The 230686-nt window shown below is 46.8% G+C and carries 222 protein-coding genes and 9 pseudogenes (2 of these 231 running past the window's edge); 95 read left to right on the top strand and 136 right to left on the bottom strand.

From position 1 onward, the window contains the following. Both U5R06_22500 and U5R06_22505 read left to right on the top strand, forming a co-directional pair. Nucleotides 1-1207, top strand: partial view of a hypothetical protein gene (locus U5R06_22500; GenBank protein ID MDZ7725516.1) — the 3' portion only. 266 nt of this gene lie to the left of the window's left edge; 1207 of the gene's 1473 nt are visible here — the last part of the coding sequence; its start codon lies beyond the left edge, outside the window; its stop codon occupies nucleotides 1205-1207. Nucleotide 1208: 1 nt separating this feature from the next. Beyond that, nucleotides 1209-2963 (top strand): BamA/TamA family outer membrane protein, encoded by a 1755-nt coding sequence (locus U5R06_22505; protein ID MDZ7725517.1) that lies wholly within the window; start codon nucleotides 1209-1211, stop codon nucleotides 2961-2963. A gap of 1 nt (nucleotide 2964) precedes the next feature. Here U5R06_22505 and U5R06_22510 read toward each other — a convergent pair whose 3' ends face one another. Continuing rightward, a complete protein-coding gene (locus U5R06_22510; protein MDZ7725518.1) occupies nucleotides 2965-3552 on the bottom strand; it encodes a hypothetical protein in 588 nt (195 codons plus the stop codon). A 336-nt stretch (nucleotides 3553-3888) separates the two neighbouring features. After that, nucleotides 3889-4071, bottom strand: coding sequence for a DUF2892 domain-containing protein (locus tag U5R06_22515; protein MDZ7725519.1), 183 nt, complete (start codon nucleotides 4069-4071; stop codon nucleotides 3889-3891). Nucleotides 4072-4408: 337 nt separating this feature from the next. Between U5R06_22515 and U5R06_22520 the strand changes: the two genes are divergently transcribed. The 3 genes from U5R06_22520 to U5R06_22530 are packed head-to-tail and all read left to right on the top strand — an operon-like array spanning nucleotide 4409 to nucleotide 7746. After that, entirely contained in the window at nucleotides 4409-7162 is a 2754-nt protein-coding gene (locus tag U5R06_22520; protein ID MDZ7725520.1) for a TonB-dependent receptor, read from the top strand. A 40-nt stretch (nucleotides 7163-7202) separates the two neighbouring features. Next, complete coding sequence (locus tag U5R06_22525; GenBank protein MDZ7725521.1) at nucleotides 7203-7496, top strand: hypothetical protein; 294 nt, start codon at nucleotides 7203-7205, stop codon at nucleotides 7494-7496. A gap of 28 nt (nucleotides 7497-7524) precedes the next feature. Continuing rightward, the gene (locus U5R06_22530; GenBank protein ID MDZ7725522.1) at nucleotides 7525-7746 is read left to right on the top strand and encodes a 5'-nucleotidase; all 222 of its coding nucleotides are present in this window, start codon (nucleotides 7525-7527) and stop codon (nucleotides 7744-7746) included. Nucleotides 7747-7822: 76 nt separating this feature from the next. On the opposite strand, the gene U5R06_22535 is transcribed toward U5R06_22530, so the two are convergent. Genes U5R06_22535 through U5R06_22545 form a run of 3 tightly spaced genes read right to left on the bottom strand, consistent with a single transcriptional unit; the run spans nucleotide 7823 to nucleotide 9403 of the window. After that, the gene (locus U5R06_22535) at nucleotides 7823-8281 is read right to left on the bottom strand and encodes a GAF domain-containing protein (protein MDZ7725523.1); all 459 of its coding nucleotides are present in this window, start codon (nucleotides 8279-8281) and stop codon (nucleotides 7823-7825) included. Between the two features lie 11 nt (nucleotides 8282-8292). Further along, a complete protein-coding gene (locus U5R06_22540; GenBank protein ID MDZ7725524.1) occupies nucleotides 8293-8829 on the bottom strand; it encodes a hypothetical protein in 537 nt (178 codons plus the stop codon). Continuing rightward, entirely contained in the window at nucleotides 8822-9403 is a 582-nt protein-coding gene (locus U5R06_22545; GenBank protein MDZ7725525.1) for a hypothetical protein, read from the bottom strand. Before U5R06_22545 ends, U5R06_22540 begins: the two co-directional genes overlap by 8 nt. 381 nt (nucleotides 9404-9784) lie before the next feature. On the opposite strand from U5R06_22545, the gene U5R06_22550 reads away from it, so the two are divergent. From U5R06_22550 to deoC, 4 genes are all read left to right on the top strand, one after another. Further along, complete coding sequence (locus tag U5R06_22550) at nucleotides 9785-10156, top strand: OsmC family protein (GenBank protein MDZ7725526.1); 372 nt, start codon at nucleotides 9785-9787, stop codon at nucleotides 10154-10156. Between the two features lie 139 nt (nucleotides 10157-10295). After that, a complete protein-coding gene (locus U5R06_22555; GenBank protein ID MDZ7725527.1) occupies nucleotides 10296-11345 on the top strand; it encodes an aspartate kinase in 1050 nt (349 codons plus the stop codon). Nucleotides 11346-11482: 137 nt separating this feature from the next. After that, a complete protein-coding gene (glmM, locus tag U5R06_22560) occupies nucleotides 11483-12844 on the top strand; it encodes a phosphoglucosamine mutase (GenBank protein MDZ7725528.1) in 1362 nt (453 codons plus the stop codon). Nucleotides 12845-12987: 143 nt separating this feature from the next. After that, nucleotides 12988-13626 (top strand): deoxyribose-phosphate aldolase, encoded by a 639-nt coding sequence (gene deoC / locus U5R06_22565; protein MDZ7725529.1) that lies wholly within the window; start codon nucleotides 12988-12990, stop codon nucleotides 13624-13626. Here the strand turns inward: deoC and U5R06_22570 are convergent. Both U5R06_22570 and U5R06_22575 read right to left on the bottom strand, forming a co-directional pair. Next, nucleotides 13623-14156, bottom strand: a complete 534-nt coding sequence (locus tag U5R06_22570) for a DNA gyrase C-terminal beta-propeller domain-containing protein (GenBank protein MDZ7725530.1) — start codon at nucleotides 14154-14156, stop codon at nucleotides 13623-13625. The two genes, deoC and U5R06_22570, sit on opposite strands and share 4 nt — an antisense overlap. 12 nt (nucleotides 14157-14168) lie before the next feature. After that, nucleotides 14169-14285: pseudogene (locus U5R06_22575) on the bottom strand (hypothetical protein). A gap of 27 nt (nucleotides 14286-14312) precedes the next feature. Between U5R06_22575 and U5R06_22580 the strand changes: the two are divergent. Further along, complete coding sequence (locus tag U5R06_22580; protein ID MDZ7725531.1) at nucleotides 14313-14501, top strand: hypothetical protein; 189 nt, start codon at nucleotides 14313-14315, stop codon at nucleotides 14499-14501. 3 nt (nucleotides 14502-14504) lie between these two features. Here the strand turns inward: U5R06_22580 and U5R06_22585 are convergent, their stop codons facing one another. From U5R06_22585 to U5R06_22710, 26 genes and pseudogenes are all read right to left on the bottom strand, one after another. Beyond that, nucleotides 14505-14642: a hypothetical protein gene (locus U5R06_22585; protein ID MDZ7725532.1), complete on the bottom strand. Its 138-nt coding sequence runs from the start codon at nucleotides 14640-14642 to the stop codon at nucleotides 14505-14507. Between the two features lie 115 nt (nucleotides 14643-14757). After that, a pseudogene (locus U5R06_22590) lies at nucleotides 14758-16090 on the bottom strand (DNA topoisomerase (ATP-hydrolyzing)). 6 nt (nucleotides 16091-16096) lie between these two features. After that, nucleotides 16097-18015, bottom strand: a pseudogene (gyrB, locus tag U5R06_22595) (DNA topoisomerase (ATP-hydrolyzing) subunit B). 12 nt (nucleotides 18016-18027) lie between these two features. Further along, a complete protein-coding gene (locus tag U5R06_22600; GenBank protein MDZ7725533.1) occupies nucleotides 18028-18315 on the bottom strand; it encodes a DUF721 domain-containing protein in 288 nt (95 codons plus the stop codon). Next, nucleotides 18312-18950: a hypothetical protein gene (locus U5R06_22605; GenBank protein MDZ7725534.1), complete on the bottom strand. Its 639-nt coding sequence runs from the start codon at nucleotides 18948-18950 to the stop codon at nucleotides 18312-18314. Before U5R06_22605 ends, U5R06_22600 begins: the two co-directional genes overlap by 4 nt. A gap of 497 nt (nucleotides 18951-19447) precedes the next feature. Further along, entirely contained in the window at nucleotides 19448-20062 is a 615-nt protein-coding gene (locus U5R06_22610) for a hypothetical protein (GenBank protein MDZ7725535.1), read from the bottom strand. Beyond that, nucleotides 19978-20595 carry a hypothetical protein gene (locus tag U5R06_22615; GenBank protein MDZ7725536.1) on the bottom strand — a complete coding sequence of 206 codons (618 nt, stop codon included), beginning with the start codon at nucleotides 20593-20595 and terminating at the stop codon, nucleotides 19978-19980. Before U5R06_22615 ends, U5R06_22610 begins: the two co-directional genes overlap by 85 nt. A gap of 127 nt (nucleotides 20596-20722) precedes the next feature. Beyond that, complete coding sequence (gene dnaA / locus U5R06_22620; protein ID MDZ7725537.1) at nucleotides 20723-22063, bottom strand: chromosomal replication initiator protein DnaA; 1341 nt, start codon at nucleotides 22061-22063, stop codon at nucleotides 20723-20725. Nucleotides 22064-22439: 376 nt separating this feature from the next. After that, nucleotides 22440-23090 (bottom strand): carotenoid biosynthesis protein, encoded by a 651-nt coding sequence (locus U5R06_22625; GenBank protein MDZ7725538.1) that lies wholly within the window; start codon nucleotides 23088-23090, stop codon nucleotides 22440-22442. Continuing rightward, nucleotides 23087-24208, bottom strand: a complete 1122-nt coding sequence (locus U5R06_22630) for a glycosyltransferase (GenBank protein MDZ7725539.1) — start codon at nucleotides 24206-24208, stop codon at nucleotides 23087-23089. The genes U5R06_22625 and U5R06_22630 overlap by 4 nt, the downstream gene beginning before the upstream one ends. Nucleotides 24209-24210: 2 nt before the next feature. Further along, the gene (locus U5R06_22635) at nucleotides 24211-25833 is read right to left on the bottom strand and encodes a squalene/phytoene synthase family protein (protein MDZ7725540.1); all 1623 of its coding nucleotides are present in this window, start codon (nucleotides 25831-25833) and stop codon (nucleotides 24211-24213) included. After that, entirely contained in the window at nucleotides 25830-27311 is a 1482-nt protein-coding gene (gene crtI, locus U5R06_22640; protein ID MDZ7725541.1) for a phytoene desaturase family protein, read from the bottom strand. The genes U5R06_22635 and crtI (U5R06_22640) overlap by 4 nt, the downstream gene beginning before the upstream one ends. Before the next feature lie 7 nt (nucleotides 27312-27318). Further along, entirely contained in the window at nucleotides 27319-28785 is a 1467-nt protein-coding gene (gene crtI / locus U5R06_22645) for a phytoene desaturase family protein (protein MDZ7725542.1), read from the bottom strand. A gap of 45 nt (nucleotides 28786-28830) precedes the next feature. After that, nucleotides 28831-30150 (bottom strand): deoxyribodipyrimidine photo-lyase, encoded by a 1320-nt coding sequence (locus U5R06_22650; GenBank protein ID MDZ7725543.1) that lies wholly within the window; start codon nucleotides 30148-30150, stop codon nucleotides 28831-28833. Nucleotides 30151-30267: 117 nt separating this feature from the next. Then, the gene (locus U5R06_22655) at nucleotides 30268-30699 is read right to left on the bottom strand and encodes an SUF system NifU family Fe-S cluster assembly protein (GenBank protein MDZ7725544.1); all 432 of its coding nucleotides are present in this window, start codon (nucleotides 30697-30699) and stop codon (nucleotides 30268-30270) included. Further along, nucleotides 30696-31928: a cysteine desulfurase gene (locus tag U5R06_22660; GenBank protein MDZ7725545.1), complete on the bottom strand. Its 1233-nt coding sequence runs from the start codon at nucleotides 31926-31928 to the stop codon at nucleotides 30696-30698. Before U5R06_22660 ends, U5R06_22655 begins: the two co-directional genes overlap by 4 nt. A 33-nt stretch (nucleotides 31929-31961) precedes the next feature. Then, the gene (locus tag U5R06_22665; protein MDZ7725546.1) at nucleotides 31962-32279 is read right to left on the bottom strand and encodes an SUF system Fe-S cluster assembly protein; all 318 of its coding nucleotides are present in this window, start codon (nucleotides 32277-32279) and stop codon (nucleotides 31962-31964) included. Continuing rightward, nucleotides 32276-33601: a Fe-S cluster assembly protein SufD gene (sufD, locus tag U5R06_22670; GenBank protein ID MDZ7725547.1), complete on the bottom strand. Its 1326-nt coding sequence runs from the start codon at nucleotides 33599-33601 to the stop codon at nucleotides 32276-32278. The genes U5R06_22665 and sufD overlap by 4 nt, the downstream gene beginning before the upstream one ends. A gap of 1 nt (nucleotide 33602) precedes the next feature. Further along, nucleotides 33603-34364: a Fe-S cluster assembly ATPase SufC gene (sufC, locus tag U5R06_22675; protein MDZ7725548.1), complete on the bottom strand. Its 762-nt coding sequence runs from the start codon at nucleotides 34362-34364 to the stop codon at nucleotides 33603-33605. A 45-nt stretch (nucleotides 34365-34409) separates the two neighbouring features. After that, a pseudogene (gene sufB / locus U5R06_22680) lies at nucleotides 34410-35859 on the bottom strand (Fe-S cluster assembly protein SufB). Between the two features lie 14 nt (nucleotides 35860-35873). Beyond that, on the bottom strand, nucleotides 35874-36278 hold the full coding sequence (locus tag U5R06_22685) for an Rrf2 family transcriptional regulator (GenBank protein ID MDZ7725549.1): 405 nt from the start codon (nucleotides 36276-36278) through the stop codon (nucleotides 35874-35876). A gap of 412 nt (nucleotides 36279-36690) precedes the next feature. Further along, on the bottom strand, nucleotides 36691-37377 hold the full coding sequence (locus U5R06_22690; GenBank protein ID MDZ7725550.1) for an ATP-binding protein: 687 nt from the start codon (nucleotides 37375-37377) through the stop codon (nucleotides 36691-36693). Continuing rightward, on the bottom strand, nucleotides 37361-38290 hold the full coding sequence (locus tag U5R06_22695) for a hypothetical protein (GenBank protein ID MDZ7725551.1): 930 nt from the start codon (nucleotides 38288-38290) through the stop codon (nucleotides 37361-37363). Before U5R06_22695 ends, U5R06_22690 begins: the two co-directional genes overlap by 17 nt. A 133-nt stretch (nucleotides 38291-38423) precedes the next feature. Continuing rightward, on the bottom strand, nucleotides 38424-38852 hold the full coding sequence (locus U5R06_22700) for a helix-turn-helix domain-containing protein (GenBank protein ID MDZ7725552.1): 429 nt from the start codon (nucleotides 38850-38852) through the stop codon (nucleotides 38424-38426). Beyond that, nucleotides 38842-39273 (bottom strand): hypothetical protein, encoded by a 432-nt coding sequence (locus tag U5R06_22705; protein MDZ7725553.1) that lies wholly within the window; start codon nucleotides 39271-39273, stop codon nucleotides 38842-38844. The genes U5R06_22700 and U5R06_22705 overlap by 11 nt, the downstream gene beginning before the upstream one ends. Nucleotides 39274-39360: 87 nt before the next feature. After that, nucleotides 39361-39846, bottom strand: coding sequence for a hypothetical protein (locus tag U5R06_22710; GenBank protein ID MDZ7725554.1), 486 nt, complete (start codon nucleotides 39844-39846; stop codon nucleotides 39361-39363). Nucleotides 39847-40138: 292 nt separating this feature from the next. Here U5R06_22710 and U5R06_22715 point away from each other — a divergent pair, with 292 nt between their 5' ends. Next, nucleotides 40139-40894: a Mut7-C RNAse domain-containing protein gene (locus U5R06_22715; GenBank protein ID MDZ7725555.1), complete on the top strand. Its 756-nt coding sequence runs from the start codon at nucleotides 40139-40141 to the stop codon at nucleotides 40892-40894. Nucleotides 40895-41276: 382 nt separating this feature from the next. Here U5R06_22715 and U5R06_22720 read toward each other — a convergent pair whose 3' ends face one another. The 3 genes from U5R06_22720 to U5R06_22730 are packed head-to-tail and all read right to left on the bottom strand — an operon-like array spanning nucleotide 41277 to nucleotide 44414. After that, nucleotides 41277-41669 (bottom strand): hypothetical protein, encoded by a 393-nt coding sequence (locus U5R06_22720; protein ID MDZ7725556.1) that lies wholly within the window; start codon nucleotides 41667-41669, stop codon nucleotides 41277-41279. After that, entirely contained in the window at nucleotides 41666-43438 is a 1773-nt protein-coding gene (locus U5R06_22725) for a TonB-dependent receptor (GenBank protein ID MDZ7725557.1), read from the bottom strand. The genes U5R06_22720 and U5R06_22725 overlap by 4 nt, the downstream gene beginning before the upstream one ends. 22 nt (nucleotides 43439-43460) lie before the next feature. Then, nucleotides 43461-44414 carry a DUF523 and DUF1722 domain-containing protein gene (locus U5R06_22730; GenBank protein MDZ7725558.1) on the bottom strand — a complete coding sequence of 318 codons (954 nt, stop codon included), beginning with the start codon at nucleotides 44412-44414 and terminating at the stop codon, nucleotides 43461-43463. An 82-nt stretch (nucleotides 44415-44496) separates the two neighbouring features. On the opposite strand from U5R06_22730, the gene U5R06_22735 reads away from it, so the two are divergent. Then, entirely contained in the window at nucleotides 44497-45336 is an 840-nt protein-coding gene (locus U5R06_22735; GenBank protein ID MDZ7725559.1) for an LEA type 2 family protein, read from the top strand. A 351-nt stretch (nucleotides 45337-45687) separates the two neighbouring features. On the opposite strand, the gene U5R06_22740 is transcribed toward U5R06_22735, so the two are convergent. After that, on the bottom strand, nucleotides 45688-46542 hold the full coding sequence (locus U5R06_22740; GenBank protein MDZ7725560.1) for a GNAT family protein: 855 nt from the start codon (nucleotides 46540-46542) through the stop codon (nucleotides 45688-45690). Between the two features lie 414 nt (nucleotides 46543-46956). Here U5R06_22740 and U5R06_22745 point away from each other — a divergent pair, with 414 nt between their 5' ends. The 9 genes from U5R06_22745 to U5R06_22785 all read left to right on the top strand — a co-directional run bounded on the left by U5R06_22745 (nucleotide 46957) and on the right by U5R06_22785 (nucleotide 54914). Beyond that, nucleotides 46957-47937: a Gfo/Idh/MocA family oxidoreductase gene (locus U5R06_22745; protein MDZ7725561.1), complete on the top strand. Its 981-nt coding sequence runs from the start codon at nucleotides 46957-46959 to the stop codon at nucleotides 47935-47937. 1 nt (nucleotide 47938) lies between these two features. Continuing rightward, entirely contained in the window at nucleotides 47939-48136 is a 198-nt protein-coding gene (locus tag U5R06_22750) for a hypothetical protein (protein ID MDZ7725562.1), read from the top strand. Next, nucleotides 48087-49064, top strand: coding sequence for a lipid-A-disaccharide synthase (gene lpxB, locus U5R06_22755; GenBank protein ID MDZ7725563.1), 978 nt, complete (start codon nucleotides 48087-48089; stop codon nucleotides 49062-49064). Before U5R06_22750 ends, lpxB begins: the two co-directional genes overlap by 50 nt. Further along, nucleotides 49064-49702, top strand: coding sequence for a lysophospholipid acyltransferase family protein (locus U5R06_22760; protein ID MDZ7725564.1), 639 nt, complete (start codon nucleotides 49064-49066; stop codon nucleotides 49700-49702). The genes lpxB and U5R06_22760 overlap by 1 nt, the downstream gene beginning before the upstream one ends. After that, nucleotides 49689-50711, top strand: a complete 1023-nt coding sequence (lpxK, locus tag U5R06_22765; protein MDZ7725565.1) for a tetraacyldisaccharide 4'-kinase — start codon at nucleotides 49689-49691, stop codon at nucleotides 50709-50711. Before U5R06_22760 ends, lpxK begins: the two co-directional genes overlap by 14 nt. Before the next feature lie 149 nt (nucleotides 50712-50860). Next, nucleotides 50861-52246, top strand: a complete 1386-nt coding sequence (locus tag U5R06_22770; protein ID MDZ7725566.1) for a sigma-54 dependent transcriptional regulator — start codon at nucleotides 50861-50863, stop codon at nucleotides 52244-52246. A gap of 21 nt (nucleotides 52247-52267) precedes the next feature. Then, nucleotides 52268-53524: a serpin family protein gene (locus tag U5R06_22775; GenBank protein ID MDZ7725567.1), complete on the top strand. Its 1257-nt coding sequence runs from the start codon at nucleotides 52268-52270 to the stop codon at nucleotides 53522-53524. Nucleotides 53525-53553: 29 nt separating this feature from the next. Further along, nucleotides 53554-54471 carry a serpin family protein gene (locus U5R06_22780; GenBank protein ID MDZ7725568.1) on the top strand — a complete coding sequence of 306 codons (918 nt, stop codon included), beginning with the start codon at nucleotides 53554-53556 and terminating at the stop codon, nucleotides 54469-54471. Then, nucleotides 54468-54914, top strand: a complete 447-nt coding sequence (locus U5R06_22785; GenBank protein MDZ7725569.1) for an META domain-containing protein — start codon at nucleotides 54468-54470, stop codon at nucleotides 54912-54914. Before U5R06_22780 ends, U5R06_22785 begins: the two co-directional genes overlap by 4 nt. An 87-nt stretch (nucleotides 54915-55001) precedes the next feature. On the opposite strand, the gene rho is transcribed toward U5R06_22785, so the two are convergent. From rho to U5R06_22820, 7 genes are all read right to left on the bottom strand, one after another. After that, nucleotides 55002-56123 (bottom strand): transcription termination factor Rho, encoded by a 1122-nt coding sequence (gene rho, locus U5R06_22790; protein ID MDZ7725570.1) that lies wholly within the window; start codon nucleotides 56121-56123, stop codon nucleotides 55002-55004. Between the two features lie 318 nt (nucleotides 56124-56441). Next, nucleotides 56442-57968 carry a class I SAM-dependent DNA methyltransferase gene (locus U5R06_22795; GenBank protein MDZ7725571.1) on the bottom strand — a complete coding sequence of 509 codons (1527 nt, stop codon included), beginning with the start codon at nucleotides 57966-57968 and terminating at the stop codon, nucleotides 56442-56444. Nucleotides 57969-58031: 63 nt separating this feature from the next. After that, nucleotides 58032-58238 (bottom strand): Fic family protein, encoded by a 207-nt coding sequence (locus tag U5R06_22800; protein ID MDZ7725572.1) that lies wholly within the window; start codon nucleotides 58236-58238, stop codon nucleotides 58032-58034. Nucleotide 58239: 1 nt separating this feature from the next. Next, nucleotides 58240-58845 carry a RhuM family protein gene (gene rhuM / locus U5R06_22805; GenBank protein MDZ7725573.1) on the bottom strand — a complete coding sequence of 202 codons (606 nt, stop codon included), beginning with the start codon at nucleotides 58843-58845 and terminating at the stop codon, nucleotides 58240-58242. Next, complete coding sequence (locus U5R06_22810) at nucleotides 58835-60079, bottom strand: restriction endonuclease subunit S (protein ID MDZ7725574.1); 1245 nt, start codon at nucleotides 60077-60079, stop codon at nucleotides 58835-58837. Before U5R06_22810 ends, rhuM begins: the two co-directional genes overlap by 11 nt. Nucleotides 60080-60126: 47 nt before the next feature. Further along, entirely contained in the window at nucleotides 60127-60801 is a 675-nt protein-coding gene (locus U5R06_22815) for a transposase (GenBank protein ID MDZ7725575.1), read from the bottom strand. Between the two features lie 30 nt (nucleotides 60802-60831). Next, nucleotides 60832-63588: a type I restriction-modification enzyme R subunit C-terminal domain-containing protein gene (locus U5R06_22820; protein MDZ7725576.1), complete on the bottom strand. Its 2757-nt coding sequence runs from the start codon at nucleotides 63586-63588 to the stop codon at nucleotides 60832-60834. Between the two features lie 437 nt (nucleotides 63589-64025). Between U5R06_22820 and U5R06_22825 the strand changes: the two genes are divergently transcribed. Further along, entirely contained in the window at nucleotides 64026-64283 is a 258-nt protein-coding gene (locus tag U5R06_22825) for a hypothetical protein (protein MDZ7725577.1), read from the top strand. A gap of 118 nt (nucleotides 64284-64401) precedes the next feature. On the opposite strand, the gene U5R06_22830 is transcribed toward U5R06_22825, so the two are convergent. From U5R06_22830 to U5R06_22870, 9 genes are all read right to left on the bottom strand, one after another. After that, the gene (locus U5R06_22830; protein MDZ7725578.1) at nucleotides 64402-65034 is read right to left on the bottom strand and encodes a hypothetical protein; all 633 of its coding nucleotides are present in this window, start codon (nucleotides 65032-65034) and stop codon (nucleotides 64402-64404) included. Between the two features lie 162 nt (nucleotides 65035-65196). After that, the gene (locus U5R06_22835) at nucleotides 65197-67410 is read right to left on the bottom strand and encodes an AAA family ATPase (GenBank protein ID MDZ7725579.1); all 2214 of its coding nucleotides are present in this window, start codon (nucleotides 67408-67410) and stop codon (nucleotides 65197-65199) included. Between the two features lie 847 nt (nucleotides 67411-68257). After that, nucleotides 68258-69013: a DUF1186 domain-containing protein gene (locus tag U5R06_22840; GenBank protein MDZ7725580.1), complete on the bottom strand. Its 756-nt coding sequence runs from the start codon at nucleotides 69011-69013 to the stop codon at nucleotides 68258-68260. A gap of 15 nt (nucleotides 69014-69028) precedes the next feature. Then, nucleotides 69029-71590, bottom strand: coding sequence for a DUF3160 domain-containing protein (locus U5R06_22845; GenBank protein MDZ7725581.1), 2562 nt, complete (start codon nucleotides 71588-71590; stop codon nucleotides 69029-69031). 146 nt (nucleotides 71591-71736) lie between these two features. Next, on the bottom strand, nucleotides 71737-73593 hold the full coding sequence (locus U5R06_22850; GenBank protein ID MDZ7725582.1) for a heparinase II/III family protein: 1857 nt from the start codon (nucleotides 73591-73593) through the stop codon (nucleotides 71737-71739). Between the two features lie 66 nt (nucleotides 73594-73659). Then, nucleotides 73660-75636: a glycoside hydrolase family 9 protein gene (locus tag U5R06_22855; protein MDZ7725583.1), complete on the bottom strand. Its 1977-nt coding sequence runs from the start codon at nucleotides 75634-75636 to the stop codon at nucleotides 73660-73662. After that, the gene (locus U5R06_22860; GenBank protein MDZ7725584.1) at nucleotides 75599-76216 is read right to left on the bottom strand and encodes a hypothetical protein; all 618 of its coding nucleotides are present in this window, start codon (nucleotides 76214-76216) and stop codon (nucleotides 75599-75601) included. Before U5R06_22860 ends, U5R06_22855 begins: the two co-directional genes overlap by 38 nt. A 31-nt stretch (nucleotides 76217-76247) precedes the next feature. Further along, entirely contained in the window at nucleotides 76248-77687 is a 1440-nt protein-coding gene (locus tag U5R06_22865; protein ID MDZ7725585.1) for an AGE family epimerase/isomerase, read from the bottom strand. A gap of 51 nt (nucleotides 77688-77738) precedes the next feature. Next, nucleotides 77739-80354, bottom strand: coding sequence for a glycoside hydrolase family 9 protein (locus U5R06_22870; GenBank protein ID MDZ7725586.1), 2616 nt, complete (start codon nucleotides 80352-80354; stop codon nucleotides 77739-77741). Between the two features lie 251 nt (nucleotides 80355-80605). Here U5R06_22870 and U5R06_22875 point away from each other — a divergent pair, with 251 nt between their 5' ends. From U5R06_22875 to U5R06_22885, 3 genes are read left to right on the top strand one after another with little or no spacing between them, the layout of a single operon-like run. Continuing rightward, nucleotides 80606-81274, top strand: coding sequence for a bifunctional 4-hydroxy-2-oxoglutarate aldolase/2-dehydro-3-deoxy-phosphogluconate aldolase (locus tag U5R06_22875; protein ID MDZ7725587.1), 669 nt, complete (start codon nucleotides 80606-80608; stop codon nucleotides 81272-81274). A 20-nt stretch (nucleotides 81275-81294) separates the two neighbouring features. Then, on the top strand, nucleotides 81295-84390 hold the full coding sequence (locus U5R06_22880) for a glycoside hydrolase family 88 protein (protein MDZ7725588.1): 3096 nt from the start codon (nucleotides 81295-81297) through the stop codon (nucleotides 84388-84390). Between the two features lie 40 nt (nucleotides 84391-84430). Beyond that, nucleotides 84431-84688 (top strand): DUF4861 family protein, encoded by a 258-nt coding sequence (locus U5R06_22885; protein MDZ7725589.1) that lies wholly within the window; start codon nucleotides 84431-84433, stop codon nucleotides 84686-84688. A gap of 515 nt (nucleotides 84689-85203) precedes the next feature. Here U5R06_22885 and U5R06_22890 read toward each other — a convergent pair. The 5 genes and pseudogenes from U5R06_22890 to rfbB all read right to left on the bottom strand — a co-directional run bounded on the left by U5R06_22890 (nucleotide 85204) and on the right by rfbB (nucleotide 89488). Next, nucleotides 85204-85647 (bottom strand): hypothetical protein, encoded by a 444-nt coding sequence (locus tag U5R06_22890; protein MDZ7725590.1) that lies wholly within the window; start codon nucleotides 85645-85647, stop codon nucleotides 85204-85206. Further along, complete coding sequence (locus tag U5R06_22895; protein ID MDZ7725591.1) at nucleotides 85632-85877, bottom strand: hypothetical protein; 246 nt, start codon at nucleotides 85875-85877, stop codon at nucleotides 85632-85634. The genes U5R06_22890 and U5R06_22895 overlap by 16 nt, the downstream gene beginning before the upstream one ends. 169 nt (nucleotides 85878-86046) lie before the next feature. Beyond that, a pseudogene (wecB, locus tag U5R06_22900) lies at nucleotides 86047-87143 on the bottom strand (UDP-N-acetylglucosamine 2-epimerase (non-hydrolyzing)). Nucleotide 87144: 1 nt separating this feature from the next. Then, nucleotides 87145-88467 carry a nucleotide sugar dehydrogenase gene (locus U5R06_22905; protein ID MDZ7725592.1) on the bottom strand — a complete coding sequence of 441 codons (1323 nt, stop codon included), beginning with the start codon at nucleotides 88465-88467 and terminating at the stop codon, nucleotides 87145-87147. A gap of 10 nt (nucleotides 88468-88477) precedes the next feature. After that, nucleotides 88478-89488, bottom strand: a complete 1011-nt coding sequence (gene rfbB / locus U5R06_22910; protein ID MDZ7725593.1) for a dTDP-glucose 4,6-dehydratase — start codon at nucleotides 89486-89488, stop codon at nucleotides 88478-88480. Nucleotides 89489-89651: 163 nt separating this feature from the next. Here rfbB and U5R06_22915 point away from each other — a divergent pair, with 163 nt between their 5' ends. Continuing rightward, nucleotides 89652-91391: an NAD+ synthase gene (locus U5R06_22915; GenBank protein MDZ7725594.1), complete on the top strand. Its 1740-nt coding sequence runs from the start codon at nucleotides 89652-89654 to the stop codon at nucleotides 91389-91391. On the opposite strand, the gene U5R06_22920 is transcribed toward U5R06_22915, so the two are convergent. Beyond that, nucleotides 91388-91894, bottom strand: a complete 507-nt coding sequence (locus U5R06_22920; GenBank protein MDZ7725595.1) for a hypothetical protein — start codon at nucleotides 91892-91894, stop codon at nucleotides 91388-91390. The two genes, U5R06_22915 and U5R06_22920, sit on opposite strands and share 4 nt — an antisense overlap. Before the next feature lie 167 nt (nucleotides 91895-92061). Between U5R06_22920 and U5R06_22925 the strand changes: the two genes are divergently transcribed. From U5R06_22925 to glpK, 11 genes and pseudogenes are all read left to right on the top strand, one after another. Continuing rightward, on the top strand, nucleotides 92062-92745 hold the full coding sequence (locus U5R06_22925; protein ID MDZ7725596.1) for a PTS sugar transporter subunit IIC: 684 nt from the start codon (nucleotides 92062-92064) through the stop codon (nucleotides 92743-92745). Between the two features lie 11 nt (nucleotides 92746-92756). Then, complete coding sequence (locus U5R06_22930; GenBank protein MDZ7725597.1) at nucleotides 92757-93500, top strand: PTS system mannose/fructose/sorbose family transporter subunit IID; 744 nt, start codon at nucleotides 92757-92759, stop codon at nucleotides 93498-93500. Between the two features lie 17 nt (nucleotides 93501-93517). Continuing rightward, the gene (locus U5R06_22935; protein MDZ7725598.1) at nucleotides 93518-93799 is read left to right on the top strand and encodes an HPr family phosphocarrier protein; all 282 of its coding nucleotides are present in this window, start codon (nucleotides 93518-93520) and stop codon (nucleotides 93797-93799) included. Next, a complete protein-coding gene (locus U5R06_22940; GenBank protein MDZ7725599.1) occupies nucleotides 93799-94461 on the top strand; it encodes a phosphoenolpyruvate-utilizing N-terminal domain-containing protein in 663 nt (220 codons plus the stop codon). Before U5R06_22935 ends, U5R06_22940 begins: the two co-directional genes overlap by 1 nt. Next, a pseudogene (gene ptsP, locus U5R06_22945) lies at nucleotides 94421-95592 on the top strand (phosphoenolpyruvate--protein phosphotransferase). Before U5R06_22940 ends, ptsP begins: the two are co-directional and overlap by 41 nt. A gap of 94 nt (nucleotides 95593-95686) precedes the next feature. Continuing rightward, nucleotides 95687-96808: a methionine adenosyltransferase gene (gene metK / locus U5R06_22950; GenBank protein ID MDZ7725600.1), complete on the top strand. Its 1122-nt coding sequence runs from the start codon at nucleotides 95687-95689 to the stop codon at nucleotides 96806-96808. Nucleotides 96809-96835: 27 nt separating this feature from the next. Continuing rightward, nucleotides 96836-98095 (top strand): adenosylhomocysteinase, encoded by a 1260-nt coding sequence (gene ahcY / locus U5R06_22955; protein MDZ7725601.1) that lies wholly within the window; start codon nucleotides 96836-96838, stop codon nucleotides 98093-98095. A gap of 108 nt (nucleotides 98096-98203) precedes the next feature. Next, nucleotides 98204-99130, top strand: a complete 927-nt coding sequence (locus tag U5R06_22960; GenBank protein ID MDZ7725602.1) for an ABC transporter ATP-binding protein — start codon at nucleotides 98204-98206, stop codon at nucleotides 99128-99130. Then, nucleotides 99127-100374, top strand: a complete 1248-nt coding sequence (locus U5R06_22965) for an ABC transporter permease (GenBank protein ID MDZ7725603.1) — start codon at nucleotides 99127-99129, stop codon at nucleotides 100372-100374. Before U5R06_22960 ends, U5R06_22965 begins: the two co-directional genes overlap by 4 nt. Beyond that, nucleotides 100371-101513 (top strand): ABC transporter permease, encoded by a 1143-nt coding sequence (locus tag U5R06_22970; protein ID MDZ7725604.1) that lies wholly within the window; start codon nucleotides 100371-100373, stop codon nucleotides 101511-101513. The genes U5R06_22965 and U5R06_22970 overlap by 4 nt, the downstream gene beginning before the upstream one ends. 95 nt (nucleotides 101514-101608) lie before the next feature. After that, nucleotides 101609-103084: a glycerol kinase GlpK gene (gene glpK / locus U5R06_22975; GenBank protein MDZ7725605.1), complete on the top strand. Its 1476-nt coding sequence runs from the start codon at nucleotides 101609-101611 to the stop codon at nucleotides 103082-103084. Between the two features lie 27 nt (nucleotides 103085-103111). Here the strand turns inward: glpK and U5R06_22980 are convergent, their stop codons facing one another. Continuing rightward, nucleotides 103112-104101: a nucleoside hydrolase gene (locus U5R06_22980; protein MDZ7725606.1), complete on the bottom strand. Its 990-nt coding sequence runs from the start codon at nucleotides 104099-104101 to the stop codon at nucleotides 103112-103114. Nucleotides 104102-104439: 338 nt separating this feature from the next. Between U5R06_22980 and U5R06_22985 the strand changes: the two genes are divergently transcribed. Then, complete coding sequence (locus U5R06_22985) at nucleotides 104440-104640, top strand: cold-shock protein (protein MDZ7725607.1); 201 nt, start codon at nucleotides 104440-104442, stop codon at nucleotides 104638-104640. 195 nt (nucleotides 104641-104835) lie between these two features. Here the strand turns inward: U5R06_22985 and U5R06_22990 are convergent, their stop codons facing one another. Beyond that, the gene (locus tag U5R06_22990) at nucleotides 104836-106194 is read right to left on the bottom strand and encodes a T9SS type A sorting domain-containing protein (protein ID MDZ7725608.1); all 1359 of its coding nucleotides are present in this window, start codon (nucleotides 106192-106194) and stop codon (nucleotides 104836-104838) included. A 53-nt stretch (nucleotides 106195-106247) separates the two neighbouring features. Continuing rightward, nucleotides 106248-107231, bottom strand: coding sequence for a hypothetical protein (locus tag U5R06_22995; protein MDZ7725609.1), 984 nt, complete (start codon nucleotides 107229-107231; stop codon nucleotides 106248-106250). Between the two features lie 161 nt (nucleotides 107232-107392). On the opposite strand from U5R06_22995, the gene U5R06_23000 reads away from it, so the two are divergent. The 6 genes from U5R06_23000 (at nucleotide 107393) to U5R06_23025 (ending at nucleotide 112206) form a co-directional block, all read left to right on the top strand. Further along, nucleotides 107393-108343: a hypothetical protein gene (locus U5R06_23000; GenBank protein ID MDZ7725610.1), complete on the top strand. Its 951-nt coding sequence runs from the start codon at nucleotides 107393-107395 to the stop codon at nucleotides 108341-108343. A 46-nt stretch (nucleotides 108344-108389) separates the two neighbouring features. After that, a complete protein-coding gene (locus U5R06_23005; protein MDZ7725611.1) occupies nucleotides 108390-109178 on the top strand; it encodes a hypothetical protein in 789 nt (262 codons plus the stop codon). Nucleotides 109179-109193: 15 nt separating this feature from the next. Continuing rightward, a complete protein-coding gene (locus U5R06_23010) occupies nucleotides 109194-110363 on the top strand; it encodes a TonB-dependent receptor (GenBank protein ID MDZ7725612.1) in 1170 nt (389 codons plus the stop codon). Then, complete coding sequence (locus tag U5R06_23015) at nucleotides 110248-111324, top strand: TonB-dependent receptor (protein MDZ7725613.1); 1077 nt, start codon at nucleotides 110248-110250, stop codon at nucleotides 111322-111324. The genes U5R06_23010 and U5R06_23015 overlap by 116 nt, the downstream gene beginning before the upstream one ends. Nucleotides 111325-111400: 76 nt before the next feature. Then, nucleotides 111401-112048, top strand: coding sequence for a hypothetical protein (locus U5R06_23020; GenBank protein MDZ7725614.1), 648 nt, complete (start codon nucleotides 111401-111403; stop codon nucleotides 112046-112048). Next, complete coding sequence (locus U5R06_23025; GenBank protein ID MDZ7725615.1) at nucleotides 112048-112206, top strand: hypothetical protein; 159 nt, start codon at nucleotides 112048-112050, stop codon at nucleotides 112204-112206. Before U5R06_23020 ends, U5R06_23025 begins: the two co-directional genes overlap by 1 nt. A 209-nt stretch (nucleotides 112207-112415) precedes the next feature. On the opposite strand, the gene U5R06_23030 is transcribed toward U5R06_23025, so the two are convergent. After that, on the bottom strand, nucleotides 112416-112718 hold the full coding sequence (locus U5R06_23030) for an Hsp20/alpha crystallin family protein (protein MDZ7725616.1): 303 nt from the start codon (nucleotides 112716-112718) through the stop codon (nucleotides 112416-112418). A 304-nt stretch (nucleotides 112719-113022) separates the two neighbouring features. On the opposite strand from U5R06_23030, the gene U5R06_23035 reads away from it, so the two are divergent. Continuing rightward, nucleotides 113023-113388, top strand: coding sequence for an STAS/SEC14 domain-containing protein (locus U5R06_23035; GenBank protein ID MDZ7725617.1), 366 nt, complete (start codon nucleotides 113023-113025; stop codon nucleotides 113386-113388). 90 nt (nucleotides 113389-113478) lie between these two features. On the opposite strand, the gene U5R06_23040 is transcribed toward U5R06_23035, so the two are convergent. Together U5R06_23040 and U5R06_23045 are read right to left on the bottom strand one after the other, a co-directional pair. Continuing rightward, entirely contained in the window at nucleotides 113479-114180 is a 702-nt protein-coding gene (locus tag U5R06_23040; protein MDZ7725618.1) for a response regulator transcription factor, read from the bottom strand. Between the two features lies 1 nt (nucleotide 114181). Beyond that, nucleotides 114182-115171 carry a HAMP domain-containing sensor histidine kinase gene (locus tag U5R06_23045; GenBank protein MDZ7725619.1) on the bottom strand — a complete coding sequence of 330 codons (990 nt, stop codon included), beginning with the start codon at nucleotides 115169-115171 and terminating at the stop codon, nucleotides 114182-114184. A 111-nt stretch (nucleotides 115172-115282) separates the two neighbouring features. Here U5R06_23045 and U5R06_23050 point away from each other — a divergent pair, with 111 nt between their 5' ends. From U5R06_23050 to U5R06_23070, 5 genes are all read left to right on the top strand, one after another. Beyond that, nucleotides 115283-116761, top strand: coding sequence for a DUF4070 domain-containing protein (locus tag U5R06_23050; GenBank protein ID MDZ7725620.1), 1479 nt, complete (start codon nucleotides 115283-115285; stop codon nucleotides 116759-116761). A gap of 463 nt (nucleotides 116762-117224) precedes the next feature. Next, nucleotides 117225-118082, top strand: a complete 858-nt coding sequence (locus tag U5R06_23055) for a hypothetical protein (protein MDZ7725621.1) — start codon at nucleotides 117225-117227, stop codon at nucleotides 118080-118082. After that, nucleotides 118070-119881, top strand: a complete 1812-nt coding sequence (locus U5R06_23060; protein ID MDZ7725622.1) for a hypothetical protein — start codon at nucleotides 118070-118072, stop codon at nucleotides 119879-119881. Before U5R06_23055 ends, U5R06_23060 begins: the two co-directional genes overlap by 13 nt. Further along, a complete protein-coding gene (locus tag U5R06_23065) occupies nucleotides 119863-120411 on the top strand; it encodes a T9SS type A sorting domain-containing protein (GenBank protein ID MDZ7725623.1) in 549 nt (182 codons plus the stop codon). Before U5R06_23060 ends, U5R06_23065 begins: the two co-directional genes overlap by 19 nt. 463 nt (nucleotides 120412-120874) lie before the next feature. After that, nucleotides 120875-121360, top strand: a complete 486-nt coding sequence (locus U5R06_23070) for a hypothetical protein (protein MDZ7725624.1) — start codon at nucleotides 120875-120877, stop codon at nucleotides 121358-121360. A gap of 325 nt (nucleotides 121361-121685) precedes the next feature. Here U5R06_23070 and U5R06_23075 read toward each other — a convergent pair whose 3' ends face one another. The 3 genes from U5R06_23075 to U5R06_23085 all read right to left on the bottom strand — a co-directional run bounded on the left by U5R06_23075 (nucleotide 121686) and on the right by U5R06_23085 (nucleotide 124419). Continuing rightward, nucleotides 121686-122087: a T9SS type A sorting domain-containing protein gene (locus U5R06_23075; GenBank protein MDZ7725625.1), complete on the bottom strand. Its 402-nt coding sequence runs from the start codon at nucleotides 122085-122087 to the stop codon at nucleotides 121686-121688. Beyond that, on the bottom strand, nucleotides 122072-123187 hold the full coding sequence (locus U5R06_23080) for a C1 family peptidase (GenBank protein MDZ7725626.1): 1116 nt from the start codon (nucleotides 123185-123187) through the stop codon (nucleotides 122072-122074). The genes U5R06_23075 and U5R06_23080 overlap by 16 nt, the downstream gene beginning before the upstream one ends. Before the next feature lie 125 nt (nucleotides 123188-123312). Continuing rightward, a complete protein-coding gene (locus U5R06_23085) occupies nucleotides 123313-124419 on the bottom strand; it encodes a hypothetical protein (protein MDZ7725627.1) in 1107 nt (368 codons plus the stop codon). A 1192-nt stretch (nucleotides 124420-125611) separates the two neighbouring features. On the opposite strand from U5R06_23085, the gene U5R06_23090 reads away from it, so the two are divergent. From U5R06_23090 to U5R06_23100, 3 genes are all read left to right on the top strand, one after another. Further along, nucleotides 125612-125824 carry a hypothetical protein gene (locus U5R06_23090; GenBank protein MDZ7725628.1) on the top strand — a complete coding sequence of 71 codons (213 nt, stop codon included), beginning with the start codon at nucleotides 125612-125614 and terminating at the stop codon, nucleotides 125822-125824. 401 nt (nucleotides 125825-126225) lie between these two features. Next, the gene (locus tag U5R06_23095) at nucleotides 126226-126678 is read left to right on the top strand and encodes a hypothetical protein (protein ID MDZ7725629.1); all 453 of its coding nucleotides are present in this window, start codon (nucleotides 126226-126228) and stop codon (nucleotides 126676-126678) included. After that, on the top strand, nucleotides 126675-127598 hold the full coding sequence (locus U5R06_23100) for an esterase (GenBank protein ID MDZ7725630.1): 924 nt from the start codon (nucleotides 126675-126677) through the stop codon (nucleotides 127596-127598). The genes U5R06_23095 and U5R06_23100 overlap by 4 nt, the downstream gene beginning before the upstream one ends. A 161-nt stretch (nucleotides 127599-127759) precedes the next feature. Here U5R06_23100 and U5R06_23105 read toward each other — a convergent pair whose 3' ends face one another. Further along, a complete protein-coding gene (locus U5R06_23105; GenBank protein MDZ7725631.1) occupies nucleotides 127760-128170 on the bottom strand; it encodes a hypothetical protein in 411 nt (136 codons plus the stop codon). Between the two features lie 503 nt (nucleotides 128171-128673). Here U5R06_23105 and nuoF point away from each other — a divergent pair. From nuoF to nuoE, 3 genes and pseudogenes are all read left to right on the top strand, one after another. Next, entirely contained in the window at nucleotides 128674-130848 is a 2175-nt protein-coding gene (gene nuoF, locus U5R06_23110; protein ID MDZ7725632.1) for an NADH-quinone oxidoreductase subunit NuoF, read from the top strand. 33 nt (nucleotides 130849-130881) lie between these two features. Next, a pseudogene (locus U5R06_23115) lies at nucleotides 130882-132637 on the top strand (NADH-dependent [FeFe] hydrogenase, group A6). After that, nucleotides 132637-133125 carry an NADH-quinone oxidoreductase subunit NuoE gene (nuoE, locus tag U5R06_23120; protein MDZ7725633.1) on the top strand — a complete coding sequence of 163 codons (489 nt, stop codon included), beginning with the start codon at nucleotides 132637-132639 and terminating at the stop codon, nucleotides 133123-133125. The pseudogene U5R06_23115 and the gene nuoE overlap by 1 nt, the downstream one beginning before the upstream one ends. 24 nt (nucleotides 133126-133149) lie before the next feature. Here nuoE and U5R06_23125 read toward each other — a convergent pair whose 3' ends face one another. The 4 genes from U5R06_23125 to U5R06_23140 form a co-directional block, all read right to left on the bottom strand. Further along, nucleotides 133150-133560: an OsmC family protein gene (locus U5R06_23125; GenBank protein ID MDZ7725634.1), complete on the bottom strand. Its 411-nt coding sequence runs from the start codon at nucleotides 133558-133560 to the stop codon at nucleotides 133150-133152. A gap of 92 nt (nucleotides 133561-133652) precedes the next feature. After that, nucleotides 133653-134525: a hypothetical protein gene (locus U5R06_23130; protein ID MDZ7725635.1), complete on the bottom strand. Its 873-nt coding sequence runs from the start codon at nucleotides 134523-134525 to the stop codon at nucleotides 133653-133655. 26 nt (nucleotides 134526-134551) lie between these two features. Further along, nucleotides 134552-135388, bottom strand: coding sequence for a hypothetical protein (locus U5R06_23135; protein ID MDZ7725636.1), 837 nt, complete (start codon nucleotides 135386-135388; stop codon nucleotides 134552-134554). Further along, entirely contained in the window at nucleotides 135385-136941 is a 1557-nt protein-coding gene (locus U5R06_23140; protein MDZ7725637.1) for a hypothetical protein, read from the bottom strand. The genes U5R06_23135 and U5R06_23140 overlap by 4 nt, the downstream gene beginning before the upstream one ends. 154 nt (nucleotides 136942-137095) lie before the next feature. Between U5R06_23140 and U5R06_23145 the strand changes: the two genes are divergently transcribed. The 3 genes from U5R06_23145 (at nucleotide 137096) to U5R06_23155 (ending at nucleotide 140749) form a co-directional block, all read left to right on the top strand. Further along, nucleotides 137096-137935 carry an alpha/beta hydrolase gene (locus U5R06_23145; protein ID MDZ7725638.1) on the top strand — a complete coding sequence of 280 codons (840 nt, stop codon included), beginning with the start codon at nucleotides 137096-137098 and terminating at the stop codon, nucleotides 137933-137935. 15 nt (nucleotides 137936-137950) lie between these two features. After that, nucleotides 137951-139687: a carbamoyltransferase C-terminal domain-containing protein gene (locus U5R06_23150; protein MDZ7725639.1), complete on the top strand. Its 1737-nt coding sequence runs from the start codon at nucleotides 137951-137953 to the stop codon at nucleotides 139685-139687. Nucleotides 139688-139756: 69 nt separating this feature from the next. Next, a complete protein-coding gene (locus tag U5R06_23155; protein ID MDZ7725640.1) occupies nucleotides 139757-140749 on the top strand; it encodes a GHMP kinase in 993 nt (330 codons plus the stop codon). 61 nt (nucleotides 140750-140810) lie between these two features. On the opposite strand, the gene U5R06_23160 is transcribed toward U5R06_23155, so the two are convergent. After that, complete coding sequence (locus U5R06_23160; protein ID MDZ7725641.1) at nucleotides 140811-146117, bottom strand: Ig-like domain-containing protein; 5307 nt, start codon at nucleotides 146115-146117, stop codon at nucleotides 140811-140813. A gap of 662 nt (nucleotides 146118-146779) precedes the next feature. Here U5R06_23160 and nth point away from each other — a divergent pair. Next, a complete protein-coding gene (gene nth, locus U5R06_23165) occupies nucleotides 146780-147457 on the top strand; it encodes an endonuclease III (protein ID MDZ7725642.1) in 678 nt (225 codons plus the stop codon). Between the two features lie 456 nt (nucleotides 147458-147913). Here the strand turns inward: nth and sfsA are convergent, their stop codons facing one another. From sfsA to U5R06_23190, 5 genes are all read right to left on the bottom strand, one after another. Continuing rightward, on the bottom strand, nucleotides 147914-148618 hold the full coding sequence (sfsA, locus tag U5R06_23170; protein ID MDZ7725643.1) for a DNA/RNA nuclease SfsA: 705 nt from the start codon (nucleotides 148616-148618) through the stop codon (nucleotides 147914-147916). Continuing rightward, nucleotides 148618-149163 carry a nitroreductase family protein gene (locus U5R06_23175; GenBank protein ID MDZ7725644.1) on the bottom strand — a complete coding sequence of 182 codons (546 nt, stop codon included), beginning with the start codon at nucleotides 149161-149163 and terminating at the stop codon, nucleotides 148618-148620. Before U5R06_23175 ends, sfsA begins: the two co-directional genes overlap by 1 nt. A 179-nt stretch (nucleotides 149164-149342) precedes the next feature. Further along, complete coding sequence (locus U5R06_23180) at nucleotides 149343-149594, bottom strand: hypothetical protein (protein MDZ7725645.1); 252 nt, start codon at nucleotides 149592-149594, stop codon at nucleotides 149343-149345. A 9-nt stretch (nucleotides 149595-149603) separates the two neighbouring features. Continuing rightward, nucleotides 149604-150236: a hypothetical protein gene (locus U5R06_23185; GenBank protein MDZ7725646.1), complete on the bottom strand. Its 633-nt coding sequence runs from the start codon at nucleotides 150234-150236 to the stop codon at nucleotides 149604-149606. A gap of 160 nt (nucleotides 150237-150396) precedes the next feature. Then, a complete protein-coding gene (locus tag U5R06_23190; protein MDZ7725647.1) occupies nucleotides 150397-151449 on the bottom strand; it encodes a class I fructose-bisphosphate aldolase in 1053 nt (350 codons plus the stop codon). Between the two features lie 547 nt (nucleotides 151450-151996). Here U5R06_23190 and U5R06_23195 point away from each other — a divergent pair. Next, complete coding sequence (locus U5R06_23195) at nucleotides 151997-153388, top strand: IS1380 family transposase (protein ID MDZ7725648.1); 1392 nt, start codon at nucleotides 151997-151999, stop codon at nucleotides 153386-153388. Nucleotides 153389-153582: 194 nt separating this feature from the next. On the opposite strand, the gene U5R06_23200 is transcribed toward U5R06_23195, so the two are convergent. Next, nucleotides 153583-153774, bottom strand: a complete 192-nt coding sequence (locus U5R06_23200) for a hypothetical protein (GenBank protein ID MDZ7725649.1) — start codon at nucleotides 153772-153774, stop codon at nucleotides 153583-153585. A gap of 95 nt (nucleotides 153775-153869) precedes the next feature. On the opposite strand from U5R06_23200, the gene cls reads away from it, so the two are divergent. From cls to U5R06_23220, 4 genes are all read left to right on the top strand, one after another. Next, a complete protein-coding gene (cls, locus tag U5R06_23205) occupies nucleotides 153870-155405 on the top strand; it encodes a cardiolipin synthase (protein ID MDZ7725650.1) in 1536 nt (511 codons plus the stop codon). Between the two features lie 115 nt (nucleotides 155406-155520). Next, the gene (locus U5R06_23210) at nucleotides 155521-155928 is read left to right on the top strand and encodes a DUF6508 domain-containing protein (GenBank protein ID MDZ7725651.1); all 408 of its coding nucleotides are present in this window, start codon (nucleotides 155521-155523) and stop codon (nucleotides 155926-155928) included. A gap of 54 nt (nucleotides 155929-155982) precedes the next feature. Further along, nucleotides 155983-156303 (top strand): hypothetical protein, encoded by a 321-nt coding sequence (locus U5R06_23215; protein MDZ7725652.1) that lies wholly within the window; start codon nucleotides 155983-155985, stop codon nucleotides 156301-156303. A gap of 4 nt (nucleotides 156304-156307) precedes the next feature. Further along, entirely contained in the window at nucleotides 156308-156793 is a 486-nt protein-coding gene (locus U5R06_23220; protein ID MDZ7725653.1) for a DUF2231 domain-containing protein, read from the top strand. Nucleotides 156794-156799: 6 nt separating this feature from the next. Here U5R06_23220 and secA2 read toward each other — a convergent pair whose 3' ends face one another. Both secA2 and U5R06_23230 read right to left on the bottom strand, forming a co-directional pair. Further along, the gene (gene secA2 / locus U5R06_23225) at nucleotides 156800-159256 is read right to left on the bottom strand and encodes an accessory Sec system translocase SecA2 (GenBank protein MDZ7725654.1); all 2457 of its coding nucleotides are present in this window, start codon (nucleotides 159254-159256) and stop codon (nucleotides 156800-156802) included. An 897-nt stretch (nucleotides 159257-160153) separates the two neighbouring features. After that, nucleotides 160154-161064, bottom strand: a pseudogene (locus tag U5R06_23230) (oxidoreductase). Between the two features lie 183 nt (nucleotides 161065-161247). Between U5R06_23230 and U5R06_23235 the strand changes: the two are divergent. Continuing rightward, nucleotides 161248-161436, top strand: a complete 189-nt coding sequence (locus U5R06_23235; protein MDZ7725655.1) for a twin-arginine translocation signal domain-containing protein — start codon at nucleotides 161248-161250, stop codon at nucleotides 161434-161436. Nucleotides 161437-161460: 24 nt separating this feature from the next. Next, complete coding sequence (locus U5R06_23240; protein MDZ7725656.1) at nucleotides 161461-161682, top strand: hypothetical protein; 222 nt, start codon at nucleotides 161461-161463, stop codon at nucleotides 161680-161682. Nucleotides 161683-161992: 310 nt separating this feature from the next. Here the strand turns inward: U5R06_23240 and U5R06_23245 are convergent, their stop codons facing one another. Then, the gene (locus tag U5R06_23245; GenBank protein MDZ7725657.1) at nucleotides 161993-163051 is read right to left on the bottom strand and encodes a hypothetical protein; all 1059 of its coding nucleotides are present in this window, start codon (nucleotides 163049-163051) and stop codon (nucleotides 161993-161995) included. 136 nt (nucleotides 163052-163187) lie between these two features. Here U5R06_23245 and U5R06_23250 point away from each other — a divergent pair, with 136 nt between their 5' ends. After that, the gene (locus U5R06_23250) at nucleotides 163188-163919 is read left to right on the top strand and encodes a DUF554 domain-containing protein (protein MDZ7725658.1); all 732 of its coding nucleotides are present in this window, start codon (nucleotides 163188-163190) and stop codon (nucleotides 163917-163919) included. 243 nt (nucleotides 163920-164162) lie between these two features. Here U5R06_23250 and U5R06_23255 read toward each other — a convergent pair whose 3' ends face one another. From U5R06_23255 to U5R06_23265, 3 genes are read right to left on the bottom strand one after another with little or no spacing between them, the layout of a single operon-like run. Further along, on the bottom strand, nucleotides 164163-164483 hold the full coding sequence (locus U5R06_23255; protein MDZ7725659.1) for a heavy metal-binding domain-containing protein: 321 nt from the start codon (nucleotides 164481-164483) through the stop codon (nucleotides 164163-164165). After that, nucleotides 164480-164935 (bottom strand): hypothetical protein, encoded by a 456-nt coding sequence (locus U5R06_23260; GenBank protein ID MDZ7725660.1) that lies wholly within the window; start codon nucleotides 164933-164935, stop codon nucleotides 164480-164482. Before U5R06_23260 ends, U5R06_23255 begins: the two co-directional genes overlap by 4 nt. Next, entirely contained in the window at nucleotides 164932-165537 is a 606-nt protein-coding gene (locus U5R06_23265; protein ID MDZ7725661.1) for a sigma-70 family RNA polymerase sigma factor, read from the bottom strand. The genes U5R06_23260 and U5R06_23265 overlap by 4 nt, the downstream gene beginning before the upstream one ends. A gap of 278 nt (nucleotides 165538-165815) precedes the next feature. On the opposite strand from U5R06_23265, the gene folB reads away from it, so the two are divergent. The 13 genes from folB (at nucleotide 165816) to lspA (ending at nucleotide 177252) form a co-directional block, all read left to right on the top strand. Beyond that, the gene (gene folB / locus U5R06_23270; GenBank protein ID MDZ7725662.1) at nucleotides 165816-166187 is read left to right on the top strand and encodes a dihydroneopterin aldolase; all 372 of its coding nucleotides are present in this window, start codon (nucleotides 165816-165818) and stop codon (nucleotides 166185-166187) included. Next, the gene (gene folK, locus U5R06_23275) at nucleotides 166184-166639 is read left to right on the top strand and encodes a 2-amino-4-hydroxy-6-hydroxymethyldihydropteridine diphosphokinase (protein ID MDZ7725663.1); all 456 of its coding nucleotides are present in this window, start codon (nucleotides 166184-166186) and stop codon (nucleotides 166637-166639) included. The genes folB and folK overlap by 4 nt, the downstream gene beginning before the upstream one ends. 69 nt (nucleotides 166640-166708) lie before the next feature. Beyond that, nucleotides 166709-167347, top strand: a complete 639-nt coding sequence (locus U5R06_23280) for a deoxynucleoside kinase (GenBank protein ID MDZ7725664.1) — start codon at nucleotides 166709-166711, stop codon at nucleotides 167345-167347. 18 nt (nucleotides 167348-167365) lie between these two features. Beyond that, on the top strand, nucleotides 167366-168013 hold the full coding sequence (locus U5R06_23285) for an HAD family hydrolase (protein MDZ7725665.1): 648 nt from the start codon (nucleotides 167366-167368) through the stop codon (nucleotides 168011-168013). A 14-nt stretch (nucleotides 168014-168027) separates the two neighbouring features. Next, nucleotides 168028-168639 carry an L-threonylcarbamoyladenylate synthase gene (locus U5R06_23290; GenBank protein MDZ7725666.1) on the top strand — a complete coding sequence of 204 codons (612 nt, stop codon included), beginning with the start codon at nucleotides 168028-168030 and terminating at the stop codon, nucleotides 168637-168639. A gap of 181 nt (nucleotides 168640-168820) precedes the next feature. Continuing rightward, nucleotides 168821-170482 carry a phosphoglucomutase (alpha-D-glucose-1,6-bisphosphate-dependent) gene (gene pgm / locus U5R06_23295; GenBank protein ID MDZ7725667.1) on the top strand — a complete coding sequence of 554 codons (1662 nt, stop codon included), beginning with the start codon at nucleotides 168821-168823 and terminating at the stop codon, nucleotides 170480-170482. A gap of 85 nt (nucleotides 170483-170567) precedes the next feature. Beyond that, on the top strand, nucleotides 170568-170855 hold the full coding sequence (locus U5R06_23300; GenBank protein MDZ7725668.1) for a YggT family protein: 288 nt from the start codon (nucleotides 170568-170570) through the stop codon (nucleotides 170853-170855). A gap of 19 nt (nucleotides 170856-170874) precedes the next feature. Further along, complete coding sequence (locus U5R06_23305; protein ID MDZ7725669.1) at nucleotides 170875-171450, top strand: DivIVA domain-containing protein; 576 nt, start codon at nucleotides 170875-170877, stop codon at nucleotides 171448-171450. Beyond that, nucleotides 171362-172270, top strand: coding sequence for a purine-nucleoside phosphorylase (locus tag U5R06_23310; protein MDZ7725670.1), 909 nt, complete (start codon nucleotides 171362-171364; stop codon nucleotides 172268-172270). Before U5R06_23305 ends, U5R06_23310 begins: the two co-directional genes overlap by 89 nt. Beyond that, nucleotides 172267-173139 carry an S-methyl-5'-thioadenosine phosphorylase gene (gene mtnP, locus U5R06_23315; GenBank protein ID MDZ7725671.1) on the top strand — a complete coding sequence of 291 codons (873 nt, stop codon included), beginning with the start codon at nucleotides 172267-172269 and terminating at the stop codon, nucleotides 173137-173139. Before U5R06_23310 ends, mtnP begins: the two co-directional genes overlap by 4 nt. Nucleotides 173140-173154: 15 nt before the next feature. Continuing rightward, nucleotides 173155-176292: an isoleucine--tRNA ligase gene (gene ileS / locus U5R06_23320; GenBank protein MDZ7725672.1), complete on the top strand. Its 3138-nt coding sequence runs from the start codon at nucleotides 173155-173157 to the stop codon at nucleotides 176290-176292. A 41-nt stretch (nucleotides 176293-176333) separates the two neighbouring features. Then, complete coding sequence (locus U5R06_23325) at nucleotides 176334-176705, top strand: TraR/DksA C4-type zinc finger protein (GenBank protein MDZ7725673.1); 372 nt, start codon at nucleotides 176334-176336, stop codon at nucleotides 176703-176705. Nucleotides 176706-176718: 13 nt separating this feature from the next. Then, nucleotides 176719-177252, top strand: a complete 534-nt coding sequence (lspA, locus tag U5R06_23330; protein MDZ7725674.1) for a signal peptidase II — start codon at nucleotides 176719-176721, stop codon at nucleotides 177250-177252. Nucleotides 177253-177255: 3 nt separating this feature from the next. Here lspA and U5R06_23335 read toward each other — a convergent pair whose 3' ends face one another. The 4 genes from U5R06_23335 to U5R06_23350 all read right to left on the bottom strand — a co-directional run bounded on the left by U5R06_23335 (nucleotide 177256) and on the right by U5R06_23350 (nucleotide 181131). Then, a complete protein-coding gene (locus U5R06_23335) occupies nucleotides 177256-178845 on the bottom strand; it encodes a radical SAM protein (GenBank protein MDZ7725675.1) in 1590 nt (529 codons plus the stop codon). A gap of 5 nt (nucleotides 178846-178850) precedes the next feature. Next, entirely contained in the window at nucleotides 178851-179693 is an 843-nt protein-coding gene (locus U5R06_23340; protein ID MDZ7725676.1) for an SPASM domain-containing protein, read from the bottom strand. Continuing rightward, a complete protein-coding gene (locus U5R06_23345; GenBank protein ID MDZ7725677.1) occupies nucleotides 179581-180051 on the bottom strand; it encodes a hypothetical protein in 471 nt (156 codons plus the stop codon). The genes U5R06_23340 and U5R06_23345 overlap by 113 nt, the downstream gene beginning before the upstream one ends. A gap of 69 nt (nucleotides 180052-180120) precedes the next feature. Beyond that, nucleotides 180121-181131: a PfkB family carbohydrate kinase gene (locus tag U5R06_23350; protein MDZ7725678.1), complete on the bottom strand. Its 1011-nt coding sequence runs from the start codon at nucleotides 181129-181131 to the stop codon at nucleotides 180121-180123. Between the two features lie 176 nt (nucleotides 181132-181307). Between U5R06_23350 and U5R06_23355 the strand changes: the two genes are divergently transcribed. Beyond that, nucleotides 181308-182276 carry a hypothetical protein gene (locus U5R06_23355; protein MDZ7725679.1) on the top strand — a complete coding sequence of 323 codons (969 nt, stop codon included), beginning with the start codon at nucleotides 181308-181310 and terminating at the stop codon, nucleotides 182274-182276. 368 nt (nucleotides 182277-182644) lie between these two features. Here U5R06_23355 and U5R06_23360 read toward each other — a convergent pair whose 3' ends face one another. From U5R06_23360 to U5R06_23555, 40 genes and pseudogenes are all read right to left on the bottom strand, one after another. Then, nucleotides 182645-182932 (bottom strand): HigA family addiction module antitoxin, encoded by a 288-nt coding sequence (locus tag U5R06_23360; protein ID MDZ7725680.1) that lies wholly within the window; start codon nucleotides 182930-182932, stop codon nucleotides 182645-182647. Further along, on the bottom strand, nucleotides 182929-183210 hold the full coding sequence (locus tag U5R06_23365; protein MDZ7725681.1) for a type II toxin-antitoxin system RelE/ParE family toxin: 282 nt from the start codon (nucleotides 183208-183210) through the stop codon (nucleotides 182929-182931). Before U5R06_23365 ends, U5R06_23360 begins: the two co-directional genes overlap by 4 nt. Nucleotides 183211-183642: 432 nt before the next feature. Continuing rightward, complete coding sequence (locus U5R06_23370; protein MDZ7725682.1) at nucleotides 183643-184035, bottom strand: PIN domain nuclease; 393 nt, start codon at nucleotides 184033-184035, stop codon at nucleotides 183643-183645. Then, on the bottom strand, nucleotides 184032-184226 hold the full coding sequence (locus U5R06_23375; protein ID MDZ7725683.1) for a type II toxin-antitoxin system VapB family antitoxin: 195 nt from the start codon (nucleotides 184224-184226) through the stop codon (nucleotides 184032-184034). The genes U5R06_23370 and U5R06_23375 overlap by 4 nt, the downstream gene beginning before the upstream one ends. A 137-nt stretch (nucleotides 184227-184363) precedes the next feature. Further along, a complete protein-coding gene (locus tag U5R06_23380; protein MDZ7725684.1) occupies nucleotides 184364-184573 on the bottom strand; it encodes a DUF6364 family protein in 210 nt (69 codons plus the stop codon). Between the two features lie 223 nt (nucleotides 184574-184796). Continuing rightward, a complete protein-coding gene (locus U5R06_23385; GenBank protein ID MDZ7725685.1) occupies nucleotides 184797-185057 on the bottom strand; it encodes a Txe/YoeB family addiction module toxin in 261 nt (86 codons plus the stop codon). Continuing rightward, entirely contained in the window at nucleotides 185057-185311 is a 255-nt protein-coding gene (locus U5R06_23390; GenBank protein MDZ7725686.1) for a type II toxin-antitoxin system Phd/YefM family antitoxin, read from the bottom strand. Before U5R06_23390 ends, U5R06_23385 begins: the two co-directional genes overlap by 1 nt. 506 nt (nucleotides 185312-185817) lie before the next feature. Continuing rightward, complete coding sequence (locus U5R06_23395) at nucleotides 185818-186078, bottom strand: toxin-antitoxin system HicB family antitoxin (GenBank protein ID MDZ7725687.1); 261 nt, start codon at nucleotides 186076-186078, stop codon at nucleotides 185818-185820. Beyond that, nucleotides 186071-186505, bottom strand: a complete 435-nt coding sequence (locus U5R06_23400) for a putative toxin-antitoxin system toxin component, PIN family (protein ID MDZ7725688.1) — start codon at nucleotides 186503-186505, stop codon at nucleotides 186071-186073. Before U5R06_23400 ends, U5R06_23395 begins: the two co-directional genes overlap by 8 nt. A gap of 542 nt (nucleotides 186506-187047) precedes the next feature. After that, nucleotides 187048-187293 carry a DUF2442 domain-containing protein gene (locus U5R06_23405; GenBank protein ID MDZ7725689.1) on the bottom strand — a complete coding sequence of 82 codons (246 nt, stop codon included), beginning with the start codon at nucleotides 187291-187293 and terminating at the stop codon, nucleotides 187048-187050. A 4-nt stretch (nucleotides 187294-187297) separates the two neighbouring features. Next, nucleotides 187298-187555: a DUF4160 domain-containing protein gene (locus tag U5R06_23410; GenBank protein ID MDZ7725690.1), complete on the bottom strand. Its 258-nt coding sequence runs from the start codon at nucleotides 187553-187555 to the stop codon at nucleotides 187298-187300. Nucleotides 187556-187878: 323 nt separating this feature from the next. Next, complete coding sequence (locus U5R06_23415; GenBank protein MDZ7725691.1) at nucleotides 187879-188106, bottom strand: hypothetical protein; 228 nt, start codon at nucleotides 188104-188106, stop codon at nucleotides 187879-187881. Beyond that, nucleotides 188103-188315 carry a DUF6364 family protein gene (locus tag U5R06_23420; GenBank protein ID MDZ7725692.1) on the bottom strand — a complete coding sequence of 71 codons (213 nt, stop codon included), beginning with the start codon at nucleotides 188313-188315 and terminating at the stop codon, nucleotides 188103-188105. The genes U5R06_23415 and U5R06_23420 overlap by 4 nt, the downstream gene beginning before the upstream one ends. Nucleotides 188316-188485: 170 nt before the next feature. Continuing rightward, on the bottom strand, nucleotides 188486-188863 hold the full coding sequence (locus U5R06_23425) for a hypothetical protein (protein MDZ7725693.1): 378 nt from the start codon (nucleotides 188861-188863) through the stop codon (nucleotides 188486-188488). Nucleotides 188864-188868: 5 nt separating this feature from the next. Beyond that, nucleotides 188869-189120: a hypothetical protein gene (locus U5R06_23430; GenBank protein ID MDZ7725694.1), complete on the bottom strand. Its 252-nt coding sequence runs from the start codon at nucleotides 189118-189120 to the stop codon at nucleotides 188869-188871. A 474-nt stretch (nucleotides 189121-189594) separates the two neighbouring features. Beyond that, on the bottom strand, nucleotides 189595-189807 hold the full coding sequence (locus tag U5R06_23435) for a DUF6364 family protein (GenBank protein MDZ7725695.1): 213 nt from the start codon (nucleotides 189805-189807) through the stop codon (nucleotides 189595-189597). A 327-nt stretch (nucleotides 189808-190134) separates the two neighbouring features. Beyond that, nucleotides 190135-190344: a DUF6364 family protein gene (locus tag U5R06_23440; GenBank protein MDZ7725696.1), complete on the bottom strand. Its 210-nt coding sequence runs from the start codon at nucleotides 190342-190344 to the stop codon at nucleotides 190135-190137. A 183-nt stretch (nucleotides 190345-190527) separates the two neighbouring features. Then, the gene (locus U5R06_23445; protein ID MDZ7725697.1) at nucleotides 190528-193023 is read right to left on the bottom strand and encodes a putative Ig domain-containing protein; all 2496 of its coding nucleotides are present in this window, start codon (nucleotides 193021-193023) and stop codon (nucleotides 190528-190530) included. Nucleotides 193024-193105: 82 nt separating this feature from the next. After that, nucleotides 193106-193522, bottom strand: a complete 417-nt coding sequence (locus U5R06_23450; protein ID MDZ7725698.1) for a PIN domain-containing protein — start codon at nucleotides 193520-193522, stop codon at nucleotides 193106-193108. Between the two features lie 94 nt (nucleotides 193523-193616). Beyond that, nucleotides 193617-193727 carry a DUF6364 family protein gene (locus U5R06_23455; protein ID MDZ7725699.1) on the bottom strand — a complete coding sequence of 37 codons (111 nt, stop codon included), beginning with the start codon at nucleotides 193725-193727 and terminating at the stop codon, nucleotides 193617-193619. A gap of 535 nt (nucleotides 193728-194262) precedes the next feature. Continuing rightward, nucleotides 194263-194517 carry a DUF433 domain-containing protein gene (locus U5R06_23460; GenBank protein MDZ7725700.1) on the bottom strand — a complete coding sequence of 85 codons (255 nt, stop codon included), beginning with the start codon at nucleotides 194515-194517 and terminating at the stop codon, nucleotides 194263-194265. 208 nt (nucleotides 194518-194725) lie between these two features. Next, entirely contained in the window at nucleotides 194726-195157 is a 432-nt protein-coding gene (locus U5R06_23465; protein MDZ7725701.1) for a PIN domain-containing protein, read from the bottom strand. Continuing rightward, the gene (locus U5R06_23470) at nucleotides 195154-195363 is read right to left on the bottom strand and encodes a DUF6364 family protein (GenBank protein ID MDZ7725702.1); all 210 of its coding nucleotides are present in this window, start codon (nucleotides 195361-195363) and stop codon (nucleotides 195154-195156) included. The genes U5R06_23465 and U5R06_23470 overlap by 4 nt, the downstream gene beginning before the upstream one ends. Before the next feature lie 185 nt (nucleotides 195364-195548). Further along, nucleotides 195549-196142: an MjaI family restriction endonuclease gene (locus tag U5R06_23475; GenBank protein ID MDZ7725703.1), complete on the bottom strand. Its 594-nt coding sequence runs from the start codon at nucleotides 196140-196142 to the stop codon at nucleotides 195549-195551. Continuing rightward, entirely contained in the window at nucleotides 196139-197446 is a 1308-nt protein-coding gene (locus U5R06_23480; GenBank protein ID MDZ7725704.1) for a DNA methyltransferase, read from the bottom strand. The genes U5R06_23475 and U5R06_23480 overlap by 4 nt, the downstream gene beginning before the upstream one ends. Before the next feature lie 340 nt (nucleotides 197447-197786). After that, nucleotides 197787-197912 (bottom strand): hypothetical protein, encoded by a 126-nt coding sequence (locus U5R06_23485; GenBank protein ID MDZ7725705.1) that lies wholly within the window; start codon nucleotides 197910-197912, stop codon nucleotides 197787-197789. Beyond that, nucleotides 197909-198118 (bottom strand): DUF6364 family protein, encoded by a 210-nt coding sequence (locus tag U5R06_23490; protein MDZ7725706.1) that lies wholly within the window; start codon nucleotides 198116-198118, stop codon nucleotides 197909-197911. The genes U5R06_23485 and U5R06_23490 overlap by 4 nt, the downstream gene beginning before the upstream one ends. A 157-nt stretch (nucleotides 198119-198275) precedes the next feature. Beyond that, a complete protein-coding gene (locus U5R06_23495; GenBank protein MDZ7725707.1) occupies nucleotides 198276-199130 on the bottom strand; it encodes a hypothetical protein in 855 nt (284 codons plus the stop codon). 117 nt (nucleotides 199131-199247) lie between these two features. Then, nucleotides 199248-200288 (bottom strand): hypothetical protein, encoded by a 1041-nt coding sequence (locus U5R06_23500; protein MDZ7725708.1) that lies wholly within the window; start codon nucleotides 200286-200288, stop codon nucleotides 199248-199250. Nucleotides 200289-200416: 128 nt separating this feature from the next. Continuing rightward, on the bottom strand, nucleotides 200417-200893 hold the full coding sequence (locus U5R06_23505; GenBank protein ID MDZ7725709.1) for a hypothetical protein: 477 nt from the start codon (nucleotides 200891-200893) through the stop codon (nucleotides 200417-200419). Between the two features lie 37 nt (nucleotides 200894-200930). Continuing rightward, nucleotides 200931-201587 (bottom strand): hypothetical protein, encoded by a 657-nt coding sequence (locus U5R06_23510; protein ID MDZ7725710.1) that lies wholly within the window; start codon nucleotides 201585-201587, stop codon nucleotides 200931-200933. A 70-nt stretch (nucleotides 201588-201657) separates the two neighbouring features. Beyond that, nucleotides 201658-202269, bottom strand: coding sequence for a hypothetical protein (locus tag U5R06_23515; protein MDZ7725711.1), 612 nt, complete (start codon nucleotides 202267-202269; stop codon nucleotides 201658-201660). Nucleotides 202270-202407: 138 nt separating this feature from the next. Beyond that, complete coding sequence (locus U5R06_23520; protein ID MDZ7725712.1) at nucleotides 202408-203136, bottom strand: hypothetical protein; 729 nt, start codon at nucleotides 203134-203136, stop codon at nucleotides 202408-202410. A gap of 217 nt (nucleotides 203137-203353) precedes the next feature. Further along, on the bottom strand, nucleotides 203354-203776 hold the full coding sequence (locus U5R06_23525) for a PIN domain-containing protein (GenBank protein MDZ7725713.1): 423 nt from the start codon (nucleotides 203774-203776) through the stop codon (nucleotides 203354-203356). Beyond that, nucleotides 203773-203982 (bottom strand): DUF6364 family protein, encoded by a 210-nt coding sequence (locus tag U5R06_23530; protein MDZ7725714.1) that lies wholly within the window; start codon nucleotides 203980-203982, stop codon nucleotides 203773-203775. The genes U5R06_23525 and U5R06_23530 overlap by 4 nt, the downstream gene beginning before the upstream one ends. 544 nt (nucleotides 203983-204526) lie before the next feature. Then, nucleotides 204527-204763 carry a hypothetical protein gene (locus U5R06_23535; GenBank protein ID MDZ7725715.1) on the bottom strand — a complete coding sequence of 79 codons (237 nt, stop codon included), beginning with the start codon at nucleotides 204761-204763 and terminating at the stop codon, nucleotides 204527-204529. Nucleotides 204764-204933: 170 nt separating this feature from the next. After that, nucleotides 204934-208743 carry a hypothetical protein gene (locus U5R06_23540; protein MDZ7725716.1) on the bottom strand — a complete coding sequence of 1270 codons (3810 nt, stop codon included), beginning with the start codon at nucleotides 208741-208743 and terminating at the stop codon, nucleotides 204934-204936. Nucleotides 208744-208903: 160 nt separating this feature from the next. After that, complete coding sequence (locus tag U5R06_23545) at nucleotides 208904-209602, bottom strand: hypothetical protein (GenBank protein ID MDZ7725717.1); 699 nt, start codon at nucleotides 209600-209602, stop codon at nucleotides 208904-208906. Continuing rightward, nucleotides 209592-209969, bottom strand: a complete 378-nt coding sequence (locus tag U5R06_23550) for a hypothetical protein (GenBank protein MDZ7725718.1) — start codon at nucleotides 209967-209969, stop codon at nucleotides 209592-209594. Before U5R06_23550 ends, U5R06_23545 begins: the two co-directional genes overlap by 11 nt. Nucleotides 209970-210112: 143 nt before the next feature. Continuing rightward, nucleotides 210113-210304, bottom strand: a pseudogene (locus U5R06_23555) (tyrosine-type recombinase/integrase). A 286-nt stretch (nucleotides 210305-210590) separates the two neighbouring features. On the opposite strand from U5R06_23555, the gene U5R06_23560 reads away from it, so the two are divergent. From U5R06_23560 to U5R06_23615, 12 genes are all read left to right on the top strand, one after another. Then, nucleotides 210591-211421 (top strand): helix-turn-helix domain-containing protein, encoded by an 831-nt coding sequence (locus U5R06_23560; protein MDZ7725719.1) that lies wholly within the window; start codon nucleotides 210591-210593, stop codon nucleotides 211419-211421. Between the two features lie 382 nt (nucleotides 211422-211803). Next, a complete protein-coding gene (locus U5R06_23565; protein MDZ7725720.1) occupies nucleotides 211804-212175 on the top strand; it encodes a GxxExxY protein in 372 nt (123 codons plus the stop codon). 251 nt (nucleotides 212176-212426) lie between these two features. Beyond that, on the top strand, nucleotides 212427-213968 hold the full coding sequence (locus tag U5R06_23570; GenBank protein ID MDZ7725721.1) for an aldehyde dehydrogenase family protein: 1542 nt from the start codon (nucleotides 212427-212429) through the stop codon (nucleotides 213966-213968). Nucleotides 213969-213979: 11 nt separating this feature from the next. After that, nucleotides 213980-214303, top strand: coding sequence for an aminotransferase class III-fold pyridoxal phosphate-dependent enzyme (locus U5R06_23575; protein ID MDZ7725722.1), 324 nt, complete (start codon nucleotides 213980-213982; stop codon nucleotides 214301-214303). Further along, complete coding sequence (locus U5R06_23580; protein ID MDZ7725723.1) at nucleotides 214278-215351, top strand: aminotransferase class III-fold pyridoxal phosphate-dependent enzyme; 1074 nt, start codon at nucleotides 214278-214280, stop codon at nucleotides 215349-215351. The genes U5R06_23575 and U5R06_23580 overlap by 26 nt, the downstream gene beginning before the upstream one ends. Further along, on the top strand, nucleotides 215348-216532 hold the full coding sequence (locus U5R06_23585; protein ID MDZ7725724.1) for an isocitrate/isopropylmalate family dehydrogenase: 1185 nt from the start codon (nucleotides 215348-215350) through the stop codon (nucleotides 216530-216532). Before U5R06_23580 ends, U5R06_23585 begins: the two co-directional genes overlap by 4 nt. A gap of 21 nt (nucleotides 216533-216553) precedes the next feature. Next, nucleotides 216554-217102, top strand: coding sequence for an HDIG domain-containing protein (locus tag U5R06_23590; GenBank protein ID MDZ7725725.1), 549 nt, complete (start codon nucleotides 216554-216556; stop codon nucleotides 217100-217102). Nucleotides 217103-217118: 16 nt separating this feature from the next. After that, entirely contained in the window at nucleotides 217119-218912 is a 1794-nt protein-coding gene (locus U5R06_23595) for an aconitase/3-isopropylmalate dehydratase large subunit family protein (protein ID MDZ7725726.1), read from the top strand. Next, nucleotides 218913-220166, top strand: coding sequence for a 3-isopropylmalate dehydratase large subunit (locus tag U5R06_23600; GenBank protein MDZ7725727.1), 1254 nt, complete (start codon nucleotides 218913-218915; stop codon nucleotides 220164-220166). It begins immediately after the preceding gene. Nucleotides 220167-220710: 544 nt separating this feature from the next. Further along, entirely contained in the window at nucleotides 220711-221205 is a 495-nt protein-coding gene (locus U5R06_23605) for a 3-isopropylmalate dehydratase (GenBank protein ID MDZ7725728.1), read from the top strand. Continuing rightward, nucleotides 221198-222400 carry an aldolase/citrate lyase family protein gene (locus tag U5R06_23610; protein MDZ7725729.1) on the top strand — a complete coding sequence of 401 codons (1203 nt, stop codon included), beginning with the start codon at nucleotides 221198-221200 and terminating at the stop codon, nucleotides 222398-222400. The genes U5R06_23605 and U5R06_23610 overlap by 8 nt, the downstream gene beginning before the upstream one ends. 2 nt (nucleotides 222401-222402) lie before the next feature. Continuing rightward, nucleotides 222403-223977: a citrate lyase subunit alpha gene (locus U5R06_23615; GenBank protein ID MDZ7725730.1), complete on the top strand. Its 1575-nt coding sequence runs from the start codon at nucleotides 222403-222405 to the stop codon at nucleotides 223975-223977. 785 nt (nucleotides 223978-224762) lie between these two features. Here U5R06_23615 and U5R06_23620 read toward each other — a convergent pair. The 6 genes from U5R06_23620 to U5R06_23645 all read right to left on the bottom strand — a co-directional run bounded on the left by U5R06_23620 (nucleotide 224763) and on the right by U5R06_23645 (nucleotide 230074). Beyond that, on the bottom strand, nucleotides 224763-225668 hold the full coding sequence (locus tag U5R06_23620; protein MDZ7725731.1) for a P1 family peptidase: 906 nt from the start codon (nucleotides 225666-225668) through the stop codon (nucleotides 224763-224765). A 2-nt stretch (nucleotides 225669-225670) separates the two neighbouring features. After that, complete coding sequence (locus tag U5R06_23625) at nucleotides 225671-226810, bottom strand: AAA family ATPase (GenBank protein ID MDZ7725732.1); 1140 nt, start codon at nucleotides 226808-226810, stop codon at nucleotides 225671-225673. 122 nt (nucleotides 226811-226932) lie between these two features. Beyond that, complete coding sequence (locus U5R06_23630; GenBank protein ID MDZ7725733.1) at nucleotides 226933-227775, bottom strand: peptidylprolyl isomerase; 843 nt, start codon at nucleotides 227773-227775, stop codon at nucleotides 226933-226935. Nucleotides 227776-227788: 13 nt separating this feature from the next. Further along, nucleotides 227789-228046: a hypothetical protein gene (locus U5R06_23635; GenBank protein ID MDZ7725734.1), complete on the bottom strand. Its 258-nt coding sequence runs from the start codon at nucleotides 228044-228046 to the stop codon at nucleotides 227789-227791. A gap of 23 nt (nucleotides 228047-228069) precedes the next feature. After that, nucleotides 228070-229134, bottom strand: coding sequence for a response regulator (locus U5R06_23640; GenBank protein ID MDZ7725735.1), 1065 nt, complete (start codon nucleotides 229132-229134; stop codon nucleotides 228070-228072). A 295-nt stretch (nucleotides 229135-229429) separates the two neighbouring features. After that, entirely contained in the window at nucleotides 229430-230074 is a 645-nt protein-coding gene (locus U5R06_23645) for a redox-sensing transcriptional repressor Rex (GenBank protein ID MDZ7725736.1), read from the bottom strand. A 139-nt stretch (nucleotides 230075-230213) separates the two neighbouring features. On the opposite strand from U5R06_23645, the gene U5R06_23650 reads away from it, so the two are divergent. Then, nucleotides 230214-230686, top strand: partial view of a M64 family metallopeptidase gene (locus U5R06_23650; protein MDZ7725737.1) — the start only. The gene runs 922 nt beyond the window's last position; the window shows 473 of its 1395 coding nt (coding positions 1-473); the start codon lies at nucleotides 230214-230216; its stop codon lies off the right edge, out of view.

Genomic DNA, 230686 nt, shown 5'->3' on the forward strand with positions numbered 1-230686 from the left:
CAATACAATAAATACGAGTGCACAATTCAATTCAAAATCATTCTCAGGTACACTTGATTTTACTCATAGAATTATGAATTATTTTACAGAGGATAATACGGATAGAAAAACTGATCTGGCGGAATTGCAAATGCAATGGTCCCCTTTTAATCGGGCGTTGAATTTATCCTATAATTATCAAATATCAAACACAGCAACTGCAAAAATAGAAAGAGTTTATATCAAGGTGAATGAGGGTGAGGGAAATTACAGATTGGATAAAGACCTGAATGAATATGTAAATGATCCTCTTGGAAATTATATTTTGCGTATTTTGACAACTGATCAGTTTGAACCCGTCGCTGAACTTAAAACAGTGGCAAGGGCTCAATTTGAACCTTCCAGATTATATCAAACCGTATCTAATCATGAAAAATCATTGCTACATAAAAGCATTGAAGCGCTTTCTTCTGAAACCTATTTTACAATTGATGAACGATCTCAGTATCCAGATGTTTATAATATTTATTTTTTAGATTTAAAGAAATTTAAAAATCCCGAGTACACAATTTTGGGAACCACTTATTTTAGAGAGGATTTTTATATCCTGCGCAGAAATAGAAAATTTTCTTTGCGCTATCGTTATGAAAACCGCGATGAACTAAACAATCAATATCTTCAGGGAAGGGAAGAGCGCTATGAAAACCATAATTCACTAAGATTGACATTAAGATTTTTAAATAGGTTTAGTAACCAGACTGAATATATCAACAAGCATATTACAAGAAAATTTAATTATTCGGGCAGACAGGACCGTAATATTTACTTAAATCAAATTGAATCTGATTTTTCATTTCGTCCGTCTCCGATACTCGAGTTTTCTTTAAAAGGTCGCTTTTCAAAAGAAAAGGATATAGACTATACAAATCCAACACGTGTGACAGCTTTTGCCATTATTCCTCAATGCAATTATTCAATTCGAAACAAAGGCCGTTTTCGCACAGAATTAGAGTGGAGTTTCGTTCAAGCCAGACCATCAGATCGCCTTATTCCTTATGAAATGGCATTGGGAAGAAGCTTGGGACGTTCATTGCGTTGGGATATTCGCTTTGATTATCGAATTTCAGATGTTATCATGGCAACTTTTTCTTATAATGGCCGGAATGAACCGCGACGGGATCGTTTAATTCACGCAGGTCGGGCTCAAATAACAGCATCTTTTAGATAAAATGAAAAAATTTCTTTACACAATTATAGTTTTGTGGGCGGCGAATAGTGCATTATCAGATAATGCTCGGGAGTATTATATTCGCAATTCAGAATTTCACAATCTTGATATGATCACTCAAAAGCAGGCCGGCAAAATTTCGGGACTGGAAACCGGGAATCGAATTTCAATCGATGATATATATTTACAGGGCGCCTCTTTGCTCTCATTTTTAGAAAAAAAAGGATATGTGTATGCATCAATTGATTCAATTACTTATTCAATAAATTCCAATCAGGACAGCGTTTCAATTTCTGTATATCTGAATAATAATAATCCCGCTACAGTTAGTCAAATAATTGTAAATGGACCAGATACGCAGCAAATTCAAAAATATTATAATCCATTAAATAACATCGAGATACAGAAACTAAAAATTGAATTGTTAGCTGAACAAATCATCCATTATTATGAAGAAAAAGGAAGGCCGTTTGCTTCTTTAAATTTTGATTCTGTTCGAGTTGATAAAGCAGATGGAAAATATGCTCATATACTTTATTTTACCAACAATCCGGGACCCAAACTTGTAATTGAGGATATAAATATAACAGGTAATGAATTTACAAATGATAATGTTATACGCCGGGAAACTCGCATCAAAAAAGGAAAAATTTACAATCACCAAAAGATAGAATTAATTGAATCAAGATTAATGCGACTTGGATATTTTAAAAAGGTATATCCTCCGGATGTCTTTATCTCAAATAAAAATAAAGGGGGTATTTCAATCCATGTAAACGAGGGAAAAACCAGCAAATTTGATGGCGTGGTGGGTTATACACCCGCCACTGAATTTGAAAAAGGGTATTTCACAGGACTTGTGGACATTGAAATGGGTAATCTTTTTGGAACCGGAAGATCAGTTAAAATACACTGGCAGAAAAGAGATCAAAATTCTCAAGACCTGGAGATCTATTACCGTGAACCCTGGGTAGCTGGATATCCTTTGCATATTGGATCCGGTTTTAATCAGTTAATTCAGGACAGTACATATATTGAACGTGAATTCATGGCAGATTTTGAATGGCCGCTTATCGAATCATTTTCAATTGTATCCTCTTTGACCAGATCGCTGATCATTCCCGACTCTATAGGGAGTTATAGTCTTGGCATTCCGCAAAGCAATTCATTGAGTGCTTCTATAGGAATTAAATATGATTCGAGAAATAATTTAATCAATCCTACAAACGGAATTTATTATTTTACAAATATAGAAATTGGCAGTAAAAAAAATAAAGGCCCTGCTGAAATATTAACTCGTTATTCTTATAAAAAAGAAATTTCTAACAAAAAAATTCGTCTGGATTTTGATTCCTATTTCTCAATTTTTACCAGACAAATTTTAGCAATTTCCTTCAATGGTCGAAGAATAACAAGTAATGAGTCTGAAATACCATTACCCGACCAATATAGACTGGGTGGCACAAGATCATTACGCGGCTATCGTGAAGATCAGTTTAGAGGAACCACTATAGCCTGGACAAATTTTGAATATAGATATTTATTCGGACCTCTTTCACGCGCATTTGTCTTTTTTGATGCTGGTTATTATTCTCCGAACAATATTTCTGATAATTTTAAAATGGGATATGGATTCGGAGTAAGATTAGAAACGGGTTTGGGTATTATGGGTATCGATTATGGTCTTCCGATTGCTGAAAAGACAGAAGGGGTATTGGGAGGGATGATTCACGTGGGTCTGATCAATAATTTCTAAATTAATTTGCTCTATAATATAAAATCTGAGAGATCAAAAGAACAAAAACAGCAATCACAGCAAACAAAAATGAAAATTCTGCATAAAGGATGGCAAACCCAAGGGCAAAAGAATCCAGAACCATAACAACCAAAGCAGATAAAAAATAAATACTGTCATACTTTTCCTGAAAAGTATGTTTTATGGCATCCTGTGTCCATAAAAAAATATTTTCACTGGAATCCAGCTGCTGAGTATAAACATCCTTTATTTTATTCATGATATGATTACAATTCCACCAGACCCGTCTTAATCTTGAAAGTTTTAATATATTGATAACTCCAATAAAAAAAAGAAGAGTTAAAATAGTATATATGATACTTTTACTTGTAGTATTTGAAAAAGCCTGGGATGATAAAATAATCTGATAAATAAAGAAAATAGCGGCATACAGGGCCGCATTTAATATAATATAAATATTTACAAGCTTTTGTTGTTCAACCATAAGATGTTCTGCTGTTTTTTGAGCAAAATCATATTCAGAAGTAATATAGCCCTGCAAATCCAGGTGAAATGATTTATCTTTTTTTGTTTCTTTTTCGTTTGTCATTTTTAATCCAAATACGGATAACAAGAATAGATTTTTAAATACTAATCCACATGCATGATGGATAACCTGATGAAATTACTGTATAACTTGTCTATAAAGTGTGGATAATTTTGCTAAACTTAAATATGTTAACAACAGATACCAACACGTGATGTTAATAAAAATCTATTCACATTTTAGCAACAGTGTGTTGTTGAAAAAATAAATTTATTTACAGTGTTTTTAATGGCTTTGCGGATATGTTGTTGATATTATCAACATATCCACAGAGCCTATTATAATATATATTATATATAATATTATATATATATAATATATCAAAATAAATTACAATATTTATTCTTTTCTTGTTGAAATTTTGAATGGTACATACAAAGGACACCATTTTAATAATACAGTTAGTAAAGGAATAAAGCCAATTAATCCCCACCAGGTTTTTAAATAGACGCCAAGACCCAATAACGCAAGACCAAGAATAACTCTTATAATTGTGTCAATTTTGCCAATATTTTTTTTCATACTTTTCTCCTTTTTTGTTTTTAATAACATTAATTGTTTAAAATAATTCCTTGATTTTTCTTTCCTTTTGAATTTTTATTGATTTTTATAAATGCTTTCAATATCTTGATGCATTATATTTCTGCTACTGGCGCTGATTATTAAATTTTTTTAATATCTCGGAAACGGAATATTCGTCTTTTATATAGTGTTTTACTTGCGTTAAAATTAAACCTACATTCCATTTTTTATTTTTGCTTTGACTTTATATTATATTAACATTGATTTATTAAAATATAAAGAATTACAAGCCATGTTTTTATGTAAAATAAATCATTCATTAGCTATGGAGGAACAAATGAAGTTACTTAAGGTATGGTTACTTTTTTTTGTTATTGTTTTCCTGCCGTTTAGTGTTTTTGCGGCCGGAAGCATCGTAGGTACCGTTGTTGACGCAGAATCCGGAACACCGCTTCCGGGCGCCAATGTTATGGTAGAAGATACAAAGTATGGGGCAGCTTCCAATCTCAATGGAGCGTTCAAAATCTCAAATATGCCGGTCGGTGAATATACACTGGTTGTGGATTATATGGGATATGAACGCAGTCAAACATCTGTGCAGGTATCCGAAGGGGAACAGGCGCAGGTGACCATCGAACTTGAAGAAAAAATTCTTTCAACCCGGCAAATTGCTATTTTAGCCGATCGGGTCAAAGAACGCAAGACTCCGGTTGCCTATTCGAACGTAAGAAAAGAAGAGATGTCTGTGCGACTTGGATCCCGTGACATTCCTCTGGTTTTGAATACCACTCCCAGTGTGTATTCAACTCAACAGGGTGGTGGTGCCGGTGATGCACGGATTAATGTGCGCGGTTTTAATCAGCGCAATGTTGCCATCATGATCAATGGTGTGCCGGTCAATGATATGGAAAACGGCTGGGTGTACTGGTCGAATTGGGATGGTGTGGGCGATGCCACATCTTCGATACAGATGCAGCGCGGTTTGAGCGCTGTTAATCTGGCTACCCCTTCCATAGGCGGTACGATGAACATCATTACGGATCCAACTCAGCAGCAAGCCGGTGCCATGTACAAACAGGAATTTGGCAATGACAGATTTCTGAAATCGACCGTGTTTGCCAATTCCGGATTAATTAACGGCAAGTATGCAGTCAGCGCCGGTTTGGTGCGCAAAACCGGTGATGGTGTGATCGATAAAACCTGGACCGATGCCTGGGCTTATTATCTGGGCGCTGCCTATAATGTCAATAAAAAGAACCGTATTGAACTTTACGCATTGGGTGCGCCGCAGCGGCATGGTCAGAATCTCTACAAACAGAACATCGGCGCCTACAGCCATGATTATGCCAAAGATATGGACACCTATGACGAAGCGGCTCTGGATAAATTCAAAGAACAGGGACAGACGTTCAATCAAAACTGGTCGCCGATCGGCGATTATTTCGGCACACCTTTGCAAGCCTGGAACGGTAAAAAGACACAACGCTACAGCAGAAATTTCATAAACGAACGTGAAAATTTTTATCACAAACCCCAGGTTAATTTAAACTGGTACTCTGAACTGACGGACCAACTGAATCTTTACACCACGGTCTATTATTCCGGCGGACAGGGTGGTGGTACCGGAACGATCGGTGATGTCTACCGCAATGATGCAAATGGCGATCTGGGTAAAGATAACCCCTTTTATTATGGTCCCTCTCCCTGGACCTGGAACTGGGATTCAACCATGGCTGTTAATAAAGCCGGCGCAGGGACGTATATGATTGATGGTGATGAAGTCTCGAAAGCGGATGGTCAGGCAGTTGGTATTTTAAGGAACAGCCGCAACAATCAATGGACCATTGGCGCGATTTCCAAAGCCTACTATCAGGTGAATGAAAATCTGACCACGGTGGTGGGTGTTGACTGGCGGACTGCAGAAATTGAACACTATCGCGAAGTCCGGGATCTGCTGGGCGCTTCATACTGGTTGAAAACAAGAGATCAATTCAATCCCAATGAAAAAGTTGGTTTGGGCGAAAAGATTGATTATAATTTCACCAACACTGTCGATTGGCTCGGTGGTTTTGCCCAGGCCGAGTACTCTGTTGGACAATTGACAACTTATGGAATGGCCGGTTATTCCACCATCAAATACACCTATACCAATCACTTTACCATGGATGAAGCCGGTAATGAATTAACGGCTGAAACTGATATGATCGGCGGCTATCAGATCAAGGGAGGCGCCAATTATATTCTAACTCCTGATCTGAATGTGTTCGGTAATGTGGGTTACGTCTCCAAGGTACCCATCTTTGACGCCGTCATTGATGATCGTGACGCCACAAAAGCCGAAGATCCTGAAAATGAAAAATTCACCTCTTTTGAAATTGGTGGTCAGTATCTGGCGCTGAATGGTAAACTTCAGGTTAAAGCCAACTATTACTACACCATGTGGCAGGATCGTACTCAGAACAGAGGAATCACCCGCCAGGATGGAACCGAAGGTTATGTGTTTATCACAGGTATGGATCAGCTGCATCAGGGTGTGGAGTTTGAAGCCGCTTATCAACCGGTTCGTATGTTCCGTCTCGATCTGGCCGGTTCCTATGGCATGTGGGAATATACGGATGATGTAACCGGAACCTATAAGGATTATGAAGGTGATGAAGAGTCTACCGTGCCATATAACTATTACGTGGCAGGTATTATGGTGGGTGATGCTCCCCAAACTCAATTGGCTGTTGCCGGATCTGTTTTTCCGATTCCCGGACTTCAAATTCAGGGTGTGTACAGATACTATGACCGTTACTGGGCGGACTGGGATCCCTTTACCAGAGAAGATGCCGGTGAAGCGGAACCCTGGCAGGTTCCCGCTTATGGTGTTCTGGATGCCCACTTGATGTATGATCTCCCGGTGAATCTGGGCGGTGTGAAATTCCAGATATTTGCACATGTGTTCAATGCATTGGATGAACTGTACGTGCAGGATGCTGTTGATAACAGTGCATATAATGCGTTCGACGGTGATCATGATGCGGATGACGCAGAAGTGTTTATGGGACTTCCCAGAACCTTTACTGTCGGATTTCAGATTAACTACTAATTTTTTTCAAGGCGGCTCTTGACGAGCCGCCTTTTTATTTATGAAATCATTAATTTTAGTGTTTTTGCTGGCGTACTCATCTCATCTGTTTTCTTCTGTTACTCTACTTTATTTCAATGATGCTCACGACATTCAGCCGGTTGTCGATGCTTTTGGCGAACGCGGTGGATTGGCGCGCCTGAAAACATGTATCGATTCTGTAAAGTCTGAATACCCCAATGCATGGGTTCTGTTCGGCGGCGATTGCGCAGGGGGTACTTTATTCGGAGCCCTCTATCAGGGAAAGCCGATCGTTCGCGCGATGAATGAAAAACCGGTTTTCAATAAAATCTGATTCAATAATTGCTGTGCTTTCAACGGATTTGCCCCATGCTCATACGGTTGCCAATGAAACGGTGCTGGCAAATTTCATTACCGATTCGTTCGGGCATTATTTTAATTCGGATTTTGCCTTTATGCATTCGGGTGGAATTCGCGCCGCTTTATCCAAAGGTTCTGTTTCATTTAATGATATTCTTGCTGTGCTGCCGTTCGGGAATTCGGTTGTTCACGTTTCCATGAGAGGAAAAATATCACAGATATGATTAAACAGGGACTATCGGATATAGAAACATCGAATAGCCGGGTGTTACAGATATCCAGAGGACTATTACATCAAAATTAAAGGATTTCCTTCAATAAAGCGGCAATTTGTTCGAGGAATGTTTGATCTGTTTCATCGAATGCCGCCAATTTATCACTATCCACATCCAACACCGCTTTGATCTCACCTGATGCGGTGTAAAGCGGCACCACAATTTCGGATTTGGACCGTGAATCGCAGGCAATATGACCCGGAAATTGTTCAACATCCCGCACAAGGACTGTTCCTTTTTGTTTCACGCTTTCCGCGCATACTCCTTTGTCGATTGATAATATAACACAGGCGGGCGGTCCCTGAAACGGTCCCAACAGCAGATGATCACCCCTGTAATAATAAATACCTACCCAAAAATAATCTGATAAAAATTCTTTTAGAATCGCGCATGTGTTAGCCAGCGTTGCTGTTTCATCCTGATGCCGTAAAACCTGCGCCCGGATGCGTTTAATCGCCCACTTGTAAGCCTCGGTTTTATTCATAATGCTCCCGTTCAATTCAAATGTATCAGTTTTTCGATGGAATCCGCGGTTACCACCCGATAAGCTGGTTTGTTCATCTTTCGATATGCCTCGCTATGATGGCGAGGCGGATAATTGTCCTTACGTGCCTGTCTAAAGTATTGCCTGAGTGAACCGGAATGAAAGAGTCTGCGGTTTCGGCAGATTTGAAGCGTGCCGTCTAATACGGCTTCAAACTGTTCTGCAGAGCCTTTGATTGTGTGGGCAGACCTGTACAAAGCCGCCCAGAGTTTATCAATATCAATACCGGCCAGTTTTGCCGGAAACAAATTAACACGCACAATTGTTTTATCAATCGATACCGGTTCTATTAAAAATTCATTTTGGGTTTTAGGCAGAGCCGCCCATTCCTTTTTTAAAACACTCTCCGCATGGCCGGGTTCATCCAGTAGATGTGAAGGTCCAAATACACCCTGGTATAATAGTTTATAAAGGTCAGGCGGCATGACACAGGAATGCATGCGCATGTGGATATCTATTATATCGAACAAACGTCGCTGATCAACCATTCGTTGCGCTCCAACCGTTATTAATGATCATTTCCATCCAGTAGGCGAGATAACGCCAGGACCCGAATGGGGCATAATAGTCCTGAACTTCGGCAGCGGTCGGTTTGTATCCAAAATGCACTTTTTGCATATATGATAACACAAAACTGTCTACCGCAATGTCCTGAAACGATCCGTACAAGGCCAATAAATAATTTGCTGTGACAGGTCCGATTCCGCTGAAACTGGTAAAGTAAGAACGCAGTTCATCACTGCTTAATAATCCCTTTTCTGCCTGTTTTGCCTGAACTTGTCCATTGACAAAACGCTGACAGCAGTCCATTATATATCTGCTTCTGTATCCCACCCGACCGGTTTCTCTGAGAAAGGATTCTCCCTTTTCAAGCAGGGTTCGGGGTGATGGAAAAGCATGAAATGAATTCTCGACAACAGGACCGGCCGATGCGATGTTATTGATCATTTTGACCGCTTGCGTCCATTGTACATTCGTGCCGCATAGACTTTTAATAATGTCCTCATACAGCGATTCAGACCGCAGCAGATGCCCTAACCCCAGTTTTCTAACAGGTTTCAATACGTTATGTGACTCACATTGTGAATAAAATGCGGAAAAGTCCAGTTTGAGGTTGAATATGTATTCAAACTTTCCACGAATACAGTTTTTCTCATCTGTGGAGAGATTTCTATTAACTGAAAATTTCAGGACTGTCGTAGATACCTCCCTGCTGATTTGACGGATATCAATTTTAACAGGTGAATCCAGAAAAGTGACCCAGGAAAATAGTTTTAAAGAGTCATCCCAATAATGCAGATCAGCTGATACCAGCCATGCGATTTGAGAGTGTTTTCCAGGTCAAATGGTTTTAGAATACGGTGTTCAAAGGTCATCAGAGTGTTTGAATCTTTTTCGGTGGTCGTGCATCTAAATTATGACATTAAATATAAGGAGAACAGAATGAATCTCAAAGTAAAATTTCCGGGCGGTCTCAAAGTTGATGCAGACTATGGCCCGTTTACTATAGAAACCGACCAAAAAGGCAGTGCGCCGCCTCCGTTTGCTCTGTTTTTGGCATCAATTGGGACTTGTGCCGGTATTTATGTGTTAAATTTCTGTAAAAGCCGAAAATTATCCATTGAAGGACTTGAAATCGATCAAAGTATGCAAACAGACCCTGTTACTCGTCTGATTAAAACTGTAACACTGGATATTAAACTTCCCAAAGAATTTCCGGAAAAATATAAATCTGCAATCATACGTTCTGCTGAACAATGTGCGGTTAAAAAACATCTTGTAACTCCTCCGCAATTCAACATTGTAACCTCTTGATTAAAAAACAGATGATGCACGGCATCCATTGATCGGCAACATTGGCATCATCTGTTTTTCTTCTTTGACTTGTCTTTTCGGTTGACAATATCTTCTGTTTTGCTTATTTTTAGAAAAAATAATATGTTTCGAGATATTGATGACGGAAAAACATCCCCTTATTGTACAAAAATACGGCGGCAGTTCACTGGCAACCTCTGATCATGTCATGCGCGTGGCCCGGCATATTGTGGAACGCAAGAAAGCCGGATGTGATCTGGTTGTGGTTGCGTCTGCAATGGGAAAAACCACGGATAACCTGATCAAGCTGGCGCATGAGATGAACCCAAACCCGGATTTGCGCGAGATGGATATGTTGCTTTCCGTGGGTGAACAAATTTCAATATCCGCATTGTCTTTGGCGGTACAGTATTTGGGTTACAAGGCCAAAAGTTTTACAGGTTCCCAGATCGGTATTTATACAGATGCCCGTCACAGCCGGGGGAGAATTCAAAGTATCAATCCAGAAAAAATTAAAACGGCGCTGTCTGATGATTATATTGTAATTGTCGCCGGCTTTCAGGGGTGTACACAAGAAGGTGAAATCACCACACTGGGACGAGGCGGTTCGGATACCACAGCCGTTGCCCTCGCTGCAGTGCTTGATGCTGAATATTGCGAAATCATGTCCGATATTGATGGGATCTACAATGCAGACCCCAAAAAGGTAATGGCCGCCAGGCGGATGGACCGGATCGATTATGATCAGGCGCTGGAGATGGCCTCAGCTGGTGCCAAAATGCTGCATAAACATTCCGTTGAGTTTGCCAAAGAACATGGAATCAAGTTATCGCTGGGTTCTTCCCGATCCGGCAGGATCGGAACCATCGTCAGTGATACTGGACTGGCCCAGGGCAGTATTACAGGTGTGGTATCGGACGACGATATTGCCTTGATCCGTTTTGCCCTGAACCGCAATGATGCTCTCGAACTGCCCGCCTTTTTTTCAAAGGAACGGATTTTATTGAAACTGTGGCAGTCTGTTCAGGGACTCGGAATGATCGGCGTCAGTCGGGGAGACACCAATTTGGTGGTTCGCGCGATTCAGGAAAAAACCACGAATGTCGGTGTTGAAGAAAACTGGGCGCTCTTATCCCTTGTCGGAATCCGGAATTGGCGCCGGATCCCCAAACGCGGAACAGTTTTTTAATGTGCTACAGGAGCTGAATATTGATTATTGTGCTGTCGTTTCTTCTGAATTGTCACTCAAAGTGCTGTGTCCGCTGGACCGTATCAAAGTAGCTGTTCAAAAAATACATTATTCACTTTGTCAATCATGAGGTTGTCTTGAAAAATTTAATGATATCTGTGTCCGGTGTCCGTGGTATTGTGGGTGAAGGTTTGACACCGGAGGTGGCGTTGCGATTTTCCCAGGCCTATGCAAGTGAGTTTGGCCCGGGAAAAATAGTGGTGGCTCGCGATTCCCGGGTAACCGGCCCTATGCTCATGCATGCAGTCTGGTCAGGATTAATGGCTGTGGGATGTGATGTGGTAGATATTGGACTTGCCACAACCCCGACCGCCGAGCTGGTCGTGGAGCGGCCGGATATGGCCGGCGGTTTAATCCTGACGGCCAGTCATAATCCCCGCCAATGGAATGCGCTCAAAATGCTTGGATCAGACGGGATGTTTATATCCGCTGAAAAAGGCGAAAAAATTGTCCAGCGTATTCAGGATAACTCGTATGATTTTGCGGACTGGGATAAAATGGGTCATTTGATTCCGTTTAACACTGCCGCACAAGACCATATCAGTTCTATTCTCGACCTGTCGCTGGTTGACACGAAAAAAATAAAAGAAAAAAAATTTAAACTGGTGGTGGACTGCTGCAATGGAGCGGGCGGAGTCATATTGCCTGAATTTCTGCACACCCTGGGATGCGATGTTGTTTTTTTAAACCGGGAGCCAAACGGCTGGTTTCCGCGTGAGCCTGAACCGGTTCCTGCGAATCTTGGAGATCTTTGCCAGGCTGTGAAGAAACACCAGGCTGATCTGGGATGTGCTGTGGATCCCGATGTGGACCGGCTTGCTTTGGTCTCCGAAGAGGGGGTGCCGTTGGGTGAAGAGTATACCCTGGCTCTGGTCTCGGCATTTGTTATGAGCCGCCAAAAAGGCGATGTGGTCGTAAATGCATCCACCACCCGGGCTATTGATGATGTGGTCAAAGAATACGGCGGACGCGTGCACCGCACACCGGTAGGGGAATATCACGTGGCCACTAAAGCCAAACAAATCGGCGCTGTTCTTGCCGGTGAAGGTAACGGGGGTGTCATGCTGCCCGAACTGCATCTCGGACGCGATGCTCTGGTGGGTATTGCTCTCATACTGCAGTATCTGGCTGATCAAAACAAGCCGGTATCTGAATTAAGCCAGGCCATCCCTCAATATGCCATGGTTAAAGACAAGTTAACCCTGGACTTTGAAGTCGATGCTAAAGCTATTGTCAGCTTGTTTGATAAAGCGCATAGCAAAGACGAGAAAACAACCATAGACGGAGTCAAACTGTTATTCCGCGATTCCTGGGTTCATGTGCGGGCGTCCAATACCGAGCCGATTATTCGGGTGATTGCCGAAGCGCCATCCGAAGACCAGGCGCGCGATATTGTTAATGATATGAAAAAAGAGATGCAAATGTTATCCAAACAATGATGCCATAATACAATCGACAGAGTCAAGAGGCCAAAATGGAACCGTTTAAAAGAGCCATAGACACAGCGTGGCACGAATATAAAACATCGGAACAATTGTTTGTTGAATTTGATGATCAGGTGACCTCAGAACAGCTGGCACCTATGATTGATCATACCCTGTTAAAGCCGTACTCGGTCAGATCAGAGATTGAAAAACTGTGCCGGGAAGCGGCAGAGTATAAATTCGCGTCTGTATGTGTTAATCCTTACTGGGTTTCTTTTTGCGCCTCAAAACTGACAGGCTCGGGCCTTCCGGTCTGTTCGGTCGTTGGGTTCCCGCTGGGAGCAAATACAACCGAGACCAAAAGCCGCGAAGCCCAGCAGGCTGTTCTGGATGGCGCAGAAGAAATCGATACGGTTATGAATATTGGCGCTTTCAAGGAGGGGCTGTATAGTGTGGTTCATGATGATATAGCCCAGGTTGTTGACGCTTCAGAACCTGCGCATGTCAAGGTCATTATAGAAACATGTTTTCTTTCGGATTATGAAAAGGTAGCGGCGTGTGTGCTGGCCCAGACAGCCGGGGCGCATTTTGTCAAAACGTCCACCGGTTTCGGTGAAAAAGGCGCGGTCGCTCATGATGTGGCGTTGATGCGCCGGGTGGTGGGGCATCAACTGGGCGTTAAAGCTGCAGGCGGTATCCGCTCCTATCAGGATGCCGTGGACATGATACAGGCCGGCGCCAACCGACTCGGCGCCAGCGCCGGTATTGAGATTGTTTCCGGCGCTGTTTCGCGCTAAACCTGTTTATCCTGAAACTTGTCCTCCGGCTTTTGAATGGCGCGTACAATTTCGTCGGTTTTACTAATGTTCACCATTGCCTCTCCCTGGGTGGCCCGTCCCATTATTGAGATCCCTTTGGCGCGCTGACGCTTCACTTTTCCTTTTTGGGTGATAAACAGCACCGTATCCTGATTTTGTACTTCAACAACAGCCGCCAGTTTTCCAACTTTATCCGAAAGCTTGTAGGTAATAATCCCTTTGCCGCCGCGATGAATCGGCCGGTATTCCGAGAGTTCACTGCGTTTGCCGTACCCAAGATTGGTTACGGTCAATAGCTTGCCGTTCTTCTTTTCCAGAGCAATCAGGGATATCACCCGGTCACTGGAACCCAGGGTAATGCCGCGTACTCCGGAAGCCGTCAATCCCATATCCCGGACATTTTCTTCAGAGAAACGAATGGACATGCCCTCGCGTGTTGCCATAATCACGTCCTGCTTGCCACTGGTCAATCGCGCTCCGATCACATAATCCTTATCCTTGAGGGTCATAATGTTAATCCCGCCTTCCCTGGCGACCGACAGGGCTTCCAGTTTCAGCCGTTTGATCTGTCCGTTTGCCGAAGCCAGGGTTAAAAAGTGTTTTTCCTCGAAGGAACCGAGCTCAAAAATTGAAATAATCTTTCGCCCTTTGCGGGCTGCAGCAGTTTGACAATTGAGCTCCCGTCATTCCCGTTTGCCAGCGGCGACGTAGCTTGTACGCAGGGGATGAGCTATGCCGCGGCTGGTGGTGACAACAACAGGAATCATGACCTGTCGGCTGACAGGCAGGTAAACTGTGTTGAAGAATCTTTTGCCGGAGAAGCGGATGAAAAACTCTTGTCACTTTCCAGTTAATCATTACCAGAAACTGAAGCGTTTGATGGTTCCGCTGTGAGATATGGTCACGATTTGCTTGTTTTCCTGAATCAATTCTTTTAGATCGGTTTCTTGCGCGATTTCCCCGACGTTAATCGACAAAGTTGCGCCGACTGCCATTTATCCAGGTTTCTTTTAGTTTGTTCGGTTCATTCTCGCGATCGTCTGCCGAGTACGCGAAGATTTGCTGCCCGGCGACGCCTTCCGATCGCTGCAATGGTTTTCGATCGTTCCGGTATTCTTCCTCTATCTTTTTACGCTCCAGACCGGTCAGTCGCTGAAGACGCATTTCCAGGATCGCCTGCGCCTGGATTTCCGAAAGTTTGAACCGCGATATCAAGTTTTTGCGTGCACTGTTGACCGAACGCGATTTTTTGATAATTTCCACCACTTCATCAATATTGTCCAGGGCGATGATATAGCCCTCCAGAATATGCGCGCGCTGTTCCGCTTTGTCCAGTTCAAACTGGGTGCGGCGGAGCACGATGTCGTGACGGAAATCAATAAAATGGCTCAGCACTTCTTTCATATTCAGCAATTTCGGCTGTCCGTCCACCAGCGCCAGCATGATCACGCCGAATGTGGTTTGCATTTGCGAGCGTTTGTACAGCTTTTTGAGGATACCGCTTCAGCCAAGAGCCTCCTTAGCGCAGTTCAAAGACCACCCGCATTCCTTCCCGGTCAGATTCGTCGCGAATCTCGGTTATTCCTTCGATTTTTTTATCGCGCACAAACGCGGCGATTTTTTCCTGCAAGGCTGCTTTATTGACCTGGTAGGGCAATTCGGTTACCACGATGCGTTTACGCCCGGCGCGCATGTCTTCAATATGCGCCCGCGCTCTTACGGTCAGTTTACCCCGGCCAGTGGCAAAGTATTCTTTGATCTGTTTGTCATCTGTAACAATGCCTCCGGTTGGAAAATCCGGGCCCTTTACGTATTTCAAGAGCGATTCAGGCTTGATCGTGGGTCTTGAGATCAAGGCATTGATGGCATCCACCACTTCTCCCAGATTGTGCGGCGGAATATTGGTGGCCATACCCACGGCAATACCTGATCCGCCATTAATCAGAAGATTGGGGAGCAGAGCCGGCAGCACAGACGGTTCTTTCAAGGTTTCATCGAAATTGGGTGTAAAATCAACCGTATTCTTTTCAAGGTCCCGAAGCACCTCCATGGCAATGGGGGCCATACGGGCTTCGGTGTATCGCATGGCTGCAGCGGAATCGCCGTCGACTGATCCAAAGTTACCCTGTCCATCAACCAGCGGATAACGCATGGAAAAGTCCTGGGCCAGCCGCACCATCGTGTCGTATACCGCACTGTCACCGTGAGGATGATATTTTCCCAAAACCTCTCCCACAATACGGGCGCTTTTCTTATAAGCGGAATTTGGATTTAACCCCAGTTCCGACATGCCGTAAAGCACCCGACGGTGCACCGGCTTCATACCATCGCGTATATCCGGAAGGGCGCGTGATACAATAACGGACATTGAATAATCAATGTACGATTTTTTCATTTCCTCTTCGATCAGAACCGGAATAATTTTACTTTTGTCTTCTGCCATGATAGTTTAAACGTCCAGGTTTTGTACGTACTTTGCGTCTTTCTTCTATGAATTTTCGCCGCGGTTCTACCTTGTTCACGCCCATTAATTTTGAAAAGATATGATCCGCCTCAAACGCTTCTTCAATGGTCACCTGCAGCAGGATGCGGTAATCAGGGTTCATGGTGGTTTCCCAGAGCTGTGAGGGATTCATTTCTCCCAGACCTTTATAACGCTGCAGCTCGATTTTATCTTTATTATTTTTCAGTAATTCAATACGTTCATCTTCATCAAAAATGTAGCGGTATTCTTTACCCCTCTTCATGCGGTACAGCGGCGGCTGTGCGATATAAAGATGTCCCTGTTCAATGATCTCGCGCATGTGACGGAAAAAGAAAGTCAGCAATAGTGTTCGGATATGGCTTCCGTCCACATCGGCATCCGTCATAATGATGACTTTATCGTACCGGCGTTTTTCAATATCAAAATCTTTGCCGCTGATTCCGGTACCCAGTGTCTGGACCAGGGCGCGGATTTCTTCATTGGCCAGCATTTTGTCAATTCTGGCTTTTTCCACATTTAGAATTTTACCCCGCAGAGGTAAAATCGCCTGAAATCTGCGATCGCGACCCTGTTTGGCGCTGCCGCCCGCAGAGTCACCCTCAACGATAAACAGTTCGGTTCGCTCATTCTCTTTCAGAGAGCAATCCGCCAGTTTACCGGGCAACCCCTCGCTTTCCAGAGCGCTTTTACGCCGGGTCAGTTCTTTGGCCTTGCGCGCTGCTTCACGTGACCGGGCCGCAGACCTGCTTTTTTCAATAATCCGCTTGGCCTGCGCCATATTTTTTTCAAGCTCTTTGATCAATGCCTCATTGACGATGGACTGGCGAGCGATACCGCGAACTTTGCGGCCTGTTCCCCAGTTTGGTTTTGGTCTGACCTTCGATACTGGGTACTGGATGTTTGACACTCACCACAGCGGTTAATCCTTCGCGCACATCCTCTCCGGTCAAAGAGTTCTCATTGGCTTTTAACAGTTTGTTGCGGGTGGCAAAATTGTTCAGTGTTCGCGTGAGAGCGGTTTTGAATCCAATGAGGTGACTGCCGCCTTCAATCGTGTTGATATTGTTCACATAGGAATAAATATTTTCCGAATAAGAATCGGTGTAAGAGATGGCGATCTCGACCGGGATATTTTCTTTTTCATCGGAAAAATAGAGAGGTCTGCGCAAAAGGCTGGTGCGGTTTTGATCCAAATAATCAATAAAAGAGATCAGGCCGCCTTTATAGTGAAAGACTTCTTCTTTTTCCGTATTGTCATCCCTGATTGTGATCTTGATATTTTGATTGAGAAACGCCAGTTCACGGAGCCGTTCGGAAAGCAAACTAAAACTAAATTTGATCTTTTTAAAGATCTCTTTGTCCGGCAGAAAACAGATTTTGGTGCCGCTGGTTTTGCGTTTTCCGGTCACTTTGACATCGGTGATCGGTACACCGCGTTCGTACTCCTGACGGTAGACCTTCCCGTCCCTGGAAACTTCCGCCCACATCCATTCAGACGAGAGCGTTGACAACGGAAATTCCCGCACGGTGTGAACCGCCGGAGACTTTGTCGGATTTTTTGTACGAATTTTCCCGCCGGCAGTGCAGAACCCGTTCATGACGATTTCCAGCGCGGATTCGCTGTTCTGCGGATGGGTGTTGACCGGAATGCCGCGCCCATTATCTTTTACGGTAATACTGCCGTCTTTATTCAGATTGACTTGAATGGAATCACAATGGCCTGCCAAAGCCTCGTCAATGCTGTTATCTACGGCTTCGTAAACCAGATGATGTAAGCCGCGAGTGGAAACATCGCCGATATACATGGCGGGACGTTTGCGAACCGCTTCCAGGCCTTTCAGGACCTGTATATTACTGGCGTGGTGTTGCTCTTTCTCTGTCATGTTTTACTCAAGTTAGTGAAAGCGAATATCCTTGATTATTCCATTGCCGTATTTCTCATTGATGCGTTTTAAAATCGTGTGTTTCTGAAACAGCAATTCTGTTCTCCAGGTTGTACTCTTGACCCGTACGTATAAAATCGAGTTATCAATCCGTTCTGCCTGGGTCACATTGGACACGGACTGACCGACAATGTCCGGCCAGTCCTGTATGATGCGATGCTGTTTGATCTTGCTGTCCATGCCCATGTCTTTGAACATGCTTTCCAGCGTCTCGCCAATGTGTTTCGGCCCTTTTTTCATTGCTTTGACACCACACCGTTTTCAACAAAGTAAACGCCCGACTCTTCTGCTTCGGACGATGTAAACAGTTTTTTGTAATCCAGGGATGTGCCGGTTACAAACACCTGGCTTTTGTCCTTAAAAAGACTCATCACCTGTCCCGCCCGGTCGTTATCCAGCTCGGCGTACAGATCATCCAGGAGTATGATCGGAGGCGTGCCGGACGCTCTATGCAAAAAACGGCTTTCCGCCGCCTTTAAACTTACCAGGACACTCTTGTGTTCACCCCGGGATCCGTATCGCCGGATGTCCCGTGATCCGATGTAAAATACAAATTCATCCCGATGGGGACCGGCAAGCGATGTCCCGCGCCACTTTTCCTTGCCTGAAATATCGGCAAGTTTTTGTTCAAGACAAATTTTTGCTGTTTCCGGAGCATCGCAGGCGACATTGGGCATATATTCGATACGTAAAGGATCGGGTTGACTGCTGACTTGGGTATAATTCGCTTTCAATATTTCGTTCATATCGTTGACCATGGCCCATCTGGCCTGCATTAGTTTTGCTCCCCATTGTATCAGCTGTGTATTCCAGGCCTCAAGCTGAGTCTGGTTTTTCGTATTGCCTACGGCAATTTCACTGAGAATTAAAGTCACTGGACAGAACCCGTTCGTATTGTTTTAAATCATCGAGATACCGGGTTGAACTCTGGGAGAGCAATATATTGAAATAACGCCGCCGGAACGAGGGAGAACCGTCGGTAATGGTATAATCATCCACGTTCAAAATAACAATCGGAAATTGCCGAATCGTTTGAAACGGGTTAATCCGTTTTCGTCCAATTTTGCTTGTGTTTTCCTTCTTGTTTATGATAACGAATGCCAATATGGTGAGACAAATTGGTCTTTCGCACAAAGTCACCCTCTACAAAGTATTCAGTCCCCTCGAAAGGTACACACTCGTAATCTTCCTTGGTGCGAAAACTTTTTGTAAAACACAGCAAGTAGATCGTTTCGATCAGATTTGTCTTTCCTTGTGCATTGTCTCCAAAAATAAAGTTCCGGGTCGGATGAATGTCAAGCCGGGTTTCCCGTAAATTACGGAAATTGTGAATCTTTAGAGAGCGAAGAAGCATTTTACATTATACCGGAACCTATTCGGTTTCTTCGGGTTCCTGTTCATTGATGCGGATCGGCATCAGCAACATCGTGATATCCTCTTCATCTGAAACATCCGCAGGTCTCAGGATCCCGGCGCTGCCACTATCTTTGAGTTCAAACACGATCTCTTTGGTGTCAATATGCCGCAAAACATCCATCAAATAGGCTGAATTGTACGCGATCTGAAGCCAATCCGAATTAAATTGCGATGGCATCACTTCTTTTCCTTCAGCGCCGATTTCAATATCTTCGGAATGAATGGTCACCTGGTCATTGGTGATGGATAAACGCACCTGATTGGTTAGAGAGTTGGTAAAGATAGAAATACGTCGCAAAGTTGAGATCAGCAAATCGCGGTCAACCTGGAGGTACTTGTCATTATTCTGCGGAAGCACCCGTTCGTAATTGGGATAGGTTCCGTTGATGAGTTTTGAGTGAATGACCGCATTCGTCAACTTAAATACAATATGATCCTCACCGATTTGAACCGCAACATCCTCTTCGCTGTTGAGGTTGCGTGTCATCAGATTGAGTGCTTTGGTCGGAACAATGACTTTGACCTGGGTGTCATCCGGAGCCTGAAATTTTTTATAAACGACTTTGGACATTCGGTGGCCATCTGTACCCACAAAGGTAATATCCATCGAGTCGATTCTCGACATTGATACCGGGTGAGCGCAGGACGAAGTTCATCAGTCGAGAACAGCAAAAAATGGTCTTTTGCAGTCAGCCTGTTGAGAATATTGCCGTTGATCTTGAACTCTTGCTCGCTTTCTTCAATGTTAATATGCGGAAAATCTTCTTTTGGCTGTGTCGATATTTTGTACTCACCCATTTCCGTTTTAAGGAGAATTTTTTCGCCGTCAATGGAGGACACGTTGATCGGTATATCCGGGAGTTCCTTGACAATTTCCTGAAGCATTTTGGCTGGTATGGCCACAACGCCGCCTTCTTCAGCATCGACCTGCAGCGTATGGGTTACAGATATCTCAAGATCAGTTCCTGCTGCAACTCGGTTTTGTCCTCTTTCCCAGTCCGTTAATATACAAGTTAAAATCCCAATTGTGGTTTTTTGCGGAACCACTCCGACCACTTTATGCAGAGCATTATTCAGGTCGGTTCTGGAGATTGTAAAATTCATATTCTCCTCCTCAACAGTTACAAGCGATGCTGCGGGGTTGAGCAGCATAAAATTTAATATAAAAAATAGGAAAAACTTTTAAATATTTCAAGTATTTACTCACATTAAAATCACTTTTTCAAAATAATTACAACTGTGATATTTCTATTTTATTTTTGATATTTTCCACGTGTTCGCGAATGGTTCTGTCCTCATTGATCAGTTTTTCCATCGCATTAACCGCGTGAATAACCGTGCTGTGATCCCGGCCGCCAAAGTGCAGTCCAATTGTCTTTAGAGAATTATCGGTCATGGTTTTGCAAAGGTACATAGCCATCTGCCGCGCCTGAGCAATTTCCTTTTTGCGCGTTTTGGCGCGCAGCATATCGTCGGGAAAATCAAAATACTCTGCAATCATTTTCTGGATGTACTCCACACTGATGGCCTTGGCTTTGGGAATACACACGTCCTTGAGCAGCCGTTTGGCCAATTCCAGAGAAATATCCTCATCATTCAGGGACGAGTAGGCCAAAAGCCGGATCAAAGCCCCTTCCAGTTCACGGATGTTCGATGTAATGTGGGTTGCAATGAACTGATAAATATCCGGAGGAAGATCCAGCCCGTTCTCTTCTGCTTTTTTCTGAAGAATTGCCTGACGTGTTTCAAGATCGGGCTGCTGGATATCAACAACCAATCCCCATTGAAAACGCGAATACTGAACGCTCTCAATCCCTTTAAGTTCCTTGTAATGATCCGAAGATAATACAATTTGTTTGCCTTTCTGGTGCAGTGTATTGAAGGTGTGAAAGAATTCTTCCTGGGTACGCTCCTTGTTGCTGAAAAACTGAATATCATCGACAATCAAAAGGTCAACGTTGCGATACAGACCACTGAATTCGGTGGTTTTGTTTTTTTGGATCGAGTTGATAAAATCCATAGTAAACCGTTCGCTGTCCGCATACATTACACGTTTGACCGCACCATTCTGGTTGCTGAGGTTGCCGATGGCATGAATCAAATGCGTTTTGCCCAGTCCTACGCCTCCATAAATAACCAACGGATTAAATGTGGTTTTGCCCGGCGAATCTCCCACGGTCATGGCGGCTGCCTTTGCAAATTTATTGCATTCCCCCTCGACAAAATTATCAAATATAAACCGGTTGTTGAGATTTGTCTGGTCCTGGTTCTGCACGTTTTGATTTTTTTTCAAAGAGGGCAGCTGCACATTCTGTGTCGCCGAGTCCATGATGACGGAATAGACAAGCTTTGCATCGGGGCCAATGGTTGCCTGAAGCGCTTCGTTGATCTCTTTGTTGTAATGTGATTCCAGCCATTCGAAAAACTGACTGGGAACCTGGATGGTGATCGTGTTGCCTTCTACTCTGGCGGCCTTGATCGGCTTGAACCATGTAGCATAGGCATTGGCGCTTATCTTTTCCTTGATCATTGAAAGTATATTTTCCCATATTTGTTCTGTTTCTACCTGCATAAATACCTTTCACAGTTTATAAAATACTTTCGTTCCCCCGAAAAACGGGACTTTTTTTTATTGTTATCAACATATAGTGTGTAGCGTTGGGTGAATACTAAAAAGCTGAGAAGCTAAAGTTATCCACAATTTAAACAGCGTTTTTATATGTAATACGGAAAAATTTTTTGTTTTAATTGCAATAAAAACAATGTTTAAAAAGTGTCTATAATAAAGTTATCCACATCCCGGTGTTTACCGGGAAGAAAGTTATCTGAACCTGTATTAAGGATTTTTTGCTTATCCACAAGTTCTTGTTTAGCGTTCCTCCTGTACTAATTTAATAAAGGCTTTTCAAATTTCAAGGTATAAAAACAAAAATATCAAAAAAAATTTTCTACCCTTTCAACATGACCAGAATGAAATATAGCAGCTGTGACAGATAGACGTGAATAATAATTTGCGAGTTGTTTGCTTCAACGGCTTTGATTTTTTTCCCAAAAAGCATTAACAAATAACCGATCAGGAACCAGGCCGCATAATTTTGTATTGGGATGCCGTTTTCCCAGACCCAATAGTTGAGTTGTCCGGCCGGGGATTCCATAAAGAAATCAAACACCACCATAAATATCGCTGTCAATATCGGGTACCATCGTGCCTTGTCCGTCACACGCTGGGCCAGCACGAGGGAGCTCAATTCCATATTCAACCAGGCAAATCCAATGGCAATAGGCACCCCTCCGATTTGCGGTTTTAATGTGGTCCCGTATTGATACTCACCAAATATCCATCCTGTGTTGACTCCCACCCATTCTATAAAAATACCGGTTGCTATAATTGCCAGAGACCAGATTGCGATACGAAGCTTGTTGGAGCTGTGACGCCAATATTCATAAAATACGATGATCGACAACAAGATCAGCAGAGGTGAAGCCATCAGACGCATCTCGTTTTGAAAGCGTCCGAGGATATTCCATATGCCTCCGGTGATCATGAGAAAATAGATCGCAAGAATGATGATCCATGTATACCTTTTTTGTTTTGTCATGACTGATCCTTTGAAAATTCAACAGTCCGTCCCTTCCATTGAATACTGCCGGTATGATAACGTATACATGAATGAACGGCAATGGCCATGACCGAGACAATTCCCAGCGGATTCAAAAGAGTGCTGGCGCCGAAGGGATGTTTAAATTTTAATGCAAGCACGCCTCGCTGCAGTATAGCTATCCCAATAGCTGACAGAGCCAAAAGATAAAAATCCTGAAACCACACCAGAATCCAGGGGGCGAGGTACACGCTGAACAGCAGGACTAAAAACAGGATCAACCCTGCAAAATGATACCCCATCAGTCCGTACACATTTTTTGAAAACCCAAGCCACACTTCCTGCCAGGAATGATACATGTGTCCATACACAGCGCCGCTACCGGCGGCGGTCAGTATTTTTTCTCCTTTCTGTTTGGCACGGCGCGCCAGTTCTGTATCTTCCACAATGTGTGATTTCACTGTAATATGCCCGCCGATGCGCTCATATCCCCGGCGCGAAAACGCCAGCCATTGACCGTTTGCCGCCGCCATTGAAGTAAAATCCAATAGATACGTAAATCTCAGAACAAGAAAACTGTAAACAAACATATCGATGACCGGTATGACCAGCTTTTCTCCCAGAGTTTGCGTCGTTTGCTGGGGAAAAGCAGAGAACAAACTCAATTGCAGCCGCTGCATCCAGCCCAGCGTACGGCTGACGGCAAACGACTCGTAAAAGTTATCCGCATCTGTAAAGATAAAAAACTCACCGTTGGCCTGTTTTGACAGCTGATGACACGCCCAGTTTTTCCCGGTCCAGCCGACGGGCAAATCTTTTCCCGGAATGACCGTAATGCTCGGATGCGCGATCTTGTATATCTCTTCAAGCGTGCCATCTGTAGAATGGTCATTCAGTACAAGAATTTCCAGATTCGGATAATCCTGCTGAACCAGGGATAACAGGCAGCGCCCGATGTTGTCGCGTTCGTTGCGAACCGGGATGCATATGGACACCAGTGGTTTGGCCGGGGGAGCCGGTCCCCGTCGGACCAGGGGGGCGGTGAGCACATTGATCAGTGTAATCAAAACAAAGAATGAAAGCATGGCGAGGATGATATAAAGATAGATTGTGATCATCGCTAATTCCTTTGACGCGATCCTGAATGCCGTTCGTTAATGGATGGCTTGCCGTGGATCAGGATATGATTTTGTATCCCCGATTCGATTTTATGCTGCATTCGGTTTAACAATTCGCAATGCTGTGTTTGAAGGTCAGACAATGCCGGAAAAGAGCCGGCTGTGATTGAAAAGGGGGCTCCAAACTCTATAAAAACATCCGGATATTGATGTTGTGTAAACTCGCACCGGATCCCGCATTGACAAATCTGCAACGGTCGGTTCAGTTTTTTTAGCAGCAGCTGAATACCGCGTTTGTACGTCAGGTCTTGAGATGACCAGGGCAGCAGCTCGCCCTGGGGGAAAATGCAGACCATCGGCGGCTCTGATAAATTAAGCAGTGACAGAGTATATTTTATCGACTGCAGTGTCCCGGTAACACGTTCCGGATTGATTGAATAAGCTCCGACATGCTTGAAAAACGGATTTTCGCAAAGCTGGGATTCCAGCATCATGACATAAAGCATACGGTTGTACAGATGCTGATTTAAAAGGTAGATAAAAAAACCGTCCCACCAGGTGCTGTGATTGGGAAGCACAAGCACAGGCTGATCCTTTTGAAAAACAGGAGCTGTGTTCAGCAGCTGCATACTGTGAAAATGTTTGCAAAACAGGCGGTTCAGATAATACTTAAAGATCAGATGAGCCTGCCTGCGAGTGTTCTCGTTTTGATCATATTCGATTTGCGGTTTATGTCGTTCGGTCATGAGACGATAGGGGGTTTTAAGCTTTTCACAAAGCAATATCCAGAGTTTCTTACGAAGCGATACATAGACCCGTTCTGTAAACGGATTGAACTGGTTTTCTTGTATTTTTGACAAGATACCTCTGTATATTTCAGCTGCTGCATAAATAGCAAATCTTGAAGACCGATGCAGCATCGGGATACCGGCTTTAGATTGTTCATAATATTGATGCGCCCGTTTCACCTGAAATTGCATCAAACGCTGCATTGAATCATTCATATCTTCCTGGATGATGGTTTCATCCGTGAGCCCGAACGCCTTGAGCTCCTCCTGTGGCAGGTATATACGTCCCAGTTCTTTATCTTCCTTGATGTCGCGCAGAATATTGGTCAGCTGCAGGGCAATGCCGAGTTTTTCCGCATAATGAAATGCGGAATCAGTGTTGTACCCAAGCACAAAAGTCATCATGATCCCCACAACACCGGCCACGCGGTAGCAGTATTCATATAAATCATCAAATGTTGCATACCGGGTATGGGATATATCCATGGATATGCCGTCCAACAGACTGAGCGGATATTCTTTGGGAATTCCGAAATGCCTGGCCACGATGATGTAGGCGGAAACAGCGGGGTGTTCCGATTGCCCCGTACGGTAGGCAAGGTTCACTTCATCGTACAGGTGATTAATTTCATTGAGGATTTCATGTTTTTCCCGGTATCTGATGCGGTCACTCAGATTATCCGCGTATCGGCAGAATCCGTACAGACCAAATGTTGCCCATTGCACGCGTCGCGGCAGCATGCGGGTGGATAAATAAAAGCTTTTTGAATGCTCCCGCGTCATCACCTTGGTGTAAACAAAAGACGAGCGGCTATGTCTGTCTATGGCAAGTTTCATATATTCAAATCCTGAACAATGAGACTTTCTGTTGTTTCAGCTGTCATCATCACACCGGGAAGACCGGCCCCCGGATGCGTGCTCGCCCCCACCAGATATAGCCGATCCACATCTTCGCTGCGGTTGTGCGGACGGAAAATGGCAGTTTGCATGAGCCTGGGCTCCACTTCCCAGGCGCTGCCGTACGTATTATTGTTCTTTTGTTCAAAATCTCTGGGGGTGAATACCCGGCTTGTCTCTATATTGGATCTGAAATCGGTTAACCCGAATGATTCTTCAAGATATTTCAAAATACTGTTTTTATACAATTCCGCCTGCTGCGACCAGTCAATATCCGCCTGTAAATTGGCAACCGGACTCAGTATATACATACTCTCACAACCCTCGGGCGCCATACTGTCATCAGTGCGTGAAGGCACGTAAAGGTACAGGGAAAAATCATCCGGCAATATCTTTCGGTCAAAAATATCACGCACCAGTTCCTTGTAGCGATGTGAAAGAACCAAAGTATGATGTTTGAGTTTATCGTACTTTTTGCGCACACCTAAAAAAATCAAAAAGGCGCTCATGGAATAGTCGATGCGGTCTAAACGTTTATTATTCCATTTTCGTCGATATTGGGGGGCGATCAGTGTCCGGTAAGTGTGAATAAAGTCGGCGTTCGAGACCACGGCATCGGTTTCAAAGACATTCCCCTGAACCTGAACCCCCGCCGCCGCTCCGTTTTTGACGACAATCTGTTCGACCGGGGACTGCACATGAATCTCTCCTCCCAGATCGCTAAAGAGATCCCGAAGCGCTGATATAAACGTATACATTCCTCCTTTTGTATACCAGACACCGCCGGTTTTTTCCAGATAGGGGATCATTTGGTACACGGCCGGCGCCCGGAACGGGCTGCCGCCGATGAATAGGGGGTGAAATGAAAAAGTAAATCGGCTGTTCTGATGATGAAAATAACGTTTGGTGAATGAAAAAGACGGTAAAAGGGCGCCCAGTTTCAAAGCGCGCGGCGCAAATCCCATCATCGAGCTCCAGTTCATAAACGGTTTGGAACCCAATTTTTCACCAATCACGGCATCATGAATTTTTTTCGAAGCCAACATAAATCGATCATACGCTTCGGCATCACGCGTATCAAATTGGGCGAGTTGTTGTTTCATTTTTTCATGATCGGAGGTATAGTCAAGGTGGCGGCCGTCATGGAAATAGATCCTGTAAAACGGATCCAGTGCAATTAAATCCAGATAATCCCGCATGTCCCGGCCAGCTGCTTTATAAAGGTCCCGGATCATTTCTGGGGCGGTGATCAGGGTCGGGCCCATGTCGAATGTATATCCGTTTTCTTTGAACGGATAGGCATGACCGCCTACCTGTTCGTTCTTTTCAAAAAGTTTTACCTGAAATCCTTTGGCCTGCAATCGAATACCCAGTGACAAACCTGCGATTCCGGATCCGATAATTGCGATTGTTTTCATTCTTTCCTCAATTGTGCGAATGTCTTATCAGCAGGTCGGCGGCGTGTTTACCGGAGAGCAGCGCCAGGGGGACACCGCCGCCGGGATGTGTAGAGGCTCCGGCAAAGTAGAGTCCCTTGACCTGACGGCTTTTATTCGGAGGCCGCTTGAACGCCATATTTCGGTCGTTGGACGAAATGCCGTATATACTGCCCTTGTTGCTTCCGTATCTACTGTAAAAATCCAGTGGTGTAAACATCTGTTCGAATTTTATTTGATGCTTGATATCAAACCCATGCTTTGCAAGTTTTTGCAAGGTAACGCGGCGCATTCGGTTGATTTGTTCGGGCCAGTCCTGTCCGGCCAGAAACGGCATGTTCAGCAGCACGAACCAATTTTCATAACCGTCCGGAGCATGTGATTTATTCCGCTTACTGGTCATGGCTACGTAAATCGTTGGATCGTCCGGCGCATGCCCGGCAGAAAGCGTCTGAAATTCCTGTTGATAGTTTTTTGAAAAAAAGATATTATGATGCCCAAGCTCTTGATGCTGACCGCGTACGCCCCAGAAAAAGACCAGTCCGGAGGTAGACGGCTCAAACGATTCGAGCTTTTTGGTATATTTTATTTCCGAATCGAGTAATGTTTGATGCGCCGTCACCACATCAGCATTGCAGATAATATGGTCTGCATTAATCGTTTCTCCATTGACTTTGATGCCCTGAACGTGTTTTTGATGCAGAATTTGTTCCACCGGAGCATTTTTCACAATGTCTACACCCAGCGAGTCTGCCAGTGTTTCCAGCGCTTCGATGAGTTTGTACAAGCCGCCTTTGATGTAATAACCTCCCAGACCGTATTCAACATAGGGAATAATGTTCAAAGTGGCCGGAGCCTGATACGGATCACTGCCGTTATACGTACAGTATCGGTCAAAGAGTTGTATGATACGCGAATCCTTGAAAAACGAAGAGACGCGTTCATGAACAGTGTGAAACGCATCCAGTTTGCCGAGTTTGAACAGCATCGGCAGATTTTTCAATTTCAAGGTTTCGGACGGTTCGTGAATGGGAGTAAATAAAAAGATGTCAGCCGTCAGATCATAAAGCTGTTTGCTGTACTCGAGAAACGATTCGAACTGATCCGCGTCCCGTTCACAAAGCGGGGCCATGGAACGGTGCATGGCCGCCGGCTGAGTGAAGGCATCCAGCACGGCTCCGTCCGAGAAAAAATAGCGGCAAAGGGGATCTATGGGTTCGAACTCGATAAAATCCGCTGCATCGGCTCTGCAATACCGGAACAGGTCTTTGATGACAAACGGCATGGTGATCAGGGACGGCCCGGTATCGAACGTATATCCATTGGCTCTCAGTCGGTTCATCTTGCCGCCGAGAGATTCGGTTTTCTCAAACAGCTGTACGCTGTAACCGGAGGCCGCCAGACGCAGAGCAGCCGCAAGTCCGCCCAATCCGCCGCCAATAACGACAACTTTCATTTTATTAAAATGCTCGTTTTTTTAAAAAAATGTAAAACTGTATGCTTAGCTTTGTGCTGCTTTTTTATAAACGCGCAAGGCTCGCTCCCGGCAGGTTCGCAAATCCACCATAGGTTGGGGATAATGCGGCGCTCCGTACTCGCCGACCCAGCGTTTGATATATTCCAGCTTTTTGTCGTATTTGCGCATCTGGGTGATGGGATTAAATATCCGGAAATACGGAGCAGCATCGCAGCCGGTGCCGGCGGCCCATTGCCAGTTGCCGTTATTGGCTGCAAGGTCGTAATCCAGCAGCTTTTCTGCGAAATATCGTTCTCCCCAGCGCCAGTCGATGAGCAAAGTCTTGGTGAGAAAACCGGCGGCAATCATTCGGACCCGGTTGTGCATAAATCCGGTTTCGTTTAATTCCCGCATGCCCGCATCTACAATGGGAAACCCGGTTTCACCACGGCACCATGTCTCAAACTCTTCCGGATCATTGTTCCATTCAATGGTTTCGTACTTGCTGCGAAACGGTTGTGTTTCAACCCTCGGATAATGATGCAGGATCATCATATAGAATTCGCGCCAAATCAATTCATCGAACCAGATTTCATTGAGATGAAATCCGTCCTGCATGGCCCGGCGGATACTCTGAGAGCCGAAGCGCAAATGCGGACCCAGCTTGGAAGTTCCCTGCATTGCGGGAAAATCGCGTCTGTTGTGATAATGCCGGATGATCTCGTGCGGAATCTCTGGTGTTGAAAACGCTGTTTGAGTGGATTCGAAACCGATTTGTTCAAGCTGCGGAAATGCAAGGGGATTTGTTTTGATAAACTGGCTGAAATGAGATGCGGTGTCAAATACGTGACCAAGGAGCTTTTGGCCTATCCATTCCTGTTTCCAGCGGTTCTTGTAGGGGGTATATACCCTGTAAGGCGTCCCGTCTTTTTTGAGAATCTCGTCTTTTTCAAATATAACCTGGTCTTTGTAGGAGTGGAAGGGAATCCCGCGAGATTTTAAATACTCTGACACCGCCTGATCGCGTTTGATGGCATAGGGTTCATAATCTGTGTTTGTATAAACCGCCTTGACTGAAAATTCCGAACACAGGGTTTGGAACAGCTGCACCGGATCTCCGCGTCGAACCCAGAGCGAGCTGTTCATATCGGACAAGCGGTTATACAGATCTTGTAAAAGAGTGTGAATAAAATCGACGCGCAGATCATACGGATCCGGCAAATCCGCCAGAATATGATCATCAAACAAAAATACCGGCAGTACGGGATATCCGCTGGTCAATGCCTGCGTCAGTCCTGCATTGTCTTCGAGCCGAAGATCTCGCCGAAACCAAAATACTGCAATGTCTTGATCGACTGTCATCATATTGTACTGATATTTGTGAACACTCCACCCTATTGATTCTCAAAGGTGTATTTTTATCCCATTACAATGTAAAAGAAATAATTCAGGAATGCAATAGAAGAATTTCGCTGACCGGGACTATCTTGTGATCTGATCCAGACTGTTTTTCAGGGCGTTCCAGGCCAGTAGAGCGCATTTGATCCGGGTGGGATATTCGGATACACCCTGAAATGCGGCCAGTTCGCTCTCCGGGTCAATTTCTCCAAAGGCACCCCCATCTTTAATCATACTGGAAAATGCTTGCAGGGTTTTTTCCGCCTGCTCCAGGGTGGAACCTTTCACGGCTTTGGTCATCACAGATGCCGATGCCTGACTGATGGCGCAGCCGGAGCCCTCAAATCGGATATCCTCGATGAGATCCCCCTTAATTTTTACCGAGACCTGAATTTCATCTCCGCACATTGGATTTCTGCCCTCTGAACGGGCATCCGCTGCCTGCAATTGTCCTTTATTGTGCGGCTCTTTGTAATGCTCCAATATAATTTCCTGATACAAATCATTTAAATTCATTGAAAAAAGTTCCTTGTTTCTTCCACTGTTTGTAAAAATCGTTCAACATCATCTGCTGTGTTGTAAATATAAAAACTGGCACGCGCCATAGCGGATACGCCAAAATGCTTCATAATTAGGCTGGCACAGTGCTGTCCGGAACGTATGGCCATTTTCTTGCTGTCAAAAAACGTGGCCGCATCATGGGAATGCACGCCGTCAATGTTGAACGACAGAATGGGCAGCCGGTTGTCGCGCGGTCCGTAAACCTCTATACCTTTCATATGAACCAATTTATCAAACGCCTGGCGGACCAGGCCCGCAATATATTTTTCAATCTCTCTTCGTCCGAGGGATTCAATATAATCGATAGCTGCATTCAAACCAATCACCGCAGGAATATTTTGTGTTCCAGCCTCGAATTTCCACGGCGGATCGGCCCAGGTCGATTGTGTGTAATCCACAGAGTGGATCATAGAGCCGCCGAAATACACCGGATCCATCTCTTCCAGCAGGTGCTGTTTTGCATAAAGAATCCCGATTCCCATCGGCCCCATCATTTTGTGCCCGGAAAATGCATAAAAATCAACATCCAGCTCCCGAACATTCACAGCGGCATGCGGTACATACTGACAACCGTCTACAACCACTAACGCCCCCACGCTGTGCGCGGCCTCGATGATCGGTTCCAGGTCCACTAGGGCAGCGGTGACATTGCTGCCCTGGGTCACGGCCACCAATCTGGTTTTCGGAGTCAACTGTTGATAAAACGACTGCATATCCAGCTCGCCCTGCGGGGTCATTCCCGCAAGTTTTAGTGTCGCTCCGGTTCGCTGTGCTGCCACCTGCCAGGGCACCAGATTGCTGTGATGTTCCAGTGTGGTTGTCAGGATTCCATCCCCCGGTTTAAGAAATTTATGCGCCCATCCGTAGGCCACCATGTTCAGGGATTCCGTGGCGCCACGTGTGAACACAATCTCGGACTGATCCGCGCCGATGAATTGGGCGGCCCGCAGTCTGGCGCATTCGTATCCGGCTGTGGCTTTTTCCGCCAGCCGATAGGCGCTGCGGTGAATATTTGAATTGTATTCTTCATTGAACCGGTCCGTCGCTTCCAACACCATGTGCGGTCGCTGAGCGGTTGATGCACTGTCCAGATACACCAGCCCCTCGTTTTCCGGATGGTCAAATACCCGAAAATCTTTTTTTACTTTTTTGAGATCAACTGTAGGAGGCGTTTCAATAATCATAGGTCCTTTGTGTTGTTATGTTTACAAATTGGCTCATAATAAATTGAGTTTTAGTTTGGCTTCGTCAGACATCAGATCCGGCGACCAGGGCGGATCCCAGACCACTTGAACATCCACATCCGTTACACCTTTTATTTCCCGGAGATTCTTTTCTACTTCAACCGGCAGAGACTCTGCAACCGGACACATGGGTGATGTCAAGGTCATTTCCAGACCGGCACGGCCCTGCTCGTCGACCTGGATATCATAAATCAATCCGAGGTCATATATATTAACCGGTATTTCCGGATCAAAGATGGTTTTCAATGATTCAATGATTTCTTCCCGTATATCTTCCGGGGTTAGTTTCATTGCAAGTGTCCTTTTGATAATTTTGAATCAACCAGCCGCTCCAGCGCCTGGCGTTCCTGATTATTCTGGATTTGTTCTGTAATCTCTCCGGCAAACGCCCGGATCATCAAATTGCGCGCCGCGGCCAAAGACAATCCTCTGGAACGCAGGTAGAACAGCCCGTCTTTGTCCATTTGTCCGACCGTGCTGCCGTGAGTACAACGGACATCATCCGCAAAAATTTCAAGTTGCGGCTTGGTATCCACCACGGCGTTTTGGGATAAAAGCAGGTTTTCATTTGACTGCTTGGCATCCGTCTTTTGTGCCTGCTGACGCACATGTATTTTGCCGCTAAAAACGGCTTTTGCTTTGCCGTCCAGAATACCTTTATAAAGCTCGCGGCTGCTGCTGTGCGCAGCAGCATGATCAATCAGCGTGTGATGGTCAACCAAAGACCGGCCGCTGCTTAAAGACAGTCCGTTTAATACCGTCTCCGCGCCTTCTCCGTTCAGCTGCGCCTGGATATCGCTGCGCGCCAGACGGCTTCCAAAAGAAAATACATGCGATTTGTACACACTGTTGCGCTGCTGTTGTACGTGGGTCAGTTCTGTATGATAAGCTGATGCGCTTTCGTGCTGAATCTTGACATGATTTAATAGAGAACTCTGATCCTGATAAATTTCACTGACCGAATTATTAAAGTACCGGTGCTCGTCCGAGCTTACATAATGTTCCACAACCGTAGCCTGCGCATGACGGCCGAGAATAATCAGATTTCGGGGAAACACGGCTGCCTGACCGTCCACTTTGGTGGAATAATAAACCACATAAAGCGGCGAATCCATCACTACGGAATCGGCAATATCAATAAAAGCGCCGTCGTACATAAAGGCGGTATTCAAAGCCACGAACCCGTTGAGGGTGACCGGGGCGAGTTGAGCCGCATACGCCTCCAGCCGTTCCGGATGTTCACCAGTCGCCCTCAGCAGGTTTTTTACGGTGATACCGCTGTTTTGGGGAAGCTGCGACAGGTCTTCGCGAAAATGACCATTTTCAAAAACCAGACGCGGATGTTTTTCGTCAGCCACAAGATTGCGAACGGTATTCTTGTCAAGAGCGCCCTGATCGGCGCGCGCCACATTTCGGAATTGCGCGCGCGCAATGGGGGAGACGTCGGTGAAACGCCAGTCTTCCTGTCCGGTTGACGGAAAACCGGTCTGAGCAAACTCTTTAATACCTTCAATCCGCCGTTCATGCAGCGGACCGCGGCCTTTACCGTTTAACCCGGATTCGAATTCCTGGAACAGCTTTAAATAATCTGTGTTGATATGGGGACCGCGCATATTACACCTCCGCTGTCTGTGCCGCTTGTTTGATGTGGTCGTATCCCATTTTTTCCAGGTCCATGGCCAGGTTTTTATCACCGGATTGAACGATGCGGCCCTGATACAGGACATGAACCTGATCAGGAATCACATAATCGAGCAGCCTCTGGTAATGGGTCACCAGAATAAACGCATTGTCTGAATTTCGAAGCGCATTCACGCCGTTGGCCACGATTTTCAAAGCGTCAATATCCAGACCGGAATCCGTTTCATCCAAAATGGACAAGTACGGCTGTAGCACGGCCATTTGCAGAATTTCATTACGCTTTTTTTCTCCTCCGGAAAATCCGACGTTTACCGACCGTTTTAAAAACGCTTCATCCATGTCCACCAGCTGCATTTTTTCCCGGATCAGCTTTATAAACTGCATCGCTCCGACTTTGGTCTCACCTCGTGCCTCGCGGATTTCATTGAGCGCTGTGCGTAAAAAATAACTGGTGTTCACGCCTGGTATCTCCACCGGGTATTGAAACGCCATGAATAATCCGGCGTGTGCCCGTTGTTCAGGGGGCATGTTTAAAAGATCCTGATCCATAAATCTAATTTCACCTTCTGTTGTTGTATATTCTTCCCGGCCCGCAATGATATTGGCCAATGTGCTTTTCCCTGAACCGTTGGGGCCCATGATTGCATGGATTTCACCCGCGTTCACCGTCAAATCGATTCCTTTTAATATTTCATGACCCTCAACCGAGGCATGTAAGTTTTTTACAGTTAACATAAATGCTCTCCAAACATATTAAATATCATAATCTGAAAATTTGTTTTATCCGACACTGCCTTCCAGGCTGATGCCCAGCAGTTTTTGAGCTTCCACGGCAAATTCCATCGGCAGTTCAGCGAACACCTCTTTGCAGAATCCATTCACAATCATCGATACAGCGTTTTCAGGGGTAATGCCGCGTTGATTGCAGTAAAAAATCTGGTCTTCTCCGATTTTCGAAGTGGTGGCTTCATGCTCCATGGTGGCTGTGCTGTTTTTAACCTCGATATAAGGAAACGTATGCGCGCCGCACTGGTCGCCGATCAACAGAGAGTCACATTGGGAAAAATTGCGAGCGTTTTCTGCGTTTTTTGTAATTTTTACCTGTCCGCGGTAGCTGTTCTGGCTGTGACCGGCCGAAATTCCTTTGGATACAATGGTACTGCTGGTGTTTTTGCCGATATGGATCATCTTGGTGCCCGTGTCCGCCTGCTGATAATTATGGGTCATCGCCACAGAGTAAAATTCACCAATCGAGTTGTCACCTTCCAGCACACAGCCGGGGTATTTCCAGGTAATGGCTGAGCCGGTCTCCACCTGAGTCCAGGAGATCTTTGGAGTTTACCCCCCGACAATGTCCGCGTTTGGTAACAAAATTGTAGATACCACCCTTTCCGGTTTCATCTCCGGGATACCAGTTCTGAACCGTTGAGTATTTAATGCGTGCATTATTCATGGCAATCAGCTCGACCACGGCTGCATGCAGCTGATTCTCATCCCGCCGTGGGGCGGTACAGCCTTCCAGATAGCTGACATAGGCGTCATCTTCGGCAATGATCAAAGTGCGTTCAAACTGTCCGGTGAACTGTGCATTGATCCTGAAATACGTGGACAGTTCCATGGGACACTTTACACCTTTGGGAATATAAGCAAACGATCCGTCACTGAATACGGCTGAATTCAAGGCGGCAAAATAATTGTCATCAGGCGGCACCACCATGCCCAGATACTGTTTGACCAGATCCGGATGGTTCTGCACAGCTTCCGAAAAGGAACTGAATATAATACCCAGGTCCGCAAGCTTTTCGCGAAACGTAGTGGCCACGGACACGCTGTCCAAAACCGCATCGACAGCCACGCCGGTGAGCACTTTTTGCTCTTCGAGCGGAATGCCCAGCTTGTTATAAGTTTCCAGTATGGCCGGATCCACATCCTCAAGACTCTTGGGTCCTTTTTTGTGTTTCTTGGGCGAAGAGTAATAGACAATATCCTGATAATTAATCGGAGCAATAGACAGGTTGGCCCAGTCAGGCTGTTCCATGTTCAACCACTTGCGATAGGCGTTCAAACGCCATTCCAGCAGCCAGTCCGGCTCGTGTTTCTTGGCTGAAATCAAACGAATCACGTCCTCGTTCAGCCCCCTGCCGACGTCTTCGCTGTCTATTTCGGAAACAAATCCGTATTTGTATTTTTGTTGTGTGATATCCTTCAAAGTGTCTATTTCATGAGGCATAGAACAACTCCTTTTTATAAACTCTGCATATCTGCAAGGCTGACCTGACCAAGATAGTCACGGAAATGCTTCTGCAGAGATAAAAATCCGGGTTTTAAACGGCACTGATCCACACGTTTGCATACATGTTGATGATCAGCGCAGTCGACCAGTGTGATCGGGCCTTCCAATGCTTCAACCACCTGGGCGATAGAAATATCACCCGCCGGAACCTGCAGTTGATACCCGCCGCGCGCACCCTGCACCGATTGTATGAGCTTGTGTTTTGACAGATTCTGACAAATTTTAGCCAAAAGCGGCTGAGAAATATTATAAATTTCAGACATCTCGCGCACGGTTGCGGACTCGCCGTCCTCCAGTTCGATGAGATGCTGCAGAGCCAGTAAACCGTAGACTGTCTTTTTCGATAGTTTAAACATATTAAATAGGACTAAATTGGTCTTATATATTGAACACTAAAATAAGGATATTATTCCTGCTTGTCAATAAAAACATTGAAATGTCGTGCACGTTTACGCCGATTTCTCTCTTTTATCTGTTTGTCGGTCGTGGGGTTTGGGTGAAAAAATTCGACAATTTGTTGCGTTATCGCAATGAAATGAGTATTTTCAGATAGGAGTATTACCAACGGTTAACAAGTTTACCAAAGCCAACGGAATAATACTTTACCACCTAAAGTGGAGCACATAGATTCTCTTACAAGACTCTGTAAAAAAAACAGTTCTTTGGCATAAAATATCAATTATATTTTTATATTTTTAAAATGAAACCAGATTACTATTTATTTTTCTGTCGATAAGATGGTCCTTCCATCAGTATAATCTCCGAGTTTTAACGAGCCGGTCTGCGATGGCTTGAGCGATTACAGCACTTTGAAAGATCTCTCCCCAGCGGCCAAAGGGCAGATTGGTGGTCACGATTGTACTCGACACGTTCATGCCTGGCACTGAGCACCTGGAAAAAAAGATTTGATGACTGTTCGTCAAGCGAAAGAAAACCCAACTCGTCACAAACAAGCAGACTTGGAGTTTGATAAAATTTTAGTTTTTTTAACAACGACTGATCAGCTTGAGCGGCAATGAGGTGATTAATCATATCAATAGCTGTTGTGAAGAGTACACGTTCATTTTTCAAACAGGCTTGATAAGCTATGGTTTTTGCTAATCGGGTTTTTCCGGTTCCGGGGGCGCCAATAAAGATCACGTCTTGTTTTTTATGAATAAAATCACATTCGGACAAACGCAAAACAAGGGATCGGTTCTGTTGTCGGGAGACATGGAATTTAAAATCAAAGTCACTTGGCAAGCATTTATCAATCAAATGCGACGCTTTGATTCTGTTTTCAACAGAGCGTTTCCAGCGTGATTCGTTTTCCAGGTCAAGCAAATAATCGAGCAGCCACAGAAAGCCGTTGTTCTGCTCTTTTTCTTTTTCAAAGGCATCTTCGAGATATTCGGCCATGGTATTGAGTCGCAACTGCTGCAATTTGTGGATTGTATTTTCAATTTTTGTCATCATTGTTCCTGCTTTTTTTCAAAGTAATGGCATCATAGATTAACAGATCGGGTTCCTGTAATTGTAACTGATTGAGCGTTTCATCTTTGAGGGTAACTTTGGGGTAATATGTTTTAATATGCATTTTTTGATGCAGGATATTCTCAACATAATCGACGCCATAGGCTTTGTATTTGAGGGTTATTTCAACGGCCTCCACAACTGCTTTGGCTCCATATTGTTCTCTTAATTCCAGGAGATGACTGGATGCCCGGGAAAGGCTTTTCCCGGCCTTGGCCAAATTTTCGATGAATAGTTTGATGGGTTCACCCATTGAAAACAAGAGTTGTTCTTGTCTGGTTAACCTTGCCTTTTTACGTGTTTTCAAAAGTTCTGAAATATGGTTCGGATTTTCAATAACAGCCCGGCGTTTCCAGCTTCGCGTGTGTACAGCAACAATTTTGTTTTTATGGCCTGCCCAAATTGTATGGTTATCCGCTTTGACACTGACTGTTTTACCGGCCATCCACCAAGGCGCTGAATAATAATTTGCATCAAATTTAAACCGGCAATCGGAATGGACTTTAGCTTCTGAATGATCTCTGGTATCCGGCAATACATCCGGCAATGGACGCAGGGCTTTCGGCTGAAAACGTTCAACCGGTTTTTCATTCGTTGTTGCGTGAATACGTGTATTTGCAATGTGATCGCGCCATTTGCAGGCTTGCACATTTACATCATCCAGATCGGCAAAGGTGCGGCACGGCCAAAAGTTATAGCGAACGTAATGAACACCGCCTTTTTCTATCTTGCCTTTTGCGGATGCGTCCCTTATGCCGCACGCGTAAGGTCTGATATGAAAAGGGCGCAAGAAATGCAAATAATCTTCGTTGAACCGGATAATATCGCCGATTCGTTCAATGACCGCTGTTTTCAAATTATCGTGCACCAGTTCTTTGGGAGCGCCACCAAAGAATAAAAAGAATTCAACAGGGTGCGCATCACAGCTTCTTTGTTTTGACTATGTGTGAACTCGATGTAGAGCATTCTGGAATGGCATTCTATCACCGTCATGCAGTACAGTTTTCTGGAGGTGTTGCCATAAATGAGACTGCCGAAATGCCCCAATCAAACTGACATTGTTCACCAGGGCTGCTTTCAAACCGAATGTAGGCTTTGGATCGTTTCTTACCTCCTCGTTTAGCAAGGAGGTAATCGCGCAAAATCGTAATCCCTCCGGTATAGCCTTTTTCGTCGATACGTTGTTTAATAACAACAGCGCTGGCGTTCGGCCAACCTTCCAGCAGTTCATCAATATAATTATAGAACGGTTCCAATTTACCTGGCTTTGGACGTCTGGGAGGTGTGGCAATATCCGGGGAGTTGAGATATTTTTGCACAGTTGGTCTTGAAATACATAACTTTCTGGCAATTTGGCGTTGTTTCATGCCCATATCAGCCAATTTGTGAATTTCAAAGATGATTCGTTTATTCATCATGACTTTTGGCCCTTTCAAGAGATTCAGTTACAAGTTTACGGATCGTCATGGGGTCCCAGTTTTCAAAATCGGAGCGGGTAGTCAAGGGTTTTGAAGGCAGTGCAACCGGCTTTTTCGGCAAAGAAAGCACCTGAAACATAAACCCGTCAAAGGCAATCAGGGATTTTTTGATCAAAGCGTTTCTGGCAGTGATAAAATCATCAAGACTTATCCTCAGCATCGTGCAGAGCCGGTCCTGACTGTAATAAGACAGCCCGTGCCGATCTCCGACAAGCACGAGCAAAAAGTAAATCAAAAGCTCGTGTTGATTCAAACTGGTAAAAAAATGGTCTGTGATAAACCGGTGTGGAATAAAACTAAATCCCCCATCAATGTTACGCACCCGGTCGGGAATAAGGGGTTTTTTGGTGATTTTCATCATTCTGCCTCCCGAATAATAGATCACGTACAAATTCAACTGAAATCTACTATACCACAAGGCAAATAGCAATAGCGTCCATTTTTACAATTAAATTCTTAAAGACAAAAAAAGGTCAATATTTTTATGTAAATCAGCCAGTTGCACGATTAACGCGTCCATTTTTACAATTTTCCCGGATGAATCAATTTTATAAGGATTCATTACACAAGTGTATAATTTTTCTGACTGCTTTTTTAACGCGTCCATTTTTACAATTTTAATCAGCTCCGCTTTTTTTGACTGGTTCGCATTGCGTTTTTTCTGAAGGTCTCGGTTTCTTTTCACATAGTCTGGATGCTTTTTACGATACTCTTTTTGATATTTATCTAATGGATAGGTCTTGCGCCATTTCTTTAAACATGCGACTTGCTGTTCGTGATACTGAGAATCCTGAATCATTTTTTGTTTTTGCCAGGCACGTTTGCGGGCTCTTTGGCAGTTGGGGGCACTGCAGTATAACTGATTGCCTTTGAGCCGGGGATTAGCAGGTTTTTGCTTACAGCAATTCTTGCAAATAATGGTTTTCTTCATCACAGACACTCGTATTGGTGGAAGGATAGTTAGGGCTGAGAACCAACATACAGCCAAAAACAAGCCCAATAATCTAAAGTGCCATAAAAATTAATTTGTGAAAAGGGGGAAAAAGAGAATAAAACGAATGATATGAAAATAAGAGAAAATTAGATGGAATTTTTATGAATATTTATGAAAATGAATTAAATGAAAGAAAATGTATGGTAAAGTTTTAGACCGGTGAAAATGGTAAAGAATTAAAGTGGTGGTAATATAGGAGAGCAGTGTTTTAGCATATATCAGTGTGGAGACCATGAAAACAAAGCATACAGCCTGGTTTCGGTTTTATGAGGAATTGAATGATTTTCTGCCGAGGGATAAGAAAAAACGGGATATCCTTTACGAGTTTTCAGGTCATCCGGGTGTCAAGGATGCGATAGAGGCGCTTGGGGTACCGCATCCGGAAGTGGAGCTGATTCTGGTCAATGGCAAATCTGTGGGGTTTGATTATCATCTGCAGCATGGCGACCGGGTGTCTGTTTATCCCATGTTCGAAAGTTTGGATGTTCGATCGTTGATCCGTCTCCGGCCGCAGCCGCTGCGGATTCCGCGTTTTGTCCTGGATGTGCATTTGGGAAAATTGGCTGCCAACTTGCGGCTTTTGGGATTTGATGCGCTGTATCGCAATGATTATTCCGATCCGCAGATTATTGATATTTCCGTGAATGAACGCCGCATTATTCTGACCCGGGACCGCGGGATTTTAAAGACCGGCGCCGTGACGCACGGGTACTGTTTGCGCTCTGACGATCCGGAGCAACAGACCCGGGAAGTACTGAGCCGTTTTGATCTTTACAACAGCGTCAGTTTGTTTACCCGCTGTGTCAAATGCAACGGAAAAATTGTGCAGGTCGAAAAGCATGCGATCCAGGATCAAATACCGGAAAAAGCCGCAAAATACTATGATGATTTTCATCAATGTCAATCATGCGGGCAGATTTACTGGAAGGGGTCGCATTTTTCAAAAATGCAAAAGAAAATCAAGAAATTGTTGAAACGGGAAAACTAACAGGTAAAAAAAAGGCACCGGGTGTCGCATCGCCTAGGGGGGGTCAGCGAACGACGGGGGAAACCGGTGCCATATCATATAAAATTCAGAACATAATATACTGTAAAAATATTTAAAATGCAAGAAAAAAATGATGACGCCGGGTGCCAATTAGCCTAGGGGGGGTCAGCCATTGGCGAGGGGAACCAGCGCCATCATGTTTTGCTCGCAATATTTTTATCCGGGATTTCATATTTATACTCCCCTGTATCATGTATCGCATTTATAATTGCTCTATCTTAGACAAATTCTATTCAAGTTTTATTCCATATTTTTAAGCCAATGCATCGTTTTTTTTTGATCAGGTAAATGTTATCGGCATTTTATTCCACTTTTTATTCCACTATAGTGTGCCCTTGAGTCCTGCGGTAAACGTGCGCATGGGTTCCATGCTGCTTTCCCGTGATGCATAATTATAGTTGAACACATTGTTTACGCCCAACTGCAGTGTGATCGATCCGAAATCGTAGGACACCTGCAGGTCCACAAATTTCATAGGCACCCGCTCGTTGATGGGATAAATTTTCACCTCTTTAATTTTACTGGCATAGCGGTATAAAAGTTCCGTATACACCTTGCCCACATGCAGATTAGCCTTGGCGGTAAACAACTGATTGGGACGATAAGTGAGCGGTTCATTCCATTGCAAATTTTCGTGGTCCATGAGCGTTGTCGTCAAAACCAGTCCGGGCGCTATGCGTGTATTGTTCCAGTGAAACGGGTTACTCCAGTTCATGGTGGCTTCAATGCCCTGAATGCGCGCCTGTTCCACATTGCGGAACTGGACATCTGTCCACGAATCAGATCAAGGTGTGCCTCGATCAGATTCCAGTAATCATTGCGGAATAGCGAGATATCCACATTCCAGTGATCGTTGATATAGTGCCGCACGCCCACATCATAAGCCCAGGCGTGTTCAGGCTCCAGATCCGGATTGGCTTTGATCTTGAAATTCATGATGGTCAATTCCAGGAATCGCTCGACGATCGTCGCGGCGCGAAAGCCGCTGCCGACCGAGGCGCGGAAATGTGTGGTGACCCAGGGCTGCCAGTTCAGTCCGAAGCGCGGACTCCACAGGTCTTCGCCTTTGCCGCCCTGCAGCTGATATCGATCGTAGCGCAACCCCGTGGTCATGCGCAGATTTTCGCGCAGTTTCCACTCATTTTGCACATACGGGCCAAACGAGTAGCCGGTGTGCGATCCGAAAAATTTGGTGCTACCCGCATCCTGCTGAAACTGGATACCGCCGGTCAGAGTGTGGGCGGCATGCGGAATCCAGGTACCCTGGGCTTCGAATCCCTGTCCCAGCGCCGGATTGAAATTGGCGTCATCACCGAACTGATTGCCCATCAGAGTGCGCACAAATGACCCGCGCACATTGATCGCCAGCTTGGAGGACACCGGAATGCCCACTTTGACATAGGCGTTCAGCTGATTGGTGGCTGCATAATTATCCAGATTCGATTCGTCCACTTCATAGGGATGGTTGGGACCCTTCCATTGCAGAAAAAAGCCGCGGTCGATGTAACTGTATGCCGCGTATGCGGTGACATTGGTGCCATGGGCAAACTGGTAATCAAATTTTCCGGTCAGGTTGACCTTGCTGGCATCTCCCAGCTGCCGGTATCCGGTGGATGAGTAATGACCGGCGGAAATGCGCATGCCCATTGAACCGATTTGCCGGCTGTAACTGGCATCTTCGCGGTGATACCATTGCATCTTGTTCGTATAATCCCAGGTCTCATAGGCCGGCTCTCCGTACAAACCCGAAGAAACCGATACCATCATCCGCCCCTCTTCGGACGGATCTTTGGTCTGGATATTAACCACCCCCCCGAGCGCCGAAGCGCCCCATAATGTGGATCCTGCGCCCTTGAGCACTTCAATCTGTTCAATGTCCATGGGCGGCAGCATGTCCCAGTTGAACTCGCCGGTGTCGCTGGCATATACCGGCACACCATCCAGCAGCAGCAGCACTTTGTTACCGGCGCCAAATGTATAGCCGGTCGAGCCGCGGATGTTGATCTGATCGCCGATAAAATTGATGCCCGGCGCAGTTTCCAGTACCTCGACGATATTGGTGGCGTTTCGCTGTTCGATCTGGCGTGCGGTGACGACGGAAATGGAAACCGGCGCACGGTCCAGGCGCTGTTCTGTTTTGCCGGCCAGCACCACTACCGGATCGAATTCAATGGATGTGGGTTCCAGGGAAAAGTTGACGCTGGTCGCGCTGTTGACCCGCACGCGCACCCCTGGTTCTTCAATATTGCGGTAGCCGATCATCGAGGCGCGCAGTGTGTATACATCCGGTGGTACAGACGAAATTGTAAAATTTCCATCTCTGTCTGTACTGGCGCCCAGCATGGTGCCCTCAACGGTGATGTTCACTCCCGGCAGCGGCGTCTCGGTCTCGCTATCCACCACCCGGCCTTTAATTTGACCTGTCGGCGCTGCCCAGACGGCGCTGTTGAGAAATAAAAGGAATAAAATAATCGTTTTTTTCATCCTGTTCTCCCTGTTAACCGCCTTAGACATGATTGCGCAACGCCAGTTCCGCTGGATGCGGGGTCAGGTAAACCTGATCCAGCAGATAGGGTTGTTCATATTTGCGGATATAGTGCTTGAGCAGCGTCACCGGTACAATCAACGGCACCAGGTTGTTGTGATATTGACTGATAATATCCCGCATTTCCAGCTTTTCATCTGCGGTCAGTTGCTTTTTAAAGTACCCGAGTATGTGATCCAGTACATTGACGTTCTTTTTAACCGTGGCTTTGACCTTTAATCCCTGCATCAGCGTTCTGAAATATTGGTCCAGCAGTTCTTCAAAATTAAAATGTTTAATATCCGCGACCCGTTTCCCGAGCTTGCGCATATGCGTTTCGCTGTGCGCCATAAGCATCAGCTTGTGGCGGGTGTGAAAATCAACCAGACCCTTGGCCGAGCGGTCCTGTTTCAAATACTCCTTCCAGCGGTGAAACACAAACACGCGTTCGATAAAGTTTTCCCGCAATCCGGCATCGTTGAGACGGCCTTCATCTTCAACCGGGATCAGCGGAAACCGGTCCATAAACGCTTTGGCAAACAATCCGGCTGTCTTGTTGGAGGTCGGATTGCCATCCTCTTTATAAATTTTGATATCGCGCATACCGGAGCTGGGGGATCTGGTTTTGAAAATGAATCCGCATAGATCTTGTGTTTCCAGATCAACGAGGCGTTTTTTGCTCCACTCGTGCATGCGTTCGGTGTGATCCATATTGCTACGGAGGGTGACCAGGCGCGGCGATTCCGGATCACCGGCCAGGTGCATGGCTTCGCGCGGTGTCGGCAGCCCGCACTCTACTTCCGGACAGACCGGAACCCATTCAACAAACGGTCCGACAATATTGGTCAGATATCGGTCCCATTTGTGTCCGCCGTCGTAACGGACTTTTTCGCCGAGCAGACAAGTACTGATTCCAAGTTTGATTTTTTCACTCATAGACCCACCATTTTGGGATTGAATTGATACATAAAATCGTTATATTATGAAAAATCACATTGATCTTGTTCCGAGGTAAACGATGAAAACAATCAAAGGGTTCATCCTTATTTTTATAACCGCCGCCCTGTTCATGAGCGGCTGCGCTGCGCTCCAGGAATTTGTACAGCCGCCGTCGGTCCGGGTCTCCGGTGTACGTTTGGACCACGTTACGTTTGAACAACTGGGACTCGATGTTGATCTCTCGGTCCGCAATCCCAATACCTTTGGGTTCAGTCTGAACGGCTTTGACTATTCCATGTCCATAGAAGGTAAAGAATTTTTAAGCGGAACTCAAGAAAAACAACTGATGGTAGAGGCAAAAAATTCCCAGACTCTCGAAATCCCTCTTTCTATTAATTTACGTGAACTGCACGCCCTGAGCCGGTCTGTGCAGGAGCAGGATTCTCTGATTTACAGCATCACGGGTCACCTGTTTCCGTCGGGTGTGTTCAGCGGCACCCGGATTCCGTTCGACCACAGCGGCCGGCTCCCCAATGTGCGCATTCCGCATGTATCATTCGACGGTCTCAAGGTGCAGAGTCTGGGACTGGGCGGTATTGAGCTGCAGCTAAGACTCTCGATTGATAATCCCAACAGCTTTGGATTTCATTTGAGTGAAATGGATTACAGCATCGACCTTGCAGGAAGCCGTGTGGCATCCGGAAAAACGCAAAAGGCATTTTCAGTGGGCTCTAAAGAAGAATCCACACTGATCTTGCCGATTTCCCTGGGTTTTACAGAACTGGGCAGTTCACTTCGATCCATGCTGAAAAGCAACAGTATCGAAGTCGCCATGTCCAGCAGCACGGTTCTGGATTCGCCCCTCGGCTCTATGAACCTGCCTCTGGAGATGACCCAGGAAGTTGATATTTTGAAATAGGAAAAAGATCAAAAACAGTTTGTTTGTTGTGAGGGAAATTAGGTGGCAAGGTGGCCTTTATTTCGCTGAAAAAGTAGGTTGATAAAGGTTAATGTTCAAGCAAATATTCCTAAGATACAACTGGAATTTTTCTGGGTATTTTAAGATGATCAATATGATTTTTAATAAAATTATCAAAATAATCAATTCCTCCCTGTGAAGGCAATATAATCAGTATGAAACGTTGGGGGGTGGGGGTCGGAGCTACTTCACTATCAAGGTACAACAAACCTTGAAGCGAGAACCGAGGCTCGAATAACCACCTCGCCCCCAATGTTTTATGACCGCGTGTTAGCGCATGGCATTTTGTAATCAAATTTCTTCTATACATTCAAATCTAATTTCATTATCATCTCTCCACTCAATCCATTTGTAATTATTGTACCGAAATCCGTTGAATTCTCCTATTTCAAAATCAATATTACGACTTTTAAGTTTATCAGAGATTAATTTAATGTTGTCAACAGTCAAAGATAAATGTTGCTCTCGTAAAAATTTCGTTGAGAAATCCATTTGTTTAACAAAAAAATGCAAATTCTTATTCTCGCACATTAAAACATTCTCTGAATCAGGTTTTGTCTTAATCTCTAAATTGAAAAGCGACTGCAAATCACTCCTTGTCTTATTAATGTCTTTTACAATCAGACAAATGTGGTCAATCCGTGAAGGAATTTCATTTTCCGAGTCATTTTTAAGTATCGACATAATTTTAAGTGAATGATACTGCCCGTTTTGCTTTATGATTTCTCTTAAAACCCCCTCAGTTTTAAATCCCCGTGATTTATAAAGTCGAATTGCTCTATAATTATCTTGAAATACGTCAAGCCAAATTCGATTTGTATTCAACTCTTTAAAACAATACTTTTTTATCAGGTCTATAGAATCTTTTCCAAATCCTTTTCCTTTATTAGAAATTACAATTCGTCGAAATTCAATTGAATCATTTGTACTTTTTAATCCTGCAAGAATTATATGTCCAATTAATGAATTATCAATCTTATCAAAGACCGACAAGTGCATTTCATCATCACTGTCAATCACTCCTTTGTGTCTGTCAAAATCATACTGGCCAATAAAATCAGAATTTTCATTCTCAATCTGAATGATTTTCCTAATATTATCAAGTCGAGTTAATTCAATTTTTATTTTATCAGTTTCCAGAATCATATTTTATTTGCAGGTGTTTCTTATGCTTTGCGCTAATGATAGTGTAAATGCTCTATGGGTATTTCAGCAAGGCAACAGACATTTGTCGATTCCCTGATTTGAGAATTATGTTTTTGAATTTCAACAATCTGAATTTATTAATTGTTTTATACAAATAGAAAATTCGAAACATACATTTTCAAACCGAGTTATTGACCATTTTTCTACCCCACAATGTACATAATATTTATAATATCAACAAAAAACAAGTTTTTTTATTTTAAAATTATCAAAAATACAATTCAACTTTTTAATTTTATTTGCAGATTTCATTTCTTGAAAGGTATTTTTCTCCTCTACTCCTTTCCACCTTTTTCCCGTTGTTTTCCAGCGCAAAATTCCCTAACTTTTAAATTACAAAAAATCGGAGGTGTCATGCACAACGTTGGAATCGTGGGGGTGGGCAAGTTGGGTAATTTTCACTGCCGCAACTTGTCGCAGATGCAAGAAGCGCGGCTGGTCGGAGTAAACGACAGCGATGCCGAGCGCATGGCCGAGATCAGTCAGACGTACAATTGTAAAGCATTCGAAACACCGGAAGCCCTGATTGACGCCGTAGACGTGGTCGGCATTATTGTGCCGACCACGCATCATCTGCGCATGGCCAAACTGGCCATTAAAGCAAGAAAACCGGTGTTTGTGGAAAAGCCCATTGCCGCCAGTGTGGAAGAGGCTCAGGAAATGGTGGATCTGGCGGAAACGCATGGCGTGCCGCTGCAGGTGGGGCATATCGAGCGCTTTAATCCGGCCATTCAGGCCCTGGATCCGTTACAATTCGAGCCAAAATTCATCGAATCGCACCGCCTGTCGCCGTTTAATCCGCGAGGCACGGATGTGGCAGTGATTCTGGATCTGATGATCCATGATATCGACATTATTCTGAGTCTGGTGAAAAGTGAACTCAAGGACATCCGCGCCAACGGCGTAGCTGTAATATCGGATCAGGCGGATATTGCCAACGCGCGGCTTGAATTCGAGTCCGGATGCGTGGCCAATGTGACCGCCAGCCGTATTTCCCAGCGCACGATGCGAAAAATGCGTGTTTTTCAGCCGGATTCCTACATTTCTATCGACTTTTTTCAGCGTCTCACCGAGATCTACCGCATTACGAATCAAGATCATCCGGCGAAAGCGGCAATCGAGCTCGGTGATATCCAGAACGGCAAGTACAAACGCCATATTGTCTATGAAAAACCGACCCTGCCCGAGGTGGACGCCATGCAGTCGGAGTGGCGGGCGTTCTTTACTGCGCTGGACAACAACGAGGAACCGGTGGTCAGCGGCCGGGACGGTCTCAAGGCGTTGCAGACTGCCAGTTGTATCGGTGATATCATTGACGGACAACAGGGGAATTGAGATGTCAAAACAGGTGTTGGTGATCGCTGGTGAAGCTTCCGGTGACTTGCACGGCAGCACATTGATCCGCGAGCTGCTGAAACGCGATCCGGAACTCGAGGTGTTCGGGATCGGTGGAGACCGTATGCAGGCGGCGGGGATGGAGACTGTTGTATCACGTCCGGGATGTTTCGTTTATCGGATTTTCCGAGGTGATTAAACATATTCCCACATTCCGACGCATATTCAATCATCTTGTTCAGGAATGTAAAAACCGTTCCGCCGATATGGTGGTGCTCATCGATTATCCCGGTTTCAATCTCCGCTTCGGCTCCAAAGCCAAGAAAATGGGTATTCCTGTTTTTTATTATATTGCACCACAGGTCTGGGCCTGGCACCAGAGCCGCGCCAAAAAAATGGCCGTGTTTGTCAACAAGATGGCGGTGATCTTTGATTTTGAAGTGCCGTTTTTCAGCAAATACGGCATCGACGCTGAATTCGTCGGACATCCGCTGCTGGACGGGTTACAGGTTGATATGAAGAAATCCGAGTTTGCCGAAACATATGAATTGAATCCGGAACAGCCGCTTTTGGGCCTGTTTCCCGGCAGCCGCCGACAGGAAATTGAACATCTTTTACCGGTTATGCTTGAAACGGCGGATCGGCTCAAGGAGTACAATCCGCGTCTGCAAGTGGCTGTCAGTCAGGCGGAGACCATTGACAGGGATTTGCTGCGCCGTATCCGCAATTACCCCTATATCAAGACCGTGGTCGGGCATACGTACAGTCTGATGAATGCGGCGGATGCTGCTGTTGTAGCTTCGGGCACAGCTACGCTGGAAACGGCTTGTTTCAAAACACCGTTCATTCTGGCTTATCAGGTGTCACCCTTGTCCTATCGCATCGGCCTGCGTCTGGTGAAAATCCCGTTTATCGGCCTGGTCAATATAGTTGCCAATGAAGAGGTCGCCCGGGAATTTATTCAAATTGATCTTGACCCCGACGATATGGCCGCGCAGCTCAAAGGGCTGCTCTATGATGAAATGGTGCGTTCCGAGACCATTGAAAAATTGACCGGTGTGCGTGAAAGGCTCGGCGAGCCCGGAGCCGCGGCGCGCACCGCGGAACTTGTATTGGAGATGCTCTGATGCGTATCCGCAAACGCACATTGCGTCGGCTCGCCGGGAAACTGGCCTGGCTGCTGCTTCTGGCGATGGGCTGGATGCTGAGAGCGCGATTGATCAACCGGAGATACTGGTACAAGGCGCATCGAATGGGAGGCCCGGTGCTGGTGTGTCTCTGGCACGGCAAGATGCTGCTGCCCATTTACGCACACCGGTTTGAGAATATTGTGGCCATGGTCAGTGAACACGGGGATGGCGAGGCCATTGCGCGCACCGTGGAGCGGATCGGATATGACACCGTGCGCGGGTCCAGCAAACGCGGCGGCAGTCGCGCGTTCAAAGATATGCTACGCCACATGCGTCAGGGACGCACCTGCGCGATTCTGCCGGACGGTCCCACCGGCCCCCGGCGCCAACTCAAACCCGGCGCCGCGCTGCTCGCACAGCGCACCGAGGCTGTGATTTTACCCATGACGTTTGCGGCCAAACACCCCATTGTTTTCAATTCCTGGGACCGGTTTACGATCTGGCGGCCGTTCTCCAAAGGCGCGCTGATTTACGGGGAACCGTTCAAAGTGATGCGTCAATCCAAATGCGACTGGAAAACTGTGATCGAAACGCGTATGAATCAACTCGAGGCAGAAGCTGATGCGTTATTTTGAACGCAAATGGCCAGGTCTGCTGCTCTGGCCGCTGTCGCTGCTGTATGCCGGCATCATGCGCTGGCGCAATCGCTATTACGCCTCTACACCCAAGGCCCGGTTCTTTTGCAAGGTTCCTGTGATCAGTGTGGGAAATATTACAGTGGGCGGCACCGGCAAAACCCCGACCGTTCAGATGTTGACTCGCTATTATCTGGAACACCACCTCAAGGTCTGTATCATCAGCCGCGGATACGGACGCCGGACGCGTGAACGCCGGCTGGTCTCGGATGGAACGGCAATTACGAGCGACACCCGGACCTGCGGCGACGAACCCGTGATGCTGGCGCATAGTTGCCCGGGCGCTATTGTCATTGCCGACGCGGATCGCGCCGCCGCCATGCAATGGGCGCTGAAACAGTTTCACCCTGATTTGTTTATTCTGGATGATGCCTTTCAGCATCGCCGCGTCTACCGGGATTTGGATATTGTCACGTTTCGAGCCGCAGATCCAATGGGTAACGGATTTGTCCTGCCGGCCGGACCGTTGCGTGAACCTGTTTCAGGACTAAACCGCGCCTCGGTTCTTTGGTTCAACGGTGATGACTTGACCGAAGAGGCGGGAGAACTGAATCCGCATGTTCCGCAGGTGCATGCCCGGTATCGGATTCAGGATATGCTAAATGCGCAGGGTAAGAGCCTGCCACCGGATTTGTCCGGCAAACGGGTGGTGGCTTTTTGCGGTCTGGCTCATCCGGAAAACTTGAAAAAAACTCTGAAAAGTCTCAAGCCGGAACATCTGACACTGATTCCTTTTAAAGATCATCATATTTACACAGCGGAAGATATGGTGCAGCTTGTGCAAACAGGTCAAGAACAAAACGCGGATCTGCTGGTGACTACGGAAAAAGACTGGTATAAACTGCCCCGCTCCGAGTGTGATTCCCGACTCTGGTGTCTGCGCATTCGGCTGGATGTGCAGCATCCCAAAGCATTGGAACCTGTACTGGATTCGCTGGTTCAACTCTAATAGAGAAATGATCTTTTGGAAATTTAAGATTCGGAAACCAATTATGAGAGAAAAAAGCATATTTTAAAAGCCCGGGACTTTACTCTTGCTTTTTAGCTCATTGTTTTGTAAAATCATTAAAAATATAATGAAAATACGGGGAAACAACCGTGACAAATGCGATCGATAAACCACTGATATACGTTGTAGATGATGATAAAAATATCGGCAAGATGATCGAAGCCAGTCTGCGCAAGGAGGGCAAATATGAGATTAAAACCATATTGAGCGGAGAAGCCTGTCTGAAACGCATTCAGGATGAGGTGCCGGACCTGGCTCTGGTGGATATCCAGATGCCCGGGATCGACGGCATTGAAACCCTGCGCAAGATCAAGGAAATGTATCACGACCTGCCGGTCATTATGATGACCGCGCACGGCACCATTGAACGCGCTGTGGATTCCATGAAACTGGGCGCTTATGACTTTTTCACCAAACCCATTTCCAAATATCGGCTGCAGGTGACGGTTCAGAACGCATTGCTGAACAGTTCTCTGAAAAAAGAGGTCAACGAACTGCGCTCCGAGCTGAAAGATAAATACGCACTGTCCAATATCATCGGTCAGAGCGGTGTCATGCAGGATGTGTTCCAGTCCGTGGAAAAGGTTGTGGACAGCAACGTCACAGTACTCATCCAGGGCGAAAGCGGAACCGGAAAAGAACTCATTGCGCGCGCCGTTCATTATCATTCGCAGAAACGCGCAGACAAGCCGTTTGTCGCGGTCAACTGCTCGGCGCTGCCGGAATCTCTGCTGGAAAGTGAATTGTTCGGACACGAAAAAGGCGCTTTTACAGGCGCCTCCGGAAAACGCATCGGCAAATTCGAACAGGCCAACGGCGGCACAATTTTCCTGGACGAGATCGGACTGATGAGTCCGGCCACCCAGTCCAAGATTCTGAGGGTTTTGCAGGAACGTGAACTGGAGCGCGTGGGCGGTAGCGAGCTGATCCATGTGGATGTGCGCATTATCTCGGCCACGAATAAAGATCTGGAAGCCGAAGTCAAAGAAGGTACCTTTCGCGAGGATCTTTTTTACCGCATTTCCGTGTTTCCCATCAAACTGCCGCCGCTCAAGGACCGCAAGGAGGACATTCCGCATCTGGCGGCGTATTTCCTAAAGAAATACAATCAGCAGGAAGACAAAGCGATCGAAGCGGTGTCACCGGATGCTCTGGAATTGCTGATGGCGTATCACTGGCCGGGCAATGTGCGCGAACTGGAAAACGCCATCGAGCGCGCTGTGGTGCTGTCCAACGGCAAAGAGATTGTAGCCAATGATCTGCCGCCTGCCGTCAAATCCCTGGGCGAGAAACGTATTTACGAATCCGATAATACCCTGGCCAGCTGGGTGGAAAAACTGGAAGAAAAGGCTCTGCGCCAGGCCCTGCTGGAATGCGAAGGCAATATTTCCAAGGCAGCCAAAAAGCTGGGTATTGGTCGCGCCACCATTTACCGAAAAGCCAAAAAATACGGGCTGCCGATGGTCAAAGAATAGTTCAATTTCTGAAAGGGGATCATGATGAGCAGAACAAGCAGTTTTGTCCTTGCGATAATGATCGCAATCGCACTCGGGGGGTGCAGTAAAATTCTGGAGGTTGATCTCAATGATGGCGGCGTGTTGGTTCAAACCGTATCCAGCCGGGTCACCACCTCTCAGAACAATTTTTGTTTTGATTTGCTTGAAACTGTAAATAATGAATCAGGCGAGCAGGAAAACATTTTTCTCTCACCTCTTTCCGCATCTCTGGCCTTGACCATGACCCTGAACGGCGCGGACGGAGAAACCTATGAAGAAATGCGGCAAACGCTGGGGTATAACAACGCCGACCGGCAAGAGATCAATACCACCTGCAGGGCACTGATCGATGAATTGTATAACCTGAGCGGCGGTATCGAGTTCAATCTTGCCAATTCGATCTGGCTCAATGATCAATTTACACTGCAGGACAGCTTTCAGCAGCTGAACACAAATTATTTCCGGGCGTTGATTGAGAGCCTCGACTTTTCCCAGAGTCAGGAATGCACGGATACGATCAACGACTGGGTGGAAGACCAAACCCATGACCGGATTCAGGATCTGGTCAAAGCGGGTGATATTGATGCTATGACCCTGATGCTGCTGATTAATGCGATTTATTTTAAAGCGGACTGGAAGTATCAATTCGATCCGGAAGAGACGCGGGAACAAAATTTTAATTTGTTGGACGGCAACACATCTCCCTGTGACCTGATGGAACTGAAAGGCGAGTTTGACTATTACTCGGATAATCAGATACAGGCCATTGATCTGCCGTATGCGAATGAACATTACAGCATGACGGTTCTGCTGCCGCGCAAAATGGCTAATATCGGTTCGCTGCTCAAGAATCTGGATACAGCGGAATTGAACCGCATACTTGCCGGTATGCAGCCGGATTCGGTGATTCTGTCACTGCCCAAGCTGGAACTGGAATATGAAAAGAGCTTAAAAACCGCATTACAATCTATGGGCATGCAAAGGGCGTTTACAGGCGGCGCTGATTTTTCAAACATGGTGCAGGAGCGGCAAAACGACATATTCATCAGCGAGGTGCGGCAGAAATCCTTTTTAAAAGTAGAAGAAACGGGCACCGAAGCCGCGGCCGCCACGGTGGTGATTATGGAACTGACGAGCATTGGCGGCAATGAGGATATTTACATGCGCGTCGATCATCCGTTTTTGTTTGTTATCCGGGAAAACCGCACCGGGACGATTTTGTTTGTCGGTAAAATCATGCAACCTGCAAGGCGCTGATCGATGAATTGGTTCACCTGAGCGGCGATATGGAGTTCAATCTTGCCAACGCCATCTGGCTCGATCATCATTTTACCTTACAGGATGAATTTCAACGTTTGAACGAAGAGTACTTTCAGACGATGATTGAAACGCTGGTTTTTATGCAGGTGGATGCCTGTGTGCAGCGCATCAATTCATGGGTGGAAGCGGAGACGCAGGACCGAATTCAGAATTTTATAACGCCTGATGATTTCGAACCACAGGGGTTGGTATTTATGTTTTTACTCAATGCCATCTATTTCAAAGCGAATTGGAAATACCAGTTTGACTCGGAAAATACCGATCAGGACAATTTTTATCTGTCGGACGGCAGTGCGGTTCCCTGTCACATGATGGAAATCAAAAGCAAGTTCGATTATTATGCGGATAAACATATGCAGGCCATTGATCTCCCCTATGCGAACGAACATTATGCGATGACCATTCTGCTGCCGGGAAATCCAGCGGCCCTTGATTCCCTGCTGATGCATATCAACCAATCCGAACTGAACCGGATCACCGGCGCGATGCAACCGGATTCGATCAATGTGTTTCTGCCCAAACTGGAACTTGAATATGAAAAAAGTCTGGTTGATGCTTTACAGTCTATGGGAATGCAGCTGGCTTTTGGTGGGGCTGACTTTTCGAGATTAATCCAGGAGCTCAAAAGTCAAATATTTATCAAAAAAGTTCGGCAAAAATCCTTCTTAAAACTGGAAGAAACCGGCACCGAGGCCGCGGCCGCCACGGTCGTTGTTATGATGTACAGAGGCGACAATTCCGGGGCGGAAGAGGAAATCTATATGCACATTGATCATCCGTTTCTGCTGGTCATCCGCGAAAAACGATCGGGTACGATTTTGTTTTGCGGAAAAATCATTCAGCTGGAAAGACCGTTTGGCGATGATGAAAAGGCAAAAGCGTGAAAAGAATCAAACCGGTTGATATGACACCATTCAGGAGTGGAGTTCTTTGCAGCTTGCTGCTGTTGAGCTGTGAATTCAATTTGTCCGGACCCGGGGATATTCCCGGATTGACGGGCCCGGAATGGACTCTGCAGTTTTTCGTTAGTGACGGAAAACTGCTGGCGCCGCCGCAGGATCAATCGTATTCTATTCTGTTTGAAACCGACAGCACCTGTTCCGGACTGAATGACTGCAACGCCTTTATGGGCGAGTATCAAACAGGCGCTGATCAATCGATTGATTTTAGTTCCTATGTCGCAACGGAAATATATTGCGGCAACACGTCATGGGACAGCCGATTTTACAGCGCAATGCAATCGGCATGTTATTATGCCATCAAAGGCCGTAATTTGCTACTAAAGGACGACCAGGATGTGCTGCTGATGTTCGAGACACAGGAATAGGCGGACAGATCAACGATCCTGTTTATCTTTAAAAGACTTTACGATTTTAGCCCGTCAGTCGGGCTCTGTTTGTGTTGTGATTCAAAATCACCCCTCCAGCGCTGCCTCTCCCTTTTTACGCACCACTTCGATCAGCTCGGCGTTGTTTTTCGTGGATTTGATCAGTTTGTTCATCGCCAGCATGGCGGTTTTGGGGTCGGTTTTGGCGACCGCGCGGTTGAGTTGATTCAATGATTCCATTTCCTGGTCTGTGTACAGCAGTTGTTCCTTGCGCGTGCCGCTGGCGACAATATCGATGGCCGGAAAAATGCGTTCCTCCGACAGTCTGCGATTAAGCACCACTTCGCTGTTGCCGGTCCCCTTGAATTCTTCAAAGATCAGATCGTCCATACGCGAACCGGTTTCCACCAGAGCGGTGGCGATCACCGTGACCGAGCCGCCGTTTTCAATGTTGCGGGCCAGTCCGAAAAACTGCCGCGGAATCTGCATGGCCTGTGCATCAAGTCCGCCGGACATGGTGCGGCGGGAACCGCTGCCGTGCGAATTAAAGGCGCGCGCCAGACGTGTAATACTGTCCACCAGTACCACAATATCGCGGCCGCATTCCAGTTCGCAACGGATATGTCCCATGGCCATTTCCGCCAGGGTCACGTGCGCCTGGATGCTCTGGTCGCTGGAACTGGCCAGCACTTCGGCCCGCACACCGCGGCGGAAATGCGTTACCTCTTCCGGCCGTTCGTCGATGAGCAGCACGATAATGCGGGTTTCCGGTTCGACTTTGGCAATGGAATTGGCGAGTTCCTCCAGTATACGAGTTTTACCGGCTTTGGGCGGAGAAACGATCATGCCGCGTGTGCCTTTGCCGATGGGCGCGATCAGTTCAATAATTCGCATGGAGGGAATTCCGCTTTCTCCCATTTTGATCCGCTCTAACGGATCAATCGGCACCAGCTGATTCAGCCGGGTGCGGCGTTTAAAGTCGACGGGTTCCAAACCGCAAATACTCTCTATTTCGCGAAGCTGCAGTCCGCGCTCTGTGTCCTCGGCGGTGCCGATGATGGTGGCGCCGTCCTGCAAACCAAATTCGCGCGTCAATTGCCGCGATACCCAGACATCGCGCGAGCCGGGCTGAAATGAATTGTCCACGCTGCGCAAAAAACCGCTTCCGCTTTTCAAATGTTGATACACACCTGCAACTGATTCTGACATATGACGTCCTGTTCTGTTATCCCTAACAAACGTTATACTATTTTATAAATTGTCGGCAGATCGTTTTCCGTCCCCCGGAAACGCGTTCACTGTAAAAGGAAAATAAGAAATCTTTGGCAATCGGGCAACCTTTTTTTTTAAGAACTGAATTTTGTGGTTTGTTCCGGGTTGGAAGTGGGTGTTTTAACGTTCACTTGAGTTGCCTGGCGCTGTTACGCAATAACCCAATCTCTTTAACCAGTGTACACCCGGTTTTTCAAATCAACAAACTCTTTCTCGATTTCACTGCCAGGACAACTCCAAGTGGTTGTGTGATCTTCACTCTTCGGTCATCCCGTTAATAGTTTCCATAAGGTCTTTAAAACTTTCCAAACCGGATTCTATGTTTTCAATAATCTCTCCTGCCAGAACATCAGGATCGGGGAGATTATCAAGATCGGTCAGGCTTTTATCCCGCAGCCAAAAGATATCAAGATTGGTCTTATCCCGTGCCAATATTTCTTCATAGGTAAATTTACGCCATCTGCCTTCCGGGCTTTCCTCGCTCCATGTCTCGGTTCGCTTGTGACGGTTTTCAGGGTTATAGAGCTTGACAAATTCCTCTAAATCCGCCGATGTCATTGGTTTTTTCTTCAGTGTATGGTGCACATTGGTGCGGTAATCGTAAAACCATATTTCTTTTGTGTGCGCCTCTTTACTCGCTGCTCTGTTATCAAAAAACAGCACATTCGCTTTTACTCCGTGGGCATAAAATACACCGGTGGGCAGCCGGAGAATTGTATGCAGGTCAGCTGTTTTCATCAGCTGCTTGCGAACCTCTTCACCGGCACCGCCTTCAAACAACACATTGTCCGGCAGTACAACGGCTGCCTGGCCTGTCACTTTGAGCATGGTTTTTATATGCTGTAAAAAGCCAAGTTGTTTGTTCGATGTGGTCTCCCAAAAGTCCTGACGGTTATAGCTTATATCCTCTTTTTGTGCTTCTCCTGCTTCATTGGTAACCGTGTAGGAGCTTTTTTTGCCAAAAGGCGGATTGGTTAATACATAATCAAAACGATTCCCGTCATCAGCAACCAGCGCGTCATTGGGGGAAATGTAGCTTTCGCCTTCTATTTCGCCGATGTTATGCAGGTACATGTTCATTAAACACAAACGGCGGGTATTGGCCACGATCTCATTGCCATGAAAGGTTTCGTTTTTTAAAAAGTCCTTTTCTTCCCTGTCTAAATCATGATTGTTGGCAATCCAGTCATACGAAGCCAAAAAGAAACCACCCGTACCACATGCCGGGTCGGCAATGGTTTTCATGGGTTTGGGCTGAACACACTTTACCATTGTTTTAATGAGCGAACGGGGGGTAAAATATTGGCCTGCCCCTGATTTGGTGTCTTCGGCATTCTTTTCCAGCAAGCCTTCGTAAATCCTGCCTTTTATATCCGCCCCCATCATTGACCACTGTTCCTTGTCAATCATGTTGATGACACGGGAAAGCTTGGCCGGGTCCTGTATTTTATTCTGGCTTTTGGTGAAGATTTGCCCCAGAATGCCTTTTTCCGTGCTTAAACTGCGGAGCAACTGATTATAAAATGCTTCCAGCTCGGCGCCTCTTTTAGCGGAAAGCGTTTCCCAGTCGCAAATTTCACTGTCCTTATTTTCATTGCCCTCAACATCTTTCAGGCGGGGAAATTTCAGGCCTTTGTTGTAAGGCGGTTTATTTAGCTCATCTGCCATTTTTAGAAATAGAAGATAGGTGATTTGCTCCAGATAATCGCCGTAACTCACTCCGTCATCACGAAGCACGCCTGCAAGGTTCCATATTTTTGAAATAATTGCTGAATCAGTCATTGCTTACCCCTGTTTAATATACTGATTACTAACTTTTTTACTGTTTCGGCTTCCTCGGTTTTGCTATTTGCTATAAACAAAGCAAGCAGCTGCAATGCGTTTATTGCTATCAACAAACGAATGATTCTTGGTGATAAAATAGAGTAAATTAGCCGCTTTCTCCTCAATGGACGGGTAAAGATATTTGCCATCAAAACTTTGTTTGATGGAGCTTTTAAAACTCTGGTCTTTAGGTTTTGCGAATACATCCGACTGGAATTCAGAGTGCATGCTATGAATAAAGCTTCATATACTCATCAAACGAAGGAAAAACAGCTTGCCGGGTCGTATTACCTTTCAGGTCTAATTGTTCATGGTCGTAATCGTCTAATAAAGCCAGTCCTTTTGAAAAAACAGCAAAAACCTGTTCATTGGTTTTCTCTGTAGCTTCTTCAATAGCACGGCCCAAAACGCGTATTCCTGTTTTTAGGTATTCTACTTCCTGTTGTTTTTGTGCCAGTCGTTTTTCATTGATAGCATAGCCTTGTACAAGATAATCTTTAAGGCGTTGGGTTGCCCATTGGCGGAATTGTGTTCCTCTTTTTGAATTCACCCTGTACCCCACAGAGATTACCATATCAAGATTGTAATGTTCAATGTTTCGCTTTACGTTTCGTTTGCCTTCCTGCCGAACTATCCGGAATTTCCGGATAGTTGAATCCGGCATCAGTTCTTCTGTTTTATAAATATTTTTAATATGCTCATTAATGGTGCGTACATCCTTATTGAATAATTCTGCCATTTGCAGTTGGCTAAGCCAAATGGTATCCTCTTCAAACTGAACCCGTATTTCAGTCTGATTATCAGGTGTTTTATATATTTCAATTTTATTTGTCATGCTTTGTCTTCTTTATTTTTTCCAGCAACACACTTGCCGGTTCATAATCCGATTCCTGTTTGCATTTCTCAATTTCGGCCTCGCTCAACAGCTTGCCCTCAAAGGCTTTTTTCAGGATGCTCTGGCGCAGGGCTTCGGATTTTTGCAGTCCTTCTGTAATGCTTTGTTCAACTTTGTCGCAAATGGATAGGCGGGATTCGATTTCGCGGACGATATCTTTTTGCTCTTCTAATGATGGTAGAGGAATTTTTAAAGCGTTAAGAAACCTGACATTAATATTTTTTTGAGCTGTTGCAGAAGCTTTGTTATCAATATCCTTTTTTATCTTTCGTATATAAAAGTTTAAGAATTCGTCTGATAAAACTTCATTATTTGGTTTTACGCCTACAACGCTATCAGGGAAACAAGAATCAAAACCTAAGAATGCGGTTTCACCTATATTAGCCGCTATTGTTAGACATAAAGTTCCTTTTGGCCATAATTTGCTTTGAGCTAACCCTTTTTCCGAATAAGTATTTGAATACTTTTTAATAATGCCGCCATTTGCTGTTCTTATTTCTCCTGTTTGTATGAAGGGATATTTACCTCCAAATAAAGATTTATCGTTTCTTGGTCGGTGTTTTGACTTCCCTCGACTAACAACTGCAATTTCCCCTAATTTGTGTGTCGCAAACTCCCCCTCAAACGCCTTTTTCAACACCGCCTGCCGGTACACTTTTAATTGCTCCTGTGCTTTTTTCAGATCGGCAATGCCTTTGTCGAAGGAGGCAAAGAGGTTTTCGATTTTGGTTACGATGGCGCGTTGGATTGGGAGGGGGGGGAGTAAAAAATAAGAATCCCATAATAAACTTGGTTCAACATGGGGTATCCCAACACCTCTTGGATTTGTATTTAATTTCTTATAAAGTGATAATAAATAGTAAAAAAGGTAGTTCTTTACAACACCTTTTTGCGGTTCAATTCTCATTAAGGTTGAACCTATTGCTCCTTTCTGTGCTTTGCCAGTAAGCCCGGCTCTTGCACCGTCCCAAACCATCAACAAATCACCTTCTTCACAAAGATTACATTTTTCACCGTTTGTGTATTCTTCAAAAATGCCTTTTTCAAAAGCCTTTATATTAACATAAGGATATGGAGTAGCCTCTGAATATTTTTTAGCCAATACCTTTGGCTTTTTCCCTTTAGAATAATTGCAAACCTTACCCAATTTTATTTTAATCCAATCTTCTTTCATCACGCCGCCAAGCCCTTATTCAATTCATTAATAATATCTTCTTTCAATCACGCATTCTCTCCATTATTATTTCTGTCCTTGTCCCAATTGTGTGGATTGTTCGTAATGTATTTTTTTATGCGTTGGAATGATTCATCATTACGAATAATATGGTCGTGAAATCGTGATTGCCATGCAAAATCGGCATGTATTTTTCGGGCATTTTTGGTTACCACAGATTTAAATGAACCAATGATTGACGACAGGGTATTTTTGCCCTGATTTTGAAACCGTTTTTGGCCTATTGTTTTGTTATTATCGGTTATCGGCGGTTTTCCCGTAGAGACAAGGCATTGCCTTGTCTCTACGTTATTATCGTTATTATCGTTATTATCGTTATTATCATTATTATCATTATTATCGTTGTTCCCGTTGTTATCACCATTGATTCCAATATCATTATCAATATCATTTTTGTAAATTACAATAATTCCGTGTATGTGATTTGGCATTACCACAAATTCATCCAATTTCACAAATTGAAAATGTTGTGGTATTTCGTACCAATATTTTTCTGCCAATTTTCCTATTTCTGACAGGATCATTTCATTATTATCAATTTCTCCGAAATAATGTTCCCGATTTTGCGTGCAAATGGTTACAAAATATGATGCGTTCCATCCATAATCCCAATTTTGTAATCGGGTTGATTCTATCCTGTATTTTCCTTTAAATTTTTTCATTATATAATTTAGACAAGGCATGCCTTGTCTTTACGCCGCCAACACCTCATTCAATTCATTCATAATCGTATCCATTTCGTTTCCAAACAATTGATGCATCTTTCCTCGACCACCCTGTGCATCAAAAGGTGTATAATCGAGGTCGTCTATTTCAATATGATAGGAACTCACCACATGGTCTTTAATCATTCGCAGCCAGTCCATTTGTTCCTGTGAAAAACGGTTGTGCTTGCCGGCATTTTGTCTAAAAATCCAGTTTTTAAAATTCTCGTCTATGGTTTTATCAAAGGCTTTTAGCTCACTATCAATACCGCAGACACGGCGGATAAGCGAAACCAGAGCGGTTAATTCATCCTCGGGCTGCCTGCTTTTTACATCCTCAATGGCAGCATAGGCATTCCAGACATAATCCGGCGCCAGTTGCGGTTTTTCCAGCTTTAGCTTTTCCATTACCTCTTTAATCATGGTAAAGGTGATGTTTCGACGGTTATAGGGCTGGTTATAGAAAATGCTTAGTGCTTTAATTTCATCTGTATGTTTTTGGAGATAATCAGAGAAATCTTTGATTGTCTCTTTGGCTTTATCCACAGAAAAAGAATCCCATTCCGACGTGGTGACGGTGTCAATATTGATGTGATCGATTATTTGCTCGTGTTCTTTGCGTACATTTTCCAGATATTCATTGAATTCACCGTTAAAGGTACTGGCAGCTTTCTGAATGAACTCGTGCTGTGCTTCCTTTTTAGTTTCTTCAGCTTGCTCAGGCGTTCTGTCCTGAACAGGTACTTTTTCAATTTTTTCCTGTGCTTTCTTATCGATTGCGTCAGGGTCAAAAGCAGTAATCAGTTCTTTGGTAATTTGTTTCAGGTTTTTACCACCGGAGTATTCCAGCAGTTTTTCTTTTTCTTTCTCTGTAATTTGTTTTTCAAGACGGATCAATCTGTTTGATAAAGACAAAAACAGGTCTTCATCTTTAACGCCCATGGTGATGGCACCCAGCAAGTCCTTCATAGCAACAGTTGGTTTACGCTCCAATGGCCGGCTGTCTGTTTTCTTTGACTTTGTTGCGCCAATGGCATCCACAATAACAAAATGGGTTTTGCTGTTTGCCATTCGGGTAACCTGCAGCAGTTTGTCTTTGTCAATGGTTCGTGTTCCCCGGCCTTTCATTTGTTCAAAGTAGTTGATGCTTTTGACGTCGCGCATAAACAGCAACACTTCCAAAGGTTTGACATCTGTTCCCGTGGCAATCATATCAACCGTAACAGCAATCCGTGGATAATAAGAGTTGCGAAAACGGTTTAGAACTGATTTTGGATCTTTTTCTACTTTGTAGGTTACTTTTTTACAGAAATCATTACCTTCGTCAAACTCTTCCCGGATTATTTTTATGATGTCATCCGCATGGCTGTCTGTTTTGGCAAACACCAGGGTTTTTGGCACCTCATAATCGCCGTTTTCATCAAAACGGTCGGGAAATATCTCTGTTTTTAATGCCCGTTTGTATTCTTTGATAATATGTCTGATTTGACTCGGGTTTACCACCTTTTTATCCAGATCATTTCTGGAATATGCGGTATCTTCATCTTCTTGCTGCCAACGCTTTTGCCGTGTCAGTTTGTCCCGTCTATCGACAAACCAGCCCGCCTTTACAACTTTACCGTTTTTACTTATATCGGTTTCAATGGAATACACATCATAAGGAACATTGACCCCGTCTGTTACTGATTCTTCATAGCTGTACTGGCTGACCACGTTCTCATTGAAAAACCCAAAAGTCCGTTTATCAGGTGTGGCCGTTAAACCAATCAGAAAGGCATCGAAATAATCCAGGACCTGTTTCCACAGGTTGTAAATGGAGCGGTGACACTCATCTATGACAATGAAATCAAACTGTTCTATTGGAACCTTTGATGAGTATTCAACGGGTATAGGCTGCTTCTTATCGAGTTGTTGCTGCATCCAGGTGCTTTCATTGGGGTTTTCTTCCTCTGCTTTTTCCTCCAATTCTTCGCCCTTTAAGATTGAATAGAGACGCTGGATGGTAGAAATACAGACCTGACTATCCGAAGCTATATAACTCGATGATAAACGCTGTACATTATACAATTCGGTGAATTTTCGATTATCATCGGTTGGCTGGAAAGTCATAAATTCCTGTTCTGCCTGTTCACCGAGGTTTTTAGTATCAACCAAAAATAAAATCCGCCTGGCATCAGCGAATTTCAGTAATCGGTAAATAAAAGTGGCGGCGGTAAATGTCTTTCCTGAACCCGTAGCCATCTGTATCAATGCCCGTGGCCGGTCATTTTTAAAAGATACTTCAAGATTTTCTATAGCCACTATTTGCGCGGGACGTAAACCGGTATGATCCAGGGATGGTAGATCAAGCAATCTTTTGCGTAAACTGTTCCCCTGCTTTAGCCATTTTTCAATTGTTGCAGGTTTATGAAAACTAAAAACAGTTCTGCTGCGTGGTTTTGGATCTCTTTTATCTGTAAAACGGACAAGTGTCCCGGTGCTTTCATATATGAAAGGAAGTGGATCATTATTAAGATATTTCAACTTGGCTTCTGCATAACCTAAAGATTGATCTTCTGCAACTAATAAGCGATGTCCTTCTTCTGCACGCTTTGCTTCTATAATTCCAACAGGTTTTTTCTTCACAAATAATACATAATCAGCGGGTCCAACATCAGTATTGTATTCACGAACCGCAACCCCTTTATTGGCAGAAAGGTTCACTTTATTCTTTGATTGAACAACCCATTCCGCATCAATGAGCATTTTATCAATTTTATCTCTGGCAATCTGTTCTGGATTCTGATTATGCATTTACCTTCCTATCCTCTTAGCCCGGCATGTCGCGTGTATATTTGATGTCTTTAATATACACAGATTATCCAGAGGGTGCAAGTCCCTTATGGGCGAGTTGGCAAAGCCCATAGCCAACAAACTCAGCTATGTAAATGCAGCCGGCATAGACTCAAGGATAAACGACTTGACCGGGGAGATCTGTCAGATGTCGCGCCAGCCCCGTTGGATAAATTATCCCACCGGGCCAACTGTTTACGACTGATTGCCCGACTCGGGATGAACAGCCATCCATGACAAAAGTCAGTCACTCGTAAGACAATCCCGGCCAGTTTTGACGAACGCATCGCACGTCTGAATTTTTTTCAAGCAGGGTAAATCAATTATTTTCCCGACGCGTCGGGACCAATATGCACGGCAAATTACGGGATATTGACGTTTGGATTCGCCGTCGTTTACGCGGCTGCATCTGGTCCCGAAAGCGTTCGGGAGAAGAAACCGAATCGGAATATGAAGAATCTCATGCGACAGGGAATCCCTTCCGACATGGCTTGTGCATGGAGCCGCACCCGAATCGCTGGGCCGTTGCCTGCAGTCCCATTCTGAGCACAACAATAACCAATGCCAGATTGGAACGCAGGGGTTCTGTTTCTATGTTATTGTACTGAAACCGACTCGTGGTTAATAGTCTGCCCGCCTGCTGGCGGGAACCGCCGTGTACGAGACCCGTACGCGACCGAAAAAAGTGCCCGTGGTGCACGGTGGTGTGAGAGGCGCACTCCGGTCTTATGGCCGGAGCCGCCTGCTCGATTGTGCGTCCTTCTTTAATTTTTTGATTGCAGCTTTGTCTAAATTTTGCATTGAGATCCATGTACATTCTTCGTCTGGATCTTTTTCTTGAAAATTAACTTTAAACCATTTCGAGACAAAAGTCTCATTTTCACAGTATATCGAAAGCTTAAATATATGATCATCTTTGTCATCAAAAATCAGGGGTGTGCCCCTTGGATGTGTATTTGAATATACCTGTATTTTAGATTGATCTTTTTTTGTAAGCAATATATCCAAATATTCAAATTCATCTTTTGATAAATCAATTGGAGAATAATCATCAATATTGTTTGAAACCCAATGTAGTTTTATGGGATCAAATTTATTTACATTTTTTCCATTTGTATACCACTCTGTAATCTTACCAAAACAATTTTTGGCAATCTTGCGTTGGGAATTTAGAACTTTCACTCGTATAAAAACCTCTGGTGGAAAAGGTCTAGAACCATTTTTAACCATTAATAACTTCTTAAAGGGAAACTTATCTTCATAAATGATATGAAGCTTTGGTTTCCTTCTGTGTAGATAAAGGCTAATTATAGAAAGTACTAATGCCAATCCTGAAAATAATGTATTTAGCTCATTCATATTTTCATAGCACCGAACGATTTGCATAACTTGCCGCAGGTTTTGGGGCAAAGACTTTTAATAAATTCAAGAACTTTGTTCGTGCAACAAAACTTAAAAACCGCACAACCCCTGCGGTCAAGTTAATGCAGTGGTTATGTGCCATTATTACAAATTATTATTTTAACTATTTTCATTATTCTCTTGTGCTTCATTGCAAATTTTCTGGAGAACGTCAAAATGATCCTGATCTTTGTTTTTAACAGCATCTATAACAATATCTACTACTTTTTTGCATTCACTGATGTCAGATAATATAAGATTCCTGTTTAAACCTGTTTGATGAGACAAGTTGTTTACAAATTTATCAACACATATTCTTTCGGCTTCGTTTTTTATTATAAATTCTAATCCCTTTTTTAAACCTGCGCCATATTTAAATCCCACGAATGCTTCCAAAAATCTTCTTATGACATTTGGTATTTGGTATAAATCTTCAAAATCCGTAGAAGGTGACTGTGAGAATTTATTAATTTTATCAAACAAAAAGTAATATTCAGATTTATAGTTTAATAAAAAATTCGGAAGATTTCTTAAAGACGCTATTTCAGAATCATTTTTGTTTATTCTTTCGATAAGATAGTATCTGCATTGTTCTTTATTCCCCCTTATTTTCTTCATCCAGTCTTTTAGTAAATTAAAAAATTCCAAATTGTGGGTTGAAACAAAAAGTTGTTTGCATTTTTCAACTTCTGAACGAATTGTGGCATAGGTATTATACAAATGATTAGAATCAAGGCTTGAAATCGGATCATCAATAAAAACAATAGATTTTGACAAGTCTGTTTCTTTATCCTTTAGTCGTGTCAAAAAGTAAGCAAATGCTATTGAAGTTTTTTCGCCTTCGCTTAAATTTTTTGCCTTTTCATTATTTCTGATGAGTTCGAATTTATCATCATTGGTTGGTTTAACCTGTAAATGGCTTCCACCGAAAATACTTTCTAAATAATCATTAATAGTATCCGCTGCTTTAGAAATGTCGGAAAGTTTGGCTTCAAAATCTTCGGCTGATTTTACTTTCTCTGATTTTTGATTTTCTAAATTTTCAATTTCCGTTTCCAGATTTTTAATTTTTGATAATTTTTTGTAATAATTATTGTCTTGATCAAATTCATAAGCATAATGTTTTTCTAAATCTTCAAATGCTTTATCTTTTTTGCTTTCAAGGTTTTTATCATATTCATTATGACGCTGTATTAATCCGTTTATACTTTGTATTATTTTTTTAAGATTTGATATATCAGCGGTTTTAAATTCACTTGAAAGTCGGTCAAATGGATTCGAATATTTTTTTTCAAGCAGGGCGATTATATTCTTGATTCCTTTGTTGTAAATTTTAATTTCCTGTGCTAAAGTTGTTTTTACATTTTGAAATTCGTCTATAAATTGCGGATAAAAACTATTTTTATCGGGCAGAGTGATTTCTATAGTTTTTAATTTCGTCTGTTGGATAAATTGTTTCAGTTCGTTCAATAATATCTCATAGTCTTTTGAGAAATGTTCTTCATAAGACTTAATAAGACCTGCTGGTAGGATTTGACCACAAAATTCACATTTGTTTTTGCCTTTATGGAATTTTAAACCAGTATTTACCCAAGTGTTTAAGTCCGGATTACTTTTGAGTCGCTCAATTGTTTTTGCTATAATTGATTTATCTAATATTTCAAGATATTTTTGCTCATCAATTTCAAAATCAATTTTAATTTCACTGACCTTTTCTTTCTTTGCACTATTTATTGTATCAATAAGTCGGTTAACTTTAGTTTTATCTAATTTGTATTTTTGAATATCCTTTTCAATAGTAGTTAATATTTGCTTTAATTTTCTTTTATCGTATGGTGGTTTTATCCTATCTAATTCTCTGGCTTTAGTTGTTAATGCCGTTTCTATTGATGATTCAAGTTTATTTTTATCATTATTTTTTGCTGTAATATCATTTTTGATTGTCTCAATAGCTTCATAAAGTTTTTCTAATTTTTCCTGTAACTCAATATCCTTTTTGCCAAGAATAAAAATAGGGTTTGCTTCCTGTTCATCCCACTTTAGATTTTCTTTAATGTAATCCGTATTAAATACTCTAAAATGAAAAGAATGATTGTTCAGATTCGATGTGTTGATTTTATCGCTGTCGTATGATAACTCAAATGTGCTATTTTGAAAATCAGTATGCATTTGTTCCAATTCAATGCATCTGAATATTCTTGATAATGTAGTCTTACCAGAATAATTCCATCCATAAATAAGATTAAAGTTACTGAATTCTTTTAGATCATTGTTCCAGCGGAAATTTTCAAATAGACCGTGTTTTTTTATGTATTCTATTTTGGTTATCATCATATATCCTTATTGCACATAACATATAGTTTATCAGACCGCCAAACCCGTCCATTTTTTCTATTATCAGAAACCTTTTTCTAATATCAGAAAAAGGTTTCCAGTATTAGAAAAAATAACAATCCATCATTCACACCCTCGGCCTGCAAGCGTGCATAGGAAACAGAAACACAGGGGTGGGGTGACATTGCAAACACCCAAAGACTCGGCTGATATTGGATTTTAACGCTATGTCGAACGATATATGAAAATCGGATTGATCAAATAAAGACAGGTTGACGCAGATAGGCGTCGGCATACGCCTTGATCTCTGCCGCACGTCCCGAAGCTGCTGCGAAGTGGTTCCCGTTTCTGTGGCTGTACAACCCCAAACGTTACCCCGCGTTTTATGGTTTATCAATAGTATTGAATTTTATTTAAAGATGCAAGGAAAAAAGTTAGCAGTTTTAAGTGGTCAAGTTTCAAAGGAGTGAAACAGTACGTTCTATAGAACGTACTGTTTTTCAAACGTGGCACAATCCGCACTGCTATCATGTCTGCATCGAGTTATTAAAAACCAGGCTGTCCCCGCAGACCGGCCGGGACCGATGTCCCTGTCCTATCCGGCGCCCGAAACATCTATACCGTGCGATCAGAAGCAATTTTCCTAAAGCAATTAACAATGAAAAGTAAATTAAAAAGGGAAGGCCAGACGCAAACCATGGGGGCCAAGTCCTGGTCCTCCAGCCGGCGGATCAGCCTCTGCTGCGTTCAGGTCGAGTGCAATGCTTATTCGTTATATAACATGATAGTAACTGCGTTTTTTATCTTTTAACTGTTATATTTATGAGAAAAATGTTCTTTTTTTAGATTAATTATATCCTTCAAAACACGCCCACCACGACATCATTTCATGTATATCATCAAGTAATCGTGCTTGCTTATCTTGTCGTATGTTATTCAAGCTCGCCTCAACACCCAAATCAATTGCCTCTTGGAATTCTTCAAAAGCAACAATTCCATCATGGATCAAATTATCAAAATATGCTTGTTTAATAACCTCATATGAATTTTTATCTGGACATAGATCACATATATCACATGCCACTAATCCCCAAAAATCAGATGGACTTGTTGTCTCTTCTCCTGTGAATAATGTGCTCAAAAATCTCAACGCTTCTTCTCGCGTTATAATACGGTCTACTACTGCATACAACAACGCATCACAAGCTGAATTACGAGTCAAATCAGGTACATTCTTGTTTAATGCTAACTTTTTTATTTCGTCTACAGAACCCCCACAACTCTGATATAAGGCTCCAGTGAATTCTGCTGCGGCAATGTCCCCAAATAAACCATCAATTATAGAGTCTGGTAAACAAAAAAGCTCTATCAATACCTTGTGAGCTTTCTCTTCTTTAAAATAACCCAATAGCATTAATGCATAAATATGACCAAAATAATTTTTATCTTGTATAAATTTGATTGGATTTTTCGTGACCTCTTTAAGAATGCTGATCAAATGCGGCGTTATTTCTTTTTGATGTTCTATAGCAAAAGTGACTTTTTCTCTTTTGTATCTCCCGTCAAATTTTTCCAGTTCCGATATTACTTTTTTTAATTCCATTAGCCTCTCTTTATTTTATTTCACCAGCATCATCTTGATATGTTTCACCTGTTCTCCGGCGCTGACGCGCGCAATATACACGCCGGATGCCGCTCGATAAGCATTCCAGATCACCTGATGCGCGCCGGCGGCTTGTCTTTCGTTGATCAGCGTTTTGATGCATTGTCCGCGGCTGTTGTACACGGCGATCTGCACGTGCTGATCCGACGGCAGCCGATAATGGATCTGCGTCACCGGATTGAACGGATTCGGGTGATTCGGATAGACCGCAAATCCGGTCGGCGCTTGCACCGGTTGATCCTGCTCACCGGTATACATTTGTCCTGTCAGCTCACGGCCTTGAACGCGTTTTTGTCCGGCATGGTTTGCCAGATAAATATTCACCCAGTCCGGCCGCTGCGGCAGTTTTTCGTCTTCCACCTGCTGCGCCCATTCCTGATCAGTATAGCGTTTGAAATCCCTTGAAACCTGTTCATAATAGGACAAAAACGGTCCGCAGAACGCCATCGGCGTTCCGGTGTCCGATTGCGTTAGAATAACGCCCAGATTGACCCGGCCCACGCTCACATGCAGAACGTGTCCGACGGGATTTCCGGCCTGATCCGTGGGCTGGGTGTGCACATCCGCAATTACGTAATCCGGTTCGCCTGCCTTGAATGTGTCGTAATACAGATCCGCGTACCAGCCGGAGTACGGCGGACGACCGCTGCCGCCGTCCCGGAACAGCATGCGCTGCAGCCAGTCGCGTTCTTTTCCGGAAAATTCGCTGCCGTTGAGCTCTTTTTCCGCGAGTCCCTGGAGTCTGGAACAGATTTCTCCAAACTCGCCGTAAAACGTTAGCAGGCTGTCTTTGAATCCCGGGTTCCTGTCTGGAAACTCGATGGAATTGAAAAATCCCGCCGCGCGTTTTGCATAGTCTTCAAGATGTGCAAACATATCCGGGACCGGTTCTACGAACGAATGCGGATACGAGCAGCCGGTCATGCCGGTATAGGATTGTTTGGCGTACAGCAGATTGTCATGCCGAAGCTGCGCCCAGGACGCCAGCTGGGTGTTCAGGGTTTTCTGCTGCCAGGCTGTGGACTGCATAAACAGCGGCACACCCTCGGGGGTATGCGACAGGTCGCGGATACCCTGCAGCCAGGCATTGTACAGGGACTGGATCCAGAATTCGTCCGGATAATAATCCACCAGATAGCGCAGCGCACTTAGCTGCGACGCATACTGATATCGCTGCAGCTCGTCCTGCAATAGCGGCGCGGCATTGTCATTGCCCAGCACAAACATCGCGTCCAGCGGATCGGGCAGCGGCCGCCAGACTTTTTTATTGTTGAATACAATGCGGTCAAATACCACATTGGCAAACACATAAGAATCAACAATAAACCGCTGTCCCAGCAGCCGGAATGATACCGATAACGTGCCGGGCTCGGGATCAAAGGGATCCATCATGATCATGTTCGAAAGAATTTTCTGCTGTGCGGCGTCGGAAGATTCGAGTGTCCCCTGGAATGCTTCGAAATCCTGCAAATCAACCAGATCGCGCGCCGAAGCCATACCGGCATTTGACTGGATTCGGTGCAGTTCCGCCGGCGTCAGGTTGTCGCTTTCTCCGACCAGAAATCGGATCATGCGGTCGATTTTGTTCAGATTTTTCCGCTGACCGGCCTCATCCACCAGTTCATTGATCAAAACACCGGCCAGTCCCATACGCTGAATGGCTTTCGGACTCCAGGGCGCTTCCCAGGGATTTTCCGGCGGCGGGGTCAGCCAGAGTTCGATGCGGCCCAGCCACATCATGGCTTTGAAATAATTTTCAAGGGTGCGCACCCCGTCCATCGTATAAATCTTTTGATTGTAATGGCCGCGTACAGTGAATTGACTGAAATCGAGATGCCGGGCGCGTTCGCTGAACAGCGGCATATCAACGGCTTTTTCATGGTCAATAGCCGTCATCACGGCGCGGAACACGCTGTCGGGTGCCAGGCGGGGTGATACCGATTCTCCGGCCAGCAGTGATCGCGCAACTGCAAGATAAAGATCAGCGTCCTGCAGCGGCAGATTGAGCACCGGTTCATCTGCATAGCGCTCCGCCAGAGTCGGCAGTTGTGCGTGCATGTCATTCAGCAGCTGAATGAGCCGCGGTTCCACAACATAAACCTCAAGCTCCATCAGAATGTTATCATAGGAACAATGCAGAGCGTGCAGCACCGCATCGCTGCTGATAAATACCGGCAGATCCTTGGCATAGACATCATGCAGGGCATGCCCCATGCTGTGGAATGACAATCGTTCGCTGACCACAAACCGGTTGCGCGTCAGCAGTTCGCGTTCGTCGGCAGTGAGCCCGTATTTATCCTGAATCGAATCCAGAAAAGAGTAGATGTTCAGATCTCCGGCCTGATCCATATCTGTATACCAGGACCGATCCGGCGCATACTCGGCAATGAGTTGCGACGCCGATTTATCCTGGTTTGATGCCAGATATGATTTGTATGTCTGCGGGTCGAAATGATTTTGGCCCCGGACCGCAAAGATGGGGCAAAGGACAGATAATAACACTAACAGAGTTTTCATCAACACACCTCCTGGATTTTGCTTACAAAATGCAAAAAACTGGCCATACTTTTTTTTACGAAAAAAACAATAGGTTATGCCGTGAGTTTAACGGCATAACCTGAAAAAAATTTTATATCGAGTGAACATTTTTCGCAGTTGTGTGTTTACCAGGCGGACAGCGGCTGAATATCCGGTACGGGTTCCCTCCTCAGCATCATGAGAACGAGAAAACGGGAGGGAGTGCGGGAGTTGATCTCGCTTTCAAATCCGAGTATTCGGGTATCGGGATTGCGGGCGTCATAATCAGCGGGCGGCGGGTCCGATGGATAAACGATAAATTCCGCCTCCGCAGGCTGGATAATTTTTAAACGGACGCTGCGGCCGTTTTGTTCCAGCTGCGCCTCGGAACCCTTTGTGGTTACCGTTGCGCGGGTCAGCATGGACCAGCGTACCCGGGTGCTGTCTTCGAGTGCCGTCATTTCATCCTGAATCACGACGATCCGATTGTTCCATAATCCGATTCCGCGCCGCACCCGAGTTAGTTGATCGTTGTAAACCGACGATAGATCGAGGATGGTGTGAGGCATGGGAGGCTCGGATGAAAATGCCGCAATCTCGGCAAAACCGTTAACCTGCTGCAGTTTGTCATTAACGGTCAGGGTGTTATGACTTTTGCTGTTCAGTCGAAAGATCTGCCAGCGTTCACTGTCCTGACTTTTATTCCACAGATCAATTCCCAGAGATTCCAAGCTATGATAGTTCTGGCTGCCCAGATCCGAGGCCCAGCGTTCACCGAGTGCATCGATCACAAAGGATCCGATATCCATGTGAGCGTGATTGGCGCCGGGCGAGCCGCCTTTGACTCCCACATACACCCCTTCCTCGGACCAATCACTGCGGTGCACTGTCACGGGTGTGTTGCCGTTGGCCATCCAGTGCAAATGTTTGGGAATCGGTATATTGTTCAGACGCGGAGACCAGATCAGCAGAAAGGGCAGCATCCGGTCCTGATCTGAAAGTTTGCTTAATTTATCGATTTCCTGATACAGCAGGCTGTGATCATTCAACTCCTGTGCAAACCAGAACAGCGGCGCCGCTGCATCTCCTTTGAGCCCGCAGTCCGAATAGTTGAAATATAAACCGGTGGGGCCGGTGGATGCATGATAATAATAGCCGGTCTTTTCGAATCCTTCAGCGTCGGATAAATTAAAATCCGTTCCCAGAGCCGTCCGCAGGGCGTCGATCAGCAGGACATTAAAAGACGTGCCGTATTCCCAGTATCCCGGTCCTTCCGGATAGGCGCCGTCCGGGGCGTATTCGCGCATCGCTATGGGAACGTTTTCCACGGCTCGTTCGATAATGCGGGAGGACAGTTCGGGGGCATGTTCCAGGATCGCCAGGGCGCCCAAAACCAGTCCCCCATGACACACCTGATTCCAGTTGTTTGACGTTTTCACCCACCACCGGTCGCCCAGTCCCGGAACCAGTCCTTTATCAATAACGGCCTGCCGGATACGGGCGCGGCTGTCCGGGTTCAGGTCATGATACAACCAGTCATATCCCACGGCCAGCGCAGCGGTCATTTCCGCCACATCAAGAAAATGCAAAGGGTTCCAATCTTTGAATGCCGCTGCAGCCAGCATTTCCTGTTGTGCGCGTTTGAGATAACGCTTCTTCCCGGTCATGCGATAGGCAAACGCCAAACGCGTGACCCGGTTCAAACAAGTACGCGATTGGCCCAAGAGCCGGCGTCCGGTCAATTGGTACCTGACCGGGTTTGTATCCAAAATTTTTTCAGCGCTGTTCAGCAGTGAATCATAGACCGGTGTTAACAGCGAATCCCGAAGCAGTTTCTGCTCAAGAGCCGCACGTTCATTCTCGTGAAAAAACAAACGCGGATGATCAGGTGCTTTATCGATGGAGAGCTTGATGGTTTCCATCGCTGTGGCAAATGTATGGTTTGCTGATATTATAATGAAAAAGAGTAAAAATAAAAGCGAGCCGTTTTTAACGGTTGTCATAAACCCACCTCTATGAAGGATTAAAAGACGGCAGCAGATTGTGCCGCTGCCGTCCGAATATAGATACTATTTGGATAAATATTTCTGTGCGCCCAGAACAAGAAACATGAAATGGGTTGAACCGCCGCCGACCACATATTCAGTCTGCTGCCACATAAAGGGCCAGTCTTTCATTTCCGGAAAATCGGGCCGGGTGAGATTGGTTCCGGAGACAACACCGCCCGGAATAAACGACCAGTCCGCGCGATTGACACCGTACGCCACGGTTTGAGATCGGGTTCCGATATTGGACGCAAACGATGCTGTGTTTTCACCGGGATGACATCCGAGCACAAAATTCAACGCATTCAGCATCGGATCAATAGGAAACAGGTCCGGATGGTGTTTGTTGAGAAAATAATACGAAACACCAAATTCCTGAATTCCCCAGCCGGCGCCCCAGATGGCCGGATGATAGGGGACACCAAACGGGTTCTCCCGGGCCTGGGCGTTGATTTCACTGCTGGCTTCCTCCAGGCTTTTTTCAATTTCCTGTTTAAACGCCGTGTCTTTAATAAACGGAAGCGCGCGCGCCACGTTCCAGCCCATGCGACTGATGCTTTGCTTGATTTCCGGCTTTAATTCGATAAATGCCTGTTTGTATTTTTCTTTGTTTGTGGTGATAATAAGCTCCACCAGGGATGAAATTTTCGCATAATTCACCCACCGGCCTTCGCTGTCGCCGAACGCATCCCACAGATTCTCTGCGGTCTCCAGAGCTTCATCCGCCAGTTTGTCATTATAACCGCGCAGCACTCGCGATGCGGCCGCCAGTCCGGTAATGCCATCCAGCTGCCGTCCCGGACCTTCATTCATGAATACCATGCGGTCATCCAGTTCCGGGACGTGTTCCTCGATCATGTCATAATTGTCCTGGGGATTATAGTATTTGGAATAATCGGTCGATACTTTAAGAAACCACAGACCGTTGTGATTTTTGGGCGCCGGACCCTCAAAGACTTTATTGTCCGTCATTGAACCGGCGTCTCCGAGCAAAACGTATTGACGCAGGTTGTTGCAAATAATACCGCGGTACAGTTCATTGAACGCTCGATAACCGCCCAGAATGGCGGCCAGACCATGCTCGATCTGCTGCAAAGCATCCGGTTTGCCATCCGGATGATGGATTTCCACAATACGCCTGTCAACATCCACCAGGGTTTGGTCGTAATCAATAGCAAATTCTTCAACAGCCAGCGCCAGATTGAATACTGTACCCACCTGGGATTCAATACGCATGTCGTAATCGCCGGCGTCATGCCAGCCGCCTGCGTTCAGGCCTTCAACCGGCTGATACGCTTTATAGCCTTCGGGCAGCTCACCATGCGTATAGCCGTCGAAATGGTTGATATTCGGTGGCGCCATGAGTGCGTCATCCAGGTGGCAGACGTCATGCCAGACCCGGTATTTTTCAAATACCTTCATATGACACATCTGCACGGGCAGAAAATACTCCAGAACCGGCTGCCACACACCCTGATCGTATACTGTTGCGTCGATTTGAAACGCTTCCGATATGACATCACCGTACTGCACCACATACATACCGGGTTCTTTGACCTCGGAAAAATCGGCGATCAGGTAGTTGAATCGCAGAAACTCGCCCTTAAACGGTTGCGGCTCGATGGTGGCTATCTGAGTGTAGCCGTTGTCCGGATCAATTCGTTTGATCACAGCGGATTGGTCTGCAGCCAGACGTTTGTCCAGTTCAATAACCGCGCGTTTTTCCTGATTCGGATGGTAACCCACCTGTGAGGTGTGCACCACAGGCCCGTAATGCCAGCTGTCCACAATATTCGGTGTGACGATCCATTCTATCGCTCCGGTGGTTGCGCCGGCCGGAATCTCGGAACGAACCACAAACCAGCCGTTGTTGTGTTTGATGCGCCCGTCCAATAGCTGCAAAGGACCGGATAAGCTTTTGATTTTCATGCGCTGCAGTTCGTTTTCCGGCGCCACAGTCAGTTCACGGCCTTTTGCAATCGGAGTGGCGTTCAAACTCACCTTCGGCATCCTTGTGAGCCGGGGTATTGGCATAACGCGGAAACGCGCCGCTTTTTTCATCCAGATACCAGGTTTTTCCAAACAAATCTCCGGGAAACAGTTCAATATTGAACCCGACGCGACGATCCCATTCCTCGGGAAGCGGTTCCTCGAGGTCAAGGCGTATCCGAATTCCGTCACGCAGCGACGTTACATGGATTTGATAGGTCATCATCCAATCCGGATAAACCATGGGATTAAAACCTGTTTTGTGACGGCTTGAATCAGGATATTGCAGAGATACGACGATTGTATTGTTCTCCCGGTCCACTTTTTGATCGATCACCTTGGGCTGCGGCTGCCACTGCCCCGGCGTAGGTTGCAGCATGAGATTCCCGTTGGTAGTCGTGCGTTTGCCATGATGGATAAATTCGATACCACCCTGATGTCCTTCAGGATATTGGTTGGAGAATACCATGACGTCAAATGCCGGACTGTCAAAATATTCCTTGTCGTTGAGTTTCAATAGAGGGGTTTCAGCTGTCACCTGCAGCGTTAGAGCCAACAGGAACTCAATCATAAGGGCTATACGAAAATACACAAGTCTCTCCTTTTTTGATACGTGTCTGATTTTATTTCTGATGTAAAAATGGAATGGACCCGGTTTCCAGCATATCCACGCACTGCGCCAGGGAACGATAGTTGTGGTAACATCCTTTCCAGGGGCCGGCCTTGGATGCGCGTTTGCTGCGCCTGGGATGGATATCCAGTGCAGAACGGTACCATCCGCCATATTTATGGTCAATTTGATAGGTTTTGGTAAAATTCCATAATTTATAAAACATTTCTTTATAGTGTGGATTCTCGGGAAATAGAATTGACATCATCAAGAGCGCATTCAGACCTTCGGCCTGAACCCACCATTGTTTGTCAGGGTTGATAATAGTGATCGTGCTGTCGCCTTTAAAGTAATAGCCTTCATAATAGATGCCGCTATTGTCGTCAAACCCGTGCTGTAACGAATGATCCACCAACCGGCGTGCAATATTCAGCGTCTTGTCCCAACTGGGACGGCCGAGCACCGCTTCGGCTTCCAAAAGCAGGAATGCGGTTTCCATATCGTGTCCAAAACTCACATGATCGTCCCAGGAATGTTCCATGATGAATTTGCGGCTTGAATCCTTGAACGACACGTGCTGCCAGTTTTCTGTAAAATACATATTTAAATATCCGGGCGAGGTGAACATGGTGTCCCGGACAATGGTAAATATTTCATTCAGGCGTTCGCGCACGCGCGCATCCGGCCATTGGGTGTAGAGCGCGGAAAAGGCTTCCATCAGATGAATGGACGAGTTGTAATCTTTGTAGGTGGAAAATGCGCGTGATTCTTCAGGTGCGCCGCTAAGGTCAAACTGCTGTTTGTTGTTGAAAGAAACGCCACGTCGATCCGCGTAATTGAAATATCCTCCGTATTGCGCATCATGATAATGATGATCCAGCCAGTCAAATGCGGTTTTGGCCAGTTTTAGGGCTTCTTTTGATCCGGTTAATTCATGATAAGCGGATAATGCGTAAATGGCAAATGCATGGCCATAGGCTGTTTTATGATCATCCGGGCCCGGTGGTTTGCGGACTGGTGTGGTTTGATAAAATCCGCCGTATTCGGAATCCCAGGCCTGATCTCTCAAAAATTGATAGCCGTGCCGGGCTGCTATTCTAAATTTTTTCTCATCCCGATAGCGCATTGCCGCTTTGGATGCTGCCCACACACCGCGGGTTTGAGTGACAATGACTTTGGGAAAGGGTGAGATCAGGTTCCACTTGTAATCGTATCGGGTGGAGAATCCGCCGTTGGTTGTGTCGATGACGCGTGGATACCAAGAGTCCAACAGGTTGTGTTGTAAGAGCTGCTGCATGTCTTTTAGAATAACCTCGTCATCACGGATTATGTTACCCGAGTCAGACGCACAGGCAGCAAAGAGCATGATTATCATAATGCCGAAAAATACAGTTTTTGCCGTTTTGGACTTGATAGCAATTTCCCTTTTTGTAAACGTTTTATATCGAATCATAATGCTGCATAGATTGCAAAACCGGCGTTCCGTCGGAACGCCGGTTTGGTGCTATTCTGATAACAATTGATCAACTGCCAGTACACCAAACATGTACACACAAGCGCCACTGGTGATGTACTCGCGTTCTTGCCAGAAAAACGGCCAGGTTTTGTTTTCCGGCAAATCCGGGGTCAGAATGTTGAATCCGCCCCAAAACGTACCGCCGGGAATATAACTCCAGTCCGCCCGATTCGTGCCGTAGGCTACCACGGGAGAGTTGGTGCCCACGCCTGAGACCAGGGAAGTGGTGGTGTGTCCCGGATGACAGCCCAGCTGGTAATTCAAGGCATTGAACAAATGTTCGCTTTTGATGAATTCCGGCCACGCTTTGTGCAGAAAATAATAATTCATACCCACATTGTGAAATTCACTGTGTTCGGCTCCAAACGGGTTTTCAGCCAGACGCACGTCCAGGGTTTTGCCCAAATGTTTGGCGGCTTTTGTCACGTTTTGCGTGTATTCCGGACAATCCAATTCGCCGAGCACCCGGCCGATACTCCAGCCAACACGCTCCATATCTTGAACAGACGGAACCGGAATATCGCATAGAGCCTGTTTGTATTCATCCTTACCGAGGGTAAGAATCAATTCAGTCAAAAGTTCGATTTTGGCATTTTCAGCCCGGCGGCCGGTTGCGCTTCTATGAGTTATCCAGAGGGCTTTTGCGGTTTGCAGGCATTCGTCGGCCAGATCAGCGTCATAACGGTCCAGTACGCGTGCTGCAGCCGCCAAAGCCGTGGCGCCCAGCATCTGTCGCGCCGGATTGGTTTCCGTAAACACCAGACGGTCATCCAGTTCCGGAACCACATATTCAAAAGATTCATCATACACATCCGGGTCAAATCGATTAGAGTAACGGTTTGCCACTTTTTTATACCAGAGACCGTCTACATCTTTGATTTTTATCTTTTCCGCCTCGTTATCAAACACCTGATTATCCGTGGCATTGGCGGCATCACCCAGTTGAACGTACTGGCGCAGAGAAGGACAAATAATACCGCGGTACAGGCGTCCGAGACTGCGGTAACCGGCCAGGATGCTCAGGACACCGTGTTCAATCTGCTGCAGCACATCGGCTTTGCCGTCCGGGTGATGAATTTCAACAAACTTGTTTTCCTGATCCACAAAGGTTTCGTCGTAATCGACATTAAATTCTTCGTACATTAGCGTCAAAATGCGCACCGTTCGCGCCTGAGTTTCCACGCGTAAATCGTAATCACCGGCGTCATGCCAACCTCCAACATTCAGACCGGGAACATGCTCCAGCGGCTTGAACGGAGACAAAGTGGAGGACTCGTCCTGATTGTCATAGCCGTCAAAATGATTGATATTCAGAGGCGCCATCAAGGCATCATCCATATGACATTTTCCGTGCCAGATTCGGTATTTTTCATTCACGCGCATGTGACACATTTGCACCGGCATAAAGTATTCCAAAGTGGGCTGCCACACATGGCGTTTGTAAACATCCTCTGATATTTGGAACACCGGCGTTTGGAAATCTCCATACTGTACCAGATAGGCGCCGGGTTCGGTTATCTGAGTAAAATCAAAAATTGCATAATTGTAGCGCAGATGCTGTCCCCACCACTCCGGCTTGCCGGTCAGAACGCTGCGGATTTCGCCGCTGGATTTTACCCGCTGCAAAACCGCGCTTTGCACGGTTTTGACCGCATCATCCAGTTCAATGATGGCGCGTTTGACCTGATCGGGATGATAACCCACCTGAGAGGTATGCACCACCGGACCATACTGCCAGTCCGGCATGACATTGGGTGTCACAGTCCATTCTACGGCGCCGTCCGTAGCGCCTTCCGGGATTAGCGAACGCACTACAAACCAGCCGTTGGCATGTTTGTAGCTGCCATCCAGCAGGCATAGATCATTGATGTGATTTTTGATGGTCATTCTGGATAATTTGCTTTCAGGAGCCACGGTCAGATGTCTGCCGGTGGCCAGAGGAACCGGATTGTAATGATTGCGCTCGCTTTTGGTAGACGGGCCGTGAGCCTGGCGTGGAAAAATTCCGGATTCTCCGTCCATATAAAACGCTTTGTTGTAATAATGGCCGGGAAACAGTTCCAGATTAAATCCGACCTGCCCGACCCATTCCTCGGGCAGCGGTTTTTCCAAATCGACAATGATCTTGAAAGATTTCCCCTCTGCCTGCACGCGCACATTGTATTGAAGGTTTAAATCAGGGTAAATAATAGGATTAAATCCTTGACTGTCACGGCTCTTATACGGATAGCGGCAGACCAGACTGATTTCGTTCGCTTGCTGGTCAACGCGACGCTCCTCCAGGGCAATAGCGTCCGGTGATGCGCTGCTTTTTTGTCCGCCTTTTTCTCCATATTGGGGGATGGGTTGCCATTGTCCGGGAGCAACACTTAGTCGCACATTACCGCAGCTTGCGGTTCGGTTTCCGTGCTGAATAATTTCAATCCCGCCCTGGTGTCCATCCGGATAGGCATTTTGAAACACAAACACATTCAGGCCCGGCATTTCGAAATATTCTTTCTCATTGATGGTGAGACCGCTATCGGCTGCAGACGCCAAACCGACGGTCAGAACCGGCAGCATAAGCATCAAAAAAACCGAGATGTTTCTTAACAGCACTTTCATGGTTCTCCTCCTCCAGTTATTGAATTGATGGATTATTTCGAATGGATCACCGCTTTTCTCTCGTATTTCTGTCTCTCGTCTCGTAATCATACGTACGCGCCTTTATAAATTCAATCTATTCTATCATTTTTTTACTTGTTATACAAGTAAACAATTGTCACTTTACATTGCATTCAAAAATAATTTGCACCTTTAAAAAATTTTTGATATACTATATAAAATTGAACCGGTTTAAATTTTAAGGACCTGTCATGACACTGAAACGATTTGAGGTTTACAATCTGATGTACAACACTGGTGTGGTGCCGTTGTTTTACCACCCGGATGCGGACACAGCAATAAAAACTCTGGACGCCTGCTACAAGGGCGGTTTGCGCATATTGGAATACACCAATCGGGGACCGCGCGCGCATGAGGTGTTCCGGCACATGGCTGAACACGCTGCGCAGCAGATGCCGGATATGGTCCTGGGTGTGGGATCAGTGGTGACACCGGAGACATCGGACCTGTATATTCAATTGGGTGCGAAATTCGTCGTGTCACCGCTGCTCAACCCGGATATGGCCCGCACCTGCAACCGCCGCAAAGTGGGGTGGATTCCCGGCTGCTCCACAGCGTCCGAGATTTCCCGGGCGGAGGAACTGGGCGCGGAAGTGGTCAAGGTTTATCCGGCCACTCTTTTAGGCGGACCCAAATTCATCAAGACCATGCTGGCACCCTGCCCCTGGATGTCTCTGATGCCGTCTCAAGGTGTGGCGCCTACGCGGGAAAATCTCACCGAATGGTTCGACGCCGGCGCCTTTTGTGTGGGAATGGGCTCCAAGATTATTACCGGTGATATATTAAAAAATGGTCGATTTGATCAGCTGGAAAAAAACATGCGGGATTTGCTGGAACTAATCACAGATATCAAATCCTGATCGAAACCATAGGAGCGATTATGACACCCAAACGTTTGTTGATATATGCTTTGTTTTTGGTTTTTCTTTTTTCTTTTGCTCTGTTTTCTCAGCCCGGCCCCGGCAGCGCTTATCAGTCTATGACCGATAACGGCGCCTGGTGTTGGTTCTCTGACCCGCGAGCGGTATACCATGACGGCACGGTTTATACAGGATGGGTAACGAACACCGGCGATATTACCGTCGGAGCTTTGAATACAAAATCTATGAATCTTGAGCAAACCATACTGCACAAAAACCTGACAGCGGATGATCATGCCCATCCGTCCCTGCTGATTCGACCCGACGGCCGCATTGTCGTGTTTTACAGCAAACACGGCGGTGACAAGATGTATATCCGTGTTTCGAAAAAACCCCATGATATTTCAGTTTGGGGTCCTGTCATCCATCCGGAATTTGATCATTCCGGAAACGGGATTTGTTACACCAATCCGGCGCAGCTGTCCGGTGAAAAGAACCGCATGTATCTGTTCTGGCGCGGCATTGACTGGAAACCCACGTTTTCTCTCTCGGATGATGGCGGCCGCAGCTGGGCAGATGATCGAAAACTGATTGAGAGTGAGGGAGCCAGGCCATACGTTAAGGTGGTCAGCGACGGAGACAACAGCATCCATTTTGCGTTTACAGACGGACATCCGCGCCAACAGCCGGAAAACAGTATCTATTATATGAAATATGAAAACGGCAATTTTTATAAAGCGGACGGCAGCGAGATTAAATCTATGGATGATCTGCCGATTCAGGTAAAGGAAACAGATGTGGTGTATGACGGCAAACGCACCAAGGTGCGCGCCTGGATTTGGGATCTCGCGCTGGACGACCAGGGCCGGCCGGTGATTGCCTATACGCGTCTGCCTGATGAGAATGACCACCGCTATCATTATGTCCGCTGGAACGGGAACGGTTGGAAGGACCACGAGCTCTGTATTGCCGGGGGCTGGTTTCCCGAGACCCCCAAGCACAATACTGAACGTGAACCGCATTATTCGGGCGGACTTGTTCTGGATCATGACAATCCGGATATGGTTTATCTGTCAAGGGATGTCAGCGGTACGTTTGAAATCGAAAAATGGCAGACCCCGGACAAGGGGACGACGTGGATAGCGACACCGATAACCCGGAACTCGAATTATGACCAGGTGCGTCCTGTGGCGGTACGCGGACATCAGGGAGAACCTTCTGTGCTGTGGATGCACAACCGATCTTACACACACTATACAAAGTATAATTCAGAGATCAAAATGAATATCAAAAAAACGTCCCTGTCCGCTGATTTTGACCCGGACGCCGTGTACCGGGCGATGCAGCGGGTAGCCGACTGGCAATGGGCCAATCCGTCGCAGCACTCGCCGCGCGACTGGACCACGGGTGCGCTGATGAGCGGAATGACCGCCTGGGCGGAAATGGCGCAGGACCCGGTCTATCTGGATTCGCTTCTGGCATTCAGCGAACGCGCCGGATGGCGGCCCGGCGATCGGATCTATCATGCGGATGATCATTGTATTGCCTGGACCTATCTGCAGCTGTATGAACGCTATGGTGATCCGTCAATGATCAAACCTATCCGTGACCGCTTTGACTATATCCTGGAGCATCCGGCTGAAACACAGCTGGACTGGACCACGCCGGGCGCATCAAAGCGCTGGGGCTGGTGCGATGCTCTGTACATGGGACCGCCGGTCTGGGCCAAACTGGCGCAGATCACCGGCGATGACCGCTATCTGAATTTTATGAACAGGGAATGGTGGGCGACCACGGATTACCTGTATGATACCGATGAACATCTCTACTACCGCGACAGCCGCTATTTTGAGCGGCGCGAACGCAATGATGAAAAAATATTCTGGAGCCGCGGTAATGGATGGGTGTTTGCCGGACTCGCCCGGGTGCTGGAAACCCTGCCCCTCAATTATCCGGACCGGGATCGTTACGAGGCACTCTACAAAGAGATGGCGGCGCGCATCGTCGAGCTTCAGACCGGCGACGGGCTGTGGCATTCCAGTCTGCTGGATCCGGAAAGTTATCCGGTTCCCGAAACCAGTGGCAGCGGCTTTTATACTTACGGTCTGGCCTGGGGCATCAATCACGGCCTGTTGGATCGTAAAGAATATCTACCGTCCGTGAAACAGGCCTGGACCGCACTGGTCGAATCCGTGTACCGCAGCGGCAAACTCGGCTACGTGCAGCCTATCGGTGCCGATCCGCGCAATGTAAAACCTGAAATGACAGAAATTTACGGAGTCGGTGCATTTCTGTACGCCGGCAGTGAAGTGTATAAACTGACCCTGTTCGACGGCGCGCCGCGCCTCACCGTACACGCGGCCAACCCCCTGACACAGCGCCGCGGTCCCGAGACCCTTGAAGTGGATGCAGACGTTCTCTCGAAAAACGGATTCAAGACGGTCGAAAAATGTGCGGTTTTTGATGTGCAGGAAAACCGCTTTTTGGTGAGCCAGGCGCTCAAGCTGGACCGCCGGCCCGTAGCGGACCTGCTGCTGTTCCAAAGCGATTTTGCGCCGGGAGAACGCCGGACGTTTTGGATTGTCGAGCAACGCAAGGATTATGATATTCCGGAACCTGAGTATAAAGCTCATGCCATGTTTGTCCCGGAACGCAAGGATGATTTCGCCTGGGAAAGCGACCGCATCGCCTACCGGATGTACGGTCCGGCGCTGGAGGAGGAAACCATTTCCGCCGGGATCGATGTCTGGGTTAAATCCGTGCATTATCCGATATTGCACAAATGGTACGCCGGTGAGGATTATCACAGCGATCACGGTGAAGGTCTGGATTTTTACAAAGTCGGACCCACCAGCGGCTGCGGCGGATTTGTATTTTCCGGAAAAGATACACTGTATACCGCGCCGCACAATTTCCGCGAATGGCGTATTCTGGCCAATGGTCCGATCCGCAGCGTGTTTGAACTGGATTATGCCGACTGGAATACCGGAAACGGTGAATCACGCGAGACCAAACGCATTTCCCTGGATCTGGGATCGAACCTCAATCGGATCGAATGCCGGTTTCCGGATTTGCAGACACCGGCATCCGGAGACTGCAGCCATTGTTCAGCGTGACAACGCCGGCGAGGTGTCGTATAACCTGAAGGAAGGATGGTTGTCCTATTGGCAGCCCAAACACGAACAGCATGATTACGTGGGGTGCGGTGTGATTATCCCGCAGGGTCAGACGCGCTTTTCGCAAAAACAGGGACATGTGATGCTGTCGGTGAATCCGGAAATGAATCGCTATGTGTATTACGCCGGCGCAGGATGGAGCAAGAGCCCGGATTTCCAGACACGAACGGATTGGGATCATTACCTAAAAACATTTTCCATGCGCCTGTCTTATCCCCTCGAACTCACCATTGAATAAAATCAGCGCCCCGGATCTCCGGGGCGTTTTATTTGAAGAGCAGCCATGGTGTTGCGCTGGCTTTGCTTTTTTAAGGATACAGTACAGAAAGGCCGCGGCTTTATATGGCCGATCTTATTGGAGCCGGAGCCCTGTTTGCCATTTTGATGAGGAATACGCTGGGGACCGCGCAAAACACTTTTTTTGTTGCACTGCCGGTGATATTTGCCGCTTTTCCCAATAGCCTCCATTGGAACAAACTGTTGCCTTTGGTATGGCATTCATGATTGTAGAGGTCATTCTAATTCAGAAATACTCTTTATTCATTGGTACGCCAGTGTACCGTATCTCCGATGTTCTTTTAACCCTACTGCTTGCGTCCGGTATGGATAGCCCTTTCTCAGAACATATCCACACCCGTGTTGTCTTTACAGCCATCATCGTGTGGCTGCTTGCAGATCATTTTGTCTTTGCCGGCTTGTGTTCAAATTATTCACCTTGTTTTTTATCACGTTATTGGCAATTTTCAAACGAGTTTATTTGAAAAACGCAAACAACAACCCCATAATCGCCCCGATTTGACCGATCCAGAAAATAAACATCCATTTGATGAGGTCGGCGCGGGTGCTCTCAATTTTTGAGTCCAGACGTTTTTCAACGTCGGCAATTGTCACATTGACTTTGCCGATTTCTTCTGTCATGCGCTCATTAACCTTGCCGATTTCTTCTGTCATGCGCTCATTAAACTTGCCGATTTCTTCCGTCAGGCGCTCATTGAATTTGGAACTTTCTGTGGTGATACGTTCGTTGACTTTGGATATTTCTACCGCCAACCGCCGTTCAAATTTTTCTTCTACAAACTCCAACATTTCATGCTTTTGCTCTTCCTGACTTTTATTGATCAAATGAATCAGGCTTTCCGATGCTTTAGGTCCCAGTTTTTCCCGTAATGGTTCTTCTACGGTTACCAGTTTTGCCATTGTACCCTCCTTTTTATGATAAACATAACATAATTCAATGATATTTCAGGTAATTGCAAGAAAAAAGTCGTTGCGATACCGGTTTTGCCGCGTCCGCACACCGCCCCGGCGTCAATCAGCCGAAAGGCGGACATCGCACCGGGGCTCAGAAATGAAAGCACAGCGTCTGACGGCAGCAACTCACCCACAGGCCATGCCTGCTCGGCAGCATCGCGGATGCTGCACTGCATATTTGGCCTCGCCGTACAATTGCCAACTTGTGCGACGAGTGACAGCGGCACAATCCTGAAAAAGGCTGTATCCTGCCCTTCCCGTTTGTCGCACAGCGGAAAGCTGTACGACAAAACAGGACTATAGTACATCCTGTTGTATTTTGAACTCTCTCGCGCCTGTGTGCCGTTAAACGGTTTTCTGAATCACCTCCACAATGCGTTCAGCGGCTCTGCCGTCCCATAACGGTGGAATCCGCCCCTGCCGGCGGCTGCCGTTTATCGCTTCGCGATACGAGTTTAGAATCTGTTCCGGGTCCATCCCCACAAGCTTGTTGGTGCCCAAATCCACAGTGACCGGGCGTTCTGTGTTTTCCCGCAATGTAATGCAGGGAATCTGCAGGTAGGTGGTTTCTTCCTGAATACCCCCGGAATCCGTGATCAACAACCGGGCATTGGCCATAAGATTGAGAAAAGACAAATAACCGAGCGGCGGCGCCAGAGTCAGATTATGCATCACTTGCACCTGATCATCCATACCGAACTGCGAGATCATCTTGCGAGTGCGCGGGTGGATGGGAAAAGGATCGGCGTTTCGTGCTGAATTTCTTCAAGTGCGGAGAGAATCCCGGCCAGCGTATCGCGATCATCCACATTGGACGGACGATGCATGGTCATCAGCGCATATTCGCCGGGGCGGGTATGAAACAAGTCAAAAGCGTGCAAATTCTCGGTTTTCTGCAAATTGGCGACCAGCGAATCGATCATGACATTGCCGGTAAAGTGAATTTTGTCCGGATCAACACCTTCGTTTTTCAGATTATCCAGGCCGCTTTGCTCGGTGACAAACAGCAGATCACACACCGCATCGGTCATCAGGCGGTTGATCTCTTCGGGCATGCTGCGGTCAAAACTGCGCAGACCGGCTTCCACGTGCGCCACCGGAATATTAAGTTTGACCGCGGCCAGTGCAGCGGCAAGCGTTGAATTGACATCTCCCACCACCACAACCAGATCCGGATGCTGCTCCATGCAGATTTTTTCCATTTCGATCAAAATCGCGCCGGTTTGCGCCGCGTGCGATCCCGACCCCACGCCCAAATAAATATCCGGTTCCGGCATTTCCAGATCCACAAAAAACGTTTTTGACATTTTTTCATCATAGTGCTGGCCGGTATGGATCAGAAGCGGTTCCAGCCCGGAAATCGATTGCATCTGACGGTGGATGGGCGCGATTTTCATAAAATTCGGACGCGCTCCCACCACATTTATGATCTTTTTTGACATATTAAAACAGTTCCCCGGCTCCAAGTTTGGCGACTTTAGATTTGTCTTTCAAGCCTTTTGTCATATTTCGCGTATCCACAATGGCCTTGGCATGTTCGGATATAAATTCAATATCATAGGCCGAGTGGTTGGTGGTAATCACCACCACGTCCGCGTTTTGTAAATTTTCTTTTGTCAATTCAACTGTAATATAGGTCGCACCCTGAATCTCGAGTTTAGGCACATGCGGATCATTATAATTAATATTTTTGGCGCCGCGCTGTTTCAGAAATTTAATAATCTTGAGCGCCGGAGATTCGCGGGTGTCATCCACATCCTTTTTAAATGCCACACCGAGCATCAGAATATTCCCGTTTTCAAACGGTGCGCCCACCTGACTCAGGGCGCGCCGGATGAGTCCCAGAACGTAAAAGGGCATATCTTCATTGGTGGTAGCCGCCAGTTCGATGAACTGGGTATGAAAGTCATACTCGCGCGCTTTCCATGATAAATAATAGGGATCGATCAGGATACAATGCCCGCCGATTCCGGGTCCCGGATAAAACGGCATATAGCCGTAAGGTTTGGTTGCTGCAGCGTCCACCACCTCCCAGATATCAATGCCGCCCATACGGTCGCACAAACGCGCCATTTCATTCACCAGGGCAATATTAACGCTGCGAAATATATTTTCCAGCAGCTTTTCCATTTCCGCCACTTTGGGAGAAGAAACCTTGACCACTTTATCAATAATCGCTTGATTGGCCGCCGCAGCCAGGTTTGTGCATGTTTCCGTGACACCGCCAACCACCACGGGTGTGGTTGATGTGGTCCATTTTTTATTCCCGGGATCGATGCGTTCCGGGGAAAAGGCGAGATAAAAATCTTGACCCACCTGCATACCGGTCTCTTCCAGAATCGGCTGTACAACGCCTTCAGTGGTTTCCGGAAACGTGGTGCTTTTGAGAATAATCAACTGACCCTGGCGCAGTCCGGAGGCAATGGCTCTGGAGGCATGTTCGATATAGGAAACGTCCGGTTCCTTGTTTTGCGTAAAGGGTGTCGGAACACAGATATAGATCACATCAATCTTGCTGATATGGGTATAATCCGCAACCGCAGCCAGCCGCCCCGCCTTTACGTTTTTCTCAAGCCGTTCATCGGCAACATCATCAATATAATTACGGCCGTTGTTGATCATTTCAACTTTGGCGGCATTATTATCGATACCCGTCACCTGGAACCCCCTGTCCGCGAATTCAACCGCCAACGGCAGTCCCACATATCCCAGTCCGATGATTCCGATTTTCGCTGATTTGTCCTTTATTTTCTGTTCCAGCTGCATAATTCCTCCTCTATTCCCCTGATTCTTCATAATGCTGCTTATAATAGTCCAGATACTCACCGGTTTTGATGGGTTCCCACCAGCTCCGATTGTCAACGTACCATTGGATGGTTTCCTGTATAGCCTCTTTAAAATCGTGTTTGGGCGTCCAGCCCATGGCTCTTATCTTTTGGCAATCCAGTGAATAACGGCGGTCATGTCCCAGCCGGTCTTTGATATAGGTTTTGAGCGATTGCGGTTTATTCAACGTTTCCAGAATCGTATCCGTGATTTCGATATTCATGCGCTCATTGTCCGCGCCGATATTGTAAACCTGTCCTGACTTGCCGTTTTTAATCAAAAACTGGATAGCGTCACAATGGTCTAAAACATATATCCAGTCGCGTATGTTTTTGCCGTCTCCGTAGATCGGCAATGATTTATCATTTAGGGCATGGGTCACAAACAGGGGGATCAGCTTTTCAGGATACTGAAACGGTCCGTAATTATTGGAACAGCGGGTGATAATGACCGGAAGATCGTAGGTCACTGTATAGGAAAACGCCAGCCGGTCGGCTCCCGCCTTGGAGGCGGAATAAGGACTGGACGGTTCCAGTGGATCCGTTTCCTTGAACGATCCCTCGTTAATGCTGCCGTAGACTTCGTCGGTGCTGATCTGCACAAACATTTCAATGGGATGCAGCCGCGCCGCCTCCAGCAGAGAAAAGGTACCAAAGACATCGGTCATAATAAACTCGTCCGGTGAACCGATAGAGCGGTCAACGTGGCTTTCCGCAGCAAAATTCACCACGATATCCACATCCTTCATCAAATCATGAACCAATGGTTTGTCACAAATATCTCCCTTGATAAACGTATAGTTTGGATTATCCTGAATGTCCTTGAGGTTTTCCGGATTTCCCGCATAGGTCAGCTTGTCGAGGTTGGTGATCTTTACCGATTCACCCCCTGTTTTGAACAAATAGCGAATAAAATTGCTGCCGATAAATCCGCTCCCTCCTGTCACAAGATAATGTTTCATGTCCAGCTCCCTGGTTATAATAAAATAACGTTAATGTACAAAGCCGCGGCTTTAAAATCAAACAATTAACCCGCGCCGCATGTATCTTTATAGAAAATATTTGTCATAAGGGTTAAAAATACTTATTTTTATGGAAAAATAAAATCACTAAACGGTAAAATCCATGAATTCTCTGCGCATGGGACAGGTTCAGATCAATACAATTGTAGGTGACCTGGACGGTAATTACAAAAAAATTATTCAAAGTATCAAACAGGCGGAACGCAACGGCTGTGATTTGGTCGTCTTACCCGAACTGGCCATTACCGGGTATCCGCCGGAAGATCTTTTGCTGCGGCCGCATTTTATCAAAGCCCAGCGCCGCATCCTGGATGATATTATCCGGCAAAATTCCAGCATTATTACGGTTCTCGGCTTTGTTGATCAAGCTCAAGGGGATTTATACAATGCAGCAGCGGTTATTCAGGATCAGAGTTTAAAAGCGGTATATCATAAAATTGAACTACCCAATTACAGCGTGTTTGATGAAGAACGTTATTTTACATCCGGTTCAGCGCCGCTGGTTCTGGATGTGGGATCTGTCAAGGTTGGAATCAGTATTTGTGAAGACATCTGGGTCAAAGACAGCGTCATCGAGTGCGAAGCCCTGACCGGAGGCGCAGAAATTCTCGTGAATATATCCGCCTCTCCGTTTACCACCGGTAAGAATGTGCAGCGCTACCAATTGATCCGCGAGCATTGCCGGCGCACCCATTCCATCATGGCTTATACCAATCTGGTCGGGGGACAGGATGAACTGGTGTTTGACGGACAAAGTCTGGTGATGGATGATCAGGGCGACCTGATTGCCGCGGGCAGATCATTTGAAACGGACCTGATCCAGGTTGACCTAAATGTCAGTCGGCTGCGCGAACGCCGGGAGCAGCAGGACTTTTCCGATAGGGTCAAAAATTGCACAACCCGGTTCAGGCACGTCACTACGGTTGACATGATGATTCAAAAATCCGAAAAACCGGTATTGAAAGCATCAGACACACCGCTCAGGCGCCTGGATGCAACGGAAGAGCTTTACAAGGCGCTGATTCTGGGCCTGAAAGATTATGTCAGTAAAAACGGCTTTACCGATGTGGTTTTTGGTCTGAGCGGCGGCATCGACTCGGCTCTGGTTTCAGCAATCGCAGTTGATGCGCTGGGCAGCGAACATGTGCATCCGGTGATCATGCCGTCGCAGTACAGCACGCGCGGCAGTGTGGATGACTCTGAACTATTATGCCGTAATATGGGTCTTGAGTCGATTACACTGCCAATCCGCTCAGTCTTTGATTCTGTCATCGAGTTATTGAAACCTGTGTTTTCAAATCTTGCGGAAGATGTAACTGAGGAGAACCTGCAGGCGCGTATTCGGGGTAATCTGGTTATGGCGCTTTCCAATAAATTCGGCTGGCTGGCTCTGGCCACCGGTAACAAAAGCGAGCTGAGTGTCGGGTATTGCACCATATACGGCGACATGGTCGGAGGATTTGCTCCGCTGATGGACGTGAAAAAAGGAAGAGTCTACAGGCTGGCGAAATACCGCAATGCAAAAGCGGGGTTTGATTTTATCCCGAATGAAATCATGAACAAACAGCCGTCCGCCGAACTCAAGCCGGACCAGCAGGATCAGGACTCTTTACCGCCCTATGATGAGCTGGACGAAATACTCAGACTCTATATCGAACACTCTATGGGAGCCCGGGAAATCATCGAGGCGGGACATGACCCGGAAACCGTCACCCGCATTACCGCGTTGGTGGATCGAAACGAGTACAAGCGTCGTCAGGCCGCTCCGGGCATTAAAATCACGTCGATGTCGTTTGGCAAGGACCGGCGGATGCCGATCACCAACCATTACCGGCGCAGCTAATGCGGTTGTTTTTCCGCCAGTGGTTTGATAATTTGATATAACGTATCAATGTCGGTGTTTGTGGGTTCAAGGCCTGTCATGTGCTCGACCAATACGCCGTTGCGGTTGAACACCAGAATATTGGATGTCTTGGGATTATACTGATACGCCTGAGCAAGCACGCCATCCCAATCCATCAGCGTCCATTTTTGTTTATCCTGCGGAAATTTTGACGTTACAAACCCTTTCAGGAATCCGGGCACCCCCCGAAGATCGGCGTGAGCGACAAATATGACTTTCTCAAACAACCCGTTTTCCTCTAATCTGCGTCCCAGTTGATTTCCCCATTGCATATTGTATTTGGAGCCGGGTCGACCGCTGCCGATCAGGATCGCGACGCTGTCCTGTAATTCATGATGGGTATGCAAACGATCGAATTGATCTTTGATTTCAAATTCAATCAGATGATCGTCCTGCGCAAACAGGGTACCCGCGATGAAACATAATAGAAAAAACAAACGCATCCTGGTCCTCGCTTTTGAAACGTTTTCATTCGACTGTGTTCCGTTGTTTAATACGCAAGCCCCCCTAAAAGTTTCAAGAATCCTGCCAATATCCCCCGCTCTCTCTTTTTTGGTTGATTCTTTGGTGGAAATTCTTTAATATAGTGTTTATTTTGGAGGAAAAAAGAATGTGGCCTGAAATTTTACTGGTAAGCCTGTGGGGCGGGATCGTTGCCCTGGACACGACAGCAGCCTTGCAGATCATGATCTCCAGGCCTCTGGTCGCCTGCACCGTCGCCGGATTGATTTTGGGAAACGCACCTGTCGCCTTTTTATTCGGCATGTTGATGGAACTGGTTTATATTTGCGAGTTGCCGGTCGGCGCCGCAACTTTTTCAGAAGGCAACGTAGGTGCAGTGGTTGCCGCGGCTTTGGCTGTTCTGATCCTCCGTGTGTCTCCGCGCCTTTCCCTTGTACTCACGATATCCCTGGCCATCGCTCTCGGTATGAGCATCGTCGGAGGCCTGCTTGTAAAAAAAATGCGATCCATTAATGTAAAAACATATGATCATTTGATTGAACATAAAACCATAAATATTAGAAATGTAGCCATCGCCCAGTATTCCGGTTTGTTCCTGGCTTTTATTCTCGGATTCGGCCTGACCCTGACCGCGATTGCTGTTTTGTATTATCCGCTGACAACCATTATCCAGCAGATTCCACTCCGCTATGATCCCGTCTTTAAACCCGTGGGCGGAGCATTGCTTGGAGCCGGTTGCGCTTTTTTATTAAATATGGTGCTTCGTAAGAACAAATATAAATGGTTGGTAATCCTCGGACTCTTGATGGGAGCGCTGTTTTTTTATCTGTGACACCGAAAACATTGACATACAGAGACCTGATCTCCATATTATTCAGATGCTTGTTTATACAGGGTGTGTGGAATTACGAATCCATGATCGGTATCGGCTTTTGTTTTTGCGCCATCCCGGTGGCCAAACGTCTTTACACGGATGAGGACAAAAGAGACCAGTTCTTGCGCCGGCATTTGAGTTTTTTTAATGCGCACCCTTATTTTGCCAGCTTTGCTTTGGGTGCCATTGCCAAAGAAGAGGAAAACTCGGTCAACAACGATATTGATCAGGTGAGTGATATCAACATGTTCAAGGAACGAATGACCGGACCGCTGGGAGTTATGGGTGATCGACTGTTCTGGGACAGTATCAAGCCCTTTGCAGCGAGTCTGGGTGTTTTAATTGCACTCACAGTCGGATACCTGGGTGCGGTTGTCTACCTAATTCTTTACAATATACCGCATCTCTATGTGCGCACCAAAGGTCTGCTCTCCGGTTATAAATACGGTTTCAGTGTGGTGCAGCACATTTCATTTGAAAAAATGAACAAATACATCATTTGGGTAAAAGCGGCCGCCTTGTTGGTGGCGGGATTATTAATCATCGCCGCATCACACTGGAGTCTGATCCAGGGTGATTCTGTATTTATATCGTTTGTCGTTTCACTTGTAGCGGGTTATGTGTTGATTAAAAAAAGCATATCCGTCAATATTATTATTTTGATCATCATAGCCTCAAGTTTGATCATTGGATGGCTATTTTTTTGGATATAGATAAGGATATAGATCACATGATTAAAAAATCATTTACCATCAAAAACGCCTATGGTATTCATGCAAGGCCCGCGCGCCTCATTGTTGAAACCGCATCCCAGTTCTCTTCTGATATATTTCTTTCAAAAGAGGGGGACCAAATCAACGCCAAAAGCATCATGGGTATATTGATGCTCGAGGCCAGTCAGGGTTCTAAAGTGGAACTGCAAATCAAAGGAGATGATGAAACAGACGCTTTGGAAGCGCTTGAAGGAATTTTCGATGAATTAGAAAATAAAGAAGAATGGAATCATAGCTAATGTCACCTCAAAAATCGGCAAATAGTGAAAAGGTGTTCCACGGTGTTCCGGCCTCGCCCGGTATCGCAATTGGAAAGATCTTTTCTATCGGCGGAAATGTACTGGATGTAGAGCCACGCACGATTGATGAATCGGAGATAAAGTCAGAACTGGAGCGCTACCATCAGGCGCTGCAAAAAGCAAAGTCAGAACTGGACGGGCTGGTCAAAAAATCAAAGCGCTCGCTGAGTAAAGAAAGCGCAAAAATTTTCCAGGTACACCAAACCATGCTCGATGATCCGATGGTCATCGAGGGTACTGAAAAGGGAATTCGTGAAAAGCGGAAAAGCGCTGACCATGCCTTTAAAGATGTGATGGAGCGATTCGAAGCTCAGGTTGCCGAGATGGAGGATGAATATTTTCGGGCGCGGGCCGCGGATCTGTATGATTTGAAATGCCGGGTGATCCGGCATATCCAGGGACATCATCCCGTATACTTTAATCGGTTGAAAGAGCCGGCCGTGATATTTGCCAAAGAACTCACACCCTCGGATACGGTCAGTCTGGAAACAGACAAAGTGTTGGGATTTGCGCATGGACTTTGGCGGGCGGACTTCACATGCCACTATTGTCGCGCGTTCCATGAATGTACCCGCTGTTGTGGCGCTGCACAACGCCGGTGATTCCATTTCTGACGGGGATTGGGTCATCATTGACGGCAACGCCGGGTTGCTGATCGTGAACCCGAATTCTAAAACCCGAAAACTCTATGAAAAGCGTCTCGCGGATTATCAAAAATTCGAGAAAAAACTCGAGCAGGTGCGTTCACTGCCCCCGCGCACAAAGGATGGCAAGGACATTGAAGTTGCCTCGAATATCGAATTTCCGTCCGAAGTCGATAGCGTGATTGAAAACGGTGGCAACGGCATTGGTCTGTACCGGACGGAATATCTCTTTCTTGCAGACCGGCAACTGCCGTCTGAAGAATATCAGTTAAAGAATACAAACGAATCGCTCAAAAACTAAACGGGCAGCCGCTCATTATCCGCACGTTTGACCTGGGCGGCGACAAGCCGCCGCAGAGCATAGACCTGCCCGCCGAGAAAAACCCGTTTCTGGGATTACGGGGCGCGCGTTTGTACAGCGACGTCGGAAAAGAATTGTTCCGCACACAATTGCGCGCCATTCTCAGAGCCAGTGCGTACGGCAATATTAAGCTCATGTTTCCCATGATTTCCTGTATGCACGAATTGCGCTATTGCCTGCAGACCACGGAAGAAGTGAAACAGGAATTAAAAAGTGAAACTATGCAAGTCGCTGATCATATACCCATAGGCGTGATGATCGAAGTCCCTTCTTCTGCAATCATTGCTGATCTGTTGGCGCGGGAATGCGACTTTTTGAGCATCGGAACCAACGATCTGGTACAATACACCATTGCAGTGGATCGCGGTAATGAAAACATCTCTTATATGTATCAGCCGTTCAATCCAGCGGTCTTACGTCTGATTAGTGATATTATTAAAAAAGGTCATGAAGAAGGAGCCTGGGTTGGGATGTGCGGAGAAATGGCAAGTGATCCATTGGCAACCATGGTGCTTCTTGGACTGGGACTGGATGAATTCAGCGTCAGTCCGGTTTCTTTGCTGGCGGTTAAAGATATTATCAGACGGGTGGATTTTGCCGAATGCAGTAATTTGGCCGAAAAAGCCATGAGTTTCAGCACCGGCCGGGAAACACTCGAATACCTTCAGATGGTATTCAGCAAAAAGTTTCGTGACCTCATGTTTATTAAACTGGCCAACAGCGATTAACAAGATATTTAAGCAAAAGAAATAAATTGTTGGTATTATCATCAAACTAACAAAAAATTATTCGAGTTTTTATCATAATAGAGGAGACCAGTATATGCTTTTCACTTCAGAATCGGTAACAGAAGGACATCCGGACAAAATAGCGGATCAAGTATCAGATGCAGTACTGGACGCGGTTTTTGAAGAAGACCCGCGCGGGCGCGTGGCCTGTGAGACGTTTGTAACAACCGGCCTGGTTCTGGTCGGCGGTGAAATCACCACGTCCACTTATGTTGATATTCCAGAGGTTACGCGCGATACCGTTAAAAAAATCGGATATATAGATGCCGCATATGGATTTGACTATCAAACCTGCGCTGTTCTGACCAGTATCGATCAGCAGTCGGGTGATATCGCCATGGGCGTGGACCGGGAAGGCGCCGGCGATCAGGGTATGATGTTTGGATACGCCTGTGATGAAACGCCCGAACTCATGCCGATGCCGATCCAGTTGGCGCATCAGTTGACCAAACGGCTCGCTACGGTGCGAAAACGCAGAGAACTTGATTTTTTACGTCCTGACGGAAAATCACAGGTTACCGTTAAATATGTAGACGACAAACCTGTGGAAATAGATACCGTTGTCATTTCCACTCAGCACAATCCTGATGTCACTCAGGAAAAAATACGCAAAGAAATCATTGAACACGTCATTTTGCCGGTACTGCCGGAAAAGATGCTGCCCCAAAACGGCCCTGTTTTCCATATCAATCCGACCGGACGTTTTGTAATCGGCGGACCACAGGGCGACGCCGGACTCACCGGACGTAAAATTATTGTGGATACTTACGGCGGATACGGACGTCACGGCGGCGGCGCATTTTCCGGTAAAGATCCGTCCAAAGTCGACCGGTCAGCGGCTTATGCGGCCCGATACGTGGCTAAAAACATTGTCGCCGCGGGTATGGCAAAACGATGCGAAATCCAGCTGGCGTATGCGATCGGGGTCGCCGAACCGGTGTCTGTGCTGGTGGATACATTTGCAACCGGTAAAGCCGACGACGCCGAGATCAGCAAAAGGGTTCGGGATAACTTTGATCTGACACCGCGAGGAATTATCAGCATGCTCGATCTGAGGCGCCCGATCTATAGAAAAACCGCAGCCTATGGTCATTTCGGCCGCGACGGTGATGAGTTTACCTGGGAAAAAACCGATAAAATAGATGCGTTTAAATAAAATTCATTTTTAACATATGGAGGATATGTGCAATACGATATCAAAGATATAAAGCTCGCATCTAAAGGCAAGGTGCGGATAGAATGGGCCGACAATGATATGCCGGTTCTGCAAAAAGTGCGGGAACGGTTTGCCGAAGAACAGCCGTTAAAAGGCCGCAAAATGTCGGCTTGTCTGCACATCACAGCCGAAACAGCGAACCTGGCCCGAACATTAAAGGCCGGCGGTGCGGATGTGGTGCTTTGTGCATCCAATCCCTTGTCCACCCAGGACGACGTTGCCGCATCTCTGGTCAAGGATTACGAAATTCCGGTATTTGCCATCAAGGGTGAAGATCACAAAACCTATTACGAACATTTGCGTGCAGCCATTGAACATGGTCCGGTTGTAACCATGGACGACGGTGCTGACCTGGTGTCCAATATTCACAGTGATTATCCGGAAATGAGTGCCAAAATTATCGGCAGCATGGAAGAAACCACTACCGGAGTGATTCGCCTGCGGGCTATGGCGAACGACGGCGCGCTTAAATTTCCTGTCATTGCGGTGAACGATGCCATGACCAAAAATATGTTTGACAACCGATACGGTACCGGACAGTCTACGGTGGACGGCATTATCCGCGCAACCGATATCCTGCTGGCCGGGAAAAACGTGGTTGTGGGCGGTTACGGCTGGTGCGGCCGCGGTTTTGCCATGCGCTGCCGGGGCATGGGCTCTAATATTATCGTCGTTGAAGTGGACCCGATCCGCGCCCTGGAAGCGGCGATGGACGGATTCCGCGTTATGCCCATCGAAAAAGCGGCAAAAATCGGGGATCTGTTCTGCACATTGACCGGCGATATCCATGTGATCCGCGCCGAACATATGAAACTCATGAAAGACGGCGCCATTGTGGCCAATTCAGGGCACTTTAATGTGGAAATCGATATTGATGGTCTGAAAAAAATTGCAAAAAAAGGTCCACGCGAGGTTCGTCCTCAGGTGGATGAATACGTGCTTGAAAACGGCAACCGGGTCTTTTTGCTGGCGGACGGCCGGCTGATCAATCTTGCCGCCGCGGAAGGACATCCCGCCTCAGTTATGGACATGAGTTTTGCCACCCAGGCGCTGGCAACGGAATGGGTTGTGCAAAATGACGGTAACCTTGATGTTCAGGTTCACAATGTACCGGCCTCTATTGAAGACTGGGTAGCGCGCCTGAAACTGGAAGCCATGGGCATTCAAATTGACGAATTGACCGAAGAGCAAAAAGAATACTTGTCCAGCTGGACAATGGGCACATAATCGATTCATAAAAGAGCGGGATGTTATAGCCCGCTTTTTTTTTGTAACACCCGGCCTTTTAATTCGTAAGGTTGTTTGGATCAAAACAATCATTCAAAACGGTGCATTATGCTCAGAGTCGATCAGTTAACCAAGCAGTTTGGCCAACTCATGGCGGTTGACCACATTTCGTTCGAGGTGACGGCCGGAGAAATTTTTGGGTTCCTGGGACCCAACGGAGCGGGAAAAACAACAACCATACAGATGATCTGTTCATTGCTCAAACCCGACCGGGGCGCCATTTACTTGAATGACCAGGAGCTTTTAGCCAACAAACGCCACCTTCGGAAAAAACTGGGTGTGGTTCCGCAGGAAATTGCCTTGTACGAAGACCTGACCGCACTGGACAACCTGACGTTTTGGGGCGGACTGTATGACCTGTCCGGCAAACCGCTGCGCAAACGCATTGATGAACTATTGGAGCTGTTCGGCCTGAGTGACCGGGCCAAAGATCCGGTAAAGACCTATTCCGGAGGTATGAAACGGCGGCTGAACATGGCAGCGGGTATGGTTCACGAGCCGGAACTGCTTTTGCTTGACGAACCGACGGTGGGCATTGATCCCCAGGCACGCTATAATATGCTGGACACGGTTCAGCAGATCGCTCAAAAAGGCACCACGATCCTGTATACCACTCACTATCTGGATGAAGCGGACAAGCTGTGTGACCGGATTGCAATCATGGATCACGGAAAGTTGCTTGCCACCGGTACAAAGGAGGAGCTCAGGAACATCGTGGGAGAAAACACTTTGATCCAATTGATGGACTCGTCGGATCCGGCGCTCCTGAAAAAGATAAAGTCAAACTATCCAACGGTGGGGGTGGAAAATCTGCAAAATGAGGCCGTCATCTTTACACTGCCGTCGCAAGTGGGTGAAGGTGAATTTATCGAGGCTTTGATCAGGACCGGTTTTTCCATGAACAGCCTGCAGATCAAAGAACCCAGTCTGGATTCCGTGTTTATCAAACTCACGGGACGGGAGCTGCGCGATTGATCCGGAAACTGTTTTACAAAGATTTGCAGAGTCTCGGGAAAAACCCGTGGGGGTTTATTCTGCTCATCAGTATGCCGCTGGTGCTGGCGCTGCTTATGAACCTGGTATTCAACAGCGGGGACAGTCAGGACTCTGTCATGCCGCGATCCACTCTGGTCATCGCCGATCACGACAGCAGTCTGGCAAGCCGCTTCCTGAAATCCGCCTTTGCTCAGGGTGAACTAAAAAATCTGTTCGAGATCGAGCAGATCACAGAAGAAAAAGGTCGGGAGCGCGTCCGTCAGGACAAAGCCTCCGCTTTGTTGATCATCCCCAAAGGATTTGCTGATTCCCTTTTGAATCAAAACCCCGTAGACCTGCAATTGATCAAAAATCCGGCTCAGGCCTTTGGACCCAAAATTGCAGAAGAAGCGCTCTCCATTTTAACCCAAGGCGCGGACCGGCTGGTGCACATTGCTTCAGAACCGCTCGCCATGATCCGTGAACAAATGGATACCGATGAACCATCGGATGCGCAAATTTCAGCCATTGCCGTGGCGATCAATCAACTGATGAAACGCGGCGGCGCCCGGATATTCAACTCTCCGATCAGCATTGACAAACAAGAGGCTCGCCCGCAAGAAGAGCGGTTTAAGGGCGCTTCTTTATTTGCGTATTTTTTAAGCGGAATATCCACAATGATGCTGCTGTTCATTTTAAATTCCGTTGCGTCCCAGCAGCTAAAAGAGCGCGAAAATAAAACCCTGCACCGCATCCTGGTTGCACCGGCATCACCGTCTCATTATTTGATCTCCAAACAACTCTATCTGTTTTTCTCCGCCCTCATCGCTTTTGGACTGGTTTGGGGAGTGGCCTTTCTGTTTTTCGGATTCCGCTGTCCGGCACATTCCATCGTGCCGTTCATTGTACTGACTCTGGTCATCGCCGCCGCATCCGCGGGACTCATCGGACTGCTGCATGCCTTTGTCACGCGGCGCAATATTGCCAATTCAGTCCTGCCCGCCGTTATCATTTTTTTCAGTGTGGTGGGCGGCGGTATGATTCCGCTGGGGAGCCTTCCGGGGTTTGTTAAATCAATCGCCGTCATTTCACCGGTCTATTGGGGCACCGATGGCATTCAGGTTCTGTTTTTCCGGGAAACCGGATTTGCCGCCATACACACTCACCTTATTGTATTGGCAGCAATTGCTGTGTTGTCCATGCTCATTGCCCTGCCGGTTCAGCGCAAAAAGGTAATGTCATGAAAGTCTATGCCCTGATCATTAACACGCTTCGCCTGGTGATTCGCGACAAATCGGCGGTCATCTGGATGCTTTTAATTCCCCTGTTCTATATCCTGATCTTTGGCAATTCCTTTCGTTCAAATTCAAGCCCAAAAGACGCCAAAGCTGATCTTCAGGTTTGGAATCAGGATGACGGCCTGCTTTCCCAACGATTGCTTGAACATCTGAGCAGTGAAAATCTACAAATTCATCTACAGGATTCCTTTCCTTCCTCTATCAATGTGCGTTTTCTCACCATCCCGGATTCGTTTTCCGCCCGGGTGCTCGCCAATAAACCGGTCGAACTGCCCTTTGTCACCAAATCGGGAACCAATCAGGAAGCAGAAGCTACGGCTGAAATGGCGCTGAGAAAAGCGACGATGCGTCTGATGGCCGATCTTGCCAGACTGGAGCTGCAAAACACCGAGCCGGCGGCAAACCAGTTCGAGCAACTGGACAGACGAGCCTCGCTGGTTTCGCTGCATTCTGAATATTCCGGCAAATACAAAATCATTCCCAGCGGATACAATCATCAGGTTCCGGCCAACATTATCATGTTCACACTGATCATTGTATTCATCTATGCCGGCGAAATTCTGATGGAAGAACGCGAAAAGGGTATGCTGAGCCGCATACGCCTGTCGCCGATCTCTGAAAATCAATTTTTCCTGGGGAAATGGACCGGAACAACGCTGATCGGATTGATACAAATGATTATCCTGATCGCTGCCGGGCGTTTCCTCTTTGACATCCATTACGGACCATCCCTTGCCGCTGTCATTCTGTTGGCGCTGGTATTCGCGGCCTGCTGCGCGGCCATGGGATTAACCCTGGCCATGCTGGTCAAGCGGCGGGAACAGCTGAACGGCATTGCCCTGATGACAGCTCTCGGGATGGCCGCGTTGAGTGGATGCTGGTGGCCGATCGAAATTGTTCCCGGCTGGATGGCTGTGATTGCCCGGATTCTACCGTCCGGCATTGCATTGCGGGCCTTTCATCAGCTCATCAGTTACGGTCATGGTCTGCACATGATCATCCCGCATCTGTTCTGGCTGCTGGCGTTTAATTTGAGTTTTGCCCTCCTGTTCGCATTTCTGCTCAGACGAAATACCCAATCCTGATCGTTTCATCCCGCAATTTTCTAAAATTTTCAGGTTGACGGTCGATAAAATTGTTTCTATATTGGAACACAAGAGAATAAATTAGGGAGAACAATATGCCGTCCTATATTTTAACCATTGACCAGGGTACCACCGGCACGACTGTTCTGCTGCTGGATCAGAGCGGCACCCTGGTAAACAGCGTTTACTCTGAATTTAAGCAGTTCTATCCCCAGAGCGGCTGGGTAGAACACGATGCACAGGAAATCTGGACGGTTACCCGCAACCTGATCAAACAAATTCTCTCAGATACCGCTACCAGCGCAAATGAGATAACCGCCATCGGGATCACCAATCAGAGGGAAACCACGGTATTGTGGGATCGTGAAACCGGAGAACCGCTGTATCATGCTATCGTCTGGCAGTGCCGTCGTACGAGCGGCATGTGCACCCAGCTGAAAGAACAGGGATTGGAACCGCTTTTTCGGGAACGCACCGGACTGATCCTGGACGCTTATTTCTCCGGTACAAAATTGAAATGGTTGTTTGACCATCTCCCCGGAACACGCGAGCGTGCGGCAAAGGGAGAAATCTGTTTCGGCACCATTGACAGCTGGCTGATCTACAAGCTGACCGGCGGAGAGCAGCATGTGACCGATATGACCAACGCATCGCGCACGCTGCTGTACAATATATACGACAAAACATGGGATAATGAACTGCTGGAAACACTGGACATTCCGCATGAATGTCTGCCGGAGGTGTTGAACTCTTCCGCCGAGTTTGGAAAATCCGAACTGCCTGAACTTTCGGATATTCCGATCACCGGTGTGGCCGGTGATCAGCAGGCCGCGCTTTACGGCCAGAACTGCTGGGAGCCCGGTTTGATCAAAAACACATACGGCACCGGATGTTTTATTGTGATGAACACCGGCGAGCAGCCCATCGAATCCGGGCATCAATTGCTCACCACCCTGGCCTGTGACGCCAAAGGAACCCCCTGTTATGCTCTGGAAGGGTCTGTGTTCATGGCGGGGGCGGTGGTTCAATGGATGCGCGATATCGCTTTGATCGAATCCGCTGCAGAAACCGGGGAACTATCAGATACTATTCAGGATACCAACGGGGTGGTCCTGGTGCCGGCCTTTGTCGGTCTCGGCGCACCGCATTGGGATTCAGACGCCCGCGGCATCATTACCGGCCTGACCCGCGGCGCAAGCCGCGAACATATTGTGCGTGCCGGACTGGAATCTATTGCATATCAGAGCTGGGACGTCATGCAGTCCATGGCAGCAGACGCGCATCTGCAAATCAAAGAGCTCCGGGTGGACGGCGGCGCCGCAGCCAATGATTTTTTAATGCAATTCCAGGCTGATCTCTTGAATATCACCGTAGAGCGCCCGCAAATTATCGAGACCACAGCCATGGGAGCCGCTTTTCTGGCCGGACTGGGTGCAAATTTTTGGACGACATCTGATATTGAATCAATCAGAAAAGTGGAGCGTCAGTTCACACCGAACATGGCCCAGCGTCACAGACTGGCAAAGCTTAAAGCATGGAAAAATGCAGTCGAACGTTGCAGGAGCCGTTAATCCGGTTGATTTATTGTACGGTCTAACCTATTCAATTAACTGATAATTTTCCATAGTGTCATAGAAATCAGTCATTATCGCTTCACGGTCAAATTGTTCCCAGATCACAATTTTACGATCATTATTCGGACGCTCCTGCCACTCTCCATTTACCAGAATGGGGGCGGGAATGGTATCCGGTTGTGCCCATGCAGGATTCTTGGCGATCGCTACCGCAGCCATATCAAACAGGGCGCGGGACGGCGGTTCTCCGTGTAAATCAATGTGCTCGAATAAATCCACCGAATAATCACCAAAACAAGTAAACTCTCCACCGTGCCGGCCTGTCACCGGCTCTGCTATTTCCGGACCTGCTCCCGGCATATTGGTTCGAATTTCTTCCAGAGTTGCCCGCACTGCATCCGTTCCGGACGGTTCATTGTAACGCACAAGGACAATTTCAAATTCGACACGGCTCTCCAGTACGGCATTAACAGATGGTTCATCGTTTACCTGATTATATTCTCCGGGCTTCGGATAATTTGATCCCAGCCACAATACCTTAACCTTTGGAATAATAGCAGGATCTTTCTCCAGGGCAAGCGCAATATTGGTGAGTTTGCCAACAGGAAGCAATAATAGCTTCCGGCCCTTTATTTCATGTGCTTTTTCAATGATCAGATTAACAGCATCAGCACCGTCAAAATCCGGCTGATCCAGTTGATCCCGGATTTCTGTAAATGAGCCGTCCGCACCTTTTGTGACAGAAACAACACCCTGCAAACTGCATAACCGGACCACGCGCTGAGCCTCCTGCGCCTGCTCGTGTATATCCCCTCCATTATTTGTGCGGTTTACAGTAATTCCTTCCACCTCAAATTCATCTCCATTGAACAGCAAATAAGCGATTGCATGCTGATCGTCCAGTTCGTTATTGGCATCTGTATCCAATATAACAGGCTGTTTTTCGGAAACCGATTGGCTGGAACAGGCCCAAAAAACGACTGAAATCATCAGTGTGAGTAGATAAATTTTCATATGTTTTCCTTTCAAAGGTTAAAATTAAAACAATATATAAATTTCCTTTTTAAAGCACCAGGTTTTTCTCTACCATAAAATTCGGGTTGCGCAGCCCATTTGGACAGCTGGCTGCAAACCAGATAAATGTAATATTTTGTCATAAAAATTGTTGCGTTTTATTTTATTATTTTGTAAGTTTTCCTGTCAACTAAGGATCTCTGTCTTTCCCTTGTTTTACCACAGTTTGAAAAAATTTTTTCAAATCATGTAAAACAAACTTCTTCGAGTATTTCGGACTTTTCTTGGGCCAAGTTCAGAGATAAAGGTTTTGTTTTTTTAAAGGAAAGGTTTGTCTAATGGAAACAGGAACTGTAAAGTGGTTTAACAGCTCCAAAGGCTATGGATTCATCTCCCGTGAAGAAGGTGATGACGTGTTTGTGCATTACAAAGCTATTGAATCGGATGGCTTTAAAACTCTGGACGAAGGCGATCAAGTCGAGTTCGAAGTTGAAGAAAGTCCCAAGGGATTACAAGCAAAAAATGTAACAAAGTTATAAAGCCTGGAAAATCCCCTGATCTGTAAGGATCAGGGGATTTTCTTGTTCAGACCCTTCAGCAAGATCACTGATTGTGTTATAAACAAAGATTCTGGATTTTTGCTATTGCTCATGCCCGGATGCCACAGCATACGTATACCTTGATATTAAATCCAACCCGTTTGCAGATCACCGTATTGTATTATTTATAACACCTTATTTTACCAGGCTCATTTTCTCAAGCCGGTAGTTTGTGCCTGCTCTCAGCTTGAGAAGATACATACCGGAAGCCAGGGATTCCGCATTCCACACGACCGAGTGCGATCCGGCAGCAAGATATTCCCTTTTCAATATTGTCACCATTCGGCCCTGTATGTCATAAACAGTTAATTCAACCTCTGATGCTGCAGCCAGTGAAAACCGTATGGTGGTCCGGGAATTGAACGGATTCGGATAATTGGGTTCCAGATAAAACTGATCCGGGCGGGACGGCGTTGAATTCACGGTCGTTAAATCCGTTAAATTCGGGCGCACATCATTATAAAATGTTCGGTCGGCTATTTCACACAAGGCCGCCGTGACACCGGACAGCATGGAAACATCAGCACGCGGCTGCAGCGCGTTTCGTATGGACACACGATCATAAACAACAAACGCATCATTATCAGAGGCGGAAGGAACCGGACCGCCCGTTATCTCCCGAACGTAACTGCGATCCGGATTCAACCTGACAAACCGGCCCCCGGCCGCAAGAAAGCCATTGGTCTGTACCAGTATATGCGGGTGATCCGGTGCACCCTGAACATGATCCTGATCGCCCGCTTCAACGATGAACATTAAATCCGGATTGGCCTGTACAGCGGATTGAATCCAGTTCTCTCCGTTGCGCCACAACCAGAATGATTCCGTCAATCCCGGCGCGGCTGTTTCCGGCGAACAGGATATCCCCTTTGCCTGTGCAGCATCCCGCATTTGAACGGAATAGTACAGCTTGTTTTTGTACACATAGACCGGAACTTTAAAATCAGATGTGTTGCTGTCATACCTACCGTCTTGATCAATATCAAAATACAATCCTCCGGTATACCCCTCTGATGGTGTTAATGTATCACAATAGGCAAGCTGGGACCAGTCAAACCCGCCGGTATCCGGATTATACGCCGGATTTAAGCAATTCTTCCGTCCCGCATCGACCGTCGGCATGCCGTCACCAACCGGAGACTCCCAATTGACAATCCAGGCCAGACCGGGCAGAGAATCCCCCCAGGCCCCGGCCGTGGTGATGGTCGCGTTGCCTCCGTTGGACCAGCCGCACAGTCCTGCGTTTGAATACAGCGGCTGCACATCCAGCATCGCATCCAGTTTATAGCCATAAGAATCCGTCTGCCTCCCCATGGCAAACTGCATCACATCCCGCAAAGCACGCATACAATGCGAACCCCGGTCATCATACGTTCCGCCGCTGCGCTGTGCCGGAATGCCGGCGCCGGGAAAATTAAACAGCACTTCGATAAAACCATGCTTGTGAACCGCAAAATCATTGAAATCGGTCGCTCCATTCCAGCCGCCGGACACCTGAACTACGACGGGCGCGCCGTCTCCATATCTGGGAGTTTGAGGTTTACGAATTAACGCATAGATACCTTTATCTCCCCCGCATCCGATGGAATTCGTACGCTAAATTCCTGCGGCACGGAATCCGGCGGGGGATTGTATATGTGCGCCCTGGCATTGTATTTCGAATCCCAGATATCCACCACGTCTGTAAAGGTCACGAGCTTGATTTTTCCCTGGTCTTGTAAATTTAAAAGTGGGGTCAGGGTGGTTTGTACATAGTCTTGAGTAAAATCCGGATTTGCAGACTGGGGAGAGAAAACGGCGCAGGTGAGGATTTCATTATCCGAAACTGCGCCGCTTTGTTTGATCTGAACAAGTTCTTCAACCCCTTCAAGATCGTTTTTATATTGTCCGATACAAATAATATTTCCCTGCGGATCATCTGTCCAAAAGTTGTATTTATCCAGAGGACGCCAGACTCCGGACGGAACCGGATCACTGCTGTGCCCGGGCGTGGCGGAACCTATTAGCAGTCGCCCGTCCCACTGGGCATGCGGATACATACTTCCCTGCAGGGGGGTGCGAAACCGCTCCCAATCTGCATAATTGGCCAGGTAAGGATCCCACACATGTCCTCCGACAACATCTGTGGGAGTTACACCGAGAGAGTCGATCAGATGTGCCACATCCGCATAATTGTAACCATAATTTTCATGAGAATGCGCCTCCACCGTGATACCGCAATTTTCCGCAAGATAACGGGCCAGGTTCTTACCGTCCGTGGAATCCATGACTGCCGGTGTATCATATTTTAAAATCGCCTGCAAAAATTTAAAGTCGCTCTGCCAGCAAAAGGGCACATGGTGATGCGCCAGTGTATCTGCAAACTCGACCAATTCCCGGCGATGACGCATATAACTGGCGCGGGTTCCCGGTTGATCGAGATCCGCCAGCACGCCGTCTTCATTATGCATAAACAACACCACGTACACCGGTTCTGCTAAAGCAGCAGTAGAAAACCAAAACCCTATCAATAAAATCAACAATCGTATCATGACAACCTCCCATCTTTATAGAACAAACGATGATTAAATGAAAATATTGCATATAATGACTGTATTTTAATAAAAGTATTGAATCCTTTTCAGTTGAATTCGTATATTAAAGAAGCTCTGAATGCATACTACTATACCCTATCCTATGAGAGGAGGCTACTATGTCCATAGAGTATTCAACTCCCCTGACCCGGGCCTGGAACCGAATGAAATCCATTTTGTTTCAGCCGTTCAATATTGAAGTATGGTTCAAACTTGGCTTTACCGCTTTTCTTGCCGGTTTAGTGGACAGCAGCAACGGTGGCGGAGGAGGAGGCGCCCGGGACGGCATGGACAATTTTAAATTCAGCAATGTGGTGAACTGGCCCTATGAAGCCTGGTCCTGGCTGCAGGAGCATCCGGGCTGGTTCTTTTTTGCAATGATGATCGCTGTACTTGCCCTTGCATTGTTTTTGGTATTTCTGTGGCTGAGCTCTCGGGGTAAATTCATGCTGCTGGATAATGTGGTGCACAACCGGGCTAACGTTTCAGCGCCCTGGAAAGAGTACAAAACCGAGGCAAATTCTTTATTTTTGTGGAGGCTGGGGTTCAGCGCCATCGTGCTGCTTGTGGTTTTGGTCTTTCTGAGACATATCTGGCAAAAAGCCGTGGTTTTCAGCGAGAATTCGTTTGCACAGCATGTGCCGATTCTGTTCATCCTGCAGACAGCCCTGTTTTTCTTTTTAATTGTCATCTTGTTTCTTTATGTCAAAATGCTTCTGGAATCGTTTGTCATTCCTGTCATGTACAAACACCGAATTCGCGCTTCTGAAGCCTGGAACCGATTTTTAAAGATTCACTGGGATCATTTTGGATCTTTTATCCTCTATGCACTGTTTGTTCTGTTGCTGTCACTGGGCGTGGCCCTATTGATTGGAGTGGCCGGACTGGCAACCTGCTGTCTTTTGTTTATATTGCTGGCTCTGCCGTATATCGGTTCTGTTGTTCTGTTGCCGGTTACTGTAACTTTTCGCGCATTCTCAATCGAATTTTTATCCCAATTTGGAAAAGAGTTTGATCTAGTCAGCGCCACCCGAGAAAATAAAGAATCACAAGACAGGTTACAGGAATAATTTGAATTGAAATGGCGTTTTTTGTCTTTTTAAAAGATGGTAAACTATGAAAAAAGTAATTCTGCTATTAGGTTCCATTCTGTTCATCATGTCCTGTGATATTGATCCGGGACTGGAGCCGACGCACAGCGGATTCACTGGCACGGTATATTTCAGTCATGAACCGCCATCCGGGACGGATAAGGTTATGGTTGTGGCGGTACGCAATTTTCCACCGTCCGGCGTGACGGATCTTATCACAGGGCCCTCCCTGTCTTTGTCTTCTGATTCTGCGACCTACGAGTTTTATACTCCAGAAGGAACCTATGAAGCCGTAGGAGTGGTCTGGAAGGAGCAAGGACAGGCCTGGTCGATCTCCAACATTATCGGGATTTATTTTCCCACGTCCGATTACTTTACGCCGGGGCAGGTGCACATCGGTTCTTCAACCACTGTGGTAGAGTCAATTGATATCAATGCCGACTTTAGCCGGGCGGCTCCGGCATCAAACAGCGGCATTCGTGGAACTTTAAACGTCAAAGGTGAGTGGCCTCCGTCTGCTTTATCCGTGCCGCTTGCCGCCTCGCAAGGCGGTCTGCCCACAAGCCTTTTGGATATAGAATTCGGTCTGCCGATTCAGGCCGGATTCAAATCCGCTTCTTACAGTCTGTCACTTCCACCGGGCACCTACAATCTTGTCGGCGCCCTGCTCGTTAAAAAAGATAAACCGGTCGGGCTTGAGAGCCTAGCCGGTTATTATAAGAATATACCCACCAGCGTGCTGCCGTCAGCTGTAACCATTGAAACCGATACAAGCTGGGTTGAGCCGGTCGATATAAACCTGTTCTTTAATTAAAAGTGGGCTTTTCACATGCGTTTTATACTTTTGTTGATCATTCCCGTGCTGTTAAATTCGGCTGTACCCACGGGCAAAATCGCAGGCACAGTAAACGATGTTGAAACAGGCGAACCTTTACCGGGAGTCAATGTCACGCTATCCGGCACGGTGATGGGTGACGCCTCCGGTCGTGACGGCTCATTTCTCATAGAACGGATCCCGGCAGGCGAGTATCGTGTACGCGCAGTTATGATGGGCTATCGACAGGATACCGTGCGCGTACAGGTGCATCTTTCACAAACCACACGCATCCGGTTTGAACTGTCTCCAGTCATTTTGGACACACCGGAACTGGAGGTCACGGCCAACAAACGTCGTCAGAGCATCCAGGACACACCCGCCAGCATTGGACTGATGACCCGCCGGGATGTGCAGCGCTTTAACAACAATTATGCAAACGAACTGCTGCAGCATGCCTCCGGCGTTAATTTTGTCGGCACCCAAATCAATATCCGGGGATCATCCGGATTCAATTACGGCGCCGGAAGCCGGGTGCTGCTTCTGGTGGACGGCGTACCGGTCATGCCGGGGGATTCCGGCAATCTGAAATGGGATCTGGTTCCCGCCACCCAGATCGAACGGGTAGAGATTATCAAGGGAGCCGGATCGGCGTTGTACGGTTCAAGCGCCTTGGGCGGGGTGATTAATATCATTACCAAGGATATTTCGCCGCAACCCATCCTGCATACCCGTCTATCAGCCGGAGCGTACGACGAACCGCGCCATGAACTGTGGCAGTGGTCAGACCGCGTTCGCCTGTACAACAATATCGATGTGGATTACAGTCGCCAGTTGAATGACCGTCTTTCCGTTTTTGCTGCGGCCGGAAGGCATGAATCCATGGGCTATGCCCAGAACAGCGAATACCTGCGTCACAATGCCTCTTTGAAACTGCATTCGAAATGGAGTTCAAACCAGAACGCCACCCTCTCTCTGAACTGGGAAGGCGGTCGACGTGAAGACGGGTTAATGTGGGAGAGCCAGCGACATGCCCTGAAAAGTGGATGCGGAGGCGCTCGGCGATTATGTGGATTCCAACAAACTGGGAGCCAACCTGTTTCACCGCTGGGTGCTGCGCCCCAATCTGGCATTAAAAACCCGCTTATCCTATTTTCGCAATTACTGGAAAAATGTGTTTCATGACAATCGAACCTCCTCAACCGCGCAAAAATTTGGAGCCGAAATTCAGACGGAACTGCAGATAACAGATGAGCATGCGCTTATACTGGGTACTGAAGAAAGCCTGGATCGCGTTCAATCAGGCCTGGTCGGGGATCATAATCAGTATTCATTGTCCGGGTACATTCAAAACGAACAAAATCTCCTTTCCACTGTACAGCTCACCGTTGGCACGCGTTATGATTATCATTATGTGGATACAGGATTTGAGGATTCCAAATGGAGTCCCAAAATCGGCCTGGTCTGGCATGTTCAGCCGAGCCTGACATTGCGAACCTCTTCCGGCCGTGGCTTCAGGGCCGCTTCCATGTCGGAACGATTTTCCGATTCGGTGTATTCCGGATTGCGCATCACTCCCAATCCCGGTTTGAAATCCGAGACCTCCTGGTCGCATGATCTGGGCTTAAACTGGCAGCCCGCGGCGTTTGCTTATTTGGATGTATCCGCATTCTGGAGTGATTACTGGGATCTGATCGAACCGGAACCGAATGCCAATCAGGTTATTCAGTTTATCAACGTCACCCGTGCCCGTATCACCGGTATTGAATCCATGCTTAAATTCTTTGCGCATCGCAATATTATGGTCGAACTCTCGTATACATTAATGCATCCCCGGGACCTGGATTTGAACGATGTACTGGCTTACAGACCGCGTCACATAGCCAAAGCCGCCGTGAATTGGCGTTATCATGACGTTGAAGTGGGTGCGAACTACCGGTATATATCACGCTTTGAAAAGGTCAAAGTCTATCCATTGGATAACCGGGTCGCACAAAAAGTTATGAACGCACGTGTTTCCTGGCATTTAGACCCGATCACCCTTTCTGTTGATGTAAACAATCTATTCAATTACAATTATGTTCAAATGGAACGCAATCTTGAACCCATTCGTCATTACACATTGACCCTCTCGGGCACGTTTTAATACTTTCTGAGGCAGTGTCCGTGAAACATGCATGTCATGTCTGCGTATTAAGATAGGACCTTAAGGAGGAATTATCATGAGACGAATTGTTCTGCTGCTTTGTATTGTCGTGCCAGGCCTGTCAGGATTTGTCCTGGCCGATAATCACGTAAACGTAACCTTTGATGATCTCAAACTAAAATTAGAGATCGAAAACGAACTTTATATCTTTTTCCGGGCAAGTGAGTTATTTATTGAAAACGAAAAAGAAAAGGATGAACTGGTCATTACCCAGGATTTCAAACTCTATCACGGCAAAACTCCCATTCATCTAAATGAAAAACAAACCGAACTGACCCAAGAATACTATGAGCTTGCCGACTGTTCTTTTGAAATGCTGCATGACATCAAAGATCAGGGCATAGAAATCGGTCTGGATGGCGCTGCCCTGGGTTTGAAAGCAATCGGCCGTGTATTCAGACTGCTTTCACCGCATTACGATGCAGAGGATCTGGAGCGGGACATGGAATCAGAAGGCGAATCCCTGGAAAAACGGGGAGAAGAGCTGGAAAAAGCGGCGGATCGATTTGAGGAAACCCTCGATCATCTGGGAGATGTTTATGAAGAAATGCTGCAAAGCATTCCGGAATTACAGAACATCGACTGGCTGCCGTCAGAATGGAATCATGATTATGATTATGAAATAAATTCGGAACCCGAATCTGAAAACACAGAGGACTATTGATGAAATCGCAAAGAAACCGGATTGGAGCCTTTTTAATGCTCTTTGTAACAATTGCAGCCGCAGAGTTGCCCAACCCCCTAAACCCGGTCAACATGGACACCTCCGTGTCACCCGGAGAAAACTTTTTTCTTTATGCAGGAATTTTATCAGGCGTTTGATATTAAATCAGAAATGTCGATGTATTTTCCCCTGGAAAATCGATCAAGAATATGGTAATAATAAAGCCCCGAAAACGGGGCTTTATTTATCTCTTACTGAATTTCAATTTGTCTTGTTTTGGCTTCCTCGGCTTTCGGTAGAATTAACTGCAGCACACCGTCTTTGTATTCCGCTTTGACTTTGCTGTCATCAACCTTGTTGGGAAGTCTCAGTGAACGCTGAAAGGCACCAAAGCTTCGTTCCTCGCAGTAGCAGTTTCCTCTTCCTGCTTTTCCTGGCTTTTCCGCTCTCCTTTGATGGTCAACACATTTTCATCAATGGAAATATTGATATCTTTTTTGCTCATACCGGGTAGATCGGCCATGATTTTGTAAGCATCTTTATTTTCTTTGACATCAACACGGGGCGCCCAGGTTACAGAGTCTTCTTCATAATCTCCATACGTTTCATTGAGGAAACGATCAACAAAACGGCTGAAATCAGTTGTTGGGTTACGTCGAATGAGATACATAGTATACCTCCTTTATTGATTAAATCATTGTCTTTATTTCCACATATTCACTCTATACATATACAATTTGCATGCCAAAGCCTTAAATTTTTTTAACCCACTGTTTTTTCAACAATAACATAACTATGCCATGCAGATATATCAATACGTCATTTTGTCACGCTTGTGCCACTTGTTGTGTGTTGCCGTCATTTTGGCAGACAGTGTGCCACACACAGATTTTTACAATAATTTTATGAATAAAGCAGATGGTAATTGTGTTATAATAGTAAAGAAGCTGCTCATTAAATCGGGAGAAATGCTTATGTATCAAGTGGTACATGAAACGGACGGACACATTGAATTATCATTATGGAGTACGGTGACTGAGGAAGAATTCAAACAGGTCATTCATCAGTTGGAATCCCTGTGCACCAGTCATCAGAAAATCCATGTACTTTTGGACGCAGCCAGGATGGAAAAATATGATTTTAATATCTATATTGAAGAATTTGATTTTTACAAAAAATACAAAGAACATCTTGGCCGTGTGGCGCTGGTGTCTGACAAAGCATTTGAAAAATTTATGACAGGCGTGTTCTCCAAATTCAGCCAGATAGAATTCAAATCATTTGGAGATGCTGAAATTGAAAAGGCGCGCGAATTTATATTCCCGTCTCGTTTACCGTAAATTGCCTATCAAAAAACCCTCTGTTTAAAATGCACAGGGGGTTCTTAAAAATAGCAGGGGATCTTGAATGCGATTAAAAAAAGCAGTCCTTTATTGCTTCTGAAACATATATCCGGCGCTGCGGATACTTTTAAAAAATACCGGCCGTGAAGGATTGGGCTCAAAATATTTACGCAACCGCATAATAAAAATATCAACGGTTCGTGTTTCTATCTCCGGATTGGTATGCCAAACATTTTCAAGCAGCTCGCGTCTGGAAACAACTTTTCCTTCATGTTCCACCAAATAACGCAGCACCATGGCTTCGTGCTGGGTCAGCTGAACCGAGGTATCCCCCGTCACAGCAGTCAAATTATTAAAATCGACTTTATTTTCACCAAAGCGCACCAGCGGTTGAGAGGCGGACATATCCTGGTACCACTGTTTGCGTTTCAGCATACCTTTTACGCGCAGCAAGAGTTCTTTAAGATGAAACGGCTTGGTTAAATAATCATCCGCACCGCTTTCCAGCCCCTGAATGCGATCGTCCAGACTGGTGCGTGCAGTCAGCATGAGAATGGGGATTTGTGGTTGCCTCTTGCGCACAATAGCAGCAATTTCAAAACCGTCATAATAGGGCAGCATAATATCAAGAATGATCAGATCATATTGATTATCCTGAAATAAACGGATCGCCTCCCTGCCGTCGGCGGCCCGTGTTACAGAATAGCCTTCTTCCTTCAAGTTGAACATCAATCCCTGAGCCAGACTGTCCTCATCTTCCACAAGCAGAATATGTTGTTGATCGCTCATACTATCCCTTGCTCATCTGTTTTAGTTTTTTCAACGTGCGGCGGCTTACATTGGGATGCACCGGCAGTTGGATGGTGAATACAGTTCCCTGCCCCGGTCCTTTGCTTGAAACCGTAATGCGTCCGCGATGGTAACGAATAATTTCGCGAACCCAATACAAACCCAGTCCGGTTCCTTTTACATTGGGACTGTTTTTATCATGAATGCGATGGAATTTTTGAAACACCTTTTTCTGCTTACGAGGCGGCAGACCGATGCCGTGATCCCGAAAGCACAGAATTACATATTTTAGATTCTGTGATATATGAATATCAATCTGAACCGGAGATTGTGAATATTTAATTGCATTGTCAAACAAATTATTCATCACAATTTGCATGGCGTTCTGATCTGCAATGATGGTGCTATCGGTTTTCCCAATGACTCGCACTTGATCCGGGACAAGCTTGAATTGTCTCCGGGCTTCTTCAATCAATTGCTCAAAAAAGTCCTGCGCAGATACCGCATGAAAATCATGTGCTATCTTTTTTTGTTCCATGCGCGCAATATTCAGGATCGAACTGATTAACTGATTCAATCGTTCGGTATCCTGCTGCATCATATTAATAAACTCAATTTGCTGTTCGCGTGACACTTCCCGCGCCTGCATGGTCTCCAGATACAATTGAATTGATGACAGGGGAGATTTGAGTTCATGCGTGACATTGGCGATAAAATTATCGTACATGCGGCGGATGTTGATTTGCAGATTCAAATTTCTGAATATAATGGATAATGCTACAGATAATGCCACCAGCATCAACAGGCCGCCGACAAACGGTAGCCAGCTGACCGGGCGCGACAAATCGTCCGAGGCCACCCACCCTTGAATGCGGTTGAATACCACATGATTGGAAACATACCAGTAAATCCACAATCCTACCAGTGATAACCAAACCACTTGTGCGATGACAAACAGAATAATATGACGAACCACGGAATTTTTTTTCACATCAAGGTTTCTTCTATTTACATTACTTTTACAAACCAGGGGTTTTTTATTTCGTATATTAAGATACAGTTTGAAAATCAAAGAACAAACAAAAAAACAGTGAGGACCCTCATGAACATATTATTCATCAATCCGGAAACTCCATCGACATTCTGGAGTTTCAAAAATGCTCTGTCTTTTGTTTCCAAGAGCGCCTCGGATATCCCACTGGGACTCGTCACCGTAGCAGCCATGCTGCCCGCTCACTGGGAAAAAAAATTAATTGATATGAATGTGGATCGGCTGCACGACAAAGACATTCGCAATGCCGATTACATATTTCTCGGCGGCATGAATGTACAGATCAAATCTTTCAAACAAGTGATCAAACGCTGCAATGAACTGGATACACCGGTTGTGGCCGGCGGCCCTTTGGTCACCACAGACTATCAGGAATTTTTGGGGGTAGATCATTTCATTCTGAACGAAGCCGAGATTACCTTGCCGCAATTTTTAAAAGATCTGGAAAACGGGACGCCAAAGCACATATATCAGACAGACCGCTTCCCGGATATTGACAACACACCCCGCCCCATGTGGGAACTCTTGAATATGAAAAAATATGCCAGTATGAATCTTCAATATTCCCGCGGTTGTCCGTTTGACTGTGAATTCTGCAGCATCACCATGCTCAATGGACGCAAACCGCGCACCAAGGGCCGAGATCAACTATTGAAAGAACTGGATTCATTGTACAATCAGGGGTGGCGTGGCGCTGTATTTATTGTAGATGATAACTTTATCGGAAAAAAGACAAAACTAAAACAAGACATTTTGCCAGCCCTCAGGGATTGGCAAGAACGGCATGATTATGCATTTCATTTCACCACTGAAGTGTCTTTGAATCTTGCCGATGATGACGAATTGCTCAAACTCATGGTTGAGGCCGGATTTCAGCACACGTTCATCGGAATCGAAACACCCAATGACGACAGCTTGATCGAGTGCGGTAAAATTCAAAACCAGAAACGCGACATGGTACAGTCGGTCAAAAAACTGCAAAATTACGGCCTCATAGTGTCCGGCGGATTTATTGTGGGGTTTGATCAGGATCCGCCATCGATTTTTGAACAACAAATCCGGTTTATCCAGAGCAGCGGTATTGTGACAGCCATGGTGGGATTGCTGAACGCACCCTCCGGCACAAAATTGTTCAAGCGAATGCAGAACGAAAACCGATTGATCCATATTATGAGCGGAGATAATATGGACGGCTCGATCAACTTTGTTCCCAAAATGGAATACAAACGCCTGATGCGCGGCTATAAACAGATTTTGACCGGAATCTATTCTCAAAAAGCCTATTACGAACGGCTAAAAACTTTTTTAAAGGAATATCAACTTCCGTTATCCGGCAAACGCAACATTACCTTGTCCGAATTAAAGGCGTTCTTCCGCTCAATCTGGAGACTGGGTGTACAGGAAAAAGGGCGGCGGTATTATTGGAAACTCATCCTGCATTGCCTGCGTCATTATCCCCACAAACTTTCCACTGCGATTACCATGGCGGTTTACGGATTTCATTTTCGCAGAGTAGTGGAGACTGTTTAACTTTTGTCCAATCTGTCATAATGACATTTTACAGAGCATCATCGATACCATGCAACACAAATCAATGATGCTCTGTTTTTACAAGAACTTTACCGTTCTGACGTGGACATTACATTTTCGTTCTTTGCTTCTGCATTACAGCGATCCAGTTGTTAATCAGATCTCCACCGCTGTACAAAGCGTCATAGGCATCACAAAATCACATATCTTACCAACTTTTAGATCAAGCCAGTCTTTGCACTATTCCTGGCGGCTGTAAGCGGGCATTTCTGGACGGATGTGGTCTGGCATGTTTTGTGGGGAGCGGTTGTCTGAACGTTATATTAAAAGTATTTGATTTTGCAGGTTCAAGACATATTTAATACAATATTTGCATGACAATCCCGTTTATTTATATAAATAAACTGTTTATAACAAGTACCCCATCAGTAATAACTCTATATAATTTGTGCGGGAGGCAGCAATGAAAATTTTTACAGACGAGTGTTTTCAAGCGACTACTATCGGGATATTGTTGTTTTTAATGACCATCCCCCTTTACACACAAACACCCAACCCGCTGCGCGCTATGGTCAGCTCGGACCTTGAAGAACCCTATAATATTTACGAGGACGGCGGATTCGAGACCGGAGAACATGACATCCGTACCGTATCCCCCTTTATTGATCCGGCACCCTCTGCACCGACTCTGGAACGGATTAATGAAAACGCCTATTCGGGCAACTGGTGCTACAGAATCACAAATAGCAGTACAGACACGCTAGAGTTTTCAGTGTGGGTCAATCCGGACAAAGCAGAGACTGTTACATTCAGCTGTCATGTGAAATGCGAGTCGGCGGGGAACTGTACGTTGAAGCCGTTTATTGATTTTATCAGCAATGACATCACCCACCGATTGTCTTCCGGTTCTTTTATAGAGATAGACAATTCCTGGACACCGATTTATTACCAGACGAGTCAGAACAATGGATTCCGCTATGCGCGGGCGGGGATTAGTGTGCCACCAAATTGCACACTATATATTGACAATGTCAGTGTGGAGGTGCCGGTCTGGAAGGAACCGACGGCAACGGGTACAACCGTGGGAGGTGTGAACGTACCGCCAGAGCCCGCGGCGCCGGTTCGCATCCGTTTCAGCATCCATATCGAAGACCCGCAAAACCTGGTCACCCGGGAGGATGTCTTTCAAAAGAAAACAGCAGTCTTTGAGGAGCTGGCGCGATTGTTTCATGAACACGGCGGGTTTCTTAATATTCAGCCTGAATTAGAGTGGGCATTTGGGAGCGGAACAATTCGTCTCCGTCAACATTGCAGAACCTAACTGACCATTACAATGTCACTTATTCCACTCACACGCACGGCCCGGTGTGTAAAGTGGACGGGACTCCCTATGGTTCAGCGTATTGCAACGCCAATCATCACAGCCCAGGCGATCATGACACCCACATAACCCAGCAGGATATTGTCAATTATGTGGATATACGCCGTTCAAAATTTTCAAGCCTCTCGGACACTGAAATCACCGATCACAACGGCAATTTTGACATGATTAATCAAAACTTACTGTTTGATATCGGCATGCACACACTGTCAGCTTTTAAAAACAAAAACACTCAAAAATCTTATGATTATTTATTCACCAATCCCTGGCGGCCCTCAGTGGGCAATGCACTTGCAGATATTTCAACATTCACACAGCATGATCCGGATGGAAAGCTGATCTATCTTCCCGGAGTGGGATCGAACCTGACCAAACGTCACGAGCGGGTACCTCTCAAAGTTCAGCGATTTGTCGGTCAGTTTATCAAACATGCAGATCCGGAGCGTGTCAATGTCATGAATCTGGTGCTGCATGTAGACGCGTTTGAGGCGGAGAATCCGGCGGACGATTCAAACTACATTCATGTGAAACCGGATGGAAGCATGACCCATTCAGAAGAATTCGAACAACATCTTGAATATTGGGATGATATGCTCACAACTGTCATTGATCCGCTGGTACAAACGGGATATTTGCAATGGAACACCGGCAGCGAGATCGCTGATGCGTTTATCGCCTGGGAAAGCCGATACTCAGCAGGCCGGGACAGCATCTTTACATACATTCCGTCTGAAACCGCCGGTGAACGGGGTATCGCAACGCTGATCCGTCTACCACAGCAGGGCAGATTCGGTGCCGCGGCTCCTGTGGTTATATATGTGGCCGGCGGGTTCAGCGGTGAAGGTCTTTCCACCCGGGGCTGCGATTTAACCGAGCAGGGCTTTATCGAATTATATTTCAACTTTCCGGGCAGCGGCCGGCCCGGCACACGCAGTGGCGGGATCTATGATACGCGCGGCACACAATCGATAAACGCCTTGAAAGATGTGGTTCAATTCGCACTGGGGCAAACAACCGACAGCAGCGGCAGTACGCTTGCAGACTATTGTGAAACAATCAGCCCGCTACAAAGTAATGTCGGTCTTGTGGGCTGGTCTAATGGCGGCAATGCCACGCTGGCAGCAGCCGGTTGTCATGCCCAGACCCTCTCTGATCTGGCCTGGATTGTGAACTGGGAATCACCCGTGGGAGACGGTATGCCCACCGCGGAAGCCGGCGCCAAAGGCGGCGAGAGCAACGGCAATCCCGAAACCAATCCCGCTTATGATCCGGATATAGGTACCTGGGACATGTCTACGCTGAAATACGATGCAACCGTTAATATCAATCAGCACCATGCCGGTCAGGAAACGGATGCTGTATTCGGTGGTTTTTATTTTGACATCAATGATAACGGAATGATTGACGAGAACACAGATTTTATCCCTTTTCCCATCGTCATATCGATAAACGACAGTTTGAAAGCATTCTATTCGCAGCGCATTACCCAATATGCGTGGTCTCAGCATCTGCTGCCGGGCTCTTTGCCAGCCCATTTGACCACCCCGCGGCCTGCGAACAATTCTGGCAGGTGCGTAACGGTGAAAACTGGTTTGATGAGATTGGGGTGCAGCTACCGGACCTGCAGTTTATTGTTGTCGCGTCGGAAGAAGATCATGTCCAAACCGCAGCGGATCATCCGCACATCCTCTTACAGAACAATGGACTTTTGGGAAATGATATGGCACTGGTACGTGTGAATCCAGATCGCGCCTATGTGGAACATATCATTGGCAATCATCTGCCGGAATGTGTGGATAATACCGCCAATACAGCCTTTGGTCACAGCAGCATACGCTCAGCAGTTCAGCCAATTGGAATCGCCGGTGTGACTATGAACAATACCGTTGCAGCCGCCTGCTGTGAACTTGCGGACCGGTCGCAATACCACGTTTTGGACGACCAGCTGGATGCCATCATTACCGGTCAGACGCAGGTTCATGACCAAAACCAGGTTCCGGATGCATTTGACCTTTACAACTATCCCAACCCGTTCAATCCAAGCACCGAGATAGAATTCAGTCTGCCGCAAGCCGGGCCTGTTTACGTTCAAGTGTTTGATGTAAAGGGACGGGTGATCGGATCTTTGTTAGACGAATATGTACCAGCGGGAATGCATTCCCTGATATGGCAACCGTCCGGACCAGCGGCTATGAGTTCAGGTGTATATTTTATCAGATTGACGACAAATAACCACAACAAGACAATAAAAGCGGTTTATGTGAAATAATTGATCGGAACAATCAAAAACAGAACAAAAGCAAAAAAATATTAAACCTGACAAATCCAAAAGATATCAAAACAAGAATCCTGCAGCCCCTGTCTCTTACAGACAAAATAGAATAAGAAAGGAGCGAGAGCGGTCAAGTGATCATGTCACTATGCGCGAATCCAGACTCCCGCCCCTCAGCTATCGAATGAAATCTCGTAATCTTTTCAAAAATTATATTTCTGTGATATAATTTTTGCTTTTTTAAAGCTTGTTTGACTTTTACAGAAAAACCAACGAAATGCACCCCGGACAAGCCGTGTCTGGTTCGTGTCACCGGTCCCCCACGCACCTCGCACCCCGGACCTCTATCGGAATCTCTTTTTCTATATATTCTACAACTGCAGGATGATGCTTTTTCTCTTGCATTTATGTGAAATATCCTTAAATTGATGTATGTTTTAAAATCAAAATGGAGGGTGAAATGCCTGCTTTGATTGTAGAAAAACCACTGCGTGAAAAATTGGGCGAAGACGCATCGGAAAGTTTGCTTCGTCTTGTGAATCAAAGTGTTGAACAGCGGAAACACGAGATGTTGGAGTTTGTGGAAGAAAAATTTGAACGGCGGTTGAGTGAAGAACATGGCCAAATCAATGCGGCCATAAAAGAAACAGAACAACGTCTTGATAACCGAATCACAGTGGAAATATCCAAGGTCAACGAACGTATCACCACAGAAAGTTCCAAATTCAATGAGCGCATGACAGAAGAAATCGGCAAAGTCAATGAGCGCATGACAGAAGAGATTGGCAAAGTTAATGAGCGCATGACGGAAGAAACTGGCAAAGTTAATGAGCGAATTACTGCGGAAAATAGCAAGACCCGCGCCGACCTTATCAAATGGATGTTTATTTTCTGGATCGGTCAGGTGGGGGCATTATTGGGGATTTTGTTTGCGTTTTTCAAATAAATTTGTTTGTAAATGGCCAACAACGTGTAACATATTAAAAAATAAGCTAATAAGGTAGTTGATGCGATGTCTTGCGGCACCTGAGGTTGCAAAGACAAACACAAGTTAAACATCCGGACAGGGGATAAAAAAATGCAAAGCTACAAAATGTCGTTCCCGGATCAACATCTGCCGCTGCCACTCGTCGCACAATTTGGAATTGTACGACGAGGTTGATATATGGCACCCAGCATCCGCGATGCTGCTGTGCAGAATCTGTAGTCAGCGGTATAAGTTTATGGACTGCTCCTCCGGTTTTTATCACGTAGGTTGTAAATTGGATAACTCACCTCATGAGCAGCATTTTGCGTGTAATAGCGTGATCTTGGTACCAAATCCGGTAAAAATACATTCCGGATGCTACCGGATTTCCAAACGCATCAAGACCCTGCCAGATCACCGAATGCCGGCCGGGCTCGACTGTGCGGTTGAACAAGGTAGATACGTTGCGTCCCTGAATATCAAAAATATCAATAACCACCTGCTCTGTCTCCGGAACATCATAGCTGATGTGGGTCTCGGGATTAAAGGGATTGGGATAATTGCAATAGACTGTAAATTTCTCCGGCAGAGAGTTTTTGGCGATTTCAGGCGCCTTTTCCTGTTTCAGTTTGAATAAGTGGCGGACATGCTCCGCGGCTCCGGTTTCAGCATATTGGTTTACAATCGCATTTAAATCCTGCTGCAATCATTGTTGTTGGAAAACTGGCAAGAATGAATTTGAAAATCGGTGACTGTTGCCGTGGTATTGTCGATTCGCAGTCCAATGTCGTTGTTCAGAAATTTGACCAGCGCAATATCAGGCATATTTGCGCTGGAACAGTTTTCAATCGCAAGTCCGGTGGCGGCATTGGATATTTCAACGGTATTGAAAGAACAATAATTGGATGGATTATCTATGGTAATTCCGCCTGTGTTGGAGGTGAAATTAAACGCTACATCCTCACATTGAATCGCGGCCTCGTCGATGATCAGACAAGAATTGGCGCCAAAATCCAAAGATACGCTCGGTTCAATTGTCAAGTTCGCTCCGTCAGTGATCGTTAATGACAAGTTATCATCAAAAGTACAGCTCCCTTCTACAATCACATCACCGTTTGAGAAAACGTTCACTCCAATTTGTGTATCGCCTCTAATGGTAAGATTTCCACCATTTCCAATGACAAGTTGAGATCCATTACTTGTTTGTAAATAAACATTATCAAGAACCAAGGATAAATTATCCGTAATCTCTAAATTTTCGATAAGCGACTGATTATCATTGATGTAAACCGTTTCTCCTGTATTGGCGGAATCAATTACTTCTGACAAAGTTGGATAAAGAGAAGTAATTAGAGCATAGGAAGATGGAACTGATACCCGAGCTGTAACAGCCCGATAAGAATCGATTCCACACTCACCGTAAGCAATTCTAAAATATCCATTTTCACCCCAATCTGTTCCCCATGAATTCTTACATATCCAACATTCATTAGTATCATTGTATGATACAATTACTACCCCATGATTATCAACAAATTGTCCCGAAGTTTGCTCATAAATTCCAGATGTATAATCACTAAAATTTCTATATACAGGGCTTGATAATAGTTTATTTTTTATTTCGGAAATATTAATATCCCAATCCACATCAAAAGAATCTATAGAGTAATATGCTTCATCGTAATTAGGAAAAGCATTTAAACCTTGCTCACACTGTACTCTATTATCCCTTATAAAACTAAATGAACATTGAGGCGGCCCCCCACTACATGATCCTCCACAGGTATTTTCATTTGTTATCTGCATCTCATCCAAATCAATCCCGATGTTAGTTCCATACAACTCGTGTAATAATCCTTAAACTACACCAGTTGCTGCATGGGACTCCCTTTATTTCTGATTACATTCATCTATGGTACCTTGATTTTTCTTTAAAAATTAAATAATGGATTCCATTGTGCATTTTTTCCATCACCTATTTGAATCATGACTTTCGTATCCATATTTATGATATATACCTTACTTTTAAAAGAAGCAGTGGTATTTGAAGAAATAAATTCATATTGTTCAAAACAGATATAATTATCCCCTGGACTGAACGAGGGATTGTTCCAATCCACAAGAGCTTTCTTCAAGACTCTACTCACCCCGTCTTTATAAATATATAATGTATGTGATGCAAGGTCATTCTGACTCTTTGAATATGCTATTTTTGAAAAATCGTGATTAAAAAGAGGATTGTGCAGAAATGACCCTGACTGGCTTTGGGGGATAAATGCTACTGTATCAATGCTGGAATTATTCAAATTGTAAAGCAGGATCGAGTCGAAAATCCCGGTCCAACTCAAACTCGTTCGAGCATACAAAATCCGCTTATTGAACGGGTCAAAATCAAATACATATATCAGATGACCTCCCAACCTGTTTTCAGTCACAAGTGTATCCGTAAAAGTATGGTCTATATTGGTTTTGTATACATTTCCTTTATGTGTAAATATAAAATGATAACTATCCGGGCAAAAGCCAATCAATCTTTGTGGCTCGTGACCTATTTGACTATCCAGAATAAATTGTTTGTTTGCACCATCCTTATTCATTATCTCGTAGTCCGTCTGTTCACCGAGTGTTTTATGACGATATATCAGTTTTTCACCGTCAGGTGTCCACATGACTGGACTCGCGCTTTCATTCAAACCAAGATCAGGAGTTATACTGAAAGATGTATCACGACTGATAACATATAAATGAATATCGGTTCCCCCTATGCCCATATCATACCGGAAGGCAATGTATTCACCTGTTGGAGACCATACAGGATTGTATGCATCGTTAGAAGGATTTTTTGAAATATTCAATGGATTTTGACTCAGCCCCTGCATTAACACGATTTGCCAATATTTTTCCATACCTTTTTGATAACAAAGACTATTTTTTCCTAATTTAGAATCTTTGTATGAACTTTTTAGAGGACTTTTGTCAATATCACAAGCCATTAAAATCTGAATAAATAAAATCAAAATTATTATTTTTTTATACATACAATCCTCATAAATCACTAATACTATTGAATTCTAATTTCAATTTATTATTTTTACTTATTATATGCTAACTCCACATCATGTCAAAGTCAAAATGCATCATTTTTTATACCTTTGCGCATCTCAAAAGATTTCAATTATCACCTATCCGATTAAACAAAAGGAAAACTCTGCATCCGAAAGCTGTTCTGTGCCGTGAATTTCGCGGTTCCGTGGTATTTCCTTTTCCACTCTGACACCGCCCCGTAACGCTGCGCGAATCCATTGATGCATTCGGCGTCAGATGCTTCTCCCTGCCCTCAATACCACCGATCCCTTTGCAACTTTACAACCTAAACTATTAATAGTCAAGCATTATTTTGATTGAATTGATCTGTTTGGCTTTTTGTGCTGAAAGAAAAGTTCGAACAACAAGAGTCGGTGTGTATGAAATGATGCCCGTGAACAGCAAAAACAAAGCATCGTTGCAAAACATGCAACTACCGGACCAGAAAAATTGCATTGTTTTTAATTGATTGACCGGAAACCCGATCTCGGACCCTGAGAAGATTATTCGCAGCCGGTGAATGATTTTCGCGGGGAGCGTTTTGCAGTGTAGGATGTATACTGGAAGTTAGGTTGTCCGTCACAATAGGTGCCCGCCATAAACAAATTTCTACTGAAAGGCTGCTCCCTGAAATATCAATGGATATTTCACTCCGAATAAAACTCCGCCGAGGGGATCCGTTCCGGATCGTACGGGGGTTCTACCCCCGTCACGCTATATAGCAGAGGGTTCTACCCTCTGATACTATCTACGAGTTTCAGGAGGTAGAACCTCCGGCTAACCTGCATAATGGAGTGGAACCCCGACGCGATTCCGATACGAAACAAAGTTTCGTGAGCAATGACGTGCCAAAATGATTTTTTTGGCCCGAGAGGGTGTAGAGATGATGCCCGGACAGGATTAACCGGATCAACAGGATCGATATTAAAATAAAGGATCATATCAAAAGAATCCTGTGAATTCCGAATATGCTGTGATCCGGTTCGATGAGAGATTGCGGGGCAGGAAACAAAAGTATGGTATAGTGAAGAATGCCGGCACATTATGAAAACAGAAGGGGGGCGGAAGACAGGCAGCCGAGCGGCCGGCCTGCGTTTTTCAGCAGGACGATAAACCGGGGTGCGGGAATATGAGGATTGAAAATCATTGCATTTGCCGGATGACCGCACCGTACACCTCTTGTTATACCGGTTTAGCGAGGCGGTGCCTGACCCCATGACGGCGGAATTATCCAAGGTTAATGAGCGCATCACTTTAGAAAACAGCAAAACCCGCGCCGATCTCATCAAGTGGATGTTTATTTTCTGGATCGGTCAGGTGGGGGCGTTGTTGGGGATTTTGTTTGCATTTTTTAAATAAACTTGACTGAAAAAGTTTAACTTTTATACAATAGGAACCGGAACTTTGGGATTTACAATTGTGTGCTCTGAGGGATGTGGGTGGGATATAGACCTCCTACAGGGATCAGATGTATTATACTGTTTTATCGACAATAATGAAATACCTGCGGTGTTTTCAAACGGTCAGAATTTTGCATGATTCTGCATGTGCGAATCCTGCTAGAGCGAGGTTTTGTCGAAATAAAGGAACTTTCACTCTATATTGAACCGATTATTCTCTTGTTTTTTAACACACAAACCCCTAAACTCTTGAAAAATGTTTAAAACTTTAGAAAGAAACCTGTCTTGAAAATTTATTGTCTGTTGTTTTTGCTGATGTGTCCTTTTTTGCTGTATGCCGAATTTTCGCCCGGTCTTCGATTGCAGAAAACCCATCAATTGTATTGGGAGAACGGGATCACGCTGGATTACACGCATGACTGTCTGCTTGATCAGCATCTGCATGTGGGATTGAGTTTTATTTCCTCCCGGTTCGGTACGGCTCTGAACTCGAATGCTCTGAAACAGGATCACTATATGCTTTACGGCGCCTGGGTGTTTCGTCCGGACGAGTCCCTGCAGCCTGTGGTTCGGCTGAACACCGGTTATTTTATTGCGGATTACGAGTCGGATCTATTCAATGATCTCGACAACACCTCACTGTTGCTCTCGGCCGAAACCGGATTTATCGTGAATGCTTACAAACAGCTCGATCTTTTATTGATGCTGGGGTATAATTTCATCACCGGAGATGGGACAAGCGGCGCCGGCACCTTGTTTCCGCTTTTTTATTATCTCTCAGTCAGCTGGACCCTGAAAGGAGGTGCGCGATGAAACAAATCTGTATGTTTCTTTTCTCGCTCAGCCTCGTGTTTCTTGCATGCGACTCCCCGTCGATCAATGACAGCAGCATGCTGGACGGAGATTTTATGTATGACGTGTCTCTGTATGAACCGGAAAACTATCTGGTGTCCGCTGCCATTTCGGAACCGACGCCGGAACAATTGCAGATGCCGGTGGTCATTGCTTCGCACGGATATAGCGCCACCACGTTTGAATGGGACGAGTTTCATGCCTGGACCAGGGATCAGGGCGGCATGCTTGTTTCACGGGTGCTTTTGGGAGGACATGGCCGCGATTATCAGACCTTTAAACATTCAACCTGGCAGGATTGGCTGCGTCCCATTCAGAATGAATATGAACGTCTGGTCGAGCTGGGATATCAGCATATCTCTTTTCTGGCATCTTCTACATCCTGCGCACTGCTTCTGGAACTCCTCAACGACGGCTACTTTCAGGGAATGGATTATCCTGAACATTTTCTGTTTGTGGATCCCATCATTATTTCTTCAGACAAATTGCTGTCTCTGATTGGTATTGTCGGTCCTATGCTGGGATATATTGAAACAGAACCCACAGACGAGGAACGCCGACACTGGTACACCTTTCGGCCCCAGGAAACCCTGCAGGAACTGCAAACGCTGTTGACGACTGTGCGCAAGGATTTACAGTCCGGCATCAACCTGGAATCACATTTAAAAGTATACAAATCAAAAAAAGACGAATCTGCAGATCCTGTTTCTGCGGTATTGATTTACAAGGGTGTAAAGGGGAACATCGAGGTGGAAATGGTCGATTCGGATCTGCATGTGTTTACACGCCTGGCCGGACGCGGCGCGGTTTCACAGCGGGATGTGACAAATCAGATGCAGGCGTTTCAGGATATCCGGCGTATTGTTTTAAACAGTCAATAAAAAAAGCCTCAAATGGACATTTGAGGCTTTTTTGTGTGAGAGAATATGGTTCTGATGTCATGTTGAATGGATATATGTAAAAGTTACGCGTTTTATCATCCCGATTCCCTGATGAGAGCAGGGAATCGGGTTTCAACAAGGAGCTGAGAGAAAATGAGAATTTATCGTACTGCTAAATACTGATTGTTAATAGCGTTATACAGTTCTTTAAAGAAAGAATCTGCGTTTTCAAATGATTCCAGTTTCACTTTTTCCTGAAGATCAGCATTATTCAAATAGATGTAGATCAGCTCGGCATTCACACGAATATAGTCCAGATCTTCTTTTTCTGACATTTTGGCGAGTTTGCCGAATACCTCACGTACATCTGCAGACGGCGCTGTGCTTTTCACCTGTGCCAGGCCCAAAAGAGCAGATCTGCGGACACCCGCGTTTTCAGAATCCAGTGATAGTTTGTATGCTTTGATTGCTTTTTCAATACGATTGTCGTCAGTTACTCTTGCTTCCACAGTTACAGTCGAACCGGCCAGCAGTGCAAAAGCAGATACAACGAGGATTATTTTTTTCATCATATCCTCCTTTTTTATATAATGAATGATCAGTATCAACCAATTTCACCCTAAACTATATCAAAGACAATGCCAAACTTTTAGCGGATCGTACAAGTCTATTAAAAACAGTTATAAAGATGTGGATTGTGCCAAGGCAGCGGGTCAGCAGGGGGGAGCCACAATATGTACCATTTTTCTGCCCCAGGATAAATACCGCCGGGGTGTGAATGGATTATACTCTGTTAGTCAATAAAAAACAGTTTTAAACGGCTTGTAAAAGTGTTGAGCGATCAGTGGAATTTATAAAACACAAATTGTGAACATATGTGGCGTTGTGAAGAAATGTGGCGCCCGTTCAATAAAAATAAATCTCTTGCAAAAAATATGATCAACCCTTATCTTTGTAGAGAGGCATTATATAACCGGAATGAGTGCGACATTTAATCGAAACAGCGGGTGATAAATCCAGATAAAATATGGTGCGGCGATTTGTCTCCCGGCGCTTGATATAAAAGAGGATAAATATGGGTAATGCACAAAAATTTTACCGCGCTCTGGAACAGTATATGGAAGAGCAGCGCGACCAGAGCGGTATTGACGACAAGATACTGATTCAGGTGGGTTCGGCAACCTGTGAAAATGCCGCCGGATCGGAGGCGGTCTGGAAAGAACTGGACAAGCTGATCCGGGTGAGCGGCCGTGAGGATATTATTTTGAAACAAACCGGCTGTACCGGCCGCTGTGCACGTGAACCGATTGTCGGTGTGTTTGTACCCGGACAAATTCCTATCAAATACGAGACGGTAGATCCAGACAAGGTACACCGGATATTCAGTAAACATGTGATGGGCGGAGAAACCATTCCGGGGCTGATTCTGGACAAAGAGACGGAACAACGCTATTCGCATGTGATTACGGTATGCAATTCATCTCGCTGCAACGGCTCGGGCAAAGACCCGGCCGAAGAGATCAGAGCCGCGCTCAAGGAAGCCAATATAGAGGACAATGTGCGTATTTTCAAGGGCGGCTGTTTTGGGTTGTGTTCTGACGCACAGGTGGGCAAGCGCGGTGTGATGATGATCTTTCCGGCACGTGTGCTTTATGCCTATAAGAATAAAGAAGAACTGAAACAGATTCTGGATACGCATATTAACCAGGGAAAACTGGCCGAGTCTTTCAAGACGCAAACCGATTTTATCACCGAACAATTTTTTTCCCGTTACGGAGATGTTGCGTTTTTCAATAAACAAACACGCCTGACGCTGCGCAACAGCGGCCTGATTGATCCTGAAAGCCTGCAGGATTATGTACATCACAAAGGATTTGCCGCCCTGGCCAAAGCACTGGACCAGGGGTCGCCCAAATCCATTGTGGACGAGATTGCCAAATCCGGATTGCGCGGCCGCGGCGGCGGCGGTTATCCCACGGGCACCAAATGGAAGTTCGGGGCTCAGGCAAAAGACACGGAAAAATATGTGGTCTGCAACGCGGATGAAGGGGATCCCGGTGCGTTTATGGACCGAAGCGCGCTGGAAGGTGATCCCTTTATCATCATTGAGGGTATGACCATCGGCGGTTTGGCGATTGGCGCGCAAAAAGGGTATATTTATGTACGCGCCGAGTACCCGCTGGCCATCGAGCGGCTGCAGAACGCCATCCAGGTGGCGCGCGACAACAAGCTGCTGGGCAAAAATATTATGAATTCCGGATTCAATTTTGATATCGAAATCCGGCTGGGCGCCGGCGCCTTTGTTTGCGGAGAAGAGACGGCACTGATGCTGTCTGTCGAAGGAAAACGCGGACAGCCGCGTATCCGTCCACCTTACCCCACGGATTACGGACTCTGGGGGCATCCCACGGTGATCAACAATGTGGAAACCTGGGCCAATATCCCCACAATCATGCTTTACGGCGCGGACTGGTTTTCCCATATCGGCACCAAGACCAGCCGCGGTACCAAGGTTTTTGCGCTGGCCGGTAAGGTCAGTAACACCGGACTGGTTGAAGTGCCGATGGGTACGACTTTGAGAGAAATTATTTATGATATCGGCGGCGGTATACCGGACGGCAAAACACTCAAAGCTGTTCAGACCGGCGGACCCTCCGGCGGCTGCATTCCCGCTTCCCAAATTGATACTCCGGTTGATTATGACCGTCTGGCAGAACTCGGATCGATTATGGGGTCGGGAGGCATGATTATCCTGGACGAGGATGACTGTATGGTGGCGACCGCCAAGTTTTTTCTCGAATTCACCAAATCGGAATCGTGCGGCAAGTGTGTACCCTGCCGAGAAGGCACCGTACGCATGCTGGAAATTCTGGAATGCATCACCCAGGGTGACGGCAAACCGGATGATCTGGTCAAGCTGGAGCGGCTTGGCAAGCTCATACAAAGCACCTCCCTGTGCGGTCTGGGAACTACGGCACCCAATCCCGTGCTCAGTGCTTTGGAAAATTTTCGGGAAGAATTTGAACTGCACGCCAATGAAAAGACATGTCCTGCACATTCCTGTCGACAGTTGATCCGTTACGAAATCAATCCGGATAAATGTACCGGCTGTACCCTGTGCGCCCGGCGCTGTCCGGTTTCCTGTATTTCCGGTGAACGCAAAAAAGTTCACGTGATTGACCAGGAAGCATGTATCAAATGCGGTGAGTGTTACAATGTCTGCAAGTTTGACGCGGTAGACCGACTATAAAGATTTTTAATCAAAGTGAAACAGGATAGGTTTATGAAAACAATAAATTTAAAAATAGATGGTACAGATGTAGCGGTGCCGCAAAACACCACAATCATGCAGGCGGCGGAAGAGCTGGGTATTAAAATTCCGCGTTTGTGCTACCATCCTCAGCTTTCGATCGAAGGCGCCTGCAGGATTTGTATCGTCCAGGTCAAGGGTTATAACAAATTTGTCACGTCGTGTGCCAATACGGTCAGCGAAGGCATGGAGGTGGTCACCAACTCTCCGGAAATCCGGGAAGCGCGCCGCGATCTGGTTGAATTGATTCTCGATAACCATCCGCGTGAGTGCCAGATCTGTGAACGCGACGGCAATTGTGAGCTGCAGAACCTTGCTTATCGTCTGGGTGTTCGCGAACGCCTGTTTGAAGGCAAACGCAAACGCCATGACATTGAAAAATCCAGCCCGTCCGGTGATCCGCGATGCGGAAAAGTGTATCCTCTGCCGACGCTGTGTGCGTGTGTGTTCGGAAATACAGGGGATTCACAATCTCAGTCAGTTGTACCGCGGAACTGATACGGTCGTGGCTCCGGCGCATGAAGCGCCCATGGCGGAATCGGTGTGTATCACCTGCGGCCAGTGCATTAATGTCTGTCCGGTAGCCGCCTTTCTGGAAAACCCGTCAACGGACGATGTGTGGGCCGCATTGTCCGATCCGAATAAACATGTGGTGGCGCATACGGCGCCTGCGATCCGGGCGGCGATCGGAGAGGGGTTCAATTTTCCCATTGGCACGCCTTCCACCGGCAAAATGATCACGGCCCTGCGGCGTCTGGGATTCGATGGTGTGTTTGATACCAATTTCGGAGCCGATCTTACGATTGTGGAAGAAGCCAATGAACTGCTGCACCGGCTTGAATCCGATGAAAATCTGCCGCTGCTGACTTCGTGTTCACCCGGATGGATCAAGTTTATGGAACATTTTTATCCCGATATGATTCCTTTTGCGTCAACATGCAAATCACCCATGATGATGCTGTCTACATTGTTGAAAACCTATTATGCGGAACAGAATGATCTGGACCCCAAAGATATTTATGTGGTCGGAATTATGCCGTGCGTGGCGAAGAAATTTGAATCGGAGCGTCCCGAACACCGCAACGCCGACGGCATGCCGTATACCGATGCCGTATTGACCACCCGCGAACTGATCTGGATGATCAAAGCCTATGGTATTGATTTCGCCAATCTGCCGGATGACGAATTTGACAACCCCCTCGGCTTTTCCACCGGGGCCGGCGATCTTTTCGGAACCACCGGCGGGGTGATGGAAGCGGCGCTGCGAACTGCAGCCGAAAAATTGACGGGCACGAGTCTAACTGAACTGGATTATAAAGAGGTGCGAGAAGCGGAAGGACTTAAAGAAGCAAGCATCGAAATCGCCGGCAAGACTCTGAATGTCGCGGTTGCGAATGGACTGACCAATGCCAAAATCATCCTGGACAAGGTCAAAGAAGGGGTGAAAACCTATCATCTTGTTGAATTGATGGCGTGTCCCGGCGGCTGTATCGGTGGCGGCGGACAACCGTATCCGACGCAAGGTTATTACGTTCTGGACAAGGCAGTCCTGAAAAAACGCGCCAAAGCCCTGTATTCGATTGACAGTGACAAGAAAATACGAAAATCACATGAAAATCCCTATATACAGGAGCTGTATAAACAATATTTGGAAGAACCGGGCAGCAAAAAAGCCCATGAGCTTTTGCATACCACCTATTCACCAAAAGAACCAAAAGGGATTAGCTAATGTCAGAGACCAGTACGTTGTTGGATAAAGATATACTAGAGTTTATTGACGAGTGTCGGGAAAAACCCTATTCTGACAGTTATCTCATTGCTGTCCTGCATCGGGTTCAAAAACGATACGGCTATTTGTCAGAAGAACATATGGATGAGGTGGCTCAGCGGCTTCAGGTTCCCACTTCAACCGTGAGTGGAGTAGCTACGTTTTATCATTTTTTCCGGCTGCAGCCCAAAGGCAGGTTTTCTATTTCCGTTTGTCTGGGGACCGCCTGCTTTGTCCGGGGAGCCGACCGGGTTCTGGAAGCGTTTCGCGATGAATTGGGCATTGAAGTGGGAGAGACCACTCAGGATCAGTTGTTTTCACTGGAAACCACCCGATGTCTGGGAGTTTGCGCCCTGGCGCCTGTGGTCACGATCAATGACAAGGTGTACAGTAAGGTGAGCGGCGCTCAGGTTCCCGACCTGCTGAACCGGGTGAAAAACGGCGAATAGGAGGTCCTGTTCGCCGCTTTTTGACTAGTCTTCAATGATAATTTCATAATCGATGGTCGCCGCTTTTTTTAACATAGCGCTCACACCGCAGTATTTTTCCTGACTCAGTTGCACGGCCTTTTCCGCTTTGTCGCGTGTGATGTCCCCTCCTTTGAACCGGTAAATCACTTTGATCGTTGTGTAGACTTTGGGGTGTTCGTCCGAGGTTTCAGCTTCCACATTGATACTGAACGTTTCCGGTTCGGCGCGCATCTTGCGCAGAATGCTGATGACATCCATGCCGGTACAGCCGGCCAGAGACACGAGTGTGAGTCCCTTGGGCTTGACACCCTTTCCTTGTCCGCCGACTGATTCTCCGGCATCCATTGAAATCTCAAACCCGTCCAGTTTTGCGGTAAAATGCATGTTTTCGTTCAATGAAACAGAGGTTTTCATGAGTGTCCTTCCCGGTCAATGGTTGGTTGCTTGGTTCCTACAAAACAACAAAAAAAACAAAGCGATTCATCCCCGATGAACGCTAACTCTGATCACGGGCTGATCTGACGGAGCCAGGCCATCGGCCAGCGCCATTCTTTACCGTCTTGTGTACGAATAATGATTCGCACTGAATTTTTGCGCATGATTCGGACAATGCTGACGGTTTGATGCTCATACATGCGGTTGGGATCAAACGTGACATAAAGTTCGTCGCCGGGAGATAGCGATCTCAAGTGATTAAAATGCTCAAGTTTGTCGGCTATATATTTTTTTTGCGCTGCAGGTGACAGCATCAGGTGTGCGCGTTTCAGGGCACCGTTCAGGGTGCCGGGCAGCGCCGAGGCATCGAAATCCGCCGGATTGAACACGGCTGCCAGGGAAACCGGTCTTTGAGACTGGCGTTTCTGTTTTTTACGCTGCAGTTTTTCGCTCCGGATCGAATATCCAAGCGCTGTCACATGATCATGCGCCCACTGATTGGCGCTGTGTTCACCTTTATGCGGATGAAGACCCAAATGATGGCGCTGGTAATGGTGCAATTCATGGGCAAAGAGGTGCGCCAGATGGTCATAAAATCCGTTATATGTATGTCTCCATAGGTATCCGTCCATTTCGGTGCGCGGATATTCGCACAGACGTGGAGACAGCATCATCCGGATCAGTTTGAACTGTTGCGGAAGATCACCCGGAATCTCTGCGCGGGAAAACTCACTCATATGTCCGCCTTTGGGATGCAGCCGATTGGCTCGTATCCATTGACGCACATAGGCGCGGCCGCCCATACGTTTGCTGCGTACAGACAGGTACAGTGTCACCACCAGGTCACGGCAGTCCGTATTCCCGGCCACATGTTTCAACGTCTCGCGGATTTTGGTCTCGCTGGCAACATTCGCTGGAATGAATCCGTAAATATAAAGCTTCATAAAAGATCGTTGTGTCAAATAATAGATTACTCTGATGGTACACGGGATCGATAATTCTGACTCGCATTTTGCAGCCAAATGTCGCGATCCGCGTAATTGATTACCCCGTCGCCGGAAATATCATGCCGATTGTATGCCGGGTCCGCCGTATGCTTTGCATTGTAGAATTGCACATAATCCAGACTGTTCAAGAGTCCATCCTGGTTAAAGTCACCGCCGATGCTCGCCCAGGTCTGATTGAACATCTGTTTCATGGCGTTGCTGCCGTATGCCGAATTTTCACTGCTGCTAAAATCAAACGTAGAGACCGGAGAGTTGACTATGGCTGTGCTGTTGGCGCTCATGAATGTGAGGTGCGCATTGTGGCGGATGACCGCATAATAGTCTCCGGGCACAAGTTCCGGCAGCCGGATCGGCTGTGATTCCCGTATCGGATCCACGACGTGCCCGTCTGTGTTGAGCAGATATGAACGCTGCCAGACATCCGGGCCGTCTGCTGCAGTGCGCAGCGACACACTGACCCAGTCGACAATATCCGCTGAAACAGACACAGCAAGACGCTGATCTGCATAGGGAGAAATTTGCGGCAGATTGTCGTTGACGGCCCATACTGACTGCATTTGTTCCGCCTGCACGGTGAGTCCCTCTAAAAACAGACGAAGATTCAATCGCGGCAGAGACTCTTCGAACACGGCGTACAGACCGGGTTGATCGAGATCGATGACCAGCTTATTGTCCGAGCTGGTCGCTGCGCCGCCGACATACTGCCAGGTCATGTTTTGATAGCGGAAAAACGCCAGGCGGGATTCGTCCAGTCCGTTTACGTCGTCATCCGTATAATGCAGAGTCAGACGGCATTTCAATCCTGCAGCGGCTCCTGAAATCGGATGCGCCACTGTGTATTCATATAGCTGTCTGTGACCGGATCAGCCGGCGGCCGCTGGATTTCATCGACTCTCAATATCCCGTTTCCCTGACGATCGGCAACATTCGCCTCCAGTTGATGACCGGTGTAAGCACCGGCAGTCGGTTGCAGGCTATAAAGAGTATTCTCCGCGATCAGAACCTCATCGACCAGATGGTCTTCGCGGTAGCCGGTTTCAAACCAGTACAAATCACCAATCTGATTGATGTAATTGCTGCGGAATACGATTTTGCTGCCCTGACGGTTCACGTTAATGTCGGGTGTATAATATTTACTGATACGGTCGCCATTGTCCCGGGCCCGGTGATGTACCAGTCTGCGGGTGGCGCCGGACCCGTCGGTCGGCACCTGTATGATTTCGCCCCAGAACGGGTACCACTGTCCCAGGCTCTCGACCCGGTCCTGATAGGATACGTACATGTATTCCCGGCTTCTGATGCTGTTATTGGCGGAAAAGACAAGATGCGCCCATTTGGGAATTGATTCTAATTGTCGCATTTCCCCGGTCTCGATATTGATGGAAATCAGATCACTGGGTGAAATGCCATAGGGATCGTATATTTCCTGAAAATCATACCCCGCGGCCGTATAGATGACCTGGTGCCCGAGATGGTCGATTCCCGTTTCCCAGTGCACGATACCCGGATATATTTGATGAACATAGTTCCAGTTCTTATCATACACTTCAATCCCATGGAACTGCTGGTTCAGTGCGGGTTCAGTACCCCAGCTGACAATGACATAATCGCCATTCGGCGAAATTGTTGCATAATCCACGCCTACACCGCCGCGGCATCCCAGAACACCGATATCAAAAGTGGTTGCGGGATATTTAATGTCTTCAATCAGATCGTAGACAAACAACTCTTCATCGTCGCCGCTCAGCACCCAATAACGCCCGTCATCGGATACATCACCTTCTCCGCCGGCGTTGTCGATCTCGGTGTATTCGTCAAATGTACGCAGCACGACCGGATTATCAATGTCGCGCATGTCGTACAGCAGTACCTGGTTGCCGGAATAGGCATAAAAATGATATTTCGGATCAAATGTAACGGCTTGTCCATTGTCCGAGTATTGGCCGGTGATGCTCCAGCGGATCCACCAGTTTCGAATTTCTCCTCGACCGAGATAGTCGAGACGTTCTCCGGTTTCCCCGTCATATATAAACGTGCTGATCAGGTGATCACCGTTGTAGGAATCGACCGTATCGTTTTCCTGAGCCAGAAAATACGAGCCGTCGATGTTCCAGTAACACATTTCACTGTTGGCAAAATATCCGCCCAGATAATCCCCCGCCAGTGTATCGCATTTTGTCATGCGTGTGACCGGTGTGCTGAATACCGGATCGGTATAAGACTCGCCCGGAAATTCCGGCGGCGCCAGTGTGTCGTAATCCGGAGGGGGCAATGGATCATCGCTGATCAAACCGTATTGACCATAAAGAGACAGGCTCCAGAGAACGATTAAAAGTATAAAATGTTTTTTCATCGCGTCCATATGATTAACATCAAACTACTTATTTAAAAGTAACAAAATCTGTGCCTAAAACAAAAAAGTTTTTCGACTGCTAAAGTAATGTTGCAAAAGATATATTATTATTGTATTTTTAGGTTTGTATTGTATTATTATAAAAGGCGATTTTATGGCATCCTGCACCCGTAAAGAAGCATTCATGAACAACTCCAGAGGTCATCATCTGCACTATCGGCAATGGGTCCCCGATACCGTCAAAGCCGGTATTTTATTTGCTCACGGCATCGGTGAACATTCCGGCCGCTATGACCAGGTCGCCCGCTATTTCTGTGAGCGCGATATCGCGTTTCACGCCCTGGATCATCAGGGACACGGACAATCGGAGGGCAAACGCGGTCATATCCCGGATTTTAAAAACTATGTTAAAGATCTGGAGGCCTTTCGCGAGCAGGTGCAGCCGATCCTTGGCAGTGCCCCGTTGTTTTTAATGGGCCATAGTATGGGGGGATTGATTGCCTTCCGTTATCTGATCGAACATCAGGAACTTATCGCGGGCGCTGTATTTTCCGCACCTTCCCTGAAAATTAAAATGCAAATCCCGGCATGGAAAAATATGATGGCTTTGGCCCTGGCGCGGGTTGTGCCTTCCTTGACGGTGAAGAACGGTATCAACGCTGATCTGTTGACTCATGATGAAATGATTGTAGACCTGTATCGAAGCGATCCGTTGGTGCATCCTTTTATCAGTCTTTCTTTATATTTTGACATGATCAACACCGGAGAGTACTGTCTGCAGCAGGCGCACCGCATTAGGCGTCCTGTCCTGTTTATGTTTGGCGGCAATGATGAGATTACCGATATGGATGCCAGCCGCAAGGCGTTCAATCAGATCAATACAACTGACAAGCAGTTTCATGTGTTAGATGGAGAATATCACGAGATTTTGAATGAGCTGAACAAAACGGATATTTTTGCCACTATTTTTAACTGGATTGAAGACCGCTTGTAATTTTTAGTGTTTTAGATGAATATTTTAGGACTAGGCGATGTTACCGGCAATCACAGTCACAGCAGTATAGCGATTGTCCGGGATGGTTCACTGCTTTTTGCATTATCGCGGGAACGTCAAAGCCGACTCAGAAATGATTCGCAATTTCCGGCTGAAAGCATTCAGGCAGGTTTAAATTATCTCGGTCTCTCCCTGTCTGATATTGATGCTGTTGTCTGTGCCTATCCGCCGCCGCGCTATTATGCGGGGCTGCTGTTTCACGGCTGGGGCGATGCAGTCCGAAGTATGGGGACATTGCTTTTGCGGGCGCCGCATCAGCTGCTGCGCTACCTGCTGCCGAATTTGAAAAAAGCTTTGTTCGATCCGCGAGGAAACCATGTTCTAAGAATGGGGATTCCGCCGTCAAAATTTCAATTTGTTGATCATCATCTTGCACATGTCACGGCTGCTTATTGCGCCAGTCCATATGACCGCGCCCTGGCCATCAGTTACGGCGGGTTTGCGCCGCATGCGGATGGAACCAACCGCGCAGGTGCGGTTTATTTGTGCGAAGGAAATTCCATACAATGGCAGCAGGACATTCCCATGTGCGCCACCGGCTGCTGGTTTTCCGGTGTTACAGTGGCTCTGGGTTATCGCTATATGCAGCAGGAAAGCAAAACCATGGGCCTGGCCGGTCTGGGAAAACCGGATGCCGCGTATAAAGCGTGTTCCGGTTTGGCGACGCGCTATGAAAACGGCCGCTGGCAGCGCTATCCCTATTGGCTCGATACACTTTTGTCTCCGCGGTCCGCTGCATTTTTGAATACCCGCACCGGCAGGCGACTGAAACGGTTGCTGCGTTCTGCTGCTCCTCAGGATCTGGCCGCCGCCGCTCAGCAAATCTGGCAGGAGAATATCACGGCGTTTGTCCGCAATCTGCTTCAGCAGCATAAAGTTCGGAATTTGGTTTTGAGCGGCGGAACCTTTCAGAATATCCAAATCAACAGCGAATTGGCGCAGCTGCCGGATATTGACGGTGTGTACCTGCACCCGCATCCCGGAGACGGTTCGACACCGATTGGTGCGGCACTGCATCTCTGGCAGCAGCATGCCGGTAAATTGCCGCGTCATTCCCTTCCGGATGCCGGTTTGGGATGCGAATTCAGTGATGCAGCTGTAAAAGATGCACTGGCGCGATATAAAGACCGGGTGCTAATCAAAAACATTGAAAATGCCAGTATTTATGGCGCCGGTCTTTTAAGTCAAAACCGCATTATCGGCTGGTTTCAGGGGCGGGAAGAGTACGGCAACCGTTCTCTGGGTCACCGGTGTATTCTGGCGTTTCCTGCCGGAGAGCATCGGCTGAGTATCAACCGCATCAAGGGGAGGGAAGACTGGATTCCTGTCGGCGTCAGTTGTCTTGCCGAACACGCTGCCTCTCTCTTTGAATCGTTTATGCCCAGCCCTTACGCGTCGTTCCGGTTCCGCTTCAATCCGCGATATCAGGACACCCATAAATTCCTGCTGCATTGCGACGGAACGATTCGGGTGCAGTCGGTGGATGAACATGCGTATCCGGAATTCCGCAGTCTTTTGCAGGTTTTTTATGAACGAACCGGACAGGCGTTAATTTTTAATTCCAGTTTGAACCGCCATGCAGAGCCTATTGTGCACACACCTGCTCAGGCTATAGATCTGCTTTTGAACACCTCCCTGGATGCGTTAATTATTGGTTCATTTTGTGTGACGGCCCGCAGGGACAATGTTTGATTTTGTGCTAAAAAATTGTATATTTGCATATTTAATGCAGGCATTTGATTATTTTATGAAAGAGTCGATATGATCATTCACACCAAAGCTTATTCCCGCGCCGGACTGGCCGGCAATCCTTCGGACGGCTATTTCGGCAAGACCCTGTCCGTAACCCTGAAAAATTATTATGCCTCTATTACCATGTACGAGACGCCGGATTTGGAGATTTTGCCGAATGAACGCGATCATTCCTATTTTCCCAATCTGGAATCTCTGGTCAATGATGTGAATTTGCAGGGATATTACGGCGGTATTCGTCTGATCAAGGCCGCAGCCAAGCGGTTTTACGACTATTGTCTGCAGCGCGGTATTCACCTGGATGACCGCAATTTTACCGTACGCTATACCACCAGTATTCCGGTTCAGGTCGGACTGGCCGGTTCCAGCGCTATTGTCACGGCCACCATCAATGCGCTGATGAGTTTTTACGGCGTCGAAATTCCCAAGCCGTTGATTCCCAATCTCATCCTGAGCGTAGAGATTGAAGAACTGGGGATTTCCGCCGGGCTGCAGGACCGGGTGACCCAGGTTTATGAAGGTCTGGTGTATATGGATTTTGATAAAGAGTTGATGGAAAAGCAGGGCTATGGTCATTATGAGAATATGAATCCCAAACTGCTTCCGCCCTTGTATCTGGCTTATCTATCGGATTTGAGTGAAATTTCCGGGATTGCGCACGGTAAACTGCGCGGCCGCTATGAAGCCGGTGAAGATAAAGTGGTCAATGCCATGCAGTATTTTGCCGAATGTGCGGAGCGAGCGCGCGATTGTCTGTTGAACAAACAGTGTGATCAGCTCGGTCAGATCATGAACGACAATTTTGACAAACGACGGGAAATCTTTCCGATCAGTGACATGAACCTGAAAATGATCGAAATCGCCCGTTCCGTCGGCGCCAGCGCCAAATTCCCCGGGTCCGGCGGCGCCATGATCGGTACGTATGAGGATGAAAACATGTTTTTAAAGCTAAAAGAAAAACTGGCAGAGATCGGGGTGGAAGTGGTAAAGCCCCAGCTGTAATTGACAGCCCGAAAGTATCCCCCGGGGCGAGAGGATACCCGGCCGGAAACGGCCGGGTTTTTTATTTCAACAGCAGCAATTTTCGGATACGGGTGTATTCATCGCACTCTATTTTATAAAAATACACGCCGGAGGGTACCCGTCCGCCGTTGTCGTTCCTGGCCTGCCAGGTCACAGTGTGACGACCGGCAGAATAGCTTGTATTGGCCAGCGTCCGCACCAATTGTCCGTTTTGGTTAAAGATCTGCAAGTTCACATGCGTGGATCGGGGCAGCTGGAATGCAATACGGGTGGTGGGATTGAACGGATTTGGAATGTTCTGTTCCAGAACAAACTGCTCCGGTGCAGCCACAGTAATCTCTGCGGGATCAAAAATTCTTTGCTCACCGGTGAACGAGACCTCTCGCAGCCAGTAAAAATACGTTCCAGGCCTATCCAGGGGATCAATCACAGAAAATTCTCTGTTTTTCAGAGGACTGTCAAAGCTCAGGGTTTTTACAGGCTGCTGAGGGCCTTCTCTGCGCTCGCTGCGCAACACGCTGAACGAACGGGGCTGGTGACCGGAGCCGATGCTCCAGCTGATGGTTACACCCGAGCCGGGGTTGTACGCCGCTTCAAACGACTCGAGTTCCACAAAAACGGGACTCACCGACAAATGCCATGCAATAAACAGAGTGTCCCGTTGATCCGTAACCCGGCAGCGTACAGTCAGAGAGTTTGGAAAGGACTGTCCCAGATACAATTCAAAAGCCGACAGGCTGCTCAGCGGATTGCCGTTCAATAACCAGGTGTATGAAATCGAATCCTGATCCGCATCCCAAACCGAGTCAATCGAGAACGCATAACGCTGTCCGTACAGGGCATCCAGTAGCGTATCCTGGGGTGTGAACGATATAATTTGCGGCCGATGATTGCTGTTTTGCGCGGTGAGACTGAACAAAGTGAGCAGGCCGTCACAACTCGCTCTGAACACATATTCACCCGGCTGCTCATTGACATGTACCCGGCATGCAACGCGTCCCAGTGAATCCGACTGCACCGGCTGTCCGGTCAGCACCCGGCCGCCGTCCACGGCTTCAAAATGTACGGCTTTGTCAGCAACCGGATTGTTGTATTTGTCCTTGACGGCAACCACGAGCGGCTCAGGGGCATCGCTCATGGTGCGCACAGTCTGGTGGTTGCCGGATAACTTGATCAGCTGGTGCGGTGCTCCGGGCAGCACTGTTACCTCAAAATAAAGGGTGGTCGACAGCAAATCCGATACGGCTGAAATGCGCACCCGGCCGGTTTGAACACCCAGGGTCACAGGAACCGAGGCAATCCCGGAGGAATCAGTTTTCACGCTGTACTGTTCCCGACCGTTCAGCAGCGCATGTCCCTGTTCCAGGGTAAAGACCACGTTTTGGTTAAACAGAGGCTGATCTCCCGAATTTAAAGCCACTTGAAGAGGTCCCACAGTGTCACCTACATGACCGCTTAATTGGCTCGGCGACAGGGTTGTAAACTGCAACGCTCCGAAGGAGAATACAACAGTGGCTCTGTCATTCAATGCCAGATTTTCAGGCAGAATATAAGCGACAATGATCCGTTCACCGGAAGTGGTTGCGGAGAGCCTGGCATGTATTTCTCCCCGGGCATCGCTCACGGAATCCTGCTGAATCAGAACAGTTTGAGAGCCGCTGGCCTGGATGTGCACGCCAACACCGGAGAGGGGCTCTCCGTGCTGATCGCGAATAGTGACGGTGATCTGTGATTGTGAGAGTCCATCTGGCACAACCGGCGATGTGGCTGTGATCGTGGACTTTTTTAGGTCCGGTTCACGCGGCGCCAGAACGTTGATAGAAAAGATAACCTTGACGGGCCCGATTGAAGCCTGAACCCGGTGTGGTCCGATCTCTTGTCCCAGGGTCAGCTTGATCTGTCCATAACCGCTGGAATCCGTACGCACGGTTTCCGTTTCCTGACCGTTAAAATGACTATCGCCTTCACGTACGGAAAATTCCACGCTGAAATCTGATATAGCATTGCCATACACATCGGCAACTTTGACCACAAGAGACTGCGGCAATTCCGTTCCGGCGGTACCGGATTGGTCATTTCCGTTGATGATCGTCAGCAGGGCGGCGTCTCCGGGCCGGGCCTGCAGTTCAAACTCCACCGGAGATCCGGCGATACTATCGCCGCGCGCTTCGACGCGCACCATGCCGGCCTGCCGCCCCATCTTTACACTTGTGCTGGCGAGACCGTTGGCATCGGTACGGGACTGTCGGGATGAGCTGCCCGAAAATTCCGCGTCTCCGTACGTAATGGAAAATGTGATCGGAAAATTCGGTACTGGCTGGCCGTATTGATCCAGAACCCGAACCACCAACGGCTGGGGAACCGGTGATGCGACACGCACCTGCTGGCTGTCGCCGGACACATAGACAAGTTGTTCGGCGATTTGCTGAGTGCTCATAAACACCACGGTTGCCGGATTCAAGCTCAGATTGGCGCCGGGAATGGCGGCGCGTACGATTTTTTCTCCTTCTGCAATACTGGTAAGAACCGCCTGAATACGTCCGTTGCTGTCGGTAATTGAATCACTGACCGTCAAGGTGCAGCCTGCTCCCTCAACGGAAAGTTCAACCTTGACGCCCGGAACCGGAACACCGCTGCTGTTTCTCAGGTTGACCGTGATTTGCGATTCTGTTTTGCCGTCTGCCAGGACCGGGGATGTGGCTTCAATACCCGAGCGGCCCGGATCAATGCCCACACCGCTGTAACTCCACACCACCGGAGAACCGGTGATATCGCTTCCGTTATTAAAAGAACGGGCGTGCAGACTATTGTCCGATGTTTTAAAAGGCCCGGCGATCCATGTTACCGATGCTTTGCCCGCGCTGTCGGTGTTTATGGTTTGACTGCTGACGCCATTGCTCAAATATCCCTGACCTTTAATGACGCTGAATTCCACCGGCTGGCCGGAGACCGGATTAGCGTATGCATCCGTGACTTTGACCTCAAACGGATCGTTAAAGGCCAGCCCCGGAGAAATTGTCTGCCCGTCTCCGCCGAGTTTAATTAGCTGATCGGGATCACCGGCTACGGCTGTGGCGCTGAAATCCACCCGGAAGCCGCTGTATACGGCTTTTAAACCCTGTTGACCCAATGCTGGGCCCATCTGCCAGTTCACCTGGGCTCTGCCTTGTCCGTCAGTGAGCACGGTCACAGACGTTTCCCCGTTCATTCGGCCGCCCCCGGATGTGACGGTAAATTCAACCTGTTCGCCGACCAGCGGCTGTCCGTTTGATTGTTGGGCGGTTACCACAATCGGGTGGGCCAGCGCTTTTCCGGCCTGCCCGGTTTGATTGTCGCCGCTGGTTTTTTCAAGAATAATCTGCGGACGCTCGGCAAAAGCGGTAAAGGTAACCGGTGAATTGCGTGCTCCGTCTACCCGCGCTTCTACTTTAATCGTGCCTTCGGCGCTGCCCAGTGTCAAAAGAGTCGAGGCATTTCCGCTGATATCGGTGAGTGCGGATGGTGTTTGCACTGTTGCGTTCCCGGACACCACGGCAAATTGTACTTGCATTCCGGTAACCGGCTCCCCGTTTTGATCTTTCAGATGAACAACAAGAGGGGCGTTCAGGGTCTGATTCAGATAACCGGACTGATTATCCCCGGATACGTACGACAGCTCATTGTACTCGGGAGCTTCAAATCCGATCTGAATGCGCTGATTGGCTGCGACGCGCGGTTCTTCGATGATACTTCCGTCTGTACGCGTGACCCGTACGTCACAAAAACTGCGCGAACCCAGTCCGAAATGCTGCAGAACACCGCTTCCGGACAAGTAGCCGTCCGCGGTTGTGACTTCCCGGTGACCCAGCAGATAAGCGGATTGTCCCATATGTCCGTCTTCATAGACGTCGATTTTGCTGCCCACACCGCCGTAATCACCGGCTGGTCCACTGGTCAGAATCTGTAGATAGTTTTCCGTGGCCGGTGTTTCATTTTCCATGTAAATATTTTCAAACAATTTGGTGGTGATGTACATATCCAGGTCGCCGTCCTGATCAAAATCATAGGGAACCGCACCACGGGCGTCCGCCATGGTCATCACCAGTCCCATATAATCAGCAGAGTCGTAATTGCCGTTGCCGTCATTCAGATCCAGAATTGAACAGGCGAGGCCGCTGTATGATGTGTTGCGCAGCCGGAAAAAATCCAAATCCGCATCATTGTCTGCATCGAACAATTGAATGGTGAATCCTTCCATGGACATGTTCATTTCCTGTGAAATGTCTGTAAAATAACCGCTGCCGTCGTTGCGAAAGGCGTACATTTTCATACTGCCTTCATAGTTCGGTTCACGGCTGTTGGCCACAAACAGATCCATATCCCCGTCATTGTCATAATCGGCAAAGGTGGCGCCTTCGCTGCGGTCGGGAACAGCAATATTACGCTGCGCTGCCTGTTCGGTAAACTGTCCGTTCTGGTTGATATACAGTTCGTTTGCTTTTCCGCGTTTGCTGATATAAATATCATAATCGCCGTCATTGTCAATGTCTGATACTGTAACACCCTGTGTTCCAATGATTTCCGGGTCTTCGACCTTGCCTTCAGCGCCGCGGTATTCGCGCTGAAAATTTCCCGTTCCGTCATTAATATACATTTCGTTTTTCATGCCCCAGTTGACCGCAAAAATATCCTGCCAGCCGTCATTGTTTATGTCAAAAACCACACATCCGCGCGTTTCGCCGTCGATGGCCTCGATGCCGCGGACAAAACTCTCTTCGGAAAAATAACCGTTGCCGTCATTGATATACAACTGATTGGGTTCCCAGGTGTTGGCATTGAACAGGTCCAGATCGCCGTCATTATCCGCATCGAAAAAGATCACGCCATGAGAAGTGCATTCATCTACCACGCCGCGTTCAAATGTTTCATCCCGGAATGTGCCATCCGGCTGTTGTATATAAAGTATGTCACGGCGGCAGCCTCCCTGGAACGCGTTGCCCACGTATATATCCGGCAAACCGTCATTGTTGACATCTCCGACTGTTATACCATGTCCACTGTACTCTTCGGCGCCCAGTCCGATCAGGTTTTTGGTATGGCTTTTGTCTGTAAAGCGGATTTCACTGTCCGTGGTATACACTTTGAGATCCGAATATTCCGGCCCCACGAGACTGCGGTACAAGGGGTCTCCGCTCAAAAATAAATATTTAAACCGCTGCTGCTGCCCTTCAAAATCATTGGACTCGATCAACTTTCCGTTTATATAAAACCTGATATCAAATATATCATATTCGACCCGAAAGGTATAGGATGTGTTTTTGTCCCATTTTTTACCCAGCAGGATATGTGGCTGAAAGCGTGTATCCACTCCATTTGAACCGGTGTCATACCGAAACGAACAGGAGCCGTCGCTACGTTTGTAAGAGGTGCCGGTGCGCAGATAAAGCCAGGAACCGCCCTTGTAAATCTTTGACTGTCATCCGGGGCTGATGTGAGCAGCGCCACGTGCTGTCTGTTCTCATCGGTTTGGTGATAAGGATCAAAATTTTTGACGGTCCACTCTACAGCGCCGGTCTGCGGCAGCCGATTCTTGAATGTGATCAAAAGTTTACTGCCGGTGTCTGATCCGTATGATGTCGATTTCCAGCCGTCTGATATAAATTGGCCGTTGATATTTTCAATGTCGACATACTCGTTGGCATTGTCGTTTGAAAGGCTGTGCTGAAAGATCAGCCGCGGGCTTTCAACAGAAAATACGCGGGACAGCAACAGTATGAAAAAAAACAGAACAAAAAAACGCAATCTTAATTTCATTAACCTGGTTTCCTTTTACTCTAAAATGAATACATGTTTTCCAGTCGAATCAATCAGGTGCCGGATAAAACAGACAACACTAATCAAATAGCGAAAAAACGTGAAATTGCGGTAGATTAAATGTGTGTTTAAACAACAATATAAACAGGTTTGCCCTTTGATTTCAAGAAAATAATTGATAATTTGGGAAAATGATTAAATAAAACGGAGCAGATATTGACAGACGATATCACGATCCGCACAAACGTGGTCAGGGCCATCGATGCATTGGAAACACAGTTCGGCGTTCCAAAATACAAAGGGCGCGGCAATCCTCTGGACAGCCTGATCAAGACGATACTTTCGCAAAGCACCAACGACCGTAACCGGGATACGGCCTATGATCGTTTGAAACAGCGGTTCCCGGCGTGGAAGGATGTGATGAATGCGCCGCGATCCGAGGTGGTTGATGCCATTCGGCCGGCTGGACTGAGCAATCAAAAAAGTGAGCGCATACAGGATGTATTGAAATGGATAGAGGGCAAGTACGGCTCTTTAAATATAGATGTGATCTGTGATCAAAATCCGGATGAGGTCATCGAGACCCTGCTGCCCCTCAAAGGTATCGGAATTAAAACGATCAGTGTGGTGCTCATGTTTACCTGCGGTGTGGATATTTTTCCGGTTGATACGCATGTGCACCGTCTTTGCCGACGCCTCGAATTTGTGCCGCCCAGGGCGTCAGCGGAAAAAACCTATTACCAGATGCAGCCGTTGGTGCCGGAGGGGCGCTCTTACTCGTTTCATATGAATTTGCTCAAACTGGGCCGTAGCATCTGCCGGGCACGCCGGCCAAGATGTGCCGAGTGTCCGCTGCAGGCGTTTTGTCCTTCAGCGTTTTCTTTTGAATCCTGAATCAGGGGCTGACCGGATTGATTTGTTCCCGTCTGCCGGCGCGCAGCAGAATATATGCAGTTTGCTCTGCAGTGAATCCCACTACTTTTGCGCAATTCGAATTGGAATAACCGGACAGACAAGGTGCCGCAGCGTGTTGTCTGGAATTGATTGAGAAAACTCCGGCGCAGTTCAGAACAAGCTTGCTTGATGTGTTCCCGGCTGGCTGTCGGCCCCATCACAAAACCGATTGCCAGTATTCCGCCGGTCAATGCTCCGCAGACGTCGTCATGACTGCTGCCGATACCGCCGCCAAAACCAGTTGCTGCATTTGGCAAACACTCCGGAAGCTCACCCCGAAACGCCCGGATAATTGCCGCTGACACAGATTCGGCGCAATTATACTCGCCCGCGAATAGCTGCTCAGCTTCCTGTACAATGCTTTCTACTGAAATTTTCATTATTCATTTTCTCTATTCAAAGTTGGGGGCGCAAATCCATCGGCAGTTCACGTTCAAGGGTGATGGCCGTGCCGGTGATTGCGGCTTCAGCAGCGATGACCTCCACACCGGCCTCGATTGCTGTGTTCAGAGTTTTTGTGTAAACCGGATCTATGAAAAAAGCGGGAGAAAAACGTTCTGCATCGTTGCGCTGTACGGTATAGACCATGACAGCGCGGTGTCCCTGTTGAACCTGACCGATCAGTTCATTCAGGTGTTTGGTGCCGCGGCTGGTCACTGCATCCGGGAAAAAAGCGGTTTTATTCTCAACCAGCGTCACGTTCTTGACCTCCACATAACACAAGCGCGGTCCTGTTTTTAACAGCAGATCAATCCGGCTGTTGAAACCGGTTTTGACTTCACTGCGTATCTGTTCATAATCCGTAAGCGAAGGAAACAAGCCTGATTCGATGGCCTCGCGCACCAACAGGTTGGCTCTGCCCGTGTTGACGCCGACCCAGGTGCTGCCGGACTGAACCAGTTCGAGCGTGTAGGGATATTTTCGCCTGGGATTGTCGCTTTTGGACAACCGCACCCGACTGCCCGGCTCGCTGCATCCTTTCATACTTCCGGTATTGGGGGTGAAAGCGGTAATCCGCTCTTTTCCGTCCAGCTCTATATCGGCAAGAAAGCGTTTATAACGACGGATCAGGGTGCCGGATGTAAGGGGCGGCAGCTGCATCATTCCACTCTGTTAAAATAGCAAATCTCATCCATACTCCGTTTTTCCCGGGGACGCGGTTGTGAATCGGCTGGATATCCCATCGCCAGAATCGCGGTCGGCCGCCAGGAACGCGGTAATTTCAGTGCTTTGGCTGCGCCTCGGGAGCTGAACCAGCCGATCCAGCAGGAACCCAGGCCCAGTTCTTCCGCCTGCAGCACCACATGTTCACCGCTGATCCCTATATCGATCAAATAATAAGAAATTCCGGTGATTTGCTTGCCGAGCCGATTGGCAATGATGTCCAGTTTGCCGCAAACAACGATCAGCACCGGGGCTTTGGCCGCCCAGCGTGTTGGACGATAGACTCCGGAAAAGGCTTTTGATACCAGTCGGGATTTGACCTCGGTGTCATCAACAACAATATAACGCCATGGCTGCACATTTTCTGCAGAGGGGGCCAGACGACCGGCGTTGATGCATTGACGCAGGATATCGCGGTCCACCGGTTGATCTGTAAAATGTCTGACTGTATGGCGCTGTTGAAGGGTCTCACGAACGGACATGTTGCCTCTTTTTCGGTAAATATGCGAATAAATGTTTAAAAAATCAATGCCGGTTTACATGTAGAATCGCAGGATCAAGAAACCGCTGATATAGAGCAGTAGCATCAAAACGCTTTCAAATCCGATATTGCCCGGACCGCGTTTCTGCCGATACAGCATACCCAGCAGAAGAATACTGTTTAACTTAACAGAATGGCGATGCCGGTCAGGAAAATTTCCCGGTGGCCAACCACAGATGCGTGAAAGAGGGAACCCCTGCTGTAAGCAATGTCAGCTGCACAAACGAAAAGTACATCGAACATGTTGCCTCCGACAATATCCCCTGCGGCCAGAGTCAAGGCGCGCCGGCGCACAGCGGCTACGGTGGTCACCAGTTCCGGAAGGTAGGTCGCGATTCCGACAAACAGACCCCCGGCAATGGTTTCGCTCAGGCCGGTTTTTTATGTGATATTTCCTGCGGTATGCGCCACCAGGGCGCCGGCGGCGGTTACCAGAATGGCGATAGCGATGAATCCCAATACCAGTTTAAGCAGGCTGGCTGATATGTTTTGGGTGTCCGGCGTGTCCTCGACCGTAAATGTGGTCATCCGCGGATTCCACATGGGTTCCTGGCTGGCGCGGTACACCAGTGCGAATCCGCCTCCTGCCGATAATATGAGCAGTGGTGTCATGGGATGCACAGAAGCTACAGATGTTTCAGGATTGGCCAGTCCGGTCAAAACCAGGGTCAGGAGAATGATTAATATAATGGTCTGAATCATATTTGCCACAGACGCGGCTGCGTGTTCCAAATTGGCCTTTGTATAAGTAATATCCGCCAGAGCGAGAAAAACCGTCTGTATGGCAATCCCGCCGATAGCGCTGCTGATGGCGAGCGCCGGATGCCCCTGCAGGGCCGCTGTGACCAGTCCCGGCAACGCTGTAACAAATCCCAGAAACACGGTCCCTGTCACCGCCTCTCCCAACCCGGTGCGGTCAGCCAGAAGGTCGGCATACATCGCCAGTTTGGCGCCAAACCAGGCAATGAGTCCGGATGCGGCGAAAAATAAAAGAATATCCAGTGTCAGTGTCATAAGGACGAGAGCTCGAACGGATTAAAAATGGTTTTACGGATGAAACAATGACCGGGAAGAATAAAGTGTGCGTCTTGAACATACAAGACGGCATGAAAAATAAACGGTGCGGGAATCCCCCCGTCATTTCTTCATGCCGTTTTTCTTGACCCCACTCCGATCAGGCAAGGTCAATGTCTTGGTCCAGATAAACATCCTGGATTTTGTTCAGCAGTTCAACGCCTTCTTTCATGGGACGCTGAAAGGATTTACGACCGGAAATAAGTCCCGTACCTCCGGCGCGTTTGTTGATGACCGCCGTTCGAACCGCGTCTGCCAGATCACTGGCTCCGGAAGAGGCGCCGCCGGAATTTATCAGCCCGATTCGTCCCATATAACAATTGATTACCTGATAACGGGTGAGGTCAATGGGATGATCGGAAGCCAGGTCGGTGTACATTTTTTCATCCCATTTGCCGAATTTGATCGCTTTGTAACCGCCGTTGTTGGTCGGTTGTTTCTGTTTGACAATATCCGCTTCGATCGTCGCGCTCAAATGGTTGGCCTGTCCGGTCAGATCCGCTGACGTGTGATAATCCGTCTTTTCGGTTTTGAATGCAGAATTGCGCAAATACGCCCAGAGTATGGTACCCATTCCGAGCTCATGCGCGAACTGAAAGGCCTCGGAAACTTCCTGGATCTGACTGTTCGATTCTTCCGAGCCGAAATAGATCGTGGCGCCAATTGCCGCTGCGCCCATATCAAAGGCTTGTTGTACACCGGCGAACTGGATCTGATCGTATTTGTTCGGGTAGGTCAGCAGTTCGTTGTGGTTGATTTTAACGATAAACGGGATTTTATGCGCATAACGCCGGGATACAGAACCCAACACGCCCAGTGTAGACGCCACAGCATTGCAGCCGCCCTCAATGGCCAGTTTGATAATGTTTTCCGGGTCGAAATAAATCGGGTTCGGCGCAAACGAGGCTCCGCCGCTGTGTTCGATTCCCTGATCCACGGGTAATATGGACAAATAGCCGGTGCCGGCAAGACGTCCGTTATCGAACAAGCTCTGCAGATTGCGGAGAACTCGCGGACTGCGATCGGATTGCATAAAGATTTTATCTACAAAGTCGGGTGACGGCGTATGCAATTGATCCTTGGGAAATACACATTTGTGATTCAGCAGCGATTCCGCGTCTTTTCCGAGTAATTCTTTAATGTTATTACTCATAGCATACTCTCCTTTTTATGATTGATACAGTAAAGATGGTTTACAGATTTTTCTCTGATACAAATTGACACATTGCATTTACAGCTCCTGTTCAGAGTGTTTCAATATGTAAAACACATCTGCGGGATGAAAATTTCAATCTTTTTTTAGATAATAGGCCGTCGGAGATTTTGAAAAGGGAGCAATGATAGATAGGTGCAGGCCTGATGGTTAATTTTCATAGTCCGGATAATGCTTTTCCCGGCAGGCAGGGCAGATGCTGTGATTGAATTCCGCATCGGTGTATTTGGAAATGTAGGATTCGACCTGGTTCCAGTATCCCTCATCATCCCGAACCTGCTTGCAGAATGAGCATATCGGGACGATGCCGCGCAGTGTTTCGATGCGCTTTTGATAACGCTGGAGGGCCCGGTTGATCAGAAATAATACCTAAATTGAGCGGTTTTTAAAAAAATAAAAAACCTTTTGGGTTTATAATAGTTTGTTATTATTTTAGTTGTGTAACCAATAAAAAGAATAACAACAAAACCCAAAAGGTAGCCATAATATGCAGAAAAAAACCGATACAACGCAACCTAAAATATCAAAAATTGAGATCACAAAAGATAAAATTAGCGGTCGTGGTGGTCTGTTGTTTTTTCTTAGATATATTGACCAAATTCGATTCTATTCTCTATTTGAAAACGTTTTTAGCTTTTTAAAAGGCTCTTCTAAAGGACTGGGATACCGTCAGTTTGTCAAACAGCTTTTTGCTTGGTTTATTGATGGTACGGATATGTCAATCTGTTCTTTTGATCGTCGAAAAAACGATGAAGCCTATGCTGCCGTGCTCGAAAATCGCCCGGAACAAATGGCAACATCCCATCAAATCAAAAGGATGTTTCGCAAGTTCAGTTTTGTTGGGCAAATGATATTTCGGTCTCTTTTGTTGGAGATGTTTATTTGGCGACTTATTATTGAACAACCCAAAGAAGTTATTCTTTTTGGTGACAGCGTAGTTTTCGACAATGACGGCGCTAAAAAGCGTGAAGGCTCAAATGTGACCTATAAAAATAAAAAAGGATTCCAGCCTATGCAAATTAGTTGGGGGCCTTATGTTGTTGATGCGCTGTTCCGAGCCGGAGATGTTCATTGTAATCATGGCAGCGACTTTATAAAGTCAGTGGGGCGTCTGGTCAAAGCTATTCGACGTCGCTATAAAGATGTTCCAATCATTCTGCTAACAGACAGTGGTTTTATGGATGACCAGAACTTTCGGTTCTTTGAACAACGCCTTGGTATTCATTATGTTTGTGCCGGGAAAATATATAACGATATTAAACAATATGTTAACAATCTTAGTTATGATGCTTTTCGTTCTTATAGACAGACATGGACTTTTGTCGAATTTGCTAATCGCCTCAAATCATGGAAGACATTTCGCCGTTGTATTTTTACCTCTCAGAAAGCTGAGGAAAATGGTCAACTCTTATTTGATTTTGCACAACCGGATTCAGTAATCTATACCAATATAGGCCGAAACAGTGAGCTGGATGAAAAACTAATCAATGCTGGTAGTGGCAATTATCTCAAGGCCGAAAAGATTATCGAGTTAAACCACAGTCGAGGTAGAGCTGAATTAGTACACCGATCACAGAAAGAATTTGCTGGAAGAGAACAGTTACCATTTAAGCGTTTCGGTATGAATAGAGTTTTTTACTATTTGATGATCATCAGCCATTTTCTTTTTGAAGCATATAAAAGGGACATCCCCTGTGAAGCAGTACCAGTTACCGCTTACCCCAATACCTTTCGTCGGATCATGATTGATTTTGCAGCCAAAATTGTGACAACAGGCGGAAAAATTATACTAAGGGTAACACAGACAGTCTATGATTCCCTGAAGATTTTAAAATTATGGTCATTCATTGAGGAGTATGAACCCGCATTTGTGACGTAAAACATAATAAAAATTAATCGTATTAAAGAGCTAAACAATGGGAGAAGTATGCCGTTACACTGATAATTCTCTGACTTTAATGAAAAATCAGTTCAAAAAGCAAGGTTGATTGCGTAATAAGAAGTTATTTCAGATGAAAACAAATAGAAAAAGACGGCACCGGCAACATTTTGCGCCGGTTTTATTTGGTGCCCTTATAAATCGATCAATTTAGGTAATATAAATGCCGTGATCACCCGGCAGATTGCAAGATTTATAATTAATGTCGCAAATATCTCTGTGACCGCACTCACGGTCAGGCCGAGGCCGGCGGCGCTGATATATTTATGATCATAGTCGTATACCCGGTGGTTGATGAAAATAGTCATAGCGTCCTGGTTGGCCATGTCCACATCCACATTAAAATTGTTGTTTTTTTGATGCCGGACTGCTATGTTATAGCTGATAACAGGATACGGGATTAGTTTGAGGAAAAAATCATATGATGAAAAAATCCATCTCCTTGCTGACTGTCGGACTGGTGGGTCTGGTGGTTGCCGCTATTTTTGAATACGGCTATAATTTTGCGGAACAGGTTGTTGCTCAAGTCAATATTATCTCAATTTTTCTGCGTATTCTGGTCACGCTTGTGGTTCTGGTGGTGTTTTTCTGGATTATTCTAAAAAGCGAAAACCCGTATGTGAAAATTCCCTGGCTGCTGGCTCTGGCTATCAATCCCCTGTTTGGCGCGTTTTTGTTTTTAAGCTTTGCCCGTGATTTTAAATCCAGTTCGCGTTACCGCAAACGCAAGTTAATGCACGATTATGGCTATCTGGTTCACGAACCGGAAACGGATTTGTCGGCAGCGGAGTACCAGTCTCTGGACAAGGATCATTTACAGATTTTCCAAACCTCCTTTGGTTTGGGAAAACATCATATTTTTGCCAATGATTCAAAAGTGCATGTGCTGACCAATGGTGATGAAAAGTTCCCGGCATTGAAACGTGAATTGCTCAAAGCCAAGGATTATATTTTTATGCAGTATTATATTTTGAAAACAGATGAAACGGCGCGCGAGGTTCTGGAAATTCTAAAAGCCAAAGTAAAACAGGGGGTGGAAGTCCGGCTGTTGTATGACGCATTCGGCGCCTATTACGCGGACACAACTTTTATCAAAAGTTTAAAAAAAGCCGGGATCCAGGTCGAGATAATTGACCGGGTGTGGAATCCGGTCCTGAACACCCGCATTAATTACCGCAACCACCGTAAGGTCACCGTCATTGACGGTCAGGTCGGCTTTACCGGCGGACTGAATCTCGGTGATGAATATATTCACAAAAATCCTTATTTCGGATTCTGGCGTGACACGCATCTAACGCTTACCGGCCGTGTCGTCAATTCCCTGCTGGCGGTGTTTGTCAAGGACTGGTACTATGCCACAGGTGAATTTTTGGATGATCCCCGATATTACTGCGCCCGGCCTGTGAATGCGTCGGGGTATGTGCAGGTACTGCAGTCGGGGCCGGATTCCACGCAGCCGGTTATCCGCAACACGTATCTGAAAATGATCGCCCAGGCCACCTATTCAGTAAAAATCATGAGCCCTTATCTGATACCGGATCAGGAAATCATGTCGGCGCTGAAAACCGCAGCCGCATCAGGGGTGCGTGTGCAGATCATTGTGCCCGGAAAACCTGATAAAAAAATAGTATATACCGTAACCGAATCCTACTTTGCCCCGTTAATTAAAGCCGGGGTGCAGCTTTATTATTATCCGGATGTGTTTACACATGCCAAGGTCTTGATTATCGATGACGAGATTGCATCCTGCGGAACCGTAAATATGGATGTGCGCAGCTTTCAGCTTAATTTTGAGGATACAGTGCTGTTCAAGTCCGATGCAGTCGATAAATTGGTTGCGGATTTTGAGCATGATCTCGCTCAATGCGTTGAGATCACCCTCGAATCCTGGCGACACCGCTCCGCCTTGCGTAAAATCACCGAAGGGGTGTTGAGCATTGCGGCGCCGTTGATGTAAACGGGTCAAGTCGATTGTACAATTTCCGGAATAAAAGCCGCAGATCCGGTTGTGAATCACCAGCCTGAATCTGAAATCAGTTGGACGCTTTAAAGTTTAAAAATGAGGCGAAACCATGCAAACTCGAGACCCCAAAGTGCAGGAAATTAAGGAGCTGGTCGACTTTTTACCATGCCTTTACAACGATATCCAGCCGATTTCAGAATGGGGTGGCGGTAAAGACGAAACAACCGGGATGATTCAGATGCCATGGCCGAAATATGATGACCGGGTCGCAGCCTTTTTCAAGGCTGTCTCGCGCGAATGCTGGTGTGATTACGAATATGTCGATAAACATGCGGAGAAAATGCTCCGCGATCATGAGCTGATCCGCAGTGCCACAATAGATCAGATCAAAACCATGCTCACATACTGCACGCGTGGTGAGCGGTTCTGCAGCGGACATTGGGCGGCCATGATCGAACAAGGGCATATCCGCCGGCTGCTCGAACGGCTGCAGGTGATTCTGCTTGTGCAGGAATAATGTCTTTTCTAATCAGGTTATTATAGTGAACGATTCTAAAAAAAGGAGGACAGTATGAGAATCAAAAGCTTTGTATTTTTGATGGCAGGTCTGTTGATCGTCAACCTGTTCGTTCACTGCGGATCGGGTACCGATGTGGTCGATTCCGGTGAATATACCGGTATCATCAAAAAGGTGGTTGCGGATGAACAAGAGATTTATGTCACAACAGAAGAGGGACAGACCCTCGAGTTATACTTTACTGAAGAAACCCAACTAACTCGACAGGGACAACCCGTCGATTTTTCACAGCTAAAAAAAGATCAAAATGTCAGTGTTACTCTGATCCGGGTGGGAAACCGTCTGGATCCGGATTCTGTGGCCATTCTGGAATAATGCCATGAACGAACCCCCGGAATTTTTACGAACCGAAGTCTGGCATCCCATGACGGTACACTTTCCTATCGTGTTGCTGATTGTGGCGACGCTGTTTAAAGGTATCGCCGTAACTTTCCGAAAGCAAACCTTTGCAATCTCCGGCAGTGTGCTGCTGTATCTGGGAGTGATTGGAGCCTGGCTTGCCGTTTACACCGGTACCCTGGCAGACGCTGTGGTTTCGCGCGATATATGTGATCCGACGGTCCTGTCAACCCATGAGAACAACGCATGGCTGGCGACCTGGCTGTTCACAGGCGCCATGGGTGTGGATTTACTCTATAGCCTGGTTCGTCGTTTCAGAACACGCGCCGTTCAGGCGCTGCTGCTGGTTGTTCTGGTGATTGGCAGCGGTGTTTTGGCCTATGTCGGACACTTGGGCGCTCAGTTGGTGTATCAACAGGCTGCGGGCGTCTATGTTCCCTCTGAGGACTGTAGTGAATTTCGCTGATCACTTTTACCCGTTCAGGGGGGTGTTTCCCTTTGTATTTAATTTGTGATCAACGGCCTGCCGGGATGAGGAATCCGCTTTTTTTCTTTTCCGAAACAGCCACTGCAGCGCCACCAGCGGTCCCAGAATGCCGGCCGAGACCTGCATGCCCATATTGCCCAGTAAATCCAGTCCCAGCTGATTGCCGAATGAATTGTCGTTGATGAGATACGTCCAGGTGGCGGTCGGTACCTGGATACCCAGAGATTCCGGATCAAAATCGTTGGCTGAATTCAGGGATTCAAACCTCTCAATCATATCTGCATGCAGCTGCTGTAGCTGTTCCTCAAACATGTTTACAGACAGTTTTTGAAATTCAAAATAAGGATTTTTCCCGCCGAGACGGTTGAGATGAATACCTTCCCGGATATCGGCAATATCCGCCAGAAAAGCCGTCCAGGTTTTATCGATACTGTACAGCATCAGCCGGGTACAGAGGTTTTGCAGAGTTTCAGGGGGTGTTGTACGCAAGAGAGTTTCATACTGTTTCGGCGATTCGGTTTTGAAATATTCAGGTGCAGCTAGTTCATGCAGCGCTCCCTGACGCCAATTAAACAGAACGGACCGCTGTTTTTCCAGTAAATCTGAATAGTGGGCCAGTGTTTTTTTGATCTCCAGATTTTGTCCGTCACAAATGCGCTGAATGCGTGCAACTTCGCGCCTTACAATCGGATGATCAACCTCTTTGTCATCTGAGTTCCGCAACATGTCAGGCGGCAGCAATTCATCCAGTCGATATTTTTGCATCAAATTATCTTTTAAACTGACAAAAAACTTTGATGATCCCGGGTCGCCCTGGCGGCCGGCGCGGCCGCGCAGCTGCCGGTCGATGCGTTCGGTCTCGTGCTTGTTGGTTCCGATCACCAAAAGTCCGCCGAGCTCGAGCACCCGTTGCTTTTCCTGCTCACTGGAGCCGCCGAGTTTGATATCCGTACCGCGTCCGGCCATATTGGTGGAAATGGTTACAGCGCACGGACGCCCCGCTTCGGCAATCATCTCCGCTTCATAGTCATCATATTTTGCGTTCAAAATTTGACAATTCACGTCCCGGTCGACAAGCGCAGTTGCCAGTTTTTCCGATTCCTGAACACTTGAGGTGCCGACCAGTACAGGACGCTGGCTTGCGTTGACCCTTACAATTTCCTCAATAATGGCGCGATTCTTTTCCGATTGGTTTCGGAACACAGTATCCGGCGAATCCCGGCGAATACAGGCTGCATTCGGTGGAATGACAGCGATATTTAGATTGTAAAAGGCTTTGAATTCCTCTTCACTGGACAGGGCTGTGGCCGTCATACCGCACAGTCTCGGATAAAAGCGGATAAAGTGCTGCAGACTAATCTGATTCAGAATATTACCTTTGGACCGGATATTTATGTGCTCTTTGGCTTCCAGGGCAGACTGAAGGCCGTCCGGCCAGCGGCGTTGATCAGCCACGCGGCCGGTGAATTCGTCCACCAATTCGATAGCTCCGCCGCGTACGATATAGTCCACGTCCCGCTTCAACAGATGTTCGGCATGCAGCGCGTTGTGCAGGCGGGTAAGCGAGTCCAGGTTTTCTGCCGCATAAAGGTTGCTGCATTTGAACAGAGTTTCGGCGCTGCGCTGACCCTGATCGGTGAGATAAATGTTGCGCGCATATTCATCAAACTCAAAATCAACGCCTGATTCCATCCGGCCGGCCACTTGAGCTGCAAAATATGAATCTGTCAGTATATCTTCCGCAGATCCGGCAATGACCAGGGGAATACGCGCCTCATCGAGAAGAATGGAATCGGCTTCATCAACGATAGCGGCGTAAAATGGCCGCTGCACGACGACTTTTTTGTCGTAACACAGGCTGTCGCGCAGATAATCGAATCCGGCTTGTTTTGCAGTCACATAGGTAATGTCACAGTCATAGGCCGCCTGGCGTTTATCCGTTTCCATGCTTTCCTGCACAAATCCGACCGACAATCCGATAAACTCATAGATCGGCCGCATCCATTGTGCGTCGCGCCGGGCCAGATAATCATTAAAGGTCAGAATATGCACCCCGTTTGCAAACAGCGCGTGCCAGGCGGCGGGAAACACAGCAGCCAGCGTTTTGCCCTCGCCGGTCTGCATCTCTGCCAGTCTGCCGTCCTGCATGGCCAATGCGCCCAGAATCTGTACATCAAAAGGACGCATACCGACAGTGCGTCGCGCTGCGTCGCGTACGAGAGCGTAAAAACGCACAATCAGGCGGGTATCCGTCGGGTATTTTATGATCTGTGTTTGCAGCATCGCCGCCTGCTGTTTGAGGTCGGCATCCGATGACTGCTGCATTTCGGGTTCAAGTGCATTGATTTTCTGTAAATGGCTGCGGCTGGACGCAAGGGAATAGTCAATTGTACTGCCCTGCATACGCCGCAGCGTACGGGTCCATCGATCACGTAATGTCATGGTTAGATCCTCAGTTTTGTAATATGGTTTTTTTATACTGCTGACCGGCTGATCAGACAGCAAAGGGGTGAGGATCGTCGGATGGTAGAGAAAAACAGCAAAGTAACTGCAGATTCAATACTGCCTTGCGATGAGGGTAGGGGAGAAACAGGTAGGGCGGCGGCAGCACGGCGGTTTTTTTATTTTTCAAAATACCCGGATGAACGCTACGAGGCAACGACAGGCAGGTAATATCGAAAACGGTAATGTTTTTCTGAGGCGTGAGACTGAAGTCGGGCAAATCTGTGGAATCGATACATTGTGATACGTAAATATTGTCCGCTGATAAGTTTGCCTCTGACCCGGAGTACCAGTTACTATCCTGCCAAAATGCCAGAACCAATAGAACAAGCAAGATTTTTTTTAAAATAGTGGAACACATATCTAAACATACGAATTCTGTTAATGAGTTGCAACCAAAGTATGTCGTCATCAATAAAAATATTAGCGTCTGTGCTGCTGGCCAAAGATTATCATTTCATATAAACACCATAGGATCCGGTAGACGGAAAAGCCCGGAGTGCATTGTACCTGTAGCTTGTTATCATACGACACCCAATCGTGCCGCCCCGATCAGTAATAAAAAAAATGGTTGATTGATTTGCCAAAAATAAACCGACTGCAATGCCAAGGTATAGTCCAATCGCACCTCCTGAGCTTGATCCCAGAGCGATACCTTTGTCTATGTTGTCGAAAAAAATCAAATGGTGATGTCCGTGCTTGTCCCCAAAGCTGCACCGAGTGCTATCTTTTGAGAATTTTTATTGTGCTGTTGCTGTTTCCGATGCACCAAACCGGAATCTGTCAGGAATCCACCTGAAAAATGACAGCGCCGCGTATGCGGCCGGGCAGAATGGGTTACAACGACCATTTGACACCGCTCATATCTTCCGACTCGCGCCACAGCCGCGCGGCAGTGTCCCGGTCATAGGCCAGCGCTTTCGCCTCTACCAGTGTCGGATGACCGCGCGCCTGCATCCAGCCATCCGGTCCGATAAACTCGCCGCCGCGCAGCTCGCCGGCTACGGCCGCGTATTCTGCAGGCCAGGCGCCGTGTTCCTGATTTTGACCGACCAGCGGATTTAGCAGAGCGGCCAGCGAGACGTGACGCTGCAGGTTGGTGGCAGTCCAGCCCGGATGACTGGCCACCGAGATGCTGTTCGCACCGGACGCGTGCAGTTTACGCTGCAGTTCAAACGCAAAATACAGATTGGCCAGTTTGCTGTCGCCATAGGCCCGGACTTTATTGTATTTGCGCTGTTCCCAGTTCAGATCCCGAAATCCAGATCACCGGTGGTGTGCGCGTAACTGCTCACCGTCACCACCCGGGTTTCTCCGGGCGTATTCACCAACAGATCGATGAGCAGACCGTCTAAAGCAAAATGGCCCAGATGATTGACTCCGAACTGCAGCTCAAAACCGTCCCGGGTTTTTGAATACGGCGGCATCATCACGCCGGCGTTGTTGATAAGAATATTCAGGTCTTTATAATGACTTCTGAACTCATCGGCGAAGCGGAAAACGCTTTCCAGTTCGGCCAGATCCAGATGCATGGGATGCGCATCCGCATTCGGATGTTCGGATATTATGGATTCGGCGGCGGCCGGACATTTGGCCCGATCCCGACAAGCCAAGATCAGCCGGGCGCCTTTACCGGCCAAAGCCTTGGCCGCTTCAAATCCGATACCGCTGTTGGCGCCGGTGACGATCACAGTCTTTCCCGATTGATCCGGGATGTCATGATGGGTCCATTTATGGGATTTGCTCATAAATCTCCTTTTCATACGATAAGATTCCCGAAACCGCTGATTTTTTCAGAAGCTTTTTTTAATGATATGATCATCCATGATGATTCGTATACTGCAAAAACAGTTGCAGTTTTTTAATTCATCCCGTAAATTACATTGTTAAAATCAACACTGCATGGCAGCGAACCCTTTTCTGAGGGATGTATGAAACCAACACGACGGGTGTTTATGAAACAATGCGCAGCCGGTTGTCTGGCTTGCGCGGCAGGCGTATCCGCGGATGCGGCTGACAGTACATCGGCTGGGTCGCTGCAGCCAAACGTGCTGAAACCCGAGATCGCAGAATTCGGGAAGCCATTGCTCTGCTGCAGCAGGGCCGTAAATTGGGGATGAAATAAAAGCGAGGGAAGTAACATATTGCAGCATCTGAAAAAAGAACTCCGGCATTTGAAAATCGAAGCGTATGAACGCGAACTTGCCGGATATATGCAGGAATTGTACAAAAAATTTCAGTCCTGGAAGAACGGCAATATGAGCGCCGGCGAATTGTCGCATCATATTCATGAATATGACAGCGGGCCGTCGCGGCAGCTGTTTCACTATTACAACAGCGGCGCATTTTTTAACCCGTCATGCTGATGCGTTTCCTGAACGTGTTATCCCCCAGACCGCTTTGCCGTTCTGGCGGTGAAGGTGCATCATGTCTTCTATGAGCAGTCCATACCCACTGGCAAACGCATTGAACAGATACTGAGAGCTCTTTCTTTTGATACATGACTGCTCCGAATAGTCAGATTAGGCAGACTTTGTTTCATAGCCCCACCCTATAGCTCGGGGAAGATGGGAGAGCACTCTATCCCCGTTGACATTTACATATCTTTAAAAATCTGGTACTCACCGTCAACCAGGATGGTCTCACTGGATTTCAGATACAGCAGCTCGATACGTTTCAACCGGACAGCGGGCTGGGTTTCCGGAATATAGATACGGTCGATATGAACCACAGCTGACGGTGATGTAAAATCCGAGGGTCCGACAGCACCGCCGAAATGATCGCTGCGTCCGAATGCCACATGAAAGCCCAGTTTTTCATCCAACAGCACGGCGCCGATGGGTCCGAGTCCGAAATCGGAAAGAAATCCGAATCCCAGTTCCGCCATATTGCGATAGGCGGGTTCGTGGTCCAGATAATCCTGCTGTTTGCGGCTCTGTGGTCCGTGACCAATACTTCAGTGGCTTTGTTGTCTTTGACGCGGAACAGAACCACCTCGTCATCAAACTGCACCGGCAGAACCCCGTGGGTTTCACTGGGAATATCCAATTCCCCCTCATACGGCACAATATACGTTTCGCCGCTGGGCAGGTTGCCGGCGGTACCGGGATCGGGAAAGCGTCCGCTGCTGGCATGCGCGTGACGATGACGCAAGTCAAAGTGCACAACGACCGTTTCGCCGTCCGATTCAAATTCCACTTTGGCTTCTTCGGCGTCATTGAGTTTTTTTCGCAGCAGTTGACAACGCCGGTTTACACGTTCGTAATCAATGCGCAACGCCGGGATCATGGCCTCGGAAAAGCCGGGCATGGTGGCCGCGCGGAATCCGTACCGGCTTGCTGCCACTTTTAAGGGGGCGGTTGCAGAATACTGGGTGGGCGCCATGATAATTTGAGTGCTGGAAAAAAAGTCGGCGGCGGGAATGGAATCTTTGCCGAAATTTGAGGATACATCCGGCAGAGAGTCGACCGGATAAAACTCCAGCGGCAGATCCGCATTGTTGGAATCCACACTGGCGTAACCGACCAGCCGTACCTCGAGGTCCAGTTCGGATTGAGCCTCTTTTAATTGTGCCGCCCACGATTCGGCAAAAGAACGGCGTGTTTTCCAGAGGTCAGTGTCGTCTGCGGATTGATTGGGCACATCCACAAGCAGGGCCAGTTGACGATCGCCGTCGAGTTTGGGAAAAACGGATTGAATTAGTTGTATCAATTCTTTTTGACTCAGGCTTGACATATTGCTCTCCTTCTGTTACATTCTATATCTGCAACATAGCAGTTTTGCAACGAAATTCCAAGGAATTTCACAAACTGCGGCCTGCGGCGGAAAAGACCGGAACGCCGCACAGCGAACATAAAAATCAGGAGTGCATATGACAGGAACATGGGTCAATGCTGCGGCTGTTATTATCGGCAGTACACTGGGTCTGCTCATTCACCGCAGACTGCCCGAGCGCTTTACCCGGATTGTCTTTCAGGCCATTGGGCTGTTTACCATTTTTCTCGGTGTTTCCATGGCCCTCAAAACCGGGCACGAGCTGCTGCTGATTCTCAGTCTGGTGACCGGCGGATTGCTGGGTGAAGCCGTGCACCTGGAAGAGCGGCTGAATTCACTTTCCGATGTTCTGGCCCGGCATCTAAAAACCGAAAACCAGCGTTTTACCGAAGGTCTGATCACCGCTTTTTTGCTGTTCTGTATCGGGTCTCTGACCCTGCTGGGCGCGATCGAGGAAGGATTGGGAAATCCGCCGCGCCTGCTGCTGACCAAATCCATGCTGGATTTCTTCTCATCTATTGCGCTCACAACGGCATTCGGAATCGGTGTGATGTTTTCCGTAATTCCCCTAATTTTATTTCAGGGCGGGATTACACTGCTGGCCGCGCTGTTTGGCGAGTTTTTGTCTCAGACGCTGATTAGCGAATTGACGGCGGTGGGTGGCTTGATGATTCTGGCCCTGGGCATAAACCTTTTGGAGTCTGAAACGCATCAAGGTAAGCAACTTTTTGCCGGCTCTGATTATGATGGTCATTTTGCTTCATTTGTTTCCCCATTGAACGCCCGTATGCGCTGGGCCGCCCCCTCTCACGACCGGCCCAACGCATGATGATAGGAGGTAGAGAATGAAAAGCTGAATCGTCTATCGTTTTCCATGCTCCGGCTGCATCCGTTTGATAAACCTCAAGCCCTTTCAAAAGCCTGAATAATGTGCGCTATTTTAAATGCATTTCAAAACAGGATAGGCGTTGGCTGTTTCAAATTAATTGTGCAATTTTAGCCCGTAAAACTCTCAATATTTTTTCAAGCTGGCCAGCACAAATTCCCCTGTAAGCGTGCTGGCCAAAAGTCTTTATTCATCCTGCAGTTTAACGGCTGTTCCATACACCAGAATTTCCGCGGCAGACCCCATGATGTAGCTGGTTGAAAACTGAACATCAACAATCGCGTCAGCTCCTTCACTCTTTGCCACCTGAATCATTCGGTCGATGGCCTGTTCACGGGCTTCGGCCATGAGTTTGGTGTATTCCTGGATTTCTCCGCCTACCAGTGTTTTCAAACCGGCCATGATGTCATGGCCCAGGTGCCGGACGCGTATGGTATTGCCGCGCACCAGTCCGATGGTCTCGGTAATGCGTTTTCCTGTAATTCCGCTTGACGGTGTCACTATCATCGAATAACCTCCTTGTATGGGTCGTTGCGACCGGTTTTAATGCGTTCTCTGACGGTTGAAACCAGCAGCAGAGCGCCGCCGGCCAATACACATAAAAATCCGATTTTAACCATGAGATGCAGATGCGGGTCCAGGATAATCTGTTCAATCATTTCAAATCCCGCGAACGTCAGGCTAATTGCTGCGCCGATGGAGAGCAGAATCCATGCGACATTGCGTTCGAGACGATTGTACACACGGGTCCAGTACAGGTCCCATGTTTCCAGAGGCTGTTTTTTAAAGTCCATGTTTTGGGTGACCTCCTTTAATTGTTTGAACGATTCGTACTCCCGGCGCCATGCATCATGTTCCTTCATCATGACATCCAGTTCCCGGCGTTCCTGTCCCGATATTTCATTATCCAGGTTTTGCATCATCAATTGTTCAAATCGTTTTCGTTTCGTGTCCGTCATGGATAGATCCTTTCAACTGCTGCTTTCAAAGCTCGCCGCGCATGGTACAACCGCGACATGACGGTGCCCTGCGGACAATTCAAACATTCTGCGATTTCTTTATAGGATAAATTCTGGAAATCCTTCAAGACAATAATTTCACGTTCTTCCTGCTTGATCTGTGCCAATACCTTCCAGACAGCCGCCTGCTGTTCCTCCTGTTCTATATGCTGTGAGATATCCTCGGTCTGATCCGAAAGCGTCAAAAGGTCCCGGGGGTCGCATTCAGAAAATGAACGCGCGTGGCGTTTTTTGTCACGAATATAGTTCAGACAAAGATTGCGCAGAATCCGGTAATACCAGGTGAAAAAGCGGCTGCCCGGCTTGAAAGACGAGATTTGGCGAAAGGCGCGCACAAACGCGTCCTGGGATAGATCCATGGCGCTGTCGTGACAACCGACCAGTCCCAGAGCCGTGTAATACGCCCGTCTTGAATACCGGTTGACCAGATAACCGTACGCCTGCCTGCTGCCGCTCTGACAGGCCCGGATGACATCATCATCGCTGGTGATAATCGCAGCGGCCGCCTCCTGATTCGCTACTATCGTTTGTGTGTCGTTCATTGCAGGTCCTGATTTTATCCATTGTTTGACTCTATATAGATACACCGGTCGGGGTGTTTTATTCTGAATCAACCGCCTGTTTTTCGGTATTGTATTAACGTAAGAACAATGTTTTAATTTTAAAAGGAAAATGTCACATTCTCCGGACAGCCGGTGCTTTTTATGAAATAATCGATTAATTTTATTGATAGTTAACAGATTTTCCGCCGGGTGAATTGTCTTGACAATTTTAAGCTATTTTAATATATTGCAATACTTTTATCTTACGGCAGGTCTTGATGAAACATGATAAATTATCTGTGATGGGTATGATTTTTCACGCGCATCACGGACTGGAACAGGATGAAATGAAAAACGGTCAGCGATTCGAAGTGGATATAGAGATGCTGACCGATATTGCACAGGCTGCGGCCACCGATAATCTCAAGCACGTGGTGGATGTACGCGAGGTGTACCGCAAAGTGGAGAGCATTGTGGTTCGGGAGCGTTTTTATCTCATCGAAACCCTGAGTGAGCGCATTGCCCGTACGCTTCTGGATGCGTTTGACATCCACCAGGTGACCGTGCGGGTGCGCAAACCGTTTGCCCCATTGGGCGGTCTCGCAAATGGAACTCAGATCGAGATTACACGTAAACGTGAACAGATATGAGCGTGCGCGCCTATATGGGGCTGGGCAGCAATCAGGGCGACCGCTACAAAAATCTGCTCACCGCTTTGAGCTGTGTTCATGCATCGGACCGGGTGTCGCTGCTCCGGGTGTCGCCGATCTATTGTACCGCTCCGGTCGGGATCACTGAGCAACCGGATTTTTACAATGCCGTCGCTGCTCTGGATACTGAGCGGAAGGCGCGCCATCTGCTGCAGTTGTTTTTGCAGATCGAGACCCGTATGGGACGTGTGCGTACGATGCGCTGGGGACCGCGGCTGATCGATCTGGACCTGTTGTTGTATGGTGACAAGATAATCCGCGAGGACGGGCTGTGCGTTCCGCATCCGGAATTGATGCGCCGGCGTTTTGTTCTGCAGCCGTTAAAGGATGTGGGTCCGGATTTGACCGTCCCGGAACCGGAAAAACCGTTGAACACGGGCTGCGCGGGCTAAAGACTGACGAACGTGTCATCCGGGTGCAGGCGTCGCCGTCATTAGAGTTGATTGAACAAAGGAGCCGCTGTGGGTGAACCCCGATATATTTGTATTGAAGGCGTGATCGGAGCCGGAAAAACCAGTTTGGCGCGTAAATTGGGTGAGCAGCTGAACGCCCAGATCATCTATGAACGCCCGGAGGAGAATCCGTTTTTACAGGATTTTTATCAGGATCCGCAACGGTTTGCGTTTCAGACTCAGATGTTTTTTTTGCTCAGCCGCTATCGACAGCAGCTGGAAAGTTTTCAGCAACCCAGTTTGTTTCATGAATATACCGTATCCGATTATTTGTTTGCCAAAGACCGTATCTTTGCGCATTTGAATCTGGAAGACCGGGAACTGCTGCTTTACGATAAAGTCGCCAAACTGCTGGAACGCGAAATACCCAGGCCGGATCTGGTGGTGTATCTGCAGTCTACGCCCGAACGGCTGATGGACAATATCAAAAAACGCGGCCGGACGTATGAAAAAAACATGAGCGAAGATTATATCCGCGCCCTGAACGAGGCTTATAATAAATTCTTTTTTCATTATAACGATACCGCACTTTTGGTGATCAACTGCACATTAATCGATTTTGTCAATAACGACGATGATTTCAAAGAGCTCACCCGCCAGATCATGCGCCCGCATTCAGGACTAGAGTTTTATTCACCCGGTCAATAAAAAAAAGAGTGTTGATTTATGCCGATAAAAGCTTGTTTGTTTGATTTTGACGGCACCCTGGCGGATACGCTGCCGACCATATTCTCTGTTTTCAAGACCCTGCATTTTGAATATGAAGGCGAGGCGCTGCCGCCGGAGACGGTTCTCAGCTGGTTCGGTCCGGCCGAGGATGTTATTATTGCTGAACAATATGCCCATCACCCTGATGTGATGGCGGTTCAGAAACGCTTTTACGATCTTTATCGCGAACAGCATGTCAACGTACCGGTGCCGGAACGTCTGCCCGATGTATTAAAATACATGGCCGGAACCATGCCGGTCGGTATTGTAACCGGCAAGGGCCGAAAAACACTGGATATTTCTCTGAACTTGTTGTTCCCCGATCTTGCGTTTCAGGTCACCATAGCCGGGGATGAAGTGGAGAACGGCAAACCGCACCCGGAAGGATTGATCGCTGCGGCTGAACAGCTGGGTGTGCCGCCGCAGGAGACCATGTATGTGGGAGACAGCAACGGCGACATCCAGGCAGCCCGCGCCGCCGGAATGCGCTGCGCCGGCGTCAGCTGGTTCGACCGCCCCCATATGCGGCCGCTGACCGAACGGCCGGATTATCATTATGCCACGGTACGTGAGTTTGAATTAAATTGGTCATCCTGGAACCCTTAACCCACGAGGACCCTATGGAACGATTTGTCATCAATCCTGTCAATCCGCAAAAACGCTTTGTGCAAAAAGCGCTGGATGTGCTAAATCAAGGCGGATTGCTGATCTATCCGACCGATACGGTATACGGCCTGGGATGTGATCTGCACAATAAAAAAGCCATTCAAAAAATTTATCAGATCAAAGGGGCGCGCAAAAAATCCCGCTTGAGTTTTATCTGTCCGGATCTGAAAAACATCGCAAAGTATGCGCATGTGTCCAATCCGGCCTACAAAATCATGAAACGTCTGACTCCGGGCCCCTATACGTTTATTCTGCAAGCCAGCCGCGAGGTGCCGAAAATCTTGCTGGAAAAACGCAAGACCGTAGGCATTCGGGTGCCGGACAGTCCGGTATGTCATGCGCTGCTAAAAGCCTTTGGGCATCCCATCATCAGCACCAGTGCGCGTATGTATCAGGATGAATACACGATTAACATGGACGAGATCGAAGAACAGTTCGGACATGCGGTGGATTTGATTCTGGAAAGCGAAGAACCGGGACTGCATCCGTCAACCGTCATTGATTTGACTGCTGAAGAACCCGAAATTATTCGCGAGGGCAAAGGCGCCGACCGGGTTTTGGGGTAAAGGCCGGCGCGCGTTTGCGCCTTGTTTTGCGAGTCGGAAAAGGGGTGGAAGAATATTCAAGGAATTGTTATATTGTCGGATATAGATCTGGGTACGCGCGAATACGTGTCCGGTGAAACGGACGCCAATGGTTGTGCGTACGATATTTTTTGATTCGTCTAATAGTTGAACAGGAGGTTGTATGAGTATACATGAACAAGCGGGTCAGCCTGTGCCGCCGGAATTGCGTGTTGATATTCCGGCGCTGATCAGTTCATACTATGGGCAGACTCCGGATGTTTACAGGCCCGGCGAACAGGTGTCGTTCGGGACCTCCGGTCATCGGGGCACTTCGAATACATCATTTAATGAACATCATATCCTGGCCGTCGCCCAGGCTATCTGTGATTACCGCAGACAAAACCGTATCACAGGACCGATTTATCTTGGTAAAGACACGCACGCCCTGTCCGAGCCGGCGTTCCGCAGCGTGCTGGAGGTGCTGACCGGTAACCGCCTGACTGTGAATGTGGATGAAAATCTGGGATTTACACCGACACCTGTGGTGTCGCATGCCATTCTGACCTGGAACCGGCAGCACGATGACAAAGCGGACGGCATTATCATCACACCGTCGCACAATCCGCCGGACAACGGCGGTATCAAATACAATCCGCCCAGCGGCGGCCCGGCGGACACGGGCATCACCGCATGGATTGCGGAGCGCGCCAATGCCATTCTGGACGGCAACATGTCACGCGTGCGGCGCATTCCTTATAGCGCGGCGCTGCGCAGCAGCGATGTGCAGTTTATTGACTATATCTCCGCCTATGTGGATGATCTGGAGACCATTCTGGATTTGGACGCGATTCGCAGCGCCGGTTTGAGTCTTTGCGCCGATGCCCTGGGCGGATCCGGTATCGCCTACTGGCAGCCCATTGCCGAACGCTATCATTTGAATATTGAAGAGCGCAACGGTCATTACGATCCATCGTTTCAGTTTATGACTCTGGATCATGACGGAAAAATCCGCATGGACTGTTCCTCTCCCTATGCCATGGCCGGACTGCTGAGCCTGAAAGATCAATATGATATTGCCTTTGGCAATGACCCCGACTTTGACCGGCACGGCATCGTCACCCGGCAGTCGGGACTGCTGAATCCGAATCACTACTTGTCTGTGGCGGTCTGGTATTTGTTTCAAAACCGTCCGCAGTGGCATAAAGACGTCAAAGTGGGCAAAACCCTGGTGTCCAGTTCCATGATCGACCGGGTGGCCGGGCATCTGGGACGCGAGGTCAAAGAAGTGCCGGTGGGATTCAAATGGTTTGTCGATGATTTGCTGGACGGAACCTGCGGATTCAGCGGCGAAGAAAGCGCCGGCGCCTCATTTCTGCGCAAAGACGGGTCGGTCTGGACCACGGACAAGGACGGATTTATCCTGGCTTTATTATCCGCCGAAATTATGGCGAAAACCGATAAAGATCCGGGAGACATTTATCAGGACCTGACCCGGGAATTCGGAGCGCCAATGTATGCACGCATCGAATCGCCGGCGAATGCGGAACAGAAATCGCGCATGAAACAATTATCACCGGACGCGATTACGGAAAAAGAGCTGGCCGGAGATCCGATCGAAAACATTCTGACCCGGGCGCCGGGCAATGACGCGCCCATCGGCGGATTAAAAGTGGTGACACGCAATGGCTGGTTCGCGGCGCGTCCCTCCGGCACCGAAGATATCAATAAAATTTATATGGAGAGCTTTAAGGGAGAAACGCATTTGCAGCAGTTAAAACAGGACGCTGAACATATCATCGCCAATGCGCTGGCAAAAGCGCCCGGACTTTCCGTTAAATTTTAATTGCATTTTAGGTATGTGACATGTATATTATAAATCTTTTCGTTTACGGTTGTAAAGATGTAAAATAAAGCAAAGGCGATTTATTATGCAAATATTAGCCAATTTTTTCAACGCTTTGGCCGATGTAATGCATCTGGCGTTGACTTTGTATATGTATATAATTATTATCAGAGCTGTGATGTCCTGGATTAATCCGAATCCGTACAATGGGTTTGTGCGATTTATCCATCAGATTACGGATCCGGTTCTGGGTTGGGTGCGCCGTTATGTTCCGCCGATCGGAGGACTGGACCTTTCACCGCTCATTGTCATCTTTGCGCTCATTTTTTTGGATAGATTTCTGGTATCGACTTTGAAATATTTAGCCATGTAAATGCAATAGGTGGTCGGATATGAAGTTAACACCGCTGGAACTACGCAAGCATGATTTCAAACGGGTCATGCGCGGATACGATCAGGAAGAAGTCGATGCGTTTTTGACCATGATCGCCGATGAATTTGAAGTCATGATTCGGGAAAAGAATCAGATGAACGACGAGCTGATCAAATTGCGCACTCAGCTTCGCGATTACAAGCAGGTCGAAACGTCGTTGCGGGATACACTGGTCAAGGCTCAGAGCACAATGGAAGATTCCCGCGAAAACTCGCGGCGTGAGGCTGAAATTATCATGCACGAAGCCGAACTCAAAGCCGAGAACATTATCAAGGATGCGCGCGAAGAATTGTTCTCCATTCGGCATGAGATCAGTCTGTTGAAATCACAGCGAGACGCCATCAACAAACGATTGCGGCATATGCTCGAGTCGCAACTGGACATGCTGGATGTCATGGAGTCAGAGTCCGTCGGCAGCCGCAAACCGCAGCGCCCGGCGCAGCAGAATGCCGAAAGCAGTCAATACCAGTCCCGGCGAGCCCTCCATCCGAGACCCGACAGTGAGACATCCGAACGTGACCGCAATCCCGGCTGAGCCGGTGGCAGAACGCAGAACCGACAGACTGAATCGCGCCTGTGATGATCTAAAATCATATGACAACCGTGCCGATACGGCCCTGATCCTCGGGACCGGTCTGGCCGATATGGCCGGACAAGTATGTGATGCAGAGTCTGTAGCATTCTCTGACATCCCCGGTTTCCCGGTATCAGATGTGGCATTTCATCCCGGACGCCTGGTCTTCGGGCGCTGGATGACGGATATTTGTGTTTTACAGGGCCGCTATCATCTGTACGAAGGACATTCTTTTGCCGATGTGGTGTTTCCTGTTGATGTGCTGGCCGCTCTGGGTGTCAAACAGGTCATAATGACGCATGCCGCGGGCGGGATTCGCCCGCATTTGCATTCGGGTACGCTGGCCTGCTTGACGGATCAGATCAATTTGACCGGCAGCCTGTTTACCGATCTCCAGGGCTATACCGGATTTACGGATATGAGCGCCGCGTTTGATCTGAATTTGAGAGATTGCGCCGAACGAGCTGCGCGGAAGACCGGAGCGATGTTGCATCCTGCGGTTCTGGCCGGTATCACCGGCCCGGCTCTGCCGACCGAGGCGGAGATTCGCATGTACCGGCGAATGGGCGCCGATATCATCGGCATGTCCGTAGTCCCCGAAGTGGCCAGAGCCCGGCAACTCGGTATGCGCGTGCTGGGTCTGACACTGGTCACCGATCAGTCTCTGCCCGGCGCCATGCAGAATGTGACAGCCAAAGATGTGAAACAGGTCGCTGAAATGCAGCGTCCGGTGTTAACCCAATTGATACAGCATATTTTGACAGAGATAAAGGCCCTATGACACAACGAATTGGAATTATCGGCGGCTCAGGACTCTATGAAATAGAAGGACTGCGTACGTTGCGGCAAGAACGCATAGACACGCCGTTCGGAGAACCGTCTGATGTGTACAGTATCGGTGAACTGGAGGGAAAACAGATTGTTTTTCTGCCGCGGCACGGCAAAGGACACCGGCTGCTGCCCACCGAAGTGAACAACCGGGCCAATATTTACGGATTCAAATCCCTGGGCGTGCAGCATATACTATCCGTGTCTGCCGTGGGCTCCCTGCGCAAGGATTACAAACCCACGGATGCGGTCATCATTGACCAACTGTTCGACCGCACCAATCAGGCGCGGGCGCATACGTTTTTCGGTGACGGGATTGTGGCGCATATCCAATTCGCCGATCCCCTGTGCGCCCATCTGCGCCAACTGCTGCTGCAGGCCGGAGCCGGGATCGATGCCAATGTACACGACGGCGGTATTTATATCAATGTGGAGGGCCCGCAGTTTTCCACGCTGGCCGAATCCGAAACCTACCGTCAATGGGGAATGGATGTGATCGGTATGACTCAGGTTAGCGAAGCCAAACTGGCCCGGGAAGCGGAAATCTGTTATGCAACCCTGGCGCTGGTGACTGATTTTGACTGCTGGTACGAAGCCGAAACCGGCGAAACCGTGTCTGTGGAAATGATCATGAATTATATCCAGGCCAATACCCAAACGGCCAAAAAAATTTTACGCCGCGTGATCCCGCAAATCCCCGAACAGCAGGACTGTTCCTGCGCGAAGGCGCTGTCCGGTTCTTTTATGACACCGCGGGAGTTGTGGCCGCAGGAGACCATTGACAAACTGGAACCTATTTTAAAAAAATACGCAAAACGATAAAACGGGTGCGAAACGATGTATAATAAACTGGACAGCAACAAACTGGCCGAGCTGGAAACAGAGATTCTAAAGCAATGGGATAAAGACAACGTGTTCGAACGCAGCGTGGAAGAGCGTCCTGCAGATAACCCGTTCGTTTTCTTTGAAGGGCCTCCGACCGCCAACGGAAAACCCGGTATTCATCACGTGATTTCGCGTGCGGTCAAGGATACGGTGTGCCGCCTGAAAACCATGCAGGGCTACCGCGTCGAGCGCAAGGCCGGATGGGATACGCATGGTCTGCCGGTCGAGATCGAAGTGGAGAAAAATCTCGGACTGGACGGCAAAGACCAGGTCGAAGCGTACGGCGTGGAAACATTCAACAAAGCCTGTCATGAAAGTGTCTGGACCTACAAACAGGAATGGGATGAGTTGACGCGGCGCATGGGGTACTGGGTGGACCTGGACGATCCGTACATTACGTATACCAATGACTATATCGAAACCGTCTGGTGGATTTTGAAAGAGTTTTGGAAAAAAGGACTGATCTACCAGGGCTTTAAAATCCTTCCCTATTGCCCGCATTGTGAGACGCCGCTGTCCGGTCATGAAGTGTCTCAGGGTTATGAAACCGTCAAAGACCCGTCCATTTTTGTCAAGGCCAAGCTGAAAAGCGAACCGGATACGTTTTTTTTGGTCTGGACCACCACCCCGTGGACGCTGATTTCGAATGTGGCTTTGGCTTTGAATCCGGATGTCACCTATGTCAAGGTGGAACACAAGGGTCAGAAACTGATTTTGGCCGAAGAGCGTCTGCTGGCGCTGGACGGCAACTATAAAATATTAAAAGAATACAAGGGCTCCGAGCTCACTGATATTGACTATGAGCCGTTTTTCGATTTTATCGAACCGGAAAAGCGCGCCCACTATACGCTGCTGGCTGATTTTGTTTCTACCTCGGACGGCAGCGGAATTGTGCATATTGCGCCCGCGTTTGGTGAAGACGATTATCAGGTGGGTAAAAAATATGATCTGCCGGTGGTCAATCCGGTGAACAAAAGCGGTCAGTTTATGGAGATGGTGACGCCCTGGGCCGGCAAGTTTGTCAAAGACGCGGACGTGGATATTTTAGTGGACCTGAAACACCGCGGTCTGTTGTACAAATCCGAAAAAATTGAGCACAGTTATCCACATTGCTGGCGTTGTAAATCCCCGCTGTTGTATTACGCGCGCAAGTCGTGGTACATCGAAACCACAGCGATCAAGGAAAAACTGATCCGCAACAACAACAAGATCAACTGGTATCCCGCCGAAGTCGGCAGCGGCCGGTTCGGAGAATGGCTGGACAATGTCATCGACTGGTCTCTGTCACGCGACCGGTTCTGGGGAACCCCCCTGCCGGTGTGGCGCTGCGAATCCTGTGAGCACAGTGACTGTATCGGCGGCATTGAAGAGTTGCGCGAAAAAGGACGGGATGTGCCGGATGATCTGGATCTGCACAAACCCTATGTGGACCAGATCGATTTGACCTGCCCGGAATGCGGCGGCAGTATGAAACGTGTGCCCGAGGTCATTGACTGCTGGTTCGATTCCGGTAGTATGCCGTATGCGCAGTGGCATTACCCGTTTGAAAATGTGGAGAAATTCCAAAGCCAGTTTCCGGCGGATTTCATATCCGAAGGTGTGGATCAGACACGCGGCTGGTTCTATTCGCTGCTGGTGATCGGCGCCTTTCTGTTCGATGAACCCACTTACAAGACCTGTGTAAGCCTGGGACATATCCTGGATAAAGACGGACAGAAAATGTCCAAATCCAAAGGCAATGTGGTCAATCCGTTTGTGGCTATGGACAAGTACGGCGCGGACACCCTGCGCTGGTACCTGCTGACCGTTAGTCCGCCCTGGTTGCCGACCCGTTTTGATCCGGAAGGCATGAATGAAGTCAATCGCAAATTTTTCGGCACTCTGGTCAATACCTATAATTTTTTCATCATGTATGCCGAGATTGATAAATTTCAATATAATAAGAACGAACGCATTCCGGTTGGCGACCGCTCGGAAATCGACCGATGGATTTGTTCGTCACTGCATACGCTGACCCAAAAAGTGACCGAACTCTTGCAGGTCTATGACCTCACCAAAGCCGGACGCGCCATATCGGAATTTGTCATCGACGATCTTTCCAACTGGTACGTGCGCCGGTCGCGGCGACGTTTCTGGAAATCGGAAATGGGCAAAGACAAGCAGGGCGCATTTCAGACCCTGTACGAATGTCTGATCACCATTTCCAGAATCATGGCTCCCATCGCGCCGTTTATTTCAGAAGCCGTTTATAAAAATCTGACTGCAAAGCAGGACGATATGTCGGATAGTGTGCATTTGTGCGAATATCCGCGTTCTGGCAGCGGCTTTGTCGATTATCATGATGACACGCTGGAAGAGCGTATGAATCTGGTGCGCCGCATTGTGGAAGCCGGGCGTTCGGTCCGGAATGACACGGGAATCCGGGTGCGTCAACCCCTGAATGCGATTGTGGTGGTGGCGCCGGATCAGCGTCGGCGTGATCTGTTAAAAGGTATGGAACCTTTGATCACAGACGAGTTAAATGTAAAACAAATCCGGTATGCCGAAACCGAACAGGAATTGCTCAGCAAAAGCGCCAGGCCTAATTTCAAAACCCTGGGTCCCAAATTCGGCAAAAATGTGAACAAAGTCGCCGCATTCATTGAGGAAATGGGGGAAGAGGAGGTCAATGCGGTGATCAATAAAGGCCGGGAACAGGTGAGTCTGGAAGGCCATGAAATTTACATTGAGCCCGAAGATATACAGGTGGAAATCGAAAGCCGTGAGGGACTGGCGGCGCATTCGGATCAGAATTTGACCGTGGCGCTGGAAATAGAATTAACCCCGGAATTGTTGCATGAAGGTCTGGCCCGGGAATTTGTCAATCGTGTGCAGAAAATGCGCAAAGAAGCCGGATTTGATGTGATGGACCGCATCAAAATTTATGCGGACCCGTCAGAGGATATGAAACAGGCGATAGAAAAAATGAACAATTATATATTGCAGGAAACTTTGTGTAATGATATCATCTTTAACCAGATGAAAGGTGATTTAAAAAAGACGTGGAGTATCGATGAACATACCGTCACGATCGGGGTGGAGCAAGTATAATGGAGAAAAGCAATACTACGGGATTATTCCGGGAGGTCGATATGAATAAGGAAAAACTCGCGTTTTACAGGGAATTGATTTTGAAAAAACGCGAAGATTTGATGAAAAGTCTGGATCACTTGAAATCAAGCGGACTGAACAACTCGGTTCGCGATGAATCCGGTGAACATTCAGCTTATGCATTCCATATGGCGGATCAGGGTACGGATACCATGGACCGGGAGCAGCAGTATATGTTTGCATCGCGTGAACAGAACTATCTGTATCATCTGAATCTGGCCCTGGAACGCATCGAAGAAGGCGATTTCGGCGTGTGTGTCTCCTGCGGAGAAGATATCAGCCATGACCGTCTGGAAGCTGTTCCGCACGCCCGCTTGTGTATCAAATGTAAATCACAGGAAGAAAACAGATAAAATATGTGAGCTTATGAAACATACAAGAATACTGTGGGTAACGGCTGCGGTTTTTATCCTCGACCAGGTGACGAAACTATATATTTTAAAAACCATGTCTCTGTATCAAACTTATCCGGTGCTGGGGGATTTTTTCCAAATTACCTATGTTGAAAATACAGGAATGGCGTTCGGCATTCAGCCGGCTCACAGCGGATTGCTGACTGTGGTGGCTGTGATTGTCAGCCTGTTCATTATGTATTATCTGTTTCAGATGAAAAAAGAAAAATTGCCGGCCCGCCTGGCACTGACCGCCATTCTGGGCGGCGCTATCGGCAATTTGTTTGACCGGATCCGGCGCGGTTCGGTGGTGGATTTCCTGGACTCTGATTTTTTCAACATCCATGTCCCGCCATTCAAACTCTGGTTCCTGGAATTCGACGGCTATTCCATGACCCGCTGGCCGGTGTTTAATGTCGCGGATATTGCCATCACCCTGGGGATGGTCTTGCTTTTTATTGTGGTCTTTACAGAAAAGGAAGATGAAGAAACGCCCGCCCAAACCTGAGTATTACATCGATTTTTGATGCGTATCGGACGTGCGATCAGCGTGCTTTCGCAAACGCTCCATGCGTCCCATGGGCACGCGGATGTACTGGTGCCAGTTCGGCGGCACAGCGGATTGCGAATGCGCCTGAACTGATGCGTGCGTTTTGCGGCGCGTGAGGATATAACGTACGAAATTCAATCCCGCGGTCAGAGAACGCCAGCCCTCGCGCGGTGACAGCAGCGCCTGCTTTAATTTGTAGAGCAGATAAGCCGGACCGAAATGAAATTTCCGGAACGCCTGCTCGCAAAATGCTTCCAGCTCCGGCGCGGACAGTCCCGGCAGATTGATCACGCACTGATGCCCCCCCTTGTCGTCCAGCCATTTTTCAAAGTCTTCGTGCGCCAGAAACCCCTGCTGCTTGTAATAGGTATAGGCGCCGGTTCCCGGATACGGCATCACCGGGTAAAACTGGGCGCTGTCCGGCTTGACGGCTTTGGCCAGCTGCAGGGTTTTGTTCATGGTCTCCCGGGTTTCGCCGGGGAATCCTACCATAAAGCAGCCGTGCACCAGCAGACCCAGCTTGTGCGCATTCTCGACAAATCGTTTCTGTTGGTCCGTGTTCTGGCCTTTGCGCATATTGCGAAGAATGATATTGTCGCCGGATTCGAATCCAACCGCGGTGTTGCGCAGTCCCGCATCTTTTAGCGCCTTGAGGGTGTTATAGTTCACCGTGGTACGCAGATTGGCAAAAAACGGCAGGGTGACGCCCCGGTCCCGGACCACCTCGGCAAAACGGCGCGCGAATTTGGGGTCGGCGGCAAAATTGTCGTCTTCAAAGGTGATCTCGCGGATCTCCGGCATGTGGGTCTGTACCCACAGCATTTCATCCACAATATGTTCCGGACTGCGGTGCCGGTAGCGGTGCCCGTGCATGACCTGCGGATACACGCAGTAAAAGCACATGGACGTGCAGCCGCGCCCGCCGATCAGCATCAGCATGGGATGATGCGACAGGTTGAAATAATAATCGTGCGGATTCAGAAAGCGTTTGTAAATGGGAGCGATCCACGGCAGTCGGTTTAGGTCGCGGATGAGCGGACGTTCAACTGTCATCACAGGAACGCCGTGGTTGCGGTACGCCAGTCCCTGCACAGAGGATAACGTCGGATTTTTTTCAGAGAGAACGTTCGCGAGTTCCGTGATGGTCATGTCATATTCCCCGGCCGCAACGTAATCCACTGCCGGTTCGCGCTCCAGGGTCTCTTTGCACAGCGCGGTCACGTGCGTGCCGGCCATGAGAATGCGCGTCTGCGGCTGCAGCTGTTTCAGCTGCGCCGCGGTCCCGCAGTCGGCCTTCCAGCTGGCGGTCACGGATTCGAGGACGATCAGATCAGGCGCAAACGCCGTCACCCGCTGCGTCCACTGCGCTTCGCTCATCCCGGACGCCGGCACATCGATCAGGTCAATCTCGTGCCCCTGCTGTTGCGCATAGGCGGCGGCGTGCGCCAACCAGTAGGGGTAATACATGGTGCCGGATTTGATGACGCCCGGACTGCGCTGGGCGCGGCTGAACCGGCCCATGAACGGCGGATTGATAAACTGTATCTTCATAAGCGCTAGACAAATTTGACATCGGATAAAAACAGATCGCAGCAGCGGTAACAGGCCGGAAACAGTCCGCGGTTTTTCAGCTCCCGCCGCCAGCTGCGGTAACGGTCGCCGTTCCAGATATCCGTGAACGGCTGTTCGGTAATGTTGCCGCAGATATAATCCGGGAAATCCGGGCACGGCGTCACATCGCCGTTTGGCAGAACATAGCTTTTCACATACACCGCATAACAGGTGTGATGCCCGAATGTTTCGTGAATGTTTTCGTAATAGGTCTGCACCTGGTCCGGCTGCAGAAACGGCGACATGCTGACGGGCAGCCGGGATTTGTTTCTGAATAGTGTTTTCAGCTGCTGCTGGATACCGCTGTATTTGCGGTGCCGGTCCGGGTCCAGGATAACATCCGATTCGAATGGACGCCAGGACGGCGCATCGGTCGCGAATACGTTTTTCATGAATGTCTCATACGCCTCACCGGTTTCGCGGGTGGTGAACCAGGTCCAGTTGTAACCCAGACTGTCCGCGTTCAGGTCCTCGGCGATGGGAATGAGATCGGCGATGGTGTCGAAATTATATGGACTGATGGTGCCGCGCACGCGGATGAGCGGGTGGCTGACTCCGAGGCGTTTCTTGTGCGCCTGAATGGCCTCCAGACCCTGTTGGACGCGTTCGAACGTGCCCCGGCGTCCCCGCACCTCATCATGCACCTGGCAGGGTCCGTCGATGGAGATGATCAGATCATCCAGTCCGGAGCGCACGATTTGTTCGGCCAGACGTTTCAGCGGCAGACCGTTGGTGTTGACCTGAACGGTAAGGTGATGCGACTTGGCATATTCGATCAGCGGGATGATATCCGGGTACAGAAACGGTTCGCCGCCCCATAGATGAGAGGTTCGGCCGCTGCGGTTTCAGCTCGTCGATGAGCTGCTTGTACGGCTCCAGCGCCAGTCGCTGCTGAAAGTATTCCGGCGGCGCATACTTGATGTCACCGGGGCTGTGGCCCTCGCGCGGCTGGCCGCACATTTTGCAGCGCAGATTGCAGGCGTTGGTCAGTTTCAGACACACCGTAGACGGCGGATGCGCGCGGCCCTGACCGGCGCGGTAATCGGCTTGGGCGAACCACTTGTCGCGCAGCGTGGTGCGGATCTTGTTCAGGGCCAGACGCGGATTCTTCCGCAATAGACGGGCTATTTTGAATAAAGCGCGCATAACTCTCCGGGTTTTAGATCAGAATAAGGTACGGAAAATTCACGGGACTGCAAAGATTGAATTTAAGGTTCAGCGAATGACGCCGGGACGCAGCAGCTGCGCGTTGGCACGCGCACAGTCGATGCCCTGCTGAATCGCCTGTTCGATCGAGCCGCGGCCGAGATACGCGGCGAGTCCGGCGGTGAACGCGTCACCGCAGCCGATGGTGTTGACCGGCTGCAGGGGCTCGGGGATGAGGCGGTGTATCCTGCCCTGGTGCGCATAACGCACGGCCCGACTGCCGTCGGTTAAAATGCAGAGGATACCCTGCCGGTCGAGTTTAAGCATTTTTGCCTCGATGGTTTGCAGCGTTTCCTGGCTGTCCGGATCGGCGTCCGGGAAAAACGTGGCCGCAAATTCGCTGAGATTGGGTTTGATCATGTCGGGCGTATAACGCAGCGCATGCACCAGATCGGCGCCGCGCGTGTCCAGGATCACCCGTTTCGAGCGCTGTTTGGCTTCACGCACCAGGTCGGCGTGCAGGGTGTCGGAAAACCCGGGCGCTTTGCTGCCGGAAATAATCAGACCGTCGACGGCATCGATACACTTTAAAAAGGCGTCGAAGAGGCGGGTCCCGGTTTCAGGTTCAATCCGGCGTCCTTCTTCGACGATTTCGGTGGTGGTGCGGCGCGCGCGGTTGAGCAGGGTGGTGCAGATGCGAATGTCCGTGCCGGATTCCACGCGGTTCACCCGCAGCTGATCCTGCGCCGCAAGTTTCAGAAACAGCTCAAGGAAATGCCCGCCCGCCTGCGTCAGGTGCAGACAGGAGCCGCCCAGCTGCTGCAGCACGCGCGTGACGTTGATGCCCTTGCCCGAGGCGTCCAGCCGATAATCGCGGCTGCGGTTGACCCGGTTTTCCTGCAGATCGTCCAGGATCACGGTTCTCTGAAGCACCGGGTTCAGGCAAACGCTCAAGTATGTAGAGTTTTGTGACATGTGCAAAGGTACGAACATCGGGTGCAAAATCCAATATCGGATTTGCCGGGATTTTTTTAAAAAAGTAAAAATTTGGGAATAATTATCATAAATTAATTTGTTCAATCAATATAATAAAGAATGCAGATTTATCCAAACCAGAGTAGAGTCTTCACAGGCAGACAAAGCTGCCTTGTCGGGGTTTTCGAGTACCGCTGACCGAATTTTCTAATCCGATATCATATTTACATCTGTTTCTGCATTTGCATGAGGTATGGAAAGATTATTTGCGGGGTATGCAAATGGATTATGTCACATTCAAGATCGGTAATGTACCGGTCTGTTTTTGGGGAAACAACCTAAAGGAACGAAATCGGACCTTTTTGCAAACGATTGATCCGAATTACTATGCCTATACGGCTCGGGTTCACCGGAATCATCTGAACACGGACAGCCGCATGCTCGCCGCCCTGGCCTTGCGTCTGAATTATTATCAGGCACTGGAAACGTTTTTCACGCTGGTGGGGGCGGGACTGCAGGCGCCGTTTTGTCTGTACGGATGGATTCAAAAAGCGCGCGACAAAAAGATTAAAACCCTGCTGCGCCGTATCAACGCGCGAAACGAAAGCATATCCAATGCGCTGCGACTGGACACGGTGTCCTGGTACGAGATCGCCAAGCGCATCCATCAGGATGTGGATGTGAATGCCAATCATAAACTCAATCTGATCCGGTTTTTCGGGGAAACCTGGGAGTTTTTCGGCCGCGAATTTCTCAGCGAAAGCAGTCAGAGTGAATACGAAGAACTCAAGCTCGGCAAGCGGTTGATCAAATCCGCCGGTGTCTTTGATCTGGAAAAATTCTCGGTCGCCGACAGCACATTGTTGTCCAAGTTTAACAAAGTCTATGATATTGATCAGTCCGGCAAGGTCTATCAGAATAACCACTATGCCGAAGATTGCAATATTTCCTGGTATCCCGATTTTTGTTACTCGGCGGCATTGATGCTGCGCGATTCCATCAATAATCTGCTGTCATTTCTGAAAGAGGTCAACGGCATCACCAAACCCGTTCCGCAGTTTTATTATCCCGCGGATTTTACCAGTTCCAAGAGCGCCGTCGATCAATACAAACAGCTGAATACCGTGTTCGAACACTCGGAAAAAATTGCCAAATCGGATATCTATCCCATGTCCGCGAACGAGATGGAGAATAACATCCGCAGCATCCAGTTGTTCCGGCGTCAGGCTTGGGGCGGACGTCTCCATTGAACACCTTTTCATGGAACGCCAGGTCATTCGGAATAGAAAAAAGCAAAAGCAGGGCGACGAGGTTCGTCGCCCGTGAGCGTCGTTCTCAATCCGACCAAAGCAAAACAAGCAACGAACTAGACGAACATAAACATGTCCCGGTGTTAATGGCTATGCCAGGCGAGACGGATGTCTCTGAACACTCTGTCCGTGGCGGATTTTGTATGAGAATAAAAAAAGAATCACGCAAAGCAGCAAAGATCGCAGAGGTAAACAGGGAATTCCGATCCGACTATGTGTCCTGGTAGTACGAGCTCTTTGAAAATTAATATTCTCAGGCAATGAGTTGAAAACAATAATTTTATAGCCAGAGCGTTTATTGGCGTCTTTTATACCAGCATTAGCTTTTCCAGGTCTTGAATATTCATCTTTTGTCGAGTCTTCCAGAGATCAAAATTGTTTTGCATCATCAACCAGCTTTCCGGAGTCCTGCCCAGGGTTTTTGAAAGTCTGATCGCCATTTCAGGGCTCACGTTGCTTTCTCCTTTAATCACCCGACTGAATGTGGATGGAGATATTTTAAGCTTTGCAGCGACATATCGGATGCTCAACTGATAAGGTTCAAGATATACCTCGCGAATAAATTCTCCCGGATGAGGTGGATTGTGCATTCTCATGAGTGATAGTCCTCATAGTTAACAATATAAACATCACCATCGATAAATTGGAATGTGATTCGCCAATTTTTGCTAACATCAATGGCCCATGACTTTTGCATTTTACCTTTCAAGCAATGCAAACGAAATCCTGGCAGATCTAAATCGTCTAATATTATTGCGGTATCGAAAGCAGCCAGCCGGATTCGAAGCTTTTTCTCATGTGCCGGCTGAATACCGGACGTGGTGCCGGTTTCGTAAAATTTTTGCAATCCTTTGTGCTTGAAAGATTTTATCATAGTCCAACATAACAACTTGTTGCGCAACATGCAACATAAATTTGTTTTTTCAGGTGAATGCTTTATTGCATAATATAATTAAAATTTTTACCCAGAACGACAGCCCCAAAGCAGGTAGGACGCATATAAAAGCCATCCAAATACCCTTGCTCCCAGAATCGATCCGTGTCGATCCGTGTTTTCCGTGTTCTATTGGAGGGTGAACCTCCGGCAGTTCTGCGCACCGGAGTGGAACCGCGTCGCGATCCGTCTTCCGGGTCTCACAACGTTCGGGCCTCGATCACCGCCACCGCCTCCCGAACCGCATACACCCGATTCTTTGACCCCTCAAACTCGCTTAAATCCCGGGCCCAATGCAGGGCGACGAGGTTCGTCGCCCGTGAGCGTCGTTTTCAATCCGGCCAAAGAGAGTCGTATATCGGATCTTCTGCTCTATCTCTTTATTTTCAGACCCAACAGGGCTTCCATAGGATCAAAATCGCGGTCGTTGTGCAGCAGCTCAAAACCGTTTTCAATACAAAACGTAGCAATGATGACATCAATTGTTTTGCGTACGGTCACTCCGCCTTTGCGTAATCGTCTAAAGTTCTGTGCGGCATGCAACGCGATTTGTTTTCCGACAAAGTCATGATACTCCAGATGGTCCATGATCTCTTTGGCGGCTTTGTAATCTTTTTCGTGACGAAACCCCTGAAGAAATTCAGTGATGATCAGATCTCCGGTAATGATCCGGTTGTGATCCAGCTCAGAATCGAGCAGGTTTGTATGAGGGGCATCGATACCCCGCACATAATCAATCCACACGGATGTATCGACAACAATCATTGATCCGTTCTCATGCTGTCAAGGTCACCTTCCCATTTGAGCTTTCCTCTGTATTTTCGGATCGTTGACTGGCTTTTGACGGCGATTAATAATTTTAATCCTTCTTCCACAGTGGCTTTTTTGGTTTTATGATCAGAGAGCTTGAGCGCTTTGTGCATCAAGTCATCATCAATGATGATATTGGTTCTCATGTTTTGTCCCTAAAATGTGTATATATTTACTTATTATACACATTGAATTGTAATAAATCAAGTGTTTTTTTCAGGTTTGGATGGGTATAAAAATTCCATGATATTCCATATGAGATTCAGTTCAATACAGACTGTTTTCATAACCGGGTATCCTCGTCGAGTTTGTGCCCCTGCAGGATGCCGTGCAGGGCTTGCGTTTCTTTGGATAGTTCCTCTGGATGAATATCGTCTTTGAGCCGCTGCAAAACGTTTTCTACGAGATGCGAGATGGATTGCCCTGTTTGTTTAGAATAGCGGTGCGCGAATGTGATGAGTGCTTCGTCGATGTAGAGGGTCTTTTTGTTCATGGTGGTGTCTCTACGTTATGGATTGGTAGATTTATACGTATAACTTTGATCGCTTTTTACTGTTTGGTACCGGCGCACTGAACATATTGTTGCTTATTATAGCTGTGCCGGGCGAGACGGATGTCTCTGAATAGTTTGCGCCCGGGATGGATATCCCGGGCGATCGATTTGCGGTCAAACGAAAGCCCGCGTGGCGTATTACAGCCTGTTGGGCTGCGTGTCCTTATTTGTCGTAATGATATTTACAACTGTAAATATAGATGTGCTTATCTTTGTATTTATATACTAGGCGATGTTCTAAATCAATTCGTCGAGACCATAAACCTGCTAAATCATATTTTAAAGGCTCAGGTTTACCTTTTCCTTCAAAAGGAGTCCTTTGAATATCTTTTATCAGTTCATTTATCTTTTTGACTATCCTTTTATCCTCTTTTTGCCATGAGTTATAGTCTTCCCATGCATTTTTTGTAAAAGTAACTAGCATTATTCGTTCTTGAAGGACTTTTGAACTGTTTTTCCCTCGTTCATTTGCCTAATTGACTCATAAAGTCTATCGGCATTGGACTTGGAGCTTAATAAATGTACTGTTTCCATTATTGAATTATACTCATCCAATGAAATCATTACAGTTCCCTTGCCACTTTTTCTTTTTATTATAAGAGTTTCGTTGTTATCTTCTACATCATCCAGGTATTTTTTTAGTTTTACCCGAAATTCTGAATAATTCGCTGCAATCATAATCAAATCTCCTTGTTATTATTCAAGTACAAATTTACGTACTTTATTAATAATTATCAAGTTTATTTAAATATTTTTCCTCATCCATCAGCAGCCCAACGTCTGTGTATATGCTATTGTTCTTATAATGAAAGAGGTCATTTATACGTATAAATTTGATCGCTTTATGCAGGTTTGTCCCGGTATTAATGGCTGTGCCGGGCGAGACGGATGTCTCTGGATACTTTGTTTTCCGGAAAAAAATAGTATCACGCAAAGCAGCAAAGATCGCAGAGGTAAACAGGGAATTCCGATCATCATATTTGTCCCGGTTGTACAAGCTCTTTGAAAATAAATTTTAGCAGGCAACGGGATAAAATAAAAAGCCAGAGCGTTGATTAGCGTTCCTTATGCCAGCGTTAATTTTTTCAGATCTTGAATATTAATTGTTTGTTGGATCTTTTCAAAATTGTTTTATATTTTTCCTTTAGCAGATGCGAGCGAAATCCCGGCAGGTTTAGGGGGGCTTAATTTACAGTATCCCAATTTTCTACTTTTCGACCTGGGATTTTATTCAAGATATTATCTACCCTTGATTTCAATTCCGGGATAGATTTGTTAGCAAGCCTGTTCTCAAGATCTGATAATGCTTCTATTTTAGTTAGCTGCTCATTTAGCAAATAAGCTGACAACTGATTAATTGAAACACCCTGTAATTTCGCTTCTCTTTCCAAACGTTGTTTTAATTCACGTGGTACTCTTAGAGTGACAATGTTCGTTTTATTCATCTTTATCTCTCCAGTATTTTATGAATTCACTTGGAGTTGATATTTTAAATGATTTGTATTTTAATTCACCGGATTTAAAGTCTTTTACATTCGATGTAATCAGAAAATCGCTATAACTTGCAAACGCACATTCAATAAAAATATTGTCCTTTTCGTCAACAAGATTAGGCCTTTGTAAAAAATAAATATCATGTTTTTTTGCCAATAAAGCCAACAAATCAAGAATATCTTCTATTTCATTAATTGTCAAATTCAATTTTATTAATTTATCTGGTCTTGTCAGTACATCATAATACTCGAAATAGGTCGATGGTGAAAGTGCAAATTGTATTTCCTCATTGATAATCAATTTAAAAATTAAATGTGAAGCACCTTTTGAACTATAGAGTGCTGAAAAAATGACATTTGTATCAATTGTGATAATCATATTTATATGATAGCAAATACGTTTACAATTGTCAAGAAAAATTTTATAGGTATAACATAAAGCAATGGCGGGGCGGAACCCCGGCGCGATCCGTGTTTTACGCCCCCAAAACCGCCACCGCCTCCCGAACCGCATAAACCCGATTCTTTGACCCCTCAAACTCGCTCAAATCCCGGACCAATGTAGGGCGACGAGGTTCGTCGCCCGTGAGCGTCGTTCTCAATCCGCCCAAAGCAAAAGAAGCAACGAACGAAACGAACAAAACTGTTTTCCGAACTGCCGGGTGAGCCTATTCCCTATGAGATTCAGATCAATATAGGCTGTTTTCATAACCGGGTGTCCGTGTCGTGTGTGTGCATCTGCAGGATGCCGTGCAGGGCTTGCGTTTCTTTGCATAGTTCCCCGGGATGCATGTCGTCTCTGGGCCGCTGCAGGTGATTTTTGACGAGATGCGAGATGGATTGCCCGGTTTGTTGTGAAGTGCGGTGCGCAAATTCGATGAGCGGTTTGCCGAATGTACAGGACGAGTTTTAATTTACGGATTAAGCAGGGATTTTTATATTTTCGTATAGAAATTCCGGGGCGATATCAGCACCGTTGGGCCAGTATAGCGTATGAAAATCCGGATGTATTTTGAACTGTTTAAACAGATTTAAATCCTTGAGTGGTTCAAATATTTCTCCGTATAGTTCCTGACTGAGGTCTATATCTCCTTCTGTTCCCTCATCAAAACGCAGATGAATAATATAGTCATGCTTATATTTAGCATTTATAACTTTGGGTATCATATACTTACTCCAATGGTGCAATTTTATTTGGGTGATGTCCCGTTTGGATCGAGTTCCAGGCTTCAAGCAACTCACCCTGATGCAAGTCAAGCCATTCAAGCACATGACGGAGGGCACGTTTTGGAAAATCTCCATGAACGATACCGTTTTCAATTTCGACGGTAATCTGGTATTCTCCGTACACTGCATGAAAATGAGGAGGCGGATGTTCTCGTGGAAAAATTCCAATCACGATTCCAAGAAACCTAGATATCTCTGGCATAATTTTACTATTCGTATTATCCTGAGGTTATAATGAATTTTTCTAGTTTACAGTGTATAAAATATATTATTGTCTATTATCTAATCATTTTCAAGTAAAAAATCAAGAAAAAACTGGGTTAACAGTTCATCGGAATATCCATGCAGTGAATACACAGTTGCCGTTTCTGGCTGGGCCAGCCTATATGGACGCCTATAAAGGGCACCCAGACGCCCTTGCTCCCAAAACAGATCCGCGTTTTATGCGTTATCCGTGTTCTATTGGAGGATGAACCTCCAACAATTCTGCGCACCGGGGTGGAACCCCGACGCGATCCGCTCAAATCACGGCGCAAAAGCAGGGCGACGAGGTTCGTCGCCCGTGAGCGTCGTTCTCAATCCGGCCAAAGCAAAAGAAAGCAACGAACGACACGAACAAAACCATTTTCCGAATAGCCGGGTTTTAAGCCTGCGTTTGACACAACCGTCAAACACGCCGACGGCCGCCGCGTGCTCGAGTTGGGGGGTGAGCCTATCCCATATCAGATTCAGTTCAATACAGGCTGTTTTCATAACCGGGTGTCCTTGTCGAATGTGTGCCCCTGCAGGATGCCGTGCAGGGCTTGCGTTTCTTTGCATAGCGCCTCCGGATGGGTGTCGTCTTTGAGCCGCTGCAAAACGTTTTCGACCAGATGCGAGATGGATTGCCCTGTTTTTTGCGAAGTGCGGTGCGCGAATTCGATGAGCGGTTTGTCGATATAGAGGGTGAGTTTTTTGTTCATGGCGGTGTCTCTACGTAATGGATTGGTGGATTTATACGTAGAAATTTGATCGCTTTTTGCTGTTTGGTACCGGCGCACTGAACATATTGTTGCTTATTATGGCTGTGCCGGGCGAGACAAATGTCTCTGGATGTTTTGGGCCCTGGATGGATATCCCGGGCGATCGAAAATTAATTCTCCGGCAGTGACGATAATTTAATGCGTTTATATGCATTCCTTTTTTTATCCTCAGGATGCGGTTCAATGCCTAATATAGTAATTTCGCCTTGATTGGGGCCATAGGTCCAAAAAATTCTTCCTGCAGAGGGTACATTATTTTCCAAGTAAGACTGCCAGATTTTTATACCGTATTTTTGCGTGAGAGGAGGTATTTCGTGAGAATTGAGACTGTTATGTCTGGGATTATCGGAAAGCAATCGAAGAGTTTTGACAAGTTTTTTGAATAATTTGAGTTCGACCGTGGTTAGTTGGTCATGATCATATTTTTTATTCATTTCGTTCCAAAATGTCTCCACTTCCGGAATACCCAAACGAATGGTAAACGGCATAAAACTTATTCCTCATTCTCAAACTTTGAGAGATCAATGGGTTCAGATACTTTGCCCATTTTAAAATTGACAACAGATGTTTCAATCATCCTGAGAGACTTTTCTGAAAGCTCATCTGTTTCTATCAACACCTGCGGTGACAATTCAATCTTGCCGTCGCTTAATTCTCTCACTTTATAATGATTATATTTTGCCCCTCGGATGGTTAAACGTTTTTTATTGTCAAGTTTTGCTTCATATTCTTTAACGATTTTCATAATTCACCTCAAATCAAAAACAGTGGGATTTCCCACAATATATCTTAAAATATATGCAAAGTCAATAACTTTTTTCATTATCCATACTCTATCAAGCCGTTTAACCGGCGCGGAATCTGGGAAAACTGAGGCGGGAGGCACATAAAGGGCACACAAACGCCGTTGCTCCTGGAACCGATCCGCGTCAATCCGGCCAGAGTAAAAGAAGCAACGAACAAAACGAACCAATAATATTTTTAAAATGCAGCCCGTCTATGATTTGCTGCCGCTGCATACGAGACGACAATGCGGTGATCTCGTGTTATGAAAAAATATGCAACGAACGAGACGAACGACACGAACAAAACCATTTTCCGAACGGCCGGGTTTTAAGCCTGCGTTTGACACAGGCGTCAAACACGGCGGCGGCCGCCGCGTGCTCGTGCCGGCGGGTGAGCCTATCCCGTATGAGTTTCAGATCAATGCAGACTGTTTTCATAACCGGGTGTCCGTGTCGAGTGTGTGCCCCTGCAGGATGCCGTGCAGGGCTTGCGTTTCTTCCGATAGCTTTTCCGGATGGATGTCGTCTCTGAGCCGCTGCAAGTGGTTTTCGACGAGATGCGAGATGGATTGCCTCGTTTGTTGTGAGGTGCGGTGCGCGAATGTGATGAGCGGTTCGTCGATGTACAGGATGAGTTTTTTGTTCATGGCGGTGTCTCTACGTAATGAATGAGGTTGTTTGTACGTATAAAATTGATTGATTTTTGCTATTTTGTTTTGGTGTTACTGAGAATATATCGTTCCTGCGTTTGGCTGTGCCGGGCGAGACGGATGTCTCTGAATAGTTGTGCGCCCGGGATGGATATCCCGGGCGATCGAAATGTAGGGCGACGAGGTTCGTCGCCCGTGAGCGTCGTTCTCAATCCGGCCAAAGCAAAACAAGCAACGAACGAAACGAACAACACGAACAAAAATGTTTTCCGAACTGCCGGGTGAGCCTATTCCCGATGAGATTCAGATCAATATAGGCTGTTTTCATAACCGGATGTCCTTGTCGAGTGTGTGCTCCTGCAGGATGCCGTGCAGGGCTTGCGTTTCTTTGGATAGCTCTTCAGGATGCATGTCGTCTTTGAGCCGCTGCAGGTGGTTTTCGACGAGATGTGAGATGGATTGCCCCGTTTGTTGCGAATAGTTGTGCGCGAATTCGATGAGCGCTTCGTCGATGTAGAGGGTCTTTTTGTTCATGGTGGTTTCTCTACGTAATGGATTGGTGGATTTATACGTATAACTTTGATCGCTTTTTACTGTTTGGTGCCGGCGCACTGAACATATTGTTACTTATTATGGCTGTGCCGGGCGAGACGGATGTCTCTGAATAGTTTGCGCCCGGGATGGATATCCCGGGCGATCGAACAAATTGCTTCAGACTCATTTTAATAACGTACACTTTATTACTTTATTATATTTTATCGATTTGCATTGAATAAAATAAATACCTGATGGTAAATTGGCTGCATACCAAGAGAAGTCGTGTGAACCTGTGTCAAGATAACCGTCATACAAGGTTTCTATTTTTCTACCGCTGATATCATAAATTTGTAATTTAATTTCTGTATGTATCGGTATATTTAATTGAATATTTGTGCTTGGATTGAATGGATTCGGATAATTATTTGATAATAAAAAACGGGTTGGTTTATCCAACTCGTCTATAAAAGACGGTTCAGAGATAATGATATAAACAATCATGGAATCACTCAATTCACCGTCAGTAACTTTTAGGGAAAACGTTGTATCGGTTGCAGTCGTTGGAACCTTTCCATTAATTGAAGAATCTGTTACAGATAACCAGGAAGGATACTTGGAAAATGAATAAAATAAGTCGTTGTTCTCAGAGTCGATTGCAGTTGCATAGTATTGTAGGTTTTCTTTTTTACGAATTTTTATTGTATCCTCGGATGTAATTTTAGGATTTGAATTATTTATTAAAAGATGTGTTGTGAGAGTATCTTTTTGACTCGGATTGTCCGAATCTTGTACTTTAATAGATAATTCATAATTTCCTGATGAATCTGGAACACCTGATATTACTCCTGAATCATCAAGAGTTAATCCATTAACCAATTGTCCTGAAATAATCGACCAACTGTAAGGTGATAAACCACCACTTGCGATCAAGGTATCGTTATAACTATTTTTATAAAGCCCATTCTTTATTGAATTCGAGAGAATTGATAATTGTTTTGATGCGATAGAAATATAAACTTTTAATGAATCATAAAGTTCACCATCAGAGGCAATCAATATAAACGATGTGTCAATTTTTGTATGTGGAGTAATCCCGGTTATTGACGAGTCATTAATAACAGATAGCCAGTGAGGATAATCAATAAATTCATAGTAAAGAGGATTGTTATCTGCGTCAATGGCTGACGCATGATATGTAAATTCTGTGTCAATAAAAGTATTTACGCTATCGGATGATGTTATATTTGGTTTTTGATTTGAAATTTCCAATTGAAAATTCGCAGAATCAGAGACTGACGGTGTACCGGAATCGGTGCAATAAACTGTAATATCAAAAACCCCAGATTGTATCGGGCGACCGGTTATTAATCCATGATCAGAGTCAAGCGACAAGCCTTCTGGCAAGTCATTTTCTTTTAAATGCCATGTTACAGGTTCGATACCACCGGAATATTGAAACTGAAAGAAATAAGAATTTTTATATATTGCCGTATCAATTTCGCTTGTGATTATTTGAGGCTTTGTTGAAGATGTTATTGATACAGTTGTACTATCAGACCAAGCCGTTTCAAGATTGCTATCACTTGCTTTAGCATTTAGGACATAATTAATTGGTTGTGAGAATGTATAATCAAATTCCGCATTAAAACCAGAGATATAATTGCCGGTCCAATCTGTGACTGTATTGTTATTTATGAGCATTTGTAAACTAATTCTGTCTTTATCCGGATCAATGACAAATGCTTCAAAAATGTTTTTAGCCCGGGTATAACCAGTATAATTATTTTTTAAAAAGATCGGAATGTTGGGCGGCAGGTTGCCATTGCCTTCGAGAGAATTCAAAGAATAGCCGATATAGTATTTTATTTCATCATATGAACCTGGCAAATTAATAAACGAATCAAATACACCTGAGCTATTGGGTTGCATTGTATTATTTGAAACATCTAAAAATGTATAGTCAAGGGCTACCATTTTCCCTTTATCCATAATACATGCATAGATCAATGGATACTGCATTGAATAATTAAAATTATTTTTTACCTCGCCCTGCCATTTAAAATAATCACCATACGGTGTGATGGAAACAGATTCTAATGTAAGGATCTGATCCCACAAGATATCAGACTCGCCATATTCGACACCATAATCTACTTCAAACGCAACACTGTCAAACTCTACTTTATCTAAAAACGTATTAATAAATGAGTATTTATAGGGTGAAATTCCTGATGAACGATATGAATCAAAATCGTTATATGTGAAATCGGTAGAAATGAAACTACCATTTTTATACAGTTTAAATCTAATTTCAACCCATTTTAAATATTTTTTTTGTTTGTTCTTTATGCGCCCGAATACTTGATAATAACCTTCAGTGTATTCATAAATTTGAAAATCTATCAAGTCTAAATTATAATCTAATTCAATATTATGTAATGAGTAAATTGCATTATCCAAATCATTGTTGATGGATTCAAGTTGTTGACGAATTTCTACTATATTTTCTTTATAGCTGTTATTAGTATTTTTAGCCAATCGTGAATTCCGGGTCAGGGTGCTTTTAATTTTATTCTCTTGTGTTTTTAATTTTTGAATGAACTGTTCATTCGCTTTTGAATTAGATCCATAGGAAAAAAGGATTAGAATAAATAAAACATAAATTTTTTGATTCATTTTTCTCTCCACAAATTACTATGAACAGACTATCAACTTTGATTCAACAATGTTTATCTGATTTCCAATACCATGCCCGCTCTCAAGACTCTAAAACCACCACTGCCTCCCGAACCGCACACACCCGATTCTTTGCCCCCTCAAACTCGTTCAAATCCCGGACCACGATAATATCCACGCCGGCGTGAAACGCCAGTTCGTCGGTGACGGCTTTTTTGTACTCCCGGATTTGCGAGTGCAGGGCGTCTCTCAGGATGCTTTCGTGTGCGGTGAGCACGCTCAGGTGATCGAGCAGTGTGTCTGTGATGTGCTGCCGGAGGTTCAGCTCCACCTGCTGCCGCTGCAGGTCTGACACCAAGGCGGTGATGTCGTGCGAGCCGACCACGCCTTTCAGGCTGCGTTTGAAACAGGCGTCAAACACGCCGGCGGCCGCCGCGTGCGCGTGTTGGCGGGTGAGCATGTCCCGGATGACATTCAGTTCAATACAGGTTGTTTTCATAATAGGCTGTCCCTGTTCTGTGCCCCTGCAGGATGCCGTGCAGGGCTTGCGTTTCTTTGGATAACTCTTCAGGATGAATATCGTCTTTGAGCAGCTACAAAACGTTTTCAACGAGATGCGAGATGGACTGCCCTGTTTGCTGCGAATATTTATGCGCGAATTCGATGAGCGGTTCGTCGATGTAGAGGGTGAGTTTTTTGTCCATGGTTGTATCTCTACGTAATGAATGAGTTTGTTTGTACGTATAAATTTGATCGTTTTATGCTGGTTTGTCCCGGGCCATTAGATAAAATTATGTAACCAGAGCGTAATTTGTGTTTGGGCTCACCCGGCGAATGGAAAAACAATACTTGCAAATTATGACCACAAGAAATATTCCAGCTCGTGGACATTGATTCGCCAAACTGAAATCCCGGAATGAGTCACGCGTACTATACAGCCTAATCTCTTAACTTTTGTATTAAATGCTTTGTGACGTAAAAAACGGCGTATAAATATAGCGCTTTCTTCCTTGTTGACTGCCAAATAGACTATACAATATTTTGAATGACATAATGATCGATTAAAAAAATCATCGTCGCGGGTAAAAAATGTCGGACGTTGTGAGTTATGTAATAATGTGATAATTCCTTTGTCTGTTATCCCCTGAGTGCCAATATTTAATCCTATTTGACGAAACGGGATTCTCCAGCTTTTAAGCAATTGGCATTGGTTTTTGATGATATTTTCATCAATTATATTCATGTAACTGATGATTCTAATTCGAATTCATCTATGTGATTTATAAATGCTTTTCTTGACAAGGCAACGGCTTCGGCTATTGCTTCTTTGCTTATATTTTCTCTCCACTCTTCAATTATTGTTTCCCAATCCAATCCCTCTGCAACCTGTTCCAGTACATCAGACACAATAATTCGTGTACCTCGAAATGTCGGCTTGCCGTGACAAATTTCCGGATCGGAAACGATATATCTTCCATATAACTTTTTAATCATTTTGGGGACCTCTGAATATAAAATTCAATAATAACTCTCATTAATATAAAATATTATGTAATTTATGCAATTAGAAAATAGTTTTCCAGAGTATATAGCTTGGCAATTCATCCTATTTTGCAACCTGAAACAATGAAACAGCAGTTTTTTTTCAGCAATGAATAGCTGTTTTAACATGTAACATTCAGCAATGCTTTTTTATTCTACATCAGCTTCCCGAAAGCCAACCCTCTACAACTGCCACCGCCTCCCGAACCGCACACACCCGATTTTTTGATCCCTCAAACCCGCTCAAATCCCGGACCACCAGTAAATCCACTCCGGCATGAAACGCCAGTTCGTCGGTGACGGCCTTTTTGTAATCCCGGATTTGCGAGTGCAGAGCGTCTCTCAGGATGCTTTCGTGCGCGGTGAGCACGCTCAGGTGATCGAGCAGCGTGTCTGTGATGTGCTGCCGGTTGTTCACGTCCACCTGCTGCCGCTGTATACGAGACGCCAATGCCGCGATCTCGTGCGAGCCGATGGCGCCTTTCAGGCTGCGCTGGACACAGGCGTCAAACACGGCGGCGGCCGCCGCGTGCTCGTGCCGGCGAATGAGCATATCCCATAAAATATTCAGATCAATATAGGCTGTTTTCATAACCGGGTGTCCTTGTCGAGTGTGTGGCCTTGCAGGATGCCGTGCAGGGCTTGCGTTTCTTTGGATAGTTCCTCTGGATGCATGTCGTCTTTGAGCCGCTGCAAAACGTTTTCTACGAGATGCGAGATGGATTGCCCTGTTTGTTTAGAATAGCGGTGCGCGAATTTGATGAGCGGTTCGTCAATGTAGAGGGTCTTTTTATTCATGGCGGACTCTACGTAATGAATGAGGTTGTTTGTACGTATAAATTTGATCGCGTTTGCTGTTTTGTTCCGGTGTTACTGAGAATATATCAATGCTGCGGCTAACTGTGCCGAGCTAAACGGAGGTCTCTAAATCATAAAATTAAAATATTTAATTACGACTAATCCTACTCCGTTTAATTCAACTTTTATTTGTTTAATTCTTCCAAATCTATAGTGATACCATCTTTTGCTTTTACATAATAAATAAATTTCGCCTCAATATTTTCAGAGAGGCTTTTTTTTGATTTATATGTTTCCGGCTTGATACTTACCGGGGTTTCACCAATAAATCCATCTATCCCTTTGCTTTCTTCTAAAGGGATTGCCAGGCGATAAGACGTTTGTAGTAATTTTGCTGTTTTACTTAGAATTGCCTCTTGAAATTTCAAACCGATGAATGTTTTTATGATGACTAGATCTTTCACCCATTCTTTTACCATTTCTTTGTCAATTTCCTCTATCACACTCTTAAAGTTTTCAACCATTTCTGTGATTTTGTTTGTCGCTTTGTCAATGGCATCAGGATGTCGCTCTAAATACCATTCTTCCCATTCTTTTATTGATTTACCTGTAAATTCCTGAATTAATTCACTCATTTGTCCAACAACAGCAGGACGAGTGCCTTGAGCATTTTGATTTGCCAAATTAATAATTTGGGTAGAATATTTTGGAAATTCAACCGGTTCTGATCCGAGCAGTTCTTTCATTTCCGAATTTTTAATCTTGATACGATTTCTCACGTAATAGGCTCCTTGGATATATTTTGAAATTTATTTTGATGTTTAAAGTTGAATTCATCATCTATCGCACATAATTTGTTTTTTATCAAGTGTGCATTGATAAATGTTTTATTTTTCATATAAACATAGGCCAATAAATTGTTTTCATTATCATATTTTGTTTCGTCATATTTTAAATAGACCGGTCTTTTTAAGATTTTATTTTTTAGAAACTTGATAGCCTCAGTATGTTTATCTACCATGGGTTTGACGCCAAGTAATCTAACATTTAAATCGTTTGATAATTTGATAACATTCGGTTTTAAAATCTCTTTTACATTGAAATAATTTTCCCGTTTTACACCATTTTTTCCGTCCTCGATATTTATTTTTGATCCAAATTTCATTTTATGAGGATCCATTTTTTTATCAAAATTTACAGGATCGTGAAAAATATAGGGAAGATTATCGATTTCTTTTTCCCAATTCAGATCTGGTATGTTTTGATACTTTATAATAAACTCTTGGTCCTGAAAAAGGGTCTTTGTATCTACATTTAATTTATCTTTTATAATGGGTAAAAATTCTTTATTAATTTCATAACCGATGGAATTTCGATTACAGGACATGGCAGCTAAACAAGTCGTCCCACTACCTAAGAATGGATCCAATACCGTATCGCCAACAAATGTAAACATTTCAATGGCTCTTTTGGGTAACTCTGTCGGAAACATGGCAATATGATTGGTTTGTCTGGCTCCATTAAAATACCAATGCCCTAAAAAATATTCTTTCCATTTTTCTTTGGAAATCCTTGATTGTTCTTTTCGCTCTTTACTTACTTTTGGGGCTTTTCCCGGTTTCTTGAAGATCAGTATAAACTCATAATCAATTTCAACGATGCCATTTCTTGGAAAAGGATAGGATCCCATAACAGTGGCACCCCCCGTTGTATTCATGGTGGTTTTCTTTTGCCATATTATGGCTCCCATATAGTCAAAACCGATTGTTTCACAAAATTTGATAATTTCGGTTCTTATGGGAATTATTTTGTAACGCCCATAATAAACGGCACGCGCGAATTGATCTCCAATGTTTACCATCAATCGACAACCTGGATGTAAGACGCGAAAACATTCTGCCCAGACCAGATTCAAATTATTTATATAGCTTTCGTATGAATCAAAATATCCAATTTGCTGATCGGAACCATAATCTTTTAATTGCCAATAGGGCGGTGATGTAACGGCTAAATGTACAGATTCGCTGTCAATAGCATCCATTTTCCTTGAATCACCAATGACACAAGTATGTCTTGTTTTCATTATTTCACCCAATTTTTCAATAATATGACTTCAAACAAGATAAATGAATTTGTTTACTTTATCAAATGAAAACTGTTCATAATTATCGCATTCGATCGATTGAAGCTAAAATCAAGCAGCTCACCCCGCGTTTAAGACGCCAGCGCGATCCGTTTTTCAATCCTCCAAAACCGCCACCGCCTCCCGAACCGCATACACCCGATTCTTTTGACCCTTCAAACTCGCTCGAATCCCGGACCCAATGTAGGGCGACGAGGTTCGTCGCCCGTGAGCGTCGTTCTCAATCCGGCCAAAGCAAAACAAGCAACGAACGAAACGAACAACACGAACAAAACCATTTTCAGAATAGCCGGGTTTTAAGCCTGCGTTTGACACCGTGATCAAACACGGCGGCGGCCGCCGCGTGCTCGTACTGCCGGGTGAGCATATCCCATATGAGATTCAGATCAATATAGACTGTTCTCATAATCGGGTATCCTTGTCGAGTTGATATTCCTGCAGGATGCCGTGCAGGGTTTGCGTTTCTTTGGATAGCGTCTCCGGATGTATGTCGTCTTTGAGCCGCTGCAGGTGGTTTTCAACGAGATGCGAGATGGATTGCCCTGTTTGCTGCAAAGTGCGGTGCGCGAATTCGATGAGCGCTTCGTCGATGTACAGGGTCTTTTTGTTCATGGTGGTTTCTCTACGTAATGAATGGGGTTGTTTATACGTATAAATTTGATGACTTTTGTTGTTTTGTTCTGCTGTCACTGGCTGTGCCTTGAGTGTCTGATGTCTCTGATTAGTTCGCGCTCAGGATTTTTATCCTTGTAGATTTATAGTTCTTCTATTATTTTAATTTCTTAGGTGCTCCGATATTTATAATTTTATTATTTTGTATAGCAATATCCTGAACAATTAATGTAGCATCATTTATAAATGATAAAATATTATTCCCCACAATTTGGAATGTAGGTGTTAGTGTGCCATATTTTGCTACTAATTCTCTAATCTTATCTCGCTCATTTTTGTTTTTAATTTGGCCTATCCTATCTAATAATTCTTCAAGCAAATATCTGGGTTTAACTTTTGCCCAGTATTGTTCCGATTTTTTCTCTAAAATTTTCTTTGCAATTGGGATTAAATCTTTAATTTTATCATTTATAGATTCATCATCTAGCCAGCCAGGAGGGGAAGGAATAAAAAGTTTATAATCTGATCCCAGTAAGGTATGTGTTTCTCCTCTTTGCCAAGGCCTCCTAGAGTGAACTATAAATTTATTTCTATAGAATCTAATTTGACTATTTAACCAGAGCAACATTTGATATTGATTTTCCCAAAGGTGCTGTAATATTCCAGCATAATTTGGATTTTCTAATAAATTGACCAAATAAAAAAATGAGAATTTATTAGGTCTGTCTTGTCCTGTTGCATATGCTACACTCAAAGACCATTGATCTAATAAAATATTGCCAAATAAGTATAATGATTCAAAATCAGTTTTTAAATGCCTTGATCGGTCTTTGTAATTTTTTAATTCTTCGGCTTTATTCTCTGGAATCTGTAAATTTAATTTTAATTCATAATTGTGTATAATTTGATCTGCGAGCCATAGAAATCTACGTCCTTCATATAATCTCTCAAGAGTCAATCGCACATCCTTTAATCGTTCAAGGGCATGAACAATATGATTAGAAGAATGCATATGGACCAGGATGAATAGGCTCGATAGATTCTTTTATTGACTTGGAGAAACTGCGTAATGCAGACTCGGCTTTTTTTGCTAATTCAATTGATAATTCTTTTTCTTTGTTGAGATCATTCATAATTTATAAATTGGAAGTACTGAAATGGCATCTAGAAGAACAAATATTCTCAAAGAATTTATAGGTCTATTGTAGTTCACCGTCACTCCGTGTAAAACGGTATGACGAGTTATCCGACGACCACTAGCTGCTCTCTTCATTTCATTTTCAAAATCTGTATAAACATAAGTATTTGTCTGAAGTTGATAAAGGAGAGTGTTTGCTATTACCCAAATCAGAGAATCCATATTTATTCTAAATCTCCAAATAACCGCATCATATACCTTTTGAATCTTTCCCAGCTTTGCAGATAAATTATTCGTTAATACGTATTCATTGAGTATACCCTCTATTTGAGGCAACAAAGCTGGTATCGAAAGCGTATAACTTCCTTGATAATGAACTCTTAGAGCATCTTTAATTATATGTATACGGGGGGCAAATAAAGGATGATTTTGCCAAGTGTCAACCATATATTTCAAATTTTTGTATTCATTACGATGATAATACCCGATTATTGCATTGCTAATATATCGCGTTTTCCCTTGGACGTGTAAATCAATAATATGTTTCCTGAAATTCCGAGACATTGAAGGTGCAATTGGCCAACTCGCTGCCTTGAATGCGTCTATTGTTGCTTTATCGATTCGAACTATCTCCAGAAAGTCATCAATTATACCAGAAGAGATAATGTTCTGGAACGAAAGCTTGAAAGCAGCCAAATCAGCGGTAATCCGTTGCATCGCAAGATCAAGCCCTTTAGTTGCATCAGCAATTTGTTGAGTGCATGTCTGGTGCCTATTAGACAATACTTTTAATACCTCTAAAATTTTGTTTGAAGCATTAATCGCATCAGTCAGTTTTGACTTGTCAATAACCGATGAAGCAAAGTAAATATCGGGAACTTGAATCGAGAAATTTATTCTATTTAATTTAGACATCTGTTCATTGACATGCTGGGTTATAACTGCAAAAGTAGATTCGTTTGTTAGTGGGAGAGATGCTATTTGTGAAAGACTTTTATTAATTTGTTGCAAAATTTTATAAATATTAGCCATGTCTATATTTTATTGTTTTTTTTAATTTTGGTCTGGAAATGAACACCCTAATTTTTATCCTAACTTGAAATAAAATTATTAGATTAAGCTTTTGTTTTTATTTATTATTAATATGTTCACATTTAACACTAACTGCCAAATTCACTATATCTTTTTTTATGTGGCGAAATTTCATTCTTTAATTTTAATAAATCATTATTTGTCACCCTTCCATTGTCATGAATTTTTGTAAAAATTTTATTAATATTTTGAATATTTTTAGTTTCTGAATTTTGAAACTCGGTTATTTTTAATAATGTTTCGTACTCCTCTTTTAATAAATCATACATCCTATTATAAAACTTTTCAATGCTTTTTGATTCAATTAAGAATTTCCAAAGCAATATTATTGGGCCAAGTATTATTCCAATTAAGCTTAATATACTAAGAGTTAAATTTTTGTCTTCCTTGGTTGTAAGTTCACCAGAAATGTGTTCACCGTTCTGTGATTTGAATTCAATTGTTGTCGTTTTTTGATTTTTATTTATGTTTTCAAATTGCGGGTAGGCAATACTAAATGTAAGTATCATAGCAACAATTACTGCTGTTAGTTCTGAAAAGTTCAAATTCAGAATTCGTTTCCAGACAAACCAGATTTTATATTTAATGGGTATTTTTTTCATTTAACAACAATTTAAGTTCTTTTATGAAAGAGCTTTTGTTACCTTTATTGTTTTCAATCAGTTTATTTATGTTTTCTTTAAAAGATATTTCCTTGGGGCTAAGGATTGCTATTTTCCATTCCTTTTTAGTTTCAGGTTCAACAAGTTTGAGTGTACCATCTTCAGTTATATGTCCAACAACATTTTTGGGTAAATCCTTAATAAATGATATTTTAAATACTTCCTGTTCTAACTTCGCAGATGTTTCAGTGAGTTTCATGAATTGACTTGATAGATATTGTACATCTCTTGATATTTGTTTTTCTCCAGGAGAGAATTCTTGATTATCATTTTCACCAACTTCAAATTCTCTTTCTAATTCTCGCATAATTTTTTCAAAGGGAAATTTCCAGTTGTCCTCTAGTAAATGCCAATATTTTGGATCAGGTGGAAAAAAGAAGAATGGAAATGGGAAATATCCTCTCTCATAATACTTTCTAAAAAAGTATTCATATTCTTTATAAAATGGATAGGGAACTCTTTTTTGAATTCTTCTAAAAAACTCTTTTCTTTCTTCATGTGAAGAATTTTCAAAAGATTTGTAAATGTCTTTTAAAGCTCTTAAATAATTTCTAAAACTTTGATTAATATTTCCCATACAATATCCTTTTTGGGGTTATGCCACTCAAACGCCATAGTATAAGCTTAGTGCTGGAATTTGTAACAATTCATTTTGGTATTTTGGCTATAATTTCTGGTTTTGATAAAAGTTCTGTAATTAGCTCATTATTGTTATTTGCAGAATGATTCATAAAAACAAATTTTAGCAGCTGAATGTAATGACACAGATTATTATTCGATTCAACAATGGATTCAAAGTCTATTTTTTTATATACATAGATTTTTGATCGATCATATTCTGAAATAGTTGCTTTAGGATCAACCAATAGTAATGCCTCATTTAAATCAGGACTATATCCCCAGGTCCAATGTGCCAATTTATTTCTGTTTTTTACATTCGCTTTTGAAATTGCCATAATTGCTTTAAAAATTTTCAATTCATCTGATTCCATTTTTAGAATTGATCTAGCTGCCGCATTTATCGCAGATGTTTTTGCTGCTTGGCTTTCAAGAGATATATAAATATCTGTTGCTAATGATTTATTACCACCCAGTATCTGAACAAATAACTTTAATAAAAAGTTTTCAACATTTGACCACGATGATATGGATTCTGCTACGAGCAATGCCAAGTCCGGATGTCTAGAAAATGGACTATTGCCAACATTGCCCATTACAATTGAAGCAGACGGCATAACTTTTGATATTGGATTAGGCAATATTACTCCAGAATAAAGTTGTCTTATATTTTGTAAATAATGTTTATAGATTTATCAATAAAAAATGAAATAGCTTTTAATATTAGACAAAAAGATGCAAAATTTGATACCAATAAACGTATAGTTTGTAATTACTGCTTAATAAGCATAATTATAATCTTTAAATTTATACGATCCTTTATCCGTGGATTTCAAATGACAAAAATAATATCCATGTTTGTCATTAAAAATATCCATATACTCAATTTTCCCCGCAACAAATACAAATTTATTATTAGACTCTAAAATTTGTAGTGTATCAGGATTAAAAAGATTATTAACTTTGACTGGTGTAAATAGGCGCTCCTTTTTACCACCAATTGTTGGTACTAATGTATTCGTCATACTAAAATTGTCTGGGGGGATAAAAGAAGAATCTCTAATAAAGGTGTCATAATGAATTTTCGTAAAATAAGATGGAGTGTTTCCAAAATTACTGATAGAAAACATATAATCATGGTTTGTAGATTTCTCTATTCCATTTAATACCAGATAAGGCCTATTTGTATACTTCATTGATTCTTCAACAAGTTTTGATTGAGAATAGGAAAAAAAAGCGGATGAACCGGCAATGATTAATGCCAAAATACTAATAATATGTTGCTTCAACCATGTTTGGTTTTCTTTTCTAATTTGTGTTCGTAAGTATGCAATTCCTTTATTAGATAATATTTTGTTTTTTGGGATATATGAAGGTTCAATCCAGAACTCCTTGCTATTAAACTCAGGTAACGGTATTATTCTTTTCCTACATATATTGGTTAAATGAGTGGTTATAATTTCTATTATTTGTTCTTCAAGAAATGCATGCTCAAAGTGGAGTCGCACTTTATTTCTTCTATTTCTTTGAAGGATTTGCGCTGTTTTTCCGCATTTCGAATTTTCTTGGTATAATAATTATTTATTTTATTTTGTTTATTACGAAGCCGATTAATTTTTATTTTTATTAAAATAGGCAGATACATTTTTAATTTACCCCATCATTTAAAAATTCATCCATATTTACCTAACCACTTTTTTAATATTAATTTACTTCAATCAAAATTTAACATTGCTTATACATTCTATACCAACCCTCCCGAACCGCATACACTCGATTCTTTGACCCCTCAAACTCGCTCAAATCCCGGACCACCATAAAATCCACCCCGGCATGAAACGCCAGTTCGTCGGTGACGGCCTTTTCGTAATCCCGGATTTGTGAGTGCAGGGCGTCTCTCAGGATGCTTTCGTGGGCGGTGAGCACGCTCAGGTGGTCGAGCAGCGTGTCTGTGATGTGCTGCCGGAGGTTCGGGTCTACCTGTTGCCGCTGCAGTTCTGACGACAAGGCGGCGATGTCATGCGAGCCGATGGCGCCTTTCAGGCTGCGTTTGACACAGTGATCAAACACAGCGGCGGCCGCCGCATGCTCGTGCTGCCGGGTGAGCATATCCCATATGAGTTTCAGATCAAGATAGGCTGTTTTCATAACCGGGTGTCCGTGTCGAATGTGTGCCCCTGCAGGATGCCGTCCAGGGCTTGCGTTTCTTCGGATAGCTCTTCCGGATGAATATCGTCTTTGAGCCGCTGCAAAACATTTTCGACGAGATTCGAGATGGATTGCCGCGTTTGTTGTGAATAGTTGTGCGCGAACTCGATGAGCGGTTTGTCGATGTAAAGGGTCTTTTTGTTCATGGCGGTATCTCTACGTAATGGATTGGTGGATTTATACGTATAACTTTCGCTTTTTACTGTTTGGTACCGGCGCACTGAACATATTGTTGCTTATTATGGCTGTGCCGGGCGAGACGGATGTCTCTGAATAGTTTGCGCCCGGGATGGATATCCCGGGCGATCGAAAAGTAGGGCGACGAGGTTCGTCGCCCGTGAGCGTCGTTCTCAATCCGGCCAAAGCAAAACAAGCAACGAACGAAACGAACAACACGAACAAAAACATTTTCAGAATAGCCGGGTTTTAAGCCTGCGTTTGACACCATGATCAAACGCGGCGGCGGCCGCTTTGTGCTCGTTCCGGCGGGTGAGCATGTCTAGGATGATGTTTGTCAGATATTCACTACTGTCAACTTATCGGTAGTTCAAATATATTATTTCATTGCCGGTATAATAAGACCACTCCTTAAATAATAAACTGATGACAATGAGTGCCATAATTATCGCAGTAGTAGTGCTTGCTGAAAAATAAATTTGAACCAGTCGCCCAATATTTTAAGTTCATTAATTACCATCCGAATGAATCTTTTGGTCCCTTTATATTTGGGTCGGGAGTTAAACCAACATACTTTTTAATAGTACCATCCAAATTATGAACATTTAAATCTACGTGTTGCCCTTTGCCGTGGTCGTGCAAACCTGTTACTTCGAAATTTCTTATTTTACCTTCCAGACGATCATTTGCAACTCTATCATAATCAAATTGTGTACCCCAACTTGGTATTTCGAATAATCGGTCTTTCATAGCGCCCTCCTTACTTGTTTGGCGACTGGTTCATTATTTGTTTAAGCCTAACCATGTCACTAACTGCGGGGTTCGGATTTTTCAGCGGACGAAAAGCAAAATTTAACGCCCATTTTAATTTTACCAGTGTCCGTCCTATGTTTTATACTCATCATTGTGCTTGCGTGCTTTTATAAGAATCTTTCTTCATCATCCAATTCTTCTTTTTTTATACATCGCTCGGTATATTCAATCATTTTTTCTGCCCATTCTCTTACCTTTTCTGATTGATGATCTAATAACTTCTCTAGTAGCACTTTTTGGTTTTTAAAATATGGTACAGAAGAGCCAGTTATACCAAAAGTTCCCATGTTTGCAGAAAGCTCTTCGAGTACACCGTCCATGTTACTAAATTCATCAATAATAGACTTGGTAAAAGGGTGCCATTCTATGGTTTTATTATTTCCACTTTCTATTGGCATCATATTAGCAATTCTTCTTGGAGCTATATCATTATGTTCTCGGACCCAATAGAGTATTTTTTCGTTACGGGAAGTGTTTTCAAATAAATGTCCTTGATGACCCCAGTTACCATTTAGAGTACCAAGCATATTTTTCAAATTAAAATAAGTGAGATAATCACCAATGAGTCCTGCCCCGATTATCTCCCAAACCGATTCATAATAATCATCTAAAAGCACCTCAAGTACGTTTTTGACATATACATCGAAAGCATAATTAAAGTGGGATTCAGAAGAAAACTCAATAATTTGTTCCGCTATAATTTTTGAAAATTCAACCTCATTTGAATATTTTAAAATCTTTTCAATACTATCAGACCAATGGTAAATATCAATATTACCAATATTTGAAACTCCTACTATTATATTATTTTTTTTAATCAAATCCTTAATAAACTCTTTGCAATGATTCCATTTATCATTACTCCCATAGCAATACATGTAAATCAGGGACAATGATGTCCAAATTCCTTCTTTGCCATAACTTGAAATTTTTTCACACAGACGTATTACTTCATCAGGCCTTAAATTGTCTAAGGCTCGTCCATATTGAAAATTTTTGAAGAACCTAATTGGTAGTTTTGATTCACCAACTATTTCAAACAATCTTTCAAGATCAGCTAAATCTGGATTGGAAACTCGTGTTAGATAAAATGCGAATTGATTATACGATTCTTCACTTAGAGTCGTTTGAATAGCTTGGATTTTAATGTCTTTATCATCACTACCAACCATGAAACCACCAATTAATTCTATATTTCTGTCTGACTCTGGAACTTTAGCGAAGGCTTCAAAAGCAAGACTTAAGAATTCATTTTTGTTCTTAATTAATTCCCCAATCTTTCTTCCAAAATTGAATGCTTGCCTTTGTTCACCGGAAAGCAATTCAGGTACATAAACATTCCATTCTATTTTGTCGTCAACCAATTTTTTTGCCAGTGCCTCTGCATTTAATTTGGGCTTATCTATGTAATGGCCATTTTTATCTTTCTCATAAGAATCCCACTCGGGCAATGTCACTTTAGAGTATAAAAGATGTTTTATTCCATTTGGTGTGATTTTTATAATTAAAGCTTCGATTTTTTGAACGACTTCATTTGGTAATTTTTCAAACCCAAGCGTTATTTTTAATGCGTTTACTCCATCTAACCAATATGATTCCGAACTGTTAACAACATCTTTTACGGTGCTAATTACAACATCAACTTTACCATCACGAATTAATGTTCTAAACGCATTTGCAAGTTTTGTTTTTGCCAAATCTTGATTAGGGTTTTTATGGCAAGCAAAATGCTTTAGAATTGAAATGGATTCATCCCAATATTCATAAATCTCGGCCCAGTTAGGATTGTAATCTTTAAGAGGGGCACTGCTTCCTTGTTTTTCAGCACCACCCATTCTTGTATATCTATCATTGAGGATTCCTCTTCCTAATGAGTTAATTGCTATTCTATTATAATCATCATCCTTTTTGTCAAGCCCCCACTTTATGACTCTTAACCTTTTGTGTAAGTTAGCCTCAGTTCCAGAAAGGAATAATTGAAAAAGTTGGTAAAATTGATTCTCTGAATTATTTCCGTAAGTCTCATTTTCGCCTACAGCAAAAGAATAAAGTGTTTTTGCTGCAATTGTAAAGGTTTCTTTTCGAAAACATAGTTTTTCTAAAGCCCAAACCAAATTTCTACGTCCAACTTTAATATTCTTGATTTCTTCTTTAGAAAAATCACTGAATGCGCTATTTAATGCTTTAGAAGTCGCAATGGGGTTCACTTCAACAACATAGCGAAAGAGCAGTGAACCCCACTCAGTATTAAGAACTTCCGCTGAACCAAAAGGGCTGTTTGGACCCCATAATTCATTAACAATGCTTTGAGCCTTGTCTAATTGATCTAAATCTTTAAGTCGCTCCACAAACTTGGTGCTTAAGGGACTTCCTTTTAGAGCTTCTAAAATTAATATTATTTTATCTGGGGGAGTATTTAATAGCCAGTCGGATGCTAAATTGATAGCCAATATTGTTGGCTTAACAATATACTGGGTACCTCTTTTTTCAATTATATCTTCATTTCTATATTTTTGACATATTTCGTAAAAGGAACTTTTGCTTATCTCACAGTCATAAATGTTGGTTCTGATGAATTCCATTTGCTTTTTTAATGATTCTTTATGTTCATTATTTAAGATCAAGCGAAGTTCATCATCAAGAAATCCGAATGTTGAAAATACAGAACAAGCTCTGATTACATTATATTCTACTTTCTCTTTATCATTACGGCTAAACAACAGTCTTTTTATAAATTCCTTGGGCAGATTATTACTGAAATCGGCAATGCCATTTTTTTGGATATTGTTACAAAATTTTACTGCCATCCATGGGTATCCTTCACAAATACTATTTAAATAGTCTCTATCACTTTGACTATGAGAGGAGCCTAGTTTTTCATTAATTATACCCTTTACAATGTCGCGTTGATCATCCCTTTCTAATTTGAATGATGTTTCTTCATTTGTGGTAGAGGCAATATCAATGGTTATTAGGTGAAATTTCCCCATAGAATTAACCAATCCGGATAAAGCTCGGTGTGATTCCTCATCACAATTGTCGACTACAATAATTCCTTCTTGATTGGTGTGGCTAATGATATAGTTACTTAAATCTTTTAAGTAGCCGTTTACCCCAATTTCAAAATATACCAACTGTTTTTTCAGTGCTATTATATCTGGGTTATCTTCTTTTTCTCTAAAAGCTTCAAGAACTAGTCTTGTTTTACCTAATCCAGAATGCCCAATTATTCTAATTGGTTTTCGCTTGGCTAATGACTCGTATATATTCTGAATATGTTGCTTTATAATATTGTTTGTTTGATAAGCTGTGTCCGATCCTTCTAGAGTTTGTTCCCATTCTTCCCAAAGCCTAAATCCTGGTCTTGAAATATTGTTAAACTTCTGTACTAAAGTTACAGAACCAATGTTTTTATTTACCCAGTCCTTGATGGAATTCGTATCAAAAACTTCAATATTTAATGTGTCATGATTAGAGAATCCAGCGTCCTTAATAGCTCTTCTAAACTCAGTTATTCGATCAACTTTGAGTTTGGTATTAAGGTTTTTATTAATGAACAAAACATAGCAACCATCACTTTCAACCAACTCTTGAACCATTGGTTTTAATTTTCTGTCTTCACTATCTTTTTTAGGAAGTAATATTTCTTCATAGCATTCAGAGGGATCTAATTTGGTTGCTTTATTTTGAAAAAGACAAAATCGACTTTTCAACCATTTGGTGTTATCTTTTCCATTTGTCCATTGAATTCTACCATCATCTCCACCATCTCCAGTTGTTATATTAAATGGAACAAAAGCGCTACCGTCTATTCCATTCTTCTTCAATTCGATTTGCAACAAACTGTGCAAAAGTTTTGTCAGCTGAACATCATTTAACCTTTCTATATGTTCAATTTCAATTTGGTTTATATGCATGTCGATAATTCTTTCAGATTGGTTCAGTCGGTTTTTGACATAAAGCACAACGGATGGCAATAAGAAACGTAGGGCATTTCAAAGCACCTACCTATCAAGCTGCCATGCCGTTTATTAAATGGAATGTCGTTCAAATTTAACACTTTCTGCCCTATGTTTTTTATTGCGTGTTGTGCTCAGTTTTTTTCTCATTCATAGCTTCAATTATTGTCCTTATAAAAATTGCAGTGGATTTTGAAATTTCCATAATGTCGTCAAATAACGCTGTGTCTTTTTCAATTCTATTTTCAGAATCAACACATAAGAATCCAAATATTTCTTCAGCATTTTCCTTGCTTTTTTTCTTTATCGGTAGTACAAAAGTCGATTTGTAGGGTAATATCCAGTCGTTGTTATTTGAATTATTGTAAATAGTGTCACTTGGTTTGTCAAAATTATTTGAGAAAAAATACTCTTTCTTTTCACTTATGATAGAATTAAATGCTGTATTTTCTGAAATTGGATAGGAGTATTTAAAGGTTTCTCTATTTCTTGCAGATTTCGAATCTCTGGCAAAAGTTACAACATTAGCTTTATTATTCTCGTTAACTAACAATTGTAAACTTGCATTAATCCTTGAATTTGGATGAAGCTTATTGATAATATTCACGTAATTATCCAATGATGATATTAATTCATAGGATATTTCATTAAGTTCTTTATTTGATATGTCATTTTCTATAAGTGATTTATAATATTCACTCATTACGCTTATTTTTTTCTTCGCCTTTGACATAGATTTTTTTGCAGTGTAAAAACTATAAATAACTGCAAGTACACTTATCAGCGAAGCTATTATTGCGATTATTTCAAACATCATGCATGTTATTAATTTTTACGAAAAATTCGTCGCCAATTATATGTCGCTTGTATCTCTCAATAATATGAATAATCATAAATGATACAACCGATATTAATGCCCATATATTAATGTCAAATGTTATAGTATTGCCAGCTTTTATAAACCCAAAAACCGCCATAAAAAACATTGAAACAACAATTGAAGCACCTAACATCGGTAAATTATTGGATGATACTCCTATTGCAATAATGTACATTCCTGCAATTAATGTCCATGTTTCACTTGAAATTACTTGAGTTAATGATTTCTCAATCAGAAGCGGCAATAATGGCAATAAGAGCTGAACAATTATGCAAAAAAGAAATTGTTGCCAATTATTTTTCATATTGTTTTATTTTAGTTTTAATCATATTCACGGTCGTCTTTAAAATTGAGCACAACGTCTGTGTATATGCTATTGTTCTTATACAGCTAATTTTGTGCTATAAGCACAATTGATTATATTTTAAATATACCAACAAATATGATTTATTCAAAAAACTCATCGATTGGATTCCGAATTTTATCAATTGCATTTTTAGATACATGAGTATAAATCTCCGTGGTTTTTGAGCTGTTGTGGCCCAATAACTCCTGGATATATCGAAGATCTGTACCTTGGTCCAGTAAATGTGTGGCAACGCTATGTCTTTCCACATGGGGCGTTACTTTTTTATATATGCATTTATTGTATGATAAAAAATGACAGAAAAACTACCCCGCGTCGAGTCTGCCCCGTGTGATTGTTTTAATAAATGAATTTTTTGGGAGAAAGGCAAGGGAAAAGAAAAAAAGTTTCAAGTTTTTAAGTGGTTAAGTTTTAAGGTCAGTATGAAGTAGGAAGAAAAAAGAAAGTAGGTAGAAAACAGAAAAAACCCGAAAAAACCCGAAAAAATCTCTTGCATTCCTCAAAACCCTTTCGTATATAGTAGTGACCGGGGTGGTTACGTAACTGAGCGAGGCTGGTATGAGTCTGGAACAGGCGTATCAAGCGTTAAAAGCGATCGGGTTCAGCGACTATGAATCGCGGGCCTATTGCGCGCTGCTGTCGCAATCTCCGTCCAACGGCTATCAAATCGCGTCGCGCGGCGGTATTCCGCGCGCCAAGGTGTACGAAGTGCTGCAGCGCTTGGTGAGCCGCGGCGCGGCGGTGCGCGCCGAGACCGCGGACCGGGACGCCAAGGTGTACGTGGCCGTGGATCCGAAAACCTTGATCGATAATATACAGAACAACATGAATCAGGCCTGCGATCAGGCGCAGTCGGCCTTGCAGCATCTGCAGGAAGAGCCGGATGTGATGGAAATCCTCTGGCGGGTGACCTCGCTGGACGATCTGGTCAGCCGCGCGCATTCGCTGGTGGACGGCGCGCAGCAAACCCTGCACGTGGCGCTGTGGGCGGAAGAATTTGACGCGGTGTATCCGGCGCTGCTGCGGGCCGCCGAACGCGATCTGCGCATGGCGGTGATTCTCTACAGTCATCATGACGCGTTTTCACAGCTGCAGAACAGCGGCGCCGGCGCGGTGCTGCACAGCGCCAACAAGCGTCAGATGGTGCCGGAACTGGGCCGGCAGTTTCTGCTGGCTGCGGACCGGCGCCAGTGCATCACCGGATCGATTTTCGACGACGGCACCCTGGACGGCGTGTTTTCCATGAACCGCGGACTGGTGTCCAATACCGTCGATCTGGTCAATCATGAAATCTATGTGGAGCGCATCACCCACGAGGTGGGGGATGCGGTGTTCAAACGCTACGGCCGGGATATGAAAGGATTGAATTCGTTTGATGCACCGGGATGAGTGATATTTATCATGTTGGCAGGGTAAATAATTAAAACCACAGAGGACACGAAGGGCACGAAGAGGAAATGGACGAGTTATCGAAAAAGCGAGTGGTTATGCTGGAGATGAGCAGTTAATCATTGGATTATTCGATAGGATACTGGATCAATTTTAATTGAGAATTACAAAGAGCTGGAATCCAGCGTTTTGTTCTTTATATTTTTTCCCTTCGTGTCCTTCGTGTCCTTCGTGTCCTTCGTGCTCTTCGTGGTGATTTCATCCCATAAGGCGCTATGGCAGGGATATGGAGAGATTAAATTTCTTTGATACAACGGATTGAGCGGTGTTTTTTTATGTTGGCAGGGTAAAAAAAATAAACCACAGAGGACACGAAGAAGATATGGAATTTGATAAACTATCCGAAAAAGTGATTGGTTGTGCGATAGAGGTGCATCGGCAATTGGGTCCCGGGTTATTGGAATCTACCTATGAGCAGTGCCTTGCCAGAGAGCTTTCTATCAATAAAATATCATTTGAACTCCAATGTCCATTACCTGTTCTGTATAAAGGATTGCGTCTGGACTGCGGGTACCGGGTTGATGTGTTGATTGAAAAACAGTTAATCGTTGAATTAAAGGCAGTATCCAAACTGCTGCCTATTCATAACGCCCAAATCTTGACTTATATGAAGTTATCAAATATCTCAATTGGATTGCTGATCAATTTCAATGAGGAATTGTTAAAAGCTGGAATCCAGCGTTTTGTTCTTTAATATATTTTTCCTTCGTGACCTTCGTGGTAATATCACAATGCCAATTAAATTCCTTTGATACACCGGAATGAGCCGTATCTATCATGTTTGTAGTTTGCAGGATCAAAAATTTAAACCACAGAGGACACAAAGGACACGAAGAAGAGATGGAATCAACCGTTTCGTTCTTTATTTTTTCCCCTTCGTGTCCTTCGTGCGCTTCGTGGTGATATCACAACGCCGAGGACGCAATATCTGAAAGGAGTTGTCCGATGCAAAATTCTGAATTTCATGATGTATTAGAGACGCTGGGATTGTCTCCGCGGAACAAGGGGGTGTTTGACGGCAGCCGCTGGTTCGGGGGCGGCGCGCGTGTTGATGTGATCAGTCCGATCAACGGCGAAAACATCGCGGCTGTGGACACCGGCAGTCATGATGATTATGAAAAAGTCATTGCGGCGGCGCAGTCGGCGTTTCAACAGTGGCGGCAATGGCCGGCGCCCAGGCGCGGCGAGCTGGTGCGCCAATTCGCGCACGAACTGCGCAAATACAAGGAACCGCTGGGAAGACTGGTGACCCTTGAAATGGGCAAGTCGCTGCAGGAGGGACTCGGTGAGGTGCAGGAAATGATCGATATCTGCGATCTGGCCGTGGGCCAGTCGCGTATGCTCTACGGCGTACAGACGCACAGCGAGCGTCCGGGACACCGCATGTACGAGCAGTGGCATCCGCTGGGCGTGGTGGCGGTGATCTCGGCATTTAACTTTCCCGTGGCCGTGTGGGCCTGGAACACCAGCATGGCGCTCATCTGCGGCGACGCGGTGCTGTGGAAACCGGCGAGTCCCGTGCCCCTGACCGCCATCGCCTGCGTGAAAATTCTGCAGCGGGTGATCGAAAACAATGACGCGCCGAACGGCATTGCCGCGTTGATGACCGGTCCGGGCAAAGACGTGGGCGAGCTGATCACACAGGACCAGCGCATTGCGCTGGTCAGTTACACCGGCTCGACGAAAATCGGCAAACACATCGCCCAGACCGTGCACGCGCGCCTCGGCAAAACCATCCTCGAACTCGGCGGCAACAATGCCATTATCGTCACCCGGCACGCGGATCTGCAGCTAACGGCCAAAAACATCCTGTTCGGCGCCATCGGCACCTGCGGACAGCGCTGCACCACCACGCGCCGGGTGATCATCGAGGATAAAGTATACGACGAGCTGGCCGGGATTCTGAAATCAGCATACACCACGATTTCCATCGGTTCGCCCCTGGACGAGTCGCATCACATGGGACCGATAGTGAACCGGAAGGCGGTGGACACGATGATGAACGCCCTGGAGACCATCAAAGAGCAGGGCGGGACATTCCTGGTCGAGGGCGGTCGGCTGGAAGGCAAAGGCTATGCGGGCGGCTGTTACGTCAAACCCGCCATTGCCGAGGTAACGCCGGATCTGCCGATTGTGCAGGACGAGACGTTTGCGCCCATTCTGTACCTGATCAAATACAGCGGCGATTTAAGCGAGGCGATCCGCATTCACAACAGCGTGCCGCAGGGCTTGTCGTCGGCCATTTTCACCCATGATCTGCGCGAATCCGAGCGCTTTCTCAGCGCATTGGGCAGCGACTGCGGCATTGCCAATGTGAATCTGGGCACCTCGGGCGCCGAGATCGGGTTGGCGTTCGGCGGTGAAAAAGAGACCGGCGGCGGCCGCGAGAGCGGGTCCGATGCCTGGAAGAGCTATATGCGCCGCCAGACCAACACCGTCAACTGGAGCGGCGAGACCGTGCTCGCCCAGGGCATTCAATTTGACTGAAAGAGGACGCGATGAACCCACAAGCGAAATTTCCGCTCATTCCCGAACAGCCGGCGGCGCCGCGGCTCAAGACCGCGCTACCGGGCCCGAATGTACAGACACTGACCGGCCGCGATCATCAGGTGACCAGTCCCTCGTACACGCGCGATTACCCGCTGGTGGCCGATCATGCGATCGGGTCGACGATCACCGATCCGGACGGCAATGTGTTTCTCGATATGACCGCCGGCATTGCGGTCACGTCCACCGGACACTGTCATCCGGCGGTGGTGCACGCCATTCACGAACAGAGCCGGCGCTGCCTGCAGCATGTCGGGCACGGATTTTTACTATGAACCGCAGATCCGGCTGGCCGAACGCCTGTCCAAACTGGCGCCCATGTCCGGCAAGAACCGCGTGTTTTTCACCAATTCCGGCGCTGAATCCGTGGAAGCGGCGCTCAAACTGGCGCGTTTTCACACCAAACGTCAGCACGTGATCGGTTTTATCGGCGCTTTTCACGGCCGCACCTACGGCGCCATGTCGCTGGGCGCCAGCAAGATGATCCAGAGTTTCGGATTCAAGCCGCTGGTGCCGCAGATTTCGCACGTGGATTACCCGAATCCGTTCCGGCCGGTGGGGTACGAAGACAACGTCACCGATCACAGCATGAAAGAACTGCAGACCGTATTCGAGCACAAGGTGGCGCCGGACGAGGTGGCGGCGATTTTTGTCGAGGCCATCCAGGGCGAAGGCGGCTATATTGTGCCGCCGGATGATTTTCTGCCGCGTCTGCGCGACTTGTGCACAACACACGGCATTATGCTGGTGTGCGACGAGGTGCAGTCCGGCGTGGGCCGCACCGGCAAATTCTGGGCGGTGAATCACGTGAACGTGCAACCGGATATGATCACCTGCGCCAAGGGCATTGCCAGCGGACTGCCGCTGGGAGCGCTGATCGCGCGCGAAGAGGTGATGAACTGGCCGTACGGCGCGCACGCGTCCACCTTTGGCGGCAATCCGGTTTGCTGCGCCGCGTCCCTGGCCACTCTGGATCTGCTCGAACGCGGACTCGTTGACCATGCGGCGAAAACCGGCGCGCATTTGATGACCGGACTGCGGCAACTGATGAGCGGGTGCCCGGTGATCGGCGACGCGCGCGGCCGGGGACTGATGGCGGCTGTTGAATTTATCCGGGATCCCGGCAGCCGCGAAGCGTATCCGGAGTTCCGCAATCAGGTGATCCAGGCCTGTTTTCAGCGCGGACTGTTGATTCTGGGATGCGGCGAGAGCGCTATACGGTTCTGTCCGGCGCTGACCGTCAAAGAGGAACAGATCGACACCGCGTTATCGATTGTACGCGCGGCCATTGAATCGGTTGAACAACAGGAGACCCCCTTATGAAACGGCGAACCATTGTCACCATGCCCGGCGACGGTATCGGCCATACCGTGCTGCCGGAAGCGCTGCGCGTGTTAAAAGCGGCCGGATTTGCAGCCGATTATGTCGAGGCGCCCATTGGCTGGACCTACTGGTGCGAGCAGGGCAATCCGCTGCCGGATGAAACGATCCATCTTCTCAAGGCCCACAAGTTGGGTCTGTTCGGCGCCATCACGTCCAAACCCAAAGACAAGGCGGCGCTGGAACTCAAACCCGAACTGCGGGAGGGCGGCGCGGTGTATTACAGTCCGATTGTCAGGATGCGTCAGTTGTTTCACCTCGACATCTGCATCCGGCCCTGTCGGGCGTTCAAAGGCAATCCCCTGAACTTTGTCCGCCGCAACGCCGCCGGCGGGGTTGACGAGCCGCCGGTGGACGCGGTGATTTTCCGGCAGAATACGGAAGGCTTGTACGGCGGTGTGGAATGGACCGATCCGCCGCGGCCGGTGCGGCAGGCGCTGGAGACGCATCCGAAAATGGCGGCGTTCAGGGACGTGCCCGGACCCGATCTGGCCGTGTCCACGCGTATTTTCACGCGCCGGGCCTGTCGGCGTATCTGTGAGGCGGCGTTCACTTATGCGCACCAGCACGGCTATGCGTCCGTGACCATGTGCGAAAAACCGAATGTCATCCGCGAAACCTCGGGTATGATGGAAGAAGAAGCGCGCAAAGCCGGCGAAGCGTATCCGGATATTCAGCTGCGCTCTACCAATATCGACGCGCAGATGATGTGGCTGACCAAGAATCCCGAGGATTACGGCGTCATCGTGTCCGGCAACATGTTCGGCGATATTGTCTCGGACGGATTTGCCGGACTCACCGGCGGACTCGGATTCGCCTGCAGCGCCAACATCGGCGATGAGGTGGCGGTGTTTGAACCCACGCACGGATCCGCGCCCCGCTATGAACAGCTGCAGCCGTCGATTGTCAATCCGATTGCCATGATGTTGTCCGCCTGCATGCTGCTGGACCATATCGGCGACCCGGCGCGCGCAACGCGCATCCGCGAGGCTGTGGCAGCCGTGATTGCCGACGGCCGGGTGCGCACCTATGACATGCTGCGCCTGAAAGGCGGCGCCGATGTGATCAAACAGGGCGCGGCCACCACACAGCAGATGACCGACGCGGTCATTGCGCATTTGTAATCCGATTCAGGGAGACTGTTGATGCAGAAAGCGATAAAAAATTTGTGGCCGGAACTGACCTGGATTCAGGATAACGATCTGCGGGAGAAAACGGCAAACGTCTGGGAAACGGCGCTTGCGGAAAGCGTGTTGAGCGTCGATGATCTGAACCGCATTCCGTTCACCCTGCTAATTCCGGGCGTCACCACGACATTCATGACGCACAAACGCGCCGTGGTGCATCTGGCCAAGGCCTGCGGCGAGACTATCCGTGAATTTTTAGGCAAAGACCTGCCGGTGAACATGGACGTGCTCATCGCCGGCGCCATGCTCTGCGACGTGGGCAAGCTGCTGGAATACGATCTCGCGGATGGACAGGCGGTGCAGGGCAATTACGGCAAGTATCTGCGCCATCCGTTTTCCGGCGTGTCGCTGGCCGAGCGCTGCGGGGTGCCGGCGGAGGTGTCTCACATCATTGCCGCGCACGCCGGCGAAGGCGACCGGGTGAAACGCTCGGTAGAAGCAACGATTGTGCATCACGCGGATTTTATGACGTTTCTGCCGTTCAGGGAACGCCTGATTCCGGATTGAGGACAAGGAGGCTTTTATGGGTCAGACCCTGATTGAAAAAATCATTGCCAGCCACTCCGGACGCGACGTCAAGCCCGGGGATATCGCCAATATGGTGATTGATTTCCGCGTTGCGCGTGATTTCGGCGGCGCCAATGTGGTCAGGAATCTGCAGGAACACGGGCTGAAAATCGCTGATGCGGCGAAAACCGCGTTCACCTTTGACTGCAATCCCACCGGCTCGGACCAGAAATACGCGGCCCATCAGCAGCTCTGCCGGGTGTTTGCGAAACAGCATGACATCCCGGTGAGCGACATTGACAAGGGTATCGGCACGCATCTGGCCATTGAAAACGGCTGGATCGGTCCGGGCGGCACCCTGGTGTCCACGGATTCGCACGCCAATATTCTCGGCGCCATCGGCGCGTTCGGTCAGGGCATGGGCGATGTGGACATTGCCGCGGCCTTCGCCAAGGGCCAGATCTGGTTCAAGACGCCGCCGAGCGTCAAGATCACGGTCAAGGGATCGCTGCCGCAACACTGTACGGCCAAAGACCTGACGCTGTATTTTTTACAGCAGTTTGGCGCCAACGGACTGCTCGGCGCGGCCGCCGAAGTTTACGGTCCGGCTATTGAGGCGCTGGACCTGCACGAACGCATCACCCTGGCGTCCATGGCCACGGAAATGGGCGCCGTCATTCTGCTCATCTCGCCGTCGGATGCGGTGATTGACACCTGCCGCACGGCCGGCGCCGCGTTCGAGCCGGTTTATGCGGATGCGGATGCGGTTTACCAGCGTGAACTCTCTGTAAACATTGCAAATCTTGAACCCATGCTGTCGCGTCCCGGTCATCCCGATGATGCGGTGCCGGTGTCCGAGGCTGAGGGAACGCCGGTGCATTCGGTGTTTATCGGGTCCTGCACCAACGGTCGTTTTGAAGACCTGCGCGCCGCTGCAGCGGTTCTCGAGGGCAAACGCAAAGCGCCGCACGTGGTGTTGAAAATCGTGCCGGCCACGGACGCGGTGTGGCAACGCTGCCTGCGCGAGGGAGTGTTTGATACTTTTAAGCAGGCGGGCGCTCTGATCGGCAACGCCGGATGCGCCGGCTGCGCGGCCGGACAGGTGGGACAAAACGGTCCCGGCGAAGTGACGGTCAGCACCGGCAACCGCAATTTCGCCGGCAAACAGGGCAAAGGCGAGGTGTACCTGGCGAGTCCGGCCACCGCGGCCGCGGCAGCCGTGGCCGGATGCCTGGTGTCGGCCGACCGCCTGAACAGCGTGAGATGTCGTGACGCAAGCGCGCCGCCGCTGCGCCAACCGGCGGCCAAACGCTCCGGCGAACAATCCGGCAAACCGACGGTCATCAAGGGCCGCGTGTGGGTGATCCGGCAGGACCATATCGATACGGACATGATCTATCACAACCGTTATCTGACGGTCACGGAACTCAACGACATGGGACCGTATACCTTTGAAAATCTTGACGGATGGGGTGATTTTGCGAAAAAGGCCGAGCCCGGCCATATTCTGGTCACCGGCGATAATTTCGGCTGCGGCAGTTCCCGGCAGCAGGCCGTGGACTGTTTCAAGAGTCTGGGCATTCCGCTGATCATTGCGCGCTCTTTCGGCGCCATTTACGAGCGCAATGCCATCAACAACGGTCTGGCGATCACCACCGCAGATCTGGTGAACACGGATATTCAGGACGGCGAGGTGATTACCTGCGATCTCGCCTCGGGTACGATTGTCAGAGAAGCCGGTGAAATCGTCAAGGCCGCCCCGTTTTCAGAGGTACAAATGCAGATTTACCAGCGCGGAGGTCTGTTATAAATGAAAGAAACCTTTGCTCAAAAAATTCTGGCCAAAAAAGCCGGACTCGATCATGTGACGCCCGGACAGATTGTCACGGTGCGTCCGGATTTTCTGCTGACGCATGACAACACCGCCGCCATCATCGGCAAGATCAGCGGCGAGCTGGAGACCTACGGCGTGCATGATCCGGATGCGCATGTGATCGTGCTCGACCATGTGGTGCCGGCGGCGTCGGAAAAAACCGCACAGAATCACGCCGAGATCCGCAGTTATGTGCGCGCGCATCATATCCGGCATTTTTACGATGCCGGCCAGGGCATCTGTCACCAGATCATGATGGAAAAAGGCATTGCGCGTCCCGGACTCTTGATCCTGGGCAGTGATTCGCACACCTGCACCTATGGCGCGCTGAACGCCTTTAGCACCGGCATTGATCGCACCGAAGCCGCGGCATTGATCCTGACCGGGGAGACCTGGCTGAAAGTGCCGCACAGCATTCGCGTCGATTTAACAGGCGCGTTGCGGCCCGGGGTGTCTGCCAAGGATTTTATTCTGACGTTGATCGGTGATATCGGCGCCGACGGCGCTTCCTACTGTTCGGTCGAATTTCACGGCGAAATCGAGTCGCTGAGCATGGACGAGCGCATGACCATCACCAATATGGGCATCGAAATGGGCGCCAAAAACGCGGTGTTTCCCTGTGATGCGGCGTGCGAATCGATGTGTCAGGCGTTTCCCGAAACCTTTGACTGCGACTCCGTGTGGGCGGACCCGGACGCCGAGTATCTCAATCGACTGGACTATGATCTGGGCGCCGTTGAACCGGTGGTGGCGCTGCCGCATCAGGTGGATCATGTCAAATCGGTGCGCGAGGTCGCCGGACAGCGCGTGCATCAGGTTTTGATCGGCACCTGCACCAACGGCCGGGTCTCGGATTTTGAAGCGGCGGCGGTCATTCTCAAAGGCAAGCAGGTATCGCCGGACTGCCGGCTGTTGCTTTTACCGGCATCCCGGAGTGTTCTTGAACAGACTCTGGCCTCCGGCGCCATGCAGACGCTCATTCATGCGGGCGCGATCCTGCTGCCGCCGGGCTGCGGTCCCTGTCTGGGCGCGCACCAGGGCGTGCTGGCGCCCGGCGAGGTGTGCCTGTCCACCGCCAACCGCAATTTCAAAGGCCGTATGGGCTGTGCCGACGCGGAAATTATCCTGGCCGGTCCGCAGACCGCGGCCTGGTCGGCGATTGACGGGAAAATTTGTAATCCGGCCGGGTAAGGTCATAGTGGTATGATGAAAGAAAACCACGAAAGACGCGAAACACACGAAAAACGGAAAAAGCCTTATGTTCTTCGTGATCTTTGTGCGCTTCGTGGTGGTATCATCTATGCCAATTGAATTCATTTGATACACCGGAATGAGCGATATCTTTCATGTTTGTTGTTTAGAGGATCAAAAATTAAAACCACAGAGGACACGAAGGACACGAAGAGGCTATGTAAATTGAAAAGTTATTGTAAAAGTGATGGATTGCGTTATAGAAAAACAGTTAATTATTGAAAAGGCAGTGTCTGAACTGCTGTCTATTCATAAAACCCGGATTTTGATAGGAAATGATCAGAGATTTCGATTGGATTATTGATCAATTTCAATGAAGAATTGTTAAAAGATGGAATCCAGCGTTTTTTTCTTTATTTTTTCTTCGTGTCCTTCGTGCGCTTTGTGGTGGTATTTTCTACCCAGGTGGAGTAACAGAAAAAATGAATTGTTGGCAAATAATCAACTTTAAATTTTGAAAAGACATGCGGCAGTGGAGGTTGACATGAATATCTGGGCATACGGGGATGAGATCAACACGGACATGCTGTTTCCCGGGCGCTATACCTATACCTGCGCCACGGCGGAGGAGATCCGGCCGCATCTGTTGGAGGATCTGGATCCCGGATTTGCAAAAAACGTGCAGCCGGGCGATGTGATCCTGGCCGGTAAAAATTTCGGCTGCGGCAGTTCACGCGAACAGCCGGCGCTGGGATTGAAATCCGTCGGCATCCAGGCGGTGATCGCTGTGAGTTACGCGCGTATTTTTTACCGGGCGGCCATCAATCAGGGACTGCTGCTCATCGAGTGTCCGGATGCGGTGCGCGACTGGCAGCCGGGCGATGAGCTGGAACTGGACGTGCCATCCGGTCGCATTCGAATGCGGGACAAAGCGTATGAATTCCCGGCGCCGCCGCCGGAGATTCTGGCCATCCGCGACGCGGGCGGGTTGCTGCCGTATGTGCGGGGTAAACTGAAAGCGGGGACCGAACATGAGTAGCGCGGGCCGGCACGGAAACGGAGTGCGCTCGGACTGCCGCATCCGCTTTGATGCGGATGCATCCGGCGTGCAAATAGATATTCAGAGCAAGGTGAAATCTTTGTACGGTCGACAGATCGAGGAGCAGATCCGTGATGATCTGAAGCGTATGGGACTGCAAAAAGCGCGCATCACCATTGAGGACGCCGGCGCCCTGCCGTTCGCGTTATCGGCGCGTCTGGAAACCGCGGTGCGCCGCGCCGGCGTGACGGTCAAATCGCCGGCCTGTCCCGAACAGCGGATTCAGCCGGAAGCATCGCCGAAACAGCGTCTGCGCCGCTCGCGGTTGTATCTGCCGGGCAATCTGCCGCATCTGCTCATCAATGCGGCGCTGCACGAAGCGGACGGGGTGATCCTGGATCTGGAGGACAGTGTGTCCGCAGGGGAAAAAGATGCGGCGCGCGTGATGGTGCGCAACGCGCTGCTGGCGGTGGATTTTGCCGACTGTGAGCGCATGGTGCGCATCAATCAGCTGCCCATGGGACTGGAGGATTTGGAATGGGTGATCCCGTACGGGGCGCAACTGATTCTGCTGCCGAAATGTCAGCATGCCGATCAGGTGCGGCAGGTGGTGGAGAAAATCGACGCGCTCGATCCCGGATATCCGGTATGGATCATGCCGGTGATCGAAACCACGCTCGGTTGTTTTCACGCCCTGGACATTGCAACCGCGTCCGACCGGGTGGCGTCGCTGACTCTGGGACTGCAGGATTACCTCGCGGATCTGGGTGTGCCGCAGACCCCGGAGGGTCGTGAGAGCCTGTGGGCCAAGAGTCAGGTGGTCAATGCGGCGCGCGCCGCCGGACTGGGCGCCAGTGATGCGGTGTACACGGACGTGTCCGATGCCGACGGACTGCGTCAGTATGCGCTGCAGGCCCGACAGCTGGGCTACGAAGGCATGGGCTGCATCCATCCGCGCCAGATCAAAACTGTGCACGAGGTGTTCCGGCCGTCCCGGGACGAGATTGACCGGGCGCAGGCGGCGCTGCGCGCCTATGATCAGGGCGTGGCCCAGGGCACGGGCGTGACCGCAGTCGATTCAAAAATGGTCGATGCGCCGATCGTGAAAAGCGCGCAGAAAATCGTCGATCTGGCGGTCAAACTGGGACTGCTGGATGCGGATTGGCGAACCCGTGATAACCGGTCGAGGACGTGATTATGAACCCAAAACCCGTAAACTGGATTGAAAACGCGGCCGGCCGCAGGGTGCCGGACCGGGTCAACGGCGAACCGGTCGTGCCGTTTCAGGGCGTCGGAAAATACAAGCCGCAAGGCCGCACCGCGGGCCGACCGATCCGCGTCTGTCAGGACTATCCCGGTGACGGCGACAAACGCGCCCCGGATCTCAAAACAGCCTTGCAGCGCTGCGGTCTGAAAGACGGCATGACGATTTCGACGCATCATCATTTCCGCGACGGCGATCTGATCGCCAATCAGGTGTTTGATATCTGTGCGGACCTGGGTCTGCGCGATCTGCGCTGGTTTCCGAGCGCCGCGTTTCCCTGTCACGCGCCGCTGATCCGGCATCTGGACTCGGGCGTGATCCATCACATCGAAGGCAGCATGAACGGTCCGCTGGGTGATTACTGTTCCCGGGGCCATATGAATGGCGCCGCGGTGTTGCGTTCGCACGGCGGCCGCTGGCAGGCGCTGCAGGACGGCGAGGTGCACATCGACGTGGCGGTGCTGGCCGCGCCGTGCGCCGACGCGTTCGGCAACTGCAATGGCAGCGACGGACCCTCGGCCTGCGGTCCCCTGGGATACGCGGAAGCGGACGCGCAGTTTGCCGATCACGTGATTGTGGTCACCGATCATCCGGTGCCGTTTCCGTGCACGCCCTGGCAGATTCCCGGTCAGTTGGTGGATTACGTGGTGGTGACGGACCGCATCGGGATTCCGGAAAAGATTTTGTCCGGCACCACGCAGCTGACCAAGAGTCCGGACCGGCTGCGCACCGCCGAGCTGATCGTGCGTTTTGCAGAGGCGGCCGGACTGATCCGGGACGGATTTTCCTTTCAGACCGGCGCCGGCGGCACATCTCTGGCGGTAGCGCATGATCTGTCTGCCATGATGAAAGAAAAACAGATCACCGCCTCGTTTTATCTGGGCGGCAGCCATGCGCTGCCGGTGCAGATGATGCAGGAGGGATTGATCCGCGCTATCATTGATATTCAGGCCTTTGATCTGGAGGCCGTACGTTCGGCGCGCGACAACCGCAATCATATTTCCTGCGGACCCTTTATCACCTACAATGACCACGGCAAAGGCAATCTGAACAGCCTGACCGACATTGCCGTGCTCGGCGCCACCGAAGTGGATGTAGAGTTCAACGCCAATGTGGTCACGCACTCGGACGGCCGTCTGATGCACGGCATCGGCGGCTGGCAGAACTGTGTGCACGCCAAAACCACGGTGCTGGCCGTGCCGTCGTTCCGAGACCGCATGCCGGTGATCGTGGATCGGGTGACCACACTGAGCGGTCCCGGCGAGCTCATTGATGTGGTGGCCACCGAACGCGGCCTCTGCATCAATCCGCGGCGCACGGATCTGCTGCAGGCGGTCAAGGGCAGCGGCCTGCCGGTGATCGATATTCATGATCTGCACCGAACCGTGCTCGAAATCTGCGGCGGTCCGCCGGACCCGCCCAAACTGACCGATCAGCTGATCGCGGTGGTGAAATGGGTGGACGGCACGGTATTGGATAGTGTGTTTGGAATCAGTCGGAAAGTCTGAAGGTCAAAAAGTCAAGGGTAAAAAACTGGCACGCCGAGAAGCAGAGGGCAAAGTCGAAAGGTAAAAACAGGACAGGGTTGCAGGTGATAGGCAGGATCTAATACAAGAATAGGGGGCTTTAGCCCACTTTCGTTACATTATTACTTTTCAGATCGTCCCGGATATCTATCCGAGGTATAAAATAACACGAGACCAGGCGGCGTCGCTACAAAAGGCTGCGACTTGCCGCACAACTGAAAAGTAGTACGACAAAGGATTGATTCCGGCAGCTGCGGCTTTCGGCACATTTTGAAAACAGAGGGGGGAGCGGAAGACAGGCAGCCGAGTGGCCGGCGGGGGTGTGAGCATTGCAAATCGCATTATCTGCTGCGTGAGCGCATCATGCAGCTGTTGTGATGCCGGTTTAGCGAGGCGGCGCCCGCCCCGCAGGTACCGGACTATCGGCAACATCATCAAGGGTGGGCAGCCTGGCTGCAGCGAGGGGAAGCCTCCCCCTCCTCATGAACACGATTAAAATCAAATATCGCAACAGCTGCCGCAGGGGACACAATTGTAAATCCTGTTGCAGAACGTACTATAGTATGTACTGTGTGCAAGGTGTTTAGAGTGATCAGCAGTTGAGCATTGTAACACAGGTTCGACACTTTTAACTTTACAATAAACCGTCAGGTCTTTGTTACAAGGGATTTGTAAAAATTATTCCATTGTAAACAATGAACTTAAAGGGCCAAAACAAGAAACAATTGTCGAACTTGATCATGGGGGGTATCGGATTGCGGCAGCGGTCAAGCGACGGCGTTCAGGATACCGGCGGCCACGGTTTCCGCGGCAAAGGCACCGATGACGGAGACGTCCGCCTGCCGGGTGCCGCAGGAAAGGACAAAAACAATATCACCGTCCCAGAGGGTGTGGGCGGGACGGATGGTTCGCGCCAGACCGTCCTGGGCCATTTGCGCGACTTTGACCGCTTGTTCGCGGTTCAATGTGGCGTTGGTGGCGACCACCGCCAGGGTGGTGTTGCCGGCCGGGGGGTGCGCCAGGCCCTGTTTCAGAACGGAAAGTGTGGGGATGAATGCGTCCCGGGTTTCATTTTGAATGCCGGCGACAATTTCTCCGGTTTCCGGATGGATGATCTCGCCGAGGGGATTGACAGCGATCAGGGCGCCGATGACAATATCGCCGGGCAGGGTCACGGAACTGGTACCCATGCCGCCGCGGCTGGCGGACGCCATGCCCGCGGCTTTACCCGCCGTGGCGCCGCAGCCGGCGCTGGCCGCGGTATCATGATCATAGTGATCTGAAGCGTTCAGACATGCGTTGTATCCCATCTGCGCGTCCGGCCAGGCGTCTGCTCGGCCGACACCCAGATCAAACAGCACGGCCCCGGGCACGATGGGGACGCGGCGTACGCCGGTGTCGAATCCGCGGTTCTGTTCCGCCAGGTAGCGGTGCATGCCGGAGATTGCATCGAGTCCAAAGGCGCTGCCGCCGCAGAGTCCGACCGCGTCCACACGCTGAACCAGACGCACGGGATGCAGCAATTCGACTTCGCGCGTGCCGGGCGCGGACCCGCGCACGTCCACGCCGCCGACCGCCGGAGCATCCGGCAGTACGACGCTGCACCCGGTGCGGGCGTCGGGATCACTCTGATGACCGACGCGAATCCCGGGGACGTCGCAAATCGAGAGCATGCTTAATCCTGATCGGCCTTGAACTTGTTCAACAAACCGAATTTTTTCTTGGTGGGAACTTGTAGTATGAGGCTGTCGTCATTAAAAAAGAACAGATCGCTGATCGTCAAACCGACCTGCTTGCGCAGGGGTTTCCAGTTTTCCCGGAACGAATTGGTGTCCACGGCTGTACCGGACTTGTCTTTGATGACCAGCAGCACCCGGTCGGGGTGGTCCCGGTTGATGAGGAACGGCGAGTGCGTGGTGTACAGCACCTGATTTTTCAAAGACAGGTCTTCCAGCACCTTGATCAGGTCTTTTTGTCCGGCCGGATGCAGATGAATGCCGGGTTCATCAATGAGAAAGATAAATTCGTTGGTGCGGTTTTCAAAGGTTTGGGCGATAAAATTAACGTAAAAAGAGAGATACCAGCGAAATCCCAGACTGCGGCTTTCCGGCGTGTCCAGGACCGTGGTGGAATCCGCAAAGTCAATATAAAGAACGCGTCCGTTGATGTGCAGCTTAACTTCGATGGATTCTTCCTGGGTCCAGACCCGGCGCAGATGCTGGGTGATAATGCGCCCGGCCTCTTCGGCCATGCGGCGTCCGCGGGAACTGTCTTCAAACAGGATATCATAATCGTCGATATTGCCGATGCGCAGCAGATTGCGTTCGGTCAGGAATGCGGAACTGCTGGACAACAGGCTGTCGTAATCCACTTTGTTCTTTAGCAGCGGGATATTGCTGAAATAAAAGATTTTCGGCAATACCTTGAGCAGCTGACTTGTATCCACATTTTCGACGGGCTGCTCCTCGATGAACAGCTGATAATCGCTGATATTGGGGCCTTTGCGGCAGATCTGGAAATTTTCGATCTCCTTGAACACCTCGGAGATTTTTAGCAATTTCTGCCGGTTGTCTTTGGTGATGCCGCTGAATTCCAGGGTGACTTCGGGGCATTTGCCCAGATAATAGTTGTTGGAATACTGGCAGGTCAGACTGCTGTCGTACATAATATCACTTCGAAAAGACTCGATGGATCTGAGGATATTGGTTTTGCCGCTTTCATTGGCTCCGATGATCACATTGATTTTCGGATTGACCGGAAGTTCCAGTTCATAAATCGACTTGAATGCTTTGATATGCGTTTTTGATATGATCATTAGCTTGAATCCTGTTTAATTTCTTTAGTAAAGCCTCTAAAATATATGAACAATGGCTTTTCAAAGCAAGAAATAAATATCCTGAACAACATCAGGCTGGTTTGATGCTGTTCAGGGATGAATCAGTCATCGCTGATTTCAATATCAACTTTTTCTTTCTGTTCGTCGACCCATTTTGCGATCAGGTCATCCCCGGCGTTGGTTTTCAAGGTGTCTATGATCTCGTCACGGCAGTCTTTTAACGGTTTGGGCTCTGCCGGTTTTTTGTCATAGACTTTGGCAATGTGGTAACCGAATTGAGTTAAAAAAACAGGAGAAATTTCACCGACGTTCAGAGAAAACACAATGGTGTCAAATTCTTCGACCATTTTGCCCCGGGAAAAATATCCCAGATCCCCGCCCTGATCCTGACAAGAGGAATGCTCGTCCGCCATTTCGGCAAAGTCGGCGCCGTCCAGCAGGGACTGACGCAGATTTTTCATTTCCTCATACGAGGTTTTCGGATTGGCCGGATTCGGCTGCATCACGATATGCGCGGCGTGTACTGTTTCAGGAATGCTAAAGTGATCTGAATGCTCATTGTAATAGGTTTCGATTTCCTGTTCCGACGGTTCTGGAATATCGCTGGTCATGTTTTTCAAAAATTGATTGATCTTTATATTTTGCAAGAGATCCTGTTTGACTTTGGGAATGTCTTGATCTTTGAGGTTATAGCGTTTCTTAAACTGTTCTTCACCGTCGTTCTGCTCAATGAGTTTGGAATACTCGTTTTCAACCAGCGCCGAGGGTACGGTCTCGATTGTTTTTTCCGCATTCTGCCGGATGATGGTCCAGTCGATGATGCTTTGCCGGGCCATTTTTTTGATTTGTTCGTCAGATAATCCGGAATGCTCGCGTTTTTTGTTGAGTATTTCTCTGTCGCAGATCTCTTGTCCGATCGTTTCGCCGTTCACTGTGATTTTCATTGTGTTTCCTTTTTTAGCTTATTTCCATATTAACCAGTTTTGCCTGAACCCCCTGAACGAGTTCAAGTTTGCGCTGCAATTCTTTGTGCTTTTCCGGGTCGCCCACAAGTTCCAGAAAGATCAATCCGCTCTCCGAGCAATTGTCGAGAACGTCCTGGTGCAATCCCAGACGCGTTTTAATCAGACATCCCCACTCGGTGAGAATTTTTTGCACGGTTGTTGCTGATTCTTTACGGGTGCTGACCAATACAAGCAGAATATCGCGTTTCATAACAGCCTCCTGTTCAAGGTGAATCAGATTTTTTCAATGATATCTATACAATTTGCATATTTTTCGGATAATGTTGTCAAACAATTGCCCATAAACTGAACCATGACTTTGCGGTTGGTGACCAGGTATTTCATCAATTGTTTTCTCGAGATCAACAGGATTTTGGAATCCTGATCAGCCCGGAGTTTCAGATAGAGAGAGACATTTTTGAACGGGAATAAAATGGTTTCGCCCATAATATCGCCGACCTGCATTTTGAAAATCGGTGTTTCGTGGGCCAGGCAGGTCACAACCCCCTGTTTGAGGATAAAAAAGTTCGAGCTGATATCAACATCAACGATAGAGCCTTTGAACAGTTCCCGGGTTCTCCCCAGATTGATAATTTCATCCTGGGTTTGTTTGGACATGGCCCGGAATATCAAGAACGGGCGTCGCGGTTCGGGGCTTTCCTGTTTTTCCGGTTTCGGTTTGGGTTCCGGGACGGGTTCCGGTTTTTTTTCAAAAATCGGAGGCGGCGGTTCCGCCGGGGCTTGCTGTTCCGGTTCTTTTTTTGTTTCGCTTTCGAAATCGAAATCAAAATCAAAGGGTGATCCTGACGATTCCGGTTCCGGTTCTTCTATGGGTTCCGGTTGTTTGGGTTCGGGTTCCGGTTTGGATTCAGGCGGCGGCTGCGATTCGAAGGCAGGCGGTGTGAATGCCGGCTGCCGCGGTTCTTCCGGTTTTTTTTCAATACCCAAATATTCATTCACTTTATCCAGCAGGTACTGGGGTTTGACCGGCTTGACCATAAATTCATCAGCGCCCAGACTCATGGCTTTTCTTTGATGGCTCTGTTTGCCGTGACCGGTTATGGCGAATATAACGATTTTTGAGGATACAGACTTTGTTTTGGAGATCAGTTTAAAACCGTTCAACAACCCGGGTAACAGAATATCCAGAATCGCCATGTCGTATTTTTCGTTTTCAATCATGGAAACGGCTTTTGCCCCATCCACTGCCACCTGAACCGTATGTCCCGCGCGTGTGAGTGTTTTTTCGACGATGGTTCTTACAACCTTGTCGTCATCAACAACAATTATTTTAGCCATTCTCGAGCCTCCATTTAGGATTTTCCGGCCGGGAAAAATGGTCACCCCTATTGTGACCCTTTAATGTCCCAATATTGAAAAGTATGGTTAAAATTCAGGGGAAACCCTAAGCGCACCACTTTTTAATTTTTCACAAGTTGAATAGTTACAATGCAATCTGCAAATGACAAAAAATCACCATTTTTTCATCTTACAATTTACAATAATTAAGGAAATAGTCAAATATCTTTCATTGAATTGTGCAAATTATGTGCCGGGAGGGAGAACGGGGTCGGGATTGGTTGCATTCAGTGCGTCAGCTGATGGGGCCCAGATCGTCTGCCAGGCGTTTGGTCAATATGGCCAGGCTGGAATAGATATCAGCGCGTTGAACAATAATGTCCTCCGGTACGTGCAGGGCGGTGGGTGCGAAATTCCAGATGGCTTTGATTCCACCCTCTACCATGAGATCGGCTATGGTTTGCGCGGCGTCGGCCGGAGCGGTAATAATACCGATATGGATGTGTTTGCGGCGCGTTAGTTCCGGCAGTTTGGCGATATGCAGAATCTGTTTGCCGTGAATTTTGTGCCCCAGTTTATCGCGGTCATTGTCAAAAGCCGCAACAATGCTGATTCCGTAATTTTTCATCCGGTTGTATCCCAGCAGCGCGGCGCCCAGGCTGCCGGCGCCGACCAACAGCGCATCTGTGGCGTTCTGCCAGTTGAGAAAGCGGATGATCGCATCGATCAGTTCCTGAATTTGATAACCGATCCGCGGTTTTCCGTGCACCTGCGTGACGGACAGATCCTTGCGGACCTGGGTGGGGTCCAGATTCAAGTCATGGGCGATGAACGTGGTCGATACTGTTTCTGTGCCGTTTTCCTGCATTTTTTTCAGCAAATGCAGATACTGAGGCAGGCGGCGCAGGGTGGCTTCGGAAACGGATTGCAATTTAACCATTTTGTTTTATGAATTAGAGAATTATTTCTTTAAATATATCTTTTTTTATTCAGATTGTCAATACTAAAGTTTATTTCTATCTTGCTATTGATTTGATAAAGTCATATTTTATTTAAATTTTAATGTTGAGGATTACCCTATGCTCTGTTCACGTGTTGTTACATTGCTGTGCCTGCTGGGTGTTGTCTCTGTACAGGCAACGGATTTTTTCGATTTTACTCATACATTGCGTCTGGATGTTTATCATACCGGTACGGCTCAGGCAGAAGCCTATAGTATAGATCAAATCTATCTGCAGGATGACTGGCCGGGGTCACGTGTCAATCTGATTGACACCTTGAATCTGGGCATTTACCAGATGCGCGTTTACAAGCAGGATACCGATTCATTGATGTATTCGTACGGCTATTGCTGTGTTTTTCAGGAATGGCAGACCACCCGACTTGCCGCTGAACAGCGCGGCGCCTTTCATGAGACCCTGAGGTTTCCGTGTCCGGTGTCACCTGTAGATGTTGTGATTGTCCGGCGTCAAGGGGGGGTCTTTTCCGATACCGTGTTTACGGCCGGCATTGATCCGGACTCTCGTTTTGTCAACAGAGAGGGGAATCGCTA

The organism is candidate division KSB1 bacterium, assembly GCA_034521575.1.
In the GTDB taxonomy this organism is placed as follows: domain Bacteria; phylum Zhuqueibacterota; class Zhuqueibacteria; order Residuimicrobiales; family Krinioviventaceae; genus JAXHMJ01.

Bases quoted from the DNA above. Each gene is read 5' to 3' on its own strand.
- U5R06_22505 (MDZ7725517.1), top strand. From the start codon at position 1,209: ATGAAAAAATTTCTTTACACAATTATAGTTTTGTGGGCGGCGAATAGT.
- U5R06_22510 (MDZ7725518.1), bottom strand. From the start codon at position 3,552: ATGACAAACGAAAAAGAAACAAAAAAAGATAAATCATTTCACCTGGAT.
- U5R06_22515 (MDZ7725519.1), bottom strand. From the start codon at position 4,071: ATGAAAAAAAATATTGGCAAAATTGACACAATTATAAGAGTTATTCTT.
- U5R06_22520 (MDZ7725520.1), top strand. From the start codon at position 4,409: ATGAAGTTACTTAAGGTATGGTTACTTTTTTTTGTTATTGTTTTCCTG.
- U5R06_22525 (MDZ7725521.1), top strand. From the start codon at position 7,203: ATGAAATCATTAATTTTAGTGTTTTTGCTGGCGTACTCATCTCATCTG.
- U5R06_22535 (MDZ7725523.1), bottom strand. From the start codon at position 8,281: ATGAATAAAACCGAGGCTTACAAGTGGGCGATTAAACGCATCCGGGCG.
- U5R06_22540 (MDZ7725524.1), bottom strand. From the start codon at position 8,829: ATGGTTGATCAGCGACGTTTGTTCGATATAATAGATATCCACATGCGC.
- U5R06_22550 (MDZ7725526.1), top strand. From the start codon at position 9,785: ATGAATCTCAAAGTAAAATTTCCGGGCGGTCTCAAAGTTGATGCAGAC.
- U5R06_22555 (MDZ7725527.1), top strand. From the start codon at position 10,296: ATGACGGAAAAACATCCCCTTATTGTACAAAAATACGGCGGCAGTTCA.
- deoC (MDZ7725529.1), top strand. From the start codon at position 12,988: ATGATTGATCATACCCTGTTAAAGCCGTACTCGGTCAGATCAGAGATT.
- U5R06_22570 (MDZ7725530.1), bottom strand. From the start codon at position 14,156: ATGACCCTCAAGGATAAGGATTATGTGATCGGAGCGCGATTGACCAGT.
- U5R06_22585 (MDZ7725532.1), bottom strand. From the start codon at position 14,642: ATGGCAGTCGGCGCAACTTTGTCGATTAACGTCGGGGAAATCGCGCAA.
- U5R06_22600 (MDZ7725533.1), bottom strand. From the start codon at position 18,315: ATGAAAAAAGGGCCGAAACACATTGGCGAGACGCTGGAAAGCATGTTC.
- U5R06_22610 (MDZ7725535.1), bottom strand. From the start codon at position 20,062: ATGTCCAAAGTCGTTTATAAAAAATTTCAGGCTCCGGATGACACCCAG.
- U5R06_22615 (MDZ7725536.1), bottom strand. From the start codon at position 20,595: ATGAATTTTACAATCTCCAGAACCGACCTGAATAATGCTCTGCATAAA.
- dnaA (MDZ7725537.1), bottom strand. From the start codon at position 22,063: ATGCAGGTAGAAACAGAACAAATATGGGAAAATATACTTTCAATGATC.
- U5R06_22625 (MDZ7725538.1), bottom strand. From the start codon at position 23,090: ATGACAAAACAAAAAAGGTATACATGGATCATCATTCTTGCGATCTAT.
- U5R06_22630 (MDZ7725539.1), bottom strand. From the start codon at position 24,208: ATGATCACAATCTATCTTTATATCATCCTCGCCATGCTTTCATTCTTT.
- U5R06_22635 (MDZ7725540.1), bottom strand. From the start codon at position 25,833: ATGAAACTTGCCATAGACAGACATAGCCGCTCGTCTTTTGTTTACACC.
- crtI (MDZ7725541.1), bottom strand. From the start codon at position 27,311: ATGAAAACAATCGCAATTATCGGATCCGGAATCGCAGGTTTGTCACTG.
- crtI (MDZ7725542.1), bottom strand. From the start codon at position 28,785: ATGAAAGTTGTCGTTATTGGCGGCGGATTGGGCGGACTTGCGGCTGCT.
- U5R06_22650 (MDZ7725543.1), bottom strand. From the start codon at position 30,150: ATGATGACAGTCGATCAAGACATTGCAGTATTTTGGTTTCGGCGAGAT.
- U5R06_22655 (MDZ7725544.1), bottom strand. From the start codon at position 30,699: ATGAATTTAAATGATTTGTATCAGGAAATTATATTGGAGCATTACAAA.
- U5R06_22660 (MDZ7725545.1), bottom strand. From the start codon at position 31,928: ATGATTATTGAAACGCCTCCTACAGTTGATCTCAAAAAAGTAAAAAAA.
- U5R06_22665 (MDZ7725546.1), bottom strand. From the start codon at position 32,279: ATGAAACTAACCCCGGAAGATATACGGGAAGAAATCATTGAATCATTG.
- sufD (MDZ7725547.1), bottom strand. From the start codon at position 33,601: ATGCGCGGTCCCCATATCAACACAGATTATTTAAAGCTGTTCCAGGAA.
- sufC (MDZ7725548.1), bottom strand. From the start codon at position 34,364: ATGTTAACTGTAAAAAACTTACATGCCTCGGTTGAGGGTCATGAAATA.
- U5R06_22685 (MDZ7725549.1), bottom strand. From the start codon at position 36,278: ATGTTTAAACTATCGAAAAAGACAGTCTACGGTTTACTGGCTCTGCAG.
- U5R06_22690 (MDZ7725550.1), bottom strand. From the start codon at position 37,377: ATGATGACAAAAATTGAAAATACAATCCACAAATTGCAGCAGTTGCGA.
- U5R06_22700 (MDZ7725552.1), bottom strand. From the start codon at position 38,852: ATGATGAATAAACGAATCATCTTTGAAATTCACAAATTGGCTGATATG.
- U5R06_22705 (MDZ7725553.1), bottom strand. From the start codon at position 39,273: ATGATGAAAATCACCAAAAAACCCCTTATTCCCGACCGGGTGCGTAAC.
- U5R06_22715 (MDZ7725555.1), top strand. From the start codon at position 40,139: ATGAAAACAAAGCATACAGCCTGGTTTCGGTTTTATGAGGAATTGAAT.
- U5R06_22720 (MDZ7725556.1), bottom strand. From the start codon at position 41,669: ATGAACTGGAGTAACCCGTTTCACTGGAACAATACACGCATAGCGCCC.
- U5R06_22725 (MDZ7725557.1), bottom strand. From the start codon at position 43,438: ATGAAAAAAACGATTATTTTATTCCTTTTATTTCTCAACAGCGCCGTC.
- U5R06_22730 (MDZ7725558.1), bottom strand. From the start codon at position 44,414: ATGAGTGAAAAAATCAAACTTGGAATCAGTACTTGTCTGCTCGGCGAA.
- U5R06_22735 (MDZ7725559.1), top strand. From the start codon at position 44,497: ATGAAAACAATCAAAGGGTTCATCCTTATTTTTATAACCGCCGCCCTG.
- U5R06_22740 (MDZ7725560.1), bottom strand. From the start codon at position 46,542: ATGATTCTGGAAACTGATAAAATAAAAATTGAATTAACTCGACTTGAT.
- U5R06_22745 (MDZ7725561.1), top strand. From the start codon at position 46,957: ATGCACAACGTTGGAATCGTGGGGGTGGGCAAGTTGGGTAATTTTCAC.
- U5R06_22750 (MDZ7725562.1), top strand. From the start codon at position 47,939: ATGTCAAAACAGGTGTTGGTGATCGCTGGTGAAGCTTCCGGTGACTTG.
- U5R06_22760 (MDZ7725564.1), top strand. From the start codon at position 49,064: ATGCGTATCCGCAAACGCACATTGCGTCGGCTCGCCGGGAAACTGGCC.
- lpxK (MDZ7725565.1), top strand. From the start codon at position 49,689: ATGCGTTATTTTGAACGCAAATGGCCAGGTCTGCTGCTCTGGCCGCTG.
- U5R06_22775 (MDZ7725567.1), top strand. From the start codon at position 52,268: ATGATGAGCAGAACAAGCAGTTTTGTCCTTGCGATAATGATCGCAATC.
- U5R06_22780 (MDZ7725568.1), top strand. From the start codon at position 53,554: ATGGAGTTCAATCTTGCCAACGCCATCTGGCTCGATCATCATTTTACC.
- rho (MDZ7725570.1), bottom strand. From the start codon at position 56,123: ATGTCAGAATCAGTTGCAGGTGTGTATCAACATTTGAAAAGCGGAAGC.
- U5R06_22795 (MDZ7725571.1), bottom strand. From the start codon at position 57,968: ATGACTGATTCAGCAATTATTTCAAAAATATGGAACCTTGCAGGCGTG.
- U5R06_22800 (MDZ7725572.1), bottom strand. From the start codon at position 58,238: ATGCACTCTGAATTCCAGTCGGATGTATTCGCAAAACCTAAAGACCAG.
- rhuM (MDZ7725573.1), bottom strand. From the start codon at position 58,845: ATGACAAATAAAATTGAAATATATAAAACACCTGATAATCAGACTGAA.
- U5R06_22810 (MDZ7725574.1), bottom strand. From the start codon at position 60,079: ATGAAAGAAGATTGGATTAAAATAAAATTGGGTAAGGTTTGCAATTAT.
- U5R06_22815 (MDZ7725575.1), bottom strand. From the start codon at position 60,801: ATGAAAAAATTTAAAGGAAAATACAGGATAGAATCAACCCGATTACAA.
- U5R06_22820 (MDZ7725576.1), bottom strand. From the start codon at position 63,588: ATGCTCATTGATGCGGAATGGGTTGTTCAATCAAAGAATAAAGTGAAC.
- U5R06_22825 (MDZ7725577.1), top strand. From the start codon at position 64,026: ATGCACGGCAAATTACGGGATATTGACGTTTGGATTCGCCGTCGTTTA.
- U5R06_22830 (MDZ7725578.1), bottom strand. From the start codon at position 65,034: ATGAATGAGCTAAATACATTATTTTCAGGATTGGCATTAGTACTTTCT.
- U5R06_22835 (MDZ7725579.1), bottom strand. From the start codon at position 67,410: ATGATGATAACCAAAATAGAATACATAAAAAAACACGGTCTATTTGAA.
- U5R06_22840 (MDZ7725580.1), bottom strand. From the start codon at position 69,013: ATGGAATTAAAAAAAGTAATATCGGAACTGGAAAAATTTGACGGGAGA.
- U5R06_22845 (MDZ7725581.1), bottom strand. From the start codon at position 71,590: ATGAAAACTCTGTTAGTGTTATTATCTGTCCTTTGCCCCATCTTTGCG.
- U5R06_22850 (MDZ7725582.1), bottom strand. From the start codon at position 73,593: ATGACAACCGTTAAAAACGGCTCGCTTTTATTTTTACTCTTTTTCATT.
- U5R06_22865 (MDZ7725585.1), bottom strand. From the start codon at position 77,687: ATGATTCGATATAAAACGTTTACAAAAAGGGAAATTGCTATCAAGTCC.
- U5R06_22870 (MDZ7725586.1), bottom strand. From the start codon at position 80,354: ATGAAAGTGCTGTTAAGAAACATCTCGGTTTTTTTGATGCTTATGCTG.
- U5R06_22875 (MDZ7725587.1), top strand. From the start codon at position 80,606: ATGACACTGAAACGATTTGAGGTTTACAATCTGATGTACAACACTGGT.
- U5R06_22880 (MDZ7725588.1), top strand. From the start codon at position 81,295: ATGACACCCAAACGTTTGTTGATATATGCTTTGTTTTTGGTTTTTCTT.
- U5R06_22890 (MDZ7725590.1), bottom strand. From the start codon at position 85,647: ATGGCAAAACTGGTAACCGTAGAAGAACCATTACGGGAAAAACTGGGA.
- U5R06_22895 (MDZ7725591.1), bottom strand. From the start codon at position 85,877: ATGCAGTGCAGCATCCGCGATGCTGCCGAGCAGGCATGGCCTGTGGGT.
- U5R06_22905 (MDZ7725592.1), bottom strand. From the start codon at position 88,467: ATGCAGCTGGAACAGAAAATAAAGGACAAATCAGCGAAAATCGGAATC.
- rfbB (MDZ7725593.1), bottom strand. From the start codon at position 89,488: ATGAAACATTATCTTGTGACAGGAGGGAGCGGATTTATCGGCAGCAAT.
- U5R06_22915 (MDZ7725594.1), top strand. From the start codon at position 89,652: ATGAATTCTCTGCGCATGGGACAGGTTCAGATCAATACAATTGTAGGT.
- U5R06_22920 (MDZ7725595.1), bottom strand. From the start codon at position 91,894: ATGCGTTTGTTTTTTCTATTATGTTTCATCGCGGGTACCCTGTTTGCG.
- U5R06_22925 (MDZ7725596.1), top strand. From the start codon at position 92,062: ATGTGGCCTGAAATTTTACTGGTAAGCCTGTGGGGCGGGATCGTTGCC.
- U5R06_22935 (MDZ7725598.1), top strand. From the start codon at position 93,518: ATGATTAAAAAATCATTTACCATCAAAAACGCCTATGGTATTCATGCA.
- U5R06_22940 (MDZ7725599.1), top strand. From the start codon at position 93,799: ATGTCACCTCAAAAATCGGCAAATAGTGAAAAGGTGTTCCACGGTGTT.
- metK (MDZ7725600.1), top strand. From the start codon at position 95,687: ATGCTTTTCACTTCAGAATCGGTAACAGAAGGACATCCGGACAAAATA.
- U5R06_22960 (MDZ7725602.1), top strand. From the start codon at position 98,204: ATGCTCAGAGTCGATCAGTTAACCAAGCAGTTTGGCCAACTCATGGCG.
- U5R06_22970 (MDZ7725604.1), top strand. From the start codon at position 100,371: ATGAAAGTCTATGCCCTGATCATTAACACGCTTCGCCTGGTGATTCGC.
- glpK (MDZ7725605.1), top strand. From the start codon at position 101,609: ATGCCGTCCTATATTTTAACCATTGACCAGGGTACCACCGGCACGACT.
- U5R06_22980 (MDZ7725606.1), bottom strand. From the start codon at position 104,101: ATGAAAATTTATCTACTCACACTGATGATTTCAGTCGTTTTTTGGGCC.
- U5R06_22985 (MDZ7725607.1), top strand. From the start codon at position 104,440: ATGGAAACAGGAACTGTAAAGTGGTTTAACAGCTCCAAAGGCTATGGA.
- U5R06_22995 (MDZ7725609.1), bottom strand. From the start codon at position 107,231: ATGATACGATTGTTGATTTTATTGATAGGGTTTTGGTTTTCTACTGCT.
- U5R06_23000 (MDZ7725610.1), top strand. From the start codon at position 107,393: ATGTCCATAGAGTATTCAACTCCCCTGACCCGGGCCTGGAACCGAATG.
- U5R06_23005 (MDZ7725611.1), top strand. From the start codon at position 108,390: ATGAAAAAAGTAATTCTGCTATTAGGTTCCATTCTGTTCATCATGTCC.
- U5R06_23010 (MDZ7725612.1), top strand. From the start codon at position 109,194: ATGCGTTTTATACTTTTGTTGATCATTCCCGTGCTGTTAAATTCGGCT.
- U5R06_23020 (MDZ7725614.1), top strand. From the start codon at position 111,401: ATGAGACGAATTGTTCTGCTGCTTTGTATTGTCGTGCCAGGCCTGTCA.
- U5R06_23025 (MDZ7725615.1), top strand. From the start codon at position 112,048: ATGAAATCGCAAAGAAACCGGATTGGAGCCTTTTTAATGCTCTTTGTA.
- U5R06_23030 (MDZ7725616.1), bottom strand. From the start codon at position 112,718: ATGTATCTCATTCGACGTAACCCAACAACTGATTTCAGCCGTTTTGTT.
- U5R06_23035 (MDZ7725617.1), top strand. From the start codon at position 113,023: ATGTATCAAGTGGTACATGAAACGGACGGACACATTGAATTATCATTA.
- U5R06_23040 (MDZ7725618.1), bottom strand. From the start codon at position 114,180: ATGAGCGATCAACAACATATTCTGCTTGTGGAAGATGAGGACAGTCTG.
- U5R06_23050 (MDZ7725620.1), top strand. From the start codon at position 115,283: ATGAACATATTATTCATCAATCCGGAAACTCCATCGACATTCTGGAGT.
- U5R06_23055 (MDZ7725621.1), top strand. From the start codon at position 117,225: ATGAAAATTTTTACAGACGAGTGTTTTCAAGCGACTACTATCGGGATA.
- U5R06_23065 (MDZ7725623.1), top strand. From the start codon at position 119,863: ATGGCACTGGTACGTGTGAATCCAGATCGCGCCTATGTGGAACATATC.
- U5R06_23070 (MDZ7725624.1), top strand. From the start codon at position 120,875: ATGCCTGCTTTGATTGTAGAAAAACCACTGCGTGAAAAATTGGGCGAA.
- U5R06_23080 (MDZ7725626.1), bottom strand. From the start codon at position 123,187: ATGCAGATAACAAATGAAAATACCTGTGGAGGATCATGTAGTGGGGGG.
- U5R06_23085 (MDZ7725627.1), bottom strand. From the start codon at position 124,419: ATGTATAAAAAAATAATAATTTTGATTTTATTTATTCAGATTTTAATG.
- U5R06_23100 (MDZ7725630.1), top strand. From the start codon at position 126,675: ATGAAACAAATCTGTATGTTTCTTTTCTCGCTCAGCCTCGTGTTTCTT.
- U5R06_23105 (MDZ7725631.1), bottom strand. From the start codon at position 128,170: ATGATGAAAAAAATAATCCTCGTTGTATCTGCTTTTGCACTGCTGGCC.
- nuoF (MDZ7725632.1), top strand. From the start codon at position 128,674: ATGGGTAATGCACAAAAATTTTACCGCGCTCTGGAACAGTATATGGAA.
- nuoE (MDZ7725633.1), top strand. From the start codon at position 132,637: ATGTCAGAGACCAGTACGTTGTTGGATAAAGATATACTAGAGTTTATT.
- U5R06_23125 (MDZ7725634.1), bottom strand. From the start codon at position 133,560: ATGAAAACCTCTGTTTCATTGAACGAAAACATGCATTTTACCGCAAAA.
- U5R06_23130 (MDZ7725635.1), bottom strand. From the start codon at position 134,525: ATGAAGCTTTATATTTACGGATTCATTCCAGCGAATGTTGCCAGCGAG.
- U5R06_23140 (MDZ7725637.1), bottom strand. From the start codon at position 136,941: ATGAAAAAACATTTTATACTTTTAATCGTTCTCTGGAGCCTGTCTCTT.
- U5R06_23145 (MDZ7725638.1), top strand. From the start codon at position 137,096: ATGGCATCCTGCACCCGTAAAGAAGCATTCATGAACAACTCCAGAGGT.
- U5R06_23150 (MDZ7725639.1), top strand. From the start codon at position 137,951: ATGAATATTTTAGGACTAGGCGATGTTACCGGCAATCACAGTCACAGC.
- U5R06_23155 (MDZ7725640.1), top strand. From the start codon at position 139,757: ATGATCATTCACACCAAAGCTTATTCCCGCGCCGGACTGGCCGGCAAT.
- sfsA (MDZ7725643.1), bottom strand. From the start codon at position 148,618: ATGCAGCTGCCGCCCCTTACATCCGGCACCCTGATCCGTCGTTATAAA.
- U5R06_23175 (MDZ7725644.1), bottom strand. From the start codon at position 149,163: ATGTCCGTTCGTGAGACCCTTCAACAGCGCCATACAGTCAGACATTTT.
- U5R06_23185 (MDZ7725646.1), bottom strand. From the start codon at position 150,236: ATGACACTGACACTGGATATTCTTTTATTTTTCGCCGCATCCGGACTC.
- U5R06_23190 (MDZ7725647.1), bottom strand. From the start codon at position 151,449: ATGAGTAATAACATTAAAGAATTACTCGGAAAAGACGCGGAATCGCTG.
- U5R06_23195 (MDZ7725648.1), top strand. From the start codon at position 151,997: ATGCAGAAAAAAACCGATACAACGCAACCTAAAATATCAAAAATTGAG.
- U5R06_23200 (MDZ7725649.1), bottom strand. From the start codon at position 153,774: ATGGCCAACCAGGACGCTATGACTATTTTCATCAACCACCGGGTATAC.
- cls (MDZ7725650.1), top strand. From the start codon at position 153,870: ATGATGAAAAAATCCATCTCCTTGCTGACTGTCGGACTGGTGGGTCTG.
- U5R06_23210 (MDZ7725651.1), top strand. From the start codon at position 155,521: ATGCAAACTCGAGACCCCAAAGTGCAGGAAATTAAGGAGCTGGTCGAC.
- U5R06_23215 (MDZ7725652.1), top strand. From the start codon at position 155,983: ATGAGAATCAAAAGCTTTGTATTTTTGATGGCAGGTCTGTTGATCGTC.
- U5R06_23220 (MDZ7725653.1), top strand. From the start codon at position 156,308: ATGAACGAACCCCCGGAATTTTTACGAACCGAAGTCTGGCATCCCATG.
- secA2 (MDZ7725654.1), bottom strand. From the start codon at position 159,256: ATGACATTACGTGATCGATGGACCCGTACGCTGCGGCGTATGCAGGGC.
- U5R06_23235 (MDZ7725655.1), top strand. From the start codon at position 161,248: ATGAAACCAACACGACGGGTGTTTATGAAACAATGCGCAGCCGGTTGT.
- U5R06_23245 (MDZ7725657.1), bottom strand. From the start codon at position 163,051: ATGTCAAGCCTGAGTCAAAAAGAATTGATACAACTAATTCAATCCGTT.
- U5R06_23250 (MDZ7725658.1), top strand. From the start codon at position 163,188: ATGACAGGAACATGGGTCAATGCTGCGGCTGTTATTATCGGCAGTACA.
- U5R06_23255 (MDZ7725659.1), bottom strand. From the start codon at position 164,483: ATGATAGTGACACCGTCAAGCGGAATTACAGGAAAACGCATTACCGAG.
- U5R06_23260 (MDZ7725660.1), bottom strand. From the start codon at position 164,935: ATGACGGACACGAAACGAAAACGATTTGAACAATTGATGATGCAAAAC.
- U5R06_23265 (MDZ7725661.1), bottom strand. From the start codon at position 165,537: ATGAACGACACACAAACGATAGTAGCGAATCAGGAGGCGGCCGCTGCG.
- folB (MDZ7725662.1), top strand. From the start codon at position 165,816: ATGAAACATGATAAATTATCTGTGATGGGTATGATTTTTCACGCGCAT.
- folK (MDZ7725663.1), top strand. From the start codon at position 166,184: ATGAGCGTGCGCGCCTATATGGGGCTGGGCAGCAATCAGGGCGACCGC.
- U5R06_23285 (MDZ7725665.1), top strand. From the start codon at position 167,366: ATGCCGATAAAAGCTTGTTTGTTTGATTTTGACGGCACCCTGGCGGAT.
- U5R06_23290 (MDZ7725666.1), top strand. From the start codon at position 168,028: ATGGAACGATTTGTCATCAATCCTGTCAATCCGCAAAAACGCTTTGTG.
- pgm (MDZ7725667.1), top strand. From the start codon at position 168,821: ATGAGTATACATGAACAAGCGGGTCAGCCTGTGCCGCCGGAATTGCGT.
- U5R06_23300 (MDZ7725668.1), top strand. From the start codon at position 170,568: ATGCAAATATTAGCCAATTTTTTCAACGCTTTGGCCGATGTAATGCAT.
- U5R06_23305 (MDZ7725669.1), top strand. From the start codon at position 170,875: ATGAAGTTAACACCGCTGGAACTACGCAAGCATGATTTCAAACGGGTC.
- U5R06_23310 (MDZ7725670.1), top strand. From the start codon at position 171,362: ATGCCGAAAGCAGTCAATACCAGTCCCGGCGAGCCCTCCATCCGAGAC.
- mtnP (MDZ7725671.1), top strand. From the start codon at position 172,267: ATGACACAACGAATTGGAATTATCGGCGGCTCAGGACTCTATGAAATA.
- ileS (MDZ7725672.1), top strand. From the start codon at position 173,155: ATGTATAATAAACTGGACAGCAACAAACTGGCCGAGCTGGAAACAGAG.
- U5R06_23325 (MDZ7725673.1), top strand. From the start codon at position 176,334: ATGAATAAGGAAAAACTCGCGTTTTACAGGGAATTGATTTTGAAAAAA.
- lspA (MDZ7725674.1), top strand. From the start codon at position 176,719: ATGAAACATACAAGAATACTGTGGGTAACGGCTGCGGTTTTTATCCTC.
- U5R06_23335 (MDZ7725675.1), bottom strand. From the start codon at position 178,845: ATGAAGATACAGTTTATCAATCCGCCGTTCATGGGCCGGTTCAGCCGC.
- U5R06_23345 (MDZ7725677.1), bottom strand. From the start codon at position 180,051: ATGCGCGCTTTATTCAAAATAGCCCGTCTATTGCGGAAGAATCCGCGT.
- U5R06_23355 (MDZ7725679.1), top strand. From the start codon at position 181,308: ATGGATTATGTCACATTCAAGATCGGTAATGTACCGGTCTGTTTTTGG.
- U5R06_23360 (MDZ7725680.1), bottom strand. From the start codon at position 182,932: ATGAGAATGCACAATCCACCTCATCCGGGAGAATTTATTCGCGAGGTA.
- U5R06_23365 (MDZ7725681.1), bottom strand. From the start codon at position 183,210: ATGATAAAATCTTTCAAGCACAAAGGATTGCAAAAATTTTACGAAACC.
- U5R06_23370 (MDZ7725682.1), bottom strand. From the start codon at position 184,035: ATGATTGTTGTCGATACATCCGTGTGGATTGATTATGTGCGGGGTATC.
- U5R06_23375 (MDZ7725683.1), bottom strand. From the start codon at position 184,226: ATGAGAACCAATATCATCATTGATGATGACTTGATGCACAAAGCGCTC.
- U5R06_23380 (MDZ7725684.1), bottom strand. From the start codon at position 184,573: ATGAACAAAAAGACCCTCTACATCGACGAAGCACTCATCACATTCGCG.
- U5R06_23385 (MDZ7725685.1), bottom strand. From the start codon at position 185,057: ATGCTAGTTACTTTTACAAAAAATGCATGGGAAGACTATAACTCATGG.
- U5R06_23390 (MDZ7725686.1), bottom strand. From the start codon at position 185,311: ATGATTGCAGCGAATTATTCAGAATTTCGGGTAAAACTAAAAAAATAC.
- U5R06_23395 (MDZ7725687.1), bottom strand. From the start codon at position 186,078: ATGAATAAAACGAACATTGTCACTCTAAGAGTACCACGTGAATTAAAA.
- U5R06_23400 (MDZ7725688.1), bottom strand. From the start codon at position 186,505: ATGATTATCACAATTGATACAAATGTCATTTTTTCAGCACTCTATAGT.
- U5R06_23405 (MDZ7725689.1), bottom strand. From the start codon at position 187,293: ATGATACCCAAAGTTATAAATGCTAAATATAAGCATGACTATATTATT.
- U5R06_23410 (MDZ7725690.1), bottom strand. From the start codon at position 187,555: ATGCCAGAGATATCTAGGTTTCTTGGAATCGTGATTGGAATTTTTCCA.
- U5R06_23415 (MDZ7725691.1), bottom strand. From the start codon at position 188,106: ATGAAAACAGCCTGTATTGAACTGAATCTGATATGGGATAGGCTCACC.
- U5R06_23420 (MDZ7725692.1), bottom strand. From the start codon at position 188,315: ATGAACAAAAAACTCACCCTCTATATCGACAAACCGCTCATCGAATTC.
- U5R06_23425 (MDZ7725693.1), bottom strand. From the start codon at position 188,863: ATGCCGTTTACCATTCGTTTGGGTATTCCGGAAGTGGAGACATTTTGG.
- U5R06_23430 (MDZ7725694.1), bottom strand. From the start codon at position 189,120: ATGAAAATCGTTAAAGAATATGAAGCAAAACTTGACAATAAAAAACGT.
- U5R06_23435 (MDZ7725695.1), bottom strand. From the start codon at position 189,807: ATGAACAAAAAACTCATCCTGTACATCGACGAACCGCTCATCACATTC.
- U5R06_23440 (MDZ7725696.1), bottom strand. From the start codon at position 190,344: ATGAACAAAAAGACCCTCTACATCGACGAAGCGCTCATCGAATTCGCG.
- U5R06_23445 (MDZ7725697.1), bottom strand. From the start codon at position 193,023: ATGAATCAAAAAATTTATGTTTTATTTATTCTAATCCTTTTTTCCTAT.
- U5R06_23450 (MDZ7725698.1), bottom strand. From the start codon at position 193,522: ATGAAAACAACCTGTATTGAACTGAATGTCATCCGGGACATGCTCACC.
- U5R06_23455 (MDZ7725699.1), bottom strand. From the start codon at position 193,727: ATGGACAAAAAACTCACCCTCTACATCGACGAACCGCTCATCGAATTC.
- U5R06_23460 (MDZ7725700.1), bottom strand. From the start codon at position 194,517: ATGATTAAAAAGTTATATGGAAGATATATCGTTTCCGATCCGGAAATT.
- U5R06_23465 (MDZ7725701.1), bottom strand. From the start codon at position 195,157: ATGAAAACAGCCTATATTGATCTGAATATTTTATGGGATATGCTCATT.
- U5R06_23470 (MDZ7725702.1), bottom strand. From the start codon at position 195,363: ATGAATAAAAAGACCCTCTACATTGACGAACCGCTCATCAAATTCGCG.
- U5R06_23480 (MDZ7725704.1), bottom strand. From the start codon at position 197,446: ATGAAAACAAGACATACTTGTGTCATTGGTGATTCAAGGAAAATGGAT.
- U5R06_23485 (MDZ7725705.1), bottom strand. From the start codon at position 197,912: ATGAGAACAGTCTATATTGATCTGAATCTCATATGGGATATGCTCACC.
- U5R06_23490 (MDZ7725706.1), bottom strand. From the start codon at position 198,118: ATGAACAAAAAGACCCTGTACATCGACGAAGCGCTCATCGAATTCGCG.
- U5R06_23495 (MDZ7725707.1), bottom strand. From the start codon at position 199,130: ATGCATTCTTCTAATCATATTGTTCATGCCCTTGAACGATTAAAGGAT.
- U5R06_23500 (MDZ7725708.1), bottom strand. From the start codon at position 200,288: ATGGCTAATATTTATAAAATTTTGCAACAAATTAATAAAAGTCTTTCA.
- U5R06_23510 (MDZ7725710.1), bottom strand. From the start codon at position 201,587: ATGGGAAATATTAATCAAAGTTTTAGAAATTATTTAAGAGCTTTAAAA.
- U5R06_23525 (MDZ7725713.1), bottom strand. From the start codon at position 203,776: ATGAAAACAGCCTATCTTGATCTGAAACTCATATGGGATATGCTCACC.
- U5R06_23530 (MDZ7725714.1), bottom strand. From the start codon at position 203,982: ATGAACAAAAAGACCCTTTACATCGACAAACCGCTCATCGAGTTCGCG.
- U5R06_23535 (MDZ7725715.1), bottom strand. From the start codon at position 204,763: ATGAAAGACCGATTATTCGAAATACCAAGTTGGGGTACACAATTTGAT.
- U5R06_23540 (MDZ7725716.1), bottom strand. From the start codon at position 208,743: ATGCATATAAACCAAATTGAAATTGAACATATAGAAAGGTTAAATGAT.
- U5R06_23545 (MDZ7725717.1), bottom strand. From the start codon at position 209,602: ATGATGTTTGAAATAATCGCAATAATAGCTTCGCTGATAAGTGTACTT.
- U5R06_23550 (MDZ7725718.1), bottom strand. From the start codon at position 209,969: ATGAAAAATAATTGGCAACAATTTCTTTTTTGCATAATTGTTCAGCTC.
- U5R06_23560 (MDZ7725719.1), top strand. From the start codon at position 210,591: ATGAGTCTGGAACAGGCGTATCAAGCGTTAAAAGCGATCGGGTTCAGC.
- U5R06_23565 (MDZ7725720.1), top strand. From the start codon at position 211,804: ATGGAATTTGATAAACTATCCGAAAAAGTGATTGGTTGTGCGATAGAG.
- U5R06_23570 (MDZ7725721.1), top strand. From the start codon at position 212,427: ATGCAAAATTCTGAATTTCATGATGTATTAGAGACGCTGGGATTGTCT.
- U5R06_23575 (MDZ7725722.1), top strand. From the start codon at position 213,980: ATGAACCCACAAGCGAAATTTCCGCTCATTCCCGAACAGCCGGCGGCG.
- U5R06_23580 (MDZ7725723.1), top strand. From the start codon at position 214,278: ATGTCGGGCACGGATTTTTACTATGAACCGCAGATCCGGCTGGCCGAA.
- U5R06_23585 (MDZ7725724.1), top strand. From the start codon at position 215,348: ATGAAACGGCGAACCATTGTCACCATGCCCGGCGACGGTATCGGCCAT.
- U5R06_23590 (MDZ7725725.1), top strand. From the start codon at position 216,554: ATGCAGAAAGCGATAAAAAATTTGTGGCCGGAACTGACCTGGATTCAG.
- U5R06_23595 (MDZ7725726.1), top strand. From the start codon at position 217,119: ATGGGTCAGACCCTGATTGAAAAAATCATTGCCAGCCACTCCGGACGC.
- U5R06_23600 (MDZ7725727.1), top strand. From the start codon at position 218,913: ATGAAAGAAACCTTTGCTCAAAAAATTCTGGCCAAAAAAGCCGGACTC.
- U5R06_23605 (MDZ7725728.1), top strand. From the start codon at position 220,711: ATGAATATCTGGGCATACGGGGATGAGATCAACACGGACATGCTGTTT.
- U5R06_23610 (MDZ7725729.1), top strand. From the start codon at position 221,198: ATGAGTAGCGCGGGCCGGCACGGAAACGGAGTGCGCTCGGACTGCCGC.
- U5R06_23615 (MDZ7725730.1), top strand. From the start codon at position 222,403: ATGAACCCAAAACCCGTAAACTGGATTGAAAACGCGGCCGGCCGCAGG.
- U5R06_23620 (MDZ7725731.1), bottom strand. From the start codon at position 225,668: ATGCTCTCGATTTGCGACGTCCCCGGGATTCGCGTCGGTCATCAGAGT.
- U5R06_23625 (MDZ7725732.1), bottom strand. From the start codon at position 226,810: ATGATCATATCAAAAACGCATATCAAAGCATTCAAGTCGATTTATGAA.
- U5R06_23630 (MDZ7725733.1), bottom strand. From the start codon at position 227,775: ATGAAAATCACAGTGAACGGCGAAACGATCGGACAAGAGATCTGCGAC.
- U5R06_23635 (MDZ7725734.1), bottom strand. From the start codon at position 228,046: ATGAAACGCGATATTCTGCTTGTATTGGTCAGCACCCGTAAAGAATCA.
- U5R06_23640 (MDZ7725735.1), bottom strand. From the start codon at position 229,134: ATGGCTAAAATAATTGTTGTTGATGACGACAAGGTTGTAAGAACCATC.
- U5R06_23645 (MDZ7725736.1), bottom strand. From the start codon at position 230,074: ATGGTTAAATTGCAATCCGTTTCCGAAGCCACCCTGCGCCGCCTGCCT.